Source organism: Chitinophaga ginsengisegetis (assembly GCF_900168065.1).
Classification (GTDB): domain Bacteria; phylum Bacteroidota; class Bacteroidia; order Chitinophagales; family Chitinophagaceae; genus Chitinophaga; species Chitinophaga ginsengisegetis.
Genome location: NZ_FUZZ01000001.1, coordinates 1,614,798 through 1,845,483, shown reverse-complemented (window position 1 = coordinate 1,845,483; position 230,686 = coordinate 1,614,798). Strand labels below are relative to the sequence as shown.

Sequence of the window (230,686 nt, the reverse complement as noted above, 5' to 3'; positions counted from 1 at the left end):
ACCGACAGGTGGACGCCCGAAAATCCTAATCCCCATGCGTTTTATCCGCGCCTGTCGTTTGGCGATGTGAATGATAATTATAAGTCCAGCACCTGGTGGGTAAAGAATGGGCGCTACCTGCGACTGAAAAATGCAGAGATCAGCTACACCCTTCCGCCGCAGTGGCTGAAACGGGTAGGGGTACAGCGTTCCCGCATTTATGTGATGGGGTATAACCTGGTCACCTTCAGTCCTTTTCAGTTGTGGGACGTAGAGCTGGGCGAAGGCCGTGGTACTAAATATCCGCAGCTCACCACCTATAACGTAGGCGCATCATTTCAGTTTTAAAGCTAAAATCTAAAGGGATGAAAAACATGATTGTAAAATATACTTTGCTGGCGGTGATCCTCGTGATAGCGGCCGGTTGTAAAAAGGGTTTCCTCGACCAGGTGCCGGATGACCGTATTACCATCGAAGAAATTTTTTCCAGAAAAAGAACTACAGAAGAATATCTTGCCAATGTATATTCCTATGTGAGAGATGAAAGCAACCAGTGGCAAAGTAACCCGTGGACAGGCGCCTCCGATGAGGCAGACATGACCTGGGCGAGGAGCGGCTACAACTCCTATTTCATGAACATCGGGAGCTGGGATCCTACTTCCGGGTTCTTTGATTTCTGGATAGATAATTATAAAGGCATCCGTTCTGCTACCTATTTTATGGAGAACGCCGATAAGTGTCAGGAAATACTTAACCAGCCCGGCGGCGCAGATATCATAAAACGCTATAAAGCGGAAGCCCGCTTTCTGCGCGCTTATCTTTATTTCGGATTACTGCGCCAATACGGCCCTGTTCCATTGCTCGGTGAAAGCGCTTTATTACCGGACGTTCCTTTTGAGCAAACACAAATTCCCCGCAGCAGCTACGACGAATGCGTGAATTTTGTAGCGGCTGAACTGGACCGTGCAGCGCAGGACCTGCCGCTGCAGCAATCCGATGAACTGGAGTATGGTCGCATCACCAAACCCGTGGCAATGGCCGTAAAGGCCAGGATGCTGCTGTATGCTGCCAGTCCGCAGTTCAATGGCAACGCAGACTATGCCAGCTTTACCAACCAGGATGGGCAGCCGCTTGTCAGCACTACCTACGATGTGAATAAATGGAAAAAAGCAGCGGATGCGGCCAAAGCCGTCATCGACCTGAACCTGTTTCAGCTATACCGGGTAAATGATGCCAGCGGCGCCTATGATCCGTTTGCCTCCTGCCGCGATGCCATCATGTCGCCGTGGAATAAAGAGGTGATTTTTGCGCGGGCAGGTAACGGCGTGGACCAATGGGAAGTACATTGCTCCCCACGTTTTGCCGGCGGCTGGAGCGGTGTTGCGGCCACCCAGCAAATGGTGGATGCCTTTTTTATGGAGAATGGAAAAGCTATCGATGAAACCGGCTCGGGGTATGTGTCTTCGGGCTTCTCCACTGCGGATACACGCTACACCACTGCCGGCACTTACAATATGTATGTAGGAAGGGAGCCGCGCTTTTATGTGTGCATTACCTACAACGGCATGACCTGGTTTAATAAAAGTGAAGGAGAGAAGAAAGTAGAACTGTTTAATACCGGCAACACCGGGAAAAGAGGGACGTACGATTATTCCCGCACGGGTTATCTCGTCCGCAAAAACTATCACCCGGATACGTATCCCCGGTTGGGCCGTTATGTATACCGTCCGTTTGTGCTGTTCCGTTTGGCTGAAATGTATCTCAGCTATGCGGAAGCCCTGAATGAAGCTGAACCCGGAAACGCAGATATCCTGAAATATATAAACCTTATCCGCGACCGCGCAGGTATTCCTGCTTTGCCCGGCGGCCTTTCGCAAACAGAAATGCGGGAACGCATCCGCCGCGAACGCAGGGTGGAACTGGCTTTCGAATGCCATCGTTACTTCGATACCCGCCGCTGGAAAATTGCAGAACAAACCGATGGCGGACCATTTTATGGAATGGACGTAGATGCAGGTACCAGTTTAACGGATCTTTCTTTCTACAAGAAAACAGTATTCGAAACAAGGATCTTCCAGAAAAAACATTACCTGTTTCCAATACCGCAATCTGAAATAGACAGGAATAAGAAACTGGTGCAGAATCCGGGTTGGTAGAGCGGATGTTGTCTTTCTCAGGATTAACCTGATTATACTGATTACTTTGATTTTACTTTTTTGATTTTATAAATGATTTTAAATGATTTTGGGAGATATAAGCAGGTATTCGCTTATATCTCCCAAAATCATTTAAAATCAAAAGTGATCAAATCCCTAAATCAGTATAATCAGGTTAATCCTGAGAAAGACAACATCTGCATGACCATTAATAAATTGGCTTTAACCCCTTCGCTTTCCAGTAGTCGATAATGGGTTGATAAGGCCCGAATTTGTGTTGTGCTACAGAGAACGTATCTGCAAAAGGACCGTGGTCGTAGTCAATTGCTTTTTCCGCGATATGCGGATAATCAAAGCTTTTTGGATTGGGCCTGGTGTGGATCTTGTCGTTGTTTACAAATGCGGCAATGTCCATCGCTTCTTTATCGGAGAGGAATGGTTTGCCAGGTGTTACTTTATCGTAAGGCATATTGTTTTTCAGCCATTCCGCCTGTTTAATAACGCGGTGCATACTGGAACCGGGTTGATAGGCAGTATTGCCCCACAGTGGCGGATATACGTAAGTGCTTTTGTCTGTGTTCCATTGTCCCTCTCCGTTCTGACCATGACAGCGGGCGCAGTTGGTTTGATAAAGCACCTGTCCGTTTTCAGGATTGGCAGCAATATCAGGGAAGGTAACGTGCAGGTTTTTGGCGCCTTTGAAAGGTTTGTTTTTTGGAACAAATGTGCTGATCCATTTAAAGTAAGAAAGAAACGCTACCATCTCTTTACTGTCCAGCGGCAGCGGCTTGCCGTTGTGCGGACGCATCACGCAGTTGTTCACCCTTTCTGCCAGTGTAAGCACTTTGCCCTCCCTGCCGCGGTATTGCGGGTAGTTATCGTGCGACGACATCAGGTTAAAGGAAAATGCTTTGGTACCCGCATCCTGGTGACAGTTGGTACAGTTCATTTTATTACCAAGATATTTCCCGGCGCTGCCATCCGGCCCGATGTAACGGGCGGTGTTGAGCATCAGTTCCCGGCCATACTTCACGGACTCGCCAAATTTATCATTGGGTATAAGGGTGGTATCGATGTTGATGTATGTTTCGGTTTCAGGTATTGCAGCTGCGGTTGTTTTTGTTTCTCCTGTTACCGGCGCTCCGCAGGAAGATATGATGGCTATTATCCCCCAGCAACCAATCACGCAAATCACAATTAAGCGTTTCATGTATAGTTTTTTTAAGTACACAATTATTGTTAATAGCCTGGCTGAATGATGTAAGGGGCCAGTCTTTCCGCCGGGATAAAAGACGCCCTGTAAGACGACATGCCTGTTCTCAGCAGCCAGAGAAACCTTCCCTGGAAGTTGGTTAGGATCACCGTATTTCTTTTCGTAGCGCATTGCAGCAGGGTAGTGTCTCCCACTAAATAACTGCTTCCCATTCTCTCATTATAATTTTCCCGCGGCAGCAGGGTATTGATGCGAAGCTGCGCCTGTTTTGTGTTTTCATCCAGTTTAAAGGAAAGCGTTCTCGATGTTTTTTTACTCACCCCGTTGTCGAAGAACATCAGTTCACCGTGTTCATTGATATGCAGGCCGTGCGCCTGGTCAAACAGCGCTTCCGCCGGCATGTCAAAGTCGCCGTTTTTCCCGAATGTCCAGAGGCGCTTACCGGTGCGGGCATCTATCTTCCATATCTGCCCGTTGTTATAAAAAGAGATGAGGTAGTTACCATCTTTATCAAACGCGATGCAGTTGGCGTGCATCCAGTCTTGTTTTTCTTTTAAGATGTTTTTATCGTCCAGCGGATTCAGTGCATCAAATACTGTCCATTTCCATACCTGTTTGCCTTGCCTGTTCAGCACCAGGATGCCATCGCCTTTTACGGTATCCTGTTTACTGCCGCCTTTACTGCTCAGGTCACAGATTCTTTCTTCCACGCAAAGCGTTACAAACTCATTGTTGGGATTCAGCAGTATTTCGTGATGGATGGTTTGTTTGAAATCCTGTTGTCCTTTTTTGAGATTGGCCAGCGTATCGCCGGAAAGTGACAGCTCCAGGATCTGGTCGCCGTAACTGGTTTCGTAGCCGGGGCCGCCCAGCAGGGTGAGGAAGGTGTTGTTGTCCGTAAACTTAGCTACTTTAAAACCGGTGCCGCTTACCTGGTGGTACCAGGTAACATCGCCTTTTGCGTTGAGCAGGAAAAGCACACCCGGATCTTCGCGGCGGGTAAGCATTACATAGCCCTTCCTGAAGGTAGCCGGTAACACGGAGCTGTCGGGGCATACCACGCTGAACATATCTTTCATCCATACCGGGAAACCGGAAGTGTTGAAAGTATAGGTTTTGCTGGGATAAAGATCTTTACCATGACCGGTTAAGATACGGTATTCGTATGCTTTTCCCGGCAGCAGGTTGGTAAGTACTATCGTGTGATTGATCCGGTGTTTGGACAGTGGGGTAGTGGTGTGTTGTTGTGCCTGTTCTTTTGGCCAGTATTCCACTGCTGCGTCTACGGTGTCGGTACACAGGATATCCGTTTTTACCTTGATGGCATTTTGTCCCTGCGGGTTGAGTGTAATGGAAACAATATCGTTGCCGCCACTATTCATACAGCCGGGTGCAAACAGCAACAACGCTGCTGCCATTGATAGCAATGGCAGCAGGCGTTGTATTTTATTCAATTTAATCATTTGCAGTATTGAATAATTTAGAAAGACAGTAATGCCGGTTATTGACGGCGGCCACTGTTGCTGAGATTTTTATTAAGATCTGTTTGCGCCTGTGGATAAGAGAAATATTTATCCCGTGCCAGGTTGATGGTAGGGGTTTTTCCTACGGCGGTGAGGTAAGTGTTTACCATGCTTTCGTATTTACCCATGCGGATCAGGTCTTGTCTGCGTTTGCATTCAAAGAAAAATTCCCAGCCGCGTTCCTGCAGAATAGCATCGCGCAAACTTTCTTTGGTGAAGGTGCCGGCAGCGCCCAGGTTGGTAGCATGGGAGCGGTCTTTCACCTGGTTAATCAGCCCGATAGATTCGCTGTTGGGGCCATTCAGCTCATTCAGCGCTTCAGCTCTGCACAGCAGGATATCTGCATAGCGGAGTATCGGGAATACGTGACCATCGTAATAAGTAGTAGAACCATTAGGATCGGCAAACTTGGTGGTGGCTACATCCGGCATGTAGTAGTAACCATCCGGTGGATTGGTTTGTCCCGGAGGCGCCTGCATGTAATGCAAACCATCGGTACCGATATAGTCAGAATAGAACATCTTTTTACGGTCGTCGTTCGCTGCAAAAGTATTCCAGAAGTACCAGGTTAAAGCGAAATACTGCCATCTGTCGGTTACCTGCGGATTGTTGATTGGGCCGAAGTGGTTCATGATTTCCACGGCATCTACCAACGGATCGGCGAGCGCGCTGAAAATACTTTCCTGGCACCATTTGTTTTTCTCTGCAAATAACCCTGCGTAGCTTGGATACAGTCCGTAACCGAGCTTCATGATTTCAGTGGTAAGGTCCAGTGCTTTCTGCCATTCATGTTCACGCATGTACAGTTTGCAGAGTAAAGACATGGCGGCGCCTTTGGTGGCACGGCCAATATCGTTGGAGCTGTAGATGGCGTTGTTTAAATAGTTGACAGGAAGATGGGCTGCCGCAAATTCCAGGTCGCTGATGATCATTTTATTGATCTCTGCTACCGGTGTGGTAGGCAATGATGCTTCATAATCCGGCTGGGCCACATTCTTTGCTACTGTTTCTTCCGTTACTACTATTACCGGTCCGAAAGCGTCTGTGAGATCTACATATCCCAGTGCGCGCAGGAAACGGAGTTCCGCGGTGAACTGGTCTTTTTGTGCATCGGTGATGCTGCTCATTTTAGGAATATAGTACAAAGATATGTTGGCATCCGCCACCAGTTTGTACTGATGCTGCCAGGCAAAGGCAAGATAGGTATTGGCGGGCGCCCACTGGCAATCAGACATCAGGCCCACATCCCCGCCGGAGCTGGCGTGACCTACATCGGTAGTTAAATCTGAAATGGTTACCTGGAAACCGGCATAATACATCCATGCATCCGATCTGCCGCTGGGTTGTTTGAGTCTTGAATAAACACCGTTCACAGCAGCTTTGGCGTCACTCAAGGTGAGGAAGGCGTTGGCGTCTGTGAGATAACTGTATACTTTGGGTTCCACCTCTTTTTTGCACGAACTGGCGCCGAGCAGCAAGGTGGCTAATGCGATATATGCGTATTTCATTTGTTCCGGAATTTACAGGTTAAAAATTCAATTTAAGACCCGCGGTAAAGGTGCGGTAAGCAGGGAAAGCGGTATAATCCAATCCTGATGAAAGATTGGCGTTGCTGCCGCTGCTATTGAGATTGCTGTTTACCTCAGGGTCCGATCCTGTATATTTAGTAATCGTGAATAAGTTTTGTACGGAGCCATATACTTTAATGCCTCTCAGGCTTTTCAGGAAAGTTTTGGCTACCGGGATATTATAACCGAGCATCAGCATTTTACAACGGAGGTAAGATGCGTTTTCCACAAAGCGGGAGTTCATCATGCCGCCGTAAGCAATAGCGTATCCATCTCTTGGAATATCGGTGTTTTCGTTGTTGGTAGTCCACCGGTTCAGCGCCGCTTTACCCGGACCGGATTCCAGTACAAGACCGGTACCGTTATACAGGCTGTAGTCCAGTGCGCCCTGCAGGAAGATGTTCAGTTCAAAACCTTTATAGGCAAAGTTGTTATTGATACCATAGATATAATGCGGGTTGGCATTGCCGAGATAGGTACGGTCGTTGGCATCAATGATGCCGTCCGGCTTACCACCGGGACCACTGATATCCTTGAATTTTGGATCGCCTGCTTTTGAATTTGGTTGCGTAGGATGCGCTTCACCGGTTTTTATTACGCCATCATAAATGTAACCATAGAAAGTACTTAATTCCCTTCCCGGCTCCAGTTTGGTAAAGTCCATACCACGGCCGCCATACAGGTTAGCGGTTTGTGTAATTATATACGGGCGGCCACCCAGGTCGAGGCAGTTTTGTTTATTATAAGCGATGTTCACCGTGGTGTTCCAGGTGAATGCGTGATTGATGATGTTTTCTGTAGTAACTGATAATTCTACTCCTTTATTTTCAATGCTGCCGGCATTTACCGTTTGTACTGCAAAACCATTCCAGTCGCCGATAGGCATGTCAAAGATCAGCCTGTTGGTTTTTTTCCGGTAGTAATCGATGGTAGCGGAAACGCGGTTGTTGAAAAAGCCCATGTCTATACCGAGGTCCAGTTGCGCGGTGCTTTCCCATTGCAGATCGGCATTCGCTAAACGGGTGGCAACAATTCCACCGTAACTATCGCTGCCTGCTCCAAGCGACACATTGGTAGGACCAAACGTTGGCATGTAAATGTAGTCACCGATCCTGTCGTTACCGGTAACACCATAACCTCCTCTTACTTTCAGGTTGGAAAAGATATTCAGGTTTTTGATAAATTCTTCTTCGCCTGCTCTCCAGGCCAGGGAGCCAGATGGGAAAATACCAAAACGTGTGTTGCCACCAAACTTCGAAGAACCATCCCGGCGTACGGTAACAGTAGCCAGGTATTTATCTTTCAGGGAATAGTTTAACCTTCCATAGGCGGATGCCATCTTGGAGGGGATCAGGTTACTGATGCTGGATAACCGCTCTGTACCCGCTTCCAGGTTTTTGTACAGGAATGCGTCTGTACTGAATTTCTGCACCAGTGAATAATGTTTTTCGTATTTATCAGATTGATAAGACACCCCTGCTACTACGTTGAGGGAGTGAATGGTGTTAAACACTTTCCTGTAAGTGAAGTAGGCTTCCACCAGGTTACGCGTAACGGCCAGGTCATTTAAGCTGGCTTTACCCTGTACTTTTTCACCGTCTACCAGGTCGCGTGGCAGATAGGTGCCTTCTTTGGTAGTGGTATACTCGCTACCACCGTTCACGCGGAAGTTAAGGCCGTCCATGATCTGGTAGTCCGCATATACGTTAATATTCACCTTGTTTTCAAACCGGTCGTTGGTAGGCGCCATTAACCATGCCAGCGGGTTATCCCTTCCTTTGAAACGGGCGTAGGAGCCATCTTCATTATACACGGGGATGGCCGGTGAAGCGGTGAGTACGCCATACATTACGTTAGAGGGAACGATGTTACCATCATAGGTTTTGAAATTGGTATAAGCGTGTGAGGCGTATACGCTGGCTCCTGTTTTAAACCGTGCTGCGAATTGCTTATCGTAATTGAGTCTTACAGAATACCTTTCAAAAGAAGTATTTTTTAATGCACCGTCCTGTTTGAAGTAGCTGCCTGATAAGGCTACCCTGTCTTCCGCTGTACCGCCGCTTACGCTGAGGTTATGGCTTTGCACCATTCCGGGTCGGGTGGTTAATTTAAACCAGTCGTTATCCCGGCCGCTGGCCAGGTCGGCAGCGGTATAGAATGCAGGTTGTCCTTTTTCAATGGCTTTGGCGTTGGTGACCTGCATATTTTCCAGGCCATTCATTTTATCGTATTCTTTGATGATCCTTTGCGTACCGTAGTAGCCATCGTACTGAATGGCTGCCCTGCCGCTTTTACCTCTCTTGGTGGTGATCATCACTACGCCGTTGGCGCCGCGGGCGCCGTAGATGGCGGTGGAAGACGCATCTTTCAGGATCTGTATATCGTCGATATCATTCGGGTTGATGTCCTTTCCGGTTTCGGAAGGGAAGCCATCTACCACGTATAATGGTTCGTTGGTGGATTTGATGGAGTTGCCGCCGCGGATGCGCACAATGGTTTGTCCGCCCGGCGCTGCGTTCGACTGGCTCACCTGCACCCCTGCGGCGCGGCCCTGGATGGCCTGTGCGGCGTTGCTGGTTACACCGCCGAGGTTCATCTGGTCGCTGGAGATGGAGCTGATAGAACCCGTCAGGTCTTTCTTTTTGGTAGTACCATAACCCACAACTACTACGTCGGTGAGGTTAGATACTTCTTCAGAAAGCGTCACTTTAAAGTTGGTGGTTTTACCATCAAACTTTACGGACCAGGCTTTAAAGCCCACCATAGAAATTTCCAGTGTTTCACCGGGATTGGCATTGATCTTAAAGCTGCCGTCGGTGCCGGTAACCGTACCGAGTTTGGTGCCTTTTACGGTCACAGTGGCACCGGGTAAAGGCTGGCCTTTGTCGGTGGTAACCACGCCATGTACTTCAATTGGCGGCGGTGGCGTAGTAGCCGGTTGTATGGCCGGTTTTGTTTTTACAATGATAGCGCCACCTTCAATACTGTACGTGAGGGGCTGATTACGCATGAAAAGATTCAACGCATCATTTACAGGCATATTGCTTACCGTGATATTGGCCCTGCCGCTTTTTTCCAGCAAGGCTTCATCTGCCAGGATATTGAGGCCGGTTTGTTTATTGATTTCCCGGAAAACCTCTTTGGCGGTAGCATTTTTCATCGACAGGCTTACTACCTGGTTCTGGCTGCTGGCTACGCTCACCTGTGCCGTGGTGGCGAAACATAGCAGGGCCAGGAACTGACTGACCTTTAGATGTTTGGTTGGACGCCGGTTGTGCTTACACCGGGAACTGGCAATAGTACGTAATTGCATACTTGTGCTGAGTTTTGATTGAGAGAATGGTTTGGTTGTGCTATCTGTTTTAATAAATCCCTGTTACCATGACAGCTCCGTCATGCTGGTTGATATAATTGTTCACCTGCGGGCGTTAATCGCCCTGTACAATCAGTTTTTTTCCTTCTAAACGATAATTAACATCGTTGGCATTCAACATTTTTAAAACATTCACCAGGCTGCTGCTGCGGCTGATCATCCCAAAAAATTTTCTGGGCTTAATGTGTCCTTCGTATACAATCTCCACGTCGTACCAATGGGAAAATTGCCGCAATACAGTAGTAAGATCTGTGCTCTCGAACTGGAAGTATCCTTCTTTCCAGGCTATTATTTCTGCGGTATTTACACCGGTTACTCTTTTTACATTTCCGTTAGGGCTTACCTGCGATTGTTCGCCCGGCGCCAGTTGTATGCTGCCCTTTATACTGTTTATTTTCACTGCACCCTGCAACAGGGTGGTATTGATAGTAGCTTCGTCGGCGTACGAGTTGATATTGAAATTGGTGCCCAGTACATCCACGGTCATCTGGTTTACCTGGATGCGGAAGGGGCGGTGCGCATCATGCGCAATTTCAAAATAAGCTTCGCCGGTTAGTTCAATGCGGCGTTCATCGCCTGCGAAAGTAGCCGGGAAGCGGATCGAAGAGGCGGCGTTCAGCCATATCCTGCTGCCATCGGCCAATACCAGCGGATAGGTTTCCCCTGCCGCAGTAGTTAGTGTATTATAGATGGGAGCGCTGCTGGCGCCCTTTGTTTTTACATATACCAGTTGTCCGCCCTGGTTGTGGATAGCACTGTTGCCCTGTTGCGCCAGTTGCTGGATCCCGGCGCTGTCCAGCACTATTTTTTCCCCGTTGGCCAGGGTGAGTACCGCTTTATGCTGACCAGGCGCTGCTGCTGCCGGCGTCGTTTTTTTCACTACCGCGGCCACCGGAGTGGCTGGCTGCCGGAAATAATAAATAACCGGGATGGCGAGCCCAATGATCACGGCTGCCGCGGCCGCAAGTTTAAACGGACCAAAATTTCTCCTGGAGGGAGGCATGGATATTACAGGAGCGCCCTGGATATGCTGTAACAGCTCTTTCCTGACCCGGTCGCCGGGTTCGTGGGAGTTGGAGCCGCTATCGGGCTTTACCTGCCGGAATGCCGCCTGCATTTCCTCCAGCAGCATACGGCCGGAAGCGTCGTCCCGCAGATAGTCCATCAGCTCAAGGGCTTCCTGCGGACTACAAGTCCGTTGTTGCCAGCGTTGCAGCAATAACCGGTAATATTCATTGTTCCTTTCGGTGGGCATATATATACTATCCCAAAAAAAGAAGGTAGGGTGGGTTGGGAGAAAAAAAATTATTTGGAGGAGTCGAGGAGGATCCCTGAAACCAGTAACAGGGGGAGAATACCATCGGTATTGGTATAGAAGAAAAATTTAATGCTTTTCATGGCCAGCACCATATGTTCTTTTACCGTATTACGGGAGATGCCCAGTTCTACGGCTACTTCTTCATAGCTTTTGCTCTCTTCGCGGCATAGCCTGAACACCTTTTGCCGCTGAGGGGGCAATTGTGCAATGGCTTTATGGAGTAAAGATTCATATTGTTTCCATAATAAAGCGGTATCCGCATCTTCCGTTTGCTGCTGTAGTTCCTGCATTACCTGTAAACGGAGGGCGGCGTCGGCGCTGATTTTCTTCATCAGCTTAAATACATGATTCCGGGTAATACGGTACAGATAACCACTGAATGATAATTCAGGGTTGATCCGCTCCCTAATCTCCCAGATCTTTATAAACACTTCCTGCAGTGCATCTTCAGCCAGTTCCGGGATATTGATGAAGTGGAGAATATACGTGTAAAGTGAAGGGTAATACTGGTCATATAAGGTGATATACGCTTCAGTATCCCCTTGCTGCAGTCGTTGCAGCAGAACCGCTTCTTCATTGCTCACTGGATGCTCTATTTGATAACTAAAGTAAGCAATTGGCGGAAAATTTCTGCAAATTTTTGCGGGAAAGGAGGGGGAAGTGTTCCCCCTCCGCATGGCTGTCAGGAAAACAGGGGCGCATATTCAGTGGCAAAGGCCGCGAAATCCCGCGCTGGCTTCCCCGTTACGTCCATTACCGCTGTGGAAACAGCCGCTGCTTCGCCACGGGCGTAATGGGCATAGTCTTCAATAAGCCCCTCGGCCTGCCAGGTGGGAAACCCCGCGTGCAAGAGGGCGGGTAGCAGTTCCGCATCGGTAACGTTAATGTAGCGGATGGTGCGTCCCAATGCATGCGACAGGCTTTCGGCCAGCGCTGCATGGGTGAGCGGTTGTGGCCCGGTGATATCGTAGGTTTTGCCTTCATGCCCGCTGGTGGTGAGGGCCGCTGCCGCAACGGCGGCTATGTCGCGGGTGTCTACCAGGCTGATGGAAGCATTGCCGGCGGTGGCAAAGAATTTATTTTGCGTGGCAATTGTTTCGCGGAAGCCCAGTAGCCCCTGCATAAATAAATTGGGCCGCAGGAAAGTGTAGGCCATACCGGATAAACGGATCTCTTCTTCTACCGCAGCATGGTACCGTAAAAAACGTACGGGCGATTGCGCAGCTGCATGCAGCTGGGAAAGCTTTACGATATGTGGCAACCCGCTTTTAACAGCAACGCTTACAAAATTGCTTTGCAGTTTCCCGGCTTCTTCAGATGAATTGGTGAGCAGGAAAGCGCGCTCTATACCTTTCAGTGCAAGGGCTAAGCTGTTCGCATCGTTAAAATCGCCGGTTACTATTTCAGCGCCGGGTAAGGCGGCGATCGTGTTTGCGAGATGGTCTGTTGTCCGCACCATGGCCCGGAACGGAGCGCCCTGTGCAGATAAATGTTTGGCCAGTGTAGTACCAATGTGCCCGGTAGCGCCGGTGATCAGAATATTTGCCTGTTTCATAGCTGTTTGTTTTTATGATGTAAAACTCGGCTTTCCGCCAGGGAGGAAATTGTAAGAAAACGAAACGGATTTGATAGTTGCGGGGATTTACTATCTTCGCCCCCGGTTCTTTATGTATTACTAATCGAAGCAAATAATGGTTCCCGCTGAAAAGCGGGATTAAAAGGGAACTGTGTGTAAATCACAGGCTGTCCCGCAACTGTAAGCTTCCGGCAGCGTAATGCTGCAACTGGTAAATAATATGCCACTGTTCCTGACAGGAATGGGAAGGCGTTTACCAGCGGAGCAAGCCAGGAGACCTGCCTTTATTTCACTTTGACAATGCTTTCGGGGATTGAAGCGTGTCAGGTTTCGGTATCGGTAATTACTGAGAACAGGCGTATGCATGATTACATCATGCGCTTGTTCCTGTATGTATACCATGCCTTCTCCTTCCGTATATATCTTCTCAAAAACATTGCTGTACTATATAAAAGAGCGTGAACGTCATGTATCACCTTTTAAACAATCAGTAATGATTATCCACAACTTAGGCTATCCGAGGATAGGTAGCCAGCGTGAATTAAAAAAAGCCTGCGAAAGCTACTGGACAGGCAAAATTACCCTCGATGAATTACAGGCAACCGCCCGTAATATCCGTTTACAAAACTGGGCATTGCAGCAACAGAAAGGAATCGACTGGATTCCCTGCAATGATTTTTCCTTCTACGACCAGGTGCTGGACACTGCCCTGATGGTAGGCGCTGTACCACAGCGTTACCGCACCTTACAGGAAAAAAAGATCCGGGAAACAGACCTGCTTTTTGCAATGGCGCGCGGCTACCAGCGCGATGGCGACGATATCACCGCAATGGAAATGACGAAATGGTTTGATACCAACTATCACTATATCGTTCCTGAATTTACAGCCGGCCAAACATTTCATTTCTTCTCCCGCAAAGTAACTGACCAGTTCCTCGAAGCAAAAAAAGAAAACTATGCTGCCAAGCCGGTGATCCTCGGTCCTGTATCTTTCCTGTTACTCGGAAAAGAGAAAACGGCTGGCTTCAACCGTTTATCACTGATTGATAAACTGCTGCCGGTATACCTGGAGGTGCTATCGCAGCTCACCAAAGCCGGCGCTGAAGTAGTGCAGCTGGATGAGCCCTGCCTGTCGCTGGACCTGGATGAAGCAGCCCTGCAGGTATTTATCGATACCTACGCGCAAATTCACGCGGCCTTCCCGCAACTGCATATCCTCCTGGCGTCTTATTTTGAATGCTATGGAAAGAACCTGCCGGTAGCGCTGGCATTGCCGGTGCAAACCTTGCATCTCGACCTCGTGCGTTGCCCGTTGCAACTGGATGATATCCTGGAAACAGCCATTGCCAATACTTCTTTACACCTCTCGCTGGGCGTAGTGGATGGCAGGAATATCTGGAAGAATGATTATACACGGTCTTTACAGCAGATACAAAAGGCAGTAAGCGTGTTGGGAAAAGACCGTATTGCCATTGCGCCTTCCTGCTCATTGCTGCATGTGCCGTGCGACCTTGATAACGAAACAGCCCTTTCTCCCGAAATTAAAAACTGGATGGCCTTTGCCAAACAGAAATTGCAGGAGCTGAAAGACCTGCGTGATATCGTGAACGGCAACACTGCATTGCTGGACACCAACAAAGCGGCTATTCATAACAGGGCCACGTCGCCACTCATTCACCGCAAGGAGGTGAAAGACCGGGTAGCGGCATTTACCGCTGCAGATGCACGCAGGAACAGCACGTTCCCGGTACGTCAGAACATCCAGCAGCAACAGTTTGGGCTTCCGCTGTTTCCCACTACCACTATCGGGTCGTTCCCGCAAACAGATGACATCCGGCAGTTAAGGGCGCGTCTGAAAAAAGGAGAGCTGACTACCGAACAATATGAAGCCGCCATTGAAAAAGCCACCATAGAAGTGATCCGCTGGCAGGAAGAAATTGGCCTGGATGTACTGGTGCATGGCGAGTTTGAGCGGAATGATATGGTGGAATATTTCGGGGAACAACTGCAGGGATTCCTGTTTACAAAAAATGGCTGGGTACAGAGTTACGGCAGCCGTTGTGTAAAACCACCGGTTATTTTTGGAGATGTAAGTCGCCCGGCAAACATGACCGTGCGCTGGAGCAGCTTTGCACAGGCGCATACCGATAAGCTGATGAAAGGCATGCTCACCGGGCCTGTTACCATTTTGCAATGGTCTTTTGTGAGAGACGACCAGCCGCGTTCCACCACCGCCAACCAGATTGCATGGGCGATCCGTGATGAAGTAGTGGCATTGGAACAGGCAGGCATTAAAGTGATCCAGATAGATGAACCGGCTATCCGGGAAGGCTTACCTTTGCGTAAAGAAAACCGCGCAGCCTACCTGGAATGGGCAGTACAGGCGTTCCGTATTTCTGCCAGCGGCGTAAAGGATGAAACGCAGATTCATACGCACATGTGTTACAGTGAATTTAATGATATCATTGAGCATATTGCCGCGATGGATGCCGATGTGATTACCATCGAAACTTCCCGTTCGCAGATGGAGTTGCTGGATGCCTTTGCCGGTTTTAAATATCCTAACGAGATAGGACCCGGCGTATACGACATCCATTCTCCCCGTCAGCCGTCTGCGGAAGAAATGATTTCACTGCTGGAGAAAGCCGCTGTTACGCTGCCAGCCCGCAACCTGTGGGTAAACCCTGATTGCGGTTTGAAAACCCGTAAGTGGCCGGAAACAAAAGTGGCATTGTCGAATATGGTCCGGGCAGCGGAAGTGATGCGCGAAAAAGCATCTTTATAAAAAAGAAAAACAGTACAAACATGACTATAGAAGAAAAAATTCTTCATTCGGAAACCCGGATCTTTAAAGCCGTATTTCCCAGTACTACCAACCATTATGATACGTTGTTCGGCGGCACGGCCATGTCGCTCATGGATGAAGTGGCGTTTATTACGGCTACCCGTTTTGCACGTAAAAAAATGGTGACGGTATCTTCCGGGAAAATAGATTTTAACCGGCCCATTCCGGCGGGTACTATTGTGGAACTGATCGGAAAAATAACCGAAGTAGGCAATACCAGTGTTAAAGTGTTGGTAGAAATATACATTGAAGAGATGTATTCCTATTCACGGGAAAAGGCTATCACCGGCACTTTTAGCCTGGTGGCCATTGGAGAGGATAAGCTACCGGTAAGCGTGAAGTAGTCAAAAAAGAAAGAGGGGGCGCTTGTAAACAAACGCCCCCTTCTTTAGATTATTCACGGATATTTATTCGAGGTTAAGATCTTTTACGCCCAATACTTCTGTGGAAATTTCTCCTAACCATCCTGCTTCTGCACGGATAGCCGTATGTACTTTTATAAAGTTGATCCCGGTGAGCTTCACCGGTTTACCGGTTTTATCTACTGCCCAGTCCAGTTTTATTTTCGCATCACTATCATCATTCGCGTGGTTATCTGCATAACCCCAGGAGAAAGCGGGTGACACATAGTAAGGAGAGAACGGATCGCTGGAAGTATTTTTGATGTTGAGATCTGTCAGTTTAGTACCGGTAAAAGTGATGCTGTCGCCTTTCCACTGCGGGTAGTATGACTGATCATGAAATACATTTTTTGAGAGGTAACCGGTATGCCCCTGGTTGTCTTTCCAGCGGATATACTCTGTATCGCTGGTATACGGATCATCCGGATTAGTAACCCTGTCTTTTGCTTCGTTAGGTTTATAGTAAGTGATCTGGTAGTTCTTTACCGTTTTGGAACTGTTGTATTCCGAACCGGCAATTTCGTACCATTCATCATCGGGTAAGCCGTTTTTATTGGCGTCTACAGAAACGGAGATAACGCCGGGTTCTGCAAACTGGTTGAAAGCATTGCCTAATACGATGAAGGAATATTCGCCGGGTACATTTTTAATGGTATGGTCAAAGCCCATTACCACATAGCCACCGAACCCGCCGAGGGAAATCATGTTTTCCTTTCCCAAAGCTGCCAGTGCGTAATCAGCCATCTGTTTGGCAGAATCGCCCTGCTTCCATACGGGCAGTTCATTCGTAAATTGTCCGGGTGCGGGGAAGTATTCAAAAACTTTGGTCACCTTGTTCAGGAAAGGACCGGTAGGCTCCGGATCTTCTATGGGCGGTGTTACGTCTTTATCCTTGGAACAGCTGCTTACCATAACAGCGATGAACGTGGCGGCGAGTAGAAATTTACTTTTCATTTGTATAGATTTAGTTGGTTATGATTATTTGGTTGCAAAAACAAATGCGATGTGTGCAGGGATTTCACCCGTGGTGACCGACCATTTCTTTTTGCCCGTTTTATCAAAGCAGTAAAGGGTTCCGGAAGACACATAGTCCTTCGCATCCGTTACAAGAATTTCTTTGGTAGCCGGGTTTACCGCTACGCCGTAAGGCATACGGATGGATTTATCTGTACCATCGGTAATGAAATTTGTGTTTAACACCGTTTCTGTTTTTACGTTTACCATGTTATAGGTGATGGTCCATTGACCGGTGTTATAGCTGAAAACAGAGCCGTATACATAAGCGGTGTCGCCGGAAATACACAGGTTGCTCACCGGGATATCAAATTGTTTCTTTACCGCATCTGTTTTGGTGTCTATCACAAAAAGGCGGGATGGTGTATTGTAATAATCGCCGCGGGAAGTCACATAAATATCGCCATCGTTGTCGGCCTTGAGACGGTCGAGATTAATAGCCACGTCAATCTTTTTTATCTCTTTAAAAGTATTCAGGTCTATTACCGACACGGTGCGGTCGTAATCAGGTGCGCGGTAACCGCCGGAATTGGCTACATACAGCTTGTTGCCTACCACGGCCATTTCTTCCGGTTGATAGCCCACAATTACTTTGCGGGTAATTTCCAGTGTAGCCGTATCTATTTCTGCCACAAAACCGATGGGGGCGTTGGGCTCTACCACTACCGGGCCGGCATAAGAACTAACATATGCTTTGCCGTTGGCGAAAGTTATATAGCGGCAGTTGAGGATGTCGATTTGTTTGATCCGTTTGGTGCTGGCCGCGTCCATTACTTCTACCTTATTGGAAATGTTGATCACCGCATACAACTTTGTACCGTATGCTTCTATGTCATTGCCTACATCGCCCAGTTCCTTTACCGCAGTAGGATTGGCAGTAGCATAGATATTACTTTTGTAGACGCCCGTAGTATAATCGTAATAATCCAGGGAGGCTTTATTACTGCCCATATTGCCTTCGTTCAGGAGATAGAATCCATTGAGCAGAGATCCGGGTGTGGCCGTATCTACCGGCGTTACTTCGGGCGGAACAATCCTTTCTCCCTTCCGGCATCCGGTGATGGCCAGTGCTGCCAGGGCGGCCACCCATACTGCATTCCTTAATTGTTTCATCATGTTTATTAAATATTCACGGTTAAGATGAAGCGGTAATTTCTTCCCGGCATGGGATAGCTGATCACCACTTCATAGAACTGGTTGGCGAGGTTATTCACCTGCGCCGTTACATGGAACCGGGTATGTTTATAACTGAATTGTTTGCCCAGTGAAAGATCGCTGGTATACCAGGGTTCCACGTAGTTCTTTAACTTATTTTCCTTGCTGTTGTATCTTTCCCCGGTATAGATGAAGCTGTAGTTGGCTTCCCATTGTTTATAGTCGGCGCCCAGTATGAGCGAGCCGCTATGACGGGGAATATAAACGATCTGATCGCCATAGAAGCTGTCGGACGGATCAGTGAAATCCTGTGCGCGCTGGTAGGTGTAAGTGAGGCGTGTACTGAACTGCACCTGTTTTTTTATAAGCCACAATGCTTTTGCTTTTACATCCACGCCTTTTATTTTTACAAATCCCAGGTTCTCCATTTGCCAGCTGAGCATGCTGGCGCCGGGAACGGCTACTATCTTATCATTTACTTCGTTGTAATAAGCGTTTGTTTCAATACCTGCCTGTGTGAGCCAGCTGTTGGCAAAGGTTTTATTCCAGGTGAATCCTACATCGTATTGTGTGGCGAATTCCGGCTTCAGGAAGCGGTTGCCGATCTCGGTATAATACAGGTCGTTAAAAGTAGGCATGCGGAAGATCTGTTTGTAAAACCCGCGCAGCCGGAAATCCGGTGAGTGCGTGGGTTGCCACGAAACAAATACTGCCGGTGTAAATTTCTGCTGGTATGGCGCCGATGCATTTTTCTTTACCGTTTCATTTACGAAGGTACCCAGCAGGCTGGCCTGTGCGCTGAAGCGGTTGAAGCTGATATTTGTGGCGGCGGCAGTCAGCGTTGTATAACGGGTAGGGTAGCTGAAGTTGGTAAGATCGGCATCCAGGCGGTTCCATTGGAAGTCGCCGGAAGCCGCGATGGTCCACCAATTGGTAAGGGCATACTGGTGCGCCATTGAGAAATACATTTCATATTGGCGGTAGTGGTTATCGATATAAAGCCGGGCGGTATCCGGCGCCAGGAAGCGCGTATAGTCGTAAGCGTATTTTCCGTTCAGCAGGATGCTGTAACGTTTGGTGATATCTTTCCGGAAGCTGGATTGCACAAAGATGTTCTGATCCCATTGGCGGTCCACATGCCCGAATACGCCGTTGACGATGAATCCTGGCAGCCCGCGTTCCGACTGGTAGTAATACACTTTGGTGCTCCATTCGCCGCCATTCAGCAGGCCATTGAATCCACCTTCCACGCGCACGGCATTGATATCGCCGTTCTTCCGGTAAGCGCTGGTATCATATACCAGGTGTCCGTTTTCATCGCGCTTCTGGTAAGAAAATTTATACCTGCCGGTTGCATTGATCCATTCGGTGCTGAAGGAGGCAGAAACTTTGCTGCTGATCTTTTGCTGCCACAGCAGGGAGGGGTTGAACAGGCCAAAAGAACCGGTTTTTATAGTGCCTCTGAGATGTGTTTTTTCTCCGGGTGCAAATTTGGGTTTGAGAGAAGTGAGATAGATGGCGCCGGCGGAGCCAAAGTCTTTCGCGGGCTGGAAGATGTTACTTTTCTGCCCGTTGTACAGGGCAATTTCTTCCATATTATCCAGCGAAAACCGGCCCAGGTCTACCTGGCCATTCTGGGCGTTACCCAGTTGGATGCCATCATAAAATACGCCTACCTGGTTGGTGCCCATGCTGCGGATATCAACGGTTTTGAGTCCGCCGATACCGCCATAGTCCTTTACCTGCAACCCGGCGAAAAAGCGGATTGCATCTGCCACGGAGTGACTGCCCAGCCGCTCCAGTTCTTTCGCCTGCATTTTCTGCCCGGGGCTTACTTCCCTGGCCGTGCGCGGCGCTGTAACGGAAACCTCCCGGAGGTCTTTGGATGTTACACTGTCGGCCTGTTGTGCAAAGGCAGCAACTACTCCGCAGAGCAATAGCAGCAACATCCCGGCGGCTTTCGCCGGTGTTTTGAAACGCATCATTCCCAAGCTTGTTAATGTTCCATCAACAGCTTTCGCAATAAGAAAAATAATCAGGAAAGAGACAAGATACGGGGGATACCCGCAGATTGAATTTATTCCCAAGCTTCATTCCACGAAAGCTTAAAAAATCAGTCGTATGGCAGGTATTCTGACTTATCTCTGCTTCAGGCGACCTTCCCATTGAACGTTCAACAGTGGTCTGATTGGCGATGCCTGAGCATTATATGAGACTTACAGCAGCGGGACTGTCCGGGATTTTCACCCGAGTTCCCTTTTAATCAGGCATATCCGGAGTGGACATACCTGAACCATAGCGGGGCAAAAGTAGGTTATTATTTGATCGATTCAAAACATGGGACAGATATCCGGACGGCAGGCAGCTTGCCGGTATCTGAACTGATCATGTGGAAACCTGCATTCACCAGTTCTTCGAAATTATGCCATGTTGGGTTGGTGGGGAAACAAATCCGCCGTTTTTGCCGCTTTTTGCCGGATTATGCCAGGCCCTTTTTATTGATAGTGTATGGGGAGTGTATGGAGAGTGTATCATGAGTGTATGGTGAGTGTATGGGAACAGTATGGGGACTGTATAGGGACTGTATGGGGACTGTATGGGGACTGTATGGGGAATACGATGCATAGACGACTCCTAAGTATCCAAGAAGTATCTGAGAAGTATGCGGGAAGTATGGAGGGAGTAATGTCATCTCCCGGCGGCAGCTGCTTCCTCGCAATTATCTTTGCGCCTGGTATCAATGAGATACTGGATCTTCCATCCATCGGGGAGCTTCACCATTTGAAAGGAGTCCACCCCGCAGTGGGAGAACTGCCCTTTGAAAAAGAAGCGGTAGGGAGTCCATACGGAAGCCAGCCGGCCATCTATCAGGATGCTGCCAAACACGATACGCTCGTCGGCCGCATTGAGCGGCAACTTGCCTATAAACGACGCAAATTCATGGATAGTAGTAGTACGGATGGTATCCTTACCTGCTTTGGTTTCCGCTACCGACTGCAATACTGCTCCCGGTGCGAAACAGGCGGCTACTGCAACGCTGTCTGAATTATTCATGGCCGTGAACAACTGGTTAATAGTGGCTTTCACCGCTTCTTCCTGCGATTGGGCATAGAGTGAGGTGCTGATGATGGTTAGTAGGAGGCTGAATATAACAGGGCGCATTTTTTTTCTTACAATATACTGAATTGTTCCCGGCGCGCTAAGGGATGATTCCTTTTTCTTTTAAAACATCTTCCTCGTTTTCATGGCTAACATACATGATTATTTTGAGTGCATCATTAACGTGATATAAAATGTAAGTAATCTCAAATTCAATGATCTCACTTGTATTTTTTGAGTAAACAGCTCCCCACCTCACCAACGCCCTGGTGTAATATTCCCCCATCGGCGATGTTTCCACTTTAATGACTTTCATTTCCTGCATGCCAATCTTCCGGTTAAATTTAAACATCTCTTCCAGCCATTGCGTGAACTTTTCATCGTTCTTAAAAGTCATGTTTCCTGATGGCCCTGCGGCCATGAAGTTTTCTGCATAGCAGTTGGCGATAATTTCGGCGTCGTTTGCCAGGGAGGCACGACCATATGCAGTGAAGAAGTCTGTGAATGATGTCATAACGGGGAGTTTTTTGAGAGATTGGATTTATGTTTTTTTATACAAAAATTATTCCCCGTAGCAAACAGGAAGACATTGCTCTAATGTTATCATGAGTCAATTTGTAGAACGTTACTAATTATATATGGATAACAATTTTGTCTTATTTTTAGCAGAACTTCTTAAATTATTTCTGCATGAAGATTTTCCCTATACTGCTGATACCAGAAAAGACGGATAATGAATTTGAACAGATTTTTGCAACCTGGACAGATAGCGGTGGAACTATAAGGCGATTGGGGAAATATTGGGTGAAGGATGAAGTTTTGACAAAACAACCGATCGCAATTTATGGAAACCAGACATTTGCGTTGGTACTTGCCCAGATTTATAATGTTGACCTTCTTTCTCCGGATGATACATTAATAGCCCGGTTGGAAAACAAATGGATCAGGCGGCATATTGAGTTAAAACAAGTAGGACAAGTTGTAGAAAATGACTTTCCCGTTTTTATTAAACCCGTTGTCCCGAAAATATTTACTGCCGGCATTTTTCAGACCATATCTGATTTCAGACAGATAACAACAGGTTTGCCAGACAATGAAGAGATTTTAGTGTCATCAGTTGTAGATGAAATTCAGGCGGAAGCGCGGGCCTTTATTATGGATGGTGTGATTAAAGATATTGCCTTATATGAAGGCACTGCTGACCTAACAGCAGGAAGAGCTTTTTTGACAGATTTTATGAATAGTCACAAGACCTTACTACCGAATGTCGTTGTCGTTGACATAGCTTTTAATGAATCAATAGGTTGGTTTGTTCTCGAGTTTAATGCCTGCTGGGGCGCAGGGCTTAATAATTGTAACGCGGGAAAGGTAATTGATTGTATTATAGAAGCAACAGTGAATAAGAATTCTTAAAACAATAAAGCCGCATAAACCCTAAGATTTACGCGGCCTGAAATACATTATTTTATAACAATCTCCGCTACCACCGGCAAATGGTCCGATGGATACGGCTCATTTACCACACTGCTGCTTTTTACCTTTTTAATCCATTATCGACACCGGAAAAGCTTCATTGATTTTATGGGTCCCTTCTTTAATTAAAACTTCATTTCCATTATCACCAATTTTAAAATCAATCAGGTATTTATTAATCCTTGATAGCATATTAAACTCGATTTCAAATTCATTTGTGGCTTTCCAATATCCTCTTAACGCATACAGATGGCCTGAACCGGCATCCTGGTAAAATTTATATGCGGCGCCGGTTCCTACAGGATAGGTGACGGTTTGTTCCCCTGTTTGCTTTAACACAAGGGATAGATTCCCTTTATTCCATATAATTACGGCGCTTTTAATAGCTAAACTGTTTGTTGGAAAAATGATCGTTTTATTAAACAACTTCCCTTTTTCAGTAGCGTTGTAAATGTACCTGGGCGAATCAATCACTGCTGTTGCCGCCTGAAGTTCCATTTTCTTAAAGCGACTAAAGGCTACCGGATCGCTTTTTAATTTTTTATCATCGTGGAGCGAATTACCAATAATATCACCAATCCGTTCCTTCTCCTCTTCAGCAAGTCCTCCTGCCGTAACTACAACAATTGCATTGTGTATGGAATCGATATGTAACCTTTGTGTACCCCTGCCTTCCAAATTATAGGAATGATCCTTCTCGATCCAGAAACCATAGCCGTAGCCGTTTCCGTTTGGAAACACCGTATTCATTGATCTGGCTTTCTTTACCCAGTTAGCAGAAACAATAGATTTATTATTCCATTTGCCACCGTCTAACAATAGTTGGCCAATTTTAGCCAGATCAAGTGGTTTTAGAGCAAGATCTCCCCAACCGTAATTAATACCATTCTTATTTTTCGACCAATAAATGGACTTTATCTCTAAATCATTAAAGAGATATTTTTTAGCAAAATCTTCAGGGGAAGATCCGGTTGCCCGGTAAATAATTTCAGCCAGCAGGTAATAATTGCAACTGCAATAAGAAAACTGCTGGCCGGGATTAGCTACAAAAGGAATATTGAAAATAAATTCAGACCAATTGCCTGATGGAAATAATTCATTAAACAGGCTATCTTCATTTGAAAAGCCACAATCAAAACCCGACGTCATAGTGAGCAGGTTTTTGATTGATAATGTTTCAAAATCCTTACCGGTTGGTTTGATCTCCGGGAAAAATGATGAAACCAATTGATCTTCATTCTTTATATAGCCTTTATCTATGGCTATGCCAATAAGTATGGATGTTATTGATTTTGTACACGATGCTATGTCATGCCGTAAATCTGAGCGAAAGGGATAAAAACAGGCATCAAATACGATCTTCTTATTCCGTACAATTAAAAGGCTGTGAATATTTACTTTGTTTTCTCTCACATAAGTAAATATATCACTTAAGCCTTTGGAGGAAAACGCTTCGTCTTCCGGTGTGGAGAAAGAAAATGTTCCATCCGGGATCTTTGGTTTTGGAACCTTTGTTATTTGAGAAAAAACCAGCCCTGTTTTAAACAGCAGCAATAAAGTAATGCTTTTATAATGGGAGTTATGCATAAATGGAAGTTCATATCCTGACGAAGATAAAAAAAATCCATAAGCGTTACCCCTGCGAATTCACTTAATGAACCTGTTTTCAGCTACCTCTTCCCGTATAACTGTATTTCCTTCACTGCAATCCTGCTGCTTTCAGGCTGTATACCGGTAATAAGATAACGGACATACCTCACGGCTGTATGATCGAAAAGCACCGGCTGATAATTTTGCCCGGACACCCGTTCTGTATTCTTTACACTTACCCAGTCGCTGCCATTGGTGGATACGGCAATGCTGTAAGTGTACCAGTCGCTGTCTTTTCCCCACACCACGCGGCTGCCGCTCAGCTGGTATTCATTTTTCAGATCCAGGGTGATGCTTACAGGAATACTTCCTGCGCCGGATACCCATCCTGTGGCGGTGTTGCCGTCGATAACCGCACGCAAACCTTCATCCGCAGGTTGCACAAAGCCGGCTTTGCCGGTTAGCTTAATCTCCTGGAGTTGTTTGACAGGGATGGTGTCTGTATAGTACGCCGCCATCGTTTTTTTATCTTCGTGTATCCATTGGCGGTGGGCGCCATCTTTTACGTATTCATACGGCGATGCGGTTGTTTTAATCACCTTGCTGCCGGGAGCCATGCCGGCGCTCTTTACATTGATCTGTATGTTTCCTGCAGTGGCAGCGTGACGGATAACACCGTAGGCAATACCTCCTTCAGTTTTCTGCAAAGCAATACCTGCTGCCGGAATATTTCCGCCTATGAGGGCGCCTTGTCCTGATACGCTGATCTGAACAGTATAGGATTGCCCGGCGGTTTCGTTGGATACAAGCGTGCCGTTGCGGTCGCATACCTTCACATAAAAAGGCGTCATAGAAAAGCCGTCGGCAACAGAAGCCGCAGCATCTGCCGGAATTTCAATTTCGAGGTGATGAGGCGCGCCGGGTGTTTTTACAATATGCGTGCAGGTAGCTTTCCCATCCAGGATACCGATGGCTTTCAGTTCCCCGGGCTCGTATTTGCCGGTGTGGAAAACAAAGTAGGGGCTGCCGCCTTTGGCCGCTACAAAAGGTGCGGTACGGGCGTTTTGCTCCCTGGTTATTTCGCCGCAGAATTTGTTGTTCCGGTAAAGCTGTACGGCGTCGCAGTTGGAGAATATCATGATCGCGCTATCCAAAGCCGGCTGGTTGTTGTAGCTGCCAATATATACCACAGGACCATACGCGGGATTGCGCGCATCCTGCATGGCCTGGAGCTGGTAGTAACTGAATTTTTCATAGCGGTCAAGATCGGTAACGCCGCTGAAAGCGGTGATAGGATCGGAGCCGCGGGTGTAATCGTTGTAGCTCCACACAAAGTAACCGCCTATCCTGGAATTGGCATCCAGTCCGCCGTGATCCCAGTAGCCGCCCAGTGCTTCAGACGTTTCCCCGTTCAAGGCATTTTGCCGCAGTACGCATTGGTTGATCAATCCTTTTTCCGTGTACATCCTGCTGGCACGCAGGCTGTTTTCTTTTTCCGCATCGGCCATCCAGGTATCGCCCCATTCACGGGTAATAAACGGGCGTGACGGCATAGGATCGGAGCCATCTTCATTGACTACTTTATAGGAAACGTTGTAATAATCTTTACTGCGTGCATTAAAATCGTCGGCTACAAACAGCTGGTTGCCGGGCATTTCCTCCCGCGCCGTTTGCACAGCCTGCTGCATCCATGCTGCCGTGGCAGGCGATTCATTGAGAGACGTTTCCCACAGGAAAACGGATGGGTGGTTGCGGTCGCGGCGGATCATCTCGCGTATGTCGCGGTAAGTGTTTGCAACAAACAGGGAATCTTTGGAGAAGAACTGCCATCCGGGCTCGCACGCAATCACCAGCAAGCCTGTTTTGTCGCACGCATCCAGGAATGCGGGGGAGGCGGGATAATGTGCAGCACGCACTGCATTAAAGCCTCCTTTCCTGAGCTGAAGGGCATCGCGGTATTGCAGGTTATCTGTTGCTGCGTCGCCGGTGTATTCGTATGCCTGGTGCCTGTTAGCGCCACGCAGGTATAATTTCGTTCCGTTGATATAAAAGCCGTCGGCAGCAAAGGCAATGTTTCGTATGCCCGTATACGTGATAAGGCTATCCACCGGTGCATTGTCTTCATAAACAACGGATACCAGGTGATACAGGTAAGGATGATCGGGATGCCATAAATGAGGTGCGCTCACGGTAAGCGATTGCCGGATATCCGCATCTGCCTGTGCAGGGATATGCTGCTCACTGGCTGCTGTTGCTACCGGCATATCGCTGGTATCTACCAGCGTTGTTTTCAGCGTGGTATGTACCGGTTTGCCGGTAGCATTCACGATATTGGTTTTTATGGCAACAGCCGCGGCGTCGCTGCTCACTGCAGGGTAGGTGATAAACACGCCGCCACCGGCTACCTTATTGGCTTCCAGCGGATGGGAGATAAACACTTTTTCAGTAACCACCATCGACACATTCCTGTAGATGCCGCCAAAGTAGTTGAAGTCGAGCTTCGATTGCGGCTTTCCCGGTGGGATCTGCGGGTTATCTTTATTAGATACTCTCACTGCCAGCACATTATCTTTCTCAAAGTTCACATACCCGCTGATGTCTACCACAAAGCCCATATAGCCGCCTGTATGGGTAGCTATTTTGTGACCGTTGAGATATACTTCAGCAGTGGTTTGCACACCCTCAAAACAAATGGTGATCCTTTTGTTACGGGAGGAGGGCGGTACTTTAAAATATCTCCTGTACCAGCCAATGCCCTGGTATACCGCATTACCGCCGTTATGCTTTTTCTCAATACGCATTACGTGCGGGATGCTGACGCCCGACCAGTTTTTATCATTGAATGTTAGCTGCTCCGCGCCGGTGATATCGCCTCTTTGAAAGGCCCAGTGGGTATTGAAGTTAAGAACGGTCCTGGCTTGCTGTGCGTACGAGGTGAAAGGAAGCATAAAACAAACCAGCAAACCGGTAATGAAACGATACATGTGAATACTTTTTGAGCATAAAAAAATCCCGCTCATCTTTCAACTCGCGGGATTTCGTTTGATTGTTACAGTTGTATTAGTAGCCTGGATTTTGTGTCAGGTTTTTGTTGATATCCCTTTCTGCCTGTGGTACGGGCCAGAGGTAATCCCTGTTTTCCACAAAGGTGCGCTGCTCTACGGCGATATGATCCCCGCTGAGGGTGAGCTTACCATTGGTAGGGTCTACAGTGCCCAGCCGGGCGCCATATACGGTGCCGGATCTAACGGCAGTGCCTATCTTCCAGCGCTGCACATCGTACCAGCGTAAGCCTTCCAGTGCCAGTTCCACCCTGCGTTCGCGTCTTACCAGTGTACGCATTTTATCAACGGTGTTATATACTGTTCTGTCTACCGCCGGCATGCCTGCGCGGGTTCTGATAGCATCTATCGCATCATACACGGTATTGTCAATAATGCCTGATTCAATTTGTGCTTCTGCATAAGTGAGCAGTATTTCTGCGTAGCGGATCACAATCATATTCAGGCCGGTGTTCCACATATCCGTATAGTCGGAGAGGTTAGACGTGAATTTTTTCGGGATATAAGCCGTTTTGGAATTGTTATCCCCGTTATAATAATCGCCGGATGTGTTTTGAATGGAGTTGTAGTACTTACCTTCATACAACTGGCCAGGGCACACGATGGTAGCGGTTAAGCGCGGGTCCCTGTTATTGTACGGATCATTTTCGGAATAGCCGGATGTTGGATCTGTGATGAGTTTGCCGTTTTTCATTTCGTAAGCATCCACCAGCGCCTGTGTAGGATCGAGGGAACCCCAGCCGCCAAAAGAAGAAGATGGCATTACGCCGATATCGGCATTGGGATAGTCATTCTCTTTGTATTGTACATCGAGGATCACTTCTTTATTGTTTTCGTTCTGGATACGGAACAGGTTCTGGTAGTTTGGAAAGAGTTCATAACCCAGGGTCATTATCTTTTTACAATCGGCGATACAGGCGGCGTAATTTTTATCATACAATTCCAGCCTGGCTTTCAGGGAAAGCGCAGCACCTTGTGTAATACGTCCAACGTCGCTGCCGCTGTAGCTTACCGGCAGGGTAGGCGCAATAGCGGCCAGTTCATCCAATACAAATTTGCGTACTTCGGTAGCGGCTGTTCTGGAAATGGTATTCGCTTCTTCAGTGGTTACGGTATTTTTAGCCAGCGGCACATCTCCATAAAGCTGTGTCAGGGTAAAGTACTGGTAAGCTCTCAGGAAACGGGCTTCGCTTTTGAACTGTGTTTTTAAGGTTTCGTCCATCTGCGTTTTATCAACGTTTTCCAGGAACCAGTTGCATTTCTGGATGGAGGTATAGCTCCAGCGTTTGGAGGCGCTGGTATTGGCAGGCGTAATGTTGCCATTGCCATAGTCCGTATAGCCTTCCCAGTAGTATTGGCTATACATATTATCGCTCACAGCGTCCATATAGAGCAGGGTGTAGTCGCCTTCCCAGTCTTTGTAGCAGCCGTTCAGCGCAGCCTGGGCGTCACCCTGCGACTTCCAGAGGGATTCGTTACTGTAGGCATATGGTGGTTGTCTGTCCAGAAAATCTTTGTTGCATGCGGATTGCAGCGCAGCAGAGAATAAAATTATATAGAGGATGTTCCTTTTCATGATGTTGATTGTTTTTCGTTAAAAACTAACATTTACGCCAAACGTGTGCACTTTCACCTGCGGGTAGTAATAGATACTGCTCGTAATAGATGCTTCAGGATCTATCCATTTATACAGGCCGTCGAAGGTGAGGATGTTTTGTCCGCTGTAGTAGAAACGTACTTTGTTGATACCGATCCTTTTCACTACTCTTTCGGGAAGTGTATAACCCACCTGCAGGTTTTTAAGACGCAGGTAAGATCCGTCTTTCACCCAGAAGGAAGAAGGCGTTCCACCAGGATCGTTTTGCGTATAGCCATTCCAGATACGTGGCAAAGCAGCGGAAGTATTTTCCGGCGTCCAGGTATCCAGTAAAGCAGAAGTAGGTTTACCCGCAGAAGAACTTACACTGCCCAGTTTACCGGCATCGATGTATGTTTTTACGCCGGCAGCGCCCTGCAGGAAGATATTGAGGTCAATATTTTTCCAGGAGCCGCCCAGGTTAACACCAAAGGTTACTTTCGGGAAATAGTTACCCAGGTATACTTTGTCGGCGCTGTTAATGGTATCGTTACCGTCTTTGTCTTTATATCTCAGATCGCCGGCAGCAGTCCTGTTGGATTGATAAGGCGATTTGGACACTTCGTCGGCCGATTGGAAAATGCCATCTGCTTCGTATCCATAAAGGGAGTTGATCGGGTAGCCTACCTGTCTAAAGGTATAGCCGTCGATAATCGGACCTGTTCCGTGAAGGTCGGTTACTTCATTCTTGATAAAGGCTGCGTTAACAGAGGCATTGTACTTGAAATCACCTGCGTTGTTCGCGTAGCTGAGTGAAAATTCCCAACCTTTGTTCAGCACAGAGCCAGCATTTTGAACAGGCGCGTTCAAACCATATACTCCGCCAACCGGTACTGAAAGGAGGATATCATGTGTTGGTTTATAGAAGTAATCTGCGGTAAAGTTTAATTTTCCATCCAGGAAGCCTGCGTCAATACCCACGCTTGTTTCTGTGGTGCTTTCCCATTTGATATCTTTATTAGCTCCATTGATAGGCGATACGCCGGCAGCAATAGCGGCTGCAGTACCACCAAAAGTATAGTTCTGGCTTCCGTCAATGGTAGAGATCCACGGATAGTAAGGAGCTGCGGGGTATTTAGTAGCATCCGGGCCTATTACGTTCTGGTTACCCAGTTGTCCCCACGAACCTCTTATTTTAAGATTGGAAACATATTTTTTCAATGGTGTAAAGAAATCTTCCCTGTCTATGTTCCAGCCGGCGGAAAAGGATGGGAATAAGCCCCATCTGTTGCCGGGAGCAAAACGGGAGGAACCATCATACCGCAGGTTTGCTTCAAACAGGTATTTACCGTCGAAGTCGTAGTTTAACCGGCCAAAATAAGATTGAAGTGCCAGTTGGTAGGAATAGCCGCTGGTTTTCTGTCCATCGGTTGAACCCAGGTTAACATCGGTTAACTGGTTATTCAGGAATCCTTTCCGGTAGCCGTCATCAAAGCTGAATTTGGTCAGCTCCTGGGAGTAACCACCCAGTATTTTGAAGTTATGTTTACTGAAGGATTTGGTGTAGTCCAGTAAAGCCTGCTGGGTAACAGTATTGCCAAAGGTATTTTCATCCGTTACGTAATTTGGTCCCTGGTAGAAGGTTTTATTACCGGAGGCATCATAATACTGCTGATCCGCAATGAACTTCTTGTTATGGGCGATCTTCATCACATAGGCAAGGGAGGGCTTGAAATGCAGTCCTTTCACAATTTCCCAATCTGCGCCCACATTACCTATCAGGTCGTAGTTATTGTATTTATTCAGGCTGTTTCCTTCCAGCCATGCCATCGGGCTACCATCTGAAATATAGCCATAGTAGCCATTTTCATATTTGTAAGGAATGGTAGGGGAGATGCGGTTGATTTGTCTTACCAGCTGCGTAAAATCGCCTGTGTAAGGGTTGCTGGGTTCATTTCTGCCGGAAGAAGTAAAGGCGATATTGCCGATTATCTTTATTTTATCGTTGATGTTAGAAGTGATGTTCAGCCTGCTGGTGTAACGTTTTGCATTTGTTTTTTCAATCAGGCCATTCTGATCAAATACGCCTAAAGAGAAAGCGTATTGTGTATTATCACTACCGCCGGAAACACCTACATAGTGATTCTGTTGCAGGCCGTTGCCCTGGTAAAACAGGTCGAGCCAGTCGGTATTGGGATATTTAAAAGGATCGGAACCATCTTTGAACTTCTGGATTTCTGCATCTGTCCAGCGGGCTGCTTTTCCTTCATTGCTCAACGCCTGGTTGTATAATGTGGCTGCCTGCCAGGAAGGTAAAAAGTCTGGTAAGCCGGTGGCCTTTTGTTTACCTACATAGCCGGTATAGGTAACCTGTGGCGGGCCTTTCCTGCCTTGTTTGGTGGTGATGAGAATAACGCCGTTGGCTGCACGGGAACCATAGATAGCAGAAGATGCTGCATCTTTCAGTACCGATAACGTGGCAATATCGTCGGGGTTAATATTATTAAGACTACTCAGGTTAGTAACTACTCCATCTATCACAATTACCGGGTCGGCATTGTTGAGTGTACCAATACCGCGGATACGGATTTGGCCTGCATCACTGCCTGGTTGTCCGCTCTTGGCTGCTGTTACGGTAATACCAGGCATTGTACCCTGTAATGCGTTACCCAGGCTTGTTACCGGCCTGTTAGTAAGTTGTTCTGTACCGATAGAAGTAACGGAACCGGTGAGGTTCGCCTTTTTCTGCGTGCCATAACCCACTACCACAAACTGTTTCAGCGCGCTTACATCCGGCGCCATTGAGATGTTGATCTGTGTTTTTCCGGCCACCTTGATTTCCTGGGAGATGTACCCGATACTGCTTACTACCAATACCGCGTTCTCCGGCACATTTGCCAGCTGGAAGCTGCCATCCGGTCCGGAAACAACCCCTTTCTGGGTGCCTTTTACAACGATGGAAACACCCGGAAGTGGTGCCCCGGTATCATCTATTACCTTTCCTGTAATGGTAGCAGGAGGAGGTGCGGCTACCGGCGCTGCTGCCGTTTTTTCGTTTTTTGTAATGAAGATGGTATTGCCCTGGATTTCAAAGCTCAGTGGCTGCTGACGCAATACTGCTTCCATCGCGGCTTGTGGCGACGCATTTTTTATGTCTACCGAAACAGGGTTGCTGTTCTTCAGATCATTTTTATCGTAAAAGAAAACATAGCCCGTTTGTGCTTTAATCACGTTCAGCACTTTCTGGAGACTCACCGCTTTGGCGGAATAAGTCACCGTTTGGGCGCTGCCCTCAGCGCTTACCTGCAAGGCAGCAAGGAGCAGCAGAAAAGAAGTTAGCTTCATAACTAACAAAGTTTTGGTTGAGAGCCCCGCAAATTTCCAATATCTGCGGGTACCGGAATTACAAATAGCCTTAAGTTGCATACTTTTGCAATGTTTGGTTGAATTAATAAATAATGTTTACCGACTTGTTTGTTGATTAAATTGAACAGCAGCCGGGGTAGGACGCCAATCTCAGCCCCGGTTTTTTATTCAATGCGCATAGAACGCCGCTGGCAATAGCTTTGATTTTTTCATTGTTCCTTATTTTTCATTGTTCATAACTATGGTTGGATAACGATCCGGTTACCATTCTCAATTCTATATTTAATCCTTGTTTTTGTGAGTCCTTTTAACACCTGCGATAAGGTGAGGTTCCGGCCTATTTCCCCGGTGAATACCCGTTGAGGAATGTTGCCTTCATATGTTACTTCTACGTTGTACCAGCGCGACAGCTGGCGCATTACTGTAGGAAGATCTGCATCATTGAAAGAAAAGAACCCTGCTTTCCAGGCCAGCACTTCTGACAGGTCGGCATGGTCCAGCACCTGGATCGACTGCCCCTTTGCGGCTACCCTGGCTTGTTGTCCGGGCTTCAGCATTTGTTGCTGCTGCTGCACGCTTACCCGCACAGCCCCCTGCACCAATGTAGTATTGATAGTGGCTTCGTCTTTATAGGCGTTAATGTTAAAATGTGTGCCCAGTACATCGATGGTAGTATTGCCGGCCTTTACATGGAAAGGCATCTTATCATTTTTCACCACTTCAAAGTACGCTTCACCGGTAACGGTTACACTTCTTTCATTGCCGGTAAAGGCAGTGGGATAGCTGATAGAAGAGGCGGCATTCAGCCATACGCCGGTGCCGTCAGGCAAAATAAGCTGGTATTGTCCACCCATCGGGGTGCTCATAGTATTATATAGTATCTTATCCTCCGCACCGCCAGTGCCATTGTAGGCGAGCTGGCCGTTACTCAGTTTGGTGATCCGGGTATTGCCCTGTTGCGCCAATACGCCGTTACCCGCACTGTCGAGCGGTATCCGGGAGCCATCAGAGAGAGTGAGTATTGCCCTGTTGCCGCCCGGCGCAATGTCTTTTACCGGTGAAGTGGCTACTACAGCCGGAGGAGGAGTTTGTTTTGAGAGGTAATAAGCGCCGGTTGCTAAAACAACGATACAGGCGGCAGCCCACCAGTAGCGTTGCAGAAAATAGATCCGGTTCCTGGCAGGCAGCGTTGCCGGCTGCTGCACAAGTTTATCGGCATCCAGTATTTCTTTTACGGCCTGCTGCCAGTAGGCACGGTCGTAATCCGCATTGGCAGCAGCTTCCAGCGGCCAGTTGGCATGATATGCATCCAGCTGCCGGACTATTTCCCCCGAATCATCCTCACTGATCAGTTGCAACAGTTCCCTGTACTCCCCGGTGGTGGCACGGTGCAGCCGTACCTGTTCCAATAAGTATGTTAGTCTTTCTGATGTGGACAACGGCCTCGTTTTAAAGCATTCGGAATTCAGTTGATATCGCCGGGAACTGCCTGGTTGCAGAAAGTCCCCTGCATATACGTACCGTAAGCAGCCAAAGAGTACCTATGTCTTTCAAAAAAAAGTTAAGAAAAATACAAAACACCCCATGCCAGCAGGAATAGCGGGAGGATGATACCCTGGCTGGTGAGGTATTCCCGGATAGATTTGAGGGAACGGACCAGGGAATTTTTAACGGTTTGCGGCGAGAGTTGCAGCTCACTGGCAATTTCTGCAATTTTAAGATCCCTCTCCCGGCTAAGCAGGTAGATCTTTTGCGCCTGTGGCGGCAATTGAAGGATGGCCTGCTTTACCAGCAGCGCCGTTTCAGAAAAAGCAATATTTTCTTCGGTAAGATTGGAGTGATCAGTGCTTTCACGGGTAATGATCTGGCTGGCTTTATTCCGCACGCCCTGTTTCTGCAACCAGCTGTAGCAGCGGTGATACACCATTTTGAAGATCCAGTTGTGGGGAACCATTACTTCTGTCAGCTTCTCCCGGCTGAGCCATATGCCCAGGAATATTTCCTGTATGATGTCTTTCTCCGGCCCCTCTACCTGTATAATACGGGCAATTACCGGCTTGATCTTAGGCACATACAGGTGGAATAATGCTTCAAATGCAGATTCATCCCCACCGGCAATTTGGTGGAAAAGTGCAGTTTCATGTACTGTGTCATTATTCATCCGTGTGTATCCAGTTCCCCTTAAATTAAATATCACGCTATCTCCGTTAATCCAGCTATAAAAATAGACGGATTACCAGGTGTGATCGATAAAGATGTAGCTTGCAAAGTACAAAAAAATCGTGGTACCCTGTCAGGTGGGCAATTCCGGTTTGGGGAAGAAGACAATATCAGTGATCCATCACCACTACATTGGCCGTTTTTTTCTTCTTAGCAGAGGCCATTAACAGCAAAGGAAGCGCCGCAATAAATATAATACCTATCAGCAAAAAAGCATCGCTGAAACTCAGCAGGGTGCTTTGTTTTACCACTGAATTATCCAGCAGCTTCAGGGCTTTATGATGCGCATCGGTTGCCGTGGCGCCTTTGCTCAGAAAGAAATGTGCGTAGCTGTTTAGCCGGTTGGCTACGGCGGGGTTATCGGTAGTGAGATTGCTTACAAGATCCGACCGGTGTTGTGCATTCCGGTTGGCGAGATAGGTATTCACCATTGCAATGCCAAAGGAGCCGCCCAGTTGCCGCATCATATTATTTAATGCTGCTCCCTGCGGAATATCGGCCGGCGCCAGTGATGACACGGCCAGGGTGGTAAGCGGCACTGTTACCAGTGCCAGGCCCACGCCCCGCCAGATGAGGGAGGTAGTTATAGTGGCCGCGCCGGCGTCCTGGTTGAGCGCCGACATCTGCCAGCTGAAAAGAATAAATAACCCCATCCCTGCTACAATGAGAAACACCGGCGATACGCCGCGCTGCAGCAGCCGTGCAGAGATGATGAGCCCACCTATGGCTAAACACGCGCCGGGCAACAGGAGCATCCCCGTTTGCAGCGGCGTGAAATTAAGCAGCCGCTGTGCAAATACCGGCGTCAGGAAAACGGAGCTGAAAATACCCATGCCGGAAACAAATGTCAATATTGCGGCAATGCTCAGGTTCCTGCTTTTCAGTACGCGCAGGTTTACTACCGGGTCTTTGACCTGTAGCTCCCACCACACAAATGCGATGATGGCAAAAGTAGCGATTACAGAAAGCCAGGTGATGTAGGGCGCTTCAAACCAGTCGTCGGTTTCCCCTCTTTCCAATACGGTTTGCAATGCGCTCACGCCAACGGCGAGGAGCAGGATCCCGGTCCAGTCGATCCGTTTGGCCGGTGGCACATTACCGGGTTCTTTGAGCAGTATATAACAAAGCGTTGCCACGGTGATACCTATCGGTACATTAATGTAAAAGATCCAGGGCCAGGAATAAAATTCGGTGATGTAGCCGCCGAGGGTTGGGCCTATCGTGGGACCAATAAACACGCCTACACCAAAGAGTGCGCTGGCCACATTTTGTTTTTCTTTGGGGAACTGTTCAAAGATGATCACCTGCGATACCGACAGCAGTGCGCCGCCACCAATGCCCTGGAGGAAACGGAATACCACCAGCATCCAGATGTTGGTGGCTTGTCCGCACATCAGCGAAAAGAAGGTGAAGGCGATGATGGAGCCGATATAATAATTGCGTCGGCCCAGTTTCGCGGCGAGGAAGCCGGTAATGGGAATGATGATTACGTTGGCAATGGCGTAGGCAGTAATGACCCAGGAGGTATCTTCCAGCGTGGCGCCGAGGTTGCCACTCATATGCGATAAGGCTACGTTTACAATGGAGGTGTCTATCAACTCCATGATAGCAGCTGTAATCACCGCCAGGATCAGTACTGTCCGTTTCATTGCTGTTATTTAATATACCGTTTGGTATATTATTAGATAAATTTTTTATTCGCCGTTACTATTCATAGCGGCAAGTGCTGCTGCAGGATTGGTAAGCGATAACTGGTAAATCTGTTCGGTATCGCCTACACGGATTTCATAGTCATTTTTTGCGAGTGCAGTTAAAAGATCCGTGGCAACCTGTGAAGGAGGGATGCCTTTACTACCGCCGATGTCCTGCGATAAATCGGTGTTTACCAAAGGAGGCATCAGTTCAAAGATGTGCAGCTTGGGAAACGTTACCCGCATGGAGTGGGTGTAGGAGCGGAGGGCAGCTTTGGTGGCTGAGTAAGTGGCTATCCGTGCGCCCGGTGCAAAGGCAACGATAGATGTTACATTTACAATGGCGGCTTCCGGTTGTTTGGTGAGTAACGGCAATAATTTTTCGGTGAGGCGGATCACGGCGAAGAAGTTAGTGTCCATTTCTTCGACTGCCTTTCCCGCTGCATTCGCGTTTTCCGACAGCTCATAGGCAAATGCGCGGCCTGCGTTGTTGATCAGGATATTTAAAGACGGATATTCCTCCTGCAGGGTGGCTACCAGTTGAGCTACCGCTTTATCGCTGGTTACATCGCTCACGATGCCTTTTACACCCGGTAGTTGCTGCGTGGCCTTTTCCAGGCGGGCGGCGTCCCTGCCGGTGATAATTACCTGGTTACCCTGTTGGGATAATTGCCTGGCTATTTCCAGTCCGATACCTGCGCTGCCGCCGGTGATAAGTACAGTATTTCCTGTTGTTTTCATGTGTATTGTTTTTATATACCGATCGGTATATTTATAAAGAAAAAATTTGAGTTAAAGTTCGTCCACCATTTTTGCGACCGACTGCATAATGGCGTTGCGGTAATTCATTTTACCGGTTAGTTTGGCAATCATGATGCAACCTTCAATAGTGGCGATCATCGTGAGAGCGGTTTGTTCTGCATTTACATCTTCACTGAATTCCCCTTCCTCTTTTCCTTTTTCAATTAAGTGGATGATAACGTCCTTCCAGGAAAGGAAGGCATCTACGGCTTTTTGTTTCAATAAAGGATGCGTGTCATCTGCTTCAACCGCCGTATTGAGGATGGGGCATCCGCCGGTAGGGAACGGGTGTTTCAGGAAGTTTTCATATATATGCACATACACCATCAGTTTATCCCTGCAGGTTGTTTTCTTGTCCATTTCCTGCCGGATAATGGTGTTTACTTTTTTCAGGTTGTAGTCGAAGCACGCCAGGGCCACTTCGTCTTTACTGGCGAAATTACCGTAAATACTTCCTTTGGTCAGCCCCGTGGCATTCGTCATATCATTCAGAGAAGTACCGGTATAGCCCTTCTCGTTAAAAACAGGGGCCGTCATCTCCACAATAAACTGTTTTGTTTTCTCTGCCTTGTTCATATCCCTCTTTCTTTTGACACAGCAAAAATATACCATTTGGTATAAAATGAAAAATATATTTTAGGAAGAAAGGGAACCCGTTGATTCACAGGCTATACCGGTTTCACTGCCGCTACCAAAAGAAAGATGGGTCTGCGCGTTTCATCCTTCATTTCAGGATAGGCCGCTATTACTTCGGCAGTGGGCTGCGGCTCCGCGATAGTGGTAATACGGAAGCCGGCATCCATCAATGTATTCAGCAACGTGGCTACGGTGCGGTGATATTTCACCACATCGGTATCCAGGAAGCGGGTTTGCCGCAGGGTTTCCTGCTGATAGTTATCCACCGGCCAGTGAAGGCGCTGCCCCTGTTCGTCGTAGTACCAGTCCTGCGCCGCAAGCGCCGTAAATACAGGATGCTCTACAGAAAGCACAAAAGTGCCGCCGGCAGCCAGGCACCGGAATACCTTCCGGCAAACCACCTCGTAAGCCGCTACATAATGGAGTGCCAGGGAGCTAATCACCACATCAAAGGAGCCGTCTGCAAAATCAATATCTTCAATAGCCTGCTGCCGGTATTCGATGGCTGTATCATGTGTAGTAGCCCGCGCCCGCTCCAGCATCCTGGCAGAAATATCCACTCCCACCACAAACTGCGCACCCTGCTCACGCGCATAGCGGCAATGCCAGCCAAAACCGCAACCCAGGTCCAGCACCTTCTTATCTTTTAACCCGGGAATCATACTACGCAGCACATACCACTCGCCAGCCGCATTCAGTCCGCCAACAGAACGGGGCATCTGGCTGTACTTCTCAAAAAATAACGGATCGTCGTATTTATTCTGCTTCATAACAAAACGAATGTAAGAAGAAGAATTATACAGGCAGCTACTTCGAAATAATCCTTTCTTCCTGTTTACTGGTGAGCAGATCAATATCATTTACCTTCTCCGGAAACCATACCATCATTTCTCCCTTGCCCCTGTTGGCCCAGGCGTAGTAAGGAATAGCCGTAAATGTTTGTTGCGTGGTGGAAACAGTAAGGCCGTTGTTGCTCACATGTACTGCCGGTACCTGGCTGCTGATAACGGTTACGCCATTCAGCAGTTCCGGCCGCCACGCGGTAGCGAAAACAGCATCGGAAGGAATGATGATATTGCTGGTGCTGCCATTGTTATCGGCCCATTCGCCGCAATAAACAATAGGTCCGCGTTGCAGGGCTACTTTGCCGGCATCGTCTTTCACCTTTTCATTTGCTTTTATCTTTCTTACTTCCATTGGTAACACTACTTCTACACGGTCATTTTTTTTCCAGGTCCGCGCAATCACAGCGTATCCTTTTTCCATATTATAGGTAACAGGCACACCGTTCACACGGATAACAGGCAGCGGGGTATTGTTGCCGGTAAAGGTGTATAAACCGGAAGGAACGGCTGTATTCTGCGCCCATCCGGGAATGCGTACCAGGAAATTAAATGCCACCGGCTTTTTGGCAGGGGAGATGTTAAATACCAGGTCGCCATTCCAGGGGTATTGATTTTGCTGGTTAATGGAAACAGTGTTGTCGGATACTTTCAAAGTAGCGCGACTGGCAACAAAAAGATTCACGTATACATTATTATCTTTTTGCGCATACACATAACCGGGAATAGAAGGGATCAGGCGGGTAAGATTGGTAGGGCAGCAGGAGCATTCAAACCAGCCGGCACGTTCGGGTTCCAGGTGTTTGTGTGAAAAGGAATTTTTTACCTGCATGGCGTTGCTGTAAAAGAAAGATTTGCCATCAAGTCCCAAACCTGATATGAGCCCGTTGTATAACATCTTCTCCAGCACATCCATATATTTTGCATCCCCGTGCAGGAGGAACATGCGGTAATTCCAGTACACACCGGCAATGGCCGCACAGGTTTCATTATAAGCGGTGGTGTTGGGCAGTTCGTAGTTGTCGCCAAACCGTTCCCCGGAGGGGATGGCGCCCAGTCCGCCCTGTACGTACATTTTATAGGTAACCATATTCTGCCAGATGGTATCTACTGCCTGCAGCAGGCTTTTATCGCCGGTTAATGCGGCTACATCGGCCATAGCAGCGTATAAGTAGCCAGCCCGCACGGCATGTCCTTCTACTTCATATTGTTCGGTAACCGGCTTATCATCCTGCCAGTAAGTTCCGCTTTTCCAGGGATCTTTGCTGTTGCTGTCATAGCCGGTATAGCGACCGCGTTCTTCAATAAAGAATTTCGCCGTTTCCAGGTATGCCGGCTTGCCGGTGATCCGGTAAAGCTTCACCAGGCCCATTTCCACAATTTCATGACCCGGCGCTACATGCTTTTTTCCCGGGCCGAATACACTGCATACGAGGTCGGCATTTTTGAGGGCGATGTTCAGCAGCGTTTTCTTTCCCGTAGCATAATAATGTGCAAAAGCGGCCTCATACAAGTGGCCGGCGTTGTACAGCTCATGGCTCCCTTCCCGTTCCTTTACCCATCTCTCCGGTCCGGCCCATGAATGCGGCGCCGCGGGATTAATGGTTCTGGCGGTATACAGGTAGCCATCTTTTTCCTGCGCATTGGCAACTTTAACGATCAGTGAATCGATGTAGTTGTCCAGCTTTTTGTCCGGGAAAAGGCTCAGGGAGAAGGAAGCTCCTTCAATTGTTTTGTAGATGTCGGTATCGTCGAACGGAAAGGTGGTACAGAACTTACCCGAATGGGCCGCTGCCATTTCAAAGTTCTTTACCCGGCCTGTATTTTCACAGCGCTCAAACGAGGCAGGAATGGTAACCAGGTGATTTGTACGCAGGCGTGGCAGCCAGAAACTGTCTGTGAGCTGTACTGCCGTGAAGTTGACCGATTTAACCGGGTAGTCCTTTACCTGCGCCCATGCAGTGGAGGCCGCGCAGATACTGATGAACAGGCATATCTTTTTCATATAACAGATTATAACGTGAAATTTATCCAATGGATGGGGAGCTGGGTGGACAGGTGTTCCCGCTCCGGTATCCCGGTTGAAAATAGTAATTTTTATTTATTAATCGTCAAATTGACAATTAATTTTACAGCCGCATGAAATCAGGGAGTAGCGGACAGGAACCGGCATTCCGCGGCAGCAGCCGGGACAATCATCTCCCGGAATTTTCCATAACATTAAAGGAAGGGGTATTTTTTACTGCATTTTTTCCGGTGGCCTGGTTGTTGTTGCTCACCATACAGCAACAAAATGGTCGTCCGGCTGTTTTATAACACAGGTAAAAGTTCATATTATGAAACATATTGTCATTATCGGCGGTGGATTTGCAGGCATTAACCTGGTCAGGAAACTGGCCCGTAACGATGAGTATACCGTTACACTGGTTGACCGTAATAACTATAACTACTTCCCGCCGCTGGTGTACCAGGTATCCATGGGCTTTTTAGATCCTACAGATATCAGCTATCCGTTCAGGAAACTGCTGCGTAAAAATAAAAATGCCCGTTTTGTGATCGGGGAATTTCTGAAAGTAATACCGGAAGAAAAAAAGGTGGTGCTTTCCACCACTGAACTGAAATACGATTACCTGGTGCTGGCTTTTGGCACTGCTACCAATTATTTTGGAATGGAAAGCGTGCGGCGGAATGCAAAGCCGGTGAAAACAGTGAATGATGCATTGGAACTCCGCAACCACTTCCTGCAGATAATGGAAAAGGCGGCGCTTACCACCGATCCGGTGGAAAGAACAAAGCTGCTCACCATTGTGGTGGTAGGCGGCGGTCCTACCGGTGTGGAAGTATCCGGCTTACTGGCGGAATTAAAAAGGGAAGTTGTTCCGAAAGATTATCCCGAAATAGCCGGGAAAGGATATGAATCGCATATTTACCTGGTAGATGGTATCTCCAAAGTACTGGCCGCCATGAGTGAGCAGTCGCAGCTGGATGCCTACGATGCGCTCATCAGGATGGGCGTGGAAATAAAGCTGGGTATGCAGGTAAAAGATTATGTAGATGATACCGTGATTTTTTCCAATGGAGAAACCATTGCCACCAAAACCGTGGTATGGGCAGCCGGCGTAACGGCTACCATCACGGAAGGCATCCCGGCGGAATGCTATGGCCGCGGGAAAAGACTGATAGTGGATGAGTTCAACGAAGTAAAAGGAATGAAGGATATTTTTGCCATAGGCGATATCTGTATTCAAACTACTGATCCCGCTTTTCCCGACGGGCATCCGCAACTGGCACAGGTAGCCATACAACAGGGCAGCCACCTGGCAGATAATTTTGTGGCGCTCGCAAAGCACGGAAACCGCAAACCGTTCCGTTATTATGATAAAGGCAATATGGCTATTATAGGCCGCAATAAAGCCGTGGCAGACATTCCCAAACCCAAACTCCACTTCAAAGGTTTTATCGCCTGGTTTATCTGGCTTTTCATCCACCTCACCTTCCTGGTTAGTTACGGCAACCGGTTCAAAACACTCTACAACTGGGTGGTGGCCTACTTTACAAAGGACCAGTCGCTCCGGCTGATATTAAGACCACTGAAAAAAGAAGAGGTGAGTTGACCGTAAATATTTTATATTTTTTTCTGCCACCAGATATTGATAAATTAGCGATACATGTAATGTCTTCGCTAAATTATCCCAAATGAAACGATTCGTATCACTATTTATCTTCTCTTTATTGTTCAATTCCCTGTTTGCACAATTTCCAGGTGCCAGCCATATTATTGATTCGATAACAAAAAACAGCAATTTTAACGGGACAATAATCATTAAGAAGAAATCAGGAATAGTTTATCAAAAGAGTTTTGGCCTGGCCAACTTTCCGTTTAAAGTGCCCAACACCATTACAACAAAGTATAAAATTGCCTCTGTCACAAAGTTGTTTACCTCCGTGCTTACCATGCAGCTGGCTGAAGAGGGAAAGATAGATGTAACCAAACATATTATCGACTATCTGCCCGACTATACAGGAGAAGGCGGTAATAAAATAACCATCCGGCAGTTATTAAATCATACGTCAGGAATGCCCAATATTGATACCGTAAAATCAATAGAAAGCGCATTGAAAAATGGCATTCCCGTATATCAGCACCCTTTTACCACCGACGAACTTTTAACCCGCTATTGCAGCGATAAACCTGTAAACGAGCCAGGCAAAGTATTCGACTACAACAACGCGGATTATATTGTATTAGGGAAAATTATAGAAAGAATCTACCATAAAACCTATGACCAGGTGCTGACGGAGAAGATCTTAAAGCCCCTGCACATGAATAACTCCGGGCTATTGTATCAGCAAAATATTATTACCGGCCTGGCAGATACTTATTTCATCAGAGATGACCTGGGAAAACTGGTACCCGATTTACCGGTATACATGGAAAACTGGTATGCCGCAGGCGCCATGTACTCCGATGCCAACGACCTGTTGCTGTTCTCAAATGCACTCTTTGGCCATAAGCTCCTGAAACAGGCATCTTTAAATGAGATGTTCGCTCCCGGTCTTGATGAATATGGCTATGGCGTATGGGTATACAAAGACTACACGATCAACAAAAAGAATTATACCATAGTAAAAAGACCTGGCCGGATAATGGGCGCACAGAGTATGTTGTTTCACATCCTGGAAGAAGACGCAACCATGCTTATACTCAGCAATACCGGAACCACCAGCCTGGATGACCTGGCCGCGAAAATAGCGACGAAAATTATTTGAGTAATATCGTTGGCGACAGTAACTTGCCGGCTGTAATAACCCGGATCATGGATATAACGCCGATATACAGCCGTAACAACTGGAATAACCTTTCTGAAAATACCGCAAAAGAAATATTGTTACACCTGGTGGAAACACAACTGCCCGGCTTCACCATAAAATCTTTTGAACAATTTAATAAATTCAATCAAAGCACCTTCACCGCAGTGCTGGACCATAATGGAAGTGAATTTGTTTTTGTACCAGGCGACACCATCGTGCTGGGCCTCGACAAATGGGCAATGGCAGATGAGAACAAACAAAAAATGGCCGGCCTGCTGGAGCAAAGCACCAGTGAAACAGATACTTTTATACGGGAACGGTTATCGCCGGTAAGAACGGTTACTGTCAGCCCGATGATAGTGGAACGAAACATCCGGGCAACAGGCTACTTTGCGGTGGCAATGGACGATGAGCGGCTGGTAACAGATAGCTATTTTGAGAAAGCCCTGCAGGAGCTCCGGAATACGCCAAAAGAAAAATACATTTATACTGTAAACGATAGTTTCCGTTTGGAGAAAAATGGAAGCAATATTAAAGCATTTCTTTACGAGCCTTCTTCCTACGATGAATTGACAACGGAAATAGCCACCACCGGTTTCAGATTCCCCACGGAAGATGAATGGGAATACCTGTGTGGCGGTGGCTCCCGCACGCTGTATCCCTGGGGCGATAATATCGATTACAGTAAAAAGTATCATCACTTTGCGGCAGACAAAGACAGTGATGAACCCTATTTCCTCGATACCCCCAATCATTTCGGGATCATTATCGCCAATAATCCCTACCATTATGAAGTAATGATGGATAGTGAATGGTTTTTAAAAGCCGGCGACGGCGGCTGTAATATTTGCGGTGGCGGCGGATTGGATATCGGTTACCTGCCGGCTTCCACCTATTACCGGGATATAAATATCTTTGATGAAGAAATGAATTTTAAAGATGAAATCACCGGCGATTATACTTTTGTAAGAAGAATAAAAAGACTGGCACCGGATGGCAGTATATATTAACTTTATGACATGATCGTGAATAAGCCGGTTCAATACGAAAAAGGTACTTATGTTGGTACAAAAATAAAGGAACGGACCTTTGGTAATATCATTACCAGCGAAACCGCATTTGTACCTGATACGTCTTCCGCATATCACTATCATGCCAACCCTCATTTCTCTCATATACTGGCCGGCGGAAGTAAAGAGATCCGGAACGGCAGCTCCGATATACAATATGCAGGAAAGGGACTGTATTACTATCCCGGTATCGCACATCAGAACGTTGATTACCGCCCCGGCACACGGATATTTAATCTTGAACTGGACGCTACATTTTTCAATACATTCGGGTTATCACTTCCTTCGTCGTCGCTGATGTTTGAAAACAGCCATCAACTCAATACGGGTGGGCTTATCAGGATTATGAAAGAGCATTACCTCGATGATGCGGACTCGCGGATGGCAATAGATCAGCTGTGTATTAACCTGGTGCATCCCGCTAAAGAAGGCGACGCCTGTTTTCCCGAATGGACGAAAAAGATAAAGACGGTGATGAATGATTATTGGAACCAACCGTTGTCACTCTCCCTGCTGGCCGCCCACCTGGAGCTTCATCCCGTTACCATTTCAAAGCACTTTCCCCGGTACTTTGGCTGCTCGGCAGGTGAATACATGAGACGGATGAAAGTGGAACGCGCGTTTCCCTTAATAAAGCAGGGCAAATATTCGCTGACTGAAATTGCCTATGAGTGCGGGTTTACAGATCAGGCGCACTTTACCAAAACATTCCGTCATGTAACCGGTCTGCTTCCGAAGCAATACAGGAACATCTGACCGGAGGCTAATTTTATACAATTTTCAGAACTTCCCGCTTACTAGCTTTGTCCGGTAAACAAAGCGGTTATGTCTAAAAAAAGAAAAGTGCAGTTGTTCCTGCTGCTCATAGCAAGCACACTATATGTTACCGGTGCGCAGGCGCAACAGAATAATGAAAAGTTGCATCAGCTATTTGATCACTACTATAATGAACGCATGCAGCTATTTCCCACAGAAGCCACATCTGCAGGCGATCACCGTTATGACGATCTCCTGTCGAACGACGGAGCTGGTTCCCATATCGCCGCTACCGGTAAATTCTATCAGCAATACCTGGACGCATTAAAAAAAGTTGACCGCACCAGCCTGAATACCCCGGACAGGATCTCTTACTACATCCTGAAAGATATTCTCACCACCGGCCAGGAATCGCTGCAGCTGCACCTGGAGTATCTGCCAATGAACCAGTTTGTATCTACACCGCTGGAACTGGCGCAATTCGGATCGGGGAGCAGCGCACAACCCTTTAACACGGTAAAGGATTATGAGCACTGGGCAAAACGTATGACTGCATTCATGGACTGGACCGACACCACCATCGCCAATTTTAATAAAGGTATTCGTGCAGGTATCGTACTCCCTAAAGCACTCGTGTTACAAATGATTCCACAGATGGAAGCACTGGCGGATAACGACACTGCCAGGAATGTATTTTATAAGCCGCTGTCGCAGTTCCCGGCTTCATTCACCGCCGCAGAGAAACAACGGATCACCACCTTGTATCACCGGGTTATTGCCACCAGCATGGTCCCTGCTTACCGCAAGCTGGCCGTTTACCTGAAGGATACATACCTTCCCGCGGCGCAGGATCACGCCGGGCTGTCCGCCCTGCCGGGAGGGGACCGGATTTACCAGTACTACCTGCGTTTGTATACCACCTCTCCCGGTCTTACCCCGGAAAAGGTGTACCAGACGGGTTTGGAAGAAGTGGCGCGTATTACAAAGGAGATGGAAACAATAAAAGCAAAGGTGGGATTCAAAGGCTCTTTGGCTGATTTCTTTCATTACCTGAGAACAGATGCCCGCTTCATGCCTTTTAAAACGCCGGAACAGGTACTGGATGCGTATCGCACTATCAACAATAAAGTGCAGCCGGCATTGGCCGCATTGTTTGGACATCAGCCCAAAACTCCTTTTGTGATCAAAAGGGTGGAGGCTTACCGCGAAGCCTCGCAGGGCGGTCCCTTTTACATCAAAGGCAACCTGCAGGAAAATATACCGGCCACCTTTTATGTACCGGTTCCGGACGCCACAAAGATCAACGTTACCTTTCAGGGCATGGAAGCCACCTTTATCCATGAGGCAATACCCGGTCATCATTTTCAGATAGCGTCCCAGCAGGAGAATAATGATATCCCTGCATTCCGGAGGCAGCCGGCTTTCTATGCTTACTTTGAAGGCTGGGCATTATACTGCGAATCACTTGGAGAACAACTGGGTTGCTATACAGATCCCTTCCAGAAAATGGGTGCGTTGAATATGGAAATTCACCGGGCTATCAGGCTGGTAACAGATGTGGCTATTCACACCGGTAAAATGACGCGCGAAGAAGCCATCGCTTATATGATGCAGCATGAATCCATCAGCGAGCCGGTTGCCACCGCCGAAGTGGAACGCTATATGGCCATGCCGGGACAGGCACTGTCTTACAAAACCGGTGAACTAAAGATCAAAGCACTGAGGGATACACTGGCGGCAAAACTAGGTAGTAAATTCAGCCTGAAAGATTTTCATGACGCCCTGCTCGGGAATGGAGATATGCCATTGAATGTGCTGGAAGATTATATGAACAGCTGGGCGCAAAGTTATAGTGAGAAATAACACGTTACCGGAAGAAATGAAACAATTGGCCTGCTAATCAGGTTATTATCAGAATATTAAGCCGAAGTACCTTACTTCGGTTTTTTTATGCGCGCAATTGCCTGCCCTGCGGCCCCTTCGCAGCCGCTATCTGACCGTTAACGACCCTCCGGATTAAATTTCGGGTAAAGGTTTCCAAATTCCGGGTAAATCCATCCAGGTGTCGAAAAGATTTTCCCGCCGGATTTATTTAAACCAAATTTAAATCGTCAACGTCAAAATGATATGCGAAAATTAATCCTGATACTTGTAATTCTACTTTTAACGACCAGTGCTTTTTCTCAGAATGTAATTTCAGGTTTTGTTAAAGATGAAACAAACGCTTTTGTTCCCTTTGCAACATTGAAATTTCGTTTGAAAGGCAGCACGGACATCAAGGTGGGCAAAATTGTAGATGATACAGGCAGGTTTGTGGTGGCCGTAAAAGATGCAGGGAACTACGTGGTTGACTTTTCTGCTACAGGATATAAAGATACAACGATCGGTTTCGCAGTAACTTCTGCTGCTATAAACCTGGAATTGTATGTAAGAAAAGACGAAAAGAATCTGAAGGAGTTTGTGGTGACGGCTAACTCCAACCGGCCAATGATTCAACGGAAAATTGACCGTGTGATCATGAATGTGAGCAACAACCCGCTGGCCGGAGGCAAATCCTCACTGGAACTGATGAACCTCGCTCCCGGGGTATTTGTAAACAGCGATGGCGCCATATCCATCAATGGAAATAACGGCACCCGGGTAATGGTCAATGGAAAGATGCTGCAGCTAAACGGCGGGGATTTATCCAATTACCTGTCCAACCTGCGCGCTGAGGATATAGAATCTGTTGAAGTGGTGGCGCATCCGCCGGCGCAATACGACGCACAGGGAACCGGCGGAATGATCAACATTGTATTGAAAAAGAACCGTAAGGCAGGGTTGAGCGGCACGGTGAATGCGGGTTATACACAGGGCGTATACGCAGGTACCAACGAAGGGATTTCGCTGAATTATAATAGCGGTAAGCTTACCTTATTCGGAAACTATTCCTATAACTACCTGAAAAGTTATGAAAACACTACTACCACCAGGAATAACAACGAGGCACTGATAACAACCAACATCCAGCGGATTAACTGCGACAAGGGCAACATGGTAAGGTTCGGTGGCACCTACGACATAAATAAAAAACAATACCTGGGCATTGAATATAACGGCTCATTCCGCGATCACGAGCACTCCTATAACTCCATCACAGATATTGTTTATCCACATGAGGATCAGAACCAGTCGCTCACCGGTACGTCGCCTGTAACCAGGAAAACATCGTACCACAATGTGAGTATCAACTACCACCTGAATACAGACACGAAAGGCTCGGAATTTGAAGCGCTGGCCGATTATACGCATAATACGCTTACATCAGTCAGCAGCAACAACAGTGTTTTTTATGATTACTACCAGAAATACACCGGTGACACGGCATTCGGAACCACAACGCCTTCTACAGCAAAAATATTTACTGCCGACCTGCGCTACAAAAATGTACTCTCAAAGGTATCCAGTTTAAGCTTTGGTACCCGGATGAGTATCACCAGTATTGATAACAGCGCTGAAAACTATGTGGTGGTGAATGAACAAAAAGTACCCAATCTACCGTTGGATTTTAATTATAAATATAATGAAGATATATACGCCGGCTATATTAACTTCAATACCACTTTCTTAAAAACAGAGGTACAAATTGGCTTAAGGGGCGAATATACAAAGCTGACGGGCGTACTCACACAGTTGGATAATAATCAACGTAACCCTAACGATTACTTCAACTTGTTTCCAAGCGTATTCCTGAAAAGAAACCTGAATAAGGAAGCTGCCGACTACCTCACCTTTAGCTACAACAGGAGACTGGAACGGCCCTCTTTTTCAGATCTTAACCCATACCAGTACTATGTAGATTACTACACCCTCGCCAAAGGCAATCCATACTTAACCCCATCTTATTCCAATTCGTTTGAGCTTGGTTATACGCTTAAAAACAAGTACACGGCATCCCTTTTCCTGGATGTACAGGATAAAATGATAGGGGAGTACTTCTATTCATACCCCGATAGCCTGGTGTCTGTGGACATGCGCGAAAATTTCGGTACCCGTTATAATTATGGTATCAGTTTCAGTATACCGGTTACCATTGCCAAATGGTGGTCCATGCAGAACAACATCACCTTACGTCATGTAAAACAAACCGGACAAGGTTACGTAATAGAAGGCTCTCCGGTTGAACTGCAATCCATCCAGGAATTTAAACTCCCCAAAAGCTTTGCAATCACGGTCAATGGCTTTTATCGCTCGAAGATCATGTTTGGCAACTTTGTGATAACAGATGTAGGTCAGATAGATGCAGGCGTGCAAAAGAAGCTTTTCCATAATAAGCTGTTGGTAAGGGCAGCGGCAAATGATGTGTTTAAACTGATGAAAATGCGTTCAGTGGCATATTACACCGGTGGCGCTATCCATTTTGTCAGCGACAGGCAATGGCAAACATTCAACCTTTCTTTCGTTTATAATTTCAGTGTAGGTAAGGTCTTTAAAACAAGGAAACTGGAAAGCAGCAGTAAGGAGGTTAAAAGCAGGCTGTAGGCTCCACTTCTCAGGACTTAAAGTTTTATAATCCGGATATAAGCTGCTTGAAAAAGCCATCACACAGCATAGTGATGTAAAATGATATGCCGATCTAAAACAAATTTAACCTTAAAACAATGACAAACAAAAACTTAAAAAAGAAAATCCAGGACCTGAAAGCAAAATCTAAACCTGCATCTGAAGAAGCTACAAAAGGTCTGGAAGGACTCGGTACTTCCTCTATTAAAGAGGACGAACTGGATGAAATCAGCGGTGGTGATGCTATTCCTGATGATAGCGCCAGCGCAGGTTGCACCACAATGTGTTATGTGAACTAATTGGATCACATTACAAATGAGTTGGAATTGTGAGACGCTCCTGTCTCACAATTCTACTTCAGGCAGGATCGTATGTTTTCCCAAATATTACTAACGGCATATTTAAATAACGTTTTATGGAATATAAGCTTTCAAGATATATTCATATTGTGAAGGATGATGAATTGCTCTCCAACAGGCTGATTGTTTACAGCACCCGTTCATCAGCCATCGTTGAAATGCCTGTTGCTCAGTTTGAATGTATTGAGCGTGCCGACTTTTCGTCTTTGCCACTGGAGTCCGTGAAAAAACTGATGGACTATTCAATCCTGGTGCCGAAAGCAGAAGATGAACTCACTACCATCCTGGAGGAAAATAAAGCCAGGATAGACGATAGCCGTGTATTAGGATATACGATTCAGCCTACCGCCAATTGCCAGCTGGGCTGTCATTACTGCGCGCAATCACACTCTAAAAATGTAATGAGCACCAATGTGGCGGATCATATGCTTGATCGCATCACTGAAAAAATCAAATCCGGAAAGTTCGACGTACTACAGGTTACCTGGTACGGAGGTGAGCCTTTAACCGGATTAAGCAGTATTGAATATACTTCAAAGCTACTCCAGGAGCTGGCCGCTGAAAACAAGGTAAGATACGCTGCTACCATGATCACCAACGGCCTTGCGCTTAAGCCAAAGATCTTTGAAAGGCTTGTTACAGAACATCAGTTAAAAATGTTCCAGATCACCCTGGACGGAACAGCAGAATTTCACGATAAGAGAAGAATGCTGAAGAACGGCAATCCTTCTTTCGATATTATTATGGATAACGTTACAAATATCGTGTTGTCTGATTTCTTCGCCGCCTCCGACGTAGATATACAAATCAGGTGTAACGTAAATGTGGAGAACAAGGATAACATCTTCCAGCTGATGGATTTTCTTAAAGAAAGAAACCTGCATGACAAGGTGAATTTCAAAATTGCAAGAGTGGAAAACTGGGGTGGTAATAAAGCCGGCGCTACCGAAAACGGCGGTTTGGATAAACACGAATTTGCCCAGTTTGAGATTGATGTGATGCTGAAAAGACTCAGTGAAGGATTTAAAATTGATCATACCACCATCATTCCGCGTCGCGTGAAAAGCGTATGCATGGTAACCAACAAGCATGATGAAGTGGTGGATGGGTTTGGAAATATTTCCACCTGCTGGGAAGTACCCTATACGCCTATTGCCGAAAATCCCGATTTTGTTGCCGGTAATATCGTCACTGAAAAAACAAAAGTAGATTCTTCCGGCGTTGCCATGCGTAACTGGTATAACGAAATACCCACAAACGAGTCGTGGTGTAAAAGCTGCAAATTTCTTCCCGTATGCGGAGGCGCTTGCCCGAAAAGCTGGTACGAAGGCAATCCCGCCTGCCCTTCCTTTAAGTTTAATATCGACGAACGGATTATTATGAAGAAGTATAATGTGGTTGCTTAGTTAGTTCCTGTTCATTATCCGACATGATAATTAGATGATCAAATGAAAAGTAATGATATTTTACTCGATGAAATAACCAGGTCATTTGCCCCGACAGATGAAATGTGTGTGCTGAAATACATGAAATCAAGACATGTATTTCACGACATTGAGCGCTATTCAGCCGCTCATTTTTCCTTTGAGGAACGGATGGAGATTTACCGGATTTTTAAGATGATTGAAAGTTGTCTGAGGCTTTACAGATCCGGTAAAATCAATCAGGCGAATCTTGCCTTTTCAAGACTGAGCATAACAGAGCAGCAATTTAATAAAGATATTCAACCAGGTATGCTCGCCATATATTATGGCATGGTTGCCTATAAGGAGTACGTTTGTAAAGACTTTGACGCGGCAGATAAAGCCATACAGCATTCGGTTTTATTTGCGCTGAGGCAAAGTGTTATCTTACCCAGGTTTATACTCACCGCCGGCGATCAATGGTTTAACCGCATCAAAATTTTTTCCAGCTACCCGAATATCTATGAGGAACTTTTCCTGAAAGAATCACTGGCATTAATACACTTTTCATACAAGGGACATATAAAGGGAAAGAAATTAAACAATATCCTGGAGCAGAACGATATGGGAGAGGTGGAACGTATCATCATTTTCAATGTCGACAGGCTGATAAGAACATCCGAATGGCTGCTGCAAAAAGGAAAAATATCCTTTCACTTTTATAAATCTTTTTTTCAGGGATTGTACGCGAATGTTAAAAAAGATGATGCCGCTTTCCGTTTCGACATCAGCCTCATCATACAGCTGCTCAGCAACTATTACGAAAAGAGTACGGATGCTTTTTTAGAAGAAGTAATTGAAAAGATCTCTCTCATCAATACTATGCCTTCCATTATTAAGAAAGTAATAGCCAATGCCATCATAGCTGTTATTGCCGATGTTGAGAACCAACACCCTTACCTGAAAAGATTTGAACCTTATGTTAATGAACTCAAGCAGCATTTTGGTATAAAGTCCTGCGTAATGATCAAAGCAGCCTGAGAAAGATATTATCTCCATATAACTATAAAATTAATGCCCATGAAACGTTTAGTAAAACTCATATTGTCGGGGAAGTCTTCTAAATTATCGGATTGTACCTCTTTTGAAATAAAGAAGGAGGAATCCGATATGGTGTTTGGTGGCTTCCGGGAATACAAGCCCCCTATATATGATCCGGAGCAACAGGAAAACCGCCAGTTCAAAACAACCGAGCTGTTATCTGATATTTCCCAACCCAACATAAAATCATAGTTATGTCACAGAAAAAGAAAAACAAAAAGGAAACTAAGATCGAGAAAAAAACGGTTGTTGATTTGGATAACCTGAAGTCTCTCGAGAATATTAAAACCAATAAAGACTCCTTTGAGGAAATAGATGGCGGAGAAATCAATGGCGGCCGAGATGTGGATCAACCATCGGTGGATCCACAATGGCCTACCACAACACACTGAGTCCTTAAGTTCATACCTACCTAAGAGATACTTTTAAAGCGAAAGTAAATGGCCGTTTTTAGTAAAAAATACAGGTTCTACAGGCAACTGGATTTTATGGATTGCGGTCCTACCTGTTTGCGTATGATCGCTTCTTACTATGGCGAGGAGTACTCATTGGATTACCTGAGGGCCAATTCCTATATCACAAAAAACGGGGTTAGTCTCCTCGGGTTAAGTGAAGCCGCCGAGAAAATAGGATTCAAAACCTTGTCCACGAAGCTATCCTACGATCAGCTTTTTGAACAGGCGCCGCTTCCTGCGGTGCTGCATTGGAACCAGGAGCACTTTGTAGTACTGTATGGCATTGAAAAGAAATCCCTTTTCAGCAGAAAGGATAAGATCGTTATCGCCGACCCGGGACATAACCTGGTGAAGGTTGACCGCGATGTATTTGAGAAATGCTGGATCAGCACTGCCGATAAGAAGGGCATTGCATTATTGATTGAACCTACTCCCGATTTTTACCGGAATGAAGAAGGCGTACAAAAGAAGAAAAGCAGCTTCGGATTCTTATTTGGCTACCTTCGCCCTTATAAGAAATATTTTATTCAGCTGATCCTGGGCATGATACTCGGCAGCCTTATCAGCCTGTGCTTTCCCTTTCTTACCCAAAGCCTTGTTGACTTTGGGATCAACCGGAAAAATGTTGGATTCATACACCTGATCCTCCTCTCTCAATTATTATTATTTCTCGGCGGTATTGCGGTAGATCTTATCCGGAACTGGATACTACTGCATATCAGTACGCGCATCAGCATCAGTATTATCTCCAACTTTCTGATCAAATTGATGAAGCTGCCCGTCAATTTCTTTGAATCAAAGAATGTAGGAGATATTACGCAGCGCATCAATGATCACCACCGGGTGGAAACTTTCCTCACCGGGTCTACATTAAGTACGCTGTTCTCTATTATCAATCTTATTGTTTTTTCCTGCATACTCGCCCTGTACAATGTACAACTGCTGATGATATTTGGTATCGGCAGTGTACTATCTGTGTTTTGGGTAACGATATTTCTGAGGAAGAGAAGAAGTATTGATTACAACCGCTTCCAGCGTGCCCGTGAAAACCAGAACAGTATATTTGAGATTATTACAGGCATGCAGGAAATAAAGTTATACAATAGCCAGAAAGCCCGCAGGTGGGAATGGGAACGCATCCAGGCAAAACTATTTAAGGTAAACATCAAAAGCCTTTCGCTGGAGCAATACCAGGGAATAGGCGCTTCGTTCTTTACACAGCTCAAGAATATCCTGATCAGCTACATGGCAGCAAAACTGGTAATAAACCGGGAAATCAGCTTAGGAGTTATGCTCAGTATTTCCTACATCATTGGCCAGATGAACAGCCCGCTGGAGCAAATCATCGCCTTCATCAAAAGTATCCAGGATGCGAAGATCAGCCTTGAAAGGTTGAACGAAATCCATTGTAAACAGGAAGAAGAAAACAATGAAGACCTGGTAGGAGATAATGAAAATCCCCGTTCCGATGATTTGATGAATGCTGACTCGCTTTACCTGAACCACGAATTATTTACCCGGCATATGCACGAAAGGAAGGGCGAAGGTATTTCTATCTCCGGCCTCTCTTTCCGGTATGGATCTCCCAAAAGTCCACTGGTGCTGAAGAATATCAGTATGCATATTCCAAAAGGCAAGGTGACAGCTATTGTAGGTGCAAGCGGCAGCGGCAAAACCACGCTGCTGAAATTGCTATTGAAATTTTACCCGCCAACAGAAGGGCAAATAATGGTGGACGGCATAAACCTGCAGGAAATATCTGCGCAGCTCTGGCGCAACAACGTAGGTACCGTCATGCAGGAAGGATATATCTTTTCCGACTCCATAGCCAGGAACATCGCAATGGATGGGGAAAGAATTAAAGAGGAGCGGCTGTACGAGGCGGTGAGAATCGCTAACCTGCATGGTTATATTGCGAAACTGCCATTGGGTTTTACCACGCGTATCGGTAACAGCGGCTCTGGATTGAGTGGCGGTCAGAAGCAACGCCTGTTTATTGCGCGGGCGGTATATAAGGATCCCAAGTATTTGTTTTTTGATGAGGCAACAAGCGCCCTGGACGCCAATAACGAAAAAACGATCATGGGTAACCTGAACGAATTTTATGAAGGCAGAACCGTGGTGGTAATCGCGCACCGGTTAAGCACCGTAAAAAATGCCGACCAGATCATTGTAATGAAGGATGGGGAAATCGTTGAGGAGGGCAGTCATACACTGCTCACCAGCAACAGGGGGTATTATTTTGAATTGGTAAGGAACCAGTTGGAATTGGGAGCTGCTTAAAATATTATGCTATGCCTTTAATTAATCACTCGTTTGAAACAGGAAGTAGTGAAATGGAGGAAATTGTTGGTATTATTCCGCCGTGGATTATCCGGTGGGGGATTACCGTGCTGTTTTCCATCGCCATGCTGACGTTGGCAGTGTCCTGTTTTATAAGATATCCTGACACACTGAATGCGCAGGTGGTAATTGAGGCGGTAAATCAGCCCGGGAAAATAAGTATCAGGAGGGGAGATGCCGATCAGATATTTAAGTACTATGTAAAAGACGGCGATCATGTGGTGCCGGATGATACCCTGCTGATATGGACCGACCGGAAAACAGGAAAGATACATCCCACTATTACGCCTATCTCCGGCACTATTTATATCACACACGGGGACGACGAAAAAGATATCCTGCTGGATATTATGTGGGTAGTTCCGCAATCGTCTAAAGCAAAGATCAAAATTAATTATGGAAACAAAGGGGCGGGGAATGTGAAGGTAGGACAGGTTGTTAAAATTGAATTGCACGATTTTCCAAAATCTGAATATGGTTTTATTGATGGCCACATCTCTTCTATTTTACCCATCCAGGAAAATGGAGAGCATGTGGCTTATGTAAAATTAAAGGGAGATGAAATTATAACGTCGGAAAGAAAAATTGTTCCTATATTGCCGGTAATGAAGGGCACTGGAGAGATATTATTAAACGACAGAAGTATCTTTCAGAGAATTTTCGGAAGTATATTTCGATAGATAGTAAAATGGCTGTTTAGTTAACTCTTATAGGAAAGTAATTTTTTTAACCCACAAATCCTGGCAATTCAAATGTAGTTGTTATGAAGGAATCCCTGTTTAAAACCCATGAGAAAGTAATCATCAGAACACCCCTTAATCCATATACTACCCTGTTCAACCAGGAAGGCCATACACGAAACCTGGACGAAACGGTAAAAGCATTTCTGGAAGATGATGTTTTTCTGGAAGGCATATACTGGAGTTCACCGCAATTATACCAAAGTATCTCAGACTATAAGAAAGGGAATTATTACCCGGGCAAAGAAGAGAAACTGTTACTGGCATTGAAGAAGTACGTAATACGCTCCTGTACCCGGTGTACGCCTTATGGCATTTTTGCAGGATGCGGAATAACAACTATCTCCGGAGAAGATCCCAACCACAATAAAACATTACTACGGAAAACAAGAATTGATATGGGGCTGTTGCTTCATATTAAAAGCGCTATTGAATCCGATGGACAGTTATGGCGTTATTTGTATTATAAAGTCAATGATACCGTATACAGTCTTCAGTACCAATACCGTTTTATTGAATTAATTGTTGAAGAAGGGAAGAGTAAGTACCAGGTAAGCTCTATCGAGCAAACGGAACTGCTGCAGGGTATTATTGAGCTTGGAAAGACGAAAGCCCTTTCTTATTACGACATACATCATCTCCTGAAAGACGAATATGACGATGAGGAAATTGAAGCATTTATAAAAAGCCTGGTGGAATCGCAGTTTTTAGTAAGCGAGTTGCAGTTAAGCCTGACTGTTGAAGATGAACTGGGACGGTTCAGATCAATATTGAACCGGGTAGGCAATCAGACAACAGATGCCGCGAAGTATATTGAATTATTGTCGGCAATGGAATGTGTAATACAAAAGCTGGACGCAACATCTTTAGGGCAAATATCGGTCAGTGATATCAGCCGGTTAAGAGATTTATTATATAACTGCGGTATTACTGAATTGCCGGAACATCTGTTCCAGGTGGATTTGCTGAAGCCTGTTCCCGCAGGATTTATGTTTCCGGACCGGAGTATCCGGGATATTGAAAATGCGGTACGGATGATGGGCAGACTATCATCTTCCACTTCTCCCCAGGAAATTACGCTCAACCGGTTTAAGAAAATATTTTCCGAGAAATACGGGGATAGCGAAGTGTCTTTGCTGGAAGCTGTTGATCCCGAATCCGGGATCGGCTTTGCGCCCGTGGAAAGTATTGGCGATGTGGCACATAATTCATTCATCGGGAAAATGGGGGCCGTGCAAAAAGAGAACGGGAGCATTTCGTTGGATAAAGTGCAGTTATGGTTACAGGATAAAATGGAGATGCCTCATGATGTTCAGTTCCACGAAGGTATCCGGGTAACGGAAGCTGATCTTTTGGATCTGGAAGATAAGGTAGCAGAGCTGCCGAACCAGTTCCCGGTCATGGGTACATTGCTTCCTGCGGATAGAATATTTCTGCAAAGCGTTGGTGGCGCTAACGCGAACACTTTACTGGGAAGGTTTGCATATATGCATAGCGACATTAAACAGTTTTGCAAATCGCTTTCCGACGAGGAAAAGCATCACCATGAGGAAGTTGTATTTGCGGAGATCATTCATATCCCCGAGGAGCGTAGCAGTAACATCGCCAGGAGGGTGCAGTTATGCGATTACGAAATACCTGTTCTTGCCACCAGCTCCGGAAGCGGGCGGGTTATTGGTTTGAGCGATTTATTTATATCTGTTATTAAAGACGAAATTATACTGCGTTCCGCAAGTCTTAATAGAAGAGTGATCCCCAGGCTCAATAATGCGCATAATTACCGCAACAGTATGATTCCCGTGTATAGATTCCTGGCGACCATTCAGCATCAGCAGAAGCCAGGGTTTAGCATCAATTGGGGACCACTGGCAAACAGGAAACGGTTTTTGCCGCGTATCAGTTATAAAAACATCATTCTTCACAGGGCCGTTTGGCAATTACACCAAAGCGATATCCAGACGATAAAAAAGAGCCATGATCCTTTAACGGAACTGCAGGTGTTTTTAAAGAAATGGCAGGTGCCTCAGTTTGTGTGTATTGTGGAAGCGGACAATGAGTTATTTATCGACACGCATAACAGTGGCTACCTGGATATTCTTTTGAATTATATTAAGAAGAAGCCCTCGCTGAAGCTGGTAGAATGGCTGCATCATAATAAAAACAGGAACGAGGCGCCACCTTTTATATACCAGTTTATACTGCCGCTCTCAAAGAGGAATATCAGCCCTGTTTCAGAGCTCCGGCAACACCGGGAGTCGCCTGTTAAAGTGCAGCGAACCTTTGCTCCCGGCAGTGAATGGATGTATTTTAAAATCTATTGCAGCGCATTTGTTTCTGATACTATCCTGGATGCGGTGGTAAAGCCGGCAATAGCCTCTTTATCGGAGGCGGGAGCAATAGAGAAAGCCTTCTTCATCCGGTATAAGGATCCCCATTATCATATACGTTTCCGTATGTTGTTGTCTGATCAGCAAACCAGGTATCAGTTTACCGTGGCGGCGTCATTGATTTATGAATTGTTGCAGCCGTTCTGTAACGATAAATCCGTTTGGAAAGTACAGCTGGATACCTATGAAAGGGAAATAGAGCGGTATGGTGAAGACGCCATTGTAAAAAGTGAAGCCGCGTTTTACCACGACAGCCTTTTATTATTGAATTGCCTGGATCAGGAAGATTTCAGGGAGAATGAAGAAATAAGATTCCTGGCCGGGATGAAGAACATAGACAAATGGTTATCGTTATTTGATATGGATACCACCGCCAGGCTTCAGTTCTGCCATAAAGTGAGTGAGAGTTTTGCCGTTGAATTCGATAAACAGATCCAGTTGCAACTGAATGTAAAATACAGGGCTTTAAAAGATGCTATTCCGGGGTTTATGCAAAGTAGCAGTTTTGAGAATTATTTCGAAACCAGGGATGTGCATCTGCACAAATTACGGTTGCCTGCAGAGAACCTGGGAAGCTACATACATATGAGTCAGAACAGGTGGTTTGCCACGCAGCAGCGGCTGCTGGAGTATATGACCTATTACTTTTGCGGAAGGTATTACAACCGCCTGTTGCGCGAAGTACCCACACATATACTATAACGCTGAATATTTTTTTCGCCGGATAAGAACTTTTTAATTGTTAAATTTATGATCATTCCTAAATGAAATGATCTCTTGCAATGTTGGAATTCCAGAGTAAAAGAAGTAAAACGGCTACCTTCCTGGAGGAAGTAGCGGAGTTTGATTTTGATAAGTATTATACAACCAAAGTCAGGATAGCTTGTCATCTCCTGGTATGGGCGGTCTTGTCCTCATTTATATTTTTGAATTTGCTGTTTGCATATGGGCTCAATTTAGTAGCGGCTATTGGTTTTATGGGAAGAAGCCTTGTGTGTAATGCTTCTTTTTTTTATTTATTCTTCTATTTTTTTATACCGAATACGCTGTTTAAGAACAGGATTGTTCTGGCCCTGCTCTCTTTTATTTTTTGTGTGGTGTTATGGCTGGTGCTGAATCATTATTGTTTTGTTATTATTCACAATACTATACATGTTAATATCGCCAGCGTCCGGGAATCTGTGAGGTTTGGCGCCAATCAATCTTTACTGGAAGTTTTATCGCCGAAGTATATAGCGGCGGAATTTATGCTGGTCTTATATTCTGTATCTCCTTCCTCGTTTATAAAAATTCTGTTTGACATTATCGGATTTTATTCCTCAATATTTAAAGCGGAGCGTAAAACGAACCAGTTAGAAATTGAGAAGCTTAACCTGGAGAGCAATTTCTTAAAAGCACAACTTAACCCGCACTTCTTATTTAATACCCTGAATAATTTATACGGATTAGCCCTGAAGAAAGATGAGCATATCCCTGATATTATACTGCACCTGTCAGCGATCATGCGTTATATCCTGTATGAGTCCAATATGGAACGGGTGTTGTTAACCAGGGAGCTTACTTTTATCAGGAATTACGTTTTGCTTGAAAAGATACGCTATAAGAGAGAAAAGAAAATTATACTGGATATTGACGAGAGCAATGTTGATAATCAACAGATTGCACCTTTAATGACCTTTGTATTTATCGAGAACGCCTTTAAATACGGGTTAAAATCGGGAAAAGACAGCTTTCTTGAAATAAAAATTTTTGTTTCTGATAGAATTTTTTATTTTTCTGTTCTTAATGATAAAGACCCAACCTATGTTTACAGCGAAGAAAAGAAGTTTGGGGGCATAGGAGTTGAAAATGTAAAGAAAAGATTGGAATTGTTATACCCTGGTAAGTATCAGTTAGATGTCGATGACAAAGAGCTTAGCTTTGGCGTAAAACTGCAAATTGAGATGGAATGAGCAGCACAAAAATTAAATGCCTGATAGTAGATGATGAACCCATAGGCAGGGAAATTATAGAAGGGTTTGTGGAAAAAATACCCGGTTTTGAATTGTTAGCCTCCTGTGAAGATGCTTTTGAAGCGTTGGAGATACTGCAACGCGAACCTGTTGACCTATTGTTCAGCGATATCCAGATGCCTAAAGTGAATGGGTTGGAATTGGTCAGGTCTTTACCCAATCCACCCGCCATTATCTTTATCACGGCATACGACAATTTTGCTGTTGACAGCTACGAGCTGAATATTACGGACTACTTACTGAAGCCTGTATCTTACGAACGCTTTCTGAAAGCGGTAAATAAAGCCGTAGTGCAGATTAAGAGCAAGCAGGAAATAAAGTTGAATGCAGCAACGGAGAATCCCTTTATTTTCCTGAAAGCCGAAGGCAAACTAAATAAAATACTCCTCTCAGAGATCCTGTATATAGAGTCCATAAAGGATTACATTAAAATTCATACTTTAAGAAATACACTGCTGGTTTATTCCAGCATGAAAGCGATTGAAGCTAAACTGCCTGTAGATAAGTTTTACAGGATCCATCAGTCCTATATTGTTTCGCTCGATCACATAAAGTCATTAATGGGTAACGTAGTTGAACTTAACACCGGGTTGTCTTTACCCGTAGCCAAGAGCCAGAAATCTGCGCTCTACAGGATACTCAATATTGGTGAGGGTATCTGATAATTCCTGTAATAATAGACTGTTTATGAAGTAATCTTCTCCCCTGATTCAAATTCCGTACAGATAAAGCCAATTATAGTGCAGGATAATCCGAATATCGAAAAAGTTTCTCCATATCTTCATTAGGGTGCATTTTTGAAGGGTAAATGATTCTTTCACCAAAAAATTATTACCGTGAAAAAACTTCAACAGCCCGCCAAAAATAAGTTACTTGTTGTTAAAAAGAAGGTAATTATCAAGCTTGACCAGGTTGCTGCCAATAGTAACCGGGACGACTTTTTTGCTGCAATGGTTAATGATTCTTTTACTACCGATCTGACTATAACAGGAAGCCTTTATCCGTTATAGAAAATCTTTACTTCTGTGCGTAATGAATATTAAGTGTCTTATTATAGAAGATGAGCCGTTGGCGACTTATATTTTAGAACAGTATATTGAAAGAACACCATTTCTGCATACTGCCCGTAAAATAGAATATTTGCATGATGCTGTAGAAATTATCTGCCGGCAAAAACCGGATATTATTTTTCTTGACGTGAATACCAAAGGAATCAACAAATACCAGATCCAGGAGCTGGTCAGGAAAGAAGATATTCTGATAATAGTTACCACCGCCTATCCGAAGGCGTTCATCGAAGAAAAGTTGCAGATAGATTTGTCTGGTTTAGGCTATCTGCACAAGCCTGTGAGCTATGAGGCTTTTGTAAGTGAGTTGCAGCGGTTTATCGTGTGATTTTCTGAAACCAGGAAAGACGAGGCAAGAGCAGATCTGTTTTTCAACCTGGAACAATGGAGATTTTTCCTCAAAATAAAAACTGGCCAAACAGTGTTAACCGTTTGGCCAGTGTAATGCCCGGAACCGGATCATTTCTTACCTATCGGCCTATATTGATTTCTGACACAGGAATATACCGGTCCTGATAGAATATATTCCAGGACCGGTCTATCTGCAACATCACTGCAGCGCTATCGCAATAGTCTATAATAATTTCATGAAAGACTATGACGATAGGGGCTTTAACCCCTAACCAGATTCTATTTCTATTTCATCCATTCAATTAACTACTTATCCATGAACACTCTTGAACTGCTTCGAACTAAATTCAATTATCCGTTCCCGGCCCTTAAAAACCCCTATGCGGACCAGTTGCAGGAAATTACAGAAACGCAATGGATAGACGGGGAATACTTATGGCTGTATGAGCAAAATCCGGACCTCCGGAAAAAGTACAAGAAAACTAAAACGGCCCACATCGCCTCTCATTGGTTCCCTACAGCTTCGTTTGAAAGACTGAAACCCATATGCAGGCTCATGCTCTGGACCTTGTACAACGACGATCTGTATGAAGAAGGGACTCCTGAGGATATCGGGTATGTACACGATAGAACAGTGGCTATACTGAACGGTGAGATAGGAGCTGCTGAAGCAGAAATACCTCTGGGTAATATGCTCGAATCGTTACGTCAGGAACTATTGCAGTTTATCCCGCAGGAATCGATCATTCGTTTTTCGGAAATGATCAGCCGGTATTTTGCCGGTCTGAAAATGGAGCTTACGTACAAAAGGAATAAGACCTTCCCCACTGTGGCAGAATGTATTGCCCTGCGGGAAGATTCCATTTGTCTCTATCCCTTCCTGCAATTAACAGAAGTCGAAACAGAAATAATCTTACCACCCGAAATACACCAGCATCCGGTGATCCGGCGCTTGCAGGCACTCGCCTGCCACCTGGTAACCTACTTTAACGAGGTGCAATCGGTGAATAAAGACGAAGCAACCGGCAGTATTTATTATAACATTGTAAAGGTGATCCAGCATGAGTACGGAATCTCCCTGGAAGAAGCGTGCCTCGAAGACCTGCGTCTGCATAATGAAGACCTGAAAGAATTTGTCACCTTGCAGGCTTCCTTACCCGACTTTGGGATATGGCAGGATGCCGTGGTTAACTGGGTGCACTATATGAGCATGGTGCTCAGTGGCTGGAAAAATGTATCTACTAAGCTGGACCGGTACAATGGAACTGCTTTCCCCAATGCTGCGGAGCTAAGAGAGAAATTCAACCAGGTGTAAGTAGATATTGAAATGGAATAAACCTGTTACCGTTATACATTTTACAATCTACAAAACTCAAACTTCAAACAAGATGAGACCAGAAGAGTTTAATTCAAAAGATTACCTGCCACATGGCTATTACCCCTGGCCGGACCTTATCAGTCCACATGCAGAACAGATGGGGAAAGATATGGATGGCTGGATTGATAATGACTACACTTTTTTGACTGAAGAACAACGGGAAAAATACAAGAGAATGAAGCTGCATATCTGCACTGCGCGTATGTGGCCGGACTTAACCTATGAGCAAAGTATTCCCTGCAATAGGTTCATGCTCCAATATGTGGCTTTCGACGATCAGGTGGAAAATTCGTCTCTTGAGGAAATCCAACAGCTACGGGATCGTTGTACAGCTATTCTCAAGGGCGATCAACCAAGGCCGGAAGAAAACGCAATCTATCAACATATGGCATTGATCAGGGATGAATTCCGTGCTTTGATGCCTGAAATATGGGTGGAACGCTTTATTTACTATTTCTATCAATCCGTCAGATATGGGATTGAATTGGAGTATCCTTATAAAATAGCCCAGCGCCCACCGTCGCTTACTCTTTTCAAAACCATTCGTGAGTATTCCGTTCTTATGCGCCCGTATCTGATCTTTGGTGAAATTGAATCGGGGCTTGTGCTGCCAGAACATATCTTTGAGCACATTGTCGTTCAAAAGATCATATCTCATATGACCCTGGTTATTGCGTGGCAAAACGACATTCATTCCCTGCCCAAAGAAATGGCGAAGGGAACAGAAGTTTTTAACCTGGTCTTTGTATTGCAGCAACAATATAATCTTTCGCTGGAGGATGCCTGCAAAGAGGCCTTCCGCATACACAACGAGGAAATGGCGGAATTACTTACTTTACACACAGAGTATCGTGAGTTTGGTGAATATCAGGAACACGTTGATAAATTCTTTTATTATGCAGGAGTCGGGATCCAGGGAGTAAATACTTTTTATCTGCAAACGGAAAGATATCTACATGGAGGAGTGGGTTTCGCCTGGCCCGAGGAGGGGCGTACTGCAAACATTCAGGCAAATGGAGGCTAAGTTTCCCTGACTGTTCGCGATTTTATTCGATTGTGAGCGAGTTTGATTGATTTGACTCGTCCTAAAACAACTATCCCTGTTTGCTTGTAAGCGTGGTGGAAAAATGCTTTCTTTGCGGGAAATTCATCCAACATGACTGGCATTTTGAAGACAGGGCTTATCGCATTGCTGATTTTCTCTTGTAACATTAGTGTTTTTGGACAAGCAGACAGCATTGATTTTTTTATCCAAAACCAGATGCAGAAGCGCAGAATTCCCGGGTTACAACTGGCGATTGTAAGGCATGGGAAAATTATTAAAACGGGCAATTATGGACTGGCAAATCTGCAGGACTCCATTCCGGTAAGCGACAAAACTGTTTTTACCATTAATTCAATCACCAAGGCATTTACAGGTGTTGCAATTGTTCAATTAGTGGAAGCCGGAAAATTAAAATTGGATGCACCCATTTCTGAATACCTCACAGACATACCTGACGCATGGAAGCCACTAACGGTTCAGCAACTCTTGTCGCATATTTCGGGAATCCCGGATATTGTAAATGAAGAGGAATCCGTTTTAATAGCCGATGATCCGGAGGAAGCCTGGAATAAGATACTTCGAATGCCAAATGAATTTAAGGCTGGAGAGAAATTTAGTTATAACCAAACCAATTATTTACTACTCGGCCGCATTATCGATAAATTAAGCGGTATGTCTTTCCAGGAGTTCATTACCAAACAACAATTGGAAAAAGCAGGGATGTTGAAAACTATACAATCTGGTTTTGGGGCTACCAAAAACATTGTAGCCCATGCAGCTTGTAGTTACCAATATCAAAAAGGCCAACTCCGGAATATGTTCTTTTCGTTTCCTCCTTTTTTGCAAACGGCTGCCGGAATGAGTTCAACAGCAAAAGAACTGGCGGACTGGATCATTGCCTTACAAAGTATGCAGTTATTAACACAACCAGCAAGTCTTCGGGCACTTTGGACGCCTGCAGTACTGAATAATGGCGAAACAAGTGGCTTTAGCAGTTTACTTAATGGTTATGCTGCAGGCTGGCCGGTTGTTAAAAGAACAGATCATCCGGCCCTGGCGCCTGTTGGTGGCAATCGTTCGGCTGTATTTGTATATCCCAATGATGACCTTTCCATTATTGTGCTTACAAATCTATCAGGCGGGACACCGGATGTATTCATTGATGAACTCGCCGGATTGTTTATCCCGGATATGAAAGAAGCGAATGGTTTCGGCCTTTCCGCATCCCTGAGAGCATTAAAAATTACCTTAGATAAGGTGGGATATAAAAATGCCATAGAAGAAGTAAAGAAACTGAAGAAAGCAAATACTGGCTTTACAATAACGGAAAAAGAAATAAATGGCTGGGGATATAAACTGATCCCACAAAAAAGGATCGCTGATGCGCTGGAAATATTTAAACTGAATGTTTATTTATATCCCACAAGCGCTAATGCATTTGATAGCCTGGGCGAGATCTATGAAGAGCTGGGCAATAATGTATCCGCTCTTAAAAACTATGAACAGTCCCTGAAACTCGATCCTCAAAACAAGAATGCAGAACAACATATAAAACAGCTTAGATCTGGTAAATAAGGTGCGGCATCGTATTCAGCTATTTAAGCTACTCATGGATAGGATGCAGTACAAGTTCAGCTAATAGATCCTGTGAATTATTATTCTTTTCACCGGCGCAAAAAGGGTATCTAATTTTATCTGCTGATGAAAAGAGAGTGCTATTAGCTGGCAATCGCCTGGTTGCCAGCTATGTTTTGGTAAAACCCCAATGGTCAATTTCCTCATGCTCCGCATTCGAAGTATTACTCCAGCGCCTTCTTACGCTCAATTCTTTCCTCAGCTTCAATGAAGAGATGATGTATTTTTTTCTCCAGTTCTTTTTAGGAGGTAGTTCTGTCCAATATTCAGCTACCATGATCCCATCTTTGTGCATTTCGAACAGCTCAACTTGTTCTCGTCTGCTTTCGGCACATAAGATTAAGCCAATCGGGGATTGTTCTCCTTCTTGCTTTTCGCCCGACTTAAAAAAGCCGTTAAGCTGATATATACGCTGGAAACGGGTTTTGCCGAAAATAAAAATGGACAAACCGAGATGAATTTCGATTTGTCCATTTTAGTGCCCAGAACTGGATTCGAACCAGCACACCCTTGCAGGCGCTGCGACCTGAACACAGTGCGTCTACCAATTTCGCCATCTGGGCAACTGATATTGTGTCAGGGGTTGCAAAGATAAGCAGCTAAAACATTCTACCAAATATTTTTGCAAAAAAATACTAAAATCTATTTGAAACACCCATACGCGACTTCCAAACGGGAAAGGTCACACTCCAGTGCTGCGCGGTCCCAATGCCCTGTGTTGGCCGCCGCTTCATAGGTCGATTGCATGAATGCCAGCAACGTTTCCTCCGGATTTGCAGCCTGTTGTACCAGTTCATAAGGCAGCATAAATTCTCCCATCTCCTGGTTGTAAAAGGCGCCGGTGGGTTGAACGGGTTGTTCGCTGAAGGCAGGAGGAACAGGGTAGCAGTAGGCATAAAAAACGGCATGCGGGTACTGTTCACTGCCCGGCCAGAATCCACAGGAACTCACCTCTTTGGAGTAAGCTTCCCGCATTACTGCCGCCGGCATATTAGGCGCTTCTCCCAGGTGAGGAGGCGCATCCCTTCCGGAGAACCGGGTTACCGCCAGGTCAAAGGCGCCCCAGAAGAAGTGGACCGGGCTGCATTTGCCGGTGAAGCGCGTTCTGAAACGGGTGAAGATATTGTGGATCTTGACCAGGGCCTGCCAGAAGTCCTCCATTTTCTGCCGGTCGTACGACTGATGCACTTCATCTTTCTCAAACGGAATGGCGTCGGCAATTTCGCTGGGCACCGTGTAAATAGTTACATCAATATCCAGCGCCTCCAGCTTTTCAAATAACGCGTTATAAAAGTCGGCTACTGTTCTGGGGCGCAGTTCCAGCGTCTCTCTTTTACCGGTGCTGGTAATGATAATCAGCTGATGCTGCATGAAGTTAAAGTCGATCTGGAAGATGCCATGCTGGTATGGCACGCTTCCGGTGCTGAGGCCATCCGGACTTACATACAGCGTTACATGCCACGAGTGATTTAACCACGGCATTTTCCGGAGACGGATCTTTCCCACTATCTGTGTCCACAGGTGCACGGTAGCTAACGTATCTTTCCAGTCGTTGTAGGTGAGCACAGGCCACTGATCCTGTTTGGGATTGGCATTTTGCATAGCGAATGATTGAAGGGTAAGAAGTTCAGTGACTATTTAACAAAAAGGACGCAGGGAATGTTCTGTGCAGAAAAGAGAGTAGGATTGAATGAACCGGGAGTTGAAACGGTTACACATTACCGCATCCGGATACCTTTATAAGTTGCCTGATATCTTTGATGCAGATTTTTTTGCTGTGTGAGGTTAAAATGCCGGCGGACTTAAATTCAGTCAAAAACCTGACAATATTCTCTTTACCGGTACCTACCATATTGGCAAGGTCGCTACGGGAAATATTGATCATAATATCTTCCCCGGCTGCTGTTTCTTCTTTAAACTTTTCGCGCAATACAATTAATGTAATCGCCAGTCTTTCTTTAACAGAGCGCTGCGCAAATACAGAAATACTGTTTGCCAGTACTGTGAATTCATGACTGAGGATTTTGAGCAATCTGCGTGGCAACACGCTGGACCTTTCCATAATAGCCATAAAATCTTCTTTGGGAATGAAGGCTATGATACTTTCCTCTATGGTAGCAGCGGAGTCCGGATAACGCTCATCCGCTAAAATAGCATGATACCCGATTAATTCGCCTGCATTGGCAACGTATATAATCTGCTCCCGGCCATTCTGGTCAACCTGGTACTTTTTAACCTTCCCTTTTTTTATAAAGAAAATACCGGAAGCAACAGCTCCCTGTCTGAATATTATTTCCCCCTTCCCATAACGCTGTTCCTGCATATGGGTATGAAGCGCTGCATATTCATCTTCAGGCAGATTACTCAGGATGGATTGAGATTTAAAATTCCATTTATAGATGGGAAACAGACCTTCTAAACTCATAGAAATGACCCACTGGGCGAAAAAGTGATTTTTTGCAGTTTTTTAATTGAAAAGTATCAATGAAACCGAATACCATCAAAGGTACCTTTGCAATATGAAAATATCAACTATTTCCCGTCCGAGGATTAATTTCACAGACAATCATGAGTGGATTGATTTAAATGGTAGTGTTGGTTTTGTAGGTGTTTCTGCACATAGATTGAAAGGAATTAAGAATATAGTTAATATAATATGGCATAACCCCAAAGGCATTATTGAGAAAGGAGCCATTATTGCTGAAATCCACACCGCCGATCAGATTATTCCTGTACATGCACCGGTCGGCTGCAAATATCTTGGCAGGAATCAAAAACTTTCAGGAAATCTAAACCTTGTATTGGAAAGTCCGCAGGACAACGGCTGGATTTTTTTCGTTACTCCGCTGAAATTCTACAACCAGGAGTCACTTCTTTCTCCAGAAAACTATCAGAAATTAATACGCTCCAAAGTTGCTAATCAGTAATGGAAAACACGCTGATGAAACCGGCCTGGTATCTGACAGATGCATCTTTCGACTGGCTGTTCCCGGAAAGGATTCAGCAAATGTCGAAACGGCATTGGACTCCCGTGGGAATCGCCAAAAGCGCCGCTGCTTTCCTGGCATCTGAAGGAAATGGAAAGATCCTCGATATAGGAAGTGGTGTTGGAAAATTTGCGCTTATCGGCGCTCATTACTATCCCGGATCAATTTTTTATGGCGTGGAACAAAGAAGTGAATTACACCATTATGCACTGGCTGCAAAAGAATACACGAAAACAATTAATTCAGAATTTATCAATGGTAACTTCACACAGGTTAACCTGGCAGATTATGATCACTTCTACTTTTACAATGCCTTCTTTGAAAATTTAGACACCAGGAATAGAATAGATCAGCAGATTGATTATTCCACCAGTCTCTATCAATACTATTCCCGCTATTTGTACAGGGAACTGGATAATAAACCTGCAGGAACCAGGCTGGTAACCTTTCACAGCCTGGAAGATGAAGTGCCTCCGGGGTACCGGCTGATAGATGCCTCTGAAGATTTTTTACTGAAAATGTGGATGAAGAAATAAAAAAATAATACGCCGGAACATGACAATAGATAAATATGTAGCCACAATAATTGAACAAATCAGGGTGGCAAAAAATAATGCAGAAGTGAAAGATGTTATCCAGGTATCTGTCAATAACATGAGGGAGAAGAAGAAGAATGGATTTATAGTACAACGGTGCCTCAACAAATTAGAGACAGCATTGGAAGGAATTCCGCCGCTTGAATGTAGCAGTGAACAATGGAGTTGCTACCGTTTTGCACTTATCTGCATCAGAGATACATCCGTTAAGCAGGTCACTCCGGACCAGAAGAAAATATTGTGATGAAGAAATCCAATTTTATTGCCGGCATTTTAAAGAATAAATGTCCCCGTTGCAGAAAAGGGAAATTGTTTAAAAATGATAATCCTTACCAACTAAAAAGAGTCCTGGATATGCATGGTAACTGCCCTGTGTGTGGCCAGCGGACAGAACTGGAAATAGGATTCTGGTATGGAACCGGATACGTTAGCTATGTGCTGGCGGTGATGTTCTCCGTGTTTAACTTAATATGGTATTGGCTGATTTTTGGTATAACCTGGAGAGATGACAGCATCTTTCATTGGCTGATCGCTAACGGGATTATATTAACGCTTTCAATGCCCTTATTAATGCGATTGTCCCGGACGCTATACCTGACCTTCTATGTGGGCCATGATCCTGAAGCTGAAACACGGAAGCAAAAGGAGAGCGTGTTGTCTTAAATTCCACTTGTTTAATAATGCTCCCCGTAGCGGGCATGTCATTTAACCAACCATCATCTGAGCGCTGTGATACATTTTATCACGGCGTTCAGATATTTTATACCAGTGAAATATCTTTTCGCTCCCCGGTCAATTATAACTTAATCCAGAATTTTAGCAGATGATCTATATCCGTGCCCACAATATGATATCCATGCGGAGCTTCCGCTTCGGCGCCGTGGTAGGTCGCCAGCCTTGTACCCGCCGGCATTCTTTCAAGCTGGGTATACAGGTACCTGTTATATTGATTATACAAAGATCTTGAATAAGTAAGTTTATCGTCTATTTTATAGGTACCGGGAAGATTTTCATAAAAGGAATTGAAGAAGTAAAAGTGATCGTACTGGCTGAAATCCAACTCTGTTAAATTACCATACATGCAGGTAACATTGTTAAGCCCCACCATTTCTTTCGCAATAAAAGCATAACGTACCAGGTCGCTGCGCTGCTCAATGCCGTAAAAGAAAGCATCCGGGTTATAGTAGGCGCCTCCCAGGCAAAATTTACCAGGCCCGCTGCCAATGTCCAGTATTTTGGCACCCGGTGTGGCAGCCAGGAATTTAGATGCCTTCTGAACCACCCTTAAGGGAGTCCAGTGCCTTTGTGCCAGCGCCTGTATATAAAGGGGATAAAGATGATGAAAGTTGGCGTCTGATTCAAACCACTTATCTGAATGCCCACGTAATGAAGTTGATGATGCAAATGACATGTATTATACTACGGTTTACAGTTGAAATATTGACTTGCAGATAATCTTATCTCCCTGCTTTAGTCATATCCCCAAAGGTATCTATCATTCAATAGCGCTGCGGTGAAATTTATCACCCTGAAAAGTGAGTTTTATCAACTTTAAAAATGTTAATTTTGTATGCGATGAGTATCAAGGGTATATTTCCAATAGATAAATGGGATTTCAAAAGTGAATCCATCCTTGCGGATCTGCCGCCGGATGTTTATGAGATGCTGATAGCCCATAAAAGCGAGCAGATATACAAGAAGAATGAAGTACTTTTCCGGGAAGGGTCATATCCATCCGGTATATTTTATATCACCAAAGGAAAGGTCAAGAAATATAAAGTTGACAATGACGGTAAAGAGCAGATCATTTACCTGGCTAATACAGGGCAGTTGATCGGGTATCATGCCATCTTATCGGAAGACCGGTATCCGGATTCTGCAGCCGTTATAGAAGAGAGCACCATCGCATTCATTCCCAAAGAAGATTTCCTCAAGGCGCTCGACTATTCTCCTTTGCTGAACAACAGGCTACTCAAAACTTTAAGCCATGAATTTGCGGTATTGGCAAACAGCCTGACCATGTTCGCCCAAAAGACCGTAAGAGAAAGACTGGCACTGCAATTAATCATTATCCGGGAAAAGTATAAGGAGAATTATGTAGAAGGAATGTCGATAGAAATAAACATAAGCCGTGAAGACCTGGCCAGCCTTGTGGGTACTGCCAGGGAAAATATCGTAAGAGTATTAACTGAATTCAAAGAAGATAATATACTGGAAACAAAAGGAAGGAAAATTATGATAAAAGATGTTGGTAAGTTGATTAAGATAGCCAACTATAAATAGATGCAGCCAATCAATTATCAGCTGGTTGCGTCACTATTTTTTTATCCTGAATCCTGATCCGGTGTACCATTTTGGATAACCTCACCCGGAAAGCGTCGTAGAACATCGCAATAACCAGTACCGCCGCCGGTAAATAAAAGGTAACGTACTTAAATTTCAGGAACATATATCCCCCCACAATTCCACCTGTCAGGAAGAATGTGATGATAACGAGCCGCAGGATAATTTTTTTCCTGACCGTTGCAACGCTTTTGCCAGAAGTGGATATCCATGTGTACAGGTCAATACCAAGATCCGTAAACATCCCGGTCAGGTGTGTAGTTCTAACCACATACCCGGAAATTGTGGATACCAGGGCGTTTTGCATTCCCATTGCAAATAACAGGCTGCCGGCAAAGTATTCTGTTTTGATAATAGATTGATCAAAGGTATATCCAAAACTACCTACCAACACAAGGATAATGATCTCGCATACGATAGGTATTGCATAACCAAATCTTTTGTGCTGTCCTGCTTTGCCGGTACAGAAGCTTGAGAAAAATGCTCCGGCAAGAAAAAGTACCAGCCATAAACCAACCATTCGTGCAGACCTGAAGTCGCCCGTTGCCAACTTATGCGCCAGTAATGCCGCATGGCCGGTTACATTGGTGGTTAGTACCGCAAAAGCAAAGAAACCGGCCGCATTTACTACTCCGGCAGTAAAGCATAAAAGTACGGCGAGCCGTAAATTATGCCGGTAGTTTCTTTTTCTTCCTATATGACGCAGCATCTGTTAATATTTTCACAGGTACACCCTGCGTAACCTTATCGCCTTCCGGTTATCTTTTTATCCACATTTTTAAGAGAAAATCTACTGTAGCATCCACCAGCTGGTAACTGGGAGGAATTTCGTCTTCCAGGCTATGAAACGTCACTAACCTGGTACCACTGGGTTTGTTGTCCAGTCCTTTGAACATATAACGTGTATAATAGTTATACAGGCTTGTGGAATATTCGGTATCCTGGTCTATTTGTCCCTCATCAACCAGGTTTTCAAAGAACGCATTATAAAAGTAAAAGTGATCAAAGTCGTTAAAATCTACCTGTGTAAAATTACTGTTGATAAATTCAACATTCCCTGATGCGGTCCGTTCCCTGGCTGCCTGCGCAAAATGATATAATTCTTTTCGCTGCTCTACACCATAAAATGTAGCTTCCGGGAATTGATGTGCTCCGATAAGACAAAACTTACCCACACCACTTCCTATATCAAGTATTCTTTTCCCGGTTCCGGAAGCCAGGAATTTCGCCGATTTTCTCGCTACCTCCATAGGTGTCCAGTGCCGCTTGGATAATTGCTGTATTCTCTCAGGATACAGCCAGTCAAATGCTGCATCACTCACATACCACGTTGGCCCGGATATAATATTTTCCATGTTTATTGCTGACTATTTTAGAAAGAACAGGTTGCTGGTTAGCAAAGAAAGGTTAACCGGAAAAATGCCTTCCGGGAGCGTTATTAATGGTGCAAAGTTACCGGAAGATCGATTCGGTTTAATTGATACTTTTCAATTAAAAAATTGCAAAAAGTCACTTTTTGAGGGGCGGGGTTACCGGTTTCTGTTTTGGGGAAGGGCATAAAAAAAGACAGGTTGTAAATCATTTGATTTACAACCTGTCTTCTACGTTGGGTTATTCCACCCAATAAGTTAATGTTACAACAATATAACCATCCGGTCCAACTGCATCACTGCTGAGCGTAACGGTTGAGGAAACCGCTCCTTCCCAGTTGCCCGGATATGCGCCAAAGGTGTAGGTACCAGCCGGCAGGTTATCAAATTTATCTTCGTCTTCCTGTCCACCCGGGTAATAGTACACGCCGGTTGCTACATTTTTTGCCCAGTAACCGCGTAAACCGGTGCCGCCGGTAACCGGCGCACCATAAATGTCTACCAGTGTTATCCGGACATTAAATTCCGTCAGGATTTTGTTGTTGGCTGCGCTGTTAATGGATTTTCCGGGAACAGTGCAATGGGTTCCGCTGATTTCATCATTTCTGCCGGAAGTGGAGGTTGCATAGCTCTGTAATAAAAACAGCAGTGGCAGAAAGCTTAGAAAGATTGCTTTTCTCATGGGTTAAAATTTAAATGTTAGGTTTTCAAATGAGCATTTAAGTTAGAATTTTATTATTGGATGCTGTAAGATTTTATTGTTAAATCGGCAGAGCTGATTATTGCTGGCTGAATTGTATTTTAACACCGGCGGCAATAGATGTTAACGAAAGACTGGCTCAAAAGTAGGAGAACGCTTTAAGCCAGCCTTTCTATCTGTGAGGAGGTTACTTGCCTCCTATTTTTTCGATAGCTTTTCCCAACTGTTCCCTCGAGAACCTGAAACTGAAAGACAATAGAACTGTTGGCCTGATACCTCTTTCATGCAGCTGATCAAAATCAAGACTCTGCAATAATCCCTGACCTTCTTCATATTCTCCTTTCAACTTATAGGCATAGCTGGCGCCAAAACCTAAAGTAAGGGCGGCCCAATCAGATACTAGCATTGAGGGACCGGTAAACACTGTAAAACGTGCATCTCCACTCACGCCAAAACCTGCACACCATGCCAGGTTAAAATTGTTCAGTTCTTCCTGTTTACGGTTCAAATTAATGGGCATTAAGAAGTTGGCAGTAATTGACAGATCTTTCCAGAAATCGGTGCCATTATTGTTTCTTCTTTTGATGGTAAATGAATCTACGTCAGGACTTGATATACTTTTACCAGCTGCCTTACTGAAATACTGGGAAGGTTCCTTTATAATGTTGGGGGAAAAAGTAAAGCCAAAATGCGTTATGTAACTGACACTTCGGGGCGTTCTTAGCATAAATTCCCAGTGTTTATCCAGGTTGTTTCCCTTATCATCCACTGCATCCACGGTAACAATAATATTCTGGTTCTTCTTCAGCGAAAAGTTCGCTGTCAGAGATTCAAAAGAGTATTCCTTCATGGTTTTTTCAATTACTTTGGCGGCAGCTTTCTGAAGGTCGTCTTTGCACTTACCGAGGGATTTATCGCTGAGTGAATCATTGATTAACGTAATCCATTCAGCCACCTTCACTTCATCCTTTTCAGCCTGCAGAGAAGTAATTAGCTTTACAATTTTAGGATGAGCTTCGTTGCATGAATCCGCGCCAGCCTCATCGCCAAATTGTGATGAGCTCCCTTTCTCTTGCTGGACAGTAACTCTCACACGGTACTTATTTTGCAGAGACATGTTGATCAGTTTAACACCGGGTGTTGTTAACCCAATTGTTTTGTCGCCTGACTTTGAACTCAGATCAAGTTCAACGTAATTTTGTCCATAGGTAAAATAATACAATGAAATCAGGGATAAAACCAGGACTAATCGTTTCATATATTTATTTTAGAAGTGAAAAAAATTGCTCTTTATTAATTTTCTTCAGGTTAAAGGAAGCGGAATCCGTTTGAACGTGTACATCTTCCAGAAAACGGGTTAAATCAACATTACGAAACACCTTGCCCTGCCTGGAGTGGGCAGATTTAATTAATGCTATCAGCCCTGCCGTAAAGGCTGTAGCAGAGGAGGTGCCGTTAATCTTATCCGTATTGAAATAATTGGTAAACTCACTTTTCGTAGCTTTATTGAAGTAACCGCGAAAGGGAGCAATCAACTCCACGTCTTGCCATATATTACTTAATCCATGCAGGTGGCTGCCATCGGATTCCGAGCCTGCAACAGCATTTATCAGGGGATAGGCCGCAGGGTAATAGGGATTCATTTCATCTGCTTTATTGCCTGTTGCCGCCACAAAAATCGCATTGCCGTTATCTATAAATTTATTCGTCACTTCATCAAATTGTCTTATGATCTCTGTATCTCCGGTATTCCCTCCTTTGAAACTAAAACTCATGGAAACAATGTCGTAACCTTCAAGGCCATGCAGGATTGAAATGAGGTCATTGATGTTAAAACTGTTATCATTTGTATCAATCTCCGCGAAGTGCAGCTGTACCCCGGGCGCCACTCCCAGGTATCCTTCCTTTACATCGTTACCACAAATGATGGCAGACATATACGTGCCGTGTCCGGTGTCCGGAAATTGTAACGATGGTATATCATCGGGATTGATAGCATGTTTTATGGCAATATTACCAGGATTAAAGCCGGCATCAATGACCGCTACTTTCACGCCGGCGCCGGTAATACCCTGCTTCCAGAAATCCGCAATACGCCACTCATCAAACAAATCCGACATATTCTTTACGGGCATCGACAGGGTTGCTGCCGTGGTATGAAAGCCGCCGCTCCAGTAGTACTCATCTTCCCTGCTTAAAAACCACTCGTTGTTCCCATCCAGTAATTCTCCATATACCTTTTGTACAACATCCAGCTGGTGGCCAGGCTCCAGGAATGTAGGATTGGTAGCAGTGGTATGAGGAAAGCCCAGACGGGTGTTAACGGGTTTGTTGGCAGTAATAATCATCCTACACGAATTTTTTTGTTTTCAACAATGTTAGGTGTGGTGGTTTTATCAGTACTCTTGTCCTGTTTTTCTTCAGGCTTCATGCCAGCCTGCCGTATGCTGATTAATCGCTGTAATAAATCAAACCAGAAGGTGGCTCCCAGCGAAATGGCCAGCGCGGTAACAAGCCAGCCAGGAATAGTATAGCCGTTCCAGTCGCCCCAGGAAGCACCCAGTATGTTATTAATCTGTCCGATATTATTGGTAACATCTGCCACCTGTTCTTGCGTGTAGGCCGTATCGGTTGAAGGACGCTTTACAATTTTAGAGAGTGATTTATTACCCTCGATAGCTTTCTCCACCACCAGGTCCCGGACCTGTTTATTCTTTATCAGTATGGTAGATATTTTAATCGTGTCTACATTGAATGACACTGCAAGGAATAGCCCAATCAGAAACAATATCAGTCTGGTCTGCTTTTTATACCAACCTTCTGCACGTTCCATCATTTCATTAAAGGAGTCTTCCAGTTTGGTCCTGAATTTATCTATGTCATTATGACTTTCATAAACCATCTGCATTAACATGGTTTTTGTTTCCCTATCTATACTTAATCTGATAGGTTCAATGTCCGTGGGCGATTTGAGGAGAGCTACAGTTACTTTATCTGAAAACTTTTTTTTAATACTATCCGCAAATCTGCCAGAGCGAGGCTCAAATTTTTTGCGGACAGGTACCCCCAAAGGGTCTGATAAATTTTGCTTTATCAGTTCCAACTGATTTTCTATGCCAGTATACTGCAGTCCGCGTAATATTCTTACTATTACTTCGGCATATGTGCCGGCGTTGATGTAGGCGGGCCTCCTGTAGAAGGATCCTTCTCCCAGGTATTTGATAGTGGGGTACTCATAAAATTGATTTACAAAATCCAGTTTTTCGTTTAGGGCTTTCCTTCCTGCGAAGAGACGGCCTACCAGTGATCTTCTGTTTGTAAAATCACTATCCTGCAGCAATCGCCTGATGGCTTTGCCCAGCATCAGCGCCCGCAATTGTAGATACTTCGCTATTATTTCCTGAAGGATGGAAGCGAACAAACTGTATAAGAGGAAAACGAATGTAAGTCCTATGACTACATCTAAGGCAATACTATTAAACATAACTCCTGGTTATAGAGCATAGAAAAATTGCATAACAATGCCTAAGGGATAAATCTTGTGTCTGATGAGGTTAAAATTTTATATATAAGGCCAGGAAACTATAGGGCATTAACACAATCCGGGGTTAGATTCTGGTCATATTCAACGTACTCTAAGGTATAAAAATCATTTAAAATAAAAATTTTTTTTTGAGAAGAAGAAAGGAGGGGATATACACGATATTAGACAGAATCGGACAGTTCAGGTAATTACCCGGATTCCATAGGTTCACTCAAAAAAAGTAAGAGGCTTGAAGATCATTGACTTCAAGCCTCTTTTAATTTAATCGCTAAGCATTTTATGATTAGAAAGATGAAATATAAATTAGTCAAACTATTTGCACCTTCAAACTAATATCCTTTTGTAGGTATCAGATTGGGGTTATTTCTCAATTCCGTACTTGGTATCGGAAATAAAAGTTCTCTTTCCGTTAGAACGGGCCCGTAAGAAAACTTATGACCTACATAATTATCAAAGCCTTTGGTACTTACGTTAAATGCTTTACGAAGACGTACCATATCGAACCAGGTGACGTTTTCAAAACACAGCTCATACCAACGTTCCCGCCAGATGGACTCCCGCAATTGGTCTTTAGATAACCCCGCCAGTGCCGGTAATTTTGCTCTTGTACGTACCTGGTTAACCGCGTCATACACTTTTGCGCCCGGCCCGCTTACTTCATTGGCTGCTTCGGCGTACACCAGTAATATATCGGCGTAACGGATCAACGACCAGTTAAGATCACTGTTGGCAGTGGTGGTTTGTGCCGTCACATCAAAAAGCTTATATATAAAATAACCGCCCAGGTTTACCTTCAGGTTTCTGTTGTCCTGGTTGGTGAATTCGGTAAAAAAGAACTGACCTTCTTTGGCGCGCAGGTCTGCAGCATCATACGATTTTACAAAATCGGCCGTTGCATAAATGCCTCCTGTTTCAGCAGAATAGGCGGAGATATTCTTGTTGTAAGGAATAATGAGCGACTGCCAGGGGCCTGGAATGACCTGTGTTTTATATTGGATCATAAAAATGTTCTCTTCTATATTTTTCTTTGCCGGATTATGCAAATCACCGTAAGTGTCAAATAGCTTGAACTGTTTTGAATCCAATACTTCCCCTGCTTTTTTTGCTGCCAGGTCAAAGTAGGGAGCTCCTTTTTGTAAAGGATAGCCGGCCATCGTGAGATACACTTTTGCCAGCAATGATTTTACGGCGCCCAAACTTACTTTTCCACTGGCATCTCTCCAGGGTAACCCGGCGTTCTCTGCTGCTGTTAAATCATCCACAATTAATTTGTAAACATCTTCCGGGGCTGCCTGCATGGGCCTTAACTGTTCCGACTTTAAATCAACAGGCTCAGTAATTAAAGGAATATTACCAAACATTTGTACCAGGTTGAAATAATACCAGGCCCGTAAAAAGTGAGCCTCGCCTAACAGGCTTTTGGCTTCTGCGGCATCCATGTTAATGCCTGGTATTTTTGCGATGGATAGATTCGCATTACTGATGCCCTTGTAATAATTTTTCCAGTAATTCTCTCCATATGTGTTATCTGCTGTATTGTGCAGGTCTTTTATAAAGTAGCTGTTAACGGCCTGTCCAAGATCAGTAGCGGCCTGCCCGGTGGCAAATTCTGTCATGGTCCAGGGTGCGCCGTTGAAACCACCGTCCATAGGATCCCGTAAACTGGCATAGATGGCGTTTACGGAACTCCTGGCATGTTCGGGTTTTGTAAAATAAGTATCCTCTGTATAGTTGCTGGGATCTGTCTCATCTAAAAATTTCCGGCAACCGGTTATCCATAATGCACCGGTTGTTAATACCAGCAGTCCGAATCTTATTATTGTTGCTTTCATAGTTTTTCGTTTGAAGTTTGTTATGTATTATAACCCTACGTTAAGCCCCAGCATAAATACCCGTGGCTTTGGATAATCGTACAATGTCAGGCCCTGATCAAAAGGAGAGCTGGAGTTGGAAACTTCAGGATCGTATCCTTTGTACTTCGTAACCAGGAAGAAGTTCTGCACGGAAGCATATACCCTCAGGCGACTGAGTTTTAAAGAAGAAACTGTTGTGGAGGGAAACGTATATGCCAGTAGTAAATTACGGCCACGGATAAACGAACCGTCTGTTACTTTATGGCTGTCGTTATTAGTGGTGTAATACGCGTTGATAGGACGTATTTGAGCTATAGGCGTATTTTGGTTTGTTTCCGTCCAGGCGTTGAGCACGGTTTTATAACTATTGGCAATGCCTTGCCTGTCTTCGGCCGAATGTATGCTTCTGTCCAATACATCGTTGCCATACATAAACTGCAGGTCTACTGTCAGTGACCATGATTTATATTGAAAGGTGTTCAGAAAGGTGCCATACCCGTCGGGTATGCCTTTCCCGATGATGGTCCGGTCCAGATCATTTATGATACCGTCGTTGTTGATATCTTTATATTTTACATCACCAGGGAGCATATTGTATTTCTTTGCCTCGTCAGCTTCTTTGCTGCTCCAGGTGCCGAGATGCACCCTTCCGAAGAAAGAGCCGACAGGTTCGCCCACCCTGATGATACCATTACCGGAGGATATATCGCCATTGGCTAAAGCAAGTACTTTGTTTTTATTGATGGAGATGTTGAAGGTAGTATTCCAGGAAAAATTATCGGTTTTAATGTTGGTTGTATTGATCCCAAATTCAACTCCTTTATTTTCCATACTTCCTACATTGGAGAAAATTTTATCACGTCCGCTGGTGTATGGTAAGGGAGCATCCAGCAGCATGCCATCCACTTTTCTGCGGTATAGATCCAGTTCGAGATTTACCCTGTTGGAGAACAAACCGAGTTCAAGTCCGAAGTCGACCTGTTTTGTTTTTTCCCACTGTAAACCAGGATTGGCGATACGGTCAATACCAACGCCGGAATTGCGTGCGCCGTTGAAAATTACACTATAATTTCCCATGCCCGCAAGTGCCCTGTAGGCGGGTATTTCAGAGTTGCCTGTGGCGCCATAGCTGGCACGGATTTTCAAGTTGGATATAGCGGCGATGCTCTTCATGAAATCTTCTTCCGTTACTCTCCAGGCAAGGGCGGCAGAAGGGAAGAAAGCAAACTGGTTGTCAGTTCCGAATTTGGAAGATCCATCCAGGCGGCCGGTAAAGGTGACTAAATATTTGTTGCGGAAGCCATAATTGACACGGCCAAAGTAAGAGTTCAATCCATTCGCCGTTCCTACGGAAGACGGAGGCTGGGGACTGGAGCCTGCACCAAGATTGTAGTATTGATAGTACGAGTCGGTGAAGCCTTCTGTACTCGCCTGGTTTTCAAAACGGTCAATATGTTGCCAGGATACTCCCGCCATAGCATTTAAAGCATGCACTTTTGAAAACTGCCTGTTGTAAGTTAGGTAGTTCTCAAACTGCCAGGAGTTGTACCGGTTATTATTAATGAACGCATTTCCGTTGTCTGAAATGTATTGCATTCCTTTTGCAGCAAAATAATCTTCCCGTTGATTAATGATATTGACGCCAATAGTCGATCTCAATTCCAGCCCAGGCGCCAGGTGAATGTTTGTATACATATTACCAAGAAGGGTTTGTGTATGCAGAATGGAAATCCTGTCGGCAGCTACCCTTAGTGGATTATCACCGCCCTCCATGCCGGGATAATCCCTGTTGCTGGCCCACGATCCGTCTGCATATCTTACGGGGATAATAGGCAGGGCTTCCAATACCTGGCGCATCATGGTGATACCGCCTCCATCAAGTTGGTCCACCTGTTTTTCCCGCTGATCCGTATAGCTCATTGTACCACCAACCTTTAACCAGTCTTTTATCTGGCTGTCGTACACCACGCGACCGGCGTACCGGTCCTGCCAGGAGCCACGTGCCAGTCCATCCTGGCTACGGTAGTTTAAAAAAGCGCCTATGCTTCTTTTTTCGTCACCATCCGTAAATCCAAGTTGATGGTTCTGTGTAAATGCTTTTTGGAATGCTTCATCCTGCCAATCTGTATCATATAAAGGGTTTCCCTGTGAATCAAATAGTTTGGGATTGGTACGTTTGGTTTTGGGGTCGGTGTATTTTGTTCCCGTTGCCCATCCTACGGGATCATATTTTTGAGCGTTTGCATAAGCCAGGTCTTCTACTGCCAGAAACTCTTTTGCATTGAGCAGCTCCAGCTTCTTTGGCAACACGCCTATACTGAAGTCGGGATCATAGGTGATCCTTCCTCCGGCTGAAGTACCTCTTTTTGTGGTAACAAGGATCACACCATTGGCGCCCCTGGCTCCATAGATCGCTGTAGAAGAAGCATCCTTCAGTACTTCGATGGAAGCAATATCGTTGGGGTTGATATAGTCAATCGGCGTACTGCCATTCCTCAAACCCACAGGATTCAGTATTACACCATCTATTACATATAATGGGTTATTGGAAACGCTCAGGGAACTGGACCCACGGATACGGATATTGGTTCTGCCACCGGGCCTCCCTGAATTTGAAGATACGTTCACCCCGGATACACGCCCGGATAAACTCTGGTTCAACGAGGACGACGGACGTTCCTGCAGCGTTTCAGCTTTAACGGTACCAACCGCCCCGGTCAGATCTGATTTTTTAGTTGTTCCATAACCTACCACCACTACTTCGTCTATCTTTTTAATTTGCGGAACAAGTTTAATCAGCATATCTGCGGAAGTAACACTGACTTCCTGGGTAATATAGCCGATATAAGAAACGATCAGCACTGCATCGTCGGGAATGCCCTTAATGCTGAAGTTCCCGTCACCGTCGGTTGTTGTTGCCTTATTGGCATTCTTTACTTTGATGCTCACGCCGGGTACGCCCACACCATTCTCTTCCAACACCTTACCACGTACATCCTTGAGCGATGGTGAAGGATAATTAAGCGTTGCCGGATTTTTTGCTTGGAGGGGCATTACTATTCCCATGAATAAGGCAAAGGTGGCATAAATGATTTTTTGGCGCAATGCTGGCATTTTAAAAATCACCGTGGAAAATTGTTTCATAGTTAAAATGTTATTAGGTTAATTTGATAGTATCCTATTATTCCAGAAACATTTGTTAAGTAACAGACAGATAGATGTGCCAGGGCAGTAGAAATGGCTGCCTGTGCTGATCATAACGTATTATAATGTGAGTGCTGATGTGGTCGTTGTACAGTGAATGCTATCTGAGTAATGTGGTTTTTTGGTTGAATGCTTTTGTTATATCTATGTGGCTACGGTAATTATTTATATTGGTTAGAAATCCTAACAATATTAAATATACAAACTGAAACTTCCTTGTGATATTTTCGCTAAGTGATATAGTAAATTAACAGAAGAGCACAAAACAAGAAGATGAAATAACAAGTCGTTTTTTTGTTACTTCTTTTCCATAGGATGCTCTTTAAGCAACTGTTCGGAAGAATAGAAGTCTTTTTTACTTTCTATGGCTTTCCTTATTTGTTTTACTTTTTCCGGCGAAACAGGCGTTCCCTTGTTTCCGAACGAATTCCGGACGTAGGTTAACACGGCGGCAATCTCATCATCCTTCAGTAACCCGCCAAAAGGCGTCATGGGAACCTGGCCGGTATATTTTTTATTGTTTACCTCTATTGGTCCTAAGAGCCCTTTCATCACCAGCTTGATCAGCCGTTCATCGTTTCCTGTTACCCACCCGGAGCCGGCAAGAGGAGGGAAGCCGGAATCGGGAAGTCCTTTACCGTCTGCCTGATGACATGTTTTACAATATCCTTCTATAGAATAAATTTTCTTTCCCTGGTTAAACAGTGCGAGGTCTGCGCCTTTCAGGTTTGTATTGGCATCTTTCTCTTTTCCCTTTTTCACGTTTTCGCCATTGAGATGTGCCACTGCGGTTTCATACGCATGGATCATCCATTCGTCCAGCGGCATTTTCTTTGCTTCTGCTAAAATGGGAAGACCTTTTTCCTTACCGATCCAGGAGGCGGCTACGATAGCCATCAGGCGTACGCGGCTGTTTTCATCTCTTGCTGCCTGCATTAACAGGTCTGCCTGGTCAGGCACCTGGTGCCCGGTATACCGCAACACCTGTACTGCTGCGGCTCTTGCATGATAATCTTTAGCTGTTAATACCTGTTTTAAAAGAGACTGATCCACTTTATTCATTCCCCAGCTCACCCAAAGTCCTTCGAGCAAATGATGCTCATACCGCGGATCTTTTTTATCCAGATGGGATACCCAGGTTTGCAGTTTGGAAAGTACGGTTGAAACATCGCGCCCTCTCAGTTCACGACGGGTTCTGTAGCGGGTTCTGTACTCCGGTAATTTAAGGTTCTCCAGGAGTTCTTCTATTGGTGCTCCCGCTATATTTGCGGGTTTCACCAGTGGTCTCGACGGATAAGTAATGCGGTATACTCTCCCGTGCGAGTGATCGCGCAACGGATCGCGTGCATTATGCTGCATGTGCCCGATCAGAATGTTATGCCAGTCGATCACGTATAATGACCCGTCGGGAGCAAACTCCAGGTCTACCGGACGGAAATTGGGATCTCCGCTTACCAGCAGGTCCATGCGGTGATGACTTTTATAGCCTGTTCCATCGTCCTGCAGCGTATGTTCTTTTGTTCCGAGGAATCCTATGGTATTGTTGATGAGGAAGTCGCCCTGCACTTCATCCGGGAAATGCCGGCTGGACACGAATTCAAGACCGGATGTTGGCCGTACTTTATGTTTATCTTCTATCAGCTGGATGGATTTATGCGTAGCCTGACCATACCTGGGCAATACGGTTCCGGGGAGCATCCAGCGCATATCCGGGCTGGATGTTTCTGCAAAGAATGGCTGTCCCCAGTCGTCGAATGCAATGCCCCAGGGGTTTGGAATAGAAAGCTGCGCAGTACGTTCCAGTTTTCTGCGGCGTGGGTCGTACCTGTAAAAGCCGCCGTTGGATGCACGAATAGTTCCGTAAGAAGTTTCTATATGTGTATGAAGAAAGACACCTTCTCCTGAATAGATCGCTCCTGAAGGATCTACTGTAAATGCGTGACTGCTGTGATGTGTATCATGATCGTCAAAGCCACTGAGCAGGATCTCTGTTTTGTCTGCTTTATCATCACCATCTGTATCTGTTAACAATTTAAGATTGGTTCCCTGGGCAACATATACTCCTTCTGCTGCTATCTCAAAGCCGATTGGCAGGTGCAGGCTATCTGCGAATACCGTTTCCTTGTCGGCTTTGCCATCATTGTCGGTATCTTCAAAAATAATTATTTTATCATTGGGTTTGGCATCTCCGGGCTTATAGTGAGGATAACTCGGCATCACCGCCACCCATAGCCTGCCTTTATTATCAAATGACATCTGCATTGGCTTGGCCAGGTCAGGGAACTGCTCCTCTGAAGCAAAAAGCTCAACCTTGTACCCCGGTGGTACTTTCAGCTTGCCTGTTGCTTCCTGCCCGCTGAGATACCGGAGACTCCCGTTTTTAGCAGGGTTATAGTTGGTTTTAACAGGTGGCAATACTTTGGTATTTTTATCGGCAGCCGCAATATCCATCTTCTCACCTTTTGAAGCGGCCAACCAGATTGCGGTATCCCTGATCGCTGTCATCTCGCGGATTTTTTCTATTTCCGCAGGATAATTATCAGGTCCGTAAGGATCATACCGGCGACCAAATACATGTACTCCGTTTGGTATTTTATAGTCGTTGAGCCACATCCAGTTTTTTTCCATTACAGCGTCGTGTACCAGCTTTCTGTTGGTTTCTGCGCTGGTGGCAACATTTCCAAAGATCTGGTCTGCCAGCAAACGTCCCAGCTTTTTATAACCTTCTTCATTCAGTTGTGAACCGTCGATGGTCAAAGGCCCCTTCGTATCCTGGTACCATTTTTTGGAAGGCGTGAATGCATCTACAAATAATACGTTATTACGGGCAGCCACTTTCTTCATTGCCTGGGTATACAAAGCAAGGTTTTCATTTTCTTTCCGGCCATCGGGGAGATCATATTTATCAGAAAGATTTTCGAAAGCAATGGGTGAAACAATGGCCAGTTGCGGTGCTGAGGTGCCATTGTATTTTTGCTTCAACGTCCATTTTATAAAGGCATCCAATTCGGCTTTATAATTATTCAGCCCTTCATTTCCATCAAATGATTCATTATAGCCGAAAAAGGCGATGATCACATCTGTTTTGAGCCTGGTGAGCCATTGATCAGGCGTTTCAAAGTGTCCTTCGCTCGGGCCTTCTATTGTCTGAACCTGGCTGTCCAGCACAGGACGGAATTTCTCTGCACCGGGAAATGCCCAGGGGGAATTCCTGCCGGCGTGTGGCCGGAAGCCGGGCGTTTCGCCACCATCGCACATATTGCGGATGTGCAGTTTATATTCCGGGTAGCGGAGATACAGCTCCGTTTCGAAATTATCATAATTTATCATTCTCGATCCCAGGTTGTTACCGATCAGGGATATATGTGAGGTCCCGGAAATGGTAAGCGGAGTGGCTACTTCGGATTTACAGGCGTGTAGTATCATTATCGCCAACACCATGGGAATAAAAGACGTGTAAATGCCGATTTTTAATAGTCTGGGCATCTTAGATAAATTTAGCTGAATCAGGAAACGTGGTGTACTTATTTCGCTATGCGGTAGGGCACCTGTATATTCATTTTGCCTTTCCATTTTCGTGGAACTTTGAGGCCCAGCTCATAATGAATGGCATTGATCACGAGGCGCTGAAAGGGTTCCTGTCTGAAATCTTCAGGATGGCCCAGGGTTGTCATAAAAACCCGTCCGCCGAAAGCGTTGGTGCCGGTCCAGGCAACAGGGTTTTCAATAGCTTCTTTATCGGGATTAACCGCCTTTCCCATCAGTAACCAGGTAGAACCTTTCACCGGATAATCCGGTAAAACACGGTACAGCCATGAGCGGACATGGAAGTTTGTTGCAACGCCCGTGAGGATAGGATTGTTGGCTTGTTCAGGTATGATGCGTACATCCGTGCTGCTCTCGTGCCCGTAGTGGGTATGTTTGGCGGCGCCGCCCCATCCCGGAGGTGCGTTCAATGCAAACTCTCCGAAGGCATTCCATTTCTCACTGGCATGTCCTTCCGGAAAATGGAATGCATGGGTGGTGGTGCGGAACCCCATTACAGGCTTGCCGGATTTCAGGTAAGCATCTATATACGCAAGTTGTTCGGGAGGAAGCCTGCGCCAACGCAGGAAGAAAACTGCGAGGTCTGCATGTTTTAATGCCTCGAGACCCGGAATATTTTCTTCGCTGTTATAATCAGGAGATGATTTGAGAACGATCGTTTTCATGCCATAATCCTTCTCCAGTGCGGCGGCGATTACCGGCATGGTTTCTTCGCTGCTGTACTCATGATCACCGGTCACGAAAACAACCAGTGGCTTTTTTACCTCTTTGGAAGATTGTGCAAAGAGAAAGCCGGTGCATGTAATACTGGTGCTTACCATAAACAATAAGCAAACGCAAATTTTTTTCATTTGAACAAAGATTATTGATGACCGTTTTTATGCGATTCAACCCGGCTACCTGTCAGTGCAACGCACTGCGGTTAAATATGCTGCCAGGTTCCGGGTTCCTGCCAGTAAGCGCTGCTACTACATTGTTGATGGTGAGCAGGCATATCTGCCGATAGGTGGCCGATGTAAGGCTGCCGGTATGAGGCGTAATGATTACCCGCGGATGATGTACAATACCGAGGCTCTCAACGGGTGGCTCATCTGGTAATACATCTGCAGCAAAACCCGAAATCCCCCCGGAATTTAATGCCTGTAATAATGCCGGATGGTCGATAAGCGCGCCTCTTGCGGTATTAATCAATAGTGAGCCGGGTTTCATTAAACGCAGTTGTTCTTCTCCTATGATCTTACCTGTTTCATTATTAAAAGGAAGGTGGAGACTAACTACATCCGAATACCGTAATACATCTTCCATCGGCAGATATTTGTAAGGCAGGTCCTGGACAGATTTACTCCAATACAGCACCTCCATCCCAAAAGCTTCTGCAATCCGGGCTACACGTTTTCCTATATTGCCCATTCCCAATACGCCCAGTGTTTTCCCGTTCAGCTCATCTCCTGTATATTGATTGCGCCAGTTCCAGTTGTTTTGTTTCACCTGTGAAACCGATTCATACATATTGCGCATCAGCATCAGCATCAGGCTCAGGGTATGCTCCGCAATAGTTGCGGCATTACTGCCCGGTGCATTAATTACCATGATTTTTCTTACTGTTGCTGCAGCTACATCTACATTGTCCAATCCTACGCCACATCTGGCTACCACCTGTAAATGCGGAAAAGCGTCTATGAGCGGTTTATTGATCAGGCCTTTTCCTCTTGTAATGATGGCATGGATGTCTTCCTTGTTCAATACGTTGTTTAAGCTGGCTTCATCGTATCCTGTGAATACATTCACATGCTGCTGAAGAAAGGCGAATGCTTCATCTGCAATGGTTTCAAGCAACAATACGTTTTTTCTCATTTCTTGTGATATAAAGTGGCATCATCGGATCTGTATCCTCTGAAGTCATTTCTGTTTGAAACATACAACCCTTCTTCATAGAGTTCATCGGCAAGTATCCGGGAGTCGACTTCCGCTCCTGGTATGGAAGATATTTCCACGAGGTTGCCGGCAGGATCACGCACAAACATCTGCATGGCGCCGTCAGGCAGTTTTCTCACCTTTCCCCAGGGTTTTATATCAATTACATTGAGTTCTTTCATACGGAAAAAGAGGCTGCTGAAATCGTCTACCTGCACACAAACATGCCCACGGAAGGAAGTATGGTCTTCCCATTCAGAGATATGCAGTTGCTGCTCTTCGTTGAATTTGAAAAACATAACGGGGTAATCAAACCGGAAGGCGGCAAGCGGTTCCAGGCCTAATTCATGCTGATAGAAGTGACCTGCTTTTTCCAGGTTGTCTACAATCAGCGTTACGTGATTAATTTTAAGTGCTTTGGCCATAAATAGTTATTTACAAATATCACTTCTAAACTTTTTGTTTATACTGCCGTACAAAATCCCAGTCGGGGCTTACTCCTAATCCCGGGGCAGTGGGCGCGTGGATGGAGCCGTTTGTAACGGTAATCTGCTCCTTCACCAGCTCATACATCATAGGATTTCCTCCCAGTGAGAACTCAATGATAGTGGCCGAAGGCGATGCAAATGCTACGTTCAGCCCCGCCATAAAAGAAAAGGCAGAACCCCAGCAATGCGGCGCCAGCTCCAGCTGATGCACACTGGCGAGATGCGATACACGCACTGCTTCCGAAATACCGCCAATGATAGCTGCATCCGGTTGTATCACATCAATTGCTCTTAATTCCAAAAGTGCATTAATGTCAAAACTGGTATATTCACTTTCTCCTGCCGCAATGGGAATATGTGTAGAAGCCCTTACTTCTGCAGTTCCTCTTTTATTATCAGGACTGATAGGTTCTTCAAACCAATACAGGTTACAATCTGCTACTCCCCGGCAAAATTGTTTCGCTTCCGGAACACTAAAGGTACCGTGTGCGTCGGCCATCAGTTTTACATCCGGACCTATGGCGGCTCTCGCTGCTTTTACTCTTTCAATACTGTTTTGTACTGTCTGGTCCATCACGCCAACACGCATCTTTACACTCCCAAACCCTTTATCTACATAGCCTTTCAGTTGGGCGCCAATGTTGTCTGCATCTGCCCAGCCACCACTTGCGTAGGCCGGCATCCTATCCCTGCAGGCGCCACCGAGCAAATCCATCACCGGAACCTGCAGCATTTTTCCTTTCAGATCCCACAAGGCAGTATCAATGCCACTCATGGCTGATATGGTGAGGCCTCTTCTGCCGAGGATAGGGAATTTCCGTCCTCTCAGCAATGCATAGTGATCCCTTGTGCCGTTGTACATCTCCTCCCATAAACGGGAAATGTCTTTCACATGTTTACCCAGTAAGGCAGGCTTCAGTTCATTTTCAATACAATTTACAATGGAAGCACACACGCCCGAAGATCCAACCGCTGCTTTGGCTTCTCCAAATCCCTGAAGACCGTCATCTGTAGTGATCACAACAAGTGTCATGTCAAAATTGGCCAACAATCCATAATCTGAAGTATGTTGTTTTTCTTTGGGAACCGGACAGCGCAACCAAAATGCCTCTACATTAGCTATTTTCATCTGTTAGCAGTTGACTTCTTTTAAATAAGTTTTGATAAAGTATTAAATGATTGGGTGGTGAGCATAGTATAAAACTCTTCTGTAACAGAAGCGCTGCCGTGGTCTACCAGGAATTTCGCCTGCTCAGCAGATAAGTTTTCAGGGTTTTCATCAATAGAATCCGGGTATGGATTGGCCGGCGTACGATCCAGTGATGCACAAAATTCTACGGAAAGCACTTCATTATAGTTTATTTCCTTCAATGTATCGATGATCTTCCTCCAGTTGAGGTTACCCATTCCGGGCGCCATCCTGTTGTTATCTGCTACATGAAAACCTGCCAGTTTTCCCTTCGCCTTTTTAATCGCCTCAAACATATCTGCCTCTTCGATATTCATGTGAAAGGTATCCAGGCAAATGCCACAATTGGGTCCTGTCGCTTCTGCCAGCGCCAATGCCTGATCTGCCCTGTTGATGAAATAGGTTTCAAACCTGTTGATGGGTTCAATACCTATCCGGATGCCGGATGCCTCGCTATAGTCGTAAATTTCTTTCAGTGCATTAACAGCCCATTTCCATTCTTCATCGGGTCGTCCGTCGGGGACAATTTTTCCGACTGTACATGGTACAACCGCCACCATATGGCCATCCAGTTCCCTTACCATTTTTATTACATCCTTCACATATTGCACCGATCTTGCGCGCTGCGCCTCATCCCTGGCAAGCAGGTTCCTGTCTCCCAACATCAGTGTTACAGCTCCCCAGCAGGACAAACCATGTTCCTGCATTAGTTTTCTTAGTTGCTTGGTATCATAATGTTCGGGTGTTCCGGCAATTTCAAGTTGGGTATATCCCAGCGCAGCAACTCTCCGCATGGTAGTTTCTATCGTTTCAGACCGCATCCAATTGTGTATCCCTAGTTCCATAACGCATTAATATATAAAAGTGGAATAATGTATTTGCAGGTGATTTATTTGTCCATCACAAAGAATGGACAATAGTATGGCACAAACTTGTTGGTTTCATGACGGGAACGTTTTTTAAAAAAATTCATTGTTTCACAAACTTATTCAGACTTCCATTGAAATAAAAGTACTTCATTTGCAAGATATCGATACTATATTTACCATATTCCTGGTTTTTTTGCGTTAGAAAATAAATAGTGTACTAAAGATAAAGACGTTATGAAAGTTTCTTACCGACACATATCTACTCCGGAGGATGCCAGTTTTGTAATTAAAGAATTCTGTCAACCCCGGTTCACCAATACGTTCCATTTTCATCATGGGCACGAGTTGATCCTGATTGTAAAAAGTGCGGGCAGAATGTATGCAGGAAATAAGGTGATGAATTACAACGAAGGAGAAATTTATATGTTCGGGCCGGGTTTGGTCCATTGCTTCTGCAATAACAGTTCACCTGTTGGGGCCGACGAAATAGCGCATGCTATTATCGTACAGTTTACAGAAGATTTTGTTGGCAGGGATTTTTTCGAAAAGCTGGAATTGAGAAAGATAAAAGAACTGATGCAGTTATCCCAGTATGGAATAAAATTTAATAAAATATCCGCTGCTGTTCATAACCTGTTTTTTCAGTTTCAGGCAAATCAGCAAATGAAAAACCTGATCATACTTTTACAGATCCTGGATGAATTGTCGCTACAGGGCAGGGAGAGTGTGCAACTACTAACAGATGATCCCGGGAAAACACGTTATAAGGATGCAGATTCAAAAAAATTAGAACCCATATTCAAGTACGTATTGGAAAATTACCCTAATCATGTAGATAGCAAATCTGCCGCATCTCTTGCCTGTATGAACGAAGCCGCGTTTTGCCGTTACTTCAAAAAAAGAACCACCAAAACATTCTCACAATTTGTAAATGAGATAAGGATTAGTCACGCTACAAAGCTGTTAATAGGCACAGAAAATGGGATCTCTGAAATATGCTATGCCTGCGGTTTTGACAATGTATCCTACTTTAACAGGCAGTTCAGAATCTACCAGGGAAAATCTCCCAGGGAATACCGCAAGGCATTTATAGAAAGTAATGTAAGCACACCGAGTTTCCGGCCTACGGGGAGTTAAGTTGTTCCTTTCGGCGACAATAGCAGATCAGCTGCGATATTACGCTTCAACCGCCTTGCTCACCTTACGGTACACAAACTCATGGTAAATATGCCTGCGGCAAAATCTGCCCGGCGTATCGGAGTTAATCAGCTTAATGTATAATGCTTTTGGAACGTCGAGGTATTCATAGCTGCTGCCATCTTCAAAGTGAAGCTGAAGCGTTTGTTTCTGGTAGGAGAAATCCACCAGTGTAGATGCTGAAATGGTGGCGGTGTATTGTGGTAACGCAGCAGCAATTGTTTCAGGCGCTATGCTCACTAAAAAGTGATAAGCTTCAATCAGCTCTTTACTCTTTGCTTCCGCTTCCAGTTTCTGATCTTCTGCCAGTCCTTCAAATTTATCAGGATGCCACTCCTTCATTAAATTCCTGTAGATCGTTTTTAATTCTTTTACTTCAGTAGTTTTGGTAACGCCCAGTAACTTCCTGTAATCAACAATTTTACTCATAATGTATTTATTCAAAAAATAAACAGGCTGATCATTATGAGCAGGCTACCATTTATCTTACCCCGAAAAACGGGCAAAGTTACGCTTTTTTAGGCTCCCGGCAAGGATTTATTTAACCTTTACAGTGGCGGCTTTCAGGGGTATAGGCGTGTTATATGCATAAAATCACCTATTTTAATGTTGAAAAACCATCTTATGAAACGGTTGTTATTGTTAACCATGTTGCTGTATTGTCTGCCCATCCACGCCCAGCAGCTGGACTCCCTGAAATATCCCAATGGCTGGCTTTATTATCACGTATATGGCAAGGGTAGCCCGGTGATAGTGCTGTCCGGTGGTCCCGGCAACTCCTGCCTGCAGCAGGAAGAAGTAGCGATTGAGCTGGGAAAGCATTACAGGGCCATTCTGCTGGAACAACGGGGCACCGGCTTGTCTATCCCCGTACCGTTCGATTCTACTACTATCAACCTCAAAGCCGCCGTGGAGGACATAGAACGGCTGCTACAAAAGGAAGGCATCCGCAAAACCATTATCTACGGCCATTCCTGGGGCGCCATGCTGGCAATGAGCTATGCTGCTGCCCATCCGGAAAAGGTACGTGGACTGGTGCTGGCAAATCCCGGCTATTATAAGTTCTCGGCCGATTTCATGACTACGCATATGAATAACCTGCGCGGGCGGCTGGGCGTGTCCGACCTGGCTGTAATGGACTCGCTGGGCAAAAAGATAGAAGGAGGGAAGGCAAATGGTGCGGATAGTGCGCTGTATAACCGTACCGTACGACTGGCATACATTTACAACAAAGCGGACATCGACAGCCTCATGGCGAAGATTTATGTCGCAAAACCCAATGGCCGTATGCAAACGCTGATGGTATCGGACCTGCAGCGGATACATTTTGATCTCAGTAAAAACCTGCCGCAATATAAAGGGCCGGTAACCGTGATTGGCAGCCGCCAGGACCCATTGGCTTTCTATACCTATGAACTGAAAATTATCCGTCCGGATATAGTACTACATTGGATCCAGGCTTCGGGGCACTTCCCGATGTTTGAACAACAACCCGCTTTTTTCCAGGTATTGGAAAAGGTAATGACAGCCAGCGCTACACATCCATAAATTCCCAGGCGCTCTGGTAAGCGTTTTTATGCTCTGCATAAGTGATGAAGTCAGCATAAAACCCAAGCTGGGAAAGGGTGCCGCTGTCGCCTATCACCACCAGCTTCTTACGGGCGCGGGTCATCGCTACATTCATCCGGCGGATGTCTGATAAGAAGCCTATTTTATTTTCCGTGTTGCTGCGCGTCATGCTGATGTATACAATATCACGCTCCTGTCCCTGGAAACTATCGATGGTGTTTACAGATATTTTGTCTGCATAGGGCTGTAACAGCGGGGAGTGTTGCAGCTGTTCTTTTAATAATTGTATTTGTTGTTTATAGGGAGATATAACCGCCACCGTTGGAAAGTCTTTCGGCTGGTAATGTTCCCCCAGTGCGGTGACCAGCTGTGTAAGATGTTTAAATAAAAATACAGCTTCTTCCGGGTTGGTGGTACTGGTGCCATCCAGCTTTTCATCAAAACCGCAACCGGCGGTATCTACAAAGCTGAGCGGGTTATCTTCAGAAAACAGCAGGTGTCCGGCAACAGAGGCGTGTGCCTTTAGTTTATCTTCATAAAAGATACTGGAAGAATATCCCATGATGGTAGCATGCATGCGGTATTGCTCTTCCAGCAGTGTTACGCTTTCCGGGTGCAGGGCAGTGCATTTCTCCAGCAGGGTGGTGCTGAGTCCTTTGCGGGCGGCTTCGTCCGATTTTACGGTGGGCGACAGCTGGCAATGATCGCCCGCGAGGATCACCTTCTGCGCTTTCAGGATGGGAATCCAGCACGCGGGTTCCAGTGCCTGTCCGGCTTCATCTATTACTACCGTGTGATACTTTAAATTTTTCACGGTATAATGATTGGCGCCTACGAGTGTAGCGGTGATCACCTGCGCTTTGGAGATGACGTCATCAATAATATATTGTTCTGTATTGCCCACTTCCTTCATGATCTTGCGGGCCTCGTCAAACAAGGCTTTCCGCTGATCCCTTTCTGCTTTGCCAAAGTTACGTTTGTATTTATGCGCCATGTCGCGGAATTCGTTGGCCTGTTTCTTCAGGCGCTTGATTTCTTTGATGCTGGTGTGCTCGGATACTTTGCTGTCGAGCGTGAGCGACATCAGCCGCTCTGATACGCGCGCCGGATTACCTACCCGCAATACATTCAGCCCTTCGTCTGATAGTTTTTCGCTGAGCAGGTCTACGGCGGTATTGCTGGGTGCTACCACGAGTATCTGTTGCTGTTCCTGTTTGATCAGCGCTTTAATGGCCTGTACCAGGGTGGTGGTTTTACCGGTTCCCGGCGGACCGTGTACTATAGCCAGGTCGCCGGCGGAGAGTATTTTATTAACGGCCGATTGCTGGGAAGCATTCAGCGCGGGATTTACATAAGGAGTTATATCAGGGTGAAACACGGGCTTCTTTTCCCCGGTCAGTATTTTTATCAGCCGTCCTTCCGGTTCTTTATCCTGCAATGCGTCCGCCTGTTTCAGCGCGTTTTGCATTTCATCATAACTATTATCATCAAAAAGCACATCGATGCCCAGTTTACCATCGCTGGCCCATTCCGGCAGCTCGTCCGTGCGCAGGGTGATCTTCAGCCGGTTGCCGCCCTGGTACGTGATGGTACCTTCAAGATGATCCTGTTTGGGATCATGGTTGGAAAATAAAACAGCAGAAGCGCCAAAACGCAGCTGATGCGGCAGGTCCTGGTGGGTGGTGCGTTCCACTTCCACGGTCAGGTAATCTCCTCTGCTCATTTCCGATCCCCTGATGGCAATCGGGTACCAGGTAAGTCCGTTTGCCCTGCGATCTGCTACAGACGTGGATTCCGTCATTTGTTTATATGATCTCCGGTCTTCTTCCCGCTCTGTTTTTAATAAATCAAGCTGCTTTTTGAAATAATCCATGACGCAAAGGTAAGATGTTCCTGAATTGTCGCAATCAACCATTAAGAATGTCGTATTCGCCCAGCAGAAATAAAAACAAATGCGGGTAAGTTTGTATTGTCAATCAAACAACATAAAAAACAACCTATATGGAAGCGCAAACAATTTATCTGAATAAAAAAGCTCCTTCAAAAGCAGCTAATATTACCGGTTGGGTAATCACTGTTCTTTGTGTACTCTTTCTCCTGGTGGATGCCATCATGAAAGTAATTAAGAACATCTATTCAATGGAAGGCAGTGTGAAGCTGGGCTGGCCGGCAGAACAGGTGCAGGGCATCGGTATTGTATTGCTTATTGCTACTATATTGTATGCCATTCCACGTACGGCAGTACTGGGCGCGATACTGATCAGCGCTTACCTCGGCGGCGCGGTAGCTATCATGTCAAGGATAAACGAACCTTATTACTTCCCGGTGGTATTCGGTATCCTGGTATGGGTAAGCCTTTTCCTGCGTATCCCTGCGCTGCGTGCGCTTTTCCCAATACAAAACAGCCAGTCGTAATCTTATTATGTAATCCATAAACCCGGAAAAAATGGCAACGAAGATTTTTGTAAACATTCCCGTTAAAGACCTGGATAAATCAAAGAATTTTTTTACCAGTCTTGGTTATTCTTTCAACCTGCAATTCACCGACGATAAAGCTGCCTGTCTCGTTATTTCAGAAGATATCTTCTTTATGCTGCTGACAGAACCATTCTTTAAAAGCTTTACCAACCAGGAAATAGCAGATACCTCCAAAGTAAATGAAGCCATTATGTGCCTGTCGGTCGATAGTAAAGCAGCCGTAGATGCACTGGTAGACAAGGCGGTAAAGGCCGGCGCCAAAGCGCCTAAGCCGGCGGAAGATCAGGGCTTTATGTATTCCCGTGGCTTCCGCGACCTCGATGGCCATTTGTGGGAAATCGTATACATGGACCCATCTGCAGTAGAGCCTCAGTAAATATATTGTTTATATAGAAGACAACGCCTTTGTATTGCCCCGCAGTACAAAGGCTTTTTATTATGGGTACGGTAAAAAAAATTCCCCCGGCGGATAGGGGAATGGCAAATTCCATGCGTCCTGAAAATAAACGGACTATTACCATGCTACTACCAGATACATTGAAAAATTATTTCCGGCAAACGATGTTCACCGCCTGTTTGGCTGTGGCCGTTACTTTTACCGCATCAGCACAGGACAGCAGCGCCCTCGCCGGGAAGAAGGGAATGTTGCTGCTGCCGGCGCCCAAAAACGGTTCCTTTGGCGAAGCCACAAATAATAAACAATGGCAATGGCAGCAGTACCTGCCTGCCGTAAAGGATAGCAGTAACAGCAGGAGCTTTATATATGAGGCGTATCCATCTCACTACCACTATAATATAAACAACAACCGGCAAACATCCCCCTTCCGGTGGAATGATGTGGCAGGCATCACCGCGATGGCGCTGATAACTTATATCCTTTCTCGGTAAGGAATCGCCATTTTATCATGTTACTTAATACGTTATCTATAGAAAATCGATTTATTTAAGTGTTCCAACATAAAATATCAGGTTATTATTATGATAATTGGTATTTTTTTCGTTTGTTTATGTTTATAACATCTGAACAAGCGAAAATATTGAACATTATAAAAAAATATAATCAATCAGATGAATCTCACATATTGGCCTTACTGAAAGAAGGTGATATGGGTGCATATGAGGCCATTTACAACGAATATTGGCCCCGTTTATACGGATATGTATACAACAGGTTAAAAAGTAAAGAAGTAGCAGAAGAAATTATCCAGGAAGTATTTTTCTCCCTCTGGAAAAAACACGAACAACTGCAACTCACACACTCGCTCTCCGCTTATTTATTTACCGCGGTAAAATACCAGTTACTCAACTATCTCAAATCAGACCGTATCCGCAAAACCTATATCCACCAGTTTGCGCAATTGCCGGAACAACCATCCGATAATTCCAACGAGGAAAATATGGCCGCCACTGATCTTAAAAATACAATGGAGAAAGAAGTATCGCGGCTGCCGGAGAAATGCCAGCAGGTATTCAGGATGAGCCGTCATGAACATCTCTCTGTTACCGACATCGCCAATACACTGAACATCTCCCATAAAACAGTGGAAAACCATCTTACCAAAGCCCTCCGGCAGCTTAGAATGGTGCTGGGCCATCACCTGTGTTTGATCATCCTGCTGGATGCAGCCCTCAATTTTTAATTTTTTTTTAAAAGACGTAGGTGTTACTGTTTTCCTGGTGTACTTATCTATAGGTGACACTATTAACTGCCTGATTAAATACAAGTGTGAAAAACTGATGAACAACCAGGATCTTAAAAATTTAATCGAGAAATATTTAAATGGTACGCTGGAGGCTTCCGAGGCACAACAGCTGGAACAGTGGCTGGATGCAGCCGGCGACGAGCACGCATTTGATGCCATGCCTGAAGCAGAAAAGGACGCGGCCAGGATAGCAGGATACCATCACCTCGTAGAACGGATCAATAAACATAAACAACCGGGTATTATAAGGCCATTACTCCGTTACTGGAAAGCCGCTGCCTGCATTGCCTGTATAGTTATTGCCGGCGCTGTATTCAGCAAGGAATTGCTGAACATGGTGGCGCCCCATCGGTTGGTATCGCTGCAAAGCATTCCCGGCAAAACAAAAAAACATATCCTGTCGGATGGCTCTATCGTATGGCTCAAAGGAAACAGTAAGCTAATATTCCCGGCAAGCTTTGGCGCCGGTAACCGCGAGGTAACACTACAGGGAGAAGCGCTTTTTGAAATTGCCAAAGACCCGCGGCACCCTTTCCTGGTGAAGTGTGGCACACTCACCACCACGGTGCTGGGCACCAGTTTCAATATCCGCGAAACAGGCAAAGAAACACAGGTAACCCTGCTCACCGGGAAAATTGCACTCAGCGCGCCGCAGTCGGCTCCCGTAGTATTATACCCGGAACAACAGGCTGTATATGCTGCTACCGGCACGGCTATACGTAAACAGGAAGAAGGAACGCCGCCCATTAACGACATCACAAAAGGTACGGAATATAACATGGCATTTAATGATGCCACCATGCAACAGGTTTTACAACGGATAGAAAATAAATTTGAAGTAGACATACAACTGCAGGACGCAGTGATCAACTCTAATCTAATCACGGCAGATTTTACTGACCAGTCTTTACAACACACAATGGAGATGATCAGCCAGGCACTCAACCTGGACTTCAGCATCAAAGGGAAAACTATTTTACTCAAACAAAAAAAGTGAAAAATGAACCTGTTATCAACCACAATCGAATCGAGTCAAACACAAAAAATCAACATCATGGCTAACATCAATTCCAACTAAAAAGCTGGAGGGGTGACAGCCCCGCCAGCTTATGATAAATAGCCCTGTTTATCACCGCGTGACAGCGCGGTAAGGGAATTCCTTTGTCAAATTCTTTCCGAAATCTAACAAAGTACAAGGTCTATGCTCATAAATCTAAAAAGAAATGCCTTCCTGTCCAAATGCAAGAAAGTAACGGCGATCAGCCTGATAGCAGGCGTATTACTTTATGGGATCACCGGCCCCGCTGCCGCACATGCCCAGGGAATCCTCGACAGGAAAATATCGCTGCAGGCAGATGATATGAGCCTGAAAGGTGTGCTGAACCAGATCCACAGCAAAGCAGAAGTGAAATTTGTATATAGCTCCAGCCATATCGCGCTCGACAGAAAAGTATCCGCAAAAGCCGACCAGGAAGCACTCGGTAAAGTGCTCGACAGGCTCCTCGGCCGCCTCGAAATAGGTTTTGTAGTGAACGATAATTATATCATTCTCACAGATAATGAGGCCACCTCCAAACGCGCTGCTACCCTCGATATGAACTCCATTCCTCCGGCAGACATTGTAGTGAAAGGAAAAATATTGAGTGAAACAGGCGATCCCTTCCCCGGTGCTACCGTCATGGAAAAAGGTACCGGCAACGGCGTTACCTCGGCAGGCGACGGCACCTTCACCCTCAAAGTAAAAGAAGGCGCCACCCTGGTGATCACCGCCATCGGCTACAGCATCACTGAAGTAAAAGCGTCAGACGCCGGCATCGTTCGCCTGAAGGCCGCCGTAAAACAACTGCAGGACTTCGTGGTAACCGCCGCCGGTATTGCCCGCCAGAAAAACAGTCTGGGTTATTCCGTGAGTACCATTACCTCGGATAAACTGGCACAGAAATCAGAACCGGATCCCGTAAGAGCCCTCACCGGCAAAGTAGCCGGTGTGAATGTACAATCCGCCGGCGGCGTGGCGGGAGGTGGTACCAACATCACCATCCGCGGTAACTCCTCCCTCAACGGCAACAACCAGCCACTGTTTGTGGTGGACGGGGTGCCCTTCGACAACTCCAGCTTCGCCAACGTAGGCGCTACCACGGTAGGCGGCGCAGGCGTTACTAACCGCGCATTCGATCTCGATCCGAATAACATTCAAACCATGACGGTGCTGAAAGGCGCGGCCGCCGCTGCATTGTACGGATCAAGAGCTGCCAACGGCGCTATCATCATTACCACAAAAGCAGGTAAAAAGAAAAGCAGGAAAGGCACGGAAATTACTTACAACACCGGCTATTCCGTGGAACAGGTATCCGGTCTGCCTGATTATCAAACCAAATACGGACAAGGTACCAACAACGACTACCGGCAAGGGGTATACGCTTCCTGGGGCCAGCCCTTTGAAGGTGTGAAAAGCATCCTGCCTACACGCGCTACCATTCCGCACCAGCTCACAAGGCAATTCTCTTCCGCGGTGTTCCCGCAGTTCTACGAGGCCGATGGCGTAACACCCATCCAGGTGCCTTATAAGTCATATGCAAAAGAGAACGCAAAGAATTTCTTCCGGCAGGGTAGTGTATACGAAAACGCCATTACCATCTCCTCCGGCAACGAAAAAGGAAACTTCAACGCAGGCTTCTCCAATACAAAAAATAAAGGCGTAGTACCCGGCAACGAAATAAGCCGCACCTCCGTTAACATCGGCGGAAACATCCGGCTGGAAAATAAATTCTATGCCAGCGGCGCTATCAACTACGTCACCACCCGGCAGAAAACGCCACCGGTAGGAGGTCTCACAGGTTCTATCATGTCTACCCTCATGTACGTGCCTACCAGCTACGATCTCACTAATTATCCTTACGAGAACCCGATAGATGGTAGTAACGTATACGACTACACGGGAGTGGATAACCCCTACTGGTCGGTGAAACACAGTCCTTCTACCAGTGACGTGGACAGGTACTACGGTAACCTGGTACTGGGCTTCGATCCGCTGCCCTGGCTGAATGTACAGAACACCATCGGCTTCAACGCGTATACCGACAGGCGCATGAGCGTACGCGGTAAAGGCAGCTCTTCCTATCCCAACGGAAGCATTACTTCAGATAATATTTACCGCCAGGAACTGGATAACACCCTGCTGGTAACCGCCACCAAACCTCTTACATCAGATATATCACTGCGCGCGATTGTGGGTAATAACGTAAACCAGCGGCTCACAGACAGGAAAGCTTTTTACGGGGATAATATCATCGTGGCCGACCTGATAGACATGAACAACACCAGCTCTGTAACACCTATACAGCTGATCAATAATAGGAACATCCTGAAACAACGCTACTACGCCTTCTTTACAGACATCACCTTTGATTATAAAAACTTTGCCTCCCTCAACTTTGTAGGACGCAACGATATTTCCTCTACACTGCCCTCCAATAACAGGAGCTATTTTTATGGTGGTGTAAACGGATCACTGGTGTTCACAGAAGCGCTGCATCTGCCAAAAGGAGTGCTGAACTTCGGTAAGGTAAGAGCAGGTTATACTAAGGTAGGTAACGAAGCATCTCCATATCAGACACAAAACTTTTACCAGATCAATCCTATCCTCGGCGCTACCACTACGCCCGCAAACGTAGGACTGCCCTTCACACCGGCAGGTGGAAGTGTGTATAACGTGGTAACACAGGCTAACCTGCTTACCAACGCCAACCTGAAACCGGAGTTTATTACAGAACTGGAACTGGGTACAGAACTGCAGTTCTTCAATAATCGTATAGGCATTGACTTTACCTGGTACAATAAAAAGAGTACCTCGCAGATCTTCGAGGTTACTGCTGCACCATCTTCCGGCTACACCACCCAGATCCTTAATCTCGGTGAAGCCACCAACAAAGGAGTGGAGCTGGGTTTGACGGTAGTGCCACTGCAATCCAATAACGGTCTCAACTGGGATATCTCGGCCAACTTTACCCGCAACAGGAACATCATCCGCGATCTCGGAGGGTATGAACGCTTCAGCTATGGCGGCACCAACGGTACCAGCAGTGTACACGTGGTGGGACAGCCATACGGTCTTATCCAGGGAACGGCCTATGCACGCGACGATGAAGGCAATGTGCTCATAGATCCAAACACCGGTAAACCATTGATCTCCGGCGCACTCAAAGCTATCGGTAATCCCAACCCCGATTTCATGGTGGGCATTACCAATACGTTCCGCTTCCGGAGCTTCTCACTGAATATCCTGTTCGACTGGAAACAAGGCGGACAGCTATACTCCCGCACCGTTGCAGAGATGCTGTCACGCGGTGTTACACGCGACATGGAAAACCGTGAATTCACTATCGTATCACCGGGCGTACTGGGTGATATCAATACACAAACGCCACTGCTGGACGATAAAGGCAATAAGATCCCGAACAATGTGGCGCTGTCTTTTGAAGATCATTTCTTCAGCGGCAGTATGGGCCCCGGCAACGGCGGTATCAATGAAGGATCGGTATTCGACGCCACAGTATTCCGCCTGCGTGAAGTGGCGCTGGGATATGAAATTCCCAAAAACTTTTTAGGTAAAACACCTTTCGGCTCTGCGTTCATTTCTGTTACCGGCCGGAATCTCTGGTACAGCGCACCCAACTTCCCGAAGTATACCAACTTCGATCCGGAAGTAAGCTCGCTGGGCGTTGGTAACTCACAGGGATATGATAACCTGGCAGTACCTACCACACGCCGCTTTGGTGTAAACCTGAAATGTTCTTTCTGATCATAAAACCTGATATGATGATGGCACTTAAATATATTGCATATACAATAGCACTGGCAGGTGTTTTCTCCGTTACCGGTTGTAAAAAGTTTGTAGATATCAATACAGACCCCAACAACCCCACCACTGCCCAGTTATCTTTATTGCTGCCGGCTACTGAAGTATCAATGGCAGCCAACATGTACCAGCTGAACAGCGGCACCGCCACTTTTATGCAGTACACTGTTTTCTCCTCCGGTCTGAGCAGGCTGCAGCAGCAGGGTACCAGCTTCAACGACTCATGGGACGGCTTTTATACACAAACGCTGAACGACCTGGAGTCCATTATAAGAACCGGTACAGCGCAGGAACAATGGGGCTATGTAGCTATCGCCAAACTGGAGAAGGCATACCTCGTAAGCCTGATGGTAGACATGTGGGGAGATATTCCTTATTCACAATCACAGAAAGGCCAGGAAACCGTGAGCCCGCCCTTTGAAAAAGGTGCGGATATTTATGAAGATTTGTTGAAGATGATCGATGAAGCAGCTGTTGATGCCGGTAAAATTTCCGCCACCACCCTGGTTCCTGCTACATCCGATCTCTTGTACAGCGGGCTTAAAAGCTCCTGGCTCATGATGGCCAACTCGCTGAAACTAAAACTATATAACCAGATCCGCCTGGTGAATCCTGCGCGGTCCACTGCTGCCATACAGGCGCTGATTGCTGATCCGGCCACACTGATAGGCGGTACTGCCAATAGCAACGCATTGGACTTCACCTTCCGCTTCGGACCCGGGCAAAATCCCAACAACCGGCATCCCTGGCACCGGTCGGAATACCAGGGCAGCAAAACGTTTTACATGAGCCAGTCGCTGATTGATCTGCTGTTTAACAGCGACGATCCCCGGTTGCGCTACTACATCATCCGTCAGAATGCCACCGCAGGGTTAAACAACTCGGCCAACAGCAATGGCTACTACGGCCGCAATCCCGGCGATGGTACGGCCGCACCGGCCGATCTGAACCGGCGCTCTACTTTCGGTATCTATCCCGCCGGCGGATTGTACGACAATGCACCGGTGAATAACATCCCCGCTACCAATCAATTCCTCACCAATACCAATGCCACCGGCACACTCAAAGTAGTGGGCCCCACAGATGGCACAGGCGCAGGCATCATGCCCATGATCACCAACGCAATGGTGAAGTTCATCCGCGCGGAAGCAGCGCTTACACTCAACACCGGCGACGATGCCCGGCAGGCTTTTAAAGACGGCATCACCGCACATCTCAATGCGGTGAGTACCTACGCTGCCGCCAATGGTGGCATTGCATTATCAGCCACCACCATCGCTGATTTTGCCGCGGGGCAACTGGTGAAATATGATGCCGCCAACAATGCTGGTAAACTGGAACTGGTGATGACGCAGAAATACATCGCGCAATACGGCAACGGCATGGAAGCCTACAACGACTATCGCCGTACCGGCTTGCCGGCATTGCGCACACCACTGTCGCCGCTCAACACCTTTCCGCTGCGACTGTATTACTCTGAAACCGAGCTTACAGCCAATACCAGCTTAGGTGACGACGCCAGCCGCTTACAGGTGGCGCAGCAAACAACACCGGTTTTCTGGGATAAATAAGTGAAAAAAATTACGGGACTAAAATTATAATTATGAAACATTTTATAGTTGCCATACTGCTTATTTCATTGGTTGCATTTTCCTGTAAAAAGGTGAAGTACGAATGGGAGGAATATACCTATACCGCCGTGCCGGTAGTTACCATAGATACTACCAAAACAGCCCTGCCAACGCGGCAGGCGGGCAAAGTAGCTTTCTTTAACCTGAAGGATCCGGATGTGGCCAGTCAGCAGTTTGCCTTTACCCTCAGCTGGGAAGGATTTGGGAAAGAAACAGTTACTTCTATCGAAGTTTATACCAGCTATAATAAAGCCGAAACCAGCGTACCTGCTTACCCGTTAGTCATCTCTTCTCCCGGTAATCAATATACGAATATCGCGCAGTTTCCACTGCCCAGCATAGTGGGCACCAACGATCATTTATATGAAACGGTGACTACCTTTCCCAAAACGTATTCCTTTACAGCAGCGCAATTGGCAACACTGAATAATGTGAGTCTTTCAAATGTGGGCGTAAACGATTACTTTTTGTTCAAATTTATCCTCAACCTGGCCGATGGCCGCAGGATCGTTACCTTCTTCAACAATATCTGCGATGAAGCAAGAGGTGAACCCGGCGATTGCCGCGTAGGCGTGAGGTTTAAAAAACAATAGAAAACCCGTTTTGATCAACTGAAACTGATAACCCGTATGAATAGTAAATTTTACTACCTGGTGCTCCTGCTGCTCACAACCGTAGCGGTGGCATGGGCACAGCAGGTGCCATCTCCCAAAGAACATTTTGGTTTTAATATAGGAGATGATTATAAACTGGCTAACTATACTCAAACAGCTGCTTACTTTAAAAAACTGTCCGCGTCTCCCCGTACCAAACTGGTAGATATCGGGCTCACGGAAGAAGGCCGCCATCAGTATATGCTCATCGTTTCTTCCCCGGAAAATATAAAACGGCTGGAACGGTATAAAACCATCTCACAGCAACTGGCCCATGCAGAAGGACTTACCGACCAGCAGGCCCGAGAACTGGCCGCAGAAGGAAAGTCCGTGATCTGGATCGATGGCGGGTTGCATGCCACAGAAGTAGTAGGCACGCACCAGCTCATAGAAACCATGTGGCAACTGGTAAGCCGCACCGACCCGGAAACCATGAACATCCTGGACAACGATATCATTCTCTTAACACACGCCAACCCCGACGGGCAGGAGCTGGTGTCCGACTGGTACATGCGGGAACCCGATACCAGCAAAAGGGCTACTAACATACCACGGCTATACGAAAAGTATGTGGGGCATGATAATAACCGCGACTTCTACATGATGAACATGAAGGAAAGCCAGAACATCAGCCGCCAGCTGTTTGTGGAATGGCTCCCGCAAATCATGTACAACCATCATCAGCGTGGCCCTGCAGGGTCTGTACTCGCCGGTCCGCCCTACCGCGATCCTTTCAACCACGTATTTGATCCGCTGATCGTAACCAGTATCGACGCCGTAGGCGCTGCTATGAACAACCGGCTCAATGTGGAAGGGAAGCCCGGCTACACCCAGCGTGCCGGCTCACAATTCTCCACCTGGTGGAATGGCGGCTTGCGCACTACGCCCTATTTTCATAATATGGTAGGAATCCTGACAGAAATAATCGGAAGCCCAACACCGGAAAATGTACCCCTGGTACCGGAACGGCTCATCCCCAACGGAGCTACCCCCAACCCGGTAACGCCCCAGCGGTGGCACTTCCGGCAGTCGATCGATTATTCCGTATCGCTCAACTACGCGGTACTCGACTACGCCTCCCGCTATCGCAGCGAACTGCTGTTTAATATCTACCGCATGGGCAGCAACGCTATCGCAAGAGGAAACCGCGACAACTGGACGTTCTATCCAAGCTATATCGACAGCATAAAAATTGCCAATAAGAACAATAAAAAATCCGAACCTGGTACAGAAGGAGAAGGTGGTGGTGGTGAATTCTCCTTCGGCCGGGAGGATACCGTGGCGGTGAAATACTATGATGCCGTACTGAAAGATCCCGGACGCAGAGACGCCCGCGGATACATCATTCCGGCAGATCAGGCAGATTTCCCCACCGCGGTAAAATTTATCAATGCCCTTATTCAATCAGGCATAGCGGTGCAGAAAGCCACGGCTGCTTTTACAGTGGCAGGAAAACAATACCCTGCCGGCTCATACATTGTAAAAACCAGCCAGGCTTTTCGCCCGCATGTAATAGACATGTTCGAACCACAGGACCATCCCAACGATTTTCAATATGAAGGCGGTCCGCCTATCCGGCCCTACGATGCCGCAGGTTGGACGCTGGCATTCCAGATGGGCGTGAAGTTCGACCGTATTTCGGACAGCTTCAGCGGCCCCTTTGAGAAACTGCCTTACGGTAGTTTGCAATCCCCGCCAAAGCAGGAAGTGGCCACCGCCAAAGGATACCTCATCGACGCGCGCATCAACAACGGTTTCATTGTGGTAAATGATCTGCTGAAAGCAGGCGTGAAAGTATTTCGTGTACCCGTTGGCGTTAAAGAGGCCGGCAGCTTCTATATACCTTCCTCTGCAAAGGCGCATGAATTGCTAGTAAAAGACGCCGCCTCATTTGGTATACCCGTTACCGTTAGTGAAAGTAAGCCTGCAGGGTTAAAAGCAGTGGCGCCCATGCGCATCGGCATCTGGAACAACTACGGCGGGTCTATCCCTGCCGGCTGGATCAGCTGGCTGATGGAGCAGTATCATTTCTCTTACGAATTTATCTACACTTCAGCGATTGACAGCGGAAAGCTCCGCAGCAAATACGACATGATCATCTTTGCTACCGGCGCTATACCCGACACCGGCAAACCTAAAAAGGCACGCAACGGATTTGAACCCAAACCGCCCAAACCGGAAGAACTGCCCGCGCAATACCGCAGCTGGCTGGGAAAAATTACGGCAGATACCTCTATTCCACAGCTGAAGAAATTCCTGGAAGATGGTGGCCGCATTGTTACCATCGGGAGCAGCACCAACCTTGCTTATCACCTGCAGTTACCGGTGCAGAATGCACTGGTGGAAAAGAACAACAAGAATGAAATGAAACCACTCAGTGGTACCAAATACTATATTCCCGGCAGCCTCCTGCTGGCGGATATCGATACTACTGTAGCAGAAACCTTTGGCATGGCTGCAAGAAATGATGTATATTTTGAGCGTAGCCCCGTTTTTAAACTGAGTGCCACCGGTGATACTGCGGGCATCAAAAAACTGATGTGGTTCTCTGACGATAAACCATTACATAGCGGATGGGCCTGGGGCCAGCAGTATCTTAAAAATGGCATTGCGGCATTTGTGGCGCCGGTAGGCAAAGGCAAACTATATGCTTTCGGTCCGGAGATCACGTTCCGGGGCCAATCTCACAGTACCTTTAAATTACTGTTTAACCAATTGTATAAATAATTTATGAGGCAGCAAATCATTTTGGGCAGTATCATGTGTTGTTTCGCGTTATCTGCGGCAGCACAACAGAATAAAGACAAAGCAGCCATGATCACGTACCTGGATCAGCACACCGCCAGCTACGATACCATTGCAAAAAAGATCTGGAGCTATGCAGAACCGGGTTACCTGGAACAACAAAGTTCAGCGCTGCTGCAAACAACTTTGCAGCAACAGGGCTTCACCGTAAAAGCCGGTATCGCCGGTATTCCCACGGCGTTTGAAGCCAGCTATGGCAGCGGCGAACCGGTCATAGCCATCCTCGCGGAATACGACGCCTTACCCGGTTTATCACAGGAAGCAGTGCCGGAAAAACACCCGGTGAAAGACGGCGGACCCGGACATGGTTGCGGACATAATCTTTTTGGAACTGCCTCCGTGGCTGCTGCCGTTAGTGTGAAAAACTGGCTGCAATCCAGCGGTGCAAAAGGAACCATCCGTTTGTATGGTTGTCCTGCGGAAGAAGGCGGCTCCGGGAAAGTGTATATGGTAAGGGAAGGATTGTTTAAAGATGTAAGCGCGGTGTTACACTGGCATCCGGGCAACCAGAACTCTGCGGCAATAGCGCCGTGGCTGGCCAACAAGAATGCTAAATTCAGGTTCTATGGCACCGCGGCACATGCGTCCGGTTCGCCTGAAAAAGGCCGCTCTGCGCTCGATGGCGTGGAAGCAATGGATTATATGGTGAACATGATGCGGGAACACGTACCATCTACCACCCGCATTCACTACGTGATCACCAAAGGTGGCGACGCTCCAAACGTAGTACCCGCCTTTGCAGAAGTATATTACTATGTAAGACACCCGGAAATGAAAGTGGTGAAAAGCGTGTGGGAAAGATTGGTGAAAGCCGCGGAAGGCGCTGCCCTGGGAACCGGCACCCGCATGGATTACGAAGTAATAGGAGGGGTGTATAACATGCTGCCCAATATCACGCTGTCGCAAATAATGGATAAGAACCTCCACCAGGTAGGCGGTTTCAGTTACACCCCGGAAGAAAAGGATTTTGCCAAAAAGATCCAGGCCACCTTCGTGGAAAAAGATAACACCCCCGACCCTGATACCGTTACTTCCCGCGTGAGTCCTTTTACCATGATCAAAGATGCCGGCGGCGCTTCTTCCGACGTGGCGGATGTAAGCTGGGTAGCCCCTACAGCCGGTATTGTAACCGCCACCTTTGTGCCGGGATCATCAGGTCACAGCTGGCAGAATGTGGCTGCCGCCGGCAGCAGCATCGGCGTAAAAGGTATGATGGTAGCCGCCAAAACAATGGCGCTCACCGCATACGATTTGTTTAAAAGCCCGGAAGCCCTGAAAGTGGCAAAAGAAGAACTGAATAAAAGACAGGGAGCCGGGTTCAAATATGAAGCAATGCTGGGCGATAGAAAACCCGCACTGGATTATCGTAAATAACTCAATCAGTAAACGCTATGAGAAATAAACTGCTTGTCACGCTCACCGCTGTTGGACTGTTTTGTACAACTGCGGTGGCACAAAATATTCCTTCTCCGAAAGAACATTTCGGATTTAACATCGGTGACGATTACCAACTGGCCAACTACACGCAAACAGCCGCGTACTTTAAGAAACTCGCGGCCACGTCGAACCGCGTGCAGCTGGTAGACATCGGCAAAACAGAAGAAGGCCGTGATCAGTATATGCTGATCATCTCTTCTCCGGAAAATCTTAAACTGCTGGAGAAATATAAAAAGATTTCACAGCAGCTGGCACGCGCAGAAGGTATCTCTACGGAACAGGCCCGCGCACTGGCCGCAGAAGGAAAAGCAGTGGTATGGATTGATGGCGGACTGCATGCCACCGAAGTAGTAGGTACCCACCAGCTCATTGAAACCGCCTGGGAACTGAGCAGCCGGAAGGACCCGGAAACCCTGCGCATCCTCGATAATGTGATCATCCTCATGACACACGCCAACCCCGACGGCCAGGAGCTGGTGTCCAACTGGTACATGCGCAATGCCGATACACTGAAACGTTCTGTTGATCAGTTGCCTGTATTATACCAGAAGTACATCGGCCATGATAATAACCGCGATTTCTATATCATGAATATGAAAGAAAGCGTGAACATGGGTCGCCAGCTGTTCCTGGAATGGATGCCGCAGATCATGTACAACCACCACCAGCGCGGACCGGAAGGATCGGTACTGGCTGGCCCTCCTTACCGCGATCCGTTCAACTATTTCTTCGATCCGCTGATGATCACCGGTATAGATGCACTGGGCGCGGCTATGTATAACCGCCTCAATGCGGAAGATAAACCCGGTTACACCCGTCTCAATGGCTCCAGCTTTTCTACCTGGTACAACGGCGGCTTACGCACCACCACGCAGTATCATAACATGATCGGGCTGCTCACGGAAATTATCGGTAACCCCACACCGGAAAAGATCCCAGTAGTGCCGCAACGCTTAATACCCAACGGTGCTACCCCGAACCCGGTAACGCCGCAAAACGACTGGCGCTTCAAACGCTCTATTGATTACTCGGTGTCGCTCAATTATGCCGTACTCGATTATGCAGCCAGGCAACGCGATGAAGTGCTTTTCAATATTTACAAAATGGGTAAGAATGCCATCGAAAAAGGCAGCCAGGATTCCTGGACATTATCACCCAAACGCTCCGAAGCCATTACCGCCGCTTTTAAAAAGGATAACGTGGATTCCACCGACAAGAACGATGGCAGCGACCCGTATGGCTGGATGCGCAGGGGAAGTAATATCCCGATGAAGTATTATGATGCGGTGTTTAAAGATCCTGCCGGGAGAGATCCCCGCGGCTACATCCTGTCCGCCGACCAGGCCGATTTCCCGACAGCCGTAAAGTTTATCAATGCCCTCATCAAAGCAGGCATACAGGTACAGAAAGCAGATGCGCCGTTTACGGTGGCGGGTAAACAATATCCTGCCGGTTCTTACATCGTAAAAACAAACCAGGCTTTCCGCCCGCATGTATTGGATATGTTTGAACCACAGGATCATCCAAACGATTTTCAGTATCCCGGAGGTCCTCCTATCCGGCCATATGACGCCGCCGGATGGACACTGGCCTTTCAGATGGGCGTGCAGTTCGACCGGATCCTCGATAGCTTCGACGGGCCATTTACAAAGCTGCCCTACGGCGCGTTACAAACGCCTCCCAAAGCAGCATTGGCTACTGCCGGCGGCTATCTTCTGAGTGCGCGGGAAAACAATGCTTTCATCGCGGTAAATGACCTCATGAAAGCAGGTGTGAAAGTATACCGTCTTACCAAAGGAGTGGCCGGCAACGATAAAGCCGTTCCGGGTAATTTTTATGTACCCGCAGATGGCAAGGCAAAAGAAATACTGCAACAATCAGCTGCTACCCTCGGCCTTAAAACCACCGGTATCAGCAAACGCCCGGCAGGAACCGTAAGCATGGCGCCCATGCGTATTGCATTATGGGATACTTACGGCGGCTCTATGCCTTCCGGCTGGATGCGGTGGATCATGGAGCAGTATCATTTCCCGTTTGAGGTAATATATCCGCAGGATATCGATACCGGTAATCTCCGCAGTAAATACGACGCCATCATCTTCGCTACCCGCGCTATCCCGCCGGTATCAGGCGCAGAGCCCAACAGGTATGGATATGCCCCTAAAGATCCTTTGCCCGCGGATATCCCGGAACAATACCGGCACTCTTTAGGTAAAATCACCAAAGAGAAATCCATTCCGCAGATAAAAACCTTCCTCGAAGAAGGCGGCACCGTGATCACCATTGGCAGCAGCACCAACCTGGCCTATCACCTCGGACTGCCGGTACACAATGCGCTGGTGGAAAAAGATAATGCCGGTAAAGAAAAACCGCTGCCCGGTACCAAATATTTTGTGCCCGGAAGCATCCTGCAGGTATCTTTCGATAGCACGCATCCCGCTGCATGGGGCCTCCCCGCTGTAGGAGATGTAAACTTCGATAACAGCCCCGTATTCCGCCTGGATCCGGATGCAACGGGTAAAGGAATTAAACCGATTGCCTGGTTTTCTACGGATAAACCATTGCATAGCGGCTGGGCATGGGGACAAGCATACCTGAAAGACGGGGTAGCCGCATTTTCTGCCCCCGTTGGCGCCGGCATGCTCTATGCTTTCGGTCCTGAAATTACTTTCCGTGCACAGTCGTTAGGCACCTTCAAGTTATTGTTCAATGACCTGTACGGAATGGATGCCAAAGAAGCAAAGCTGGTGAGAAAGAAGGGATAAGAGATATCATTTAGTCATATGTCAACAGAACGGCCAGGCAATTTGCCTGGCCGTTCTGTTACCGGGAAACCGTATCCAACGGGTGATACGGTTTCCCGGTACAGTTTTTGTTTTTCCGAGAGTAATGTCACGCGAATGATATTCGTATATAAATAATACCAAATCTGTCACTATCTTTGTCAACTTTATCAACTCAAGTTCAATTTTAACCAACAACTGTTATTCAATTCAATCTTTGAATCATGAAAAACCAATTCTTCGCCACGTTAATGGTGGTTTCCGCATCAATGCTATTCTTTAGTGCGTGCAGCAAAGACGAGTCTTCTTCCAACAGCGGCAAGTCGAAGCTCACCGTGTACCTGACAGATGATCCGGCTATTTACGATGAAGTGAACATCGATATCCAGGACATCCAGGTAAATGCATCGGCCGATGCGGCAGAAACGGGTGCAGGTTGGGTATCTGTTCCCCTGGCACGTCCCGGCGTGTATAACCTGCTGGATTTCAGAAATGGATTAGACACCTTACTGGCGTCAAAAGAATTACCCGCCGGTAAAATTTCACAGATCCGGTTGATATTGGGTACCAACAACAGCGTAGTATTGAATGGAGTATCTCACCCGCTGGAAACTCCTTCTGCGCAACAATCAGGTTTAAAACTGAATGTTCATGCCGACCTGGTTGCCGACATCGAATACCGCCTCTGGATCGATTTTGACGCGGGCCGCTCTATTGTTACCACCGGAAGCAATAAGTACATCCTGAAACCAGTGATCCGTACTTATACACAAGCAACCAGCGGTACTATCAAAGGAATCGCTTTACCATTGCTGCAGGTGAAAGGCGTTTACGCCATTCAGAACACGGATACTGTTGCTTCCGCATTGCCGGACGCATTAACCGGCGCCTATGTAATATCCGGCTTAAGCGCGGGTACTTATAATGTGGCTATTGCCGGTAATGGTATCTTAAAAGATACTACCGTTGCTGCCGTAGCAGTAAAAGTAGGAGAAGTATCTACTGTAAGCACTATCACATTGAAGTAAGTCATCAGATAGCATTGATAAAATAGGCTGACCAATCCGGTCAGCCTATTTTTTTGTATTTATTTTTGAAGATGCAAAAATAGCTTTTAAAAAGAGGTCATACGTCAATTAAACTTCTTCCCCGGAAAATAATAGCTCCGCACAATAATAATAACAGGCAGGGCTAACGCTACCCAGGAAAATATATCCCAGAAACCGTCGCCTGCCAGGGCTGTAATTAATCCGGCTATCGACAGCAATGCTATCAGCAGCGGTTTTCCCCATAATCTGATCCATGCATTATGCTTCATTTTCGTATACAGTTTTTTCGGTGAACCTGCTCCATTGCAGTTTGCTGGCCTTTCTGCGCGCAAACCACAGGTAAAGGCCCGTAATCAATACAATGATGGTACCCAGGTCAAATAATGCCCAGATGACCTTTAAAGGCATACCGCCATAATCACCGAAGTGCAGGGGCTCTGATAAAAACAGGGTGTTTACATACCAGGGCATTCTCCGGGCATCGGTAAGGGCGCCGGTTTTGGCATCCACCAGTGCCGGCATCAGCAACCTCGATGTGAGAGAGGTGTTGCCCCGCATAAATACAGCGTAGTGATGTTTGCTGGAAAATAGGGTGCCGGGATAGGTAACTATACGCGGCTCCATATGCGGTGCAGCTTTTTGTGCCACCGTCATTGCGCGGTCTAATGAACTGAGATTGCCCGTAAGTGGCTGCTGGTGGGCATACGGCGCCACCATTTCTTTTAGCTGTCCCTGCTGCCATAAGGCCAGCACTACATCAGACAGGGTGTTGATAACACCGGTAAGTCCTACCACACTGGCCCATGTAAGTGTAACAATGCCAATCAGGTTATGGGTATCCAGCCATTTAAGGCGGTTCGATTTATACTTCCGCACCATCCCGAAATCGTACTTTTTCATGATGCGCCCATAAAGCACTACGCCGGAAATAATGGCAATAACGAACAGGATCCCCATGAGACCCAGGAATAATTTCCCGCCAATGCCAAGAAACATATTGATGTGAATCTTCAGAATGATGTCCATTACTCCATCGGTGGTGGGCTTGTCCAGCACCGCGCCGGTATACATGTTGAGCATGGCGTACCGGCTTCCTTCCGGAGGAGCGTCGGGTTTGGCGGCGAGGTCAAATATGATCTTGTTTTTATCTTTTTCATCCCAGAAGATATACCGTATCTTTTCCGCCGGGTATTGTTTGCCGGCAAGTACTGCCAGTGAGTCCAGGCTTAGTTTACGGGCGCCTTCAGGGATTTCTGCCACTACCTGTTTTTCCAGCAGTCCATCCAGCTCGTCATGAAAGATCAGCGGAAGACCGGTTAAACATAGCATCAGTAAAAAAACAGTGCAAACAAGGCTGGTCCATTTATGCCATAGAAACCAACGCCTGGCGGTTTTTATATTCATTATTCAAAAAGTGTAATTCAACCCCAAAGTTGATAGCTTCCCTTAGCTTTAGTTTACGGGATCCGGAATTACATTTTACAAATCCGGAATTTTATAGGGTACAGGTGATCTTCTTCTTTAATAATTCTGAATAACTTTGCATGCATAATCTGCATTTTATGAAAATAGCATTGGCTTCTCCACCACCCCCCACATCTGTCAGCGAAGGTTTATCATGGGCTGAGAAACTAATAGGAGAGGCCGCAAAGCAACATGCGGAAATTATCTGTTTCCCTGAGTCATATATCCCCGGTTATCCCGGAATGGGAAGTACGGAAGCAGAGCGTTCTCCCGGAAAATTACAGGAGGCATTGGAAAAAGTGGGCCAGCTTGCCGCTGAAAATTCCATTGCCGTTATTATGCCGATGGACTGGTACCAGGGAGAAGCATTGCTGAATGTAGCTTTTGTGATTTCAGCAACCGGAGAAGTATTAGGATACCAGACCAAAAACCAGTTGGATCCCACAGAAGATAATATCTGGATCCCCGGAACAGAGCGCAGTGTTTTTGAAGTGAATGGGGTAAAATTTGGTATCACCATCTGTCATGAAGGATTCCGTTACCCGGAATCTGTCCGGTGGGCAGCCCGGCACGATGCCAAAATAGTATTTCACCCGCATTGCACCGGCAGCAACACCACCGGTGAATTACTTACCGAATGGGGCCATATCAATAACCCCTACTATGAGAAAGCCATGATGATGCGCGCATTGGAAAATACCATCTATTTCGCCAGTGCCAATTATGCGTTTACCTACCCCGATTCAGCCAGCTCGGTAATAGGTCCGGACGGCGCCTGCCTAATACACGGGGAATATGGTAAACCGGGTGTAATTGTAGCAGATATTGACCCTGCATTGGCTACGGGTTTGCTGGCGAAGAGATACAGGTCGGCGTTATATGAAAAGCGGAATAAAGAAGCCACTGAATGACGACCTGAGCGAATTACGAAAACCTATACAGAATTATCAGGTAAAGAAAAGAATCACCCCAAAATGGGTGGTTCTTAATATTTTGTATTATCTTCATAATAGAAATTGTCGTGATTATAATAACTGGATTATGAAAGCCTTACTGCCCCATCTGGTATCTGTAGCTTGTGATAGATAACGTTAGCCATTCTATTTTTATGTAGCCTGAAAACAATCTTTATACATATTCCCTCATTATTTAAAATAGCTGAGAATGAAAAGAACTAGCCTTATCTCCACTATTACGCTGGTATTTGCAGCTTTTGCAACCGATGCATTTGCACAGGAAACAGCTTCTGCTACTGCTACCGCCACTATTGTAACACCCATCAGTATTGTGAAAGATGTAGACATGAACTTTGGTAACGTAGCCGTACAATCCACCGCTGGTGGTACAGTTGTGCTTACCCCGGCAGGTGTTCGCAGTACTACCGGCGGTGTTACGCTTCCTTCCACTGCTACAGGAACCATTACTGCCGCTTCCTTTACCGTAACAGGTACCGGCAACTATTCCTACAGCATTACTTTGCCGTCTACCGCCCTCACTATCACCAGCGGGTCCAATACCATGACGGTTACAAATTTCACCAGCGACCCTTCAGGTGTTGGTACACTTACAGCAGGTACCCAAACGCTTAATGTTGGCGCTACCCTGAATGTAAGCGCTGCACAGGCCGCCGGAACATATGTTTCCGGTACCCCATTCGATGTAACCGTTAATTACAACTGATCAACCGGCTTTAAATACGGCCGCTCTTCTTACGGACAACCTTAATCATATCCTGTGTAGCTGCACGCTTCGCGGCTATGCGCTTATTACAAAGTATGAACCCATGAACTCATCGGTACGCCCGAATAATTGCTTCGTTAGGTATCCTTACTGTTTTGTAATCACATTTATTGTATGTTGTTGCATGGCATTTCAGGAAACATGCGCCCAGGGTAACCTGTTGGTAACGCCCGTAAGGGTTGTTTTTGAAGGCCCCAAACGTGCGGAGGAACTGAATCTTGCAAACTCCGGAAAAGATACCGCCAGGTATCTTATTTCATTCGTAGAGATCCGGATGAATAAGAATGGTACGTTTCAACAGATTAATGAACCGGACTCCGGGCAACAGTTTGCCAGTAAATACCTGCGTTTCTTCCCGCGCAGCGTGGTACTCGGACCCAATGAAGCACAGGTGATAAAACTGCAGTTAACCGGCGCGGGCCAGCTGGAGCCTGGCGAATACCGCTCGCATCTCTATTTCCGGGCGGTGCCGGATGAAAAGCCCATCGGGGATGACACTGCACCTGCAGACAGCACCGGTATCAATGTGAAACTGACCCCTGTTTTTGGCATCACCATCCCGGTTATTATACGCGTCGGCGAAACCGCCGCAAGCGTGCAGCTATCAGAACTGTCCGTTGACCTCGCAAAAGGCCCCGGTCTGAATGTACTCTTTAACCGGCTGGGCAATTCTTCGGTATATGGTGATCTCACAGTTGATTATGTGTCGCCCCAGGGGAAAACAACACAGGTAGCAGTGGCCAGGGGGCTGGCAGTATACACACCCAACACGCAACGTTACCTTCATCTTCCGCTTGAAAACAAATCCGGTATTAATTACCATACCGGGAAATTACGCATAGCATATACTGCCAAATCAAAAGCTTCAACGGAACAACTGGCCCAGGCCGAGTTGCAGTTACGGTAGCCGGGAGAAAGCCTCAACCAAATAACGCTCCTATGGAAGTGATTATACATTGGTTCGTTCATCAGTTTTACAACAAAATAACCAGGGCTTTCCTTTCCGGTATCCCCGGCGCACTCCTTTATGCCTGCCGGTATCCGCCGGGTAGAAGGTTGCTGTTGCTGCTGTTGTTGCTCTTTCCCATTCTGTTATCGGCGCAAACAAGCTGGAAAGGAACCGTAAGCAGTTCCTGGGCCAACAGTGCCAACTGGACTGCCGGCGTACCCAGCGCCACTGTCGATGCGATCATAGGCGACGCCGCTTTTACAGGAATATATTACCCGGTGATCAGTTACAGCTCCAGTTGTAAATCACTCACCGTAGGTGCCGGCGTTAATGCTACATTAACCATTTCCAAAAGCCTCACTGTAGCAGGCAACCTGGTGCTCAGTTCCGGCAGCACCATTTCGCAGCGCGGTGTTACACTTACTGTAAAAGGCAACTGGACTAACTCCGGCAGCTACACTACCTCCAGTACCAATGCCAGGGTAACTTTTGCAGGAACCACCCAATCTATAGGAGGCGCCTCCGCTACCACCTTCAGAAAACTCACCATCGGCGTGGGTAGCACCACCACGCAGAATGTGAACATGACCGTGTCCGGCACCTTTACCGTAAACGGAACGTTTGTTCCGGCAGATGTGGCCACACCTGTTCTCATCTCCGGCGCCGCCACTACTTCGGTAGCCGCCGGCGGCATCCTGCACGTAAAAGCATCCGTCATCGGAAGTAACTACGGCCTCACCGGAACAATAACCCTTGCCGCTGGCAGTATTGTAGATTATAGCGGTACGCTGGTAAATCAAACGGTCAGGAACACGCTTACCTATTCCACCCTCCGGATCAGTGGCAGCGGCATAAAAACACTGGGAGGAAACCTGAATCCGCTTAATGCCACTGTTGAAACAGCAGGGAAAATAGAAGTACTCGCCGGTACGCTCGACCTCTCCACCTTTACCGCAAACAGGGGGACCACCGTGGTGGGCGGTGGCCTGACAGTAGCCAACAACGCTACCTTGAAGATCGGAGGTACCAGCACCTTCCCGGTTAACTATGCAACTGTTTCTCTTGGCCTCACCAGCACCGTTGAATATAACGGTACCAATCAGGCAGTAGCAGCCGAACCCTATGGAAATCTCACTTTGTCTGCCAGCAGCGGTGCTGTCGTTAAAACTATGCCGGCCACGGCGCTTGCAATATCTGGAAACCTTACCTCCGCCATCGGCAGCGGTACATCCGTTAGCTATACTGCCGCCTCCAATATCACCGTGAGTGGTAATGTGAATATTGGTACGGCTACCACATTCAATGGAGGCAGCTTCACCGTCACTACTTCCTCCAGCTGGGTAAATAACGGCACCTTTAGCGGCAGTACGGGAACGGTGGTAATGACCGGAGGAGGTACTTCCATCAGCGGAACAGGCACACATAATTTTAATAACCTCACAGTGGCCGCTACCAATATCACAGCGGCCGCCGGTACTACTATTACCTTAACCGGAAACCTTACCAGCACAGCGCCGGGTACATTCACCCATCTTGCTGGTGGAACGCTTACCATGACCGGCGCCGGCAAAACAATCACCGGTACCGGCATTACATTTGAAAACCTTACCGTTTCCGGTTCCGTGACCGCAGCAGAGGAAATAACCATCACCGGTAACCTGTCTGTAAGTGGCAGCATGAATGATGCTGCCGGCAGCGTAACCATGAGCGGTACAGGGAAAACCTTGTCCGGCGCAGGTACTGTTACTTTGGGAACACTGGCAGTAACAGGTAGTATCACCTCCACCGCAGCTTTTTCTATCGGCAACATCCTGGATGTATCAGGTACTTTCACGGCCAGCGCAGGTACGGCAACTTTCACCGGCAGCAGCTTCCTGAACGGCACGGCCAACCTCTTCAATGTTACCCTCAATGGAACATCATTACAACTATCGGCCAACGCAGTGCTGGGAATAGCCAATGTATACACCGTTACAGCGGGAACGCTCAATGTAACATCCTCCGTTCCCAATACGGTCAACTTTAATGGAACCGGCGCGCAAACACTGGCAGCCGGCACTTATAACAAACTCACCGTAAGCAACGGCAACACAAAAACGCTGGGAGGTACCGTGGTGGTCAACAGCGATTTTACCATCGCATCGGCCACTACCTTCAACGCCTCTACGCAATCTATTTCTGTTCTGGGCAACTGGATCAACAACGGTACTTTCACGCCCACTACAAGCACAGTAACGCTGAGCGGCGCGGCTAATACTTCCGTAACGGGCGCCCCTACTTTCAATATACTCACGATCAATAAAACCAGTGCTGTTAACCAGGTAACCCTGTTGAATAATGTGTCAGTAACCACGCTGAACATGACCAGCGGAACGATGATCACCGGCGCCAACACCGTTACCATTACAGGTAACAGATCAGGTAATGGTATCATACTGGGTAAGATCCAGCATTCCCACACGTTTGTATTGGGTACGGCCTATGCTTTTGAAAGCCCCAATAACACCGTCACCCTCACAGGGATAACTACGTCTGCTTCCATCACAGTGGAGGTTAACCCGCAGAGTGTAGCCGATTTTCCTTCGGGAGCAGCTGTGAACCGTGAATATACCATTACGGCCAGCGGCATCACCCTGGCAGCTACGCTGCTGCGCTTCCACTATGAAGATGCAGAATTGAATGGTAATACCGAAGCCAGTCTCAGTATCTGGCGCAATGGAGGTTCCGGCTGGTCTATCTATGGCAATTCAGGCAGCAATACCACCGCCAATTATGTGGAGCAAACAAGCCTGCTGGCAGCATTTACGGGCCGTTACACACTGGCGTCTGCGTCTAACGTGGTGAGATGGAACGGGGCCGTGAGCAGCGACTGGAATACGGCTGCCAACTGGACCATTGCACAGGGCAGTCCTTCCCGGCCACCCGGCGTTAACGATATTGCTGAAATAGGCACCATTGCTTTCACTAACCAGCCGGTAATCAGCAACAGCGCCAACGTGAAAAGCATTTCCTTCGGCAGCGCACAGGCAGCCACGCTTACACTGGCCGCCGGAGGGTCATTGGTAACACAGGGTAATATCACCGGCCTGTGGTCGGCCAATGCCAGCCATACTATTAATGTAAATAACCAGAACCTTACTGTAAATGGAAACCTTACGCTGAGTGATGGTACTGCCGGTCATAATATACAGTTAAACATCGGGAATGGTAACGTTACGGCCACAGGATCGGTTATTCAATCAGGTGGCGCCGGCATTGTCTTCTCGGGTGCAGGTACCCTGAATATTGGCAACAGCTTCAGCTACAGTAGTGGCACGTTTACGGCAGGCAGTGGTACCGTGGTGTATAATGGCTCGTCCATCCAGTCGGTAGCCGGACTTACCTACAATCACCTCACTATAGCCAAAACTGCCGGTAGTGCGCAAATCAACAGCGCCGTTACGGTAAACGGCAACCTCACTGTCAGCGGTGGTGACCTGAGCATTAATGCGGCCACCACGGTAACCGGGGATGTAGCCATCAGCGCGGGAGCTACCGCGAACGGAGGAGCCGCCACATTAACATTAAACGGTAACTGGAGCAATAGTGGCACATTTACTCCCGGAACGGGAACGGTTAACTTCACCGGCAGCAACGCACAGAATATTTCTGCTACCACTTTTAATAATGTTGTGGTCAACAAAACAGGCGCAACAGCCACGCTCACCGGTAATGTGATTACCAACGGCAACCTGTCTGTAAACGGAGGCACGCTCGACCTGGCTACGTTCACGGCTAACCGTAGTTCCCCGGGAGGAACACTTACCATCGCAAACGGCGCCACACTGGTGGCAGGAGGAACAAATAATTTTCCTGCAGACTATTCCCAGTACCTGCCCGGCGCCACCAGCACCGTTAATTACAACAGGGCAGGAACCCAAACCGTATCAGGAAATATTGCCTACGGGCATCTTATACTAAGTGGCAGCGGCACCAAAACCCTTGCGGCTAATATTACCGTAAATGGCGATCTGCAGATCGGCAGCGGTACTACTTTTAGCGCCGGTGCATTTACCATCAACCTCTATGGCAACTGGGCCAACAGCGGCACCTTTGCCGGTGGCACGGGTACAATTACCCTTAATGGCAGCGGGAAAACAATTACAGGAAATACTACGTTCAACAGGCTCACTGTTTACGGCAGCTATGCAGTAGCCGGCAGCGATATTACTTACAATGGTTTATTGCAGGTAATAGCCGGCGGCGCCTACGATGGTGGCAGCGGCTCTGCAACAATAAACGGCGACCTTACCAACAGCGGATCACTCACCAGCAACGGCGTCACCACTTTTACAGGTACTTCCCTGCAAACGATCCGCTTCTTAAATGCCATTATTTCCAATTCTAGCGGCGTCATTAATTTCAATGGTAACGTGTCACCGGTATTAAATTCTACCAGCGCCCCTACCTTCGCTACCCTGAATGTAAACAACACTGCGGGCATCAATCCTAGTGTGGGGTGGACAGTACTGGTGGCCTTTAATATCAGCAGCGGCGCCATTTTCAACGGGGGGCTTTCCACGCACACCATCCGCGGCAGCTTTACTAATAATGGTACGGTAACCAGCACAGGTACACTTTATTTTAATCCTTTTGCAGCACAGAACATCACTCTCAGGGGAACGGCTTTTTCCAGTACGGGTTCTGTGATATTCGGCGGCAGTGCAGCTCTTACCGTTTCCGGGTCGCCAACCATGCTTACGGATGTTACCATTGCCAATACGGCTGGCGTTACACCGGCCACCAGCTGGAATATCAGCGGGGATCTTCATATCAATGGCAACGCTATTTTTAATGCAGGCAGTAACAACTTCACGGTTGGCGGTGATATCGAAAGCAATGGTACATTGAACGGCGGTACTTCTACTTTTACCATGACTTCCCCCGCCGGTATTTTAACCGGTAGTGAAGGAACTACCTTTTATAATCTCGTGATCAATGGCGCCATAATTTCGGACGCAGACTTTAATATAGAGCATAACTTTACCATTAACGGATCGTTGGATGCATCGGCAGGTATGCCTGCCATGACGGGCGCCGCACCTTCTGTTATCGGCGGTACCGGCAGTCCCTTTAACCTCGCGCAACTGCAGGTACATAAAGAAGCTACCGCCACAACTACACTTGCCAGAACCCTCAGGAACATGATTGCACTGGACATCACCAGCGGCACGCTCGATGCCGGCGATTCTACCATTATCCAGGATGCCACAAACGGCGGCGGAATGGCGATCGACGACAGCGCACGTCTCATCGTAAGAGGAGTATACAGTTTACCGGATTTTGATACCTATCTGCTGGATACACTAAGCACCGTGGAATATGCAGGCAGTACGCAAACCGTTGCTGCAGTGACGCCATATGGTAATCTTACTATCTCGGCAACAGGTACAAAAACTGCCACTGCGCCATTAACCATACTGAATAACTTCACACTCAGCAACGGCACGTTTGTACCGGGCAGCTTCACGGATACACTCAGGGGAAACTGGAGTATGACCGGCGGAACATTTACCAACACCGGTTCTACCATTTATTTCAATGGTACTGCTGATCAAAGCATTGCTTCCACCGGCGCTTTTAATCATATCAAAGTAAATAAAACAACCGGACTGGTTACCCTGTTTACGAACGCCACGGTAAATGGTACCCTTACATTTATGGCCGGAAAAATCCGCACCGGGACTACCAACGCGGTGATTATTCCCGCCACCGGAACAGTAAGCGGCGCCGCGCAAAATACAGGATGGGTATATGGCCGCCTGCAAAAAAATGTAGCTACCGGTACCAATGTTACCCGCACTTATGAACTTGGCGACAGCCTCAATTACACACCGGCAACAACGTTGTACGCCAATGTAAGTGTTGCCGGTAATGTGCTTGCAGGTGTATACGCTGTCAGCCATCCGAATCTCCTCACCTCCGGCTTAAATACCAGCAGGAAAGTAAACAGGTACTGGGCTTTTACCAACAGCGCCACCACCTTTACCACAGTTTCAGTAACACTTAACTGGGTAGCCGCGGATGTGGATGCAGGATCGGTCACTACCAATTTTAAAGTGGCAAGATATAACGGCACTTCCTGGTCGCTGGCTGCCGTAAGTTCCCCGCTGCCTACTTCCATACAGGCAACAGGACTCACCGCATTTGGCGACCTGGCAATAGGGGAGCTGGCCACCGGCGCTATATGGACCGGCGCAGTGAGCACCAACTGGTATATTACCGGCAACTGGTCGTCTGCCGCCATACCGGTGAGCACCACTAATGTTACCATCCCAACAGGTCTTGTAAACTATCCGCTTATCAACTCCGGTGTAGCGGTAGCCAATAATATAACCATACAAACCGGCGCTACGGTAACAGTAAGCGGCGCCACACTTCAGGTAGGAGGCGTTATCGCTAACAGTGGCAGCTTCACTGCTACAGCCGGCACCATAGAATTAAACGGGGCTGCTGCGCAGGTAATTCCTGCCGCAGCCTTTACCTCAAATACATTACTGCACCTTACCATCAACAACGCATCGGGCGTAACGCTGAACGGTACACTGAATATCAGCGGGATTCTCAAAGTAACCAGCGGACAGCTAAATACCGGTGGTTATCTTACGCTGCTGTCTACCGCTACTCAAACAGCGCTGATCGATGGCAGCGGCGCCGGACAGGTAGCCGGTAATGTTACCATACAAAGGTATCTGCCCACTGCATTCGGATATAAATACATCAGCTCTCCTTTCCAGGCGGCCACCGTAAATGAGCTGGCAGATGATATTAATCTCAATGCTACATTCCCGTCTTTTTACCGCTATGTGGAAAACCGCACATCTTCCGGTTGGGTAGCGTATACCAGCCCTGCGGGCGTGCTTACGCCTATGCAGGGATATACTGCCCAGATGGGCACTTCCAATACACCGGTAACAATAGATATCACCGGCGTAGTGAATAATCAAACCGTTACGGCGCCCACGCTTACCAATAACAATCAACCCTATACGCAGGGCTTCAACCTGGTAGGGAATCCGTTTCCTTCGCCGGTCGACTGGGACGTTGCCGCCGGATGGACCCGCACTAACATCGATAATGCCGTGTACTATTTTAACGGAGGTACTGCCGATCAGTATACCGGCACCTACAGCTCTTATATCAATGGCGTTTCCAGCGACGGCGTTGCCACCAACGTGATCGCTGCCATGCAGGGATTCTTTGTACACGTTACCAATGGCGCCTTCCCGGTCACCGGCACGTTGTCAGTAAACAACAGCGCAAGAACAACTAATCTCTCGCCGGTATATCACCGCGTTTCGCAAACAATGCCTATACTCAGGATGAGCGCCGCCTTTGCAGACGACGGACAAACAGCTGATCCGGTAGTGGTGTACTTTGATGCCACTGCATCAGCAGCCTTCGAGAAAACAATGGATGCGCTAAAGCTGATGAACACAGATCCGGCAGTGCCTAACATCTACGCACTGTCTGCCGACAGCGTCCGGCTTTCTATTAACGCATGGCCGCAGTTCCCCGACAGCACCGGTGTAATACCGCTGGGGCTCAAAACAGAAAAGGCCGGATGGGTAACATTCAACACCGTGGATATCGCACGCATGCCGCAACAGCTGCATATTTACCTGAAGGATGCCGTAACCGGTAAAACAGAAGAATTGCGCCAGTATGCAAAGTACAGGGTATACCTCGATGCAGGCACGTATGAAAACCGTTTTTCACTCGTGTTCCGGAATAACGGCACCACATCCCCGCCTGCTTCAGAACCGGTGTTCAGGGCTTACAGCGTTAGCGGAATACTTTATGGTTACTTCGATAAAGTGCCCGGTGAAAAATGCCGCATCACCATCTCTAATCTCCTCGGACAGGTATTATGGCGGCAGGATATTACCGGCAACGGCCAGCATGTAATTGGGAAGCAGTATAGCAGCGGAATATATATTGTTTCATTTTATACAGATGATAAAGTGGTGTCTAAAAAAGTATTTATAAATAATCAGCAATAATTTTTAAAGATGTTTTTCACCAGGATGATAAAGGATATAAATCTTCTCAAACAGTTCCGCTGCCGGTTAACAGTAGCAGGTATCCTGGTACTGTTTGGGTATGTTACGGCATCTGCGCAGGAGCCGCCTCCACGTCCTATTGCGGTGTATGTAAACCCGGCGCAGGGGCTCATTTTCGGCGCCTTTTTCCAGGGATTATCCGGTGGAACAGTGATCATCTACCCCGATGGCTCACGCTCCGTCACCGGCAGCGTTGTGCAGGCAAACCTGGGGTATCCGTTTTCACCCGCCATTTTTGAAATAGAAGCAAACAGGGGTACGCTCATTTCTATACTGAACGGACCGGACGTAGTGCTTACCGGAAGCAATGGAGGCACCATCACTTTACACGTGGGCGCTGCCAGTACGGGAAGCTCATTTATAACAACGGCTACACCACCGGCAAGGAACCTGGTGAGGATCGGCGGAACGCTCACCGTAGGCAGCCCGCCATCTAATCCGTCGGGTTCCTACAGCGGTGTATTTACGGTCACGTTTATCCAGGAATAACGGAATATGACAGCAGCAGGCAAAAATATCATCCTCAACTGCATCCGCAGTATATTCCGGGCAACACCGGTGTGGATAATTTTTTGCCCCATGTTGTTTGCCGTTCCGTTGAAAGCCGTTGCCATAGAGCCGGAACCTGTTTTTTATGAAACCTCTGTGTTTGTGGTGGTGCAGGGGATAGGAGGGGCGGAAATCCCCGCCGTTATCAACAATGATTCTGCCTATCTGTCTATTACCGATATTTTTAATTTTCTGAAGATAAGGAACACGGCCTCACCCCACATGGATTCTGTATATGGCTTCTTTATTAATGAAAACGCCCCGTTCCTGGTAGATAGAAAAAATAATGTGATCCACTACCAGGACAGGATCATCCCGCTAAATAAAGATGATATCGTCAGCACAGAAACTGCGCTCTACCTGAAAACCGGCCTGTATGCAACGGTGTTCGGATTGCAATGTAAATTCAGTTTCCGTTCCCTCTCCGTTAAACTGGAAACCAGGCAGGAACTCCCTGCTATCCGGGAAATGCGGCAGGAAATGATGCGACGGAATATCAGCCGGTTAAAAGGAGAACTGAAAGCAGATACCATCATTGGCCCCCGCCGGCCCATGTTCAGCATTGGTATGGCCGATTGGTCGGTGGTAGCCACCCAACGCCCCGAAGGCGGCGCCGGGAACACCTGGTTAAACCTCGCTATGGGCGGCGTTGTTCTTGGAGGAGAAACAAATGTATCGCTGAACTATAACAACTACGCAAAACAGCAGTTGCCCTATAGCCACGACAGCGTCCTGATCAAGCCGTTCGACCAGCGCCAGCAATATTACCGGTGGCGCTATGTGAATAATGATAACAGCGCCTTACGGCAGATCATTGCAGGTAAAATATTTACGCCATCCACAGCGTCACTGTTCGATCCGGTGGTAGGGGTGCAGTTTACAAACACGCCCACTTCCTACAGGCGGTCTTATGGTTCCTACACCCTCAGCGATTTTACAGACCCCGGGTGGACCGTGGAATTATATGTGAACAACGCCCTGGTAGATTATACTACTGCAGATGCAGCCGGCTTCTTTACTTTCCAGGTACCGCTCGTATATGGTAATTCCGTGGTGCGCCTCCGCTTTTATGGCCCCTGGGGCGAAGAGCGGTCAAGGGAAGAGAACATCAGTATACCATTCAATTTCCTGCCCCTGCATGAATTTGAATATACTGCGAGCGCCGGTATGGTGGAAGATGGACATCAGAGTATCTTTTCACGGGTGCAAATGAACTATGGTCTCAGCAGGAACGTCACGGTAGGGGGTGGTATGGAATACCTGTCGTCTATTACAACGGGTAAGGCTATGCCTTTTGTGATGGCTTCTGCCCGCGTGGGGTCCAGTCTTTTACTGGCGGGCGACTATACCTACGGCGTACGGGGCCGTGGTATACTTACCTATCACATGCCTTCCAACCTGCAGTTTGAATTGTTTTATACAAGATATAAAAAAGGTCAGCAGGCCATTATTTATAATTTTGTGGAAGAAAGAAAGTTTATTATCTCAAAGCCTTTCCTGGCAAAGAAGTTTTCTTTTTTCAACCGCGTAACGCTTAACCAGATCATCTTACCGGAAACAAAATATACAACGGCCGAATGGCTGCTCTCCGGCGCTATATTCCGTGTAGGCGTTAGCGTGAATACCTATGCGATCTTTATAAAACCGGAACCGCCATTTGTATATACCAACCTCGCCCTCACCTACAGGCTGCCGGGTGAAATTTTAATTACGCCACAGGTGCAATATGAATACAACAGCAACAGCCTGATGGCCGTAAGATGCGAACTGGGTAAATATCTTTTCAGACATGGTTACATGAACGTATCCTATGAGCGCAACTATAAAAGCAATATCACAAATGTGGGCATAGGTTTACGGTACGATTTTGCTTTCTCACAGATCGGGTTTTCCGCCTGGAAAGGAACCAACATGACCACCCTGGTAGAATCTGCGCGGGGCAGCCTGATATACGACGATAAAACCAACTTTGCAGGATTCAGCAACCGCACCAGCGTAGGCACAGGTGGCGTGGTACTATTGCCTTTCCTGGATCTCAACGCCAACGGCCGCCGCGATCCCGGCGAACCCAAAGCCTACGGCCTGAAAATAAACTGCAACGGCGGCCGCATTATCCAGAACAGGCACGATACCACCATCCGTATTGTTAACATGGAACCCTACGAATATTATTTCATCGAACTGGGAAATAATAGTTTTGATAATGTGGCCTGGCAGGTAAAAAAGCCGGCCATCAGTGTGGCGATAGATCCCAACCAGATGAAGCTGGTTGAAGTACCGGTGGTGATTATGGGAGAAGTATCCGGTAAAGTGATCCTGGAAGAAGAAAACGTAACAAAGGGGATAGGCCGCCTGTCCATCGGTTTTTATAAAAACGATTCTACACTGGTGGCGCGTACCCAAACAGAAGCAGATGGCTTTTTTAATTATATGGGACTACCGCCCGGAACCTATACCGTAAAAATAGACCCGGTACAATTGCAAAAACTCGGTATGACTGCCACTCCCGCAAAGCTGCCGCTTACCATCAGGCTGCGCATGGAAGGGGATGTGGTAGACGGACTGGAATTCAGGCTCCGGAAAGAAAACGCCGAATAACATCCACTGTTTTTTCTTAAATTGGGCTATGTCTTTTCCGGGAATGAAAGTCTGTGAAGCGGTTCTTCCGCTCATTGCCAACGGATTCCCTGGCATTACTTTCCAGCTGACAGACACGCAAGGATCCGGTTTGTTGGGGAAAAGAATTAATTTTAACCCATGCATCAGTACAAGGAACAAATAGAACGGATCAGGACAAAACTGGCAGCTGCAAAACAAAAGGATCAACAGCTGAAAGTATTTGGCGCCAGCTATCACAAATACGTTATCCATCAACCACTGGAGGAGTCCGAACTTTCTGATTTTGAAAATGCGTACAACATTTCTTTGCCTGGAAGCTTCAGGGCATTCCTGCTTCATGTGGGAAATGGAGGAATATCCCAGGCCGGTTCCGCAGCCGGTCCGTTCTATGGCATTTACCCTTTGAAGAAAGGTGCGAATGACCTGATAAGTAATCCTGAAAAATATTTAAGCGAACCTGTGAAAATTTATCCCGGTATAACAGAGGATGAATGGAATAATCTTACAAAAGAAGCCGAAAAGGAAGATATTTCAGATGAGGAGTACGATGAAGCGATACAAAATATTTACACCGGAATTTTACCCATCGGATCTCAGGGGTGCGCCTATATCCACGGCCTGGTGTTAAACGGGGAACATGCAGGCAAGGTAGTGAATATCGACATAGACAGGCAAAAGCCAAAATTCACTTTTGAAGACACTTTTTTAGATTGGTATGAACGCTGGCTGGATGAAATCCTTTCGGGAGACCTGCTGGCCGCCGGCCCCACCTGGTTTGGCTATGCAATGGGTGGAAGTGTATCTTCACTGCTGGAAAAATACCATACTGCAACAAACAAAACAACCCGGTTGGATTGTATCATCGGTATACAAACTAAGCGAAGCATTGAACCCGGCGTTGTGGCTATACTGGAAAATGAATACCGGTTATCAGAAGCGGAATACAAACGGACCTGGCTGCAGGTACTCACAAAGTTCAGTTACCCGCTGGCAAAGCCCCACCTGCTGGCATACAGTGCTGTTGATCTGCTAACCGTTGTTCAACTTATCTGGTGGTATGCAAAAGATAAAAGCATGGAATGGCGGGAGATCATCGAAGAAAATATCGGGAACATCCATGATGACGAAACATTCCGGTTTTGCACCTACCTGCTGGGAGAAACGAAAATGGATTGTGCGCATTTAATTATTCCGATGACAACCAACAGTAGTGAAGAAATCCGGAAAACAGCTTTTTATACTTTAGGGAAACTTAAAAAGAAGTCTCCTTACCTGGATGTTTTTATCAATGGGTTAAATGATCCTTCCAATTATGTAGTGCATGCTACCTTGCAGGCGCTATCCGGTGTGAAGGATAAAAGGTTATTGCCGGAGTATAAGAAGATAGCAGAAAGATTTCCAACGGAACAGGACTATATCTTGTCTAATCTGGGCCACCGGTTGGCGGATATGGGATTAACCATTCAGAAGTTAAGGAAGTGAGGGTGTTGCCTTCTTTGATTTCACAAACTCCGCATAAGGTTTAAGATCCTGCATCATCGCTTTCCGGTATCCTTCGCGGTCGCCCTTTTTCAGGTAGTTCAGCAGGTCTTTATGCGAGATCACTTTTTTCTTTTGTGCGAAGAAAGGCGCAAACTCATCAAAATGCTCGTTTACATAATTGAATAGCGGCAGCAGGATTGCCTGGAATCCTTTGATGATCTCATTATTGGGGATCTCATACAACTTGCGGTGAAACGCATGTTCGCTTTCTACTGCGTAACGGTTGCCCCCGAGCGCCGGTTGTTCCTTCACGATCTTTTCCAGGTCTTTAATATCCTGCTGCGTAATATTATCAAAGATCTGGTCACAGATCCCGATGTCCAGCGATATCCTGAATTCAATCAAATCCAGTACAGACCTTTCTTTCAGCATATAAGGATTGATCATCTTGTCCAGGTTTTCCATCACAGCGGGTTCTGATAACACCATCCCGCGTCGCGTTCTGCTTTCAATGATACCCAGCATCCTCAGCCGGCTCAGTGCTTCGCGGATTACACTACGTCCTACCTGCAGCGTGTCGGTGAGTTCCACCTCTCCGGGAATGCTGGCCCCCGGACCAAGTTTGTTCTTTTTGATATAGTCCAGTATCTTTTTTTCCACGAGATCTACTAATGTAACAGATCTCAGTTGGTCGTGCTTTATTTCCATAACTGTAAATTTTCCACAGGATCTGTCAGGATAGCGGTCATATCTTATTTGCATAACCGTAATTTCTTTATCAGATCTCCCCTGCAAAGTTATTATTTTTTGTCTGACAAATAATTTTTGTCAAATAATTTGTCAGACAAATCTGAATTATATACTTTTGGATAACCATAGCAACCACTAAACAAAACAGATATCGCCACAGTTATGAAAAAGATCTTCATTCTCCTGATCCTGGTATACGCAACAGGTGCCAACGCTCAGCAGCAGCCCTTCTCAGACACCACCTTGTTATTTGAACCCGACCGGGATGGCTATTCCATTATGCATGTACCCGCCCTGGTGGTCACCAAAAAAGGCGTGCTGCTGGCATTTGCAGAAGGCCGCGCCGGCAACGGCCAGGATTGGGCGGAAATGGATCTCCTGATGCGCAGAAGCATCGATAAAGGCCGCCACTGGGAACCGGTAACAGTAGTGGTACCACATACCACCGGCGTTCCCACCAGTAATATTACACCCATTGTGGATGAAAATGGCACCGTACACCTGCTCTATCATGTGGATTATGCACGCGCTTATTATATGAAATCAACCAACGACGGCAAAACCTGGTCACGCCCCGTAGATATTACCTCTGCATTCAATGGCTTCAGCGCTGTCTATAACTGGAAAGTACTGGCCCCCGGCCCCGGCCATGGTATCCAGTTGAAAAACGGCCGCCTCGTAGTACCGGTATGGCTTTGCATTCCCAATAAAAATATTCCTGGCGGCGACCACCGGCCTTCCTGCACGGCTACCATTTATAGCGACGATCATGGGAAAACGTGGAAAAGCGGCGCCATCATTGCCAATACCGGCGATAAGATTGCCGGCTCAACAGATACCGTGGTAAACCCCAGCGAAACAGTAGCATTGCAACTCGCCGATGGCCGCGTTATGGTAAATATGCGCAACGAATGCGCCCCCAACAAACGCCTCATCAGCTATAGTCCCGATGGCAGCAGTAACTGGTCCACCCCGGTGCTGGATGAACAGCTGTTTGAACCGGTATGCATGGCCAGCCTGCTCCGCTTATCCGGTAATAAACCAAACAGCATCAACAGGATCCTGTTCGTAAACCCCGACAGCCGCGACAATGCCACCGAAATCCGCAAAGGACAAAAAGTATATAAACCCCGCGAACGCCTGGCAGCTAAACTCAGCTATGATGAAGGACGTACCTGGCCCGTGGAAAAAGTACTCTTCGAAAAAGGCGCGGGTTACTCTGATCTGGCGGTAGACAAGGACGGTACTATTTACTGCCTGTACGAAATCAGGGACGGCGACGATAACGACTGGAAATACCGCATCGTTATACAACGCTTTAACCTCGAATGGTTAACAGCCGGAAAAGATTTTACCGGAAAAAAACACTGAATAAACCCAAACTATAAGTATATGTTGATCTTTGTTGACGCTCCCCTCGCAGAGCGCCATAAATCCACACTGGCTGCCGGCGCCGCCGGCGATAGCTTTATCTTCAGAGATGAATTACCCGGCGAAAGCGAACAACGCGAAGCGCTGTTAAAAGCGGACATCCTGCTCGGAAATCCCAAACCCGTGGAATGGCTGGAAAAGGCTGTGAACCTGCAATGGATACAGTTGTACTCCACCGGGTTTGAGTATTACCGGCATATTAAAATACCGGCCGTAGTCACCAATATGCAGGACTACTACTCCCAACCCTGCGCGGAAACAGCCATTGCAGGCATCCTGTCGCTATACAGGGGCGCCGGTGAATTTGCAGCGCTAAAGAACAAACAACAATGGGTAGGACATATCATCCGTCCCGCATTACAAACACTGCAAAACAAACACGTCATCATCCTCGGCGCCGGTAACATCGCCAGGAGGATAGAAAAAATACTGCAGGGCTTTGATTGTACCATCAGGCTTTATGCCCGCCGCTCACCAAACGCCGTTATAAGAACAACAACTGAACTGGAAGCGGCCTTGCCTGCAGCCGATATCGTGATAGCCTGCCTGCCTGGTACAGAAGAAACAAAAGGACTGTTTACCCGGGAAATGATCGCCGCACTGAAACACAATGCCATCTTCTGCAACGTGGGAAGAGGTAACCTGCTCGCCGACGAACAGGCACTCACCGAAGCACTGATGCATCGCCGTATAGGCGGCGCCGTATTAGATGTAACACAGGAAGAACCACTGCCGGCCGGCCATCCGTTGTGGAGTTGCCCCAACACCGTTCTAAGTCAGCATTCCGGCGGAGGCAGCACCTCAGAATATGAAGGTATTGTAGCCTGCTTTCTCGAAAACCTGGCTGCTTTTAAAAATGGTATCCCCCTGAAAAATATAGTCCGCTTCGATAAAGGCTATTGAAAAATAATAATCATGAAGATCACAGATATTACTACAAAAATTATCAGATTATCATCTGAACTTTGGTACGCTCCTCATCCGGTGCCATCGGGCTATATACCTTTTTTTGATTTTCCACTGACCATCCTTCATACAGATGAAGGAATCGAAGGATATACAATGGACTATTGCCCGTTAGGCCAGGGGATTGCATCAGCTTACGCGGTACATGATATTTATTATCACGACCTGGTTGGTCATGATCCCCTGAACCATGAAGCTATCTGGCAACGGCTGAGAAGCAAACAACGACACCTTTACAACTTCCGTGAAACCATCTGGGGCAACCTCGATGTAGCGCTATGGGATATCAAAGGAAAGGTCGCCGGCTTACCCATCGCCGTGCTGCTGGGAAAATACCGCGATAAAGTACCGGTGTATTCCAGTTGCCCGCCGCAAACCATCACCACGCCCGAAGCCCTGGAACAACAGGTACGGCTGAAAATAGCCCAGGGCTTTAAAGGAATAAAACTGCAACTATCCGGCGGCTCGGCACAGGATATCCCAAAGCTGCGGCTGGCAAGGGAAATAGCCGGCAGCAGTTTTCCGCTCATGCTGGACTCCTCCGCCGTATTAAGCTTTGAAGACGCATTGAAGATAGGATATGAGCTGGACGATCTTCACTACGAATGGTTTGAAGAACCGTTCCCCGATGCACACATCCTTCAGCTGCAAAAACTATCGCAGGCCATCAGAACACCCGTGCTGGCGGGAGAAACCGTGGGACTCTTCGAATTACCCAATTACATGATACAGGGAGCCATAGATATTGTTCGTGGCGATGTACATCATAAAAGCGGCATCACCGGTGTTATGAAAGCCATCGGCATGTGTGAAATGATGGGCTTTGAATTTGAAATCCACACCGCAGCCTCACCATTACTGGATATTGCCAATCTCCACGTGGCATGCGCTGCACGCACCACCCGTTTCCTGGAATCCCATCACCCCATGTTCCGGTTCGGCCTGAAAAACAATCCGCTCGAAATCCGGGAAGATGGCTGCCAGCATTGCCCGGAACAGCCAGGACTGGGCGTGGAAATAGACTGGGACTGGATCAATGATCACACCGTGGAAGAGATAAAGGGCAGACGATGGTAGCATGGCGGACTGAAAATATTTTCGTATTTTCAGTAAAAATGTTAACCCCTTATGGCAAAACAAACAGGGTTGCTCCAATTCACCGGTAAATTGGGCAACGTCATAGGATACCGGAGAAATGGATCTTACTTCATCCGCAGCATGCCGGATACAGTACAGCAAACCACCGCTACACGGAGGGCATCACGCGATTTTGGTATCGCCAGCAGGAAAGGGAAACTGATCCGGCGGGCTATCACTCCTCATTTGGCGATAAACCCCGGCGGCACACTGGTGAACCGCTTAAACAAAGCGCTGATCACCGCAACGCGGGATCGCCTGCCGGAGCTGAAAGGCTTTCGCTTTAACCCGTACACGGGTGTGGAGCAGTTCTTTTCACTTCAGCCCATTATCACAACTGGCGGCATACTGCATATACCAGCCCAGAAGCTATGGCCACCGGCCAAAGCAACACACCTGGAAATTGTTGTGGTAGCCGTTCGTATTAACTTCGCGCAGCGGCAAATAACAGGACGTACTGAATCGGCCACCACAATCGATTTGAGCCAGCCTTTCAACGGCGCCGAACTGGCCGCCACCGTTCCGGGGAGAGGTACGTTGCTGGTTACCTTACAGGTAAGAGCATATGAACACGGCGCTGTTATAGAAAACCGCCGGAGCAAAGCCGCCGATATCATAGCGGTTGTTGTACCCGCTACTATAAAGAAGCAGCCTGTTAAAGTAAACAGTGTTCCCCGTGTAAAAAGAATGCTGCCTTATCAATCCCTGTCCACTACAGGAAAAGTGGTATTGTCGGTGCCTGCACGGCAGCGGGAATGAAGGTAGCCACTACCAGCAGCACCACCACAACTTCCATCAGTATGTATTTTCCCTGTTAAGGAAACCACCTTTCCGTGCATTGTTATGGCCATAAGTTTGCCCCTGGCGGTTTTAAGAAGATAATCAGGTATCCGTATAATCAGAAACCATATCATTATCTCTCCCAAAATACGTTTCACGAAGATCAAGTTCATCCCCATCACATCTCCTGATCAAGTCCACCTTTCCAGCACGTTTTCTGCAGGTAAACGCCTGCTGCTATTGCATTCCTGCCCGATACCAAAGCGACTGCACCGTATTCCCTACGCCTGTTTTAAGCGCACATAAAAAAATATATTTCAGTGCCGGGAGTACTATTTTCGCATCAATAACCTGACGCATGAAATACTTATTGTTACTGATAGCTATCATTGCTGAAATCATTGCTACCTCTTCGCTGAAAGCCTCCGAAGGATTTACCAGGCCCTGGCCCTCTGTGTTGGTGGTAGTATTTTACGGCATCGCATTTTACTGCCTTAGCCTCACATTGAAAAGCATTCCACTTGGAATTGCTTATGCCATCTGGTCGGGCGTAGGCATCGTGTTAGTGTCGGTAATTGGATTAATCCTCTTCAAGCAGAAATTAGATCTGCCGGCTGTTATCGGTATTTCATTAATCGTGATAGGAGTAGTAGTGATCAATGTTTTCTCCAAAAGTTCAACACACTGATGCTGAGAGTTAGATCCATTAAATAAAAAAAGGCTTGACTCTCACCCTGCGTCATGTTTGAGGCAGCCGCTTTGTTTTTCAAAAGCGATGGAATAGCTGCCGCCAATTTTGTACGATTTGCAGCAGTCAAGGTTTACGGGGGGAAACTTTGTCGAAGAAGTGAGGGTTTATAAATTCTATTTTTGTGCCCGGTTCTTTTGTCAGATGATTAATGAGATCCGTTGGATCATAGGTTTCCCGCGGAGCGGTCATATGCGCAAACGCTTCCTGTACCTTTTCTTTTGGTATTTCTAATCCAATGGTGGGAATGTTTGCCTCTTCCAGCATAGCCAGATAGCCCATGCGGCCCATTTTTAATGTATATTCAGGCCACTTATGAGCCATCATTTTCCATATGCCAAAGATACTGGCATTGGCAATCAACTGTTTGTTATCAACGTCGATAAACAGATGGTCAAGTGCGCGCGTTTGGCCTTCCGCCGGCATCGAAATGGCAGGTCTTGTTTCCAGTAGTGCAACAATATCTTTGCCATAACAAATAATAGATTCCAATGTAATATTCGTTTCGGCAACAAAAAGCTTTTCGTTTTGTCTGATAATGAACAATACGTTAGGATAGTCACCTAAAGGATCATTAATAATATCCGCTGGATCAGTGCATTCAAATTTAGTGGCTGGTTGCTGTGAAACATAGTCAATGCCTAACAATGGTTCCGCATCATACATTTCATTAGCTAAATGCATAATCTGCCAGCCAGGCCATTTTTTTTTCAATGCGGATAAATAGTAACGTAAAACAGAAGTCTCATTTTCGAGTTCCCATGCCCAGAAGCCAAGCAGTTTTTCTGCCATATCCAGTATTACAAAGCCTTCCATCCAAATAGGATCCATTAATTCCTCACGGACTGTACATTCGCTTATATAGCGTAGAAAGGGCTTTTCACCGAAATATAGGTCTGATGCAATAGTGTTGGCCCGCCAATGGTGATAGTGAATGGTGAGCTGATCCCCGTTTTTAATAACATAGTTAGCACGTTGTCCCAATTAAATACATTTGTACAAATATAATATTTTAATTAATATATGATTGATGTCGGTTATTGATAAGTTGCGTGAAACGGGAATGATAACTATCGTCTTCTATAAAAAAGAGTTTTAATAGATGATCCAAATCGTTTTACTGTATTTATGGCCCGGAATAATTGTTTTACAGTATTCAGTAATAGATTTACTGTAAATAAGAATAGAATAATTTTCAAAATTAAAAGATGGGAAATGGAGGATGCCAATCAAATACGAAAACACCCTACGGGGGAACGCATACACTATGCAGTTGTTTTTACACCCCAATATTCGTAATTTGGATAAAACAATTTACCACCTTTGAAACACCTGATAAAAACAATTGGCACCGTAATCTTCTCTGCCATAACCCGCCTGGCACTGTGTATATGGTTGCTTTTTACTGACCCCGGTTCTGTTACTTTCAGGTATCTTCTCGTGATTATCTTTTGTATTCCACTGCTGAGATACTTTATCCATAAAACTGCGGGTACAAGTATGCAGTTTTTTTTTAACAGGAAGCCCCGGGGCGAAATAACGCGCTTTGCACTGTTTGCAGCGATGCTTGTTGTATATCTCTTTATAGTTCCGCATGTATTTTCCGTTTATAGCATTTCCTTCTCAGGATATTTATTGGTCATTGCTTCATCTGTAGCGGTAGCCTACATCCTGGTTAAGAAAACAGAACGGGCGCCGGATGATGCACGGATTAATGAGCATGCTTTGCTGATGACGATGGCCTTTTATACCCTGCCATTCTTAGCCGGTATTAACTACGCCTTTGATCTATCCCGTCCGGCAACGATAAAGTACCTCGTTACCGGTACAGGCAAACATTCTTTTGAAGGTTATTCAGAACCTGAAGAAAGGAAAAGTGAGATTACTTCGTATTATTTGCACCTGCTGCCTGCTGATAGTATTATTGCGCCACCTCAATGGGTAGAGGTGGGTGAGGAGCATTATAAAAAAGATCTAAATCCCGGCTGTACCAATTGCATAGTATTGGATAGGGAAAGAAGACTCAGCAGCGTAAAGGCTGCTTCAGCCGGATTGCCTGATAGCGTAGAGGCAACTTATCACCTGCTGGTACTCAAAACAAACGCCCTGGTTGCCAGGCGGGAATTCGAACAGGGGGTATATAACCGCTTTACGAAAGGGGACTACCTGTATTCCGAAGCCCATCATGGCCTGCTGGGGTTTTCATGGCATAGCTACAGATAGGTTTTGCAGGGCCATATTCCACCCATTTATACCACCAGATGCCGCACATTCAATAGTATTTGATGCCGCTCCCCAAATAATTCCGGCCTGAAATTTTATTTTTTCTATATTGACCAATGCTTTTGCTAAAGCACTGAAATACTATTTTATTAATACCGCGAACCAAAATGACGAAATTTTCTATTGGCCTGATCTATTCTCTAGCAGTATTTATTGGCACAAAACAATTTATAGGAGAGCCTCAAAACACTTCTCCTAATCCCCCTGATTTAACAATTACAAGATTTTCCGGTCCTGATATCACGCCCAGCCCCGCTTGTCTCGCAGTTGCGCCAACCGGCGAAGTGTTTGTAGGCGTGGATATGATGGGTTCATTGGGAAAAGACCCGGGGAAAGGCCGGATTCTTAAGCTTATAGATAAGGATAATGACGGGAAAATGGACGAGCATATTGAATTTGCAACGGTGGATAACCCACGTGGCATCATAGTGCAGGGCAGCCGGGTTTTTGTATTGCACACCACATTTTCCAAAGAATCCGGTAAAGCTTCCGGGATGGCGCTGGTTGTTTTTGAAGATAAGGACGGAGATGGAAAAGCAGACGGACCTCCTCAGCCACTTATCGAAAACCTCAGTAACACCAAGTACATTCAGGAGCGGGGAACGGATCACGCCACTAACGGTATCAGGATGGGTATTGATGGCTGGATCTATATTGCGGTAGGTGATTTTGGGTTTCATAACGCAACGGATCGTTCCGGTAAGAAACTGACCATGCTTGGCGGTGGTATTGTAAGGGTACGCCCTGATGGTACCGAAATGGAGATATTCACCCACGGTACACGCAACGTGTATGATGTGGCCATTGATCCATATATGAATATTTTTACGAGAGAAAATACCAATGATGGTGGTGGATGGAATGTGCGGTTTTCCCACCATATCCAATCCGGGGAATATGGATACCCGGTATTGTTTCAGCATTTTACAGATGAAATATTACCTGCGCTGGCAGATCTTGGTGGCGGCTCCGGTACCGGCGCCTTATATATGGCGGAACCCAGCTGGCCTGAGAAGTACAATAACGTTCCAATGATGGCGGATTGGGGAAGAAGCATGCTTTACATTCACAGGGTAACGCCTGATGGCCCCACATTCACCCAGAAAGACGAAGATTTTTTAGAGCTTCCACAGATTACGGATCTGGATGTTGACGGATCCGGCCGGCTTTTCCTTTCTGCATGGGATGGCGCAGGTTACTCCGGCAGTCCGGATAAAGGCTATGTGATCCGGGCAGTACCAAACAACTGGACTTACAAGGCATTTCCCAATCTGGCCACCGCCCCGGTGGAGGAATTGGCAGGATTGCTTAAATCGGCCAGTGCGGTTGCCCGTTTGAATGCCTCTCAGGAATTAATTGCGCGTGGGGGTAAACAAGGAATGTCCGCGGCATTGGAAATCGCTTCAGATGCCCAATTGCCATTATTTGCCCGCGTGGCCGGTATCTATACTTATGCACAGGCTGCAGGCGCAGATGGTATCCCTGCTTTAACATCATTAACAAAAGATGCTTCCGTAAGGGAACATGCATTGCGGGCGTTGGCAGACAGGAAAGGCATCCTGAAAGATGTTTCAACTGAACCTTTCCTGGAAGGACTTAAAGATCCATCTCCGCGCGTGCAGGCAGCTGCAATTATCGGATTGGGACGTTTAGGCCGTATCGAAACAGCCAACGCATTGTTGCAGACTAAAGTTCCGGCGTCATTTATTGCCCCTGTTAAAGATGTGGAAGGACCGCACGCTACGCCCAATGCTGCTATTGTGCTGCCTCATCTGGCTGTCCGGGCCCTGGTTGGCCTTCATGCAGTAGATGCCGCTGTAGCGGGAATCAACGGTGAAAACTCCACGCTGGCATTGTGGGCACTACGATATATGCATGATCAGAAAGCAGTGGACGGCTTGATGAATGCTTACACGGTGTCGAAAAATGAGCAATTAAAACGGCAGATCATTATCACATTAGCACGCCTCTACAAAAAAGAAGACACCTATGATGCATCCTGGTGGTGGGGAACCAGACCGGATTCACATGGTCCCTACTACAAAGGCGTAACCTGGGAAGCATCGCCGGCTATCGAAAAATTCCTTAAAACAGCATCGCTGAAAACCAGCCCCGGCAAAGCGTTTTTCAGAGATCTTGATGCCCGCAACCGGATGGATATTGCCGCATTTGCACCAGAGAAAAAAGTGATTGCAGCTCCGGTCAAAGAACCCAAAGTAGATCTTGAAAAAATAAAAAGTAAAAAAGGTCAGGTGGGCAAATCATCTATCGAAGATGTTTTGTTAGCCATCAATAAATTAAAAGGAGATCCGGCCAGGGGAAAAGTACTGTTTACCAACCAGGGCTGTGTTGCCTGCCACAGTATTAAGAAAGGAGAAGTAATGAAAGGTCCTTTTATGGGACAAATCGGGTCTATCATGAACCGGGAACAGATCGCAGAGTCCATTCTCAAACCTAACGCATCTATTTCACAGGGATTTGCCACCGTGATGATCACTGCGAAGGGTAACAAGTCTTACATGGGATTTGTTACGGAAGAAACTTCTGCCAGGGTAGTTATGAGAGATATCAGCGGAGAAGTATTCACCGTAAAAACAGCCGATATCCTGACCCGTAAGGAAATGAAAACGTCTATGATGCCAACGGGTCTTGCTAATGCGTTGTCATATGAGGAACTTGCATCGCTCGTTTCTTTCCTGGCACAGCAGAAAAAATAAAGTATAATACATATCTGAAAGAAAAGGCCCGCCCGATTGAGCGGGCTTTTTCTTTCAGATCACATATTGTGATTATGTTAGCATTTTAATAAAAAAAGGATGCTTATCTTTATTGGTATGTTACGCATAATTCTTTTTGCTGCTATTTTAATGTCGGGTATGACGGTAAATGCACAGATAGACTCATCTTTCGGAGCTATGAATGGCACGGAATCAGTCTTCAAACACCCTCAACAGGTAAGCGATACCAACAATATCCATAAGAAATGGTTTGTTACAAAATATAGCGGCGTTTCCGCTGGCTTTGTAGCATTTAAAGGAGGAAGTGGTTCTTTCCTGTCGGTACCTTTGGGATTGCAGTTAAATCGTCAATTGACCAATAACCTGTACGCCTTCGGAGGGGTATCGGTGACGCCTTACGTTTTCCGTTACAACAGTGTACCCTATCAACCTGCGATTAATAAGAACAATGGTCTGATGCAGACTAACAACTTTGCTGCCTATTCAGATGCAAAAATAGGTGTGATGTATATCAGCAATGACAAAACATTCTCCATTTCCGGCAGCGTTGGCGTAAGTAGAGGCGGTTATAATGGTTATTCTCCTTTTTATGGCCCGCTGTATTCTCCGGTCGGGGGAAATATTCAACGATAAAGCAGGAAGCCTTTAATTAGGGTGACGCATTGTTAACCAATTAGAGCCGCTCTAGCGGGCTTTTGGTTTTTAAAGTGCAGATTTAATAATTGCGGCATCGAACAATGGGTTGTACATACTTCCTATGGCCGATGGCAGTGAATATAAAGGACTGGCTTCCCACTGGAACCCTGGTCTGTCAATGCGTTGGAGCAACAAACTGGTACGGTCCGCTGTGTTATTTATACCTAACCATTTACTGATTATAAGCCTGATACCAAGCTCCAAAGGATTGGAAACCGCGCCTGTCCTGTGGGCCAAACCTGACATCAAACCATCCCGGAATGCTTTGCTGATAACATTATTGAATCAAATTTAAAATCATGCAGCAGAAATCTGACAGTAGCAATCAAAAATTAAATGGACTTTCGGAATTGTGGTGTCAAATATCTTTCCTGTACCCATTTATATGTGCTATCCACTTTTTGAACATAACCAAATCCTGGCCAGGGAAGGTGGTATGAAAAAACGCGCTGCCTCGAACGGGCAAATTGATCCAGTATATCTTTTCGTGTCGTTGCCGCCAGTTCAAAATCAATGTCGAATATGGTACCCCAATGCGGATTGGAAAACAAAATAATTTCATCATGAACAATATCAGCCATATGAATAAACATTTCGTCGTTAGCGGAAACGGCAAACATACAGTGTCCAGGCGTATGACCTGGCGCTAAAACAGGAGTTAGAAAATCAAATAGCGGTTCTGCTTCATTAAATAATTTGAGTTGATTACCTAAAATAGTAAAGCAATCCTTTGCTTGTTGCTGCACAAACAGGCAAGACTCGATTGTATTTTTACTTTTGGAGAAATCGGGAGTCGCAGACATCCAGAAATTATATTCCGTTTTGGACAGATGTACGTCTGCATGGGGAAAAACCAATGTGTTTTCTTTATTGATTAATCCATTAATGTGATCAGGATGAGCATGTGTTAACACAATATCTGTAACCGATTGTAGAGAAATTCCGGCGTGTAACAGATTTTCGGGCAATCGTCCTACACTTTTTTCACTCCCGTCTCCATTGCCAGCATCAACCAATACTGTTCTATCTCCTGTTTGTATCACAAGAATATTATGAGCAAGTTCAAAGTACTCAGATTCAATATAATGATCATCTAAAAGCTGGTTTACCTCTCCTCTTGCGATACCAGGAGCAAAGCAATTCTTATCATAATATCCGATCCCATCTGTTACGATGATGATATTTAGATGGCCCAGTTGAAAATTCATATGTCCTGAAGGAACAGAAAATTGAAATGCCCCCATCTGCTTGATTTCTTTGTTAAACATTTTTTTATTCATTAGACTGCAAATTTATTCGGGGCTTCCTATTTTTATGGTATAGTCCATATATATGGTTATAGGCAATAATTTTAGACTAATAGCAAAAGAAAAGATTAGAAAAACGAAGGATTTCAATCCAAATAATTGTGCTGTAACGCATTGCGTGAATATTATTGGTGGAAAATGGAAGCCTGTAATTCTGTTCCTTATCCGCAATGATAAAAACAGATATAGCTTATTACAGAAGAATATAGCAGAGATCAGCAGACAAACCCTTACAAACCAGTTACGTGAATTGGAAGCTGATGGCGTAATTGAGCGCATCATTTATCCCGAGATCCCACCAAGAGTAGAATATAAAATTTCAGAATACGGAAAAACATTATTACCTATAATTGATGCAATGACCATATGGGGTCGAAAGGATATGAGAGAAAAGGGATTAATTTCAAATAAGAACAGGAATGCTTAATTACCCTGGTGGTTTAAATACCGGAATTAAAAAAGGCTTGTAAGTTTAAACTTACAAGCCTCTTTCGTGCCCAGAACTGGATTCGAACCAGCACATCCTTGCGAACGCTGCGACCTGAACACAGTGCGTCTACCAATTTCGCCATCTGGGCATCGCATATCCCCGTAAAAGGGATTGCAAAAGTAAACACTTTTTTAAACTAACCAAATTTTTTTTCCAGGCATAAAAAAACAGCGCCGGTTGCATACACAACCGGCGCTGTTACAAAGAAAAATTTATACTGCTACATTGAACTCACGCAGGGTGTCGTTCAGGCTGGTCTTCAGGTCTGTAGAGGCTTTGCGCTGACCAATAATCAGTGCGCATGATACCTGGTATTCGCCGGCAGGGAATTTCTTGGTATAAGTACCCGGAATTACCACGCTGCGGGCTGGTACACGGCCTTTGTATTCTATTGGCTCGCTGCCGCTTACATCAATGATCTTGGTAGATTGGGTCAGTACTACGTTTGCACCCAGTACGGCTTCTTTTTCTACAACAACACCTTCTACCACAATACAACGGGAGCCGATAAAGCAACCATCTTCAATGATTACCGGGCTGGCCTGTAAGGGTTCCAGTACACCGCCGATGCCAACGCCACCGCTCAGGTGCACGTTTTTACCGATTTGTGCGCAGGAGCCTACTGTAGCCCAGGTATCCACCATTGTGCCTTCATCTACATAAGCGCCGATGTTAACGTAAGAAGGCATCAGGATACAGCCCTTAGCAATGAATGCGCCATAACGGGCCACTGCATGCGGAACTACTCTTACGCCCAGGTCTTTATAGTTCGACTTCAATCTCATTTTATCATAAAACTCAAACGGAGGCACTTCCATTGTTTCCATTGGCTGAATGGAGAAGTACAGTAAAATAGCCTGCTTCACCCACTCATTCACCTGCCAGCCGTTTTCTGTTGGCGCCGCAACTCTCAGATGTCCTTTGTCTACCGCTTCTATCACCGCTTTAACTGCATCTGTGTACTGTGTCTCCTGTAAGAGACTGCGATCAGCCCAGGCAGCCAGTATTTGTTGTTGTAAATCCATTTTTTTTATTTTTTGCAAACATAATACGTAGAAAATAAAATTACGAATTACAAAGAGGTATTTCCGGAAATCTTATCAGATATACGTAATTCGCCATCTGTAATCCGTAATTTTGCCTTTTGTGGAAGAAAGAACTTTATGAAAATAGGATTCGACGCCAAACGCGCATTCCAGAACGACACTGGTCTTGGGAATTATAGTCGTACCCTGATATCATCTCTGGTAAAGGATTTCCCGGAAGATGAATATTACCTGTTTGCCCCAAAGCAAACCGGTATGTACGATGTTAGTGCCCTGCCGGAGCTTAAAGTAGTGGTGCCGGAAAAGCCGCTGTACCGCTGGTTTAAATCGGCCTGGCGCAGCCGTTTTGTGGTAAAGGACCTGTTACGTTACCAGGTTGGTATTTATCATGGCCTCAGTCATGAACTGCCGTTTGGTATCCATAAAAGCGGTATCAGGTCGGTAGTTACCATGCATGATCTTATTTTTGAAAGATACCCGGAGCAGTACAATCCTATCGATGTAATCACATATCGCCGTAAGGCCCGCTACGCCTGCCATCAGGCCGACAGGGTAGTGGCCATCAGCGAGCAGACAAAACAGGACCTGATCACCTACTATCATACGCCGGCCGATAAAATTGATGTGGTATACCAAAGCTGTGATCCTTCTTTTGCCGTTACTTATCCCGATGATGATATTGCTGCAATGGGCGCCAGGTACCGTTTGCCGTCGCAATATTTTCTGTATGTAGGGTCGCTGATCGAACGGAAAAACCTGTTAGGCATCGTAACGGCCATGAATACACTAAAAGGTACACTGGATTTACCATTGGTGGTATTGGGCAATGGCAGCGGTTATAAAAAGAAAGTAAAAGCGTACCTGGCAGCAAACGGACTCACACAACAGGTGATTTTCCTTAACGAACAGGTGCGGCTTAAAAACAGTGAGTTGCCCCTCCTGTACCAGGGCGCGGTGGCGCTCCTTTACCCGTCTTTCTTTGAAGGATTTGGTATTCCCATACTGGAGGCCCTTTGGAGCCGTACACCGGTGATCACTTCCCACGGATCCTGTTTTGCAGAAACTGCGGGAGATGCAGCCCTGTACGTAGATCCCCGGGAGCCCGGCTCCATAGCAGATGCCATGAGGCAGGTAATTGAAAATCCTTCCCTGGTAAAGCAGATGCAGGAAAAAGGATGGCAGCATGCACAACGTTTTACCCCCGAAAAGTGCGCTGCCGCCATGATGAAAGTATATAAACAACTAAATAAGAAAATATAAAATGTTTGAAGATGATATCAGTGCGGCCATGCCGGTGCTGCGTACCGGCGGACTTATCCTTTATCCTACAGACACTATCTGGGGCATCGGCTGCGATGCCACCGATGAAACGGCCGTACAGAAAATTTATGCCCTCAAAAAACGGAGCGAAAGCAAAAGCCTGGTAATATTACTGGCCGATGCGAAAGACCTGCTGCATTATGTGGCAAATCCACGGCCCGATATGGCAGACATCATCGCCGGCTTCACACGCCCCACTACCGTTATTTATGAAGGCGCACTCGGCCTGGCCCCCAACGTTATCAGCGAAGATGGCAGCATCGCCATCCGCATCGTGAAAGATCCTTTTTGCCGCCACCTGATCAAAAGATTGCGTAAACCACTGGTTTCCACTTCCGCCAATATCAGCGGGGAACCCTCGCCGGCCAGCTTCCGCGAAGTGTCTGCCAACATCCGGAATGGCGTGGATTATGTGGTTAAGTACCGGCAAAACGATGAAACCACCAGCGCCGCATCCAGGATTATCAGGATAAACAAAGACGGTTCAATCGTGATAATCCGGGATTAAAATCGTTTATTTATTACATTTGCGCCCTGGTTTCAGAGAAAGGAATAAAAATTAACAGGAATATTTAAATATGATCAGCAGCAAGCCGTTGGACATACCCTGCTCCCTGCAGGAAAGAAAAGTGCTGGAAAAGATAGCATTGGCCGCCCATGAACTGGGCGTTCCGGCCTATCTGATCGGGGGCTTTGTGCGGGATAAACTGTTGGGAAGGAAAACAAAAGATATGGACATTGTTTGCGTAGGCGATGGCATCGCACTCGCACACAAAGTCGCAGAAAGCTTAGGCAACAACATTCCCGTTAACTTCTTCAAAACCTATGGTACCGCCCAGGTTAAACTGAATGACCTGGAAATTGAATTCGTTGGCGCCCGCAAAGAAAGCTACCGCGAAGAATCCCGCAACCCCGAAGTGTCTGCAGGCACCCTGCAGGACGACCAGAACCGCCGCGATTTTACCATCAACGCAATGGCTATCAGCCTCAGGGACATCGACTATGGCTCCCTGCTTGATCCGTTCGACGGCCTCGCCGATCTCGATAAGAAAATTATCCGGACTCCCCTGGCGCCCGCTCAAACCTTCAGCGATGACCCCCTGCGCATGATGCGTGGCATCAGGTTTGCTTCCCAGCTGCAGTTTACCATCGAGGAAGGCACCTTCACGGCAATACAGGAAAATGCAGAACGGATCAGGATCATTTCCCAGGAAAGGATCTCCGATGAGTTCAATAAAATAATGCTCTCAGTAAAACCCTCTGTAGGACTGGACCTCTTATATAAATCCGGCCTGCTCAAAATTATTTTCCCCCAAATGATCGATATGGTGGGAGTGGAGATGTACGAGGGAAAAGGGCACAAAGATAATTTTTATCATACCTTGCAGGTAGTAGACAATATATCGGAAAATACAAAAGATCTTTGGCTACGATGGGCAGCACTGTTACACGATATCGGGAAGCCCGCTACCAAAAAATTTGAACCCGGTCATGGCTGGACTTTTCACGGCCACGACGCGGTGGGCGGCAAAATGGTTCCCCGCATCTTTGGCAAAATGAAACTGCCATTGAGCGAGAAAATGAGATTGGTAAAGAAATTGGTAGAACTACACCTGCGTCCCATCAGCCTCACCAAAGAAAACATAACAGACTCGGCTATCCGGAGATTACTCTTCGATGCCGGAGACGACATAGAAGGACTGATGATGCTGTGCGAAGCGGATATTACCTCAAAAAATAAAACCAAGGTTAAACGCTACCTCGAAAATTTTGAACTGGTGCGCAGACGCTTGAAAGAAGTGGAAGAGAGCGACCGGATCCGCAACTGGCAACCTCCCATAACCGGGGAAATGATCATGGAAACATTTGGGCTGAAACCAGGCAGGATCGTAGGTGATCTGAAAAGTGCCATCAGGGAAGCCATCCTGGACGGCGAAATTCCTAATACTTACGAGGCGGCATACGCATTTTTATTGGAAAAAGCCGGCGCATTGAATCTAAGCCCGGTGAAATAAAATTGGTAATTTTACATACCATAATAAAGTACACTAGCATTCAGGATCAACCGCTCATTGCGGAGTGTTTAATCATTAAATAACTTATAACCTTTTTTGTCATGCCGGTTTTGAAATTCAGAGTTTACTGGGAAGAAGATGAAAGTGTCTACAGAGACATTGCCATTAAGCCGAATCAGACGTTTTTATTATTTCACCAAGCAATTTTGCAGGCATTCGAATTTGATTCAAAACACAAAGCCACCTTTTTCCGCAGCAATGATAACTGGCAACGTGGCCGGGAAATCATCCTGGAAGCAGACAATCAACCCCGCAAGGCAGAACCCCTGCTGATGGCGGATACGATGATCGCTGCCGCAGTGAAAGATCCTAATCAGAAATTTATCTATCTCTACGATTTCGCCAAAAACTGGTCGTTCCTCGTAGAACTCATCGGCGTTTCCAAAGACGAAAACAGCAAAGTGGTTTACCCTGCCTGCGTGCGCAAAGAAGGTCTTGCCCCCAGCCAATATGGCACCAAAGGCCTGGTAGGTGATAAACTCGTGGAAATGGAAGAAAAATATGACCTCAATAAAGAAGGTATGGATGCCGATGGCTTCGGCGAAGAAGGTGAAGAAAGCGACGCTCTGGGCGGCGATGGTGCAGAAGAATTTGGCGGAGAAGAAGAAAATAACTTTTAAATAGAACTGTCAGTCGTTTTAGGGATCTGTTTATTTTTTGCAGAGATCACCCGTTTCATCCACTTAGCTGAAATGGCCCGTCTCCCGGAAAAAATAAACAGATCCCTAAATATTTAGCGCAATACTTATGCAAAAAACCGTCATCATTATCGCAGGTCCCACCGCTTCAGGCAAAACAGCTTTGTCCGTTCAAATGGCGCAACTGTTTAAAACAGCCGTGATCTCTGCAGATTCCAGGCAATGCTACCGCGAAATCAGTATCGGTACAGCAAAGCCCTCCCCGGAAGAATTGTCGGCGGTTCCCCACTACTTCATTAATTCCCACAGCATCCGCGAAGATGTAAATGCCGGCGTTTACGAGAAACTGGCCCTCGGATACGTCCGCGAAATCTTCGAAAAAAACGACGTCGCAGTAATGTGCGGCGGCACCGGCCTTTATATCAGGGCCTTTGCGGAAGGCATCGACGATATGCCCGTTATTGCCCCGGGCATCCGCACCCGCCTCAATGAACAGTATGCGCAACACGGCCTCGCCTGGCTGCAACAACAACTGCAGCAACGCGATCCCGGCTTTTACGCTACCGCGGAAACACAAAATCCCCAACGCCTCATCCGCGCCCTGGAAGTACTCGACGCCACCGGCCAATCCATCACCACCTTCCGCAGCGCTACCCGCTCCCCCCGCGATTTCCGGGTGATTAAAGTGGGCATCACCCTGCCAAAAGAACAATTGCATCATAACATCCATTACCGCGTAGATGCAATGGTGCACGCCGGCCTGGTGGAAGAAGTCCGCTCGGTACTGCCTTACCGCGAACACAACGCCCTCCGCACCGTGGGATACCAGGAAATATTCAGCTTCCTCGACGGGTACATCTCCCTCGATCAGGCGATCGACGATATTAAAACACATACCCGCCAATACGCAAAACGGCAACTCACCTGGTTCAGAAAAGATCCCGCATTCACCTGGTTTGATTCACGCGATGCCGCAGATATCATGACCTATGTACAGCAACAACTAAAATGAGAACTGCCCCGCGCAGGATTTTACCATCAGCGGTAACACCGCGGTATACATCTCCCGGAAAAATAATTACGGACAACCACTGTGCTGAAACCGGACATTTGTCATAAATATAAAATATATAAATCTCTTGTATTTAAAAGCCTGATAACATGGCATTTTCTTAGCTGCTCCGTGTGCGCACACCTCACAAAAACATGTTGCTTATGTTTAAAAATTACCTGAAAACAGCCTGGCGTCATCTGCTGAAAAACAAGCGTTTTACTATCCTCAATCTCATTGGGCTGTCTACCGGTCTCGCCTGTACGTTGCTGATCTGTTTGTGGGTGTACGACGAACTGAGCATCGACCACTTCCACAAAAACGACCGCCGCCTCTTCCAGGTAATGGAAAATCAGCCACACGAAAAAGGCATCACCACTTCTGATGGAACACCCGCATTGCTGGCGGCTACATTGAAAGCAGATATGCCGGAAGTGGAAAATGCCACTGTGAGCACACCCGCTTCGTGGTTTCCTAAAATAGCGCTGACCACCGGTAACAAAAGCACTAAATCGGCTGGCATATTTGCCGGCCAGGATTACCTCCAGGTGTTTTCCTATCCCTTGCTGCAGGGAAACAGCCGGCAGGTATTACAGGATAAAAACAACATCGTTATATCTGAACAGCTCGCGTATACATTATTTGGCACCACCAACGCCATTGGAAAAACAATCACCTGGCAGGTAGACCGGTTCAAAAAGATCAGCACCGTTTCCGGCGTGCTGGCCAAACTCCCTTCCAATGCTTCCTCCCAATTCGATTGCCTGCTGCCTTTCGATGCATTCCGGGAAATCATGAACATCTCCGCATTAGACCCGCAAGGACCGTTCAATACCTTTCTCGTAATGAAGGAGGGCGCTGATATCCCCGCGTTTAATGCAAAGCTGGGCAGCTTCATGACCAGCCTCACCAAAGGCAGCACCACACCCCGCAACCTGTTCCTGCAGCGCTACAGCGATCATTACCTGCATGGCAATTATGAAAACGGCGTTGCCGCCGGTGGCAGGATCAGCTATGTAAAACTATTCTCCCTCATCGCACTTTTCATCCTGGTAATTGCCTGCATTAACTTTGTAAACCTCTCTACCGCGCAGGCTTCCGGCAGAATGAAGGAGATGGGGATCCGCAAAACCATTGGCGCCAACCGCCTGGCACTGGTACTGCAATACCTCGGCGAATCTATGCTGATGACTATTCTTGCGCTTGGCATCGCGTTACTGCTGGTAGCCTTGCTGCTGCCGGAATTTAATCATATCACCGGCAAGGCATTGTCTTTTTCCCTGAATGGCAAGATGATAGGTATCATCGTTGCTGTGGCCCTGCTGACGGGCATCCTGGCCGGCGGCTACCCGGCGTTGTATCTCTCCGGTTTCAATCCGCTGCCGGTACTGAAAGGGAAAGTACCCGGATCACCAGGGCAATTGCTGGCCCGCAAAGGTCTTGTGGTATTCCAGTTCACACTTTCAGTGCTGTTTATGGTAGCGGTGATAACGGCGTACCGGCAAATAGCTTATGTACAGCGTACAAATCCGGGTTACGATAAAGACAACGTTGTATACTTCGACGTAGAAGGAAAAGTACCGGAACATATTCCTGAATTCCTGGCAGCATTGAAAAGGATACCCGGCGTGGTAAATGCTTCCGCCATGGTAGGAAATGTACTGGGCGCGCCTTCCATAGGATGTACCTGGAAGGGCAGGGGCACCGTGGAAACAATTATGTGCCGTCCGTTTCCGGTAAATTATGATATGATAGAAACATTAGGTATCGAGATGGCCGCCGGCCGCTCTTTCTCCCGCGACTATGGCGCAGATGATTCCAGGATTATTTTTAATGAAGCGGCCATCAGGGCAATGGGCATCGATAACCCTGTAGGCAAAGTGATCGAATTTAATGGAATGAAAACGGAGATAGCAGGCGTAGTGAAGAACTTTCATTTTCAATCTATGCACGAGACCATCAGCCCGTTGTTTTTCCGGCTGGATTCCCTGAACAGCACCGTGATGGTAAAGGTAAAAGGCGGACAAACAAAAGCAGTGCTGGATGCACTGGCAGCCTTCTATCAGAATTATAATCCCGGGTTTACGTTCGATTATAAATTCCTCGACGAAGATTACCAGGCGCAATACACGGCAGAGAAAAGAGTGGCCGCCTTATCAAAATATTTTACCGCACTCGCTATCGTGATATCCTGTCTTGGTTTGTTTGGCCTGGCTGCCTTTACCGCCGAAAGCCGGCGCAAGGAAATCAGTATCCGCAAAGTATTGGGCGCTACCGCCGCACATGTAATGATGATGCTTTCCGGCGAGTTCCTGCGGTCGGTATTGATTGCTGTGCTGATTGGGTTACCGCTGGCATGGTATTGTATGGACCGGTGGTTGCATAGTTTTGCATACCACATCGAGGTAGGAGCAGGTGTGTCCCTGCTGGTGGGAATCAGTATGGTTGGCATTACCTTACTTACAGTGAGTTTTCAGGCCATCCGGGCAGCATTGGAAAACCCGGTGAAGAATTTAAAAGCGGAGTGAAGTATCTGATAAATAGAAACGCCGGGATGTAATCACATCCCGGCGTTTCTATTTATAATAAAATGATGTTGCTTAGAATTTGAATCCTACTGTCAGCATAATATTGCTCCTGGTATAATCCAGTGTAGCAGCGGCAGGACTCAGCTGTGCATCATACACGGTGTAAGGCTGGTACCTGTCTTTGCCCTGGGTATAGCTATAGGTAGCATCAGCATAAAGACCTTTATTACGGAAGCCAATACCACCGCTGTAAACTTTGCGGGAAGCGTTTACGCCTGCATTGTATTTATCATCGCTGTATGGATTGCCATAAGAAGCAAAACCTGCCCTCACCGCATATATCGCCATAAATTTAACCTCAGCGCCTACACGAATATTGGAAGTAGATTTATATACAGCGCTGATGTTATCGTTCAGATTTTTTTCTCCGGCTCTGTCATCACTCATTCTGAATTTACCAGAAGGGGTGTTCACAAATTCATAGTCGGCAGTAATAAAGCCTTGTGTACTTTGTGGCTCCTGCAGGTTACCGAAGAAATAGGATGCACCGGCTGCGGCGCGTAAAGGCGCAGTGTAGTTGTAATCATATTCCACCGGGTAGCCTTCTGTTTGATCAAAGGAGCTGGAGATTTTTTCGCCACCACCGTCTTCAATATCAGAGTGAAGTTCAGAACTGTAGCTGTCGTGAAGAGAATACCAGGTAGGGGTAGCAAAGGTACCACCCAGTCTGAAGTGGTCGGTAACCTTATACAGGATACCAATTTTACCACCAACACCTAAACCGGTACGTTTCAGATCCTTGTAATAATCGAAGTAGCCAAAGTTGTTGCCTTTGTTGCTGCTGGCATCATCTTCCGACCATGCCAGGGATTCTTTATAATTAATACTGGGGAGGTTCAGGCTGGCGCCGATATACAGGCGATCGCCGTAGTTACCGCCAATAGCAAAAGTATATTCATTTAAACCACCTTCTGTTTTCAGGGTACCTCTTTGCTGAATGCCTTCGGTAAGTCCTCCGATCTGCCTGGAAGGAGAGGCCAGTGTCATGGGTTCTTTGTTACCACTGGTGGGCTGGTAATCAGCCAGTAAACCGGTGCTGAATCCAAGATCAGTGCCCAGCGCCTGTGTAGAGGTGCTGCCATCGAATATATCATCTACAAAACGGTCTGAATAAGATGATTTGGTATTGTGGCCTGCAATGGCAATTTCGTTGTTATAATTGGCCAGGCGCTCCAAACCCAGTGAAAAGGTAATGTTGTTCCAGGTGCTGCTGCCGCTGTTCTTATTGGTAGCCATGATCAGCCCGATGGACGGCAACTGGAAATTGCTGCGGCTTCCTTTATTATCAAGCTGGCCGTTACCGAGGTAATTAGAGGTATTTTGAGAGATGCCTACACCACCTGAAATGTGAAATTCGCCGGTCTTAAAGATGGCAATACCTGCCGGGTTAATGTGAGCGGATGAATAGTCTCCTCCCAGGCCCACACCTGCACCGCCCAGTGCCTGGGTTCTGGCTGTACCATGAGGCTGCAGGGGAGAATAAAGTAATGCGTCGTTGGAACTCTGGCCTAGTGCTGTTACAGAAATAAACAAGCCACCTAAAAGAGGATAAAGTCTTTTAATCATAGTCGGTATTCTTAAAATGAGATTTGCTAGCAGGTTATTTAACGGTTGTTAAGGTTTTGCTGCGATAAGTATAACGTGCTGAACTGGCAAAACGTGTGCGAGATAAAAAATAAGCGTAGGTTTTTAGGCTACGCTTATCTTGTAAATGATTTTTATAATTAACGGCCTCCTCTGGATGGACGGCTGTAGCCACCACCGCCGCCACCACCGGAATTACCACCACCTACACGACCACCGCCGGAGCTGGGGGGAGTGTAACTTGGAGCCGGAGTAGGAGCAGGTCTGCTGTATTCTGTTCTCTGCGGACGGGAATAACCACCGCCATTGTTGCTGCTGCCGTTGTTGTTCTGATAAGCAGGTCTGGTTACAGGTCTTTCAGAACTGGACTGCTGGAATACACGGCGTGGTCTTTCACCACCGGATGTACCGCCATTGGCAGGCTGGAAAGTACCGGTTCTGGAAGGACGGGTATAACCGCCGCCGCCTGTACCGCCACTGTTGGTATAATCTGCCCTGCGAACTCTTTCGTTACCGCCTCTTACGGAACCATAGGAGTTGGAAGGACGTGTAGTATAATGTCCGTAATAACCGCCACCACCGTAGTAACCACCGTGGCCATAGTAGCCGCCGTAGTAGGGGTAGTAGTAAGAAGGCCAGTAGCTACCTACATATGGGTAACCCCATCCGCCATAGAAGCCGCTGCTCCATGGGCTGTAGTAACCACCCATTCCCCAGCCGAATCCAAGACCCAAACCGAAGGATGGACCATAAAAGCTGCTGTACGGGCTGTAGCCAAAACCAAAGCCACTACCGTATCCCATGCCAAAGCCACTGCTCAGGTACATGTTGGAGGCTGCGTTGTAACCATCCCAGTAATCACCGGAATAGTTGCTGCCACTGCCAAATCTGTTCAAGCGACGCTGGTAATCACCCTGATCATCATCCTGGTAGGTTACATAGGTTCCGCCATCTTCCTGTGTTCCTTCAACATAGTTTGCATCGTTTTCATCCTGGCGGCTGTTGCCGTTCGAACCATTGTTGGAGGCATAGGTACGCTGCTGCTGACGCGGAGAATAGTATACATCATCCGGAGTCTGAGCCGTTTTATAGGTACTGGAACACGCTCCCAGTGCGAGCGATGCGGCCAGTCCAATGTATAATATAGGCTTCATTTGAAATATGTTTTAAGCGTGATTCGTGTAGTAAATTTACTTCTTTTAAACGGATATTACGGGAAGAAAGTTACAATAACACAGGCTACGTTATATTATTTTGTGATAAGTGTTTGCAACGTTATGTTTTTCATCTATGTTTGTGGAATTTTCTTCTTAATATAATTGGACAAAAACTAAGCCAATCCGGCCTTTGGCACCCGGCGGACGGATTTAATTTTGTCTCGACAAATTTAACCAGAATTGGCTTAAAAATAACGGTATATAAATAAGGTATAATTTTTATGAGTAAAGAGATTACGGCCCGCTCGGAAGACTATTCAAAGTGGTATAACGACCTGGTATTGAAAGGCGGACTGGCAGATTATTCTGCAGTGAAAGGATGTATGGTAATTAAACCATACGGATTTGCTTTGTGGGAAGCCATGCGCGATGTATTGGACCGCAAATTCAAAGAAACCGGTCACCAGAACGCCTATTTCCCGCTGTTCATCCCTAAAAGCTTTTTAAGTAAAGAAGCCGCGCACGTGGAAGGATTCGCCAAAGAGTGCGCCGTAGTAACCCACTACCGCCTCAAAAATGATCCTAACGGCGGCGGCGTAATCGTTGATCCGGATGCCAAACTGGCGGAAGAACTGATCGTTCGCCCTACTTCAGAAACTATTATCTGGAATACATATAAAGACTGGATCCAGTCTTACCGCGACTTACCCCTCCTGATCAACCAGTGGGCGAACGTAGTGCGCTGGGAAATGCGTACCCGCCTGTTCCTCCGTACCACGGAATTCCTGTGGCAGGAAGGCCATACGGCCCACGCCACCGCGCAGGAAGCCATCGAAGAAACAGAACAGATGCTGAACATCTACGCTGATTTCGCAGAAAACTATATGGCGGTGCCTGTGGTTCGCGGACTGAAATCACCCAGCGAAAGATTTGCCGGCGCCGTGGAAACCTACTGCGTGGAAGCCATGATGCAGGATGGTAAAGCCTTACAGGCCGGTACCTCCCACTTCCTCGGACAAAATTTTGCCAAAGCATTTGATGTACAGTTCTCTAATAAAGAAAATAAACTGGAATACGTGTGGGCTACCTCCTGGGGCGTGTCTACCCGCCTGATCGGCGCACTCATCATGGTACACAGCGATGATGAAGGACTTGTAATGCCGCCAAAAATTGCACCTATCCAGGTAGTAATTGTGCCTATTTATAAAGGTCCCGATCAGAAAGCCGGACTGGATGAAAAAGTAAATGTTATTGTTAAGGAACTGAGAAGCGCCGGTATCAGCGTGAAATACGATGATTCCGATAATAACCGTCCGGGCTGGAAGTTTGCCGAATACGAAATGAAAGGCGTACCGGTTCGTATAGCCATCGGCGCAAGGGATCTCGAAAACAATGTGGCCGAAGTAACCCGCCGCGATACCAGGGAAAAAATGAGCCTGTCGCTCGATGGTTTACCTGCCCGCATCGCCGGACTACTCGACGAAATACAACTCAACCTGTTCAATAAAGCAAAAGCTTACCGCGATAGTCATATTACCAGTGTAGATACTTTTGAGGAATTTGAAAAAGTGCTGGACGAAAAAGGCGGCTTTGTATCTGCTCACTGGGACGGTACCGCCGAAACGGAAGAACAGATCAAAGAACGCACAAAAGCTACTATACGCTGCATCCCGCTCAATAATCCGCAGGAAGCTGGCACGTGTATCCTGACCGGTAAACCATCCAAAGAAAGGGTGCTTTTCGCAAGAGCGTACTAGGAAAGATGTTTCATATTAAGTATTACGGGGCCGGATTTTTGCGGAAGTTTCCCTAAAAATCCGTAACTCGTAATACTTACAGGTAATACTCCTGCAATAAACCATTAAAATCCGATGCCCTTGAACCGTTTTATAATGTTATGGGGGTTGGTCTTCTTTTGCACTGTTACAACAACCCTCGCGCAGGGGCTGATGATCCGTAACTATAATGTAAAGGACGGACTGGCCAACGCTACTGTTTATGCTGCTGTGCAGGATAAAGACGGTTTCATATGGTTTGCCACTCCCACCGGTGTCAGCAAATTTGATGGTAAAAGATTCCGCAACTACGCCAAAAAAGACGGTCTTACAGATAACGAGGTGGTGAAACTCGCCGCCGACTCCAAAGGACGGGTATGGTTTTTTACCCTCAATGGAAAACCTTCCTTCTATGAGAAATCAGTGATTCACAGCGAAGACAATGATTCTTCCCTCATTTTTAACAGCCGTAGTCACTACATGCAGTATGCCTTTGAAGGGCAGGGCGGTTACATGTGGTTCCTCAATACCAACAACCGCATCGTTCAATACAACGGCAAAAAAACAATCTACGATAAACTGGGCGCCTCCGGATCAGACCTGTATTTCCTGATGCGGAACGACAGTATCTTTCATCCGCTGCAGGCTTCCTTTCACCTCGAAAGCCTGCACGATCCGGGTAATACACAACAACAGATTTACCCCGTATCCCCGTACCCGTTAGATGACTCTGCACTGCACAACCGGATCAATAAAAGCGCTATCGTCATCATCCGGAACACGCTGTACTCCTATACCGCCAAAGATGCGGTATGCTTTTTTAACGGCGCGGAGTGGGGAATTAAAGATGATATCAGCCACATATGCATTGATAACGATAACCTGTGGATAGGTACCCAGCGCGCCTTATACTACCTCAAAGGTTATTTTAACGGAGAACGGAAAGTCATCCGGCTGCTGGATAATCATTTCATTACCTCCCTGCTGAAAGACAGGGACGGCAACATCTGGATCACCACTTTCGGTGACGGTGTGTATAACATCCCCTATAAGAATTTCTACTTCAGCTATCTTGATAATACCAACGGCCTTTATTCACATTCTATTTTCAGTATCAGCAAAGACAAGAAAAATGACCTGTTGCTGATAGGGCAGAATGCCGGCATCCTTAATACAATGGATGGAGAAAACAACATCCGGCAATACACAGTGGATACCACTTCCGGCCGGAACAGCGTACTTTCCATTACCCCGTATACCACCGATAATGTACTCATCGGCACGGATAACGGTTTGTATAAGTTCAACACCGTGTCCCGGAAAACATCTCTCTTAAAAGCTGTAAAAATGCTGAAAGATGTAGATGTATCGCCCGGCGGAAAAATCAGGATTGCTGCCAAAAACCAGGTAGTAGCGCTGGATGATTACGCCATCAGCGACCTCGATATGCTGGTTACCTCGTTAGCCAGCATCAACGACTCCGCTTATTATGTAGGTACCAACAATGGCCTGTTCTTTTGTACAGACCGCAAACGGCAACTGCTGCCTGCCGGTGCAGATACCCTGCGGAAGGTGAGCATCAAAGATCTGAAATGGATTGACGGCTCCCTGTGGATTGGCACCAGCGACAGGGGGATTTATGTAATGCAAAACGATAGTGTGGTAAAACACCTGTCAACCGCCAATGACCTCGCCAGCGATATCTGCCAGCAACTTTACTACGATGGCGTTGGCCGGCTGTATGTAGCCACAAACCGCGGTGTATCCGTAATTGACATAAAAACGCAAACGATTACACGTAATATCACCTCCAGCGACGGCCTGATGTCTGACGACATCAGAGGTGTTTACGCAGATAACGATATACTGTACATTGCTACCTCTAACGGCCTGTGTTACTTCAATGCGGATCATATCCCGGTGGATACCGTGCCGCCGGTGATTTACCTGAATAACATCCGTTATGGCGACAGCACGTTCCTGGCCTCCAATAATTTTGTACACCTCTATAAACGCAAAGCTTCGTTTGAAGCAGAATTTGGTACCATCGTTTTTGATTTGCCGGAGCTGGTGGAATACCAGTATAATTTTTCGGGAGATACAACCAGCGGCTGGGTAACCACCATGTCTAATATCATTCCGTTCCCCGACCTGCAGCCGGGCAACTACACCCTGATGATAAGGGCCAGGAAATACAAGAGCGATTGGTCAAAACCGGTGAGTATAGATGTGAATATCCTGCCCCGCTGGTACCAGCAATGGTGGGCGAGAGGTATTCTGCTGCTGGCCGGGCTGCTGGTGGTGCTGATAGGATTGCGGTATATCATCCGGCGGATTAAGCAGGCGGAGAAACGTAAAACGGAGTATAACCGGCGTATTGCAGAGCTGGAAGCCAAGGCGCTGACCAACCAGATGAACCCGCATTTTATTTTTAATTCGTTGAATTCCGTTCAGCACCTTATATTGGAGAAAGAAGAGAAGCAGGCGCTGAACTTCCTGGCAGATTTTGCTACGCTCATGAGGCAGATGCTCAATAACTCCAGGAAGTCGTATATATCACTGGAAGAAGAAATCGCTTTCCTGACCCGTTACCTGGAGTTGGAAAAGATCCGGTTTGCCCATTCCTTTACCTATCACTTTATCATGGAAGATGCTTTGAAGGAGTATACCATCTACATCCCACCCATGATTATTCAACCGATAGTGGAAAATGCGATTAAACACGGATTGGCGCCTAAAAATATCAGCGGTTACCTGGAAATCCGCCTGGAAATGGTGGATGACTTGTTATATTGTTCGGTAGATGACGACGGAATAGGCTGGGATAAGTCGAATAGCATTAAAAGTTCAAGACTCATTAAACACGAGTCTACTGCACTTAGCGTGATTAAAGAGCGGTTGCAGATTATAAAATCTTTTAATGGAAGTGTTGGAAAGTTAGAAATTATTGATAAATTTAAATCTGGTTTCGGCAATAAGGAAGGTACCTTAGTTGAAATACTGATTCCCATTGTTAAGATGTTATGAGTAATATAAAAGCTGCCATTGTAGACGATGAAGTCCGCAACATTCATATTTTACGCAATATACTCGAGAACTACTGCAAAGATGTGACAGTTGTCGGTGAGGCGCAGAATATCAATGAGGCGGCAGAAATGATAAAAAATAACCCCATTGATGTTCTGTTTCTTGACATTGAGATGCCACCACACAATGGATTTCAGCTATTGGAAATGTTTCCGGTGCTGAATTTTGAAGTTATTTTTATCACTGCTTTCCAGGAATATGCACTGCAGGCAATTAAGTTTGCTGCACTGGATTACCTGTTGAAACCAATCAAGGTCAGTGAAGTGGAAGATGCACTTGAAAAAGTGAAGAAAAGCAAGAAGGGACGACTCAACGAGCTGGCATCCATACTGAAAGACTACGTTAAGAACAACGATAACGCCTTCTCAAAGATCGTTATACCGGTGAATGACGGGTATAATGTAATCGATCTGAAGGATATTATCTATTGTGAAGCCTTTGACAGCTACACGAAAATCCAGTTGATCAATAACGTATCTCACCTGATCTCCAAGTCACTGAAGGAGTATGAGGAAATGCTGTCCGATAAAGGTTTTTACCGGGTGCATAAATCCTTCCTCATCAATATTCACCACATCGTAAAAATCATTAAAGGACTGGGAACAGCCGTGGTGATGAGCGATCAGAAGAATATTCCAATCTCTTCCCGTAAAAAAGATGAGTTCTTTACCCAGCTGAAAGGGGTGATCAATCTCTGATATTATTAATTTACGCTAATTATTAAAGCCGGTGAGCCATCGCTCAACCGGCTTTTTTGTGCGTTGCCTAAGCCAATCCACCCGTTTACGGATTGCCCCGCCAACTTATCATATGCTTATACTATTTTTCTAATAGGTTTTCATAGAATGACTGATTACATGCCCTGCTTTTTCAGGCAATGCGTGTACGACTTAAATGAAAAAGTCCCGCTCCGGCCAGCCGGAAACGGGACTTTTATTTTTTAAGACCTAAAACCCAGTTACTTCAGGGGATCAGAGGTTTTCGGCGCCAGCGCCGGTAGCAATATTATAGTAATAGATATTTCCGCCTTTTTCAGGATAGAAACCTATCAGCTTCAGATTCTTTTGTTTTTCCACCACCTGGCTGAGTTCATCCACAGAGGTGATCTGTGTATTGCCGGCTTTCAGGATTACAAAGCCCGGAGCCATTGTGGTTTGTTTTTTCAGGATACCGTTGCCGATATCATTTACGATTACACCGCCATTCACACCCAAACGGGCAGCCTGGTCTTTATCAAGTTCGGAGAGGTCAGCACCCAAACGATCCAGTGCAGTTACCTTTACCAGGTCCGTATTGCCTTTCAGGTTCTTCATCACTACATTGTCCACGGTCACTTCTTTACCGTCGCGCAGGTAGCTTAAACTGATCTTATCGCCTGGTTTGTAGCGCGCCACCTGTTCGCTCAGCTGGGAAGTGGTAGGGATTTTTACGCCGTTCACTGCAGTGATCACATCACCGGTACGGATGCCTGCAGCCGCAGCAGAGCTGTTGGGCAATACATCTGTTACCTGTACGCCGTTTACATCCCTTTTGATACCGGCATCCTTTAACTGCTCATCGCTCATATTGGCAATGAGGGAGGAAGGCGCATATCTTACACCGAGGTAAGCCCGTTGTACGTTACCATATTTCAGGATATCGTTCACCACTTTTTTGATGAGGTTTACCGGGATCGCGTAAGAGTAACCTGCATAAGAGCCTGTTGGAGAGGCAATCGCAGAGTTGATACCTACCAGTTCGCCGGCAGTGTTCACCAGTGCGCCACCGCTGTTACCCTGGTTTACAGCGGCATCCGTTTGTATAAAGGATTCGATGGCGCTGTTCACTTTGCCGCCGCTTCTGTTGATACCGATAGAGCGTGATTTGGCACTCACGATACCCGCAGTTACGGTAGCATCCAGGTTAAGCGGATAACCTACCGCCAGTACCCATTGTCCTATTTCCACATTGTCGGAGTTGCCGTACAGCAGGTAAGGAAGGTCTTTGGCGTCAATTTTAATAACCGCCAGATCCGTGCTGGGGTCGGTTCCTATCATTTTTGCTTTGAATACTTTGTTTTCGTTGCTGAGGGAAACGCTGATTTCATCGGCGTCTGCAACTACGTGGTTGTTGGTTACAATGTAACCATCTGCAGAGATCAGTACGCCGGAACCGGAAGCCATCTGGCCTGGAACGTAATACCTGCGGCCATCTCCGCCACCGTTAAATTCATCTCCAAAAAAATCATCTCCAAAAAGATCCTGCAGGATGCTGCGTCTTCTTTGCAGGTTATTGCCATTGGTTACCTGCCTGGGGTTGATCTTTGTTTTGATATGTACTACACCCGGCACTGCTGCCTTGGCCGCGGTGGTAAAGTCGGAAGGTGGGGTGGCATTCGCATTCCCTTCCGTACCCGGCATGTAGCGCGCATAGTTTACGGGAATTTCAGTACCATTCTGGAAAACAATCGGCTGCTTCGGCTGGATATATTTGCCATACACAAATATGGAGGCAGCTGCCGTTACAGCACTGATAAGAACAGTCGTAACAATTTGCTTGAATTTCATATTATAGTGTGTTTGCGTGATAATTAATAATAACGCCGGGATATGATCAATTTACATGCCCTGACTACAAATTTAATTCGCGTCATGAATCAAACGCAACAGGGGTGATTTACTTTAACACATTTTTATATCAATCGTTAAACACTGCTTAATACCCCACTGACAGGCATGGCAGCCCGCCTGTCAATATAACAAGTAATTGCGACAAATTGTTAGGAGGGGAGCGCCCTCCCTTCTTATAACTCCAGCAGGAACTTCATGGTATCTACACCGTCTGCGTAATCAGTAAGCGATGGTTGCTGGGCATAGCCGAACGGCGTGAACTGTTGTCCCACCAGGCATTGCACGGCGTCTTCCCCGGAAAGCTCCTGTTGCAGCTGGGCCATATCTACATAATAACTATAGTGTAAAACACTGATGGGAGAAAACAGGCCGGTATTTTCCTGCAGCAGGATACTGCCGTTAGTCATATAGGGACTGCTGTTTAACAGCAACAGGGCCAGGTTATAATCGTAGTTGTTTTTGTATTTGTGATGATCGGCGAGGTGGCTATACTTTTCCAGCGCTTTCAGCAGGGGGGCAAAGTCGTAGTTCAGCGGTACATATATCTTGGTAACGTTCCTGCATCCGAGGCCGAAGTACAGCATCACATCATCGGCCAGGGCAGCCAGTTCTTCCGGCGTTTCCTTACCGGTAAGGATGGCGGCGGAAGTACGGTTATGACGGATAATGTGTGGGTATTTGGCAAAATAGTAGTGGAAATACCGGGCGGAGTTATTGCTGCCGGTGGCAATATAGGCGTCGCAGTTTTTCAGCATGTCCTGTATTTCCGTTTGATTGGCCTGGTCCGGATACCATTCACCGATCTTTTCCAGGATATGTTTCATCAGGATTTCATCTTTCCCGGAAAGTTTCATTTTTACCCGGTGGCCGCTGATGAACCCGCAAAGCCAGTCGTGGAAGCCTACCAGGGGAATATTTCCGGCAGAAACGATCCCCACGTTTTTAGGTGTCCGTTCTTCCGTAACTTTGGGGTATCCCTGCAACCACTGTTGTAAAGGGGCAGGGGAGAGGAAATAGCGGGAGATATTATCCAGTGCATTGTCTATAAAAGGGGGAATAAACCAACCATTGGCAATATATGCGCGTTCTTTTACTGCTTCCAATTCCGGGCTCTTATCCGCCAGATACTGCCCCAGGCGCACCAATGCGGCTTCTTTTTCTGCTATGTTCATGAAACTATATAAATAATGACCTAATTAAACCGGGAAAATTTTATTTTTGTCACACAAAATTAATGGCTTACTACTTAACCAAAAAGTTTACACTATGGCAATTAAGATAACAGACGAATGTATAAACTGTGGCGCCTGCGAACCGGAATGCCCCAATAATGCGATATATGAGGGTGGTGTTGAATGGGCGTTAGCCGATGGTACCACCGTAAAAGGCTCCTATACATTAATGGACGGTAGTGTACTGGATGCTGACCAGCGAAATGCGCCTATCAGTGTAGATACCTACTATATTGTGCCCAACAAATGTACAGAATGCCAGGGATTTCATGAAGAACCGCAATGTGCGGCGGTTTGCCCGGTAGATTGCTGCGTTCCTGACGAAATGTACCAGGAAACCGTAGACGAACTGATGGAAAAGAAGGCAAAACTGCACGTTTAAAATATTCTCAAGGAAGCTTAATAACCGTTCCCGCTCTGGCTGGGACGGTTTTTTTATGTAATTTGAACAGCCACTGCCCGCAAGCGCTGTGGCTCTTGACAATTAACAAATAACCTTTAACTTTACCCGCTTATAGTAAAACATCTTATGAAGAAGAATATAGCTTTGGTCGCCGGTGGATATTCCGGAGAATATGTGATATCCGTACAAAGTGCCGTAACTATTGAAAATAATCTGGATAGCACTAAATACAACGTATACAAGATTATTATCACCAAAGAGAGCTGGAGCCATACCCGCGCCGATGGAGAGGTGATTGAAGTAGATAAAAATGATTTTACCTTAACCATCAATGGCAAAAAGATCATTTTTGATGCCGTATTTATTGGTATTCATGGCACACCGGGAGAAGACGGGCGCCTGCAGGGATACTTCGAAATGCTCGGTATTCCGTTCACCAGCTGCGGTATGGTTACCTCCGCGCTCACATTCAACAAAAGCTATTGCAATAAAGTAGTAGATGCGCTGAAAGTGGTGAATGTGTCTAAATCCGTACATATTTTCCGCCATCAGCCATATAATACAGCAGAAATACTGCAACAACTGCGTTTACCCGTGTTCGTAAAGCCGGCAGAAGGCGGCAGCAGCATCGGTATGTCGAAAGTAAAAACGGCCGAAGAGCTGCAACCCGCTATCGATAAAGCCTTTAAAGAAGACACCCAGATCCTGATCGAAGAGTTTATCAAAGGCCGGGAACTGACGATGGGGCTGTTTCGTGCCAACAACGCCATTACCGTGCTGCCTATCACGGAAGTAGTGAGCAACAAGGAGTTCTTCGACTACGAAGCGAAGTATACCCCGGGCGTATCCAACGAAATTACCCCTGCACCCATAACGGACGATATTGCCCGCCAGGTACAGGAAATATCTACTGTTATTTACAACAAACTGAATTGTAAAGGCATTGTACGGGTAGACTTTATATATGAAGAAAGTGCCGGGAAATTATATTTCCTGGAGATAAATACAATGCCCGGGCAGTCTGAAAACAGCCTGGTTCCCCAGCAGGTAAGGGCTGCGGGAAAAACGCTGACAGAATTTTATGGCCTGCTTTTGGAAGAAAGCCTGAAGTAAGGATTATCACACTTAATATAATTATCGTGTTCGACTTTATTACCAAACGCTCTTTTTTATTTAATCTGCTGGCGGTTATTGTAATGTTTTTTGCCCTGGCCCTGTTGTTTTTCTCCATGCTGGGTTTCATCACCAAACATGGACAGCAGCAAACCGTACCGGATGTTCATGGGAAAAATATAAAGGAAGCTATTGAGTTGCTGGAGAAAGCCGGCTTTGAAGCCGATGTAAGAGATTCTATTTATATCGATTCTATTCCTCCCCTGGCAGTGTATGCACAAACACCCGACAAGGGAGCGCAGGTAAAGGTGGGCAGAACTATTTACCTGACCGTAAATAAAACAGTGGCGCCTATGGTGAAAATGCCGGACCTGGAAGGACTTACCTTCCGCAGCGCTGAAATGATGCTCAAAAGCATGCGTCTTAACGTAGGAGATACCATTTATAAACCCGACTTTGCCACCAACACTGTATTACAGCAACTGCTCAATGGCAGGAAGGTAAAGCCCGGCACCGAAGTGGCGGAAGGCAGCAATATCACCCTGATCCTCAGCAGCGGAACCGGCAGCGTGGAAAACCCGGTGCCTAACTTTGTAGGACTCACCTATGCAGAAGCCCGTGAAATGCTCAGCGCCAGCAATCTCAATCCAGGTACTGTGATCATTGATCCGAGTGTATCCGATACGGCAAACGCCTATGTGATCAAACAGGTGCCTACCCGTAAAAATGAAATCGGCGACTTTAACATGGTAAGAGCCGGTGAAAGCGTTGACTTCTGGTTATCAGCCACCAAACCGGTAACCGACAGCACCGCCGCCCCCAAACCAGTTGAAGAGGATAATTGAAAATGATGTAATTTGATTTTAAATACTTAATAACATGCAAAACATTACGGCAGAAGAACTGAAACAACGCATAGACAACGGTGAAGAACTTTATATATTAGACGTAAGAGAACCACATGAACGCGCAGAGTTCAACATTGGCGGTACGCATATTCCTTTGGGCTTTGTACAGCAGATGCAGGTGGATGAAATTGAGGACTGGAAAGACAAGGAAATCATCGTGTATTGCCGCAGCGGTAACCGCAGCGGGCAGGCATGTATGTTGCTCGACTCTATGGGCTTTACCAACACCAAAAACCTGGTAGGTGGTATGCTGAAATGGACAGAGCTGTATAAATAAGATGTAGTGTCTTCTGCGCTTGTTTGCCCGGTTTGTGCCGGGAAGAATAAGCGCAGAAGTATTCCTTTCATCCCGCTTTCTGCTCTACAATAGCAGTGGCTTCTATCTCCACCAGGTAACGGGGATCAATCAGTTTACTTACTTCCACCATAGAAGTAGCCGGTTTGATGCTTTTAAAGAATTCCCCATGCGCCCTTCCGTATTCTTCCCACCTGGAGATATCCGTTACAAACATCCGGGTGCGTACCACATCATGCAGGGTGGCGCCGGCATTGATCAGCGCTGACTCTATTTTTGCCAGGGCAAATTTCGTTTGTTCATAGGCGTTACCTTCTGCTACCACCTTGTCGTTATCGGATGCTACGGTGCCGGATACTTCAATTACATTGCCTACCCTTACCGCACGGGAGTAACCTACTTTTCCTTCCCAGAGTGCGCCGGAGGAATAATTGGTGCGTTTCATAGCTGTTTTTTAGAAAGATGAGGAGATACACAAATCTACAACATCTTCTTTAGTGTGTGGCAGTGGTGTTATTCCCGGGAGTATCTGCCGGGGGCTGTGTGGTTCTGAACTTCACCACTTTGCCCAGTAAATCAAACCAGAAGGGCGCTCCCAGCGATATTGCCAGTGCGGTAATGCACCAGCCGGCGAAAACCAGCCAGCCGTTTTGCTGGAAAGGATGCGTATAGCCGCAATGCATGGTCATATGTCCGCCGGTAGTATCGGTAACACAGGCCCGGCTGATGCCCAGCACGTTCGCCGCATCGCCGGCATCGGCGCGTAGCAGGGCATATACGCCGAGCAGGGAGGTATCGCTCACCAGTATGCGAACGGAAGTATCCGCCCGGAAAAAGGCACTGTCTTTATGCAGCACGTTTTTACGTATAAGCGTATCAGTGATAGCGGTATAACCCGGCGCCCTGCTGGCTGCCAGCTGCACCATCTGTGATCTTACATTTTTGTCTTTCATCAGGATCCGCGCAATGGCAATGGAATCCACGTTAAACAATGCTGCAATGGCAATACCCATGCATAACAGCCAGGTTTGCGTTTGCTTCCGGTACCAGCCGCTGGCCCGGGTCATGGTTTCGTTGAACCATCCTTCCATATTGATCCGGAAGGCTGCTGTATTATGCCCGGCATCTTCAAACAATTGCAACAGGTGCTCCCTCGTATCCGGTACCAGGTGCAGGTAGTTATGCGTCAGCGCAGCTTTGATGGCCTGGGCATCGGTGCCTTTATGCTCCTGCACACTGCCGCGCAGCAGGTGTACCATTGTTTGGGAAAAGATCTGCGGACTGATATAGGCCGGGCGGGAAGTGGCGCTGTTTTCCCCCAGGTTCCGGATGGAAGGCGTGCTGTAAAACTTTTTAAGGAAAGGATTCTTCCGGAAAGGCTCAAAGAAATACACCACGCTCCACCCCAGTTCATAAAACCAGTTAAAGAAAGTAAACTTCCCAAACCAGCCCAGGTCTTTACTGTGATCATCTTCCTCCAGCATCCGGCGCAACCCTTTCGTTAACAGCCGCGCCCTGGAATTGAAGATCCTGGCAACCAGTTCCTGCACCACAGAGGCCAGCAAACTGTATAGCAGGTAAATGAAAATAAGGCCAAGCGCCACATCTATGGCCAGGTTACTAAACATAAGGATAGGTATTAAGTTGACATATTTACATAAAAGTAAATATTTATACCAAAGATAAAAGCACACTACGCAATGTATTTGCAAACTCTCCGTTATGTTTTTTAACAAATTGCTGTGTCAGGTGCAGCACCGAAACAATATATCTTTGCCAATATTTTAGTGTATATGAAATTGAAACATTTAGCCTTGTGCCTGGGAATGGCAGCCTCCTTAAGCGCTACCGCCCAGATCAAATACAGGGATACCGAGAAGAAGCCGACTTTAGTTCCTTACGACAGCAGCATTGCCTTTCAGCATCTTACACCGGATATCGCCCAGCTAACACTGGTAGGACAGGAGATCACTTTCCTGAAACTGAACCCCAGACGCTCCGTGAGAAATAAAGAAGACACCCTGCTGGATAACCTTAAAATGAAAGCCGTAGTGGAAGTGCCGTATAAAAGTGTACTCAAAGGCGGACATTTTTATACGCCCTACAAGGCGATAGAGAATAAAACATTCATGATCGTTGACTACGACCGTAGAAACCTGGAAGGTACGTCCACGCTGATTTTTACGCTGCGGGATGAAGACCGGAAACTCCTGCTTTACCAGGTGCCTGAAGACAATCTTTCTAACACACCGGTTATTATTAACGGTAACTACGAATGGTTGAAGCGGCAGTATGTAGGAAGAAAATTACATCTCCGGAAGGAAAATAAAAAAACGGAAAATGTGCTGGACAACAACAAGGAAATTACGCTGACTAACGAAGACGTTTATTCCTGTACAGATATTGCCGTAATTTTTGCCGGTAAACAGAAATATGGTCAGCCTTTCCTGATCGTTAAAAACAGCGGGAACCAGGAACTGGCTATCGGGGTGGGGAAAAAGAATGAGTACACCACCGGACCACTGATTGAAGAATTTGAGTTTTAGTGCTAACAGGAAAGCGGTTACAGTAGCCGCTTTCCTGTTATTTATTTTGGATCGCCGAATTCAAAAAAGCAACAGCTGCCACCTACCCAGGTATCTTTGCTGTTAAATCCTACACCTATCATTTTGCCTTTGCTGATCCGGGCCAGGTTATGCACCAGCATTGGCCGCGCAGCACCATCCTGCCAGATATAGATCATGCGTATTTCACAGATAGCCGGACCGGTAGGCGTTTCCACGGCAGGCGCATATTTCACTTTATGCTGTAATATCCAGTTCTCAGGATCTTTGATCCCATCAATATCTTCGGGAGTAACATCTATCAATACCCCTTGTCCGGCAAAGGAGAAGAGTGGTTTCAATACATAATTTTCAAGGTCGGCAGGTACCACCGGTAACTCATGCAGGAACCAGCTTTTTGGTACATATTCACTGTGAATAAACGGCATGATGTACTTACTGATGCGGTAAAACCAGTTGGGGTGCGTGATCCACTCCACGTCCAGTTCCTGGAAAAGATTTACGTGTGTATCAAGATTTCCGGCCTGGCGTTGCAGGTCGTCGAAAATGATCCGGTTATAAATACGGCGTACACGGGTTTTTACACCGTCTTTCAGGTAAAATAACTGTTTGCCTTCCTGTATCAGCGAGGTTAAGCAAATGGTGGGGATATCCAGATTTTTTTCGGTGCTGTAAAAATCGATCCGCGTCTTCTGTTCTTCCGGCTTTACTTCCAGCAGTATTACTTCTTCCGGCGCAAAGGGGCCAATGATCATTTCACGCAACAGCTGGTAATAGGCAGCTTCATCCAGTCCGTTGAAAAAATTACTGAGCGTATCCGGTATATTGAAATGCGTTTTAAAACGACGGGCCATTACTTCCTGGAAAGCCATCATGGTAGGGAATCCCTGCAATTCAATAAGCTGGGGTACCAATGAATCATCTGCGGCTTTGCAAACCGCAAAATCGATTACAATAAAATGGGGATGCTCATTTTCATGCGGCACTTTCAGTGCAGGTGGAATAGCATCACGGGTAATGGTTTTAAAGTTGGGGCGAAGCAATACATCCACTATTTCCTCGCATGCCTGCACCAGTTTACTGCTGAGAGCTGCAGGTACAAACACGGGTGTTTCGGCCACCCTGAAAGCAGGCGCCACGCCGGTATCAGCCGCAATACCTGTTAAAAAAGCCTGGTATTGCGCTGGTGTAAATTGTTGATTATATGCTTTTCTGACAGCAGGAATCATAAGTTTTTAATTAGAAGAACGAGTGCTCGTTATCATGATGCGCCGCAACCTGCACCAGCCGTTCAATGGCCGCCAGCCTGTCCGACAGCCGGCCATAAATAGCATAGTCGAGGAATGCAGTAATAAACCGGTCGTGTGTAAGCATAATCCTGCCGGGATCAGTAAGCTGGCGGATCATGCTGTTATATTTTTCCAGGCCGTGATGCTTTACTACCTGTTTTTTCTTTTCTTCCTGGAGGAGGTACATGTGCATACCGGCAGCATCGGCTTCCGGGTGGAACTGTGTACCAATAAAGTGTTCATTAAATCGGATGGCCATGGTGGCGCGTTCCAGCGGAACATGCGGCCGTTCTTTTTCCAGCGCAATAACATATCCGCCCATTGCCTGGAGATTTTCATAATCCAGTTCAATCACCTGCCAGTCGCGGCTATCCACAATGTAAAAAGGATCGGGGAGTGCGCTGAATACCTTTTCCTGCATGCCTGCAGCGGTTTTATGCACGGGGAATACGCCGAATGCGGGCGATTTCCGCCTGCATACATTTCCCAGTTTATAATAGCGGCACATGAGCTGGTAGGAGTGGCAGATAAAAAAGACGGGCTTTTTCTTTTCGTTGGTACGGTTCCATTCCAGGAGGCTTTCTATCAGGGAAAAGTAAGCGGTTTCCCAGTCGCTGCCTTCACTGGCCACCGGGCTGCCGGGGCCGCCCGTGGAAATATATATGTCATAGGAGGTATCAGGAACCTGTATTTGCTGCCTTACTTCAAACTCATCAAACTGCAGGTCCAGGGCATGCATGCTGGCATATTTAGCCAATATTTCACGGATACAGCGCATCCCTTCATTGGGAACACCCTCATACATATCCAGCACAGCCACCTTCCAGCTATTTTTAATTGGATGCATGCCACAAAATTACGCGAAATTTATTTTACAGGGGTACTAACAGCCCAGCAGGAATTGTTCCTGGATAAAATCCGTTACCGCTACAAGGTCGTTGGTATCGGCATATACCTGCAATTGCTTATCTGCGCCGGTGCCGTTTTCCAGCAACCGGGTAGTAGCGGCAATAATATCACGGCTGCCGAGGTCATCTACTACGTCGTCAATAAAGTCGAGCAGTTCGGAGATAAGTGCCCGCGTATTTACTTCCATCTCCTTACCAAAATCAATCAGGTAGCCATCGATCCCATAGCGGGAGGCTCTCCATTTATTTTCGTTGATCAGGGCGCGGTTATAGATAATGAAATTGAGATTCTGCATCCGCAGCTTATAGATCTTTGCACATACTGCCTGGAAAAGGCCGGCTATCATGATGGTGTCGTCGAGGGTGAGCGGCACATCACAAACGCGGAATTCCACGGTGTTAAAGAAGGGATGCACCCTTAAATCCCACCATACTTTTTTAGCGTTATCGATACAATTGGTTTTTACCAGCAGTTTGATATAGTTGTCGTATTCTTCTATGCTGGCAAAATAATCGGGAATACCGGTCCGGGGAAATTTATCAAAAACCTTTGTACGGAATGATTTGAAGCCGGTGTTGCGTCCTTCCCAGAAGGGGGAGTTGGTGCTCAGCGCAAAAATATGCGGGAGGAAATACCGGACGGAATTGGCGATGTGAATGGCCATCTCCCTGTTTTCCATGCCTACGTGCACGTGCAAACCAAAGATCAGGTTGGAGCGGGCGGCGTCCTGCATTTCATTCACTATTTCAAAATAGCGGGGATGATCTGTGATGAGTTGTTTTTCCCATTTACTGAAAGGGTGGGTACCGGAAGCGCCTATACTAAATCCCAGGTCGCCGGCTATTTGTGCAATGGTGCGGCGCAGGTAGGCTACATCTTTCCGCGCCTCGTGTATATCCGCACAGATCTGTGTTCCTACTTCCACTACAGCCTGGTGAAACTCCGCTTTTACCTGGTCGTTGATCACCTTATGCGCCTGTTCTACTATTTTTTGTTCATGTGATCTTAGTTCCCGGGTAACGGGGTCCATTACCATATACTCTTCCTCGATCCCCAGCGTGAACGCCTTAAACATGTTGTTAGCTTTTAGCTTTAATGCTATCTACAAATGTAGGGCAGTAAAACGGTTTCATTTTTCTTTTTGTTGTTTTTTGGCGGGGCTTTTTTTAGCGGCCGTCTTTTTCTCCTTTTCGGGAACGGTTTTCTTTGCTTTGGGAGCGGCGGTTTTCTTTTTCTCAACAGCAGCTACAGCTTTTGCTTTTGCCCGGCCGGGATGTACAAATTTTCCCCAGGTGAGATTGTCTTTTCCCGGCTTTTGTGCGATAGCCCTTTCTATGGCGTACCGGGCGCTGGTTTCCACTACCCATTCAAAATGTTCGGCGCCAATGGAGTGAATATCGGCATCGGGTGCAGGGTTGCAGAAGTCAATGGCGTAGGGCACATCGCTGCGTACGGCTATTTCCACGGTATTGAAATCGTATCCCAGGTGCTGGTGAAGGGTAAGCACCTGTTCTGTGATGCGGGCGGCTAGTTCGGCGCTGGGTTCATAATCGGCCTGGTAACGCTGATGTGGTGCGTGTTTGGGATTATATGGCATAATCCGCACGTCTTTACCGCCTATGCAAAAACAGCGGTAATACTGGCTGAAGTCGATCTCTTCCTGTAGCATCATTACCAGCTGACCTGTTTCACTGTGTTTATGAAAGAAATCATCCTTATCCTCTACGCGGTATACATGTTTCCATCCGCCACCGGCGTAGGGTTTCATGTATGCCGGGAAGCTAACGTATTCAAAAATGCTGTTCCAGTCGAACGGATAAATCAGGTTGCGGAATGATTTATCGGTGGTATCGTCCGGCAGTTTATAGGAAGGCAGCAGTACGGTGCGTGGCACATTTACGCCGATCTTTTCCGCGAGGGCGTTATTAAAAAACTTATCGTCGGCGCTCCACCAGAAAGGGTTATTGATTACCGCGGTGCCGGCAGCTGCGGCATTTTTCAGGTAAGACCGGTAGAAGGGTACATCCTGCGAAATACGGTCTACGATAACGGCATAGCCCGGATCGGCGCCCTGCATTACCTTGTCGATGGTCACAAATTCCGCAAAGATGCCGGGAGGGTTAATGCGGTTTACACGGTCTACAAATGCCTGTGGAAAAGTGTTTTCCTGCCCGAAGAGAATCCCGATTTTTTTCATGGTGCTTACTTGATAAGTGAAACATAATGCGGCAGCATTTCCCGCCATACCGGCCAATCGTGGATGGTTTGCGGGCGGATATCCAGCCAGTGGGCTATTTTTTTGCCGGTAAGTATACCGGACAACAGTTCGTTTTGCGGCCGGGTTACATCCCTGTCTGCCACGCCCAGTACAATACCCATGCGCCAGAGGTCTGCATGCTGGTTTTCCGGCACATAATCGGCCGGGTTATTATAGTATACGTTGTCGTCGTAGTATCCGTCCATGCGGAATTTAATATCGAAGATCCCGCTCAGGCTGAATAAATAAGAAACACGGTCCGGATGCCGGAAGGCAAAGTTGGCGGCGTGATAACCGCCGAAGCTGCAGCCCGCAGCCACTATCCGCTGATGCCCTGTTTCGGTAACAATGCGGGGCAATATTTCTTCCATGAGAAGCTTGTCGTAACAGGTATGATTATACGCTCTTTGTTCCGGGGGAATATTTTTATTATACCAGCTGAGTGCATCAATACTGTCGGGGCAATACACTTTAATTCTTCCTTCTTCAATAAACCAGCGGAGGGCTTCAATCAGGCCAAAGTCCTTGCTTTCATAGTAACGCCCCATAGAGGTAGGGAACAGGAGCAACGGGTACCCGCTATCGCCGTATACCAACATCTCAAATTCCTTTCCCAGGTTGGGAGAATGCCATTTTAAATAGTTTTCGGTCACGGGAAAGTGTTTAGTTAAATTTAAAAAAGATTATTGGTTTATTGGTAAATTGTTCCGGTGCAAATACGTCAACATTATATCAATTCTGCGCATCTGGCGCGCAGAGTGCAGCTGGATAGCTACTTCACCGGTACATCTCCCCATATACTTTTACTGGTAAATGATGGTCAGGAACTTTCCGGGTTATTACCGGCGCTGCCGGCCACTGTACTGGCAGTGGGCATTTATGCGGATGCCGACCGGAAAGCTGTTTATGGCACCGCCGGCGTACCGGATTATATGGGGCAGGGCCAGCTGGCAGAAAGCTATACCCGCTTCATTATTGCGGAGTTGCTGCCATTCCTGCAACAGCAGTATCCGGATATGCGTATCGTGCAGCGCGCCTTTGCAGGCTTTTCCCTGGGAGGCTTGTCGGCATTGGATATTGTGTGGCATCACCCGGACCTTTTCCAGTTGGCCGGTGTTTTCTCGGGTTCGTTATGGTGGCGTAGTAAAGCGCTGGGAGCGGGATACCGGGATGATACTCACCGGATTATGCACCAGCTGATCCGTGCAGGCAGCTATCATCCGGGGCAGCAGTTTTTCTTTGAATGTGGTACCGCCGATGAAACGGCCGACAGGAATAACAATGGGGTGATAGACAGTATCGATGATACCCGGGACCTGATAAAGGAGTTATTACAAAAGGGCTACAAACCGGACAAGGATATTTTTTACCTGGAGATTCCAGGTGGCCGGCATGATATGGCCACCTGGAAAACCGCTATGGATCTCTTCTTACAATTACCTTTCTTTTATTAATAATTAACGGCAATGCCTATATTAAAGGAGGCGCCTTTTCCTTTGGAATAAAACCCTGGCTGCATAAACCACTGGGCGCGTGCCGGGAAATAATCTTCGTTGAAGAGGTTATCAATACCCAGTGTGAGCAGGGTACGGGGCGCCACTTTATAGCTGGCATTGAAATTCACCAGGTTGTACGCAGATACTTTTCCTTCGTTACCATTGTAAACGCCTTTGGCATTTTTCTCAAAACGGTTCCGGCCATTTACGCCCATGTACTGCAGTCGTACTTCCAGCTCCGGCACCGGGCGGTAGCCGATGCTGCCGGTTACTTTTGGAGGAGCAATCCTTCTGCCATTCAGGTATACATTATAGCTGCCGCCTGTTTTGGCAGTATCGGCTTTTCCTTCGAGGTAGCTGTAACTGGCGCTGATATCGAGGTTATGCAGCACCTGGTATTGCAGCGACGCTTCAAAACCATATACACGTTCGGGGGTTCTGCTTACATTGAACAGGTCGGTGTTAGGGTCAAAGATCATGTCTGCTCCCAGTTTGGAGGTGCTGATAAATCCGCTTAACTCAAAGCGAAGCTTTTTATATTCGCTCACAAAACCCAGTTCATAGTTATTCACCAGTACTGCTTCTGTATTGATCTTTTTAATATCGTTTACTTTCGCATCGCGCAGCGCCAAGCCTATGTCAGACACGGAGAAGCCCTGTGAAAAACTAAAGTAGGGCATGAATGCCGGCAGGCGGTTGTAACGGATACCGGCATTAAATAAAGTAGCTGTATAATCCAGGTCGCCGCCTTTTACTGCTATGCTCGGCGCGCTCGTAGTGCCGTTGGCGTTAGTAAGCTGAAGAGTGGTGTAATCATCCACACTTACCCTGACTCTTTCCACGCGCACACCGGCTTTCACGATCAGGTTTTGCCAGAGCGACCACTGTGTTTCCGCAAATGGTGCATAGTTCAGCATATTCATCTCCGGTACCCATATCCTGCCGTCTACCAGCGGCTGCGAAGTAACGTTGTTCAACAGGTCAGCGCCATAAGAGAGCGTACCGTTGAAAGCAGTTTTGTTGGACAGCGGGGAGTTAAACATTAACCGCAATCCTTTTTTCTTATCGATGGTATGCGACTGTCCATCGCCGCCTTCAAAGCGGCCAAACGACACATAAAAGATATCATCCCTTGATTCGTAGTACGCATCTGCTGTGAGAGAGGTGCCGCCAATCAGGCTGTCGGCCTGGTAGAGGAGATGCAGGGTTTGATTTCCTCTCGGCCCGGTGGCCACGCCGGCGGGCGTACCCAATACACCGGAGGCAGGGATGCCTTTGGCGATATCGCCGTTCACGAGGTTGTAGTGGGAGTTCTGCTGGCTGCGGTAGTAGTTGTACATCAGCTGTATACGCTGACGGCTGTTTACCTGGTAGCCAACTTTAGCAAAAGCGTTGTAGCTGTCTGTTTCACCCAGGCTGTAGTTGGGGCCTACCAGCTTGCCTTTCGCGTCTTTAAATTCGCCGGTTTGTTCTGCCACACCGCTCACGATGTAATCGAACTTCTTGTATTTTCCCTGTAATACCTGGTTCAAACGGCCGCCCACACTGTTTTTAATACTGGTGAGTGAGCCGGTGGCATTGATCATCGTTTTACCGGATAATATTTTATCTTCTTTGGGCGTAACCGTGATGTAGTTGATCAGGCCGCCGGTAGCGCCGTTGCCATAGATAGCGGTAGCACCTTTCAGCACATCCACCCTTTCCAGAACGGATGGGTCAATGGAACGCATATCCACTTCCCCGTTGCGGAGCGGGGTGGATTGCGGAACGCCGTCGATCATGATGAGTACGGAGCGGCCACGGAGGGATTGTCCTACGTTACTGTTGGTTTGTGTACCGGGCGCCAGGCCGGGTACTTCCCGTGCGAGGATATCCGTTACATCTGTATTTACAGTCATGTCATTTTCCAGCGTCTTCCGGGTGATAACGGTTACGGAAGAAGGAACGTTATCCAGTGTTACCGGCTTGCGGCTGGCAGATACCACAATTTCTCCCAGTGCTCTTGGTTCTCCCAGTGTATCTTTTTTATGGTTGGCGGTATTTTTCTGTTGTGCCATCAGAGGAGCGGTTATTCCGCAGCCGGAGAGTAGCAGGAGGCATATTTTTTTGTGTAACATGTGGTGTATAGCAGTGTTTGCCTTTTTATTTGCGTATTGGCTGAATTATTTACGGGGGCGAAATTAGGTAAAAGGATGGCCATTGATTTACGCAATCGGGAAAAATTTGGGGGAGGGAAGGGGTTTTAAATTTCCTTCCGGGAGAAGTAGATCATCTGAGGTTGCCAGCTAAACAAAAGAGGGCTGACCATCCGGCCAGCCCTCTTTTTATAAATTAAATCCTGCTTTCTTAGAAGCTGTAACGAAGACCAAGTTGTCCTCTCCAGCGTGCAGTGAAGTTGTTGATATAGTATGGTTTTTCATCGCCAAAACCATTGATTTCCCTTCTTCTGTCATATTGGAAAACCGCGTTACCTGAGGTAGCATCCAGTTTTCTGAATGTGAGCGGAGTAGAAGCGTTGTTGGCGATAAAGTAAGTTCTGCCCCAATCCTGGTTCAGCAGGTTACCTACGTTCAGGATATCGAAAGTGATTTCCACTTTATGACCTTTGTAAATAGGCAGTACCTGCGCTATTTTAAAGTCAAAGATATTTTCGAACGGAGTGCGGCTTGCATTTTTCTTTGCATTTTCACCACGGTGCTTATTCAGGTAGCTGTCGTTGCTGATCAGGCGTTCCAGGTCAGCTCTTTGCTCATCCGGTGTGCGGGTGTAGATCACATTACCTTTAGAATCTTTCTGAGAGATCAGGTCGAAGGCCATAGTGGCTACTTCTGTTGCTTTTGGAATGTAAATCAGGTCGTTGTTACCGCCGGAGTTCAGGTCGTCGCCGGTAGGATCAACAGTGTTGAAATATACCCATGAGTAAGGAATACCGGATTGACCATTATAGAACAGGGTTACAGTAGTACGGAATTTATCTTCTTTACCATATTTAAAGGTTTTGGAAGCTACTGCCAGTACACGGCTGCCCATGCTGTAGTTGGAACGGGCCATTTCCAGGTTATTCAAACCATTGATGTTTGGTCCAAAACGCCAGTTGGAACCGGCAGTAGAAGAGGTACCATCATTTACAGAATAAGAATCACCATAAGAATAGCCAACTTTCAGGAACAGACCATTACTTGTTTGTTTGGTCAGTTCACCGGAGATGTTATAAGTATAACCTTCGCTGGTGTTTTTCAGCAGGAGGATCTGGTTACCCCAGTCTTTGTCTTTCTTTTTCCAGGTTGGTCTTTTAACACCACCGCCTAAAGAAACGCTGTCGCCGGTAGGAATAACGTTCAGGTTTTCCCAGATCGCGTTGTTGAGTGTTTTGGTGAAGTTACCTTCAATAGTAGCGCTCATTCCCCACGGAAGTCTTCTTTCTACAGCCAGGTTGGTTTTAAACATCTGGGGGAATTTGAAATCCTTATCAGACAGGTTAATGTTGGAAGGGCTGCTTCCTACGTTAGCACCCATTGCAGAGAGATTAGCTGCAGAATACTGTCCGTAAAAAGGACTGTTGCCATCGTAGTTGAAGCGGAATTCATTTGGTAAAGCTGAGCCGCTCAAGCTTACGTTGGTATATACGTTACCGGTATTTCCATACTGGTTGGAGATCCATACAAACGGTACGCGGCCTGTGAAAATACCAACACCACCGCGGATGGTAGTTAATCCATCGTTGGTTACATCCCAGTTAAAACCAATGCGCGGAGCAATCAGTGGTCTTGATTTTGGAATGGTGGTAGTGGAATATCCAGCAAAGCTTGGGGATTTAGAGAATGCTACGTTATCCGGAGGGGTGGTTGGGAAGATAGGAATGTCTATTCTTACGCCATAAGTCAGGGTGAAGTTTTTCCTGATATTCCACTCGTCCTGTGCATAAATACCGATCTGTGCTGCTTTGAAGCCAATACCATCCCGGAGGGTAGAATCTGCGGTGTTATAGTTGATCTGGTATTGTCTTGGTTTCAGGTTATTGATAAATCCGCTGATGGAATCATAAGTGTAAGAACCGAAAGCACCCTGGATAAAGGTATTTTTGATCTTATAGATTTCAGCATTGGCACCTACTGTAATGGTGTGTTTACCTTTATACATGGTCAGGTTGTCTGTGATAGTCCAGATACTCTGATCCAGTGCATTGGCAGTAGAAGAAAACTCGCTACCCAGGTTGATGGTACGACCGTTATCATTAATGGTAACAGTAGGGAAAGGTTGACCCAGGGAAGTTCTTCTGTCTTTTACATTATTATAACCAATCCTCAGTTCATTACTCAGCCTGTTAGAGAAGTTGGAGTTCAACTCAATAACGCTGGAGTTACTTTTTGAAGGGAATTTATAATAGTTGTTTGCAAAAGCAGCAGTACTGTTAGTCCGGCTGTAGATCAGGTCACTTGCATTCAGGTAGTTATGACGTACGGTCAGTTTATGTACGGCGTTGATGTTCCAGTCGATACGTCCAAAGAGGGTAGTAGCTGGTTTATCACGTTCCTGGTCTGTATAACTTCCCAGATCTACTTTATATTTATTCTGAACAAAGTCGTAGATACTTTTCAGTTCATCGGTAGTTACGTTGGAAGATCCGGTTGCAGGGTTGTAATCTATCGGGTTATTCCTGACAGATCTTTCTGCATTCACGAAGAAGAACAATTTGTTTTTGATAATTGGTCCGCCCAGTGATGCACCGAATATTTTATTGGTGAAATTGCCGTAGTCTGCACGGGTAGAATCCGGGGCTTTACCTACGAGGGATTGTCCCTGGTAGTAGAAGTACGCGGAACCGTGAAAATCATTTGTTCCGCTTTTGGTAATGGCATTGATACCACCGCCTGTAAAACCGCTCTGTTTAACGTCGTAAGGATTCAGTACAATTTGTAGCTGATCAATAGTTTCTATGGAGATAGGGTTGGCACCTGCCTGGCCACCGTTGGTACCGGAAGCAGATAAGCCGAATACGTCGTTAGTTACAGCGCCGTCAACCGCAAATTGGTTGTACTTGTTACTCTGGCCGCCAAAAGAGATACCCATAGGTGAACCGTCCTTACCATTGGTAGAAACAGATGCCTGCGGGCTCAGTTTTACGAAATCCTGTACACTTCTGTTTACAGTAGGAATATTGTCCATCTGTGTACGGGAAATGTTCAGTGCGGTACCGCCGTTTCCTTTGGCGATAGCCCTGCTGGCAGTAATGCTTACTTCTTTCAGGCTGGTAGAGCCTTCAGAGAGCGTTACATTTAACTTCAGCGGTTCTCCCAGTTTGAGGAAAATGTCGTTGTAAGTTTCAGTTCCATAGCTGATAAATGAAACTTCCACCTTGTAAGGTCCGCCAACACGAACGTTAGGGATGGTAAATTCACCACTGCCGCGGGTAGTGGTGCCATAAATTGTTCCAGTAGGTGTGTGGGTGGCTTTTACAGTGGCCCCGATCAGGCCCTGGCCTTTAGAATCGGTTACAACACCGGTTATGCTGCTGGTAGTTACCTGCGCATAGGTTACAAACACGGTGAGCAACAATGAGAATGTAAAGAGTAGTTTTTTAAACCCCATAAAGCAAAGAAGTTGTTGTTTCAAACGCAAAGTTGAACAATTTTCCCGTGAAAATTTTAACGCGGAATTAACAAATTGTTAAGTACACTGTGGATATCTCAAGTGGCATATCAAAATTTGAATGGCATCTAGCCATATCCTTCTTAATAAATAGTTTTTTCAAGAATTTCCCCGAAAATTACGATTTCTCAAATATGAGATATTAATAATGAGAAAAATCTGCTACCACAGTGAACCTTATCGGGTTTCAGGTGTATAAATCCTCTATTAAATTGGCAATCATTGTTATATGTTAAAATTACGCTGTATAATTAACATCTTCCCAATGGTTTTCATATAGAACAGCACTTACTTCCACCGGCAACTTTTCACATGTATATGTTGTAACTTTGCGCAATTCAACATTACTGACCCGGAGGGAATAATATATGTTAGATACAATAGAAGCAGCAATAGAAGATATAAAAAACGGTAAACTGGTGATCGTGGTAGATGACGAGGACCGTGAAAATGAAGGTGATTTTATCACGGCAGCACGCAACGTAACACCTGAAATCATCAACTTTATGAGTACCCACGGCCGTGGGCTCATCTGCGCACCGCTGGTAGAAGAGCGCTGCGAAGAACTGGGACTGGACCTCATGGTCCGCGATAATACCGCCCTGCACCAAACCCCTTTCACCGTTTCGGTAGACTTGCTCGGACACGGTTGCACTACCGGCATCTCCGCACACGACAGGGCTAAAACAGTACAGGCGCTGATTGATCCCACCACCAAACCGGAACATTTGGGTAAACCAGGCCATATCTTTCCGCTGAAAGCCAAAAGCGGCGGCGTTTTACGCCGTTCCGGCCACACGGAAGCTACCATCGACCTGGCCCGCCTCGCAGGGTTTGAGCCTGCCGGCGTATTGGTGGAAATTATGAATGAAGACGGATCTATGGCCCGCCTGCCGGAACTCCGCGAAATAGCCACCAAGTTCAACCTGAAACTCATTTCCATAAAAGACCTGATCGCCTACCTCCTCAGCACCGAAACACTGATAGAAGAAGGCGTGAAAGTACAGATGCCCACCAAATACGGCAACTTTGAACTCATCGCCTTCAAACAAATCAACTCCGGTGAAATTCACATGGCATTGAAAAAAGGCGACTGGAAAAAAGATGAACCGGTACTGGTAAGGGTCCACTCATCCTGCGTAACAGGGGATATCCTCCACTCACTGCGTTGCGACTGTGGCGAACAACTGCATGCCGCCATGCAAATGGTGGAAAAAGAAGGGAAAGGCCTTATATTATATATGAACCAGGAAGGAAGAGGTATCGGTCTTATGAACAAACTGAAAGCCTATAAGCTGCAGGAAGAAGGCATGGACACCGTAGAAGCCAACCTGGAACTGGGCTTTAAAATGGATGAACGCGACTATGGCGTAGGCGCACAGATCCTCCGCCACCTCGGTATCTGCAAACTCCGCCTCATCACCAACAACCCCCGCAAACGCGCCGGTTTAAGTGGTTATGGCCTGGAAGTTGTTGAAAATGTGCCCATAGAAATTCATCCAAACCCGCACAACGAGAATTATCTTAAAACCAAACGCGACAAATTGGGACATGATATCCTGAAAGGATAAACCGACAGTCATCATTGGGAACGCGTATAGTAAGGAATGAACCCATTCCTGCAAAGTAAACCACACCGGGGAGTAACACTGTTTAACAGCAGTTGTTGCTCCCTTTGTTGTTTTATTCAATATTGGTAGTATCTGCTTTAATGCGGGAAGAATCATCCTGCTCCTGTTTCAGCATCGCTGCACGGCGGAGGGAATCCAGTAATGGTGTACGTCTGCGCCGCCTGTCGTTAAACAGCTCGCTGAAACGGTTGTATTCCCTGATATAGGAAATGCCCACGCCGGATTTTGTACGGTTGTTGAGGTTATACACATCATAATCCGTTTTACTGAAGGCATTGATACGGAAACGGCCATCCGGCGTAAGCAGGTATTCAATGCGGAAGTCGCCCGCAAAACGGTTGGTATTGGCGGAAGTAGCCGTTTTACCCCAGTCGTAATCACCACCGGCATATAAACGGAAACGGTTATTAAACAAATTGCTGGTAATACCGGCGCTCACCTGGTTACGGTCTACCGAGGAGTTATCCTGCGGTCCGCCCACATTATACGCGCGGTAGTTCACATTCACCCCGATTCCACTTCCTTTCAGCAACACCCCGGTGATGTTATTGAGAATGGCCTGCGCCTGGGCGGATAAGGCTTGTCCCACACTGTTTTTACCGGTAATGCCCACATTGGCAGCGGCGGTAGTAGTGGCATCATCCGGCAGGAACTGGTTGGAAAACAGCAACCCCCACACCTGGAACAATGCCTTGTTCTGGTCGTTGTTGATCTCTTTCAGATGGGCGGCTACACCACTTTCATAAGCCAGGCTGCCCACTTCAGGCAACTCAATGGAGTAAGTAATATCCGGTTTCAGCAGGGCGCCACGCAGGTTGATCAGCACATCCACTTTTTCGGTGCGCGTAGCCAGTTTATCGGTGCTCACATTGGTACCCTGGCCTACCAGGTTATACAGGCTTACCTTTGGCAGGGAGTACTTCGCCATAATGTTTACCCGCGCTTCCGACGGATCACCGTTCCAGGTAATGGTACTGTTCTTTTCTATGTCGAACTTCCAGCTGGTGAGCCGTTGGAAATTGAAGTTATAGGAACCGTTATTAATCTCGTAGTTGCCAAACATGGTGAAATCGCCTTCTGTATTCACGGTGATCTGCAGGTTACCGGTACCGTTGGCGGAAATAATATCGCCGGTGGTGGCGTCCAGGATCACATCGATCTGTGCATCAGGATTGGCGGCGATATCCAGCTTCACGGTGAGTTTGGTATTGTCTTTTTTCTTCTTCTTTTCAACAATCTCGGTACCGTAGCTTTTGAATGTGATGTAATCGTACTTCCCGATATCCTTGCTGTCGGACATAGGGAGATAGAAGTGGGTGCCTTTAATCGGACGGGCCAGGATGTGCATCTGCATATCGTTCAGCGGACCGGAGAAGTATACTTTACCATCGGCCAGCACATCCCCGTAAAACAGGTCGTTATCGGTAGCGCTGGTATTCAGGAACAGGAATCCGCGGCCGGTAACATCAAAGTCGAAGTTGAGCTTGTCGAAGTGGTCATGACTGATATACCCGCTGGCAGTGCCTTTGGTATTGTATTTATCTACCAGCGTAAAGTTGCCGAATTCAATCAGGTTGTCATCTATGTTCACATTCAGTTTCGGAATGCGGTAGTGGGTGCCCAGGTAATCCACCGTAACCCCTACAGTATCGAGGGTGAGCGCGCCTTTAACGGAAGGCACCCGCGTGGTGCCACTTACATTTAAGGTGCCGGTTACTGCGCCGGTGAGATTGGATACATAGCCCGCGAGGTATTTATTCAACAGGCTCACAGAGGTGCCATTGAGCTTCACGCTGGCATCAATCCCGTTGTTGGCCGCGGTTAATCCCACTTTGCCCTGCGCCAGGAAAGCCTTTCCTTCGTTATCAGATTGTATATTAAAGGTGGCGTCGCCGGTAAGATGATGATAGGTGCCATCTATATTTAAAATGCCGATGGAGTCGTTATCGATACGCAGCTCCCGTGTTCTCAGCGCGGTATTGATGTCGAGGTTTGCGGTAGGATCTGCAATATTAATGGTGCCATCCGTAATACCCTCCACCCGTGTGGAAATCAGCTGGGAAGGAATTACATCTGCCAGGTTCAGGTTTTTAAGTGTAACGATGAATTTTGATTCATCGGGATTATATTCATTGGTTTCTACGGTAATGCTCTGGTCATTGCGGGTAACCCGGAGATTTTTTACCGTGAGAAAATGTTTGCTCCAGTATATTTCGTTGCCGGGGGTAACATTCCATTGCCGTTCATTTACGGTGAAGGCACTGTTGAGGAAATTAATCTTCAGCCCATCCGCTACCGTGATGATCCGCGCATAGAAGCCATCCAGGGAAGAAGTGTCTTCCGCCGCCAGGTCCACTTTTACAAAAGAGGTGTCGTGCCCTGAACTGGCCAGTATCACCGGATTTTCGAGGATCACATTTTTACCGGATAATACTTTGCCAATGCTTGCACTGATGTTCACCTTATTAAAGTTGCCATCTCCCTTAACCTGTAATTCCTGTACATGATATCCCAGGTAGCCGGCTTCCGGTACCTGGATGTTCAACGCCAGGTTGCCGCCATTCATGGTATTGAGGGCGCCGGTTACGGTAGCATGGTCAAACCCGGAAAACTGTTTGGTAAAGCCACTCAGCAGTTTATCCACTTCACCGAGATTAATAGCATAAGTGAAGTTTTGATTGATGACGGCATTTTGCGGCGCACTGAAATAGCTGGGGTAATATTTATACAGCAGCAGGTGAAAAGCATCCGGCAGCTGGAGGAAACTGTATTGTCCTTTTACAAAGCCGTCGATTTCACTGCCGGCAAATTCGAGCAGCTTCTGGTTGTCCACCATGTGCGACGATATATACAGGGAATCAAATTCCAGGCGGCGGTTGTCCTTAAATGCAGATACATCGTACATCCGCGCGGTACCGTCGAAGTTATCGATGTTGCTGCCCACAAAGTTCAGCTCCAGTTTGGCCTGCAGCGTTACGGAATCTTCGGTGATATGCAGGGCTTTCAGATCTCCCTTACGGATTTCTGAATTAAACTTAAATTCCGGCAGGGCGGCATTAAAATCAATGGTCCCGGCAAAGTCCATATCCAGGTTGGGATCATTGGCGGTGAGCGAGCCATTAAAGAATTTGCGGCTCATTTCCCCCTTTGTTTTGATGTTGCGGTAATCGTATCCAAACAGGGATATTTCCTGCACATCGGCATCTACGGTAGCTTTCAGCGTTTTAAAGTTAAAGCCGGCGCCATCTACTTTGGCATCTAGGGAGATGGTAGACAGGTTGGCATTATTAAAAAGGCTGCCAATATCAAAGTTGGTGGCTTTTAAACTCCCGGAGTAAACGGGGATATCGCGGCTGGTTTTAAAGTTAAGATCGGAGTTCAGCTTACCAAGATTGGTCTGGAACTGGCCATAGGCCACAAAGTCGTTGATGAACCCGGTATAGCTTCCCTGGAAGCGGATGGAAGAAAGGCGGTCGATACGCACTGTGCTCACAATATCTTTTACAATGGGCATGATCTGCATCACGTCATTGCCCGTAGTAACCAGTTCTTCTGTATGAAAATCGATAAATGTTTCATAGATATCCGGTAGTCCGCGCATTTCCAGGCTCCCTTTAAGACGGGTGGTGGTACCGGCAGTAAGATCTATTTCAGAGGCTTTCAGGTTGCTGACAGGGCCCCTGGCTTTACCGCTCAGCGTAATTTCTTTTTTCCAGGTGGAAAGGGGCGGTGCAAAAAAGGCGATATCGTCTGAGGATAGTTTACAGTTTTTGAACCGGGCCTGCATGAACACATCATTGATATAATCGCTCATATCGCTGATGTCGCTGTATTGCATGGTGTAGTAGTCGCCGATATGACTGCGGTTGGTTTCAAGATCGAGCTGTGAAAACTCCATCTCCACGGGCGACATTTTAAACCGGCTGGTTAATTTTTTCACTTCAAAGCCGCTCCGCTCTTTGGTGCGCAGGGTCAGATCCCCGATCACACTGTCTTTTACCAGGCTGGTATTGGTGAGGGAGAGATTGATTTCATTGAAGCGGATATGATTCGGCGCAAAATAGCCGGGTTCTATTTTCGTGCTGTCGTCGGGGTTATCCACACCGAAGATGCCGTTTTTAATATTGAGTTCTTTCACCACCAGCTTCCAGTTATCATTGTTCCAACGCAGCTGCTGCAGTTGCCCGGTATCTGGTACGGGGTGGTCCGGACTGGGTTTACGGCGGCGGCGCAGGGGAGAGGCAGCGTAGCTGCTGATAATGAAATTGGGATTGGTGAGGGTGAGCTCCTGTATATCGATGTTATGTTTCTGGAGATCCAGGTTTTTGGCATCGAGATAAATACGTTTGGCGGATGCCCGCATATCTTCACCCACCCAGGCATCCACCTGGTTGAGCCGGATGTTTTTAAGATCAATCTTTTTCAGGTCCAGGGAAATACCGCCGGAAGGCTGGGTGCTGGTATCCGGTTTGGAAGAGCTAAATGCTTCTTCGAGAAAATGGTAGTTCCACACGGAATCTTTGCGGGTACGCAGCAGGTTTACCTGCGCATTTTCCAGCCCGATGAATTTGATAATGGGCTTGTCCTGGAAAAAGAACCAGTCGGTGATGCGCACCTGTAGCTTGCCTGCGTACAGCAGCGTGTCTTTGTGCTGGTCTTCAATAAGCGCGCCTTCCAGCTGCATACTGTTGAACAGCCGGAAGCTCACGTGGTCTATTTCCACGCGGGTTTTAAGCTGCTGCGACAAGCGGCTGGTCACTTCATGCACAAGGAAGTTCTGCACCACGGGGATGTTTACCAGTATTCCGATCAGAATGACAAGGCCTAACAAACACAGTAACACGACAGATAATATTTTCCGTACTTTTTTCAGGCGGCAAAGTTTATCCGGCAAAAATAATTAATAGTTGGCAGTCAATGCCATTTAGCAGATAAATAAGATGGATTTCCGGTTTAACCGGCAAAGTATGCTGACCAGTGATTTCGTATATAGGTGCCAGTGAGTGTGTACCGGTCCCTTGTACACCCGGAAAAACGGCCCGTTGAGTTTATCATGAAATTGTCGGACCTTCTTTTTTATTGTGGTATTATATTCTTATTTGATAATAGTATTTTATCTTATAAAGATGAAGGAATAAATGCACCTATCTTCTTTAAATATAATTATCAATACTTTATAGGGATATATAGCTATTTCTCACCGTATGAAAATATCCGTCATAATAGTGTCACTAATTCTTTCCGGCCTATTAGGAAAACTTTAACATTTCTAAATTTCCTTCCAGAACAATGAAAGTACGAGTGAGCAATTAATGAACAATGTAGCATTTCAGTGAACAAACAAGTGAACAAACATTTAAGTAACCAGATTTATTCAGCCAAATTATAGTATACCAGCAACAATTGTAATTCACCCGTTCCAATAACAGTAACAACGATTATTTCACCAGTGAACAAATTTCCGTAAACATTCAGTCAACCAGTCTGATAATTCCAGAATAATTCAATAAACCAGAATCTATGCACAAAAAGTTGCTACTACTAGCGCTAATGGGATTCCTATGCCTGCACGCATGGGCCCAGGAGCGAAAAATTTCAGGTACTGTTACAGATGATAAAGGAGGGGTATTACCCGGTGTATCTGTAAAAGAAGTAGGTACCAATAATGGGGCGGCCACCAGCCCCGAAGGCCAGTTTACGCTTACCCTGAAAGGCAATTCCAACAAACTTTCCATTTCATTTATAGGTTTTGAAACGCAAACAGTGGTGTTGTCGGGGAAAGCATCTTACTCCATTTCGCTGAAGCCCGATGCCAAAAGCCTGAAAGATGTGGTGGTAATCGGCTACCAGGAAGTACGGCGTAAAACAGTAACAGCAGCGGTTTCCAGCGTGAAAGGCAAGGATATCGAAAATCTGCCTTCTCCCAGCTTCGACCAGCTCCTGCAAGGCCGTGCAGCCGGTTTGAACGTGCAGAACTTCACCGGTGAACCTGGTGTAAGAGGCTCTTTCGTGGTAAGGGGAAACACCTCTATCAGCCGCGATGCCAGCGCCGCCCGCACCCTCAGCTCCCCGCTGTTTGTGATCGACGACATCCCCGTGTCACTGGACGATGCCGCCGCATTTGACAACACCGGTACCAACTACATTGCCGGGCTGAATCCCAACGACATTGAATCGATCGACATCCTGAAAGATGCATCGGCAGCAGCTATTTACGGCTCCCGTGGCGCTAACGGTGTGGTAATCGTGAAAACCAAACGTGGTAAACAGGGCAAACCACAGGTGAACTTTTCCACCTACGCCGGTATGATCCAGAAACCAAAGTTTGAAACAGTATATGGCGGTGCTGAAGAAAGATGGTTCAAAATGGACTACCTGCAAAAATATCTTACTGATCAGCAGAAAGTGAACGGTATCCCTATGATGCTCACAGATAGCCTGAACCCCGCTTTCAGCGGAGCGGTCGACTGGCAGGATCTCTTCTACCAGAACGGTATCATCCAGAACTATGACCTGTCTGTTTCCGGCGCATCAGAAAACACCAACTACCGCGTGAGCGGCAACTACTACAATGAAGATGGAACGATCCGTGGTACCGGCTTTAAACGTTATACCGTTTCCGCCGCAATGGGCGTGAAAATGTCGTCCCGCCTGAATGTATCCTCGCTGTTCCGTTTAAGCCGTGGCGACAGATCCCGCGGCCGTGGCGTATTCCCCGGAGAAAATACCATCCCGTTAATAGGCGGCCAGTATCTTTCTTCCCTGTTCAATATCTCGGATATCGATCGCAAAAACTTTACCGGCGACCTGGAATCCGGTCGTGATAAAAACATCAACGATGATATCACTGCCAGTCTTACCGTAAACTACGATATCACTAAAAAGCTGCGCTTTGCCTCCATCGGATCTATCCAGTCCAGCATCAATACCCGCGACATTTTCCGTCCCGGAGAGTTGAACACCGCCGGATTATCTTATGCACAAAGTGGTAAATCACGCTTTGAAAATGCGAACCTCGATAATACGCTGAGCTATACTTCCGACATCATCAATAAAGACCATCACTTAAACGTGCTGCTGGGTAACACCATCAACAATATCCGGAATGAATTTACCGGTATCGGCAGCGGTGCGCTTAGTAACGACAACGTGAAAGTGGTACAGGGCTACAATCTCAGCTATATGATGTACAGAGATATTTATGGCAACCTCGTTTCCGGGTCTGATTACCAGTCGTCCGGCATGCTGTCCTTTTTCTCCCGCGTGAATTATAACTATAAAGAAAAATACCTGTTGTCATTTGCCTATCGTGCAGATGCTTCTTCCCGCTTTGGCCGTAACAGCAGATGGGGCTACTTCCCCTCTGTATCCGGTGGCTGGAATATTTCAGACGAACCATTTATGGCTCCTTTCAAAAAGTGGGTGGAGTATTTCAAGATCCGTGGAAGCTATGGTGTAACGGGAAGTTTACCAAAACAATATTACCTCCAGTATAATACTTACAGCATCAACCAGGGTACCTATGGCGGATCTACCGGTGGTACCTACAACGGTGTGAATGCCGTAACGCCTAACTTCTCAGATGGTGTGGCACAGGACGGATTAACCTGGGAGCAGGCTATCCAATCCAACATCGGGGTGGATGCAAGTTTCTTTGGCGGAAGATTGAATGTAACTGCCGACGCGTTCAACAGGGGTACTTCCAAACTGTTGTTTAACCTGCTGCTGCCTTCTACTTCCGGGTATGATAAAGTAAATACAAACGCGGTAGATGTACGCAACACCGGCGTGGAATTCACGGTACAGGGTCGTATCACACCGCCCACCACTAAGTTCCAGTGGAGTTCTACCCTGATATTGTCTTTCATCAAAAACCAGATTGTTAAATTACCCAATGATAACCGTGATCTGATGGTACCGGACAACAACACCGGTATGACCTATGTATTGACCAAAGGACGCGCTATCAATGAATTTTACCTGATCAAAAACAAAGGCGTATACGCCAGTGAAAAAGATATTCCTTTTAACCCTTACACCGGTGAAAAGCTTACCTACTGGGGCGGTAACCATACCGTGCAGGCAGGCGACTTTATCTGGGAAGATCAGAACGGCGACTACGATGTTTGGGACTGGAATGATAAGGTGCGCAGCGGTAATCCTAACCCCGCGTGTACCGGCGGTTTCACCAACGTGTTCTCTTACGGCCCCTGGAGCATGCAGGTATATCTGACGTTTACCCTTAAACGTGATATCTATAACAAATACATGTCTGACAGGCTTACCGGTTTAACCAACAGCTATGCAACCATTGCAGCTATAGATCCTTCTACCATCGACAGCTGGCATAAAGAAGGCGATAACAGTAAGTATTCAGAAGTGATTCCTTACAGCCAGAAATATTACTACCAGTTCCTTCCTTTTTCTTCTGCATTTGTAGAAAATGGTTCCTACCTGCGTATCAAATACCTGAACCTGGCGTACCAGTTCAGTCCTAAGTTTCTGGAACGTGCAAAGCTGAGCAAACTCCAGATCTACGGGGTGGTAGACAATGTAAAGATGTTCCAGAAATCAAGCGTTCCGGATGCGGAAGCAGTGGATGAAAAAGGTACTTACACCGGTGGCGGCTACCCGATACCACGTAAGTTCACCCTCGGTGTAAATGTTGGTTTTTAATTTTTAAAAAGAAGAAGATATGAATTGTCTGAAAAATATATTCACGGTAATAGCTGCAGGACTGCTGTTGTCGCCTTTCGTGTCCTGTAAGAAGCTGCTGGATCAGGAGCCCATCAATTCTCCCTATAACTCCGTTTTCTGGCAAAACCAGCGCGATGCAGAACAAGGTGTAGCCGGCGGCTATGCGTTATTGCGCAGGGCTTTAACTTCCAATACAGACTGGGATCAGAACATGTCGCATTTTGCGTATGGTTCCTTACCTGCGTATGAATTTAACGATTACGACGTATACGATGTAAGGTTCCTGGTGAAAGGAGGAGATGGCATGAATACCGCAGATTTCCTGGGATCTTACCTGGATAAGTATCACGACTGGTCGCCCTACTATAAAGTGATCACGCAGGCGAATATTATGTTGCATAATATTCCCAATATTCCGGATGCACAATTCACTGATCAGGCTACCCGCACCCGTAACCGTTTCCTCGGAGAAGCTTACTTTCTGCGCGCCTTCAGTTATTTCTATATGGTGCGTATCTGGGGCGATGTGCCGCTGGTGATGAAGTATGATCCTAATCCAGTAGGAGCAGAGAATATTCCGAGAACCAATGAGAAGCTCATCCTGGATACCTGTATCGCTGATCTGAAGAAAGCCATCAGCCTGTTGCCGTGGGAATATAAAAGCGGCAGTGAAAGAGCAGTAAGAGCTAACAGGGGCGCTGCATTTGGCTTACTGGCGCACGCCTACATGTGGAGAAACTTCCTGAATAAAGGACAGGTAGCATCCGATGTAACCAATGCCATTGCAGCCGTAGATTCGGTTGAACAAAGCGGTCAGTACCAGTTACTCACAGCCGATATGTATCCAAAAATCTTCCACGGAAAATCAATGGAAGGCATATTCGAAATCAATATGCAGGTAGCGAATGGCGAACAACAGGTAGAAAAAGGATTTTATTATAGCATCCTGAAAACACCTTTTATCAGTAATAAAGATGGGAAGGTAGATGCCCCGAATATTGACCTGATCAATATGCTGTATGATGAAGCCGGCACCGATGTACGCCGCCATTATTACTTCACCAACCTGGATGCGTTTGGTCAGTACGATGTGATGATCTGCAAGTTTGCAGGCCCTAACCGGGAAAACATCAATTACCGTAATCCGGGCAACTTCACCGATGCTTCCGTAGATGCCAACATCATCCTGATGCGGTATGCCGATCTGCTGCTGTTGCGTGCAGAAGCCCGCGCCGACCAGGGAAATGTAGGCGCTGCACTGCAGGACATCAACAGGGTAAGAGCCCGCTCATATGCGGAACCAATTCTGGCTGAAGATGTGACCGATATTAAAGAAGAAGCATTCCTGGAACGCTCCCGTGAATTATATGCGGAAGGACAACGCTGGTACGACCTCGTACGCACCGGTATGCTTATGAACGGCAACGTGAACGCTGCTCCTGGTTTCCCACGGGACCGCTTTGACGCCGGTGGCTGGAAATGGCCGGTAGGACGCGTATTGTTCCTCAACAACAGCGTGCTTACACAAAATGAATACTGGCTGGGTAAAGTGAAATAGCATCTTGAAATTTTAAATGTACTGACATGAACAAACTAAAAATATTTACCACAAAAGCAGGATGGGGCATCTTACTGGTTACCCTGTTGTTCGCTGCCTGTAAGAAAGATGATCATTTCCTGGGCGGTAGTCCTACCAACGATCATACAGATCTTACCACCTACGATTACCTGAAAGCCAATCCAAATTTCGATACGCTGATCCTGCTGATAGACAAGGCCGGCCTGAAAGAAACGGTTAATAGTGATGTTACTTTTGTAGCGCCTACGGATTACTCTATCAAGCAGTTCCTCGCTGTACGCACAAGGCTGTTGCAGATTGAAGAGAACGATGAGAATATCAAATATACCATCGACAGCCTGAAAGCGCCTGAGCTGCGCGACTCCCTGCTGGCTTATATCTTCACAGGTAAAATTGTACGCGCAGATCTTTCGCTGGAATCACAGATATATAAAAATAAAGTGAACGAAGACTTCGCTTTCAAGCTGATTAAAAGCGGCGGTTACGACGACATTTTCTCGGCAGGCGTAAGGTTTATGGCGTTAACAAAAGTGATTAATGGCCTCGATCCGGACCCACGCCCGGATGACTATCCGGAAGAAGACAGGGATATGCAGTATACCTTGCAAACAACCGGCATCATTACCAAAACAGGTGTATTGCATGTACTGCAAAACAACCACGTGTTCTATTGGAAATAGTCATCACCATTAAACTTAAAAGTATGTTGTATAAATATAAAGGGATAAAACTGCTCACATCCGCTGTTCTGCTCGGACTATTGATTGCCGGATGTAAAAAGATTGAAGAAGGCTTTCTGAGCGACGGCCTGTACGTACCGGATACCCCGATAAAAGTACAGCGGGGTAACGCTTTCCAGAAAACAAACGCCATTCTTGCAGATGGTACCACCCAGCCCATGACCGTGAAGCTGCTGGATATCAGGAGAGCCGATAACAAAAAACATGCGGACGAATTTTATAAAGAATATCCCGTTTACGTATATACGGCAGCGGTAGATCCTGCCAAAGACACTACCATAGAGCTGGTGAATAAAAAGCGGGAACTGAAAAAGATGCAGCCTTATGTATTCCTGGCCAGTGGTCAGTTTGTATTTAACGGCGCCACCGATAGCTTACCGCTGGGCGTTACCTACGAGTATGATGTAGAAGTATCCAACGTGGCCGGTTCCAAAGTGTATAAGAATATTGGTACACTCACTACTATTGACCCGCCACTGGTTACTGAAACAACTGCCAACTGTAACTTCTTCCCGGACGATGGTTCTCCTACCGTACCAATGGGCGCACCGGTAATGACAATTACCAGGGTCAGTGAAAGCGGCGCTTCTGTTATCCTGAAAATAACAGATAAAGATGGTAAGACTTTCAATCCGAAAAAAGGAGAGATCATTAAACGCGGCGACCGTCCTATTTTTGAGAACTACGCCAGGTTCCATCCGATTGAATATACCGATACAGCTATGATCTGTAACTTTGAGATCGCACCGTTCCCATTGAGCCGCTACTCCAATGGCGGTACCAACTGGAACTACCTGATGTATTACCGTATTCCTTCTGCTTTTGTATCGGTAGATAAAAATTTATCGAGCAAAATCGGTAGTGTGAATCCGCTGTTTGCCTTCCGCCTGATGAAAGCAGGAACGTATGTAGTGGAGCTGAGAATGCCTAAAACGGTAAAGGTTACACCGTAAGAATTGTAGTGAAACATACATAAAACGGGGTTGCATCAACAGTAATGATGCAGCCCCGTTTTTATTTGGTATTTCCGCTGATCAGGCTTATTTTTGATATGTGTATAAAACATTGATATCCAACATCTTCATTTTTAAAGTTCGCAGAAGTAGCACGGAAAAACCCCTTGCAAAGCATTGATCCCCAATAGTTTACCGATCAAGTCCACATCACCTCCACGTCACCTCCACATTAACTCCATGTCAAAGGCATGTGCTAAGTATCTCCAAAGCAAGTGAAAGGCAACTGCAAAGTAAGGGCTATCTATCTTCCAATACATTATGGTTTTGTAATGCCAAACTCCCCGAGGAACCGGTGCAGCGTTGTCATATCTTCCTGCAGATGCAGTGCCGACACCACGGCCCTGTTGATTACCGGGCTATGCGGCTGAGGATAAGGAAAGCTGGAAATGATCAAGTCCCGGTCCTGCAGGTATTGCACCAATGCCTCACCAGGTGGCAGGATGAACATGGGCAGGCCATGCGGGTTATGCACAGCAGTATTGGCCGTAAGATGAAGGAGATAAGCAATGTTTTGCTGTAACGACCGGTGCATTTTGGCTATCAGTTCCCCCGATTGCAGCCAGGCGTAGGCGTGGGCCGGTATCATAGGCGTGCTGGCGGAAAAGAGAGGCAGCCTTTTTATTGCCATAATATCTGCTGCATGCCCGGCAACAACCCCGCCGGAAACGCTGTATGCCTTTGCCAGTGAAGCGGTGAGCAGGTATCTTACAAATGGTGTTTGCGGTAAAAAATGGATAGCCCCCTGCCCGGCAGGACCTAATATACCGATCCCGTGGGAGTCATCTGCCAGCACCAATACCTTACGCTGCAATTCCTGCAACCAGTGAAAAGGGTGGATGGTGGCGGTAAGCGGGTTCACGGTGTCGGTGATAATCACAAAGTGATGATCCGGGTGTGTGTTTACTTTTTCGATGGTTTGAGCAATCCATTCCTCCCGGCTCATGACCGGCAGCTCCGGTTGCTGATGCCACAACGATGGGTGTGCATCCGGTGCATACAGGGGCTGTTTACCGCTGGTGGCGTATTGTGCCGCTGCCTGTGATGCCTGGTACCCGGAGGAAAAAACGGCCGCTGATTGTTGTTGCAAATGGCTACTCAGCGCATGTTCTATTTCTTCGTATATGGATAAACGTAAGTTAGCCGACCTGGAGGAAGGAAACAGGGCGCCGTACTTTTCAATCCCCTGCGTAAGGAGGTGCTTGAAGGCAGGCAACTGGTGCAGCCCCAGGTAGGCAAACCCGGAAAAAAACAGGCAGCTGCGGCCGTCCTGTGTAACTGTTCTTCCGGGTGTATAATCTGTATGTAACATAGCCGTTAATCTTTCTTGGTACATAAGATAAACTGGAAATCGGTAGATGTTACCTGCATGTCGAAATAATCTTCGGTAAGCCTGGTAACGGTTACGAGGTTTTCCACTTTACGGTCGCCGTTCTTCGCGGTAACAGAAATCATGGCGCCATTGCTGAGGATAAAGTATTTACCGGTATCCGACCGGCCGGCAATAGTAGCCACAAAAACATTATTATCCAGGAACTGGTAATAAGCATCCCGGTAATAACCTTTTTTAAGATCCTGCGCCTGTATGTATTGCGTGTTGCTGATGGGCGACTCCGGTGGAATTTTTACATCGTATACCCGCCACTTTTTATTCATCAGCAGTTCATTGTTCTTTTTACCCTGACAGGCGGTGATCAGGGGTAACACCGCGATAGCGGTAAGTAGATGACGTATTTTCATGAATGATCAGTTCCCTGTTTTTTCTTTATTGTGAGCGGCAGATCCACCTTTGGGGATGGACAGGCTTTCCCATTTGTCTTTCAGGATCATTTTCCCGATGTATACGATTTGTCCTACATGGTAAGGCACATGCGCCAGCTGCCGGTTTATGGCATCTATCACGATGTGAGGCTCGTTACGGATAAATACGGTCCTGTCCAGGTCTGTTTCCTGCAGGCTGCGGATGGCCAGCAGCATGCAGTCCCAGCCTTCATCCCAGCGTTGCAGGAGCTGTTCCTGGGTAAGAGCGCTTTCCTCAAATTCGAGGTCGCGGTTGCGGCCGGGCTTCTCTCCATCGGTGGTGAGGAAATCAGTCCAGCGCGACAACATATTGCCATGCAGGTGTTTGACGATCATGGCAATGCTGTTCGGCTCTCCGTCCGGTTGCCAGTTCAGCTGGTCTTTATTGAGCCGCTGGATGGTTTTAAGACCCAGTTCCCGGTGTATTTCCAGCCGTTTTAGTACGCTTTGTAAATAGATAGACTGAATAGACATGTCAATATTTTTAAGTTAATATCCTGCTGCGCTGTCGTCGCCGCGTTTATCACCCGAAGCTTCCAGGTAGCGGCTTTCAGGCGCTCTTTTAATAATTTCAGTACGGCCGATAGGGCCGCGTTTCACTACTTTATAACCCATTCCTTCCAACGCCTGGATGGTGGTGTCGGGGAAATCGTTTTCCACGGCAATTTCATCCGGCAGCCACTGGTGATGGAATTTAGGTTTGTTGATAGCCTCTGATGGAGTGAGTCCGAATTCCAGTGTATTCATCAACGTTTGAAAAACGGAAGTGATAATAGTGGAACCGCCGGGGGTACCCAGGGAATACAACACGTCGTCCTTTTGTAAAACGAGGGTGGGCGTCATGGAGCTGAGCATGCGTTTGGCCGGCGCGATGGCGTTGGCTTCGGTGCCTACCAGTCCGTACATATTAGGTACGCCGGGTTTTACACTGAAGTCGTCCATTTCGTTGTTGAGCAGAAAGCCTGCTTTGCCCACTACCGTTCTGCTGCCAAAGTGACCATTGAGGGTAGTGGTTACGGCTACTGCATTGCCATCGGCATCGATGATACTGAGATGTGTGGTTTCTTCGCTTTCAGGAAGCACACCTGCTTTGGTATGTTCGCTGGAACCAGCTTTGCCGGGCGTAAAGTCCTGCATGCGGGTGGCCAGGTATTTTTTGTTGGTGAGTTGGGAGACAGGCACCTTCACAAAATCGGGGTCGCCGAGAAACTGGGCGCGGTCGGCATAAGCGCGTCTTTCAGCTTCCACCATCAGCTGAACTGCCTGGGGCGACTGGAATCCCCATTGTGAAATGGGATAGTTTTCCACCATACCCATCAGCTGTTGCAGGCAGATGCCACCGCTGGAAGGGAGGGGCATGGTTACAATCGTATAGCCTTTATAGTTAAAGGCCACGGCTGTTCTTTCTTTTGCTTTATAGTTTTTGAGATCCTGCAGGGTCATGATGCCGTTACCACGTTTCATTTCTGCTACAATGCTGGCGGCGGTTTCCCCCTGGTAAAATCCTGCGGCTCCTTTATTTCGTATAAGCGTGAGGGTATGTGCCAGTTCTTTCTGTACCAGTGTGTCGCCGGCTTTCCAGGGTTGTTCTCTTACAAAGGCGGTTTTGCTGGTGTTCAGTCTTTCGAAATCGGCTCTTGCGTGGTTGAGTCCATTGGCTTCTGCTTCGGTGATCACAAATCCTTTCTCTGCCAGGCGGATAGCGGGCGCTATGAGTTTTGCAAAAGGCAGTTTAGCGTATTTCATGGCAGCAAATAATCCGGCAACAGTGCCGGGGACGCCTGCTGCGAGGTGGCCATCAAGACTCAGCTGTGTGATTGGATTGCCGAGGGAGTCGAGGTACATATCCCGGTGCGCTTTTGCCGGTGCTGTTTCCCGGTAATCGATGGCGATGTTCCGGCCATTTTTGAGATGGCCTACCAGGAAGCCTCCTCCGCCGATGTTGCCGGCGCCGGGATATACCACTGCCAGCGCGAGCTGTGTGGCTATTGCCGCATCTACCGCGTTGCCGCCCTGTTGGAGTACAATGGCGCCTACACGGCTGGCCAATGGATGTGCAGATACTACCGCTCCGTGCAGCACTTTAATATCTTTCTCAATACTATAATCGTAAGGATGTAGTTCATCTGTTATTTGCTGGGCACAGGCGGTATGTAAAGTGCATACCGTCATCCCCAGCATGATAAGGAAACGCATGGGTATCTGTTTGGATCGAAATTAACGATATGCGGGGAATTATAGGAAATTTAATAATTTAAGTGGTGTTAATAATTATCACCGGAAAACAATTCCTAACTTACAGTATTCAATAATTGCAGGCTTTCTATGCGCAGATTTGTTCTAATGGCCGTTGTTATACTGGGCGCTTTTTTCGCGGATGCCCAGGTGCCAACACCCGGTCAGTTTCTCGGTTATCCCCTGGGAACCCAGTTTACGCCACATTATAAGGTGGTAGATTACTTCAAACAGGTAGCAGCTACGGCGAAGAACGTAAAGCTGGAACAGTATGGTACCACCTATGAAGGCAGGCCGCTGTTGATGGCCATTGTTGCTTCTCCTGAAAATATAGGCCGGCTGGATGAAATCCGGCAGCACAGCCTGGACATGTCTAACGCAAAAGGCGGCAACACCGGTAACCAGCCGGTAATTGTATGGTTAAGCTATAATGTGCATGGCAATGAGGCTGTTTCCACAGAAGCAGCTATGAAAGCATTGTATGAACTGGTGAATAACGGGAATGCACAAACGCAGCAATGGCTGAAGAACACGGTAGTGATCATTGATCCCTGCCTTAACCCCGACGGACGCGAAAGATACGTGAATTTCTATAACAACACCCGTAGCGTTACACCCAATGTAAACCGCTGGTCGAGGGAGCATAATGAACCCTGGCCGGGCGGAAGGGCCAATCATTATTACTTTGATCTGAACCGCGACTGGGCCTGGCAAACACAAAAGGAATCGCAGCAGCGGGTGGCGAAGTACAACCAGTGGATGCCACAGCTGCATGTGGATTTTCATGAACAGGAAATAGAAGCGCCTTATTATTTTGCGCCTGCGGCAGAACCTTTTCATGACGCCATCACGCCCTGGCAGCGCCAGTTGCAGGTACTTATCGGCAGGAATAATGCGAAGTACTTCGATCAGCAGGGATGGTTGTATTTTACAAAGGAACGCTTCGATCTGTTCTATCCCAGCTATGGCGATACCTATCCCATGTACAACGGCGCTATTGGTATGACATACGAACAGGGTGGCAGCGGAAGGGCAGGCGTAGCAGTACTGAAAAAGGATGGCGATACGCTTACACTCACCGACCGTATTGCGCATCATTTCACCACCAGCATGTCTACCGTGGAAGTGGCATCCCAACAGGCAGAGAAGATCATCAGCGAATACAAACAGTATTTTGAAGCAGCGCAGAAAACGCCACAGGGCGGGTATAAATCGTACGTGGTGAAAGCCGGCGGCAATACGGAAAAGCTCAATACACTGGCAGAACTGCTGCGCAAAAATAATATCGCGTTTGGCTTTGGCGCCAATGCCGGCAGCGCCAGCGGGTTCAATTATTTTACGGGTAAAACAGAAACGTTTACCATCGATAAGGAAGACCTGGTGATCAATGCCTACCAGCCACATTCCAATATGCTGCGGGTATTGTTTGAACCGGTATCTCACTTAACAGATTCAGTTACTTATGATATTACTGCATGGGCGCTGCCTTATGCTTACGGACTAACGTCCTATGCGGTGAAGCAGCCGTTAACACCAGCAACAGATGCACCGGCGGTGCGTAACAACACGACGTTATCGATACAGCAACCATACGCTTACCTGGCTAAGTGGAACAGTGTACGTGATGTGAAATTCCTGTCGGCTTTACTGCAAAACGATATTAAAGTACGCTTTACAGAAACACCGTTCACCGCCGGGGGAAAGGATTTCCCGGCAGGCACGCTTATCATTACCCGCTCGGGCAATACTGCTAAAGGGGATCAGTTCGACCGGTTCATTACCATGCAGGCCAATCACTTTAAAATTTCACTGGAAGCAGTGGCCACTGGTTTTGTGGATAAAGGAATGGACTTTGGCTCTGATAAAATCCGCTTTATCCGCAAGCCGGAAGTAACCCTGCTGGCAGGAAGAGGCATCTCTTCACTGGGCATGGGAGAGATCTGGCATTTCTTTGAACAACAGCTTGACTTCCCTGTAACGGTGGTGGATGAACGAAATGTGGATGATATTAACTGGGACCGTACGGATGTATTGATTTTAGCAGATGGCGATTATAAAATGTTTGAAGACAAAGCAGCTACCGATAAGCTGAAAGAGTGGGTGAATAACGGTGGAAAACTGATTGCGCTGGAAGGTGCGGCAGCACAGGTAGCGGGCGCTGAATGGGGTATTAAACTGAAGAAAGAAGAAGAGAAAGATAAAGACGCCAAAGAGAAAGCGGTAGCAGCGCATCCGTATGATGCGGTGAAACCTTACGCCAACAGGGAGCGTGAAAGCATTAAACAGTTTATTCCCGGCGCTATTTATAAAGTGCAGCTGGATACTACACATCCGCTGGCTTTTGGCTATCCTGCTTTGTATTATACGCTGAAACAGGATGCCCATTTGTATGAGTTTATTGAGAGTGGCGGCTGGAATGTGGGCGTGTTAAAGAAAGACAGTTACCTCACCGGTTTTGTGGGCGCATCTACCCGGCAGCAGTTGAAAGACGGGCTGTTGTTTGGCGTGAAAGAAATAGGTAACGGATCCGTTATTATTCTTGCAGATAATCCTTTGTTCAGAAGTTTCTGGGAAAATGGCAAACTGTTGTTCAGTAATGCAGTTTTCCTGGTAGGACAATAGTTTAAAGGTTCCTTTTTATATTACATCCCAGGCTATGGGAGGTGTTGATGCTAACGGGTTTACCAGCCAGCATTTCATTGATGGCATTTTGCAGGAGGCGCGTTTTTACGGCATCCGCGTTACCCGGACTATCATCAATTCCTCCCTTATAAGCAAGCCGGCTGTTTTTATCAAACAGGAAGCATTCGGGTGTATGATTGGCATCGAAAGCATTGGCCAGCACCGCATTTCTATCTACCACATAATACCAGCTGAATTGCTGTGAGGATGCATACTGCTTCATGGCGGCAAAGGATTCACTGCCGGTACGCGCGGCTTCATTGGAGTTCACCATAATTACGCCGATCTTGTTTTTTGAAGCATACTGGCAGATGTTACGCAGCCGCTCCTGGTTACGCAGCATGTACGGACACTGATTACTGCCAAAGATGACCAGTAACCCGTTTGTGCCTTTTGCGGTGGCCAATGAAATCTCTTTTCCGGAAATATCGGTACAGGCAACTTCTGATTTTGGTAAGGGAGATCCTGGTTCCAGGGGAACTTCCCGGGTTGGATGAAAGGAAGAAAGTAAAATAGTACAGCAGGATAAATAAAAGGTGGCCTTAATCATAGCAAATGGTTTTCAGGTCCTGACTAAATATAGTAAAATGCTACAGGATATTCTTGCCTTTTTTTCAGGCAAATAATCGTTTAAGATATAATAAAAAATAATAAGATAGAAATATTTGTCAGGTAATAAAAGAACGAATTGATAATGTGTATTATGCGGGCAGGGATTCTTTTTTTCTTGCGTCGCTGACGGTTCTGATACTGGCATTCAGTTCAAAGCCAACCAGGAGGATAAAGGAATTGAAGAACACCCACAGCATGAGTACGAGGATGGTACCGATGGAGCCATAAATTTTATTGTAGTTGCCAAAATTATTTACGAACCAGGAAAACCCAACGGTAACGAGGATCATGCATATGGTGGCTACGGCGGCGCCGGCGGTGATAAATTTCCAGCGGGTGGTGGTAGCGGCGCCAATGCGGTACAGCACTGCGTTAACCGAGTAAAAAAGCATAATGATCAGCACCCACCGGGCTATATCGATCACGTTCCGCAATAGTGTACTGTGGATGCCAATAATATTAAATAGCCAGCGGAGGGTAGCTCCCTGTGCAATGATAAGGGCAACGGTAATGAGCAGCAGGAGAACCAGGATAGCAGTAAGTTGCAGGGCTATCAGCCTGTTTTGCCACCACTTTCTTTTCCGGAAGCCGGCGCCCTGTATTTTGCTGAAGGAACGGAGGATGCCCATTACGCCGTTGGAGGAATAGAAGAATCCCATCAGGAAGGCGATAGAAAGCAATCCGTTGCGGTGTGTGTAGAGGAAGTCGTGGATCATTCCCCGCACAATCATGTAGGTGTTGTAGTTGGGGGTAAGATCTTCTGCCAGGTCGTAGAGGGTGGGCTCTATGTTTTGTACCGGGATGTAGGGTACCAATGTGAACAGGAAGATGAAAAACGGCGGGATGGCCAGGAGGAAGTTAAAGGAAATGGCCCTGGCGCGGTCGCCCAGTCCCCGGCTTTTGGTTTCCTGCCCGAAATGTTTTAGTACGTCGTATAATGGGATGCCTTCAAACCCGGGAAGGATCAGTGTTTTAGTCCTTTCCACCAGCCGGCGGTAGGGTTTTGAACGGAAGATGATGTTTTCGGGTCTGAAGGCCAAATTTGTTATTTTATTTAGAATCCTCTTTTATTCAGTTCTGCCTGGTATTTTCTTGCGTTTATCAGGTGCTCGGCATAGGTGGCTGCGAAAGCATGATAGCCGGAGAAGTCGGCTCTGGCACAAAAATAAAGGTAATCTGTTTCCGGAGTATTCAACACGGCATTTAAAGTTTTTTCCGAGGGGGTACAAATTGGTCCCGGAGGCAATCCTGCATAACGGTAAGTGTTATACGGAGAATCGAAGAGGGTATGATTTTCCCGGATCCTTTTCAGTCCGAAGTCCTGCAGTGCAAACTTCACGGTAGGATCTGCCTGGAGGCGCATGCCTTTCCGGTAGCGGTTAAGGTATACGCTGGCCACTATTGGTTTTTCATCGTTTTTATTGGTTTCCTCTTCTACAATGGAGCCGAGAATGGTTACTTCATTGGCGGAGAGTCCCAGTTTAGCAGCTTTTTCTTTTCTTTCCGGCGTCCAGAATTCTTCCCGTTCTTTTTCGATCTTTTTAAATACGGCTTCTGCGCCGGTATTCCAGTAAAACTCAAAAGTATTGGGGATGATGGCGCACATTACGGTGTTGGTGTCCAGGCCAAACTGGCGGAGGTATACCGGGTCGTTCATCAGGGAGCGCATTACAGTGGAATCTGCTTCCAGGTTGTTGGAGATTTTCCTGACGAAATCGTTTTTAGTGCGGAGTTTATTAATGACGAGTACTACCGGCGTTTGTTTTCCGGAGCGGAGCATTCGGGCAATGTCGAAGTTGCTCATGCCGCGGGTAATTTTATAGCGTCCTGCTTTTACGCGGTTGGGATAGTCCAGTTTTTCCGCTACCCAGTTAAAGCTGTTGCGGTTGCGGATAATGCCTTGTTCTTCCAGTCCGTCGAGTACAGCAGCATAGGTGCTGTTGGTGCGCACATAAAAGTACTTGCTGTCGCCGAAGGGTTTGGTATTGGGGCCAAATACGCGGTAAGAGGTATATACCAGTGCACCGGCTGCCAAACAGCCGGCAATGACCAGTATCCGTCTTATCCAGACAGATTTTGCGCTGGATTGTTTGCTTTTCTTCGCCATAGATAGTGTTGGAAGTTACAAGTGGGCAAAGGCGTGATCAGTCAGGTTTTTCAATTACTCCGCCGGATGCCATTAAAAAAAACCTCGCTTTTAACGGCGAGGTTTCAAATATTATTATTCCGATAGTGTTAATTACTTGTTGGGAGCGGGAGCCGGCGCCGGAGCAGGTGTAGTACCTGGTAACGGAGTTGACTGTGCCGGAGGCGCAATTGGCTGTCCTGCGGATGCTTTTTCCACTGCACTAGGTGCTACCTGCTGAACTTTGCTGCCTTTACCAATAAAGAAAGGAGCAGTCAGGCACAAGATGGCAATCAGTGCCGCCAGTATCCAGGTACCTTTTTCCAATACGTCAGTTGTCTGACGCACCCCAATCACCTGATTTCCAACACCACCGAGGTTGCCGGAGAGTCCGCCACCTTTTGGGTTCTGGATCAGCACGAAAAAGCCCAACAACACACAGGCTAATATGATCAGGATACCAAAAATTATCAACATAGAAATTACTGTTTATTTTTATCTGTTTTTGACTTTAAGTCTAATATCTTCTGCGCAAAATAAGCGTTTTTGTCGGGATTAAGCAAACTTAATTTTTGATATATCTTAATCGCGTTGCCATACTGCTGCTGACGTACCCAGATTTCAGCCAGGGTTTCAGAAACGATATCGTTGTTGAATACGATGGAGTCCATCGCCATTTTTTCCACTGTTTCAGAAACTTCCGGTTCTTCGTCTTCTTCATACATCCGGTGTAATTGCTGGTGATACCAGTCTTTGCTGGTTTTCCCGGCAAAATTGTCCTTCATTTGCCGTAACCAGGAGGTAAAACTCTTCATTTCTGCCGCTCCCTGTTCGTTTAAATCATCTGCTTCTTCAGGATGTTTGAGCCTTTTGTAAGCAAAATAATCGTCCGTGTATAAAGGTTGAAAGATCAGCTCCGTTTCTTCTTCGGCTGCTGCCATTGGGAATATCTTAATAGGCCCGGAGGAAGTTGATTCCTCCTCTTCGTTTGCAGCCTCCACATGATCCACATGATCCTGCCCGTTTGTAGCGGCCGGCATCACTACCGGTGGGGGTAGTACTTCCATGGTATGACTGGCGCCTCCGGGTTCAAAATCTGCGATGGCTATGGACGCTTCCGTTTCCGGGGCGGTAGTATGATATTCCGGTGTATGTGCTGTTTCTGTTACTGATGCCAATGCTATATTTTCTTCTTCTTCTTCCGGTTCAGGAATGGTTACCGGTTCTTCCATCACTTCCTGTTCTTCCGGATCTGGAATAACTACCTCTTGTTCCGCTGGTTCAGGAATAGTTTCTATTTCCGGAAGTGCATCTTCCGGAATAATGGCGGCCACGCGGTTTTCTACCTCCTGTAACACCTGTTCTGCTGTAATCAGCTGATAAGCATAGTGATGCTGATCTGAATACAGGAGCGCTTTTTTTACAGCAGGGTGATGAAGATTGCCGGTTTGCTGGTATACTTTTCTTGCCAGCAGGAGGCGGGCTGCGGAAAAATATGGGTGATCCGCTACCAGTTGCTCCATTGCAGCTTCATTTACCAACTCCAGGGAGGGTTGTAGAAACACATGTGCTATAATCCTGTTTGCCGTCATAGGTTGCTAATGTAATAAATTAATGATTACACACTACCAGTTTGCAAAAGCCCTGTTGAAGATATCATCTGTGATACCTGGAATAATATTGCTTTCCAGCAGATTGTTTTCCACGGTGCTGGGCAATTGCGTGGCCGGGAACTCTGCGGAACGGGAAAAGGATTGGGTAAAGCCTTTTTTATCGCCTATTCTTTTAATGAAAGTAACGTTTACGGTAACATTGAGCCTGGAAGTAGCTGCCTGGTCAACGTTGGTTACCGCCGCATTGGAAAAGGAGTAGCCGGTAATGGTGGCTTTGAACTCATAATCGGCGCGGGGTTCTGTTTCGTTCACCTGTGTAAGACGGGTTTGTGAAGTGATTTTATCACGCAGTTTCATCGTCAGCTTCTGGCTTAAAGTGGGGTTATTGATAGGCGCCCTGTTTTCAATAAAGCGTACGTTCACGGTGGTGGCTCCCGGTTCTATACTGGCGCCGGTGGTAGAGTACTTTACGCTGCAACCTGCCAATATTGCCATTATGCCGACGGCTATAAATACTTTGATATTGCGGATCATTGTGGTGCTAAAATTAAGATTCGTTTATTCAGCGATATTATATTCTTTGAGTTTGCGGTAAAGCGTTCTTTCGGAAATACCGAGGTCCAGCGCGGCATCCTTACGTTTGCCTTTGTGCTTTTTCAGTGCTTTCACAATGAGCTCTTTCTCTTTGTCGGCAATAGATAATGTTTCTTCTACTTCTTCGTGATGATCAATTTTATTATCCGGCAGGATAATGGGCTGTTGCGCCGGTCCCAGTCCTGCGCCGGGAGGCGTATTCATTTCTGCAGCGCCGGGATAGCTGTGCAGCACGTGATTATCGGCATGATACTCGGCGGCATGGGCCATATTCGGATTTTGCAGGATGTCGAAGAACATTTTCTTTACTTCTGTCACATCTTTCTTCATATCGAAGAAAAGCTTGTACAGGATATCCCTTTCACTGTTAAAATCGCTGTTCTGTTGCGGGGCTGCCAGCATAGGCAGGCGGTTTACCTCCGGTTGATCGGGCAGGAACCTTTTCAGGTCATTGGCAGTTACCAGCTTATCTGAAGATAGAACGGAAATTTGTTCTGCAATATTTTTCAGTTCACGGATATTACCTCTCCAGGGATAGTTCACCAGGATATTACGGGCTTCTTCATCCAGTTGTATCGAGGGGGTTTTATATTTTTCGGAGAAGTCTACCGAGAATTTTCTGAACAGTAAGGGAATATCTTCTTTACGGTCGCGGAGCGCAGGTACCCGGATGGGTACTGTGTTGAGCCTGTAGTAAAGATCCTCGCGGAATTTGCCCTGTTGGGTGCGTTCCAGCAGATCACGGTTGGTGGCGGCTACTACCCGCACATCTGTTTTCTGTACTTTGGAGGAACCCACGCGGATATATTCACCGGTTTCCAGCACACGGAGCAGCCGCGCCTGTGTACCCATTGGCATCTCCCCAATTTCATCGAGGAAAATAGTGCCGCCGTTAACGGTTTCAAAGTAACCCTTACGGCTGTCTACCGCGCCGGTAAACGATCCCTTCTCGTGGCCGAAAAGCTCGGAGTCGATGGTGCCTTCAGGGATAGCGCCGCAGTTAACGGCGATAAATGGATTATGTTTACGTGCGCTCAGGGCATGAATGATCTGTGAAAAAACCTCTTTACCAACACCACTTTCACCGTTAATGAGTACCGTGAGATCGGTATTGGCTACCTGAACAGCCACCTGCAAAGCGTAATTGAGTGCAGGACTACTACCAATAATGCCAAACCTGTTTTTTATAGCCTGTATGTCCATAAGCGGTTATTCATATGTTTGATGGTTTAAAATAGCTTCAGCTTCCGTTTTTAAAATGGGAAGATGATTATTGACGATATCCCACAGAATCCTGTAATTAATCCCGTCATAGTCATGAACAATGATGTTCCTGGTTGCTTTTATTTTTTGTACCTCACTGATATTCAGATCGGCTTTTATTTTCAGTGCGCAAATAACGGCTTCCCCTATTATCTGTAATTCCCTTTCAATAGCACTGGTCAATAGCCTGGAAGATACAAAGGAGTCGAAATCTGTCGCATCTTTAGTGAATACCTGTATGGCATTGATAGAATCAATCACATCATACATGTATTTTTCTACTGACTTATCCTTCATAAACCAGGGTCTTATCTTTATTAATAGCCTTAATGAAGTAGGGGTTCCGGAGATAATCCTGCGCGACAAGATCCACTTTGATCTTCAAAATATTTTCAAGTGAGTTTTTCAGGTCAAAGAAATTGTCGGCGTACTGATCGCCGGGTATTTCTTTTTCCTTGAAGGAGTATAATAAATCCACATCACTCTCTGAGTGCATGGTATTCCTGGCTGCGGAGCCTATCAGGAAGAGATATTTTACATGATGCTTATTACAAGTATCTTTTATCTCTTCCAGGTGACTGGAAATAATCGGATTTATCATACTATCAATTATTTATTGCTAAACTACTGCTTTCCCGATCAAAGTACCTGATGTGCAGCTTTCCACTTTAACCATAACGTAATCGCCCTTTTTAAAATTTTCTTTTGGAAACACGATTACCTTGTTCTGATCATTACGGCCAAAAAGTTGCTCATCAGAGCGTTTGGAAGTGCCTTCCACCAATACTTTGAAAGTCCGGCCTACTTCTTTCAGCATGTTTTCCTGCGAAATGTCGCGGTGCAGCGCCACTACTTCTGCCAGTCTTCTTTTCTTTACTTCTTCCGGAACATCATCTGTATACCGGCGTTCCGCCAGTGTACCCGGACGTTCGGAGTAGAAGTACATATAAGACAGGTCGTAGCGGGCATAGCGCATAAGACTGAGCGTTTCCTGGTGATCTTCTTCTGTTTCGGTACAGAATCCGGTGATCACGTCGGTCGACAAGCCACAGTCGGGGATCAGTTCACGGATGCGGTCCACCTTTTTGATATACCATTCACGGGTATACGTACGGTTCATGAGCTGCAATATGCGTGAGCTGCCGCTTTGCACGGGCAGGTGAATATAGTTGCAGATGTTATCGTACTTCAGCATGGTGAAGAGTACTTCATCTGTAATGTCTTTTGGATGGGAGGTGCTGAAACGTACGCGCAGCAAAGGATTGATGAGCGCTACTTTTTCCAGCAGCATGGCGAAGGTGATGGTTTCGCTGCCGTCGTTGCTGGTCCAGTAGTAGGAGTCCACGTTCTGGCCCAGGAGTGTTACTTCGCGGTAGCCATTGGCAAAGAGGTCTTCCGCTTCCCTGACAATAGAGTAGGCATCGCGGCTGCGTTCACGGCCACGGGTAAAAGGCACCACGCAGAAGGAACACATATTATTACATCCCCGCATGATGGATACAAAGGAAGTAACCCCGTTGTTGTCCAGTCGTACCGGGCTGATATCCCCGTAAGTTTCTTCACGGCTCAGCAATACATTCACCGACTTCTGACCGGTACCTGCTTCTGCGATCAGCGCAGGGAGGCTGCGGTAGGCATCCGGACCTACCACCAGGTCTACCAGTTTCTCTTCTTCCAGCAGTTTACCTTTGATGCGTTCGGCCATACAGCCTAAAACACCCACCAGCATGCCGGGGGTTTGCTGTTTTATTTTTTTGAATTCGGTAAGACGTTTACGTACGGTTTGTTCCGCTTTATCGCGGATAGAGCAGGTGTTGAGCAGTATCAGGCTGGCTTCTTCCGCGTTGCGGGTGGGGCCATAGCCTTCCTCGCCCAGGATGGAGGCAACAATTTCACTATCGTTGAAATTCATTGCACAACCATAGCTTTCTATGTAGAATTTTTTAGTATATGTTTGGGTGCCAGTCGTTGCAGGAGCAAAAGCTTCTCCCTGGCGACTTTCATCATGCACTTTGGTATCCAGATCAAGCATCCTGACAAAAATTTTGGAAGGCAAAAATAGGTAATAAAAATAACAAAATGACAGAATGGCAGAAAATAGTATTTCCGGATGATTAATGTGCTTTCCTATATAAAAGGACATTAATGATCCGGAAACAGCTAATGGTGTATGCCTTATACCCGGCGTATCCACGAAGTATCCCCGAAGGAAAGGTGGACTTGAAGCGCTAACGCCCGCGGGACGGAGGTTACGCGGTTTTTACCCCCAGCTTCTTCGCAATCCAGCTGTTTTTCAGCGGCTGCAGCCATTGGGTATCCAGTTCCTGCTTCGTGAGTACGGTATTATTCAGGTAGATGGTGTTTTCATCGATATAACCTTTCTCCAGTGCATAGGCGACCTGGGCCATAGGCAATAGCTCTACTTTATCTTTTACGATGAAGCCGAGCAGGAGGCGGTCGAACATATTTACGCTGTACTGTTGCTCTATACTTTTGATAATGCGAACGGAACTATCTGTACTGCAGCCACTTACGGTGGTCTGCGATTCATCTGCCATCAATACGATCACCTGGTTCAACACTACCTGTCCCCAGCCTTTTACGGGAGCGCCGTGGGCGTTCCACTGGGCTGTGAACTGATGCAGCTGCTCGTTAATTTCCAGTATCTCCTGTTCATTGAATGGTCTGTTGCTCTGGTATATCCAAACCCTGGAGGCGGGAGAAAAGCCTGAAGGGAAGATGTTGCTGGTGTTCATAACACAAATTTAGGTAAATGGATTCATTTCATGCTCTCTGCGATCAGTTCTGCGATATCCAGCACCTTTACGGATTCTTCCTTGCCGGCGTCTTTTACGCCATCGGTGAGCATCGTCATACAAAAAGGACAGTTGGTGGCGATTACTGCAGCCCCGGTAGCTACAGCCTCATGTCCGCGCTCAAAGTTAATACGGGTGGCGCCTTTTTCTTCTTCTTTAAACATCTGCGCGCCACCGGCTCCGCAACAAAGACCTTTGCTTTTGCAGCGCTTCATTTCCACGAGTTCGGCATCCAGTGTTTCCAATACCTTGCGGGGCGCTTCATATATATTATTGGCGCGGCCCAGGTAGCAGGAATCATGATAAGTAATTTTTTTGCCTTTGAAGGTGCCGCCTTCCTGCATCTTTATTTTTCCTTCATCAATCAGCGACTGGAGAAAGGTGGTATGATGTATTACTTCGTAGTTGCCTCCCAGTGTGGGATATTCATTTTTCAGTGTATTAAAACAATGCGGGCAGGCAGTAACAATCTTCTTTACCTCATACATATTCAGCAGCTGGATATTATTCTGCGCCATCATCTGGAAAATAAACTCATTTCCCGCTCTTCTTGCCGGATCCCCGGTGCAGCTTTCTTCTTTTCCCAAAATGGCAAAACGGACGCCCACTTTCTCAAGGATAGTAGCAAATGCCCGGGTTATTTTCTGGGCACGCTGATCAAAACTTCCTGCACATCCCACCCAGAACAGCACTTCCGGGGTTTCTCCGTTTGCGGCATATTCTGCCATTGTCTTAATATGCATTCTTGTTATTTTAAATTAATACCGAAAATGATTGCATGCAATCAAATGAAAAGCCGAAAAGTCATGCAACTGTCTAAAATTCTGGTGTATCCTTTAAATTTCGACACTTGCTTACTATTATTACTGTTTATATCTTTAAGACGAATTGAATATAAAGATAAAAAACAGAACCGCACAAATTTTAAATCTAACTGAATTGTACGCCAGCCTGAATGATAAGGAGCTATGGATCAAGGTAGTGGAAGGCGATAAGGATGCATTGTCTTTCATCTATACACAGCATTTCCCCGCACTGTTCAACTATGGAATGAAGATTCATGCAGATGAAACTATCGTAAAAGATTGTATCCACGATCTTTTTGTGACGCTCTGGTTCAGCCGGGAGCGTTTATCCATTACTGATACCATCCGCTTTTACCTGCTGGCCAGTCTTAAAAGGAATATTCTCCGCAGCCTGAAGCCCCTGTATGTTCCCAGTATGTTTGATCAGTCGATGGACAGAGCCGATTTCAGCACCAACCCGGAACAGATCATCATGGGGCGGGAGTCGGAAAGGGAGCAGCAGCAGAAGCTGGTAAAAGTGATCAACCAGTTGCCACGGCGGCAGCAGGAGGTATTGCACCTGCGTTATTTCCAGGGCCTGGATACAAAAGAAGCCGCCGCGCTGATGTCGCTCAGCGTGAACGCCACGTATGTGCTGCTGTCGCAGGCATTGCGCTTCCTGAAAAAGCACAGCGATAAACTGGTTACACTCTTTTTGTTATGGCCATTTTAATGAGTGTTTAACAGACAATTGAAAGACAGCGGAAAAAAAATAAAAAAAAGTGGCGCCGGAACGCTAAGATTTTAACACCGGTTTACTTTACACTATAAGTATTGAAGATGAGATTCAGGGAATTCACTATTTCAGATTTTTTGCAGGAACCTTCTTTCCGGAGCTGGGTGCTGGATAACGACGCCACAGCCGCCGCTTTCTGGGAAGAATGGATAGGCAGTAATCCGGATAAGCGTGAAGACGTAATGCAGGCCAGGCAATGGCTGCAGGTAATAGGCGCTCCCACCTGGGTGCCTGATGCCGCCGCAGCACCCGATACCTGGAACCGCATTGTGCAAACCATCGATAAAACAGAAAGATCCGGCAAACCGGGCATCTTTGCCCTGCAGCCGGTAATGAATACCATAAAAAACAGGAGATGGCTGCCTTATGCCGCAGTGCTGGCGGGTATTGCCGTATTATATGCCGCCGCTTTTTTCCTGTTCACGGGCGGGGAAGTGCATCAGGCTACTGCGATGGGGGAACTGAAAACCATCCTGTTGCCCGATAGCTCAGAGATCCGGCTCAATGTGAATTCATCGGTGAGATACGCGGATAAATGGAATGCGAAAGATGCCCGCGAAGTATGGATTGAGGGAGAAGCATTTTTCACAGTAACGCATAAACGCAATAATCAGCGGTTCATAGTGCATACGCGCGACATGGATGTGCAGGTAACGGGTACCGCTTTTAACGTTAACACCCGGCGGGTGCAAACACAGGTAGTACTGAACAACGGCGTGGTGAAACTGGCGCTGCGCCCCCGCGGAAGCGATACCGCAGCACCTATCATCATGAAGCCCGGCGACATGATCACTTACTCAGCTACCACCAATGAGCTGACCAATAAAAAAGTAGACCCGGAAGTATATTCTTCCTGGCAAAGTAAAAAGCTATTATTTACAGATACGCCAATTACGGAGGTAATCAAATCCCTGCAGGATAACCTGGGCATCACTATTGAGCTCCAGGAGGAAAGCCTGGGCAGGCAAACATTTACAGGAACAGTACCTACAGATAATGTAGAAGTATTTTTCAGGACATTATCCAGGTCGTTACAGGTTACCGTTACAAAAACGGGCGCCCATACATACAGGATCAACCAACAATAGTATTTGAACTGACATAATAAACAATGCCTTACCCGCCGCATCCGGGAGGGTGACTTATGCACCGATGAAATTATAATCAACCATAATAACGAGGTAACAATTATTCAACCAACCTAATCTATTGCTATGATAGAATTTTACGCCAGGCGTGTTGGCGGAAGCATGGCTATGGCCCTGCTGATACAGCTTTGTGTGTCGCCGGCTACAGCGGCGCCTTTGCACCGTCAACATGATGTATTGTACGCCACTACCCGTCCGGTTACACAGCAGCAACCACTTCCCCTGAAGGAGGTCATTGCGATACTGGAAGACCGGTATAAAATACGTATTAACTATACGGGCAACACCATCAAAGACCTGAAAGCAACGGTTCCTTCGCCAAAAGCAGCAGCTATTAAAATGCAGGCTTACCTGCAACGTTTATTGCAACCACTGAACCTGGAGGTAGAAGAAGCCGGCGCAGATAATTATATCATTTTCCGGAAAGATCCGCCGCAGCAAACGGCTCCCGCTCCCAAACAACAAACACCTGTTCCAGTCCCTGTAGCAGCTGTGGTAACCGCCGCCCCGGCGCCGGTACAGGAAATACCCGTGCGTCCGCCGGTGAAAGGACAGGTGACACAGGAAGACGGCGTGCCCATCCCTGGCGTAACCATTGTGGTGAAAGGTACCCGCAATGGCGTGCAAACCAATGCAGACGGCCGCTTTGAGCTGAGAGATGTTCCCGATAACGCCATACTGGTATTCAGCTACATCGGCTATAAAACACAGGAAATAAAAACAGGAAAGCGTACATCCATTTCCGTTACCCTGCTTACCGATATGCAGTCGCTGAAAGACGTGGTAGTAAACGGTTATCAGAATATCAAGAAAGATAATTTCACCGGATCAGCTATTACTATTACGGGAGAAGAGCTAAAACGATTCAACCCTCAGAATATACTGGCCAGTATTCAATCTTTCGATCCTTCTTTTAAACTCGTGGAGAACAACTTCTCCGGATCAAACCCCAATGCCCTGCCCAACATCAATGTAAGAGGCACCACCGCATTGCCCACCGGCAAAACCACGGAACTCACCCGCAACCAGATCAACAGCACACCCAACCTGCCACTGTTTGTGATTGATGGTTACCCCGTTCCGGTACAGTCGGTATACGACCTCGATCCCAACAGGATTGCGGCGGTAACCCTGCTGAAAGACGCGGCAGCCACCGCGGTATACGGCTCCCGTGCCGCCAATGGCGTACTGGTGATCACTACCCGCCCTCCAAAGGAAGGCAAGCTGTCGCTCACCTATGGCTATGAACTGAACGTCACCACACCAGACCTCACGGCATACCACCTGCTCAACGGTGAGCAGAAACTGGAATACGAGAAACTGTCAGGGGTATACGAAAACGCATTAGGACAGGGGCGCGATGAACTGCAAATGCAGTACTACGCCAAACGCAGGAATGTACTGGCCGGCGTAAACACCTACTGGCTGTCCCAGCCGCTCGGCACCGATCTGGGTCACAAACATTCCGTTACGCTGGAAGGAGGCTCACAGTCGCTCAAATATATTATCGATGGCCGTTATCAAACCAATGCAGGGGTGATGAAAGGATCAGGACGCGACCGTTACAGTCTTGCTACCAACCTGCAATACAACCTGAAGGATAACAAGATACTTTTCCGCAACCAGTTCACTATTTCACAGGTAAACGGCCGGGAATCCCCATACGGCGAGTTTTCCACCTATGCCCGCATGAACCCCTATTTTCCTAAAACTGATTCTACCGGCAGACTGCTGCGGGAACTGGATAAATGGAATGTACCCGATTACCAGACCAATGGCATGAAACTCAACACCGTGCTGAATCCCATGTATGAAGCCACATTGGCCAGCTTCAACAAATCTGAATACCTGGAGTTTACAGACGCATTTTCTGCGGAATATAATATCACGAATACGTTGAGACTCCGCGGTGATCTGAGTTTAACCAAACGCCGCTCTACCGGCGATCAGTTCGTGTCTCCCTATAGCAACGAGTTCTTTGATAAAACCGGCGATGACCTGAAAGACCGTGGTACCTACACTTTCGGTGTTCGTGATGAGATACAGTACAATGGTAACCTGGTATTGAATTACAACAAAGGAATAGGCGACCACTTCTTTAACTCCTCACTCGGTTTAAATATGCAGGAAGCTAAAAACTCCCTGAAAACCTTTAAAGCGCAAGGGTTTACGAACGACCGGTTTACTGATATCACCTTTGCCAGAACATACGAAAGAGACAAAGCGCCTACCGGCGAAACGTATGAAGAAAGACTGGCCGGCGCTTTGGCAAGTATTAACTACTCCTACCAGAACCGCCTGCTGATGGATGCTACCCTGCGGGTAGACGGATCTTCTAAATTCGGGGTAGACGCACGCATGGCGCCTTTCTGGTCGTACGGACTCGGATGGAACCTGCACAACGAAAAGTTTCTGCGTAACACCATTGTATCGCAGCTGAAACTGAGAGCCACTACCGGTTTAACGGGTGAAGTATCTTTTCCGGCCTATTTATCCAATACTACTTATGAATACTATACCGGCGACTGGTACTCTACCGGCGTAGGTGCGCACTTTAAAGCGTATGGCAACTCCAACCTGAAATGGCAGCGCACACAAAACTACGACCTGGGTGCAGAACTGGGCCTGTTCCACGACCGGTTATATGTAGCGCCCCGCTATTATTATAAACGCACAAAAGATCTGCTGGCAGATATCAACGTAGCGCCTTCCACCGGCTTTTACCAGTATAAAGAGAACCTGGGAGAAATGGTGAATAAGGGATATGAGTTTAACATCCGTGGAAACGTATACCGTAACCGCGATATGTCTGCAAACCTCTGGGTAAACATGGTGCATAACACCAACGTGATCACCAAAATATCCAATGCGCTGAAAGCCTATAACGATGATATCGATAAACAACAGAATGAAAAAGATGAACTGAAATCTTTATCGCTGCTGCGTTACAAAGAAGGACAATCCATGAATACCATTTACGCGGTAAGATCGCTGGGGATTGATCCTGAAAATGGCAAGGAAATTTTCCTGAATCCCGATGGTACCAAAACCTACGTATACGATGTGAAGAATACCGTGCCGGTAGGAGATCAGACACCCAAGCTGGAAGGGTTCTTCGGCGGTAATGTAGTGTATAAAAGCTGGATGCTGGAAGTGAGCTTCTACACTAAGTTTGGCGGCGACTACTACAACCAGACGCTGCTGGACCGCGTGGAAAATGCAGACCCGAGATTTAACGTAGACTCCCGCGTGTTAACTGACAGGTGGAAGCAACCGGGCGATGTTACTTTCTACAAAAACATTGCTGATCAGTCAATGACCAGGGCCTCTTCCCGTTTTGTACAAAAAGAAAACAGGCTGGAATTTAAATCGCTGTACCTCTCTTATGAAGCGCCCGCAGCATTCTACAACCGTTTGAAGATGAGAAGCCTCCGTTTTTCGCTTAACATGAATGATATCGGCTACTGGTCTACCGTAGAGGCAGAAAGAGGTATTGACTACCCGTTTGCCAGGAGCTTCACTTTTTCACTTCAAACAAGGTTCTAAAATCATTATATATGAAGAAGTATTTAGTCCTCATTTTATTACTCACTACCTCCTGCAGCAAATGGCTGGATATAAAACCGATTTCGGAAGTATCCGGGGATGAGCTGTTCAAAACCGAAGATGGCTTTAAAGATGCCCTGAATGGCCTTTACAGCCTGTGTTTGAATGAAGAGATCTATGGCAAGGAACTGATGGGTGGTTTGCCGGATGTACTGGCGCAAAACTATGCTATTCCTGTTATTGATGGAGGTGGTTACCGGCAGGCTGCTATCTATAACTATAAAGATAAAAGCCTGATAGGCAGGAAAGATAAGATCTGGCAAAGATTGTATGAAGTGATTGCCAACAGCAATTTAATTCTTGCTAAAGTAGACCAGCAAAAAAGTATCCTGTCGGGTGTTAACTACGGTCTCATTAAAGGAGAATCGCTGGCAATGCGGGCCTGGTGCCATTTTGATGCGCTCCGCCTGTTTGCCCCTTCCTTTGCCAGCAAGCCGGCCGCACAGGGCGTGCCTTATGTAACGGAGTTTTCCAAAGATGCTGCCCCTATGCAAACTGTAACAGCCTTGCTGGATTCTGTGATCAAAGATCTCACCGCAGCAAAAGAAATATTGCGTGGCGTGGACCCGATCTTGAATGCAGGTTATAAAGTAGGATATATGATCAGGGATTCCAGTACAGAAGGCAACGGGGAAATGTTTGTACAGCAGCGCCGTCACCGTTTAAATTATTATGCAGTATGCGGTGAACTGGCCAGGGTATATCTCTATAAAAATGACCAGGTACACGCGTTACAGAATGCCCTGGAAATTATTAATGCAAAGAAATTCCCCTGGACCCGCCAGGAGGATTTCATGAATGGCAACGATGCAAAGAAAGACAGGATCCTGTATAAGGAACTCATCTTTGGCTATTATATGCCCAACCGGAAAGATGCCATGAACGACCAGTTCCGGAAAGGTAACGGACAAGGATTGTTTATTTCCAGCACAGAAGGCAAAAACATTTATGAAGTAGCCGGAATAGGCGGGGAGGACTTCCGATTTAAACAGTGGTTCAGCGAGCAATCCGTAAACAGTACTACTTACCTGCAACTGGAAAAGTACAAGCGCACGGATGATAATCTTCATTACCTGATGGGACCTGCGTTGCGGCTCAGTGAAATTTATTACATCGCGGCGGAATGCACTTTCGCTACGGCTCCGGATAAAGCCTGGGCATATTTCAATGAAGTACGACTGTACCGCGGTATCGGGCCATACAGTGGTCCCGCTGATGCCAACAGCTTTTATACCGAACTGCTGAAAGAAGCGCGCAAAGAATTGTACGGGGAAGGACAGCTGTTCTACATGTACAAACGCTTAAACAGACCCATACTGGGATTAGGCGGCAAGCCGGTGGCAGCCTCCGATGGCGTGTTTGTACTGCCGCTTCCTGATGATGAAATCGCATACGGTAACCGATAAAATATAGCACATGAAAAAGATAACAGCGATAAGCATGTTCAGCTGGATCCTGCTGATAGCATGCAAAAAGCAGGATGATCTGGTGTTCCGTGAGAACAGTAATGTTTATTTTGATTTTACAGATGATGTAAAGAGCACCAGGGTAGACAGCTTCTTTTATTCCTTTGCCCTCTTCCCGGAAATATCTATAGACACCCTTTTACTACCGGTAAGGATTTCCGGCGAGCGGGTGCCGTACGACAGGTGGTTTAAAGCAACCGTAGTTGCCAATGGCTCCACCGCCACCGCCGGATTGCATTACAAAGCGCTGGACACAGCGTATAAGATCCCGGCCGATTCAGGTAAGGCGTATCTGCCGCTGATCATTTACGGAAGTGATCCGCTGTTGCTGGACACCTCTGTGGTGATTAAACTGAAGATCAGTGCTTCCTCCGCATTTAGCAATGACTTCCCTTCTTACGATACCGCCAAGATTACTTTCTCAAACCGGCTGGAACAGCCGTTGTGGTGGGTAGTATGGGAAGGCGACCTCGGTGTTTATTCCCGGGTGAAGCATGAACTGTTTATCCGTACCTCCGGCACTACGGAGTTACAACTGGATAATTCCGACTGGCAATCCACTCCCAAAACATTGTTTTACCTGCGGCAGTTCCGTGCATTTATGATGGATCCCATTGCCCGCACCGTTGATTATAAGGATAAGGGTTATGCGATAGGACAGGAACCAAACGGTACTTATTATTTCTATAACACCGGTAATCTTAATAAAAAATACCCGCTCGAATACAGTGCGGCCGACGGCAGGTATTATTTCCATGACGAAAACGGGAACAGGATTGTACCACAATAACAAAAACCTATACACATGAAACATGTATTTCTATATATCATTGGCATCCTGGTATTATTTACCGCCTGCTATAAAGACAAAGGCAATTACGATTATCACCCGGTTCCCGAACCTATAATCACCCGGCTGGATACCGCTTACACGGCGGTTGTAGGGGATAGCTTTATCATATCCCCGAAGGTGGTGCTGGCCTCCGGCAATACAAAGTACCAGGGATTGTGGAAAATTTCCGTTCCCGGCCAGATGGGTACGCAGGATTATACCGGCCAGGAGCTGCGCATCGTATTTGGTTTGGGCGCCTCGCGCTATCCCGCGATGTATATTGTGTATGATAGTATTACCGACATGAAGTACTATTATAAATTTGTGATTAATGGTACTGCTACCTTTACCCGTGGTACAGTGGTGTTGAGTGATGATGTAACGGCATCCAAAATATCTTTTATTAAGGAAGATGGTACGGTACAAGCTGATGTATACACCAATATTAATCACGATACCCTTCCTGGTGGCGCATTGCAGCTAACCATGATGAAAAATGTCAACTATGGTAATCTTATTACCGGTTACTGGGCTACTTTTAAAACGGGGGGCGTTTACATTGATCCTAATAACCTGAGCAAGCTGAGAACGCTGGCGAAGAATTTTTATTCCGATCCGGGGCTGCTGGAGGTATCTACTTTTATTCCTTCGAGTCTTGGTGTGCCCGTAGGTATCATCAACAAAAAGTTATACCGCGGCGCTACAGAAACGGCGCCTTTTGCCACCTATTACGGTTTTATGGGCATCCCGCTTTCCGGCACCTATAGCCTGTCTCCGGCCATTATTGCGAGCGACCCTGATAACCGGGGTTATTTCGTGGGCTTTGAGGAAACGAAGCGGAAGCTGGTGCGGATGGACTGGGGCAACTATCTTGATACCAACTACATCGTAAAAGATTCTGCATTTACCCCTAAGAACCTGAAGATGGATATGTTGCACCTGGGTCGTTTTTCAGACAACGAATGTTATGCTTTCTGCGACAGTGTTGGCCAGATCAGGGAACTGCGCTTTGGCGTGGAGTTCAGAACCGGTGGCGATCCTGTTTTCCACGCGCTGGAAAAAAGGAAACCGGTGATTGCAGATAAGATCAATGCCACCACACTTTGGGCCGAGTCGCCGGTGGGGGTATTTTATTTCACGCAGGGAGATAAAGTATTCCGGTATAACCCATTGAATAAAGATGTGAAAGAAATGGCCACTTCTTTCAGCGGTCAAACCATTACCATGCTGAAACTGCTGGATAACGGCAACCAGTTGCTGGTAGGTGTGAGAGGCAGTATTTTTTACCTGAATACAGGCACGGGGCATAACGGAGAAACAACGAAGAGAGTGGATGGTATTCCGGGAGCGCCGAAGGATGTGATTGTGAGAGCAAATTAATGAATGAGTCCCTATTGCATAAAAAGAAGAAGCCGTCAATTATGACGGCTTCTTCTTTTTATATGCTTAATGATCTTTATTCTCCGGTCCATTTATCCCGGTCGTCCATACTGAACTTCCAGGGGGCCATATTGTTTTCGATGTTGCTGAACATGCCGGTCCATTCTGCCGGGGCGCTGGATTCTTCCATTACCAGGTGGCGGCGCAGCTGGAGGATAATATCCAGCGGGTTAATGCTTACAGGGCATTCCTGTACGCAGGCGTTGCAGGTAGTGCAGGCGCGCAGTTCTTCTTCTAAAATATAATCGCGTAAAAGGGCTTTGTTATCATCTTTAAAGGCGCCGCCGTTGGCTTTGATGTTGTGGCCTACTTCTTCGAGGCGGTCGCGGGTATCCATCATTATTTTGCGGGGCGACAGGAGCTTGCCGGTGATATTGGCCGGGCAGGCAGCCGTGCAACGGCCGCATTCCGTACAGCTGTAGGCGTCCAGCAAGTTTTTCCAGGTGAGGTCCATTACATCTTTGGCGCCGAACTTAGGCATAGTATCGGAGGCCGGAGCGTTGGCAGCCAGCTCCGGTTGCAGCATCAGCTGTACTTCATGTTGTACGGCAGGCATGTTTTCCATTTCACCTTTGGGTTCCAGGCTGGCATAGTATGCATTGGGAAATGCGAGGATAATATGCAGGTGCTTGGAGTAGGGGAGATAGTTCAGGAAAGCGAGTACACCGGCGATGTGCAGCCACCAGCAGCTGCGCTCCAGTACTTCCAGTGAGCCATCGGACATGCCGCTGAGCATGGGCGCAAACATGCCTGAAACCCAGAAGTTGCCGGTAGCTATGTAATGCGTGGCGCCTTTCGCCTGTAATGCCTGATCGGCTGCGTTCATGGTGAGAAACAGCAGCATCAGCACAATTTCGGTGATCAGGATATAGTTGGCATCTGAACGCGGCCACCCGTTAAGATCCTTGCTCATAAAGCGTTTTAGCTTTAATATGTTTCTGCGTACCAGGAAGATGGCGCATCCGGTAATTACCAGTACAGCGAGCACTTCAAATAAGCCGATCAGCACCGGGTAAACAGCGCCCAATACGGGAACGAATAAACGATGTGTGCCCAGGATACCATCCAGGATGATTTCCAGTATTTCAATATTAATGATCAGGAATCCGGCATATACGAAAAAGTGCAGTACAGCTACCAGTGGGTTACGGAACATTTTTTTCTGACCAAAAGCCAGCAGCAGCAGGTTTTTCCAACGTTGATCCGGATGGTCGCTCAGGTCTTTATCGCGCCCCAGTAGTATGTTTTTCCTTATCCGGCTTGCCTTTTGGGCAAAAAGATATACCGCTGTTCCGAATAGGATCACAAATAATAATTCTTGTACAATTCGCATTAGCTCAGATTTGACTCCCTAATTTATGTCTTTTTTAGCTATCAGCCGTTAGGGGTTAAGGTTTAGTGTATTTGATTTTTTTGCTAAGTGCTAACTGCTAATGGCTAATTGCTTATTTTTGCAACCATGGAAAGCAGGAACATCATTCTAACGCAGGATATCATTCAAAAGAAAATTGAGCGTATTGCTTATGAAATCTATGAGCATAACAGCGATGGCACGGATATCATATTGGCCGGTATCTGGGACCGTGGCGTGATCATAGCCCATAAACTGGCCGCTATCCTCGGAGAGATATCTCCCCTGAAAATCCATATTATTGAACTGCGCCTGGATAAGCAGCATCCCGGTGAAGTAGTGGTATCTGAAGAAATAGACTTCGATAATAAAGTGATAGTGGTGGTAGATGATGTGGCTAACTCCGGCCGCACCATGCTGTACGCCCTGAAACCGCTGCTGAAATATCTCCCCAAAAAAATCCAGACCGCCGTACTGGTAGACCGTAAGCACAAATCCTTCCCGTTATCCGTCGACTTTGTAGGATATTCACTGGCAACCACCCTGCAGGACATGGTGCTGGTAGAAATGAACGGGGAAGAGATTGTTTCCGCTTATTTTGAATAAGCGATTAAAAATAGACTGCGTGTAATTTCATGTTCCCCTTTGAATTGATTTCAAAGGTAGGGGCGGGAAACTTGAGCATATTCAATACCTGGAATATTACTTTAACGCCTTTTTTCCGTGTGGGTATTTTGGTAAAATCCACATCGGGGGAAAGATAGAACTGCCGTACGCGACGGAGCTGACTATAGTCGTGGTAGATCCCGTGTTCATCTGTCCAGGTATTATCGCGGCCGCCTATCATCCCCTGTGAACCATACCCCACGGCAATATTCAGCCATTTGGGGAGCCGGCTTTCTTTCCGGAAGGAGTAAAGGTTTACGGATAACCAGTACGTTTGACCGTTATAATCTTTCAGGGTTCTTTCCCAGAAGGTGGTGCCAAAAAGCTGATCTGCCTTATGCTGTAATACGGGATCATCATAATTTTGTGGATGCGCTGAAAACTTCAGCTGGATACGTTGTTCGTTCCAGGCCAGTTCCTGGCTGATGAGCAGGGCCGACCCGATAGCATTGGCGCCCATATCTCCCCAGGAAAACCCCCATTCAGAAGAGTAGCCGTCCAGTACTTCCACAACAGACTGGTAGGCAAATCCGCTCAGGCCGCCGATCCAGATCTGTTTCTTTCGTGGCAGTCCCGACCAGCGCCACATTTCGCGGCTGTATTTCCCGATGAAGTACGCGCTGAAAATATGCCCGGTCTTATCCACCTGGTTCCATTCACCCATATCATTAAAAAAATGAAACCCCTCCCTGGGATAGCCTTTGTACCAGGCGGTGTTGAGTGCTGCGAGTCCTGCGCCATAAAGGGCCGTGGTAGCGCCGCTCAGGATCCATACGCGTGATTGGATGGTAGTATCAGGTATAGTGGAGAAAGGCACTTTTTTTTGTGCCATGCTGCTGAAAAACGGCAGTAACAGGATCAGGATAAGCAGAGGCTTCTTCATATGGGTAGCTAAACAATACCGGGAATGCTGAAAGGGGGAAATTCCGGAGGAGTCCTTTCTTTCAACATTCCCGGTTTTTATCATCTTTTCAGATGACGGGCGTTATTTCAGTTTCAGATCCTGAATAATGCCGGTTATTTTTTGATTCAGTTCAGCGGTCACCTTGTCGTAGTCACCTGCGTTGGCTAAAGGCGCATTTACGCTGAAGTAGAATTTGATTTTTGGTTCAGTACCGGAAGGGCGGGCGGATATTTTGCTGCCATCTGCCAGTACAAACTGTAATACATTGGATTTCGGGAGGTCCAGCGATTTGATGTCGCCGGTTTTAATATCCCTGATCTGTTGCAGCTGGTAGTCGTAAAGAGTTACTACCGGTGAGCCGTTGATGGAAACCGGTGGATTTTCGCGGTATCCGCGCATCATTTCAGCGATTTCTTCAGCGCCTCTCATTCCCTTCTTGGTAATAGAAATCAAACTTTCCATGTAATAGCCATAGCGTACATAGATGTCGATCAGCTGTTCAAACAGGGTTTTACCCTTGCTGCGCGCGTAGGCGGCCATTTCACAGATCATGGCTACAGAGGCGATGGCGTCTTTATCACGTACATTCTGACCAATCATGTAGCCATAGGACTCTTCACCTCCGCAGATGAAGTTTTCCTTTGGCTCTTTCCGGCGGATCAGGTCAGCGATCCATTTGAAGCCGGTAAGTACGTTATAGCAGGTAATATTGTTTTTGGCGGCAAATACATCGATCAGGTCGGATGTTACTACTGTTTTGGCAATATAGTCGTTTGCTTTGGCGAGTCCTTTGCTTTTGCGGCTTTCCACGATGTAGTTAAACAGCAGTACGCCGGTTTGGTTACCGTTGAGCAGGATCCATTCTCCTTTCAGGTCTTTCACGGCAATGCCTACACGATCGGCGTCGGGGTCGGTACCCAGGAGGATATCGGCATCGAGTTCCTTGGCTTTTTTGAGGCCGAGGCTCATGGCTTCCGATTCTTCCGGGTTAGGGTATACTACGGTGGGGAAGTTTCCATCCGGTGTAGCCTGTTCCTGGACAATGTTTACATTGGTAAAGCCGTATTGTTCCAGCAGCTGGGGCACCTGTGTGATGCCGGTACCATGAATAGGCGTATATACTATTTTAAGATCGTGCTGTTGTTTGTTGATATCGGGATTGATGGACAGGCTGAGCAGTTCCTGGCGGTATGCTTCGTCTATTTCCTTACCGATGAGGGTGATATTGGCTTCACCACCGGTCCATTTCACCTCGTCCGGGGAAGCGATGTTCTCTACTTCACGGATCACGTTGTTGTCGTGCGGTGGCACCAGCTGTGCGCCGTCGTCCCAATAGGCTTTGTAGCCGTTGTATTCTTTCGGGTTATGGGAGGCGGTGAGTACTACGCCACCCTGGCATTTAAGGTGACGGATGGTAAAAGACAGTTCCGGGGTGGGGCGGAGGCTTTCAAAAAGAAACACTTTAATATCGTTGGCGGCAAAAACGTTGGCAACGGTTTCCGCGAAAAAGCGGGCATTATTGCGGCTGTCGTGTGCAATGGCTACCTTAATTTCACCGGTAAAGGTTTTTTTGAGGTAATTGGCGAAGCCCTGGGTGGCCATTCCAAGAGTATATTTATTCATGCGGTTGGTGCCAACGCCCATGATGCCCCTGAGGCCACCGGTACCAAATTCGAGGTTACGGTAAAAAGCGTCGTTAAGGTCATCAGGGTTTCCTTCCTGCATTTTCTTCAGTGTGGCAACGGTTTCAGCGTCGTAATTACCGTTGAGCCATTGCGCTACTTTGCTTTGAATATTTATATCCATGGTCTTTTTTTTGTGAGCCGTAAATGCTAAAATGGATTGTAAAGTAAAAATAAAAAAATGAATGTTGGAAATTACAGATTTCAAAATACATTGAAAATCCCTTGTATTGGTTAATTTTGCGGCCATGAGGCGGTATGAAGATACTTATAAACAAAAAGGATTACGTAAACAGTTAGTCGATAGTATCCGTCAGAAAGGTATTACAGATGAAAACGTACTGGCAGCTATTGGCAATATTCCCAGGCATTTTTTCCTGGATACGGCTTTTGAAAGTATAGCTTACGACGACAGGGCCTTCCCTATCGGGGAGGGACAAACCATTTCGCAGCCGTATACGGTAGCCTATCAAACGCAGCTACTGGAGGTAAAACCCTATGAAAAAGTACTGGAAATAGGTACCGGCAGCGCCTACCAGGCATGTGTACTGGCCGAGCTGAAAGCCAATGTATTTACGATAGAACGGCAACGGAAGCTGTTTGACCAGGTAAAAAGTTTTCCTTTCAAAGCCCAGTATCGCAATCTCCGTTTCTTTTACGGAGATGGTTATGAGGGATTGTCGACCTATGCTCCCTTTGATAAGGTGCTGGTAACGGCGGCAGCTCCTTATATCCCTGAAAAATTGCTGCAACAGATGAAGATCGGTGGCAAAATGGTGATTCCCGTTGGCGGGCAGGAGGTACAGCGTATGCTGCGGATCACCAAAATCAGCGAAACAGAGAATGAGCAGGAGTTATTTGATAACTTTTCCTTTGTACCCATGCTGGCCGGAAAAAAATAATGCAGGGGAGATGAAGCCCCTGCACTGATATGATCCTGTCTTATTTTATTATTAAAGCCGTCCCGCGCCCTCTCTGGGCTTTTCTTCTTCCTGTTTTTCTTCTTCTTCCTGTGGTTTCTTTTTCTTAAAGAGGTTCGGGTCCATTTTGCCAAAACGGTAGCGCACATTCAGCCGGATGAAGCGGGTAGCTCTTTTACGGTCGTAATCCTGGATGAAGGTATTGGTTTCGTAGTGGGAGCTGAACTGCTGCGTATTCAGCAGATCCGAGATATTGAGGGCCACCACCAGCGATTTGTTCAGCAACTCCTTGCGGACTCCCAGGTCAATCCCATTCATCGCTTTGAAAGTTCCCTGCGGCTGAATGCGCGGAGAGCGGAAATGACCGCCTAACTCTACACTAAACTTACCGGGTAAACGAAATTGTGTATTCCCATTTAGTCCGTAGCTGAAGTTTTCATTATTGACGGCGATGCTGGTAAGCTTGCTGTATTCTACATTCAGGTTGGCCCATACTTTCCACCATTTGGTAAGATTTAAGCTATAAGACACATTTCCGCCCATATTCTGCTGGGTGGCCAGGTTCATGGGTTTGGTGGTGGTAACGCCGGAAATGGTATCCAGGGTGCTGATACGGTCTATGTTATCATTTGTTTGAGCAAAATAGGTACTGGTGCTCAGGTAATTATTGGATTTGGGATAATATACCGAGTAGCTTACCTCAAACTTATGCGACAGAGCCGGCTGCAGCTCCGGGTTACCGGTGCGGATATTCTGCGGATCAGAGTTATTGATGTACGGCAGCAGCTGATCAAAGTTGGGCCGGTCTATCCGGGTAGAATAGTTGAACACCAGGCTTTGGTTCTGGTTCTTCGGCATATTGTATTTGAGGAATATGCTGGGGAACAGGTTAAAGAAGCGGTTATTCACCGTGGTATCTTTTGTAAACGAGTATCCTTTGAGCTGCGATTGTTCCGCACGCACGCCTACCTGGTAACCGAGGTTGCCAATGGCGTTGGCAAAATTGAGATAGCCGGCGTAAATGTCTTCTTCATAATCATATTTATTGGACAGCGTGGGACTGATCACATAATCTTTTTCATCCCAGTCGAACAAGGTGGCTACGTAGTTATTGTCGATATGCCGCATGGTGGCTTTCACCCCGGCTTCCAGTTTACCTTTCTTACCAAGCGGAGAGGTGTAGTCCGATTGCAGGTTCCAGAAGCGGTTGCCGTTTTTCCCTTTATTACTTTGTTTATCGGCGTTGGGAAGCGTATCAACGGATGCAATATGATACTGGGTATTGTAGTTGCTTCCGCTGCTGCTGTTATTGCCGCTGTAGCTGATATAGGCCGTGAGTTCCTGGTTGGGCTTATCGAAAGTATGTTTATAACTGAGATTGGTATTTTTATTATTGCCGCGGTTATAGCTGTTATTGGCGCGTTCCCCGTTACGCAGGGATTCCATTTTCTGGTCCATGTAGTTGAGGAGGATGTTGTCTTCATTCTGGCTGTAGTTATAGTTCAGTCCCTGCGACAGCGTGAAGGTATTGTGATCATCCATGAAGTAATCGAATCCGAAGCGGCCGCCGTTGTTGGTGTTCCTGTTTTCATTTTTACTGATCTGGGAGAAGTACCACGTATCGCTGCTGTCTGCGATCAGATTCTGGCGGAAGCTTTTTCCGCTGCCGTTTACCTGTTCGTAGCGACCGTTGTAATTGGCGAAGAAGTTAAACCGTTTCATACGCAAGCTGGCATTAGCGCTTCCGAAGCCTTCCCCGCGGGTAGCGCCGCCTACGTTGAACATTACGTTGTAGCCGATGGCCTTATCTTTTTTCAGTACAATGTTGATAATACCACCGCTGCCGTTGGCTTCAAACTTCGCGGAAGGGTTATTGATCACTTCCACCCGGTCGATGCTTTCCGCGGGGATCATTTGCAGGGCTGTTTTAGCATCCCCGAAAGGAGAGGGTTTACCATCTACATAAATAGTAACACTTTTACCACGGAGCGTAATGTTATCATCGATATCCACATCCACGCTGGGGATATTTTTTAGTATATCCGTTCCCGTTCCTCCTTCTGCATTGATCATATTACCGGCATCAAATACCTGCCGGTCTATTTGCATGGAGAAGGCTGGTTTTTCTGCTTTAATTTCCACAGCATTCAGCACTTTACCGGCGGGTTGCAGGCGGAGTGTGCCGGCCAGCGTATTTTTTCCTTCTGTAACCCTTACGGCTTTTTCCAGTTTTTCGTATCCCATAAAAGTGATGCGGACAACATAAATGCCTGGCGTAATATTATTGAGTGAGAAGGTGCCGGTGGGAGTGGTGTAAGCGCCGGTAACCATAGAAGAATCTACTTGTTTCAGTAGTACCACAGAAGCGTATTCAATAGGTTTCCCGGTAACAATATCCGCTACCTTTCCTGTTACCTTCAGGCTTGTGGGGATTGGCGTTTGTGCGTTGACGTTATACGACGCAACAAACAGCACGACCATGAGTGAGAAAAAATTTCGCATGCGTGGACTTAGCAACTTTAATAATGATACAACAACAGCGTAAAAGTAATAGGCGTATGTTTAAACATTCACGAAATATGATGAGTGGTAGCTAAAAAAACATGGCCGGCAGAGTGTTGTAGCACTACTAACCGGCCTGTGGTTTGCATTCACCTTCTTTAGTATGTTTTTAGAAACTCTGCATGGGATCGCCCATCTGTGTATCGTTTCCGGAGTCTTTCTTTTTCTTTTTAAACAACGATGCATCAAACTTACCGAAGCGGTAGCTGAAGTTGAGTTTCAGTATCCTGGATTCACGTTTGCGGATATAATCCTGTGCAAACTCCGGCGACGCCTGGTTCAGCTCATACTGACGGGTATTGAAAATATCAGATAGGCTGAGTGTTACAGAAGCGGCTTTATTTTTCAGGAAATCTTTTTTCACTGCGAGGTCCACTGTGCTGAAACCTTTGATGGTACCCTGTGCGGAACTTGGGATCTGGTTAAATCCACCTCCTCCGCCACCACGACCGCCGCCGCCACCACCGCCGGATGACGGAAGTGCAATAGTAGGCGCCTGGTAGGTGGCATTCACCTGCACGGTGAAGTTGGCTGGTAATTTTGTTTCAGAATTTACTTTAGCAAACCAGCTGAAGCCGTTGTTATCATAGTTCTGCCCATTGGCGTTTACCTTCATATCTGTTTGATAGAGGTTCACGTTGGTGGTGAGATCCCATCCTTTCAGGATTTGATTTTTCATGGTTAGCTCCGCACCGTAAGAGTTGCTCCTGTTGGCATTGATGTACTGCGTGAGCAATGTATCCGCGCCGATGGGTGTGCTGATGGTGGAAATCATATCGTTCGTATTCCTGAAATACACGCTACCGAGGAAGTTGCTGTTGGCCCAGTTCTTTACATATGAAAACTCAAAGCTGTTGGTATATTCCGGTTTCAGGTTTGGATTACCTTCCCGTTGATTCTGTGGATCGCTGTAATCGCGGTATGGAATCAGCTGGAAGAAATTGGGCCTGTTTACACGGCGGGAATAGTTCAGCTGTAACTCCTGGTCATTCTTTAATTTTTCGGAGAGGAAGAGGCTGGGAAAGAAGCCTGGTACTGCTTTGGTGGGCTTGTACTTAGTGCCTTCATTTTCGCCTGCATACACATATTGCTCTACACGTAAGCCTGCCTGGTAGCCGAAGTTGCCAATGGTATTGGCGAAGTTGGCGTAACCGGCATAGATCTCTTCATTGTATTTATAATTGTTGGAGAGCTGCGGATTGTTGACAAATTCACCGGTAGTAGTATCCCTGTCGTACACGTTATACAAACTGGTGTAATCACGCAAAGTAGCTTTAGCGCCTACTTCCAGCTTACCATTCTTCCCGATGGGGTTGGTGTAATCTGTTTGAAAAGTAACGAAAGTGGTTTTACCGTTGGTGGTATTGTTTTGCAGCAATGCTTGTCCGAGTGGCGATCCAGCCGCGTTTTGCGCTTGTGTGAGATAGTCGCCGTTGCGGTTATTTTTGCTGTTATTATAGTTGATATCAGCGGTCCATTCTTTATTCGGTTGTGCAAAGGTATGTTTGAAACTCAGTGCAGTAGTGTAGTTACGGAAGCTGAAGTCGTTATTGTTCAGGCGGTCGCTGATACCGGTTATCACGTGATCCTTATCGGAGAAGGTGCTGCGCAGGTCTTCGTTGTTTTTAAAATCGCCGGCCACAATATTTTGTGAGATGGAGATGGTGTTCCTGTTATCGAGCATATAGTCCAATCCGAACCGTCCGAACTGGAACAGCGGTTTGCTGGTGCTGTTGCTGTTCTGGAAGAGGAAGTTGGTATCTGCCTTCTGGCCGTTGCTGTAGTTGCTGCGGCTGGTGGTACCATCTGCCCAGTTCTGATTGGCATTGATGTTATAGTTGGCGAACACATTGAATTTACCCTGACGGATATTAATATTACCGCCGCCGTTGTATTTATTACCTGTGCCGATACCTGCATTCACGGCGCCATTGAAGCCGGCTTTACGGTTTTTCTTCAGTACAATATTCAGTATACCAGACATGCCTTCTGCATCATATTTGGCAGAGGGGTTGGTAACCAGCTCAATACTTTCTATCGCATCTGCGGGAATCTGATCCAGGGTAAGTGTAGAGGGTTTGCCATCTACAAAGATATTGGGAGAAGCATTACGCACGGTAACATTTCCATCGAGGTCTACATTCACAGATGGTACATTTTTCAGTACGTCCTGTGCGGTGCCGCCAACGCTGGTGAGGTTCCTGTCTACGTTAAATACTTTTTTATCGATGCCCATCGCAAAGGCGCTTTTTTGCCCGGTGATCTCCACGCTTTGCAGTGTTTTTACGTTCTGCTGCATTTTGATATTGCCAAGATCCTGTTCAGTGGCCTGTGGTGTGATGGTTACTTTTTTCTGCATGTTAGTGTAGCCCATGAAATTCACCCGTAGTATCATGGGGCCGAAGGGCAGATTTTCCAGGCTGAAGTCGCCATTGGGTTTGGTGAGCATGCCTGTTACCAGTGAGGAATCTTTCTGCCTTAATAAAGTAACAGAAGCATATTCTATTGCTTTCCCTGTTTTAGCATCCACCAGTTTGCCATATAAATGGCCAATCTGAGGCATGTTGGGTCTTCCCTGTTGTCCCTGTCCTTGTGCCTGCCGAGGGGCTGTAGCTCCGGGCGCCTGTGCAAAGGTGTGCGCCTGCCACAAAAGTATACCAGCAAGAACTGCGTAGCATTTTTTCATCCTTATAGTTTTTTATCCGGACTTTCTTCTCAGATAAGGACAAATGTATCGGGGTACAGGTATGAATGGTTTGAGATTGTGATGAGTGGAATTATTACGCGCAGGAAATTGCAAATATAAGCGCTAAGAGGTCTTAACAGTAGTTAACAGAGGTGTGTTTCAGCGTATTACCAGAGGGAGATGGCCATACATATTAACCCGGTAATGAGTCCGCTGATGGCGCCGAGGAGTTTAAAACTTTTTAGTTCCCTGCTGAGGAGGTTGTGGGTAATGGTTTCCAGTTGTGCTGCGGAGATACCGGCAATTTTCTGTGCTATCATTTTTTCCAGGTTCAGGTCCTGTTCTATGTTATCGAGGTATTGGCGGATCAGTACGGGAAAGAGGGTGTCCAGTTCTGCTACCAGGTGGGTTTTTATCTGGTTTACAATACTATCGCCGATGAACATGGAGAGTACGGGCATTGCTTT

The 230,686-nt window shown here is 46.7% G+C and carries 176 protein-coding genes, 2 tRNA genes and 2 riboswitches (2 of these 180 only partly in view); of the genes, 91 read left to right on the top strand and 87 right to left on the bottom strand.

Annotated elements, in window-relative coordinates:
* On the top strand, positions 1-327 hold the 3' portion of the coding sequence (locus tag B5Z18_RS07265; RefSeq protein ID WP_079468707.1) for a SusC/RagA family TonB-linked outer membrane protein. The gene continues 3,057 nt to the left of window position 1, outside the view; only the last 327 of its 3,384 coding nucleotides appear in the window; its start codon lies off the left edge, out of view; it ends in the stop codon at positions 325-327.
* 17 nt (positions 328-344) lie between these two features.
* Positions 345-2,135 carry a RagB/SusD family nutrient uptake outer membrane protein gene (locus B5Z18_RS07260; protein WP_079468706.1) on the top strand — a complete coding sequence of 597 codons (1,791 nt, stop codon included), beginning with the start codon at positions 345-347 and terminating at the stop codon, positions 2,133-2,135.
* A gap of 208 nt (positions 2,136-2,343) precedes the next feature.
* Here the strand turns inward: B5Z18_RS07260 and B5Z18_RS07255 are convergent, their stop codons facing one another.
* From B5Z18_RS07255 to B5Z18_RS07225, 7 genes are all read right to left on the bottom strand, one after another.
* A complete protein-coding gene (locus B5Z18_RS07255; RefSeq protein WP_079468705.1) occupies positions 2,344-3,345 on the bottom strand; it encodes a c-type cytochrome in 1,002 nt (333 codons plus the stop codon).
* A gap of 29 nt (positions 3,346-3,374) precedes the next feature.
* The gene (locus B5Z18_RS07250; protein WP_079468704.1) at positions 3,375-4,811 is read right to left on the bottom strand and encodes an aryl-sulfate sulfotransferase; all 1,437 of its coding nucleotides are present in this window, start codon (positions 4,809-4,811) and stop codon (positions 3,375-3,377) included.
* A 38-nt stretch (positions 4,812-4,849) separates the two neighbouring features.
* On the bottom strand, positions 4,850-6,379 hold the full coding sequence (locus B5Z18_RS07245) for a RagB/SusD family nutrient uptake outer membrane protein (protein WP_079468703.1): 1,530 nt from the start codon (positions 6,377-6,379) through the stop codon (positions 4,850-4,852).
* Between the two features lie 19 nt (positions 6,380-6,398).
* Positions 6,399-9,752 (bottom strand): TonB-dependent receptor, encoded by a 3,354-nt coding sequence (locus B5Z18_RS07240; protein WP_079468702.1) that lies wholly within the window; start codon positions 9,750-9,752, stop codon positions 6,399-6,401.
* 115 nt (positions 9,753-9,867) lie between these two features.
* Positions 9,868-11,067: a FecR family protein gene (locus B5Z18_RS07235; RefSeq protein WP_079468701.1), complete on the bottom strand. Its 1,200-nt coding sequence runs from the start codon at positions 11,065-11,067 to the stop codon at positions 9,868-9,870.
* Positions 11,068-11,117: 50 nt separating this feature from the next.
* A complete protein-coding gene (locus B5Z18_RS07230; protein ID WP_159454226.1) occupies positions 11,118-11,714 on the bottom strand; it encodes an RNA polymerase sigma factor in 597 nt (198 codons plus the stop codon).
* Between the two features lie 98 nt (positions 11,715-11,812).
* Positions 11,813-12,685: an SDR family oxidoreductase gene (locus B5Z18_RS07225; protein WP_079468699.1), complete on the bottom strand. Its 873-nt coding sequence runs from the start codon at positions 12,683-12,685 to the stop codon at positions 11,813-11,815.
* A gap of 120 nt (positions 12,686-12,805) precedes the next feature.
* Positions 12,806-13,006, top strand: a riboswitch (cobalamin riboswitch).
* A gap of 193 nt (positions 13,007-13,199) precedes the next feature.
* Here B5Z18_RS07225 and metE point away from each other — a divergent pair.
* Both metE and B5Z18_RS07215 read left to right on the top strand, forming a co-directional pair.
* Positions 13,200-15,491 carry a 5-methyltetrahydropteroyltriglutamate--homocysteine S-methyltransferase gene (gene metE, locus B5Z18_RS07220; RefSeq protein WP_079468698.1) on the top strand — a complete coding sequence of 764 codons (2,292 nt, stop codon included), beginning with the start codon at positions 13,200-13,202 and terminating at the stop codon, positions 15,489-15,491.
* A gap of 20 nt (positions 15,492-15,511) precedes the next feature.
* Positions 15,512-15,895: an acyl-CoA thioesterase gene (locus tag B5Z18_RS07215; protein ID WP_079468697.1), complete on the top strand. Its 384-nt coding sequence runs from the start codon at positions 15,512-15,514 to the stop codon at positions 15,893-15,895.
* Between the two features lie 63 nt (positions 15,896-15,958).
* On the opposite strand, the gene B5Z18_RS07210 is transcribed toward B5Z18_RS07215, so the two are convergent.
* The 5 genes from B5Z18_RS07210 to B5Z18_RS07190 form a co-directional block, all read right to left on the bottom strand.
* On the bottom strand, positions 15,959-16,906 hold the full coding sequence (locus B5Z18_RS07210; RefSeq protein WP_079468696.1) for a hypothetical protein: 948 nt from the start codon (positions 16,904-16,906) through the stop codon (positions 15,959-15,961).
* A 24-nt stretch (positions 16,907-16,930) separates the two neighbouring features.
* Positions 16,931-18,082 (bottom strand): DUF5074 domain-containing protein, encoded by a 1,152-nt coding sequence (locus B5Z18_RS07205; protein WP_235015886.1) that lies wholly within the window; start codon positions 18,080-18,082, stop codon positions 16,931-16,933.
* Positions 18,083-18,087: 5 nt separating this feature from the next.
* Positions 18,088-20,106 carry a TonB-dependent receptor gene (locus B5Z18_RS07200; protein WP_235015885.1) on the bottom strand — a complete coding sequence of 673 codons (2,019 nt, stop codon included), beginning with the start codon at positions 20,104-20,106 and terminating at the stop codon, positions 18,088-18,090.
* Positions 20,107-20,227: 121 nt separating this feature from the next.
* Positions 20,228-20,434: riboswitch (cobalamin riboswitch) on the bottom strand.
* A 375-nt stretch (positions 20,435-20,809) separates the two neighbouring features.
* On the bottom strand, positions 20,810-21,283 hold the full coding sequence (locus tag B5Z18_RS07195; protein WP_079468694.1) for a Cif family virulence factor: 474 nt from the start codon (positions 21,281-21,283) through the stop codon (positions 20,810-20,812).
* A 37-nt stretch (positions 21,284-21,320) separates the two neighbouring features.
* On the bottom strand, positions 21,321-21,734 hold the full coding sequence (locus B5Z18_RS07190; protein ID WP_079468693.1) for a hypothetical protein: 414 nt from the start codon (positions 21,732-21,734) through the stop codon (positions 21,321-21,323).
* 176 nt (positions 21,735-21,910) lie between these two features.
* Here B5Z18_RS07190 and B5Z18_RS07185 point away from each other — a divergent pair, with 176 nt between their 5' ends.
* The gene (locus tag B5Z18_RS07185) at positions 21,911-22,633 is read left to right on the top strand and encodes an ATP-grasp domain-containing protein (protein WP_079468692.1); all 723 of its coding nucleotides are present in this window, start codon (positions 21,911-21,913) and stop codon (positions 22,631-22,633) included.
* 129 nt (positions 22,634-22,762) lie between these two features.
* On the opposite strand, the gene B5Z18_RS07180 is transcribed toward B5Z18_RS07185, so the two are convergent.
* The 11 genes from B5Z18_RS07180 to B5Z18_RS07130 all read right to left on the bottom strand — a co-directional run bounded on the left by B5Z18_RS07180 (position 22,763) and on the right by B5Z18_RS07130 (position 40,482).
* A complete protein-coding gene (locus B5Z18_RS07180) occupies positions 22,763-24,280 on the bottom strand; it encodes a serine hydrolase domain-containing protein (protein ID WP_079468691.1) in 1,518 nt (505 codons plus the stop codon).
* 83 nt (positions 24,281-24,363) lie between these two features.
* A complete protein-coding gene (locus tag B5Z18_RS07175) occupies positions 24,364-27,267 on the bottom strand; it encodes a glycoside hydrolase family 2 TIM barrel-domain containing protein (protein ID WP_159454225.1) in 2,904 nt (967 codons plus the stop codon).
* Between the two features lie 76 nt (positions 27,268-27,343).
* A complete protein-coding gene (locus B5Z18_RS07170) occupies positions 27,344-28,921 on the bottom strand; it encodes a RagB/SusD family nutrient uptake outer membrane protein (protein WP_079468689.1) in 1,578 nt (525 codons plus the stop codon).
* 18 nt (positions 28,922-28,939) lie between these two features.
* The gene (locus B5Z18_RS07165) at positions 28,940-32,266 is read right to left on the bottom strand and encodes a TonB-dependent receptor (RefSeq protein WP_159454224.1); all 3,327 of its coding nucleotides are present in this window, start codon (positions 32,264-32,266) and stop codon (positions 28,940-28,942) included.
* Positions 32,267-32,526: 260 nt separating this feature from the next.
* On the bottom strand, positions 32,527-33,726 hold the full coding sequence (locus B5Z18_RS07160; protein ID WP_143313520.1) for a FecR family protein: 1,200 nt from the start codon (positions 33,724-33,726) through the stop codon (positions 32,527-32,529).
* Between the two features lie 122 nt (positions 33,727-33,848).
* On the bottom strand, positions 33,849-34,448 hold the full coding sequence (locus B5Z18_RS07155) for a sigma-70 family RNA polymerase sigma factor (RefSeq protein ID WP_079468686.1): 600 nt from the start codon (positions 34,446-34,448) through the stop codon (positions 33,849-33,851).
* Between the two features lie 169 nt (positions 34,449-34,617).
* Positions 34,618-36,156 carry a DHA2 family efflux MFS transporter permease subunit gene (locus B5Z18_RS07150; RefSeq protein ID WP_079468685.1) on the bottom strand — a complete coding sequence of 513 codons (1,539 nt, stop codon included), beginning with the start codon at positions 36,154-36,156 and terminating at the stop codon, positions 34,618-34,620.
* Between the two features lie 45 nt (positions 36,157-36,201).
* Positions 36,202-36,939 carry an SDR family oxidoreductase gene (locus B5Z18_RS07145; RefSeq protein ID WP_079468684.1) on the bottom strand — a complete coding sequence of 246 codons (738 nt, stop codon included), beginning with the start codon at positions 36,937-36,939 and terminating at the stop codon, positions 36,202-36,204.
* A gap of 51 nt (positions 36,940-36,990) precedes the next feature.
* Positions 36,991-37,575, bottom strand: coding sequence for a TetR/AcrR family transcriptional regulator (locus tag B5Z18_RS07140; protein WP_079468683.1), 585 nt, complete (start codon positions 37,573-37,575; stop codon positions 36,991-36,993).
* Between the two features lie 92 nt (positions 37,576-37,667).
* Positions 37,668-38,405, bottom strand: coding sequence for a class I SAM-dependent methyltransferase (locus B5Z18_RS07135; RefSeq protein ID WP_079468682.1), 738 nt, complete (start codon positions 38,403-38,405; stop codon positions 37,668-37,670).
* A 37-nt stretch (positions 38,406-38,442) separates the two neighbouring features.
* The gene (locus B5Z18_RS07130; protein WP_079468681.1) at positions 38,443-40,482 is read right to left on the bottom strand and encodes a glycoside hydrolase family 127 protein; all 2,040 of its coding nucleotides are present in this window, start codon (positions 40,480-40,482) and stop codon (positions 38,443-38,445) included.
* A gap of 134 nt (positions 40,483-40,616) precedes the next feature.
* On the opposite strand from B5Z18_RS07130, the gene B5Z18_RS32460 reads away from it, so the two are divergent.
* The 22 genes from B5Z18_RS32460 (at position 40,617) to B5Z18_RS07030 (ending at position 65,873) form a co-directional block, all read left to right on the top strand.
* Positions 40,617-40,793: a hypothetical protein gene (locus tag B5Z18_RS32460; RefSeq protein ID WP_159454223.1), complete on the top strand. Its 177-nt coding sequence runs from the start codon at positions 40,617-40,619 to the stop codon at positions 40,791-40,793.
* A gap of 20 nt (positions 40,794-40,813) precedes the next feature.
* Complete coding sequence (locus B5Z18_RS07125) at positions 40,814-42,091, top strand: NAD(P)/FAD-dependent oxidoreductase (protein ID WP_079468680.1); 1,278 nt, start codon at positions 40,814-40,816, stop codon at positions 42,089-42,091.
* An 82-nt stretch (positions 42,092-42,173) separates the two neighbouring features.
* On the top strand, positions 42,174-43,247 hold the full coding sequence (locus B5Z18_RS07120) for a serine hydrolase domain-containing protein (protein WP_079468679.1): 1,074 nt from the start codon (positions 42,174-42,176) through the stop codon (positions 43,245-43,247).
* Positions 43,244-44,299, top strand: coding sequence for an SUMF1/EgtB/PvdO family nonheme iron enzyme (locus tag B5Z18_RS07115; RefSeq protein ID WP_079468678.1), 1,056 nt, complete (start codon positions 43,244-43,246; stop codon positions 44,297-44,299). The genes B5Z18_RS07120 and B5Z18_RS07115 overlap by 4 nt, the downstream gene beginning before the upstream one ends.
* A gap of 9 nt (positions 44,300-44,308) precedes the next feature.
* Complete coding sequence (locus tag B5Z18_RS07110) at positions 44,309-45,115, top strand: AraC family transcriptional regulator (protein WP_235015884.1); 807 nt, start codon at positions 44,309-44,311, stop codon at positions 45,113-45,115.
* A 69-nt stretch (positions 45,116-45,184) separates the two neighbouring features.
* Positions 45,185-46,978, top strand: a complete 1,794-nt coding sequence (locus tag B5Z18_RS07105; RefSeq protein WP_079468677.1) for a DUF885 domain-containing protein — start codon at positions 45,185-45,187, stop codon at positions 46,976-46,978.
* A gap of 264 nt (positions 46,979-47,242) precedes the next feature.
* A complete protein-coding gene (locus B5Z18_RS07100; RefSeq protein WP_079468676.1) occupies positions 47,243-49,636 on the top strand; it encodes an outer membrane beta-barrel protein in 2,394 nt (797 codons plus the stop codon).
* Positions 49,637-49,755: 119 nt separating this feature from the next.
* On the top strand, positions 49,756-49,956 hold the full coding sequence (locus tag B5Z18_RS07095; protein ID WP_079468675.1) for a hypothetical protein: 201 nt from the start codon (positions 49,756-49,758) through the stop codon (positions 49,954-49,956).
* A gap of 116 nt (positions 49,957-50,072) precedes the next feature.
* Positions 50,073-51,422: a radical SAM/SPASM domain-containing protein gene (locus B5Z18_RS07090; RefSeq protein WP_079468674.1), complete on the top strand. Its 1,350-nt coding sequence runs from the start codon at positions 50,073-50,075 to the stop codon at positions 51,420-51,422.
* Positions 51,423-51,464: 42 nt separating this feature from the next.
* Entirely contained in the window at positions 51,465-52,460 is a 996-nt protein-coding gene (locus tag B5Z18_RS07085) for a hypothetical protein (protein WP_079468673.1), read from the top strand.
* Positions 52,461-52,499: 39 nt separating this feature from the next.
* Positions 52,500-52,712: a hypothetical protein gene (locus B5Z18_RS07080; RefSeq protein ID WP_079468672.1), complete on the top strand. Its 213-nt coding sequence runs from the start codon at positions 52,500-52,502 to the stop codon at positions 52,710-52,712.
* Positions 52,713-52,714: 2 nt separating this feature from the next.
* Positions 52,715-52,912, top strand: a complete 198-nt coding sequence (locus B5Z18_RS07075) for a hypothetical protein (protein WP_079468671.1) — start codon at positions 52,715-52,717, stop codon at positions 52,910-52,912.
* 48 nt (positions 52,913-52,960) lie between these two features.
* Positions 52,961-55,258 carry a peptidase domain-containing ABC transporter gene (locus tag B5Z18_RS07070; RefSeq protein WP_079468670.1) on the top strand — a complete coding sequence of 766 codons (2,298 nt, stop codon included), beginning with the start codon at positions 52,961-52,963 and terminating at the stop codon, positions 55,256-55,258.
* 11 nt (positions 55,259-55,269) lie between these two features.
* Positions 55,270-55,998, top strand: coding sequence for a putative HlyD family type I secretion protein (locus tag B5Z18_RS07065; protein ID WP_079468669.1), 729 nt, complete (start codon positions 55,270-55,272; stop codon positions 55,996-55,998).
* 83 nt (positions 55,999-56,081) lie between these two features.
* Complete coding sequence (locus B5Z18_RS07060) at positions 56,082-59,147, top strand: lantibiotic dehydratase (RefSeq protein WP_079468668.1); 3,066 nt, start codon at positions 56,082-56,084, stop codon at positions 59,145-59,147.
* 80 nt (positions 59,148-59,227) lie between these two features.
* Positions 59,228-60,397, top strand: coding sequence for a sensor histidine kinase (locus B5Z18_RS07055; RefSeq protein ID WP_079468667.1), 1,170 nt, complete (start codon positions 59,228-59,230; stop codon positions 60,395-60,397).
* The gene (locus B5Z18_RS07050; RefSeq protein WP_079468666.1) at positions 60,394-61,119 is read left to right on the top strand and encodes a LytR/AlgR family response regulator transcription factor; all 726 of its coding nucleotides are present in this window, start codon (positions 60,394-60,396) and stop codon (positions 61,117-61,119) included. Before B5Z18_RS07055 ends, B5Z18_RS07050 begins: the two co-directional genes overlap by 4 nt.
* A gap of 174 nt (positions 61,120-61,293) precedes the next feature.
* Positions 61,294-61,467 (top strand): hypothetical protein, encoded by a 174-nt coding sequence (locus B5Z18_RS32455; RefSeq protein WP_159454222.1) that lies wholly within the window; start codon positions 61,294-61,296, stop codon positions 61,465-61,467.
* Positions 61,468-61,489: 22 nt separating this feature from the next.
* The gene (locus B5Z18_RS07045; RefSeq protein WP_079468665.1) at positions 61,490-61,852 is read left to right on the top strand and encodes a LytR/AlgR family response regulator transcription factor; all 363 of its coding nucleotides are present in this window, start codon (positions 61,490-61,492) and stop codon (positions 61,850-61,852) included.
* Between the two features lie 339 nt (positions 61,853-62,191).
* Positions 62,192-63,190, top strand: coding sequence for a terpene synthase family protein (locus B5Z18_RS07040; protein WP_079468664.1), 999 nt, complete (start codon positions 62,192-62,194; stop codon positions 63,188-63,190).
* A 73-nt stretch (positions 63,191-63,263) separates the two neighbouring features.
* Positions 63,264-64,277: a terpene synthase family protein gene (locus B5Z18_RS07035; RefSeq protein WP_079468663.1), complete on the top strand. Its 1,014-nt coding sequence runs from the start codon at positions 63,264-63,266 to the stop codon at positions 64,275-64,277.
* A gap of 132 nt (positions 64,278-64,409) precedes the next feature.
* Positions 64,410-65,873, top strand: coding sequence for a serine hydrolase (locus tag B5Z18_RS07030; RefSeq protein ID WP_079468662.1), 1,464 nt, complete (start codon positions 64,410-64,412; stop codon positions 65,871-65,873).
* 169 nt (positions 65,874-66,042) lie between these two features.
* On the opposite strand, the gene B5Z18_RS07025 is transcribed toward B5Z18_RS07030, so the two are convergent.
* The 4 genes from B5Z18_RS07025 to B5Z18_RS07010 form a co-directional block, all read right to left on the bottom strand.
* Positions 66,043-66,381, bottom strand: coding sequence for a PDDEXK nuclease domain-containing protein (locus B5Z18_RS07025; RefSeq protein ID WP_200817209.1), 339 nt, complete (start codon positions 66,379-66,381; stop codon positions 66,043-66,045).
* A 31-nt stretch (positions 66,382-66,412) separates the two neighbouring features.
* Positions 66,413-66,496 (bottom strand) — tRNA-Leu (locus B5Z18_RS07020).
* 79 nt (positions 66,497-66,575) lie between these two features.
* Complete coding sequence (locus B5Z18_RS07015; RefSeq protein ID WP_079468661.1) at positions 66,576-67,535, bottom strand: DUF5996 family protein; 960 nt, start codon at positions 67,533-67,535, stop codon at positions 66,576-66,578.
* 109 nt (positions 67,536-67,644) lie between these two features.
* The gene (locus B5Z18_RS07010) at positions 67,645-68,358 is read right to left on the bottom strand and encodes a Crp/Fnr family transcriptional regulator (RefSeq protein WP_079468660.1); all 714 of its coding nucleotides are present in this window, start codon (positions 68,356-68,358) and stop codon (positions 67,645-67,647) included.
* Positions 68,359-68,452: 94 nt separating this feature from the next.
* Here B5Z18_RS07010 and B5Z18_RS07005 point away from each other — a divergent pair, with 94 nt between their 5' ends.
* From B5Z18_RS07005 to B5Z18_RS06990, 4 genes are all read left to right on the top strand, one after another.
* Positions 68,453-68,860, top strand: a complete 408-nt coding sequence (locus B5Z18_RS07005; RefSeq protein WP_133256311.1) for a biotin/lipoyl attachment domain-containing protein — start codon at positions 68,453-68,455, stop codon at positions 68,858-68,860.
* Positions 68,860-69,456, top strand: a complete 597-nt coding sequence (locus tag B5Z18_RS07000; RefSeq protein ID WP_079468658.1) for a hypothetical protein — start codon at positions 68,860-68,862, stop codon at positions 69,454-69,456. Before B5Z18_RS07005 ends, B5Z18_RS07000 begins: the two co-directional genes overlap by 1 nt.
* A 19-nt stretch (positions 69,457-69,475) precedes the next feature.
* On the top strand, positions 69,476-69,760 hold the full coding sequence (locus B5Z18_RS06995) for a hypothetical protein (protein ID WP_079468657.1): 285 nt from the start codon (positions 69,476-69,478) through the stop codon (positions 69,758-69,760).
* A 110-nt stretch (positions 69,761-69,870) separates the two neighbouring features.
* The gene (locus B5Z18_RS06990; protein WP_235015883.1) at positions 69,871-70,179 is read left to right on the top strand and encodes a hypothetical protein; all 309 of its coding nucleotides are present in this window, start codon (positions 69,871-69,873) and stop codon (positions 70,177-70,179) included.
* Positions 70,180-70,312: 133 nt separating this feature from the next.
* Here the strand turns inward: B5Z18_RS06990 and B5Z18_RS06985 are convergent, their stop codons facing one another.
* The gene (locus tag B5Z18_RS06985) at positions 70,313-70,927 is read right to left on the bottom strand and encodes a methyltransferase domain-containing protein (RefSeq protein WP_079468655.1); all 615 of its coding nucleotides are present in this window, start codon (positions 70,925-70,927) and stop codon (positions 70,313-70,315) included.
* A 164-nt stretch (positions 70,928-71,091) separates the two neighbouring features.
* On the opposite strand from B5Z18_RS06985, the gene B5Z18_RS06980 reads away from it, so the two are divergent.
* Positions 71,092-71,799, top strand: a complete 708-nt coding sequence (locus B5Z18_RS06980; RefSeq protein WP_079468654.1) for a Crp/Fnr family transcriptional regulator — start codon at positions 71,092-71,094, stop codon at positions 71,797-71,799.
* Between the two features lie 10 nt (positions 71,800-71,809).
* On the opposite strand, the gene B5Z18_RS06975 is transcribed toward B5Z18_RS06980, so the two are convergent.
* The 14 genes from B5Z18_RS06975 to B5Z18_RS06905 form a co-directional block, all read right to left on the bottom strand.
* Positions 71,810-72,568 (bottom strand): YoaK family protein, encoded by a 759-nt coding sequence (locus B5Z18_RS06975; protein ID WP_079468653.1) that lies wholly within the window; start codon positions 72,566-72,568, stop codon positions 71,810-71,812.
* Between the two features lie 49 nt (positions 72,569-72,617).
* The gene (locus B5Z18_RS06970) at positions 72,618-73,214 is read right to left on the bottom strand and encodes a methyltransferase domain-containing protein (protein ID WP_079468652.1); all 597 of its coding nucleotides are present in this window, start codon (positions 73,212-73,214) and stop codon (positions 72,618-72,620) included.
* Positions 73,215-73,470: 256 nt separating this feature from the next.
* Complete coding sequence (locus B5Z18_RS06960; RefSeq protein ID WP_079468650.1) at positions 73,471-73,911, bottom strand: hypothetical protein; 441 nt, start codon at positions 73,909-73,911, stop codon at positions 73,471-73,473.
* A gap of 205 nt (positions 73,912-74,116) precedes the next feature.
* A complete protein-coding gene (locus B5Z18_RS06955) occupies positions 74,117-75,187 on the bottom strand; it encodes a hypothetical protein (RefSeq protein ID WP_079468649.1) in 1,071 nt (356 codons plus the stop codon).
* Positions 75,188-75,191: 4 nt separating this feature from the next.
* Positions 75,192-76,277, bottom strand: a complete 1,086-nt coding sequence (locus B5Z18_RS06950; RefSeq protein ID WP_079468648.1) for a S8 family peptidase — start codon at positions 76,275-76,277, stop codon at positions 75,192-75,194.
* Positions 76,274-77,413, bottom strand: coding sequence for a hypothetical protein (locus tag B5Z18_RS06945; RefSeq protein WP_143313518.1), 1,140 nt, complete (start codon positions 77,411-77,413; stop codon positions 76,274-76,276). Before B5Z18_RS06945 ends, B5Z18_RS06950 begins: the two co-directional genes overlap by 4 nt.
* A gap of 389 nt (positions 77,414-77,802) precedes the next feature.
* Positions 77,803-79,305: a RagB/SusD family nutrient uptake outer membrane protein gene (locus tag B5Z18_RS06940; RefSeq protein WP_079468646.1), complete on the bottom strand. Its 1,503-nt coding sequence runs from the start codon at positions 79,303-79,305 to the stop codon at positions 77,803-77,805.
* A 27-nt stretch (positions 79,306-79,332) separates the two neighbouring features.
* On the bottom strand, positions 79,333-82,470 hold the full coding sequence (locus B5Z18_RS06935; protein WP_079468645.1) for a SusC/RagA family TonB-linked outer membrane protein: 3,138 nt from the start codon (positions 82,468-82,470) through the stop codon (positions 79,333-79,335).
* Between the two features lie 357 nt (positions 82,471-82,827).
* A complete protein-coding gene (locus B5Z18_RS06930; RefSeq protein ID WP_079468644.1) occupies positions 82,828-86,016 on the bottom strand; it encodes a PVC-type heme-binding CxxCH protein in 3,189 nt (1,062 codons plus the stop codon).
* Between the two features lie 38 nt (positions 86,017-86,054).
* Positions 86,055-86,927 (bottom strand): ThuA domain-containing protein, encoded by an 873-nt coding sequence (locus tag B5Z18_RS06925; RefSeq protein ID WP_079468643.1) that lies wholly within the window; start codon positions 86,925-86,927, stop codon positions 86,055-86,057.
* Between the two features lie 52 nt (positions 86,928-86,979).
* A complete protein-coding gene (locus B5Z18_RS06920; RefSeq protein WP_079468642.1) occupies positions 86,980-87,930 on the bottom strand; it encodes a 2-hydroxyacid dehydrogenase in 951 nt (316 codons plus the stop codon).
* Positions 87,927-88,415, bottom strand: a complete 489-nt coding sequence (locus B5Z18_RS06915; RefSeq protein WP_079468641.1) for a VOC family protein — start codon at positions 88,413-88,415, stop codon at positions 87,927-87,929. The genes B5Z18_RS06920 and B5Z18_RS06915 overlap by 4 nt, the downstream gene beginning before the upstream one ends.
* A gap of 25 nt (positions 88,416-88,440) precedes the next feature.
* Positions 88,441-89,607: a mandelate racemase/muconate lactonizing enzyme family protein gene (locus B5Z18_RS06910; protein ID WP_079468640.1), complete on the bottom strand. Its 1,167-nt coding sequence runs from the start codon at positions 89,605-89,607 to the stop codon at positions 88,441-88,443.
* A gap of 20 nt (positions 89,608-89,627) precedes the next feature.
* Positions 89,628-90,512 (bottom strand): sugar phosphate isomerase/epimerase family protein, encoded by an 885-nt coding sequence (locus B5Z18_RS06905; protein WP_079468639.1) that lies wholly within the window; start codon positions 90,510-90,512, stop codon positions 89,628-89,630.
* A 258-nt stretch (positions 90,513-90,770) separates the two neighbouring features.
* Between B5Z18_RS06905 and B5Z18_RS06900 the strand changes: the two genes are divergently transcribed.
* Positions 90,771-91,673, top strand: a complete 903-nt coding sequence (locus B5Z18_RS06900) for an AraC family transcriptional regulator (protein WP_079468638.1) — start codon at positions 90,771-90,773, stop codon at positions 91,671-91,673.
* Between the two features lie 39 nt (positions 91,674-91,712).
* Here the strand turns inward: B5Z18_RS06900 and B5Z18_RS06895 are convergent, their stop codons facing one another.
* Entirely contained in the window at positions 91,713-92,162 is a 450-nt protein-coding gene (locus B5Z18_RS06895) for a KTSC domain-containing protein (RefSeq protein ID WP_079468637.1), read from the bottom strand.
* A gap of 195 nt (positions 92,163-92,357) precedes the next feature.
* Here B5Z18_RS06895 and B5Z18_RS06890 point away from each other — a divergent pair, with 195 nt between their 5' ends.
* Positions 92,358-93,281 carry an alpha/beta fold hydrolase gene (locus B5Z18_RS06890; protein ID WP_159454221.1) on the top strand — a complete coding sequence of 308 codons (924 nt, stop codon included), beginning with the start codon at positions 92,358-92,360 and terminating at the stop codon, positions 93,279-93,281.
* Here the strand turns inward: B5Z18_RS06890 and B5Z18_RS06885 are convergent.
* A complete protein-coding gene (locus B5Z18_RS06885; protein ID WP_079468635.1) occupies positions 93,268-95,175 on the bottom strand; it encodes an AAA domain-containing protein in 1,908 nt (635 codons plus the stop codon). The genes B5Z18_RS06890 and B5Z18_RS06885 overlap by 14 nt on opposite strands.
* Before the next feature lie 128 nt (positions 95,176-95,303).
* Here B5Z18_RS06885 and B5Z18_RS06880 point away from each other — a divergent pair, with 128 nt between their 5' ends.
* The 12 genes from B5Z18_RS06880 (at position 95,304) to B5Z18_RS06825 (ending at position 112,678) form a co-directional block, all read left to right on the top strand.
* A complete protein-coding gene (locus B5Z18_RS06880; protein ID WP_079468634.1) occupies positions 95,304-95,717 on the top strand; it encodes a DoxX family protein in 414 nt (137 codons plus the stop codon).
* Positions 95,718-95,748: 31 nt separating this feature from the next.
* The gene (locus B5Z18_RS06875) at positions 95,749-96,156 is read left to right on the top strand and encodes a VOC family protein (protein ID WP_079468633.1); all 408 of its coding nucleotides are present in this window, start codon (positions 95,749-95,751) and stop codon (positions 96,154-96,156) included.
* A 143-nt stretch (positions 96,157-96,299) separates the two neighbouring features.
* The gene (locus tag B5Z18_RS06870; RefSeq protein WP_143313517.1) at positions 96,300-96,668 is read left to right on the top strand and encodes a hypothetical protein; all 369 of its coding nucleotides are present in this window, start codon (positions 96,300-96,302) and stop codon (positions 96,666-96,668) included.
* 119 nt (positions 96,669-96,787) lie between these two features.
* Positions 96,788-97,420, top strand: coding sequence for an RNA polymerase sigma-70 factor (locus tag B5Z18_RS06865; RefSeq protein WP_133256309.1), 633 nt, complete (start codon positions 96,788-96,790; stop codon positions 97,418-97,420).
* 97 nt (positions 97,421-97,517) lie between these two features.
* Entirely contained in the window at positions 97,518-98,480 is a 963-nt protein-coding gene (locus B5Z18_RS06860; protein ID WP_159454219.1) for a FecR family protein, read from the top strand.
* Positions 98,481-98,684: 204 nt separating this feature from the next.
* Positions 98,685-102,284, top strand: a complete 3,600-nt coding sequence (locus B5Z18_RS06855; protein ID WP_079468629.1) for a SusC/RagA family TonB-linked outer membrane protein — start codon at positions 98,685-98,687, stop codon at positions 102,282-102,284.
* A 17-nt stretch (positions 102,285-102,301) separates the two neighbouring features.
* The gene (locus B5Z18_RS06850) at positions 102,302-103,912 is read left to right on the top strand and encodes a SusD/RagB family nutrient-binding outer membrane lipoprotein (RefSeq protein ID WP_235015882.1); all 1,611 of its coding nucleotides are present in this window, start codon (positions 102,302-102,304) and stop codon (positions 103,910-103,912) included.
* A gap of 32 nt (positions 103,913-103,944) precedes the next feature.
* Entirely contained in the window at positions 103,945-104,565 is a 621-nt protein-coding gene (locus B5Z18_RS06845) for a hypothetical protein (protein WP_079468628.1), read from the top strand.
* A 36-nt stretch (positions 104,566-104,601) separates the two neighbouring features.
* Positions 104,602-107,352 carry a M14 family metallopeptidase gene (locus B5Z18_RS06840; protein WP_079468627.1) on the top strand — a complete coding sequence of 917 codons (2,751 nt, stop codon included), beginning with the start codon at positions 104,602-104,604 and terminating at the stop codon, positions 107,350-107,352.
* Positions 107,353-107,355: 3 nt separating this feature from the next.
* On the top strand, positions 107,356-108,804 hold the full coding sequence (locus B5Z18_RS06835; protein WP_079468626.1) for an amidohydrolase: 1,449 nt from the start codon (positions 107,356-107,358) through the stop codon (positions 108,802-108,804).
* A gap of 17 nt (positions 108,805-108,821) precedes the next feature.
* Positions 108,822-111,632, top strand: a complete 2,811-nt coding sequence (locus B5Z18_RS06830; protein ID WP_079468625.1) for a M14 family metallopeptidase — start codon at positions 108,822-108,824, stop codon at positions 111,630-111,632.
* A 242-nt stretch (positions 111,633-111,874) separates the two neighbouring features.
* Positions 111,875-112,678 carry a DUF4382 domain-containing protein gene (locus B5Z18_RS06825; protein WP_079468624.1) on the top strand — a complete coding sequence of 268 codons (804 nt, stop codon included), beginning with the start codon at positions 111,875-111,877 and terminating at the stop codon, positions 112,676-112,678.
* A gap of 104 nt (positions 112,679-112,782) precedes the next feature.
* On the opposite strand, the gene B5Z18_RS06820 is transcribed toward B5Z18_RS06825, so the two are convergent.
* On the bottom strand, positions 112,783-112,968 hold the full coding sequence (locus B5Z18_RS06820; protein WP_079468623.1) for a hypothetical protein: 186 nt from the start codon (positions 112,966-112,968) through the stop codon (positions 112,783-112,785).
* A complete protein-coding gene (locus B5Z18_RS06815; protein ID WP_079468622.1) occupies positions 112,958-114,103 on the bottom strand; it encodes a PepSY-associated TM helix domain-containing protein in 1,146 nt (381 codons plus the stop codon). Before B5Z18_RS06815 ends, B5Z18_RS06820 begins: the two co-directional genes overlap by 11 nt.
* A 158-nt stretch (positions 114,104-114,261) precedes the next feature.
* Here B5Z18_RS06815 and B5Z18_RS06810 point away from each other — a divergent pair, with 158 nt between their 5' ends.
* The 7 genes from B5Z18_RS06810 (at position 114,262) to B5Z18_RS06780 (ending at position 129,604) form a co-directional block, all read left to right on the top strand.
* Positions 114,262-115,074, top strand: a complete 813-nt coding sequence (locus tag B5Z18_RS06810; protein WP_079469996.1) for a carbon-nitrogen hydrolase family protein — start codon at positions 114,262-114,264, stop codon at positions 115,072-115,074.
* A 253-nt stretch (positions 115,075-115,327) separates the two neighbouring features.
* Positions 115,328-115,843: a DUF4402 domain-containing protein gene (locus tag B5Z18_RS06805; protein ID WP_079468621.1), complete on the top strand. Its 516-nt coding sequence runs from the start codon at positions 115,328-115,330 to the stop codon at positions 115,841-115,843.
* A gap of 184 nt (positions 115,844-116,027) precedes the next feature.
* Complete coding sequence (locus B5Z18_RS06800) at positions 116,028-116,810, top strand: fimbrial biogenesis chaperone (protein ID WP_079468620.1); 783 nt, start codon at positions 116,028-116,030, stop codon at positions 116,808-116,810.
* 32 nt (positions 116,811-116,842) lie between these two features.
* Positions 116,843-124,894: a T9SS type A sorting domain-containing protein gene (locus B5Z18_RS06795; RefSeq protein WP_079468619.1), complete on the top strand. Its 8,052-nt coding sequence runs from the start codon at positions 116,843-116,845 to the stop codon at positions 124,892-124,894.
* A gap of 24 nt (positions 124,895-124,918) precedes the next feature.
* Positions 124,919-125,443: a DUF4402 domain-containing protein gene (locus B5Z18_RS06790; RefSeq protein ID WP_159454218.1), complete on the top strand. Its 525-nt coding sequence runs from the start codon at positions 124,919-124,921 to the stop codon at positions 125,441-125,443.
* Between the two features lie 90 nt (positions 125,444-125,533).
* Positions 125,534-128,101: a fimbria/pilus outer membrane usher protein gene (locus B5Z18_RS06785; RefSeq protein ID WP_143313516.1), complete on the top strand. Its 2,568-nt coding sequence runs from the start codon at positions 125,534-125,536 to the stop codon at positions 128,099-128,101.
* A 159-nt stretch (positions 128,102-128,260) separates the two neighbouring features.
* On the top strand, positions 128,261-129,604 hold the full coding sequence (locus B5Z18_RS06780) for an SMI1/KNR4 family protein (protein WP_079468616.1): 1,344 nt from the start codon (positions 128,261-128,263) through the stop codon (positions 129,602-129,604).
* Here B5Z18_RS06780 and B5Z18_RS06775 read toward each other — a convergent pair.
* Complete coding sequence (locus B5Z18_RS06775; RefSeq protein WP_111580506.1) at positions 129,593-130,312, bottom strand: FadR/GntR family transcriptional regulator; 720 nt, start codon at positions 130,310-130,312, stop codon at positions 129,593-129,595. The two genes, B5Z18_RS06780 and B5Z18_RS06775, sit on opposite strands and share 12 nt — an antisense overlap.
* 204 nt (positions 130,313-130,516) lie before the next feature.
* On the opposite strand from B5Z18_RS06775, the gene B5Z18_RS06770 reads away from it, so the two are divergent.
* The 5 genes from B5Z18_RS06770 to B5Z18_RS06750 all read left to right on the top strand — a co-directional run bounded on the left by B5Z18_RS06770 (position 130,517) and on the right by B5Z18_RS06750 (position 135,356).
* Complete coding sequence (locus tag B5Z18_RS06770) at positions 130,517-131,725, top strand: sialidase family protein (RefSeq protein ID WP_079468614.1); 1,209 nt, start codon at positions 130,517-130,519, stop codon at positions 131,723-131,725.
* A gap of 21 nt (positions 131,726-131,746) precedes the next feature.
* Positions 131,747-132,688, top strand: coding sequence for a D-2-hydroxyacid dehydrogenase (locus B5Z18_RS06765; RefSeq protein WP_079468613.1), 942 nt, complete (start codon positions 131,747-131,749; stop codon positions 132,686-132,688).
* A 12-nt stretch (positions 132,689-132,700) separates the two neighbouring features.
* The gene (locus B5Z18_RS06760) at positions 132,701-133,828 is read left to right on the top strand and encodes a mandelate racemase/muconate lactonizing enzyme family protein (RefSeq protein WP_079468612.1); all 1,128 of its coding nucleotides are present in this window, start codon (positions 132,701-132,703) and stop codon (positions 133,826-133,828) included.
* Positions 133,829-133,879: 51 nt separating this feature from the next.
* Positions 133,880-134,647: a hypothetical protein gene (locus B5Z18_RS06755; protein WP_079468611.1), complete on the top strand. Its 768-nt coding sequence runs from the start codon at positions 133,880-133,882 to the stop codon at positions 134,645-134,647.
* A 379-nt stretch (positions 134,648-135,026) separates the two neighbouring features.
* Entirely contained in the window at positions 135,027-135,356 is a 330-nt protein-coding gene (locus tag B5Z18_RS06750; protein WP_079468610.1) for a DMT family transporter, read from the top strand.
* Between the two features lie 126 nt (positions 135,357-135,482).
* Here B5Z18_RS06750 and B5Z18_RS06745 read toward each other — a convergent pair whose 3' ends face one another.
* Positions 135,483-136,400, bottom strand: a complete 918-nt coding sequence (locus B5Z18_RS06745) for a hypothetical protein (RefSeq protein ID WP_143313514.1) — start codon at positions 136,398-136,400, stop codon at positions 135,483-135,485.
* A 516-nt stretch (positions 136,401-136,916) separates the two neighbouring features.
* Between B5Z18_RS06745 and B5Z18_RS06740 the strand changes: the two genes are divergently transcribed.
* The 3 genes from B5Z18_RS06740 (at position 136,917) to B5Z18_RS06730 (ending at position 141,070) form a co-directional block, all read left to right on the top strand.
* Complete coding sequence (locus B5Z18_RS06740; protein WP_143313513.1) at positions 136,917-137,639, top strand: hypothetical protein; 723 nt, start codon at positions 136,917-136,919, stop codon at positions 137,637-137,639.
* Between the two features lie 167 nt (positions 137,640-137,806).
* Complete coding sequence (locus tag B5Z18_RS06735) at positions 137,807-140,416, top strand: DUF7133 domain-containing protein (protein ID WP_079468607.1); 2,610 nt, start codon at positions 137,807-137,809, stop codon at positions 140,414-140,416.
* Positions 140,417-140,533: 117 nt separating this feature from the next.
* Positions 140,534-141,070 carry a hypothetical protein gene (locus B5Z18_RS06730; RefSeq protein ID WP_133256306.1) on the top strand — a complete coding sequence of 179 codons (537 nt, stop codon included), beginning with the start codon at positions 140,534-140,536 and terminating at the stop codon, positions 141,068-141,070.
* A 395-nt stretch (positions 141,071-141,465) separates the two neighbouring features.
* Here B5Z18_RS06730 and B5Z18_RS06720 read toward each other — a convergent pair whose 3' ends face one another.
* Positions 141,466-142,413 (bottom strand): MBL fold metallo-hydrolase, encoded by a 948-nt coding sequence (locus tag B5Z18_RS06720; protein ID WP_079468604.1) that lies wholly within the window; start codon positions 142,411-142,413, stop codon positions 141,466-141,468.
* A gap of 52 nt (positions 142,414-142,465) precedes the next feature.
* On the opposite strand from B5Z18_RS06720, the gene B5Z18_RS06715 reads away from it, so the two are divergent.
* Complete coding sequence (locus B5Z18_RS06715) at positions 142,466-142,867, top strand: winged helix-turn-helix transcriptional regulator (protein ID WP_079468603.1); 402 nt, start codon at positions 142,466-142,468, stop codon at positions 142,865-142,867.
* A gap of 67 nt (positions 142,868-142,934) precedes the next feature.
* On the opposite strand, the gene B5Z18_RS06710 is transcribed toward B5Z18_RS06715, so the two are convergent.
* Positions 142,935-143,018, bottom strand: a tRNA-Leu gene (locus B5Z18_RS06710).
* 124 nt (positions 143,019-143,142) lie between these two features.
* The gene (locus tag B5Z18_RS06705) at positions 143,143-143,955 is read right to left on the bottom strand and encodes a 2,3,4,5-tetrahydropyridine-2,6-dicarboxylate N-succinyltransferase (RefSeq protein WP_079468602.1); all 813 of its coding nucleotides are present in this window, start codon (positions 143,953-143,955) and stop codon (positions 143,143-143,145) included.
* 138 nt (positions 143,956-144,093) lie between these two features.
* Between B5Z18_RS06705 and B5Z18_RS06700 the strand changes: the two genes are divergently transcribed.
* From B5Z18_RS06700 to B5Z18_RS06675, 6 genes are all read left to right on the top strand, one after another.
* Entirely contained in the window at positions 144,094-145,236 is a 1,143-nt protein-coding gene (locus tag B5Z18_RS06700; RefSeq protein WP_079468601.1) for a glycosyltransferase family 4 protein, read from the top strand.
* A 1-nt stretch (position 145,237) separates the two neighbouring features.
* Positions 145,238-145,804: an L-threonylcarbamoyladenylate synthase gene (locus B5Z18_RS06695; protein ID WP_079468600.1), complete on the top strand. Its 567-nt coding sequence runs from the start codon at positions 145,238-145,240 to the stop codon at positions 145,802-145,804.
* A 70-nt stretch (positions 145,805-145,874) separates the two neighbouring features.
* Positions 145,875-147,311, top strand: coding sequence for a CCA tRNA nucleotidyltransferase (locus B5Z18_RS06690; RefSeq protein ID WP_079468599.1), 1,437 nt, complete (start codon positions 145,875-145,877; stop codon positions 147,309-147,311).
* Positions 147,312-147,412: 101 nt separating this feature from the next.
* Positions 147,413-147,991, top strand: a complete 579-nt coding sequence (locus B5Z18_RS06685; protein ID WP_079468598.1) for an IS1096 element passenger TnpR family protein — start codon at positions 147,413-147,415, stop codon at positions 147,989-147,991.
* 127 nt (positions 147,992-148,118) lie between these two features.
* A complete protein-coding gene (gene miaA, locus B5Z18_RS06680; RefSeq protein WP_079468597.1) occupies positions 148,119-149,021 on the top strand; it encodes a tRNA (adenosine(37)-N6)-dimethylallyltransferase MiaA in 903 nt (300 codons plus the stop codon).
* Positions 149,022-149,224: 203 nt separating this feature from the next.
* Positions 149,225-151,588, top strand: coding sequence for an ABC transporter permease (locus tag B5Z18_RS06675; RefSeq protein ID WP_079468596.1), 2,364 nt, complete (start codon positions 149,225-149,227; stop codon positions 151,586-151,588).
* Between the two features lie 72 nt (positions 151,589-151,660).
* On the opposite strand, the gene B5Z18_RS06670 is transcribed toward B5Z18_RS06675, so the two are convergent.
* Together B5Z18_RS06670 and B5Z18_RS06665 are read right to left on the bottom strand one after the other, a co-directional pair.
* Positions 151,661-153,214: an OmpP1/FadL family transporter gene (locus B5Z18_RS06670; protein ID WP_143313512.1), complete on the bottom strand. Its 1,554-nt coding sequence runs from the start codon at positions 153,212-153,214 to the stop codon at positions 151,661-151,663.
* 158 nt (positions 153,215-153,372) lie between these two features.
* A complete protein-coding gene (locus B5Z18_RS06665) occupies positions 153,373-154,386 on the bottom strand; it encodes a hypothetical protein (RefSeq protein WP_079468594.1) in 1,014 nt (337 codons plus the stop codon).
* A 284-nt stretch (positions 154,387-154,670) separates the two neighbouring features.
* On the opposite strand from B5Z18_RS06665, the gene proS reads away from it, so the two are divergent.
* From proS to B5Z18_RS06650, 3 genes are all read left to right on the top strand, one after another.
* Positions 154,671-156,146, top strand: coding sequence for a proline--tRNA ligase (gene proS, locus B5Z18_RS06660; protein WP_079468593.1), 1,476 nt, complete (start codon positions 154,671-154,673; stop codon positions 156,144-156,146).
* 120 nt (positions 156,147-156,266) lie between these two features.
* Positions 156,267-159,191 carry a sensor histidine kinase gene (locus B5Z18_RS06655; RefSeq protein WP_159454217.1) on the top strand — a complete coding sequence of 975 codons (2,925 nt, stop codon included), beginning with the start codon at positions 156,267-156,269 and terminating at the stop codon, positions 159,189-159,191.
* Entirely contained in the window at positions 159,188-159,949 is a 762-nt protein-coding gene (locus tag B5Z18_RS06650) for a LytR/AlgR family response regulator transcription factor (protein ID WP_078672331.1), read from the top strand. The genes B5Z18_RS06655 and B5Z18_RS06650 overlap by 4 nt, the downstream gene beginning before the upstream one ends.
* A gap of 273 nt (positions 159,950-160,222) precedes the next feature.
* Here B5Z18_RS06650 and B5Z18_RS06645 read toward each other — a convergent pair whose 3' ends face one another.
* Both B5Z18_RS06645 and B5Z18_RS06640 read right to left on the bottom strand, forming a co-directional pair.
* Complete coding sequence (locus B5Z18_RS06645) at positions 160,223-161,797, bottom strand: trypsin-like peptidase domain-containing protein (protein WP_079468591.1); 1,575 nt, start codon at positions 161,795-161,797, stop codon at positions 160,223-160,225.
* 236 nt (positions 161,798-162,033) lie between these two features.
* On the bottom strand, positions 162,034-163,032 hold the full coding sequence (locus tag B5Z18_RS06640) for an aldehyde dehydrogenase family protein (protein ID WP_079468590.1): 999 nt from the start codon (positions 163,030-163,032) through the stop codon (positions 162,034-162,036).
* A 94-nt stretch (positions 163,033-163,126) separates the two neighbouring features.
* Between B5Z18_RS06640 and B5Z18_RS06635 the strand changes: the two genes are divergently transcribed.
* The 4 genes from B5Z18_RS06635 (at position 163,127) to B5Z18_RS06620 (ending at position 165,793) form a co-directional block, all read left to right on the top strand.
* Complete coding sequence (locus B5Z18_RS06635; RefSeq protein ID WP_079468589.1) at positions 163,127-163,474, top strand: 4Fe-4S dicluster domain-containing protein; 348 nt, start codon at positions 163,127-163,129, stop codon at positions 163,472-163,474.
* Positions 163,475-163,621: 147 nt separating this feature from the next.
* On the top strand, positions 163,622-164,608 hold the full coding sequence (locus B5Z18_RS06630; protein ID WP_079468588.1) for a D-alanine--D-alanine ligase: 987 nt from the start codon (positions 163,622-163,624) through the stop codon (positions 164,606-164,608).
* A gap of 26 nt (positions 164,609-164,634) precedes the next feature.
* On the top strand, positions 164,635-165,453 hold the full coding sequence (locus B5Z18_RS06625; protein ID WP_079468587.1) for a PASTA domain-containing protein: 819 nt from the start codon (positions 164,635-164,637) through the stop codon (positions 165,451-165,453).
* 34 nt (positions 165,454-165,487) lie between these two features.
* On the top strand, positions 165,488-165,793 hold the full coding sequence (locus B5Z18_RS06620) for a rhodanese-like domain-containing protein (RefSeq protein WP_079468586.1): 306 nt from the start codon (positions 165,488-165,490) through the stop codon (positions 165,791-165,793).
* Between the two features lie 67 nt (positions 165,794-165,860).
* Here the strand turns inward: B5Z18_RS06620 and B5Z18_RS06615 are convergent, their stop codons facing one another.
* Together B5Z18_RS06615 and B5Z18_RS06610 are read right to left on the bottom strand one after the other, a co-directional pair.
* Positions 165,861-166,256 carry a RidA family protein gene (locus tag B5Z18_RS06615; RefSeq protein WP_079468585.1) on the bottom strand — a complete coding sequence of 132 codons (396 nt, stop codon included), beginning with the start codon at positions 166,254-166,256 and terminating at the stop codon, positions 165,861-165,863.
* Between the two features lie 49 nt (positions 166,257-166,305).
* Positions 166,306-167,439, bottom strand: coding sequence for a hypothetical protein (locus tag B5Z18_RS06610; protein ID WP_079468584.1), 1,134 nt, complete (start codon positions 167,437-167,439; stop codon positions 166,306-166,308).
* A 165-nt stretch (positions 167,440-167,604) separates the two neighbouring features.
* Between B5Z18_RS06610 and B5Z18_RS06605 the strand changes: the two genes are divergently transcribed.
* Complete coding sequence (locus B5Z18_RS06605) at positions 167,605-168,357, top strand: hypothetical protein (RefSeq protein WP_143313511.1); 753 nt, start codon at positions 167,605-167,607, stop codon at positions 168,355-168,357.
* A 41-nt stretch (positions 168,358-168,398) separates the two neighbouring features.
* Here B5Z18_RS06605 and B5Z18_RS06600 read toward each other — a convergent pair whose 3' ends face one another.
* Genes B5Z18_RS06600 through B5Z18_RS06580 form a run of 5 tightly spaced genes read right to left on the bottom strand, consistent with a single transcriptional unit; the run spans position 168,399 to position 173,483 of the window.
* A complete protein-coding gene (locus B5Z18_RS06600; protein WP_079468582.1) occupies positions 168,399-169,604 on the bottom strand; it encodes a hypothetical protein in 1,206 nt (401 codons plus the stop codon).
* Between the two features lie 10 nt (positions 169,605-169,614).
* A complete protein-coding gene (locus B5Z18_RS06595) occupies positions 169,615-170,511 on the bottom strand; it encodes a type 1 glutamine amidotransferase (protein WP_079468581.1) in 897 nt (298 codons plus the stop codon).
* 36 nt (positions 170,512-170,547) lie between these two features.
* Complete coding sequence (locus B5Z18_RS06590; protein WP_079468580.1) at positions 170,548-171,648, bottom strand: carboxylate-amine ligase; 1,101 nt, start codon at positions 171,646-171,648, stop codon at positions 170,548-170,550.
* A 54-nt stretch (positions 171,649-171,702) separates the two neighbouring features.
* A complete protein-coding gene (locus B5Z18_RS06585; protein WP_079469995.1) occupies positions 171,703-172,770 on the bottom strand; it encodes an ATP-grasp domain-containing protein in 1,068 nt (355 codons plus the stop codon).
* A gap of 5 nt (positions 172,771-172,775) precedes the next feature.
* Complete coding sequence (locus B5Z18_RS06580; protein ID WP_079468579.1) at positions 172,776-173,483, bottom strand: esterase family protein; 708 nt, start codon at positions 173,481-173,483, stop codon at positions 172,776-172,778.
* A gap of 57 nt (positions 173,484-173,540) precedes the next feature.
* On the opposite strand from B5Z18_RS06580, the gene B5Z18_RS06575 reads away from it, so the two are divergent.
* Positions 173,541-174,284 (top strand): alpha/beta hydrolase, encoded by a 744-nt coding sequence (locus B5Z18_RS06575; protein WP_111580009.1) that lies wholly within the window; start codon positions 173,541-173,543, stop codon positions 174,282-174,284.
* Here the strand turns inward: B5Z18_RS06575 and B5Z18_RS06570 are convergent.
* Together B5Z18_RS06570 and B5Z18_RS06565 are read right to left on the bottom strand one after the other, a co-directional pair.
* Positions 174,281-176,383: a TonB-dependent receptor gene (locus B5Z18_RS06570; RefSeq protein ID WP_159454216.1), complete on the bottom strand. Its 2,103-nt coding sequence runs from the start codon at positions 176,381-176,383 to the stop codon at positions 174,281-174,283. The genes B5Z18_RS06575 and B5Z18_RS06570 overlap by 4 nt on opposite strands.
* Before the next feature lie 289 nt (positions 176,384-176,672).
* A complete protein-coding gene (locus B5Z18_RS06565) occupies positions 176,673-179,939 on the bottom strand; it encodes a TonB-dependent receptor (RefSeq protein WP_143313510.1) in 3,267 nt (1,088 codons plus the stop codon).
* 404 nt (positions 179,940-180,343) lie between these two features.
* Here B5Z18_RS06565 and B5Z18_RS06560 point away from each other — a divergent pair, with 404 nt between their 5' ends.
* Entirely contained in the window at positions 180,344-181,546 is a 1,203-nt protein-coding gene (locus B5Z18_RS06560) for a bifunctional 3,4-dihydroxy-2-butanone-4-phosphate synthase/GTP cyclohydrolase II (protein WP_079468575.1), read from the top strand.
* 112 nt (positions 181,547-181,658) lie between these two features.
* Here B5Z18_RS06560 and B5Z18_RS06555 read toward each other — a convergent pair whose 3' ends face one another.
* Positions 181,659-186,449, bottom strand: coding sequence for a translocation/assembly module TamB domain-containing protein (locus B5Z18_RS06555; protein ID WP_143313509.1), 4,791 nt, complete (start codon positions 186,447-186,449; stop codon positions 181,659-181,661).
* Between the two features lie 677 nt (positions 186,450-187,126).
* Here B5Z18_RS06555 and B5Z18_RS06550 point away from each other — a divergent pair.
* From B5Z18_RS06550 to B5Z18_RS06535, 4 genes are read left to right on the top strand one after another with little or no spacing between them, the layout of a single operon-like run.
* Positions 187,127-190,282 (top strand): SusC/RagA family TonB-linked outer membrane protein, encoded by a 3,156-nt coding sequence (locus B5Z18_RS06550; RefSeq protein ID WP_079468573.1) that lies wholly within the window; start codon positions 187,127-187,129, stop codon positions 190,280-190,282.
* Between the two features lie 19 nt (positions 190,283-190,301).
* Entirely contained in the window at positions 190,302-191,861 is a 1,560-nt protein-coding gene (locus B5Z18_RS06545) for a RagB/SusD family nutrient uptake outer membrane protein (protein ID WP_079468572.1), read from the top strand.
* Between the two features lie 26 nt (positions 191,862-191,887).
* Positions 191,888-192,562, top strand: coding sequence for a fasciclin domain-containing protein (locus B5Z18_RS06540; protein ID WP_079468571.1), 675 nt, complete (start codon positions 191,888-191,890; stop codon positions 192,560-192,562).
* A 23-nt stretch (positions 192,563-192,585) separates the two neighbouring features.
* Positions 192,586-193,575 carry a DUF5007 domain-containing protein gene (locus tag B5Z18_RS06535; protein ID WP_079468570.1) on the top strand — a complete coding sequence of 330 codons (990 nt, stop codon included), beginning with the start codon at positions 192,586-192,588 and terminating at the stop codon, positions 193,573-193,575.
* Positions 193,576-193,894: 319 nt separating this feature from the next.
* Here B5Z18_RS06535 and B5Z18_RS06530 read toward each other — a convergent pair whose 3' ends face one another.
* The 4 genes from B5Z18_RS06530 to ggt are packed head-to-tail and all read right to left on the bottom strand — an operon-like array spanning position 193,895 to position 197,631.
* Positions 193,895-194,947, bottom strand: coding sequence for an aminotransferase class I/II-fold pyridoxal phosphate-dependent enzyme (locus B5Z18_RS06530; RefSeq protein WP_159454214.1), 1,053 nt, complete (start codon positions 194,945-194,947; stop codon positions 193,895-193,897).
* Positions 194,948-194,952: 5 nt separating this feature from the next.
* Complete coding sequence (locus B5Z18_RS06525; protein ID WP_079468568.1) at positions 194,953-195,375, bottom strand: hypothetical protein; 423 nt, start codon at positions 195,373-195,375, stop codon at positions 194,953-194,955.
* Positions 195,376-195,381: 6 nt separating this feature from the next.
* The gene (locus B5Z18_RS06520; protein ID WP_079468567.1) at positions 195,382-195,909 is read right to left on the bottom strand and encodes a DUF1572 family protein; all 528 of its coding nucleotides are present in this window, start codon (positions 195,907-195,909) and stop codon (positions 195,382-195,384) included.
* A gap of 15 nt (positions 195,910-195,924) precedes the next feature.
* The gene (ggt, locus tag B5Z18_RS06515; RefSeq protein ID WP_079468566.1) at positions 195,925-197,631 is read right to left on the bottom strand and encodes a gamma-glutamyltransferase; all 1,707 of its coding nucleotides are present in this window, start codon (positions 197,629-197,631) and stop codon (positions 195,925-195,927) included.
* Between the two features lie 129 nt (positions 197,632-197,760).
* Here ggt and B5Z18_RS06510 point away from each other — a divergent pair, with 129 nt between their 5' ends.
* Complete coding sequence (locus tag B5Z18_RS06510) at positions 197,761-200,292, top strand: M14 family metallopeptidase (RefSeq protein WP_079468565.1); 2,532 nt, start codon at positions 197,761-197,763, stop codon at positions 200,290-200,292.
* A 1-nt stretch (position 200,293) separates the two neighbouring features.
* On the opposite strand, the gene B5Z18_RS06505 is transcribed toward B5Z18_RS06510, so the two are convergent.
* From B5Z18_RS06505 to B5Z18_RS06450, 12 genes are all read right to left on the bottom strand, one after another.
* Positions 200,294-200,902 carry a redoxin family protein gene (locus B5Z18_RS06505; protein WP_079468564.1) on the bottom strand — a complete coding sequence of 203 codons (609 nt, stop codon included), beginning with the start codon at positions 200,900-200,902 and terminating at the stop codon, positions 200,294-200,296.
* 151 nt (positions 200,903-201,053) lie between these two features.
* Entirely contained in the window at positions 201,054-202,004 is a 951-nt protein-coding gene (locus B5Z18_RS06500; RefSeq protein ID WP_159454213.1) for a YihY/virulence factor BrkB family protein, read from the bottom strand.
* Between the two features lie 14 nt (positions 202,005-202,018).
* Complete coding sequence (gene mltG, locus B5Z18_RS06495) at positions 202,019-203,071, bottom strand: endolytic transglycosylase MltG (protein WP_079468562.1); 1,053 nt, start codon at positions 203,069-203,071, stop codon at positions 202,019-202,021.
* 132 nt (positions 203,072-203,203) lie between these two features.
* Complete coding sequence (gene secG, locus B5Z18_RS06490) at positions 203,204-203,566, bottom strand: preprotein translocase subunit SecG (protein WP_079468561.1); 363 nt, start codon at positions 203,564-203,566, stop codon at positions 203,204-203,206.
* Between the two features lie 5 nt (positions 203,567-203,571).
* Positions 203,572-204,681: a hypothetical protein gene (locus B5Z18_RS06485; RefSeq protein ID WP_079468560.1), complete on the bottom strand. Its 1,110-nt coding sequence runs from the start codon at positions 204,679-204,681 to the stop codon at positions 203,572-203,574.
* 33 nt (positions 204,682-204,714) lie between these two features.
* The gene (gene lptE, locus B5Z18_RS06480) at positions 204,715-205,236 is read right to left on the bottom strand and encodes an LPS assembly lipoprotein LptE (RefSeq protein WP_079468559.1); all 522 of its coding nucleotides are present in this window, start codon (positions 205,234-205,236) and stop codon (positions 204,715-204,717) included.
* A 24-nt stretch (positions 205,237-205,260) separates the two neighbouring features.
* Entirely contained in the window at positions 205,261-206,499 is a 1,239-nt protein-coding gene (locus B5Z18_RS06475) for a sigma-54 interaction domain-containing protein (protein ID WP_079468558.1), read from the bottom strand.
* 6 nt (positions 206,500-206,505) lie between these two features.
* Complete coding sequence (locus B5Z18_RS06470) at positions 206,506-206,856, bottom strand: HepT-like ribonuclease domain-containing protein (RefSeq protein ID WP_079468557.1); 351 nt, start codon at positions 206,854-206,856, stop codon at positions 206,506-206,508.
* Entirely contained in the window at positions 206,846-207,160 is a 315-nt protein-coding gene (locus B5Z18_RS06465; RefSeq protein WP_079468556.1) for a nucleotidyltransferase family protein, read from the bottom strand. Before B5Z18_RS06465 ends, B5Z18_RS06470 begins: the two co-directional genes overlap by 11 nt.
* An 18-nt stretch (positions 207,161-207,178) precedes the next feature.
* Positions 207,179-208,591 carry a tRNA (N6-isopentenyl adenosine(37)-C2)-methylthiotransferase MiaB gene (miaB, locus tag B5Z18_RS06460; protein WP_079468555.1) on the bottom strand — a complete coding sequence of 471 codons (1,413 nt, stop codon included), beginning with the start codon at positions 208,589-208,591 and terminating at the stop codon, positions 207,179-207,181.
* 217 nt (positions 208,592-208,808) lie between these two features.
* Positions 208,809-209,315, bottom strand: a complete 507-nt coding sequence (locus B5Z18_RS06455; RefSeq protein WP_079468554.1) for a hypothetical protein — start codon at positions 209,313-209,315, stop codon at positions 208,809-208,811.
* 23 nt (positions 209,316-209,338) lie between these two features.
* On the bottom strand, positions 209,339-210,118 hold the full coding sequence (locus B5Z18_RS06450) for a (Fe-S)-binding protein (protein ID WP_200817208.1): 780 nt from the start codon (positions 210,116-210,118) through the stop codon (positions 209,339-209,341).
* A 196-nt stretch (positions 210,119-210,314) separates the two neighbouring features.
* Between B5Z18_RS06450 and B5Z18_RS06445 the strand changes: the two genes are divergently transcribed.
* The 6 genes from B5Z18_RS06445 to B5Z18_RS06420 all read left to right on the top strand — a co-directional run bounded on the left by B5Z18_RS06445 (position 210,315) and on the right by B5Z18_RS06420 (position 219,388).
* Positions 210,315-210,893 carry an RNA polymerase sigma factor gene (locus B5Z18_RS06445; RefSeq protein WP_159454212.1) on the top strand — a complete coding sequence of 193 codons (579 nt, stop codon included), beginning with the start codon at positions 210,315-210,317 and terminating at the stop codon, positions 210,891-210,893.
* A gap of 107 nt (positions 210,894-211,000) precedes the next feature.
* A complete protein-coding gene (locus B5Z18_RS06440; RefSeq protein ID WP_079468551.1) occupies positions 211,001-212,044 on the top strand; it encodes a FecR family protein in 1,044 nt (347 codons plus the stop codon).
* A gap of 126 nt (positions 212,045-212,170) precedes the next feature.
* Complete coding sequence (locus B5Z18_RS06435; protein ID WP_079468550.1) at positions 212,171-215,650, top strand: SusC/RagA family TonB-linked outer membrane protein; 3,480 nt, start codon at positions 212,171-212,173, stop codon at positions 215,648-215,650.
* A gap of 11 nt (positions 215,651-215,661) precedes the next feature.
* A complete protein-coding gene (locus B5Z18_RS06430; protein WP_079468549.1) occupies positions 215,662-217,116 on the top strand; it encodes a RagB/SusD family nutrient uptake outer membrane protein in 1,455 nt (484 codons plus the stop codon).
* A gap of 10 nt (positions 217,117-217,126) precedes the next feature.
* The gene (locus tag B5Z18_RS06425) at positions 217,127-217,966 is read left to right on the top strand and encodes a DUF4843 domain-containing protein (protein ID WP_079468548.1); all 840 of its coding nucleotides are present in this window, start codon (positions 217,127-217,129) and stop codon (positions 217,964-217,966) included.
* A 15-nt stretch (positions 217,967-217,981) separates the two neighbouring features.
* Complete coding sequence (locus B5Z18_RS06420) at positions 217,982-219,388, top strand: PKD-like family lipoprotein (protein WP_079468547.1); 1,407 nt, start codon at positions 217,982-217,984, stop codon at positions 219,386-219,388.
* 76 nt (positions 219,389-219,464) lie between these two features.
* On the opposite strand, the gene B5Z18_RS06415 is transcribed toward B5Z18_RS06420, so the two are convergent.
* Complete coding sequence (locus B5Z18_RS06415; RefSeq protein WP_079468546.1) at positions 219,465-220,781, bottom strand: 4Fe-4S dicluster domain-containing protein; 1,317 nt, start codon at positions 220,779-220,781, stop codon at positions 219,465-219,467.
* Positions 220,782-220,907: 126 nt separating this feature from the next.
* On the opposite strand from B5Z18_RS06415, the gene B5Z18_RS06410 reads away from it, so the two are divergent.
* Positions 220,908-221,405, top strand: a complete 498-nt coding sequence (locus tag B5Z18_RS06410; protein WP_079468545.1) for a phosphoribosyltransferase family protein — start codon at positions 220,908-220,910, stop codon at positions 221,403-221,405.
* A gap of 4 nt (positions 221,406-221,409) precedes the next feature.
* Here the strand turns inward: B5Z18_RS06410 and B5Z18_RS06405 are convergent, their stop codons facing one another.
* Both B5Z18_RS06405 and B5Z18_RS06400 read right to left on the bottom strand, forming a co-directional pair.
* A complete protein-coding gene (locus B5Z18_RS06405; RefSeq protein ID WP_159454211.1) occupies positions 221,410-222,348 on the bottom strand; it encodes a DUF2279 domain-containing protein in 939 nt (312 codons plus the stop codon).
* A 102-nt stretch (positions 222,349-222,450) separates the two neighbouring features.
* Positions 222,451-224,175 (bottom strand): phospho-sugar mutase, encoded by a 1,725-nt coding sequence (locus B5Z18_RS06400; RefSeq protein ID WP_079469994.1) that lies wholly within the window; start codon positions 224,173-224,175, stop codon positions 222,451-222,453.
* A 124-nt stretch (positions 224,176-224,299) separates the two neighbouring features.
* Between B5Z18_RS06400 and B5Z18_RS06395 the strand changes: the two genes are divergently transcribed.
* The gene (locus B5Z18_RS06395; protein WP_079468543.1) at positions 224,300-224,953 is read left to right on the top strand and encodes a protein-L-isoaspartate(D-aspartate) O-methyltransferase; all 654 of its coding nucleotides are present in this window, start codon (positions 224,300-224,302) and stop codon (positions 224,951-224,953) included.
* Positions 224,954-225,004: 51 nt separating this feature from the next.
* Here the strand turns inward: B5Z18_RS06395 and B5Z18_RS06390 are convergent, their stop codons facing one another.
* The 3 genes from B5Z18_RS06390 to B5Z18_RS06380 form a co-directional block, all read right to left on the bottom strand.
* A complete protein-coding gene (locus B5Z18_RS06390) occupies positions 225,005-227,473 on the bottom strand; it encodes a TonB-dependent receptor (RefSeq protein WP_079468542.1) in 2,469 nt (822 codons plus the stop codon).
* A 169-nt stretch (positions 227,474-227,642) separates the two neighbouring features.
* Positions 227,643-230,219 carry a TonB-dependent receptor gene (locus B5Z18_RS06385; protein ID WP_079468541.1) on the bottom strand — a complete coding sequence of 859 codons (2,577 nt, stop codon included), beginning with the start codon at positions 230,217-230,219 and terminating at the stop codon, positions 227,643-227,645.
* A 167-nt stretch (positions 230,220-230,386) separates the two neighbouring features.
* A protein-coding gene (locus B5Z18_RS06380) for a DUF445 domain-containing protein (RefSeq protein ID WP_079468540.1) crosses the window boundary here: on the bottom strand, positions 230,387-230,686 show its 3' portion. The gene runs 288 nt beyond the window's last position; the window shows 300 of its 588 coding nt (coding positions 289-588); the start codon falls outside the window, past its right edge; its stop codon occupies positions 230,387-230,389.

Bases quoted from the DNA above. Each gene is read 5' to 3' on its own strand.
- B5Z18_RS06850 (WP_235015882.1), top strand. From the start codon at position 102,302: ATGATGGCACTTAAATATATTGCATATACAATAGCACTGGCAGGTGTT.
- B5Z18_RS06715 (WP_079468603.1), top strand. From the start codon at position 142,466: ATGGTTATAGGCAATAATTTTAGACTAATAGCAAAAGAAAAGATTAGA.
- B5Z18_RS06670 (WP_143313512.1), bottom strand. From the start codon at position 153,214: ATGATTAAAAGACTTTATCCTCTTTTAGGTGGCTTGTTTATTTCTGTA.
- B5Z18_RS07210 (WP_079468696.1), bottom strand. From the start codon at position 16,906: ATGAAAAGTAAATTTCTACTCGCCGCCACGTTCATCGCTGTTATGGTA.
- B5Z18_RS06895 (WP_079468637.1), bottom strand. From the start codon at position 92,162: ATGAGTAAAATTGTTGATTACAGGAAGTTACTGGGCGTTACCAAAACT.
- mltG (WP_079468562.1), bottom strand. From the start codon at position 203,071: ATGGCGAAGAAAAGCAAACAATCCAGCGCAAAATCTGTCTGGATAAGA.
- B5Z18_RS06385 (WP_079468541.1), bottom strand. From the start codon at position 230,219: ATGAAAAAATGCTACGCAGTTCTTGCTGGTATACTTTTGTGGCAGGCG.
- B5Z18_RS06690 (WP_079468599.1), top strand. From the start codon at position 145,875: ATGATCAGCAGCAAGCCGTTGGACATACCCTGCTCCCTGCAGGAAAGA.
- B5Z18_RS07155 (WP_079468686.1), bottom strand. From the start codon at position 34,448: ATGAATAATGACACAGTACATGAAACTGCACTTTTCCACCAAATTGCC.
- B5Z18_RS07110 (WP_235015884.1), top strand. From the start codon at position 44,309: ATGATCGTGAATAAGCCGGTTCAATACGAAAAAGGTACTTATGTTGGT.
- secG (WP_079468561.1), bottom strand. From the start codon at position 203,566: ATGTTGATAATTTTTGGTATCCTGATCATATTAGCCTGTGTGTTGTTG.
- B5Z18_RS06770 (WP_079468614.1), top strand. From the start codon at position 130,517: ATGAAAAAGATCTTCATTCTCCTGATCCTGGTATACGCAACAGGTGCC.
- B5Z18_RS06750 (WP_079468610.1), top strand. From the start codon at position 135,027: ATGAAATACTTATTGTTACTGATAGCTATCATTGCTGAAATCATTGCT.
- B5Z18_RS06520 (WP_079468567.1), bottom strand. From the start codon at position 195,909: ATGTCTATTCAGTCTATCTATTTACAAAGCGTACTAAAACGGCTGGAA.
- B5Z18_RS06825 (WP_079468624.1), top strand. From the start codon at position 111,875: ATGAAAAACCAATTCTTCGCCACGTTAATGGTGGTTTCCGCATCAATG.
- B5Z18_RS06430 (WP_079468549.1), top strand. From the start codon at position 215,662: ATGAAGAAGTATTTAGTCCTCATTTTATTACTCACTACCTCCTGCAGC.
- B5Z18_RS06925 (WP_079468643.1), bottom strand. From the start codon at position 86,927: ATGAAAAAAATTTGCGTTTGCTTATTGTTTATGGTAAGCACCAGTATT.
- B5Z18_RS06650 (WP_078672331.1), top strand. From the start codon at position 159,188: ATGAGTAATATAAAAGCTGCCATTGTAGACGATGAAGTCCGCAACATT.
- B5Z18_RS06740 (WP_143313513.1), top strand. From the start codon at position 136,917: ATGCAGTTTTTTTTTAACAGGAAGCCCCGGGGCGAAATAACGCGCTTT.
- B5Z18_RS06390 (WP_079468542.1), bottom strand. From the start codon at position 227,473: ATGCGAAATTTTTTCTCACTCATGGTCGTGCTGTTTGTTGCGTCGTAT.
- B5Z18_RS06955 (WP_079468649.1), bottom strand. From the start codon at position 75,187: ATGAAACGATTAGTCCTGGTTTTATCCCTGATTTCATTGTATTATTTT.
- B5Z18_RS06465 (WP_079468556.1), bottom strand. From the start codon at position 207,160: ATGATAAATCCGATTATTTCCAGTCACCTGGAAGAGATAAAAGATACT.
- B5Z18_RS06900 (WP_079468638.1), top strand. From the start codon at position 90,771: ATGAAAGTTTCTTACCGACACATATCTACTCCGGAGGATGCCAGTTTT.
- B5Z18_RS06550 (WP_079468573.1), top strand. From the start codon at position 187,127: ATGCACAAAAAGTTGCTACTACTAGCGCTAATGGGATTCCTATGCCTG.
- miaA (WP_079468597.1), top strand. From the start codon at position 148,119: ATGCAAAAAACCGTCATCATTATCGCAGGTCCCACCGCTTCAGGCAAA.
- B5Z18_RS06395 (WP_079468543.1), top strand. From the start codon at position 224,300: ATGAGGCGGTATGAAGATACTTATAAACAAAAAGGATTACGTAAACAG.
- B5Z18_RS06970 (WP_079468652.1), bottom strand. From the start codon at position 73,214: ATGGAAAATATTATATCCGGGCCAACGTGGTATGTGAGTGATGCAGCA.
- B5Z18_RS06885 (WP_079468635.1), bottom strand. From the start codon at position 95,175: ATGGATTATTTCAAAAAGCAGCTTGATTTATTAAAAACAGAGCGGGAA.
- B5Z18_RS06995 (WP_079468657.1), top strand. From the start codon at position 69,476: ATGACAATAGATAAATATGTAGCCACAATAATTGAACAAATCAGGGTG.
- B5Z18_RS06840 (WP_079468627.1), top strand. From the start codon at position 104,602: ATGAATAGTAAATTTTACTACCTGGTGCTCCTGCTGCTCACAACCGTA.
- B5Z18_RS06775 (WP_111580506.1), bottom strand. From the start codon at position 130,312: ATGGAAATAAAGCACGACCAACTGAGATCTGTTACATTAGTAGATCTC.
- B5Z18_RS06645 (WP_079468591.1), bottom strand. From the start codon at position 161,797: ATGAAATTCAAGCAAATTGTTACGACTGTTCTTATCAGTGCTGTAACG.
- B5Z18_RS06815 (WP_079468622.1), bottom strand. From the start codon at position 114,103: ATGAATATAAAAACCGCCAGGCGTTGGTTTCTATGGCATAAATGGACC.
- B5Z18_RS07135 (WP_079468682.1), bottom strand. From the start codon at position 38,405: ATGAAGCAGAATAAATACGACGATCCGTTATTTTTTGAGAAGTACAGC.
- B5Z18_RS07205 (WP_235015886.1), bottom strand. From the start codon at position 18,082: ATGATGAAACAATTAAGGAATGCAGTATGGGTGGCCGCCCTGGCAGCA.
- B5Z18_RS06990 (WP_235015883.1), top strand. From the start codon at position 69,871: ATGCATGGTAACTGCCCTGTGTGTGGCCAGCGGACAGAACTGGAAATA.
- lptE (WP_079468559.1), bottom strand. From the start codon at position 205,236: ATGATCCGCAATATCAAAGTATTTATAGCCGTCGGCATAATGGCAATA.
- B5Z18_RS07095 (WP_079468675.1), top strand. From the start codon at position 49,756: ATGACAAACAAAAACTTAAAAAAGAAAATCCAGGACCTGAAAGCAAAA.
- B5Z18_RS07145 (WP_079468684.1), bottom strand. From the start codon at position 36,939: ATGAAAACAACAGGAAATACTGTACTTATCACCGGCGGCAGCGCAGGT.
- B5Z18_RS06700 (WP_079468601.1), top strand. From the start codon at position 144,094: ATGAAAATAGGATTCGACGCCAAACGCGCATTCCAGAACGACACTGGT.
- B5Z18_RS07080 (WP_079468672.1), top strand. From the start codon at position 52,500: ATGAAACGTTTAGTAAAACTCATATTGTCGGGGAAGTCTTCTAAATTA.
- B5Z18_RS07215 (WP_079468697.1), top strand. From the start codon at position 15,512: ATGACTATAGAAGAAAAAATTCTTCATTCGGAAACCCGGATCTTTAAA.
- B5Z18_RS07045 (WP_079468665.1), top strand. From the start codon at position 61,490: ATGAATATTAAGTGTCTTATTATAGAAGATGAGCCGTTGGCGACTTAT.
- B5Z18_RS06820 (WP_079468623.1), bottom strand. From the start codon at position 112,968: ATGAAGCATAATGCATGGATCAGATTATGGGGAAAACCGCTGCTGATA.
- B5Z18_RS06525 (WP_079468568.1), bottom strand. From the start codon at position 195,375: ATGAAAATACGTCATCTACTTACCGCTATCGCGGTGTTACCCCTGATC.
- B5Z18_RS06585 (WP_079469995.1), bottom strand. From the start codon at position 172,770: ATGAAAAAAATCGGGATTCTCTTCGGGCAGGAAAACACTTTTCCACAG.
- B5Z18_RS06905 (WP_079468639.1), bottom strand. From the start codon at position 90,512: ATGGAACTAGGGATACACAATTGGATGCGGTCTGAAACGATAGAAACT.
- B5Z18_RS06960 (WP_079468650.1), bottom strand. From the start codon at position 73,911: ATGAGAAAAGCAATCTTTCTAAGCTTTCTGCCACTGCTGTTTTTATTA.
- B5Z18_RS07120 (WP_079468679.1), top strand. From the start codon at position 42,174: ATGAAACGATTCGTATCACTATTTATCTTCTCTTTATTGTTCAATTCC.
- B5Z18_RS06760 (WP_079468612.1), top strand. From the start codon at position 132,701: ATGAAGATCACAGATATTACTACAAAAATTATCAGATTATCATCTGAA.
- B5Z18_RS06830 (WP_079468625.1), top strand. From the start codon at position 108,822: ATGAGAAATAAACTGCTTGTCACGCTCACCGCTGTTGGACTGTTTTGT.
- B5Z18_RS06560 (WP_079468575.1), top strand. From the start codon at position 180,344: ATGTTAGATACAATAGAAGCAGCAATAGAAGATATAAAAAACGGTAAA.
- B5Z18_RS06730 (WP_133256306.1), top strand. From the start codon at position 140,534: ATGTTACGCATAATTCTTTTTGCTGCTATTTTAATGTCGGGTATGACG.
- B5Z18_RS06610 (WP_079468584.1), bottom strand. From the start codon at position 167,439: ATGTTTAGTAACCTGGCCATAGATGTGGCGCTTGGCCTTATTTTCATT.
- B5Z18_RS06600 (WP_079468582.1), bottom strand. From the start codon at position 169,604: ATGATTCCTGCTGTCAGAAAAGCATATAATCAACAATTTACACCAGCG.
- B5Z18_RS06630 (WP_079468588.1), top strand. From the start codon at position 163,622: ATGAAGAAGAATATAGCTTTGGTCGCCGGTGGATATTCCGGAGAATAT.
- B5Z18_RS06705 (WP_079468602.1), bottom strand. From the start codon at position 143,955: ATGGATTTACAACAACAAATACTGGCTGCCTGGGCTGATCGCAGTCTC.
- B5Z18_RS07175 (WP_159454225.1), bottom strand. From the start codon at position 27,267: ATGTATCGTTTCATTACCGGTTTGCTGGTTTGTTTTATGCTTCCTTTC.
- B5Z18_RS06510 (WP_079468565.1), top strand. From the start codon at position 197,761: ATGCGCAGATTTGTTCTAATGGCCGTTGTTATACTGGGCGCTTTTTTC.
- ggt (WP_079468566.1), bottom strand. From the start codon at position 197,631: ATGCGTTTCCTTATCATGCTGGGGATGACGGTATGCACTTTACATACC.
- B5Z18_RS07180 (WP_079468691.1), bottom strand. From the start codon at position 24,280: ATGCATAACTCCCATTATAAAAGCATTACTTTATTGCTGCTGTTTAAA.
- B5Z18_RS06980 (WP_079468654.1), top strand. From the start codon at position 71,092: ATGAGTATCAAGGGTATATTTCCAATAGATAAATGGGATTTCAAAAGT.
- B5Z18_RS06400 (WP_079469994.1), bottom strand. From the start codon at position 224,175: ATGGATATAAATATTCAAAGCAAAGTAGCGCAATGGCTCAACGGTAAT.
- B5Z18_RS06975 (WP_079468653.1), bottom strand. From the start codon at position 72,568: ATGCTGCGTCATATAGGAAGAAAAAGAAACTACCGGCATAATTTACGG.
- B5Z18_RS07125 (WP_079468680.1), top strand. From the start codon at position 40,814: ATGAAACATATTGTCATTATCGGCGGTGGATTTGCAGGCATTAACCTG.
- miaB (WP_079468555.1), bottom strand. From the start codon at position 208,591: ATGCTTGATCTGGATACCAAAGTGCATGATGAAAGTCGCCAGGGAGAA.
- B5Z18_RS06440 (WP_079468551.1), top strand. From the start codon at position 211,001: ATGAGATTCAGGGAATTCACTATTTCAGATTTTTTGCAGGAACCTTCT.
- B5Z18_RS06920 (WP_079468642.1), bottom strand. From the start codon at position 87,930: ATGAGAAAAAACGTATTGTTGCTTGAAACCATTGCAGATGAAGCATTC.
- B5Z18_RS07245 (WP_079468703.1), bottom strand. From the start codon at position 6,379: ATGAAATACGCATATATCGCATTAGCCACCTTGCTGCTCGGCGCCAGT.
- B5Z18_RS07090 (WP_079468674.1), top strand. From the start codon at position 50,073: ATGGAATATAAGCTTTCAAGATATATTCATATTGTGAAGGATGATGAA.
- B5Z18_RS07170 (WP_079468689.1), bottom strand. From the start codon at position 28,921: ATGAAAAGGAACATCCTCTATATAATTTTATTCTCTGCTGCGCTGCAA.
- B5Z18_RS07055 (WP_079468667.1), top strand. From the start codon at position 59,228: ATGTTGGAATTCCAGAGTAAAAGAAGTAAAACGGCTACCTTCCTGGAG.
- B5Z18_RS06485 (WP_079468560.1), bottom strand. From the start codon at position 204,681: ATGACGGCAAACAGGATTATAGCACATGTGTTTCTACAACCCTCCCTG.
- B5Z18_RS06415 (WP_079468546.1), bottom strand. From the start codon at position 220,781: ATGCGAATTGTACAAGAATTATTATTTGTGATCCTATTCGGAACAGCG.
- proS (WP_079468593.1), top strand. From the start codon at position 154,671: ATGAGTAAAGAGATTACGGCCCGCTCGGAAGACTATTCAAAGTGGTAT.
- B5Z18_RS06945 (WP_143313518.1), bottom strand. From the start codon at position 77,413: ATGTTTAATAGTATTGCCTTAGATGTAGTCATAGGACTTACATTCGTT.
- B5Z18_RS06620 (WP_079468586.1), top strand. From the start codon at position 165,488: ATGCAAAACATTACGGCAGAAGAACTGAAACAACGCATAGACAACGGT.
- B5Z18_RS06685 (WP_079468598.1), top strand. From the start codon at position 147,413: ATGCCGGTTTTGAAATTCAGAGTTTACTGGGAAGAAGATGAAAGTGTC.
- B5Z18_RS06875 (WP_079468633.1), top strand. From the start codon at position 95,749: ATGGCAACGAAGATTTTTGTAAACATTCCCGTTAAAGACCTGGATAAA.
- B5Z18_RS07105 (WP_079468677.1), top strand. From the start codon at position 45,185: ATGTCTAAAAAAAGAAAAGTGCAGTTGTTCCTGCTGCTCATAGCAAGC.
- B5Z18_RS06435 (WP_079468550.1), top strand. From the start codon at position 212,171: ATGATAGAATTTTACGCCAGGCGTGTTGGCGGAAGCATGGCTATGGCC.
- B5Z18_RS06865 (WP_133256309.1), top strand. From the start codon at position 96,788: ATGTTTATAACATCTGAACAAGCGAAAATATTGAACATTATAAAAAAA.
- B5Z18_RS07065 (WP_079468669.1), top strand. From the start codon at position 55,270: ATGCCTTTAATTAATCACTCGTTTGAAACAGGAAGTAGTGAAATGGAG.
- metE (WP_079468698.1), top strand. From the start codon at position 13,200: ATGATTATCCACAACTTAGGCTATCCGAGGATAGGTAGCCAGCGTGAA.
- B5Z18_RS07010 (WP_079468660.1), bottom strand. From the start codon at position 68,358: ATGAGTTTAGAAGGTCTGTTTCCCATCTATAAATGGAATTTTAAATCT.
- B5Z18_RS06545 (WP_079468572.1), top strand. From the start codon at position 190,302: ATGAATTGTCTGAAAAATATATTCACGGTAATAGCTGCAGGACTGCTG.
- B5Z18_RS07015 (WP_079468661.1), bottom strand. From the start codon at position 67,535: ATGCAAAATGCCAATCCCAAACAGGATCAGTGGCCTGTGCTCACCTAC.
- B5Z18_RS06735 (WP_079468607.1), top strand. From the start codon at position 137,807: ATGACGAAATTTTCTATTGGCCTGATCTATTCTCTAGCAGTATTTATT.
- B5Z18_RS06910 (WP_079468640.1), bottom strand. From the start codon at position 89,607: ATGAAAATAGCTAATGTAGAGGCATTTTGGTTGCGCTGTCCGGTTCCC.
- B5Z18_RS06605 (WP_143313511.1), top strand. From the start codon at position 167,605: ATGAAATTGAAACATTTAGCCTTGTGCCTGGGAATGGCAGCCTCCTTA.
- B5Z18_RS07040 (WP_079468664.1), top strand. From the start codon at position 62,192: ATGAACACTCTTGAACTGCTTCGAACTAAATTCAATTATCCGTTCCCG.
- B5Z18_RS32460 (WP_159454223.1), top strand. From the start codon at position 40,617: ATGAAATCAGGGAGTAGCGGACAGGAACCGGCATTCCGCGGCAGCAGC.
- B5Z18_RS06805 (WP_079468621.1), top strand. From the start codon at position 115,328: ATGAAAAGAACTAGCCTTATCTCCACTATTACGCTGGTATTTGCAGCT.
- B5Z18_RS07235 (WP_079468701.1), bottom strand. From the start codon at position 11,067: ATGCCCACCGAAAGGAACAATGAATATTACCGGTTATTGCTGCAACGC.
- B5Z18_RS07225 (WP_079468699.1), bottom strand. From the start codon at position 12,685: ATGAAACAGGCAAATATTCTGATCACCGGCGCTACCGGGCACATTGGT.
- B5Z18_RS07000 (WP_079468658.1), top strand. From the start codon at position 68,860: ATGGAAAACACGCTGATGAAACCGGCCTGGTATCTGACAGATGCATCT.
- B5Z18_RS06455 (WP_079468554.1), bottom strand. From the start codon at position 209,315: ATGAACACCAGCAACATCTTCCCTTCAGGCTTTTCTCCCGCCTCCAGG.
- B5Z18_RS06855 (WP_079468629.1), top strand. From the start codon at position 98,685: ATGCTCATAAATCTAAAAAGAAATGCCTTCCTGTCCAAATGCAAGAAA.
- B5Z18_RS07030 (WP_079468662.1), top strand. From the start codon at position 64,410: ATGACTGGCATTTTGAAGACAGGGCTTATCGCATTGCTGATTTTCTCT.
- B5Z18_RS07140 (WP_079468683.1), bottom strand. From the start codon at position 37,575: ATGAACAAGGCAGAGAAAACAAAACAGTTTATTGTGGAGATGACGGCC.
- B5Z18_RS06535 (WP_079468570.1), top strand. From the start codon at position 192,586: ATGTTGTATAAATATAAAGGGATAAAACTGCTCACATCCGCTGTTCTG.
- B5Z18_RS07075 (WP_079468671.1), top strand. From the start codon at position 52,715: ATGTCACAGAAAAAGAAAAACAAAAAGGAAACTAAGATCGAGAAAAAA.
- B5Z18_RS06720 (WP_079468604.1), bottom strand. From the start codon at position 142,413: ATGAATAAAAAAATGTTTAACAAAGAAATCAAGCAGATGGGGGCATTT.
- B5Z18_RS06785 (WP_143313516.1), top strand. From the start codon at position 125,534: ATGTTGTTTGCCGTTCCGTTGAAAGCCGTTGCCATAGAGCCGGAACCT.
- B5Z18_RS06780 (WP_079468616.1), top strand. From the start codon at position 128,261: ATGCATCAGTACAAGGAACAAATAGAACGGATCAGGACAAAACTGGCA.
- B5Z18_RS06890 (WP_159454221.1), top strand. From the start codon at position 92,358: ATGAAACGGTTGTTATTGTTAACCATGTTGCTGTATTGTCTGCCCATC.
- B5Z18_RS06880 (WP_079468634.1), top strand. From the start codon at position 95,304: ATGGAAGCGCAAACAATTTATCTGAATAAAAAAGCTCCTTCAAAAGCA.
- B5Z18_RS06950 (WP_079468648.1), bottom strand. From the start codon at position 76,277: ATGATTATTACTGCCAACAAACCCGTTAACACCCGTCTGGGCTTTCCT.
- B5Z18_RS07085 (WP_079468673.1), top strand. From the start codon at position 51,465: ATGAAAAGTAATGATATTTTACTCGATGAAATAACCAGGTCATTTGCC.
- B5Z18_RS06915 (WP_079468641.1), bottom strand. From the start codon at position 88,415: ATGGCCAAAGCACTTAAAATTAATCACGTAACGCTGATTGTAGACAAC.
- B5Z18_RS06935 (WP_079468645.1), bottom strand. From the start codon at position 82,470: ATGAAACAATTTTCCACGGTGATTTTTAAAATGCCAGCATTGCGCCAA.
- B5Z18_RS06640 (WP_079468590.1), bottom strand. From the start codon at position 163,032: ATGAACATAGCAGAAAAAGAAGCCGCATTGGTGCGCCTGGGGCAGTAT.
- B5Z18_RS07165 (WP_159454224.1), bottom strand. From the start codon at position 32,266: ATGAAGCTAACTTCTTTTCTGCTGCTCCTTGCTGCCTTGCAGGTAAGC.
- B5Z18_RS06845 (WP_079468628.1), top strand. From the start codon at position 103,945: ATGAAACATTTTATAGTTGCCATACTGCTTATTTCATTGGTTGCATTT.
- B5Z18_RS06615 (WP_079468585.1), bottom strand. From the start codon at position 166,256: ATGAAACGCACCAATTATTCCTCCGGCGCACTCTGGGAAGGAAAAGTA.
- B5Z18_RS06835 (WP_079468626.1), top strand. From the start codon at position 107,356: ATGAGGCAGCAAATCATTTTGGGCAGTATCATGTGTTGTTTCGCGTTA.
- B5Z18_RS06870 (WP_143313517.1), top strand. From the start codon at position 96,300: ATGCTACTACCAGATACATTGAAAAATTATTTCCGGCAAACGATGTTC.
- B5Z18_RS06410 (WP_079468545.1), top strand. From the start codon at position 220,908: ATGGAAAGCAGGAACATCATTCTAACGCAGGATATCATTCAAAAGAAA.
- B5Z18_RS06795 (WP_079468619.1), top strand. From the start codon at position 116,843: ATGGAAGTGATTATACATTGGTTCGTTCATCAGTTTTACAACAAAATA.
- B5Z18_RS06635 (WP_079468589.1), top strand. From the start codon at position 163,127: ATGGCAATTAAGATAACAGACGAATGTATAAACTGTGGCGCCTGCGAA.
- B5Z18_RS07130 (WP_079468681.1), bottom strand. From the start codon at position 40,482: ATGAAAAAGATATGCCTGTTCATCAGTATCTGCGCGGCCTCCACTGCA.
- B5Z18_RS07005 (WP_133256311.1), top strand. From the start codon at position 68,453: ATGAAAATATCAACTATTTCCCGTCCGAGGATTAATTTCACAGACAAT.
- B5Z18_RS06595 (WP_079468581.1), bottom strand. From the start codon at position 170,511: ATGCATCCAATTAAAAATAGCTGGAAGGTGGCTGTGCTGGATATGTAT.
- B5Z18_RS06860 (WP_159454219.1), top strand. From the start codon at position 97,518: ATGAACAACCAGGATCTTAAAAATTTAATCGAGAAATATTTAAATGGT.
- B5Z18_RS06675 (WP_079468596.1), top strand. From the start codon at position 149,225: ATGTTTAAAAATTACCTGAAAACAGCCTGGCGTCATCTGCTGAAAAAC.
- B5Z18_RS07255 (WP_079468705.1), bottom strand. From the start codon at position 3,345: ATGAAACGCTTAATTGTGATTTGCGTGATTGGTTGCTGGGGGATAATA.
- B5Z18_RS06755 (WP_079468611.1), top strand. From the start codon at position 133,880: ATGGCAAAACAAACAGGGTTGCTCCAATTCACCGGTAAATTGGGCAAC.
- B5Z18_RS06450 (WP_200817208.1), bottom strand. From the start codon at position 210,118: ATGCATATTAAGACAATGGCAGAATATGCCGCAAACGGAGAAACCCCG.
- B5Z18_RS07190 (WP_079468693.1), bottom strand. From the start codon at position 21,734: ATGACATCATTCACAGACTTCTTCACTGCATATGGTCGTGCCTCCCTG.
- B5Z18_RS06420 (WP_079468547.1), top strand. From the start codon at position 217,982: ATGAAACATGTATTTCTATATATCATTGGCATCCTGGTATTATTTACC.
- B5Z18_RS06940 (WP_079468646.1), bottom strand. From the start codon at position 79,305: ATGAAAGCAACAATAATAAGATTCGGACTGCTGGTATTAACAACCGGT.
- B5Z18_RS07240 (WP_079468702.1), bottom strand. From the start codon at position 9,752: ATGCAATTACGTACTATTGCCAGTTCCCGGTGTAAGCACAACCGGCGT.
- B5Z18_RS06405 (WP_159454211.1), bottom strand. From the start codon at position 222,348: ATGAAGAAGCCTCTGCTTATCCTGATCCTGTTACTGCCGTTTTTCAGC.
- B5Z18_RS06505 (WP_079468564.1), bottom strand. From the start codon at position 200,902: ATGATTAAGGCCACCTTTTATTTATCCTGCTGTACTATTTTACTTTCT.
- B5Z18_RS06810 (WP_079469996.1), top strand. From the start codon at position 114,262: ATGAAAATAGCATTGGCTTCTCCACCACCCCCCACATCTGTCAGCGAA.
- B5Z18_RS06540 (WP_079468571.1), top strand. From the start codon at position 191,888: ATGAACAAACTAAAAATATTTACCACAAAAGCAGGATGGGGCATCTTA.
- B5Z18_RS06985 (WP_079468655.1), bottom strand. From the start codon at position 70,927: ATGTCATTTGCATCATCAACTTCATTACGTGGGCATTCAGATAAGTGG.
- B5Z18_RS07260 (WP_079468706.1), top strand. From the start codon at position 345: ATGAAAAACATGATTGTAAAATATACTTTGCTGGCGGTGATCCTCGTG.
- B5Z18_RS07150 (WP_079468685.1), bottom strand. From the start codon at position 36,156: ATGAAACGGACAGTACTGATCCTGGCGGTGATTACAGCTGCTATCATG.
- B5Z18_RS06695 (WP_079468600.1), top strand. From the start codon at position 145,238: ATGTTTGAAGATGATATCAGTGCGGCCATGCCGGTGCTGCGTACCGGC.
- B5Z18_RS06665 (WP_079468594.1), bottom strand. From the start codon at position 154,386: ATGAAGCCTATATTATACATTGGACTGGCCGCATCGCTCGCACTGGGA.
- B5Z18_RS06790 (WP_159454218.1), top strand. From the start codon at position 124,919: ATGATAAAGGATATAAATCTTCTCAAACAGTTCCGCTGCCGGTTAACA.
- B5Z18_RS06930 (WP_079468644.1), bottom strand. From the start codon at position 86,016: ATGCCCAGACTATTAAAAATCGGCATTTACACGTCTTTTATTCCCATG.
- B5Z18_RS06570 (WP_159454216.1), bottom strand. From the start codon at position 176,383: ATGGCACAACAGAAAAATACCGCCAACCATAAAAAAGATACACTGGGA.
- B5Z18_RS07050 (WP_079468666.1), top strand. From the start codon at position 60,394: ATGAGCAGCACAAAAATTAAATGCCTGATAGTAGATGATGAACCCATA.
- B5Z18_RS06765 (WP_079468613.1), top strand. From the start codon at position 131,747: ATGTTGATCTTTGTTGACGCTCCCCTCGCAGAGCGCCATAAATCCACA.
- B5Z18_RS07060 (WP_079468668.1), top strand. From the start codon at position 56,082: ATGAAGGAATCCCTGTTTAAAACCCATGAGAAAGTAATCATCAGAACA.
- B5Z18_RS06530 (WP_159454214.1), bottom strand. From the start codon at position 194,947: ATGTTACATACAGATTATACACCCGGAAGAACAGTTACACAGGACGGC.
- B5Z18_RS07200 (WP_235015885.1), bottom strand. From the start codon at position 20,106: ATGATGCGTTTCAAAACACCGGCGAAAGCCGCCGGGATGTTGCTGCTA.
- B5Z18_RS07250 (WP_079468704.1), bottom strand. From the start codon at position 4,811: ATGATTAAATTGAATAAAATACAACGCCTGCTGCCATTGCTATCAATG.
- B5Z18_RS06475 (WP_079468558.1), bottom strand. From the start codon at position 206,499: ATGGACATACAGGCTATAAAAAACAGGTTTGGCATTATTGGTAGTAGT.
- B5Z18_RS06590 (WP_079468580.1), bottom strand. From the start codon at position 171,648: ATGTTTAAGGCGTTCACGCTGGGGATCGAGGAAGAGTATATGGTAATG.
- B5Z18_RS07070 (WP_079468670.1), top strand. From the start codon at position 52,961: ATGGCCGTTTTTAGTAAAAAATACAGGTTCTACAGGCAACTGGATTTT.
- B5Z18_RS06470 (WP_079468557.1), bottom strand. From the start codon at position 206,856: ATGAAGGATAAGTCAGTAGAAAAATACATGTATGATGTGATTGATTCT.
- B5Z18_RS06425 (WP_079468548.1), top strand. From the start codon at position 217,127: ATGAAAAAGATAACAGCGATAAGCATGTTCAGCTGGATCCTGCTGATA.
- B5Z18_RS07100 (WP_079468676.1), top strand. From the start codon at position 47,243: ATGCGAAAATTAATCCTGATACTTGTAATTCTACTTTTAACGACCAGT.
- B5Z18_RS07195 (WP_079468694.1), bottom strand. From the start codon at position 21,283: ATGCGCCCTGTTATATTCAGCCTCCTACTAACCATCATCAGCACCTCA.
- B5Z18_RS07185 (WP_079468692.1), top strand. From the start codon at position 21,911: ATGAAGATTTTCCCTATACTGCTGATACCAGAAAAGACGGATAATGAA.
- B5Z18_RS06800 (WP_079468620.1), top strand. From the start codon at position 116,028: ATGGCATTTCAGGAAACATGCGCCCAGGGTAACCTGTTGGTAACGCCC.
- B5Z18_RS07035 (WP_079468663.1), top strand. From the start codon at position 63,264: ATGAGACCAGAAGAGTTTAATTCAAAAGATTACCTGCCACATGGCTAT.